At 73.5% G+C, this 161,497-nt stretch carries 154 protein-coding genes and 3 pseudogenes; 67 read left to right on the forward strand and 90 right to left on the reverse strand.

Going from position 1 to position 161,497, the window contains the following annotated elements; all coding sequences use genetic code 11:
• Positions 1-31: 31 nt before the first annotated feature.
• Positions 32-607: a hypothetical protein gene (locus tag ACZ52J_RS13995; protein WP_465618545.1), complete on the reverse strand. Its 576-nt coding sequence runs from the start codon at positions 605-607 to the stop codon at positions 32-34.
• A gap of 329 nt (positions 608-936) precedes the next feature.
• On the opposite strand from ACZ52J_RS13995, the gene ACZ52J_RS14000 reads away from it, so the two are divergent.
• Complete coding sequence (locus ACZ52J_RS14000) at positions 937-2,604, forward strand: PP2C family serine/threonine-protein phosphatase (RefSeq protein WP_465618547.1); 1,668 nt, start codon at positions 937-939, stop codon at positions 2,602-2,604.
• 43 nt (positions 2,605-2,647) lie between these two features.
• Here the strand turns inward: ACZ52J_RS14000 and ACZ52J_RS14005 are convergent, their stop codons facing one another.
• The 4 genes from ACZ52J_RS14005 to ACZ52J_RS14020 all read right to left on the reverse strand — a co-directional run bounded on the left by ACZ52J_RS14005 (position 2,648) and on the right by ACZ52J_RS14020 (position 6,843).
• A complete protein-coding gene (locus ACZ52J_RS14005; RefSeq protein ID WP_465618549.1) occupies positions 2,648-3,247 on the reverse strand; it encodes a TetR/AcrR family transcriptional regulator in 600 nt (199 codons plus the stop codon).
• Between the two features lie 82 nt (positions 3,248-3,329).
• Positions 3,330-4,376, reverse strand: a complete 1,047-nt coding sequence (locus tag ACZ52J_RS14010; RefSeq protein ID WP_465618551.1) for an agmatine deiminase family protein — start codon at positions 4,374-4,376, stop codon at positions 3,330-3,332.
• Positions 4,377-4,414: 38 nt separating this feature from the next.
• A complete protein-coding gene (locus tag ACZ52J_RS14015; protein ID WP_360499251.1) occupies positions 4,415-6,136 on the reverse strand; it encodes an urease subunit alpha in 1,722 nt (573 codons plus the stop codon).
• A complete protein-coding gene (locus ACZ52J_RS14020; RefSeq protein ID WP_465618553.1) occupies positions 6,133-6,843 on the reverse strand; it encodes an urease subunit gamma in 711 nt (236 codons plus the stop codon). The genes ACZ52J_RS14015 and ACZ52J_RS14020 overlap by 4 nt, the downstream gene beginning before the upstream one ends.
• A gap of 531 nt (positions 6,844-7,374) precedes the next feature.
• Here ACZ52J_RS14020 and ACZ52J_RS14025 point away from each other — a divergent pair.
• Positions 7,375-7,926, forward strand: coding sequence for an ATP-binding protein (locus tag ACZ52J_RS14025; protein ID WP_465618555.1), 552 nt, complete (start codon positions 7,375-7,377; stop codon positions 7,924-7,926).
• A 404-nt stretch (positions 7,927-8,330) separates the two neighbouring features.
• On the forward strand, positions 8,331-10,619 hold the full coding sequence (locus ACZ52J_RS14030; protein WP_360499256.1) for an ATP-binding SpoIIE family protein phosphatase: 2,289 nt from the start codon (positions 8,331-8,333) through the stop codon (positions 10,617-10,619).
• A 158-nt stretch (positions 10,620-10,777) separates the two neighbouring features.
• Here the strand turns inward: ACZ52J_RS14030 and ACZ52J_RS14035 are convergent, their stop codons facing one another.
• From ACZ52J_RS14035 to ACZ52J_RS14055, 5 genes are all read right to left on the reverse strand, one after another.
• Positions 10,778-11,878, reverse strand: a complete 1,101-nt coding sequence (locus tag ACZ52J_RS14035) for a DUF2637 domain-containing protein (protein WP_360499258.1) — start codon at positions 11,876-11,878, stop codon at positions 10,778-10,780.
• A gap of 214 nt (positions 11,879-12,092) precedes the next feature.
• Positions 12,093-13,088 (reverse strand): (2Fe-2S)-binding protein, encoded by a 996-nt coding sequence (locus ACZ52J_RS14040; protein WP_465618557.1) that lies wholly within the window; start codon positions 13,086-13,088, stop codon positions 12,093-12,095.
• 166 nt (positions 13,089-13,254) lie between these two features.
• Positions 13,255-14,097 carry a hypothetical protein gene (locus tag ACZ52J_RS14045; protein WP_465618559.1) on the reverse strand — a complete coding sequence of 281 codons (843 nt, stop codon included), beginning with the start codon at positions 14,095-14,097 and terminating at the stop codon, positions 13,255-13,257.
• 225 nt (positions 14,098-14,322) lie between these two features.
• Positions 14,323-15,177, reverse strand: a complete 855-nt coding sequence (locus ACZ52J_RS14050; protein WP_465618561.1) for a hypothetical protein — start codon at positions 15,175-15,177, stop codon at positions 14,323-14,325.
• A gap of 152 nt (positions 15,178-15,329) precedes the next feature.
• Positions 15,330-15,962, reverse strand: a complete 633-nt coding sequence (locus ACZ52J_RS14055) for a nucleotidyltransferase family protein (protein ID WP_465618563.1) — start codon at positions 15,960-15,962, stop codon at positions 15,330-15,332.
• 129 nt (positions 15,963-16,091) lie between these two features.
• Here ACZ52J_RS14055 and moaA point away from each other — a divergent pair, with 129 nt between their 5' ends.
• Both moaA and ACZ52J_RS14065 read left to right on the forward strand, forming a co-directional pair.
• Positions 16,092-17,087, forward strand: coding sequence for a GTP 3',8-cyclase MoaA (gene moaA / locus ACZ52J_RS14060; protein ID WP_465618565.1), 996 nt, complete (start codon positions 16,092-16,094; stop codon positions 17,085-17,087).
• Positions 17,088-17,251: 164 nt separating this feature from the next.
• On the forward strand, positions 17,252-18,829 hold the full coding sequence (locus tag ACZ52J_RS14065; protein ID WP_360499270.1) for an alpha/beta hydrolase: 1,578 nt from the start codon (positions 17,252-17,254) through the stop codon (positions 18,827-18,829).
• 99 nt (positions 18,830-18,928) lie between these two features.
• Here the strand turns inward: ACZ52J_RS14065 and ACZ52J_RS14070 are convergent, their stop codons facing one another.
• Together ACZ52J_RS14070 and ACZ52J_RS14075 are read right to left on the reverse strand one after the other, a co-directional pair.
• Positions 18,929-21,469, reverse strand: a complete 2,541-nt coding sequence (locus ACZ52J_RS14070) for a glycosyltransferase family 39 protein (RefSeq protein ID WP_465618567.1) — start codon at positions 21,467-21,469, stop codon at positions 18,929-18,931.
• A gap of 83 nt (positions 21,470-21,552) precedes the next feature.
• The gene (locus tag ACZ52J_RS14075) at positions 21,553-22,674 is read right to left on the reverse strand and encodes an alpha/beta hydrolase (RefSeq protein ID WP_465618569.1); all 1,122 of its coding nucleotides are present in this window, start codon (positions 22,672-22,674) and stop codon (positions 21,553-21,555) included.
• 170 nt (positions 22,675-22,844) lie between these two features.
• On the opposite strand from ACZ52J_RS14075, the gene ACZ52J_RS14080 reads away from it, so the two are divergent.
• From ACZ52J_RS14080 to ACZ52J_RS14090, 3 genes are all read left to right on the forward strand, one after another.
• Positions 22,845-23,762, forward strand: coding sequence for a hypothetical protein (locus tag ACZ52J_RS14080; RefSeq protein ID WP_465618571.1), 918 nt, complete (start codon positions 22,845-22,847; stop codon positions 23,760-23,762).
• A gap of 187 nt (positions 23,763-23,949) precedes the next feature.
• Complete coding sequence (locus ACZ52J_RS14085; RefSeq protein ID WP_465618573.1) at positions 23,950-25,497, forward strand: putative Ig domain-containing protein; 1,548 nt, start codon at positions 23,950-23,952, stop codon at positions 25,495-25,497.
• A 137-nt stretch (positions 25,498-25,634) separates the two neighbouring features.
• Positions 25,635-26,300 (forward strand): HAD family hydrolase, encoded by a 666-nt coding sequence (locus tag ACZ52J_RS14090; RefSeq protein WP_360499280.1) that lies wholly within the window; start codon positions 25,635-25,637, stop codon positions 26,298-26,300.
• A 13-nt stretch (positions 26,301-26,313) separates the two neighbouring features.
• Here the strand turns inward: ACZ52J_RS14090 and ACZ52J_RS14095 are convergent, their stop codons facing one another.
• Complete coding sequence (locus tag ACZ52J_RS14095; protein WP_360499282.1) at positions 26,314-27,048, reverse strand: SDR family NAD(P)-dependent oxidoreductase; 735 nt, start codon at positions 27,046-27,048, stop codon at positions 26,314-26,316.
• Positions 27,049-27,151: 103 nt separating this feature from the next.
• Here ACZ52J_RS14095 and ACZ52J_RS14100 point away from each other — a divergent pair, with 103 nt between their 5' ends.
• Positions 27,152-28,006 (forward strand): helix-turn-helix transcriptional regulator, encoded by an 855-nt coding sequence (locus tag ACZ52J_RS14100; RefSeq protein WP_465618576.1) that lies wholly within the window; start codon positions 27,152-27,154, stop codon positions 28,004-28,006.
• Here the strand turns inward: ACZ52J_RS14100 and ACZ52J_RS14105 are convergent.
• On the reverse strand, positions 27,982-28,830 hold the full coding sequence (locus tag ACZ52J_RS14105) for a LysR family transcriptional regulator (RefSeq protein ID WP_465618578.1): 849 nt from the start codon (positions 28,828-28,830) through the stop codon (positions 27,982-27,984). The genes ACZ52J_RS14100 and ACZ52J_RS14105 overlap by 25 nt on opposite strands.
• Before the next feature lie 123 nt (positions 28,831-28,953).
• Here ACZ52J_RS14105 and ACZ52J_RS14110 point away from each other — a divergent pair, with 123 nt between their 5' ends.
• A complete protein-coding gene (locus ACZ52J_RS14110) occupies positions 28,954-29,685 on the forward strand; it encodes an SDR family oxidoreductase (protein WP_360499408.1) in 732 nt (243 codons plus the stop codon).
• Between the two features lie 114 nt (positions 29,686-29,799).
• The gene (locus ACZ52J_RS14115; RefSeq protein ID WP_465618580.1) at positions 29,800-30,792 is read left to right on the forward strand and encodes an aminoglycoside phosphotransferase family protein; all 993 of its coding nucleotides are present in this window, start codon (positions 29,800-29,802) and stop codon (positions 30,790-30,792) included.
• Here the strand turns inward: ACZ52J_RS14115 and ACZ52J_RS14120 are convergent.
• A complete protein-coding gene (locus ACZ52J_RS14120; RefSeq protein WP_465618582.1) occupies positions 30,759-31,565 on the reverse strand; it encodes a hypothetical protein in 807 nt (268 codons plus the stop codon). The two genes, ACZ52J_RS14115 and ACZ52J_RS14120, sit on opposite strands and share 34 nt — an antisense overlap.
• Positions 31,566-31,636: 71 nt before the next feature.
• Between ACZ52J_RS14120 and ACZ52J_RS14125 the strand changes: the two genes are divergently transcribed.
• Entirely contained in the window at positions 31,637-31,945 is a 309-nt protein-coding gene (locus ACZ52J_RS14125; protein ID WP_360499292.1) for a cupin domain-containing protein, read from the forward strand.
• Between the two features lie 92 nt (positions 31,946-32,037).
• Here the strand turns inward: ACZ52J_RS14125 and ACZ52J_RS14130 are convergent, their stop codons facing one another.
• From ACZ52J_RS14130 to ACZ52J_RS14145, 4 genes are all read right to left on the reverse strand, one after another.
• On the reverse strand, positions 32,038-32,790 hold the full coding sequence (locus tag ACZ52J_RS14130) for an alpha/beta hydrolase family protein (RefSeq protein WP_465618585.1): 753 nt from the start codon (positions 32,788-32,790) through the stop codon (positions 32,038-32,040).
• Between the two features lie 214 nt (positions 32,791-33,004).
• On the reverse strand, positions 33,005-33,700 hold the full coding sequence (locus tag ACZ52J_RS14135; protein WP_465618587.1) for an aspartate/glutamate racemase family protein: 696 nt from the start codon (positions 33,698-33,700) through the stop codon (positions 33,005-33,007).
• A gap of 54 nt (positions 33,701-33,754) precedes the next feature.
• Positions 33,755-35,617, reverse strand: coding sequence for a CocE/NonD family hydrolase (locus ACZ52J_RS14140; RefSeq protein ID WP_465618589.1), 1,863 nt, complete (start codon positions 35,615-35,617; stop codon positions 33,755-33,757).
• A gap of 150 nt (positions 35,618-35,767) precedes the next feature.
• Complete coding sequence (locus ACZ52J_RS14145; RefSeq protein ID WP_465618591.1) at positions 35,768-36,733, reverse strand: hydrolase; 966 nt, start codon at positions 36,731-36,733, stop codon at positions 35,768-35,770.
• Positions 36,734-37,013: 280 nt separating this feature from the next.
• Between ACZ52J_RS14145 and nicT the strand changes: the two genes are divergently transcribed.
• Positions 37,014-38,114 (forward strand): Nickel transporter NicT, encoded by a 1,101-nt coding sequence (gene nicT / locus ACZ52J_RS14150; protein ID WP_360499302.1) that lies wholly within the window; start codon positions 37,014-37,016, stop codon positions 38,112-38,114.
• A gap of 123 nt (positions 38,115-38,237) precedes the next feature.
• Here the strand turns inward: nicT and ACZ52J_RS14155 are convergent, their stop codons facing one another.
• A complete protein-coding gene (locus ACZ52J_RS14155) occupies positions 38,238-39,176 on the reverse strand; it encodes an SGNH/GDSL hydrolase family protein (RefSeq protein WP_465618593.1) in 939 nt (312 codons plus the stop codon).
• A gap of 335 nt (positions 39,177-39,511) precedes the next feature.
• On the opposite strand from ACZ52J_RS14155, the gene ACZ52J_RS14160 reads away from it, so the two are divergent.
• From ACZ52J_RS14160 to ACZ52J_RS14175, 4 genes are all read left to right on the forward strand, one after another.
• Positions 39,512-41,167: an FAD-binding dehydrogenase gene (locus tag ACZ52J_RS14160; RefSeq protein ID WP_465618595.1), complete on the forward strand. Its 1,656-nt coding sequence runs from the start codon at positions 39,512-39,514 to the stop codon at positions 41,165-41,167.
• A gap of 97 nt (positions 41,168-41,264) precedes the next feature.
• On the forward strand, positions 41,265-41,693 hold the full coding sequence (locus ACZ52J_RS14165) for a (2Fe-2S) ferredoxin domain-containing protein (RefSeq protein ID WP_465618597.1): 429 nt from the start codon (positions 41,265-41,267) through the stop codon (positions 41,691-41,693).
• A gap of 115 nt (positions 41,694-41,808) precedes the next feature.
• Complete coding sequence (locus ACZ52J_RS14170) at positions 41,809-42,060, forward strand: hypothetical protein (RefSeq protein WP_360499309.1); 252 nt, start codon at positions 41,809-41,811, stop codon at positions 42,058-42,060.
• A gap of 209 nt (positions 42,061-42,269) precedes the next feature.
• A complete protein-coding gene (locus ACZ52J_RS14175; protein ID WP_360499311.1) occupies positions 42,270-43,937 on the forward strand; it encodes a purple acid phosphatase family protein in 1,668 nt (555 codons plus the stop codon).
• Between the two features lie 72 nt (positions 43,938-44,009).
• Here ACZ52J_RS14175 and ACZ52J_RS14180 read toward each other — a convergent pair whose 3' ends face one another.
• Positions 44,010-44,342: a YnfA family protein gene (locus tag ACZ52J_RS14180; RefSeq protein ID WP_360499313.1), complete on the reverse strand. Its 333-nt coding sequence runs from the start codon at positions 44,340-44,342 to the stop codon at positions 44,010-44,012.
• Between the two features lie 21 nt (positions 44,343-44,363).
• On the reverse strand, positions 44,364-45,578 hold the full coding sequence (locus ACZ52J_RS14185) for a pyridoxal phosphate-dependent aminotransferase (protein WP_360499315.1): 1,215 nt from the start codon (positions 45,576-45,578) through the stop codon (positions 44,364-44,366).
• Between the two features lie 97 nt (positions 45,579-45,675).
• Here ACZ52J_RS14185 and ACZ52J_RS14190 point away from each other — a divergent pair.
• Both ACZ52J_RS14190 and ACZ52J_RS14195 read left to right on the forward strand, forming a co-directional pair.
• A pseudogene (locus ACZ52J_RS14190) lies at positions 45,676-46,029 on the forward strand (winged helix-turn-helix transcriptional regulator); the annotation flags it as partial.
• 325 nt (positions 46,030-46,354) lie between these two features.
• A complete protein-coding gene (locus ACZ52J_RS14195) occupies positions 46,355-47,140 on the forward strand; it encodes an SGNH/GDSL hydrolase family protein (protein WP_465618600.1) in 786 nt (261 codons plus the stop codon).
• A 47-nt stretch (positions 47,141-47,187) separates the two neighbouring features.
• Here the strand turns inward: ACZ52J_RS14195 and ACZ52J_RS14200 are convergent, their stop codons facing one another.
• Positions 47,188-47,844, reverse strand: a complete 657-nt coding sequence (locus ACZ52J_RS14200; protein WP_465618602.1) for a GNAT family N-acetyltransferase — start codon at positions 47,842-47,844, stop codon at positions 47,188-47,190.
• A 129-nt stretch (positions 47,845-47,973) separates the two neighbouring features.
• Here ACZ52J_RS14200 and ACZ52J_RS14205 point away from each other — a divergent pair.
• A pseudogene (locus ACZ52J_RS14205) lies at positions 47,974-48,804 on the forward strand (pentapeptide repeat-containing protein); the annotation flags it as partial.
• Between the two features lie 157 nt (positions 48,805-48,961).
• On the opposite strand, the gene ACZ52J_RS14210 reads toward ACZ52J_RS14205, so the two are convergent.
• From ACZ52J_RS14210 to ACZ52J_RS14235, 6 genes are all read right to left on the reverse strand, one after another.
• Positions 48,962-49,522 carry a DinB family protein gene (locus tag ACZ52J_RS14210; protein WP_465618604.1) on the reverse strand — a complete coding sequence of 187 codons (561 nt, stop codon included), beginning with the start codon at positions 49,520-49,522 and terminating at the stop codon, positions 48,962-48,964.
• A gap of 103 nt (positions 49,523-49,625) precedes the next feature.
• Positions 49,626-50,360: a tyrosine-protein phosphatase gene (locus tag ACZ52J_RS14215; protein WP_465618606.1), complete on the reverse strand. Its 735-nt coding sequence runs from the start codon at positions 50,358-50,360 to the stop codon at positions 49,626-49,628.
• Positions 50,361-50,383: 23 nt separating this feature from the next.
• A complete protein-coding gene (locus ACZ52J_RS14220; RefSeq protein WP_360499326.1) occupies positions 50,384-51,022 on the reverse strand; it encodes a TetR/AcrR family transcriptional regulator in 639 nt (212 codons plus the stop codon).
• Between the two features lie 69 nt (positions 51,023-51,091).
• Positions 51,092-51,415: a hypothetical protein gene (locus ACZ52J_RS14225; RefSeq protein WP_465618608.1), complete on the reverse strand. Its 324-nt coding sequence runs from the start codon at positions 51,413-51,415 to the stop codon at positions 51,092-51,094.
• Positions 51,412-51,924: a DUF6232 family protein gene (locus tag ACZ52J_RS14230; protein ID WP_465618610.1), complete on the reverse strand. Its 513-nt coding sequence runs from the start codon at positions 51,922-51,924 to the stop codon at positions 51,412-51,414. The genes ACZ52J_RS14225 and ACZ52J_RS14230 overlap by 4 nt, the downstream gene beginning before the upstream one ends.
• Before the next feature lie 131 nt (positions 51,925-52,055).
• Positions 52,056-52,445, reverse strand: coding sequence for a RidA family protein (locus tag ACZ52J_RS14235; protein WP_465618612.1), 390 nt, complete (start codon positions 52,443-52,445; stop codon positions 52,056-52,058).
• 72 nt (positions 52,446-52,517) lie between these two features.
• On the opposite strand from ACZ52J_RS14235, the gene ACZ52J_RS14240 reads away from it, so the two are divergent.
• Positions 52,518-53,426 (forward strand): LysR family transcriptional regulator, encoded by a 909-nt coding sequence (locus tag ACZ52J_RS14240; protein WP_465618614.1) that lies wholly within the window; start codon positions 52,518-52,520, stop codon positions 53,424-53,426.
• Between the two features lie 3 nt (positions 53,427-53,429).
• Here ACZ52J_RS14240 and ACZ52J_RS14245 read toward each other — a convergent pair whose 3' ends face one another.
• Positions 53,430-54,329, reverse strand: coding sequence for an aminoglycoside phosphotransferase family protein (locus ACZ52J_RS14245; protein WP_465618616.1), 900 nt, complete (start codon positions 54,327-54,329; stop codon positions 53,430-53,432).
• Between the two features lie 74 nt (positions 54,330-54,403).
• Between ACZ52J_RS14245 and ACZ52J_RS14250 the strand changes: the two genes are divergently transcribed.
• Positions 54,404-54,982, forward strand: coding sequence for a hypothetical protein (locus ACZ52J_RS14250; protein WP_465618618.1), 579 nt, complete (start codon positions 54,404-54,406; stop codon positions 54,980-54,982).
• On the opposite strand, the gene ACZ52J_RS14255 is transcribed toward ACZ52J_RS14250, so the two are convergent.
• The gene (locus ACZ52J_RS14255) at positions 54,969-55,361 is read right to left on the reverse strand and encodes a PPOX class F420-dependent oxidoreductase (RefSeq protein ID WP_360499340.1); all 393 of its coding nucleotides are present in this window, start codon (positions 55,359-55,361) and stop codon (positions 54,969-54,971) included. The two genes, ACZ52J_RS14250 and ACZ52J_RS14255, sit on opposite strands and share 14 nt — an antisense overlap.
• A 168-nt stretch (positions 55,362-55,529) precedes the next feature.
• Here ACZ52J_RS14255 and ACZ52J_RS14260 point away from each other — a divergent pair, with 168 nt between their 5' ends.
• The gene (locus ACZ52J_RS14260; protein ID WP_465618621.1) at positions 55,530-58,058 is read left to right on the forward strand and encodes a Tex family protein; all 2,529 of its coding nucleotides are present in this window, start codon (positions 55,530-55,532) and stop codon (positions 58,056-58,058) included.
• A gap of 171 nt (positions 58,059-58,229) precedes the next feature.
• Here the strand turns inward: ACZ52J_RS14260 and ACZ52J_RS14265 are convergent, their stop codons facing one another.
• The 6 genes from ACZ52J_RS14265 to ACZ52J_RS14290 form a co-directional block, all read right to left on the reverse strand.
• On the reverse strand, positions 58,230-58,652 hold the full coding sequence (locus ACZ52J_RS14265; protein WP_360499344.1) for an SHOCT domain-containing protein: 423 nt from the start codon (positions 58,650-58,652) through the stop codon (positions 58,230-58,232).
• 142 nt (positions 58,653-58,794) lie between these two features.
• Positions 58,795-59,379, reverse strand: a complete 585-nt coding sequence (locus ACZ52J_RS14270; protein ID WP_360499346.1) for an NUDIX hydrolase — start codon at positions 59,377-59,379, stop codon at positions 58,795-58,797.
• On the reverse strand, positions 59,376-60,536 hold the full coding sequence (locus ACZ52J_RS14275) for a type III polyketide synthase (protein ID WP_360499348.1): 1,161 nt from the start codon (positions 60,534-60,536) through the stop codon (positions 59,376-59,378). The genes ACZ52J_RS14270 and ACZ52J_RS14275 overlap by 4 nt, the downstream gene beginning before the upstream one ends.
• 104 nt (positions 60,537-60,640) lie before the next feature.
• Positions 60,641-61,846, reverse strand: a complete 1,206-nt coding sequence (locus ACZ52J_RS14280) for a cytochrome P450 (protein WP_465618624.1) — start codon at positions 61,844-61,846, stop codon at positions 60,641-60,643.
• Between the two features lie 185 nt (positions 61,847-62,031).
• Positions 62,032-62,733, reverse strand: coding sequence for a response regulator (locus tag ACZ52J_RS14285; protein ID WP_465618626.1), 702 nt, complete (start codon positions 62,731-62,733; stop codon positions 62,032-62,034).
• Between the two features lie 71 nt (positions 62,734-62,804).
• Positions 62,805-63,668 (reverse strand): sensor histidine kinase, encoded by an 864-nt coding sequence (locus ACZ52J_RS14290; protein WP_465618628.1) that lies wholly within the window; start codon positions 63,666-63,668, stop codon positions 62,805-62,807.
• Between the two features lie 118 nt (positions 63,669-63,786).
• On the opposite strand from ACZ52J_RS14290, the gene ACZ52J_RS14295 reads away from it, so the two are divergent.
• From ACZ52J_RS14295 to ACZ52J_RS14315, 5 genes are all read left to right on the forward strand, one after another.
• On the forward strand, positions 63,787-64,512 hold the full coding sequence (locus ACZ52J_RS14295; RefSeq protein ID WP_465618630.1) for an ABC transporter ATP-binding protein: 726 nt from the start codon (positions 63,787-63,789) through the stop codon (positions 64,510-64,512).
• Between the two features lie 73 nt (positions 64,513-64,585).
• Positions 64,586-66,895, forward strand: coding sequence for an ABC transporter permease (locus ACZ52J_RS14300; RefSeq protein WP_465618632.1), 2,310 nt, complete (start codon positions 64,586-64,588; stop codon positions 66,893-66,895).
• A gap of 107 nt (positions 66,896-67,002) precedes the next feature.
• Positions 67,003-67,245: a hypothetical protein gene (locus ACZ52J_RS14305; protein ID WP_465618634.1), complete on the forward strand. Its 243-nt coding sequence runs from the start codon at positions 67,003-67,005 to the stop codon at positions 67,243-67,245.
• Positions 67,246-67,338: 93 nt separating this feature from the next.
• Positions 67,339-68,274 carry a hydroxymethylbilane synthase gene (gene hemC, locus ACZ52J_RS14310; protein WP_465618636.1) on the forward strand — a complete coding sequence of 312 codons (936 nt, stop codon included), beginning with the start codon at positions 67,339-67,341 and terminating at the stop codon, positions 68,272-68,274.
• A 217-nt stretch (positions 68,275-68,491) separates the two neighbouring features.
• The gene (locus tag ACZ52J_RS14315; protein WP_465618638.1) at positions 68,492-69,028 is read left to right on the forward strand and encodes a VanZ family protein; all 537 of its coding nucleotides are present in this window, start codon (positions 68,492-68,494) and stop codon (positions 69,026-69,028) included.
• Positions 69,029-69,086: 58 nt separating this feature from the next.
• Here ACZ52J_RS14315 and ACZ52J_RS14320 read toward each other — a convergent pair whose 3' ends face one another.
• The gene (locus ACZ52J_RS14320; RefSeq protein ID WP_465618640.1) at positions 69,087-69,668 is read right to left on the reverse strand and encodes a helix-turn-helix domain-containing protein; all 582 of its coding nucleotides are present in this window, start codon (positions 69,666-69,668) and stop codon (positions 69,087-69,089) included.
• A gap of 26 nt (positions 69,669-69,694) precedes the next feature.
• On the opposite strand from ACZ52J_RS14320, the gene def reads away from it, so the two are divergent.
• Both def and ACZ52J_RS14330 read left to right on the forward strand, forming a co-directional pair.
• A complete protein-coding gene (gene def / locus ACZ52J_RS14325) occupies positions 69,695-70,360 on the forward strand; it encodes a peptide deformylase (protein ID WP_465618790.1) in 666 nt (221 codons plus the stop codon).
• 9 nt (positions 70,361-70,369) lie between these two features.
• Positions 70,370-71,023 carry a class I SAM-dependent methyltransferase gene (locus tag ACZ52J_RS14330; protein ID WP_465618642.1) on the forward strand — a complete coding sequence of 218 codons (654 nt, stop codon included), beginning with the start codon at positions 70,370-70,372 and terminating at the stop codon, positions 71,021-71,023.
• 236 nt (positions 71,024-71,259) lie between these two features.
• Here ACZ52J_RS14330 and ACZ52J_RS14335 read toward each other — a convergent pair whose 3' ends face one another.
• The gene (locus tag ACZ52J_RS14335) at positions 71,260-71,934 is read right to left on the reverse strand and encodes a TetR/AcrR family transcriptional regulator (RefSeq protein ID WP_465618644.1); all 675 of its coding nucleotides are present in this window, start codon (positions 71,932-71,934) and stop codon (positions 71,260-71,262) included.
• Positions 71,935-72,044: 110 nt separating this feature from the next.
• Here ACZ52J_RS14335 and ACZ52J_RS14340 point away from each other — a divergent pair, with 110 nt between their 5' ends.
• Positions 72,045-72,788 (forward strand): SDR family oxidoreductase, encoded by a 744-nt coding sequence (locus tag ACZ52J_RS14340; RefSeq protein ID WP_465618646.1) that lies wholly within the window; start codon positions 72,045-72,047, stop codon positions 72,786-72,788.
• A 108-nt stretch (positions 72,789-72,896) separates the two neighbouring features.
• Here ACZ52J_RS14340 and ACZ52J_RS14345 read toward each other — a convergent pair whose 3' ends face one another.
• The 3 genes from ACZ52J_RS14345 to ACZ52J_RS14355 all read right to left on the reverse strand — a co-directional run bounded on the left by ACZ52J_RS14345 (position 72,897) and on the right by ACZ52J_RS14355 (position 76,845).
• Positions 72,897-74,300, reverse strand: a complete 1,404-nt coding sequence (locus ACZ52J_RS14345; RefSeq protein ID WP_465618648.1) for an SDR family NAD(P)-dependent oxidoreductase — start codon at positions 74,298-74,300, stop codon at positions 72,897-72,899.
• 193 nt (positions 74,301-74,493) lie between these two features.
• Positions 74,494-76,020 (reverse strand): carbohydrate binding domain-containing protein, encoded by a 1,527-nt coding sequence (locus tag ACZ52J_RS14350; RefSeq protein WP_465618650.1) that lies wholly within the window; start codon positions 76,018-76,020, stop codon positions 74,494-74,496.
• A 228-nt stretch (positions 76,021-76,248) separates the two neighbouring features.
• Entirely contained in the window at positions 76,249-76,845 is a 597-nt protein-coding gene (locus ACZ52J_RS14355; RefSeq protein ID WP_465618652.1) for a choice-of-anchor C family protein, read from the reverse strand.
• Between the two features lie 429 nt (positions 76,846-77,274).
• Here ACZ52J_RS14355 and ACZ52J_RS14360 point away from each other — a divergent pair, with 429 nt between their 5' ends.
• The gene (locus tag ACZ52J_RS14360) at positions 77,275-78,228 is read left to right on the forward strand and encodes an aldo/keto reductase (protein ID WP_465618654.1); all 954 of its coding nucleotides are present in this window, start codon (positions 77,275-77,277) and stop codon (positions 78,226-78,228) included.
• 10 nt (positions 78,229-78,238) lie between these two features.
• On the opposite strand, the gene ACZ52J_RS14365 is transcribed toward ACZ52J_RS14360, so the two are convergent.
• The 4 genes from ACZ52J_RS14365 to ACZ52J_RS14380 all read right to left on the reverse strand — a co-directional run bounded on the left by ACZ52J_RS14365 (position 78,239) and on the right by ACZ52J_RS14380 (position 82,849).
• Positions 78,239-78,898 (reverse strand): GNAT family N-acetyltransferase, encoded by a 660-nt coding sequence (locus tag ACZ52J_RS14365; RefSeq protein WP_465618656.1) that lies wholly within the window; start codon positions 78,896-78,898, stop codon positions 78,239-78,241.
• A gap of 133 nt (positions 78,899-79,031) precedes the next feature.
• Positions 79,032-79,652: a nitroreductase family protein gene (locus tag ACZ52J_RS14370; protein ID WP_465618792.1), complete on the reverse strand. Its 621-nt coding sequence runs from the start codon at positions 79,650-79,652 to the stop codon at positions 79,032-79,034.
• 209 nt (positions 79,653-79,861) lie between these two features.
• Complete coding sequence (locus tag ACZ52J_RS14375) at positions 79,862-81,499, reverse strand: ABC-F family ATP-binding cassette domain-containing protein (protein WP_465618658.1); 1,638 nt, start codon at positions 81,497-81,499, stop codon at positions 79,862-79,864.
• A gap of 126 nt (positions 81,500-81,625) precedes the next feature.
• Positions 81,626-82,849, reverse strand: coding sequence for a trypsin-like serine peptidase (locus ACZ52J_RS14380; RefSeq protein WP_465618660.1), 1,224 nt, complete (start codon positions 82,847-82,849; stop codon positions 81,626-81,628).
• 484 nt (positions 82,850-83,333) lie between these two features.
• On the opposite strand from ACZ52J_RS14380, the gene ACZ52J_RS14385 reads away from it, so the two are divergent.
• Positions 83,334-84,941, forward strand: coding sequence for an ABC-F family ATP-binding cassette domain-containing protein (locus tag ACZ52J_RS14385; protein WP_465618662.1), 1,608 nt, complete (start codon positions 83,334-83,336; stop codon positions 84,939-84,941).
• A gap of 138 nt (positions 84,942-85,079) precedes the next feature.
• On the opposite strand, the gene ACZ52J_RS14390 is transcribed toward ACZ52J_RS14385, so the two are convergent.
• The 5 genes from ACZ52J_RS14390 to ACZ52J_RS14410 all read right to left on the reverse strand — a co-directional run bounded on the left by ACZ52J_RS14390 (position 85,080) and on the right by ACZ52J_RS14410 (position 89,645).
• A complete protein-coding gene (locus ACZ52J_RS14390; protein ID WP_465618664.1) occupies positions 85,080-85,727 on the reverse strand; it encodes a Pr6Pr family membrane protein in 648 nt (215 codons plus the stop codon).
• Between the two features lie 157 nt (positions 85,728-85,884).
• On the reverse strand, positions 85,885-86,658 hold the full coding sequence (locus ACZ52J_RS14395; protein ID WP_465618666.1) for a response regulator transcription factor: 774 nt from the start codon (positions 86,656-86,658) through the stop codon (positions 85,885-85,887).
• The gene (locus ACZ52J_RS14400) at positions 86,655-87,926 is read right to left on the reverse strand and encodes a sensor histidine kinase (RefSeq protein ID WP_465618668.1); all 1,272 of its coding nucleotides are present in this window, start codon (positions 87,924-87,926) and stop codon (positions 86,655-86,657) included. Before ACZ52J_RS14400 ends, ACZ52J_RS14395 begins: the two co-directional genes overlap by 4 nt.
• On the reverse strand, positions 87,923-88,903 hold the full coding sequence (locus tag ACZ52J_RS14405) for a hypothetical protein (protein ID WP_465618670.1): 981 nt from the start codon (positions 88,901-88,903) through the stop codon (positions 87,923-87,925). Before ACZ52J_RS14405 ends, ACZ52J_RS14400 begins: the two co-directional genes overlap by 4 nt.
• 184 nt (positions 88,904-89,087) lie before the next feature.
• Complete coding sequence (locus tag ACZ52J_RS14410; RefSeq protein WP_465618672.1) at positions 89,088-89,645, reverse strand: GNAT family N-acetyltransferase; 558 nt, start codon at positions 89,643-89,645, stop codon at positions 89,088-89,090.
• Positions 89,646-89,941: 296 nt separating this feature from the next.
• On the opposite strand from ACZ52J_RS14410, the gene ACZ52J_RS14415 reads away from it, so the two are divergent.
• The 4 genes from ACZ52J_RS14415 (at position 89,942) to ACZ52J_RS14430 (ending at position 95,866) form a co-directional block, all read left to right on the forward strand.
• Positions 89,942-91,144: a CaiB/BaiF CoA transferase family protein gene (locus ACZ52J_RS14415; protein ID WP_465618794.1), complete on the forward strand. Its 1,203-nt coding sequence runs from the start codon at positions 89,942-89,944 to the stop codon at positions 91,142-91,144.
• 2 nt (positions 91,145-91,146) lie between these two features.
• Complete coding sequence (locus ACZ52J_RS14420; RefSeq protein WP_465618674.1) at positions 91,147-92,289, forward strand: acyl-CoA dehydrogenase family protein; 1,143 nt, start codon at positions 91,147-91,149, stop codon at positions 92,287-92,289.
• 127 nt (positions 92,290-92,416) lie between these two features.
• Positions 92,417-93,631: an acetyl-CoA C-acetyltransferase gene (locus tag ACZ52J_RS14425; RefSeq protein ID WP_360509349.1), complete on the forward strand. Its 1,215-nt coding sequence runs from the start codon at positions 92,417-92,419 to the stop codon at positions 93,629-93,631.
• A 39-nt stretch (positions 93,632-93,670) separates the two neighbouring features.
• Positions 93,671-95,866, forward strand: a complete 2,196-nt coding sequence (locus ACZ52J_RS14430; protein WP_465618676.1) for a 3-hydroxyacyl-CoA dehydrogenase NAD-binding domain-containing protein — start codon at positions 93,671-93,673, stop codon at positions 95,864-95,866.
• A 69-nt stretch (positions 95,867-95,935) separates the two neighbouring features.
• Here the strand turns inward: ACZ52J_RS14430 and ACZ52J_RS14435 are convergent, their stop codons facing one another.
• The 4 genes from ACZ52J_RS14435 to ACZ52J_RS14450 all read right to left on the reverse strand — a co-directional run bounded on the left by ACZ52J_RS14435 (position 95,936) and on the right by ACZ52J_RS14450 (position 100,709).
• Positions 95,936-96,691, reverse strand: coding sequence for a MerR family transcriptional regulator (locus ACZ52J_RS14435; RefSeq protein ID WP_465618678.1), 756 nt, complete (start codon positions 96,689-96,691; stop codon positions 95,936-95,938).
• 556 nt (positions 96,692-97,247) lie between these two features.
• Positions 97,248-98,291 carry an isopenicillin N synthase family dioxygenase gene (locus ACZ52J_RS14440; protein WP_360509355.1) on the reverse strand — a complete coding sequence of 348 codons (1,044 nt, stop codon included), beginning with the start codon at positions 98,289-98,291 and terminating at the stop codon, positions 97,248-97,250.
• A gap of 367 nt (positions 98,292-98,658) precedes the next feature.
• Positions 98,659-99,306: a response regulator transcription factor gene (locus ACZ52J_RS14445; protein WP_360509357.1), complete on the reverse strand. Its 648-nt coding sequence runs from the start codon at positions 99,304-99,306 to the stop codon at positions 98,659-98,661.
• On the reverse strand, positions 99,258-100,709 hold the full coding sequence (locus ACZ52J_RS14450) for a sensor histidine kinase (protein ID WP_465618681.1): 1,452 nt from the start codon (positions 100,707-100,709) through the stop codon (positions 99,258-99,260). The genes ACZ52J_RS14445 and ACZ52J_RS14450 overlap by 49 nt, the downstream gene beginning before the upstream one ends.
• Positions 100,710-100,988: 279 nt before the next feature.
• Between ACZ52J_RS14450 and ACZ52J_RS14455 the strand changes: the two genes are divergently transcribed.
• Complete coding sequence (locus ACZ52J_RS14455) at positions 100,989-101,702, forward strand: ABC transporter ATP-binding protein (RefSeq protein ID WP_465618683.1); 714 nt, start codon at positions 100,989-100,991, stop codon at positions 101,700-101,702.
• A 49-nt stretch (positions 101,703-101,751) separates the two neighbouring features.
• A complete protein-coding gene (locus ACZ52J_RS14460) occupies positions 101,752-104,145 on the forward strand; it encodes an FtsX-like permease family protein (protein ID WP_465618685.1) in 2,394 nt (797 codons plus the stop codon).
• Between the two features lie 96 nt (positions 104,146-104,241).
• Here ACZ52J_RS14460 and ACZ52J_RS14465 read toward each other — a convergent pair whose 3' ends face one another.
• The 8 genes from ACZ52J_RS14465 to ACZ52J_RS14500 all read right to left on the reverse strand — a co-directional run bounded on the left by ACZ52J_RS14465 (position 104,242) and on the right by ACZ52J_RS14500 (position 111,436).
• Complete coding sequence (locus ACZ52J_RS14465) at positions 104,242-105,000, reverse strand: MerR family transcriptional regulator (RefSeq protein ID WP_465618687.1); 759 nt, start codon at positions 104,998-105,000, stop codon at positions 104,242-104,244.
• A gap of 145 nt (positions 105,001-105,145) precedes the next feature.
• Positions 105,146-106,150: a DUF2332 domain-containing protein gene (locus ACZ52J_RS14470; protein ID WP_465618689.1), complete on the reverse strand. Its 1,005-nt coding sequence runs from the start codon at positions 106,148-106,150 to the stop codon at positions 105,146-105,148.
• 139 nt (positions 106,151-106,289) lie between these two features.
• Positions 106,290-107,411 (reverse strand): SUKH-4 family immunity protein, encoded by a 1,122-nt coding sequence (locus tag ACZ52J_RS14475; protein WP_465618691.1) that lies wholly within the window; start codon positions 107,409-107,411, stop codon positions 106,290-106,292.
• A gap of 154 nt (positions 107,412-107,565) precedes the next feature.
• On the reverse strand, positions 107,566-108,516 hold the full coding sequence (locus ACZ52J_RS14480) for a hypothetical protein (RefSeq protein WP_465618693.1): 951 nt from the start codon (positions 108,514-108,516) through the stop codon (positions 107,566-107,568).
• A gap of 85 nt (positions 108,517-108,601) precedes the next feature.
• Positions 108,602-109,192, reverse strand: a complete 591-nt coding sequence (locus tag ACZ52J_RS14485; protein ID WP_360508003.1) for a DinB family protein — start codon at positions 109,190-109,192, stop codon at positions 108,602-108,604.
• Between the two features lie 122 nt (positions 109,193-109,314).
• On the reverse strand, positions 109,315-109,887 hold the full coding sequence (locus ACZ52J_RS14490; RefSeq protein ID WP_360508005.1) for a dihydrofolate reductase family protein: 573 nt from the start codon (positions 109,885-109,887) through the stop codon (positions 109,315-109,317).
• Between the two features lie 104 nt (positions 109,888-109,991).
• The gene (locus ACZ52J_RS14495; RefSeq protein WP_465618696.1) at positions 109,992-110,729 is read right to left on the reverse strand and encodes an SRPBCC family protein; all 738 of its coding nucleotides are present in this window, start codon (positions 110,727-110,729) and stop codon (positions 109,992-109,994) included.
• Entirely contained in the window at positions 110,726-111,436 is a 711-nt protein-coding gene (locus ACZ52J_RS14500) for an ArsR/SmtB family transcription factor (protein WP_465618698.1), read from the reverse strand. Before ACZ52J_RS14500 ends, ACZ52J_RS14495 begins: the two co-directional genes overlap by 4 nt.
• Before the next feature lie 269 nt (positions 111,437-111,705).
• On the opposite strand from ACZ52J_RS14500, the gene ACZ52J_RS14505 reads away from it, so the two are divergent.
• The 3 genes from ACZ52J_RS14505 (at position 111,706) to ACZ52J_RS14515 (ending at position 117,632) form a co-directional block, all read left to right on the forward strand.
• On the forward strand, positions 111,706-112,452 hold the full coding sequence (locus tag ACZ52J_RS14505) for a hypothetical protein (protein ID WP_465618700.1): 747 nt from the start codon (positions 111,706-111,708) through the stop codon (positions 112,450-112,452).
• Between the two features lies 1 nt (position 112,453).
• Positions 112,454-114,211: a DNA polymerase Y family protein gene (locus ACZ52J_RS14510; protein WP_465618702.1), complete on the forward strand. Its 1,758-nt coding sequence runs from the start codon at positions 112,454-112,456 to the stop codon at positions 114,209-114,211.
• 91 nt (positions 114,212-114,302) lie between these two features.
• Positions 114,303-117,632, forward strand: coding sequence for an error-prone DNA polymerase (locus ACZ52J_RS14515; protein ID WP_465618704.1), 3,330 nt, complete (start codon positions 114,303-114,305; stop codon positions 117,630-117,632).
• A gap of 119 nt (positions 117,633-117,751) precedes the next feature.
• On the opposite strand, the gene ACZ52J_RS14520 is transcribed toward ACZ52J_RS14515, so the two are convergent.
• Both ACZ52J_RS14520 and ACZ52J_RS14525 read right to left on the reverse strand, forming a co-directional pair.
• Positions 117,752-118,366, reverse strand: coding sequence for a hypothetical protein (locus ACZ52J_RS14520; RefSeq protein ID WP_360508022.1), 615 nt, complete (start codon positions 118,364-118,366; stop codon positions 117,752-117,754).
• A gap of 49 nt (positions 118,367-118,415) precedes the next feature.
• On the reverse strand, positions 118,416-119,231 hold the full coding sequence (locus tag ACZ52J_RS14525; RefSeq protein ID WP_465618706.1) for a TIGR03084 family metal-binding protein: 816 nt from the start codon (positions 119,229-119,231) through the stop codon (positions 118,416-118,418).
• A gap of 147 nt (positions 119,232-119,378) precedes the next feature.
• Between ACZ52J_RS14525 and ACZ52J_RS14530 the strand changes: the two genes are divergently transcribed.
• Positions 119,379-120,161, forward strand: a complete 783-nt coding sequence (locus tag ACZ52J_RS14530) for a helix-turn-helix transcriptional regulator (protein ID WP_465618708.1) — start codon at positions 119,379-119,381, stop codon at positions 120,159-120,161.
• Positions 120,162-120,237: 76 nt separating this feature from the next.
• On the opposite strand, the gene ACZ52J_RS14535 is transcribed toward ACZ52J_RS14530, so the two are convergent.
• The 3 genes from ACZ52J_RS14535 to ACZ52J_RS14545 all read right to left on the reverse strand — a co-directional run bounded on the left by ACZ52J_RS14535 (position 120,238) and on the right by ACZ52J_RS14545 (position 123,050).
• Complete coding sequence (locus ACZ52J_RS14535) at positions 120,238-121,773, reverse strand: AMP-binding protein (protein WP_465618710.1); 1,536 nt, start codon at positions 121,771-121,773, stop codon at positions 120,238-120,240.
• Between the two features lie 51 nt (positions 121,774-121,824).
• On the reverse strand, positions 121,825-122,223 hold the full coding sequence (locus tag ACZ52J_RS14540; protein ID WP_465618796.1) for a MerR family transcriptional regulator: 399 nt from the start codon (positions 122,221-122,223) through the stop codon (positions 121,825-121,827).
• Positions 122,224-122,285: 62 nt separating this feature from the next.
• On the reverse strand, positions 122,286-123,050 hold the full coding sequence (locus ACZ52J_RS14545) for an SDR family NAD(P)-dependent oxidoreductase (protein WP_465618712.1): 765 nt from the start codon (positions 123,048-123,050) through the stop codon (positions 122,286-122,288).
• 75 nt (positions 123,051-123,125) lie between these two features.
• Between ACZ52J_RS14545 and ACZ52J_RS14550 the strand changes: the two genes are divergently transcribed.
• The 5 genes from ACZ52J_RS14550 to ACZ52J_RS14570 all read left to right on the forward strand — a co-directional run bounded on the left by ACZ52J_RS14550 (position 123,126) and on the right by ACZ52J_RS14570 (position 125,698).
• Positions 123,126-123,368 carry a hypothetical protein gene (locus ACZ52J_RS14550; RefSeq protein WP_465618714.1) on the forward strand — a complete coding sequence of 81 codons (243 nt, stop codon included), beginning with the start codon at positions 123,126-123,128 and terminating at the stop codon, positions 123,366-123,368.
• A 43-nt stretch (positions 123,369-123,411) separates the two neighbouring features.
• Positions 123,412-123,873, forward strand: a complete 462-nt coding sequence (locus ACZ52J_RS14555; protein ID WP_465618716.1) for a group II truncated hemoglobin — start codon at positions 123,412-123,414, stop codon at positions 123,871-123,873.
• Positions 123,870-124,421: a GNAT family N-acetyltransferase gene (locus tag ACZ52J_RS14560; RefSeq protein WP_360508042.1), complete on the forward strand. Its 552-nt coding sequence runs from the start codon at positions 123,870-123,872 to the stop codon at positions 124,419-124,421. Before ACZ52J_RS14555 ends, ACZ52J_RS14560 begins: the two co-directional genes overlap by 4 nt.
• A 5-nt stretch (positions 124,422-124,426) precedes the next feature.
• Complete coding sequence (locus tag ACZ52J_RS14565; RefSeq protein ID WP_465618718.1) at positions 124,427-124,813, forward strand: VOC family protein; 387 nt, start codon at positions 124,427-124,429, stop codon at positions 124,811-124,813.
• Positions 124,814-125,050: 237 nt separating this feature from the next.
• Positions 125,051-125,698, forward strand: coding sequence for an NAD(P)-dependent oxidoreductase (locus ACZ52J_RS14570; protein ID WP_465618720.1), 648 nt, complete (start codon positions 125,051-125,053; stop codon positions 125,696-125,698).
• A gap of 34 nt (positions 125,699-125,732) precedes the next feature.
• Here the strand turns inward: ACZ52J_RS14570 and ACZ52J_RS14575 are convergent, their stop codons facing one another.
• Entirely contained in the window at positions 125,733-126,515 is a 783-nt protein-coding gene (locus tag ACZ52J_RS14575; RefSeq protein ID WP_465618722.1) for a dioxygenase family protein, read from the reverse strand.
• 126 nt (positions 126,516-126,641) lie between these two features.
• Between ACZ52J_RS14575 and ACZ52J_RS14580 the strand changes: the two genes are divergently transcribed.
• The gene (locus tag ACZ52J_RS14580) at positions 126,642-127,109 is read left to right on the forward strand and encodes a MarR family winged helix-turn-helix transcriptional regulator (RefSeq protein ID WP_465618798.1); all 468 of its coding nucleotides are present in this window, start codon (positions 126,642-126,644) and stop codon (positions 127,107-127,109) included.
• Here the strand turns inward: ACZ52J_RS14580 and ACZ52J_RS14585 are convergent.
• Positions 127,106-128,323 carry an RNA polymerase sigma factor gene (locus ACZ52J_RS14585; protein WP_465618724.1) on the reverse strand — a complete coding sequence of 406 codons (1,218 nt, stop codon included), beginning with the start codon at positions 128,321-128,323 and terminating at the stop codon, positions 127,106-127,108. The genes ACZ52J_RS14580 and ACZ52J_RS14585 overlap by 4 nt on opposite strands.
• Positions 128,324-128,498: 175 nt before the next feature.
• A complete protein-coding gene (locus ACZ52J_RS14590; RefSeq protein WP_360507309.1) occupies positions 128,499-128,864 on the reverse strand; it encodes a YciI family protein in 366 nt (121 codons plus the stop codon).
• Between the two features lie 271 nt (positions 128,865-129,135).
• Between ACZ52J_RS14590 and ACZ52J_RS14595 the strand changes: the two genes are divergently transcribed.
• The 3 genes from ACZ52J_RS14595 to ACZ52J_RS14605 all read left to right on the forward strand — a co-directional run bounded on the left by ACZ52J_RS14595 (position 129,136) and on the right by ACZ52J_RS14605 (position 131,758).
• Positions 129,136-129,597 carry a molybdopterin-dependent oxidoreductase gene (locus tag ACZ52J_RS14595; RefSeq protein ID WP_465618726.1) on the forward strand — a complete coding sequence of 154 codons (462 nt, stop codon included), beginning with the start codon at positions 129,136-129,138 and terminating at the stop codon, positions 129,595-129,597.
• A gap of 355 nt (positions 129,598-129,952) precedes the next feature.
• A complete protein-coding gene (locus tag ACZ52J_RS14600; protein ID WP_360507303.1) occupies positions 129,953-130,471 on the forward strand; it encodes a GNAT family N-acetyltransferase in 519 nt (172 codons plus the stop codon).
• Positions 130,472-130,720: 249 nt separating this feature from the next.
• Positions 130,721-131,758 (forward strand): sphingomyelin phosphodiesterase, encoded by a 1,038-nt coding sequence (locus tag ACZ52J_RS14605; RefSeq protein ID WP_465618728.1) that lies wholly within the window; start codon positions 130,721-130,723, stop codon positions 131,756-131,758.
• Positions 131,759-131,836: 78 nt separating this feature from the next.
• On the opposite strand, the gene ACZ52J_RS14610 is transcribed toward ACZ52J_RS14605, so the two are convergent.
• The 7 genes from ACZ52J_RS14610 to ACZ52J_RS14640 form a co-directional block, all read right to left on the reverse strand.
• Positions 131,837-132,871: a LacI family DNA-binding transcriptional regulator gene (locus ACZ52J_RS14610; RefSeq protein ID WP_465618730.1), complete on the reverse strand. Its 1,035-nt coding sequence runs from the start codon at positions 132,869-132,871 to the stop codon at positions 131,837-131,839.
• Between the two features lie 214 nt (positions 132,872-133,085).
• Entirely contained in the window at positions 133,086-133,865 is a 780-nt protein-coding gene (locus ACZ52J_RS14615) for a GNAT family N-acetyltransferase (protein ID WP_465618732.1), read from the reverse strand.
• 173 nt (positions 133,866-134,038) lie between these two features.
• Positions 134,039-135,133, reverse strand: coding sequence for a WD40/YVTN/BNR-like repeat-containing protein (locus ACZ52J_RS14620; RefSeq protein ID WP_465618734.1), 1,095 nt, complete (start codon positions 135,131-135,133; stop codon positions 134,039-134,041).
• A 166-nt stretch (positions 135,134-135,299) separates the two neighbouring features.
• On the reverse strand, positions 135,300-136,754 hold the full coding sequence (locus ACZ52J_RS14625) for a dihydrolipoyl dehydrogenase family protein (RefSeq protein ID WP_465618736.1): 1,455 nt from the start codon (positions 136,752-136,754) through the stop codon (positions 135,300-135,302).
• Positions 136,751-137,206 carry an OsmC family protein gene (locus tag ACZ52J_RS14630; protein WP_360507286.1) on the reverse strand — a complete coding sequence of 152 codons (456 nt, stop codon included), beginning with the start codon at positions 137,204-137,206 and terminating at the stop codon, positions 136,751-136,753. Before ACZ52J_RS14630 ends, ACZ52J_RS14625 begins: the two co-directional genes overlap by 4 nt.
• Positions 137,207-137,453: 247 nt before the next feature.
• Positions 137,454-138,188: an alpha/beta fold hydrolase gene (locus ACZ52J_RS14635; protein WP_465618738.1), complete on the reverse strand. Its 735-nt coding sequence runs from the start codon at positions 138,186-138,188 to the stop codon at positions 137,454-137,456.
• 168 nt (positions 138,189-138,356) lie between these two features.
• The gene (locus ACZ52J_RS14640) at positions 138,357-139,061 is read right to left on the reverse strand and encodes a thioredoxin family protein (RefSeq protein WP_465618740.1); all 705 of its coding nucleotides are present in this window, start codon (positions 139,059-139,061) and stop codon (positions 138,357-138,359) included.
• Here ACZ52J_RS14640 and ACZ52J_RS14645 point away from each other — a divergent pair.
• Genes ACZ52J_RS14645 through ACZ52J_RS14655 form a run of 3 tightly spaced genes read left to right on the forward strand, consistent with a single transcriptional unit; the run spans position 138,943 to position 140,852 of the window.
• Positions 138,943-139,482, forward strand: a complete 540-nt coding sequence (locus ACZ52J_RS14645; RefSeq protein WP_360507278.1) for a hypothetical protein — start codon at positions 138,943-138,945, stop codon at positions 139,480-139,482. The genes ACZ52J_RS14640 and ACZ52J_RS14645 overlap by 119 nt on opposite strands.
• Positions 139,483-139,485: 3 nt before the next feature.
• Complete coding sequence (locus ACZ52J_RS14650) at positions 139,486-140,088, forward strand: sigma-70 family RNA polymerase sigma factor (RefSeq protein WP_396287933.1); 603 nt, start codon at positions 139,486-139,488, stop codon at positions 140,086-140,088.
• Positions 140,085-140,852: a zf-HC2 domain-containing protein gene (locus ACZ52J_RS14655; RefSeq protein ID WP_465618742.1), complete on the forward strand. Its 768-nt coding sequence runs from the start codon at positions 140,085-140,087 to the stop codon at positions 140,850-140,852. Before ACZ52J_RS14650 ends, ACZ52J_RS14655 begins: the two co-directional genes overlap by 4 nt.
• Before the next feature lie 83 nt (positions 140,853-140,935).
• Here the strand turns inward: ACZ52J_RS14655 and ACZ52J_RS14660 are convergent, their stop codons facing one another.
• The 4 genes from ACZ52J_RS14660 to ACZ52J_RS14675 are packed head-to-tail and all read right to left on the reverse strand — an operon-like array spanning position 140,936 to position 143,704.
• Entirely contained in the window at positions 140,936-141,649 is a 714-nt protein-coding gene (locus ACZ52J_RS14660) for a hypothetical protein (protein WP_465618744.1), read from the reverse strand.
• Positions 141,646-142,275 carry a hypothetical protein gene (locus ACZ52J_RS14665; RefSeq protein ID WP_465618746.1) on the reverse strand — a complete coding sequence of 210 codons (630 nt, stop codon included), beginning with the start codon at positions 142,273-142,275 and terminating at the stop codon, positions 141,646-141,648. Before ACZ52J_RS14665 ends, ACZ52J_RS14660 begins: the two co-directional genes overlap by 4 nt.
• Positions 142,276-142,316: 41 nt before the next feature.
• Positions 142,317-142,829, reverse strand: coding sequence for a DUF1990 family protein (locus ACZ52J_RS14670; protein ID WP_465618748.1), 513 nt, complete (start codon positions 142,827-142,829; stop codon positions 142,317-142,319).
• A complete protein-coding gene (locus ACZ52J_RS14675) occupies positions 142,826-143,704 on the reverse strand; it encodes a YndJ family protein (RefSeq protein ID WP_465618750.1) in 879 nt (292 codons plus the stop codon). Before ACZ52J_RS14675 ends, ACZ52J_RS14670 begins: the two co-directional genes overlap by 4 nt.
• 167 nt (positions 143,705-143,871) lie before the next feature.
• On the opposite strand from ACZ52J_RS14675, the gene ACZ52J_RS14680 reads away from it, so the two are divergent.
• The gene (locus ACZ52J_RS14680) at positions 143,872-144,141 is read left to right on the forward strand and encodes a DUF1876 domain-containing protein (protein WP_360507261.1); all 270 of its coding nucleotides are present in this window, start codon (positions 143,872-143,874) and stop codon (positions 144,139-144,141) included.
• On the forward strand, positions 144,138-144,341 hold the full coding sequence (locus ACZ52J_RS14685; protein ID WP_360507258.1) for a hypothetical protein: 204 nt from the start codon (positions 144,138-144,140) through the stop codon (positions 144,339-144,341). The genes ACZ52J_RS14680 and ACZ52J_RS14685 overlap by 4 nt, the downstream gene beginning before the upstream one ends.
• A 188-nt stretch (positions 144,342-144,529) precedes the next feature.
• On the opposite strand, the gene ACZ52J_RS14690 is transcribed toward ACZ52J_RS14685, so the two are convergent.
• The 5 genes from ACZ52J_RS14690 to ACZ52J_RS14710 all read right to left on the reverse strand — a co-directional run bounded on the left by ACZ52J_RS14690 (position 144,530) and on the right by ACZ52J_RS14710 (position 149,803).
• A complete protein-coding gene (locus tag ACZ52J_RS14690; RefSeq protein WP_360507255.1) occupies positions 144,530-144,970 on the reverse strand; it encodes a PPOX class F420-dependent oxidoreductase in 441 nt (146 codons plus the stop codon).
• 29 nt (positions 144,971-144,999) lie between these two features.
• Positions 145,000-146,610: a cytochrome bc1 complex cytochrome b subunit gene (gene qcrB, locus ACZ52J_RS14695; protein WP_465618752.1), complete on the reverse strand. Its 1,611-nt coding sequence runs from the start codon at positions 146,608-146,610 to the stop codon at positions 145,000-145,002.
• Positions 146,611-146,835: 225 nt separating this feature from the next.
• Entirely contained in the window at positions 146,836-148,371 is a 1,536-nt protein-coding gene (locus ACZ52J_RS14700; RefSeq protein ID WP_465618754.1) for an MFS transporter, read from the reverse strand.
• A 175-nt stretch (positions 148,372-148,546) separates the two neighbouring features.
• Positions 148,547-149,227: a TetR/AcrR family transcriptional regulator gene (locus tag ACZ52J_RS14705; RefSeq protein WP_465618755.1), complete on the reverse strand. Its 681-nt coding sequence runs from the start codon at positions 149,225-149,227 to the stop codon at positions 148,547-148,549.
• Between the two features lie 105 nt (positions 149,228-149,332).
• Positions 149,333-149,803, reverse strand: coding sequence for a MarR family winged helix-turn-helix transcriptional regulator (locus ACZ52J_RS14710; protein WP_465618756.1), 471 nt, complete (start codon positions 149,801-149,803; stop codon positions 149,333-149,335).
• A gap of 125 nt (positions 149,804-149,928) precedes the next feature.
• Between ACZ52J_RS14710 and ACZ52J_RS14715 the strand changes: the two genes are divergently transcribed.
• From ACZ52J_RS14715 to ACZ52J_RS14725, 3 genes are all read left to right on the forward strand, one after another.
• Entirely contained in the window at positions 149,929-150,378 is a 450-nt protein-coding gene (locus ACZ52J_RS14715) for an SRPBCC family protein (protein WP_465618757.1), read from the forward strand.
• 68 nt (positions 150,379-150,446) lie between these two features.
• Entirely contained in the window at positions 150,447-150,575 is a 129-nt protein-coding gene (locus ACZ52J_RS14720) for a hypothetical protein (RefSeq protein WP_465618758.1), read from the forward strand.
• Positions 150,576-150,696: 121 nt separating this feature from the next.
• A complete protein-coding gene (locus ACZ52J_RS14725) occupies positions 150,697-151,482 on the forward strand; it encodes a VOC family protein (protein ID WP_465618760.1) in 786 nt (261 codons plus the stop codon).
• A gap of 63 nt (positions 151,483-151,545) precedes the next feature.
• Here ACZ52J_RS14725 and ACZ52J_RS14730 read toward each other — a convergent pair whose 3' ends face one another.
• Together ACZ52J_RS14730 and ACZ52J_RS14735 are read right to left on the reverse strand one after the other, a co-directional pair.
• Positions 151,546-151,998 (reverse strand): hemerythrin domain-containing protein, encoded by a 453-nt coding sequence (locus ACZ52J_RS14730; protein WP_465618762.1) that lies wholly within the window; start codon positions 151,996-151,998, stop codon positions 151,546-151,548.
• 147 nt (positions 151,999-152,145) lie between these two features.
• Positions 152,146-152,742 carry a TIGR03086 family metal-binding protein gene (locus ACZ52J_RS14735; protein WP_465618764.1) on the reverse strand — a complete coding sequence of 199 codons (597 nt, stop codon included), beginning with the start codon at positions 152,740-152,742 and terminating at the stop codon, positions 152,146-152,148.
• Between the two features lie 210 nt (positions 152,743-152,952).
• On the opposite strand from ACZ52J_RS14735, the gene ACZ52J_RS14740 reads away from it, so the two are divergent.
• Both ACZ52J_RS14740 and ACZ52J_RS14745 read left to right on the forward strand, forming a co-directional pair.
• Complete coding sequence (locus ACZ52J_RS14740; RefSeq protein ID WP_360507229.1) at positions 152,953-153,525, forward strand: DoxX family protein; 573 nt, start codon at positions 152,953-152,955, stop codon at positions 153,523-153,525.
• 316 nt (positions 153,526-153,841) lie between these two features.
• A complete protein-coding gene (locus ACZ52J_RS14745) occupies positions 153,842-156,145 on the forward strand; it encodes a M9 family metallopeptidase (RefSeq protein WP_465618766.1) in 2,304 nt (767 codons plus the stop codon).
• 170 nt (positions 156,146-156,315) lie between these two features.
• Here the strand turns inward: ACZ52J_RS14745 and ACZ52J_RS14750 are convergent, their stop codons facing one another.
• Complete coding sequence (locus tag ACZ52J_RS14750; protein WP_360507223.1) at positions 156,316-157,077, reverse strand: PP2C family protein-serine/threonine phosphatase; 762 nt, start codon at positions 157,075-157,077, stop codon at positions 156,316-156,318.
• A gap of 127 nt (positions 157,078-157,204) precedes the next feature.
• Between ACZ52J_RS14750 and ACZ52J_RS14755 the strand changes: the two genes are divergently transcribed.
• The 5 genes and pseudogenes from ACZ52J_RS14755 to ACZ52J_RS14775 all read left to right on the forward strand — a co-directional run.
• Positions 157,205-158,347, forward strand: coding sequence for an LLM class flavin-dependent oxidoreductase (locus ACZ52J_RS14755; RefSeq protein WP_360507368.1), 1,143 nt, complete (start codon positions 157,205-157,207; stop codon positions 158,345-158,347).
• A complete protein-coding gene (locus ACZ52J_RS14760) occupies positions 158,344-158,982 on the forward strand; it encodes an FMN reductase (protein ID WP_465618769.1) in 639 nt (212 codons plus the stop codon). Before ACZ52J_RS14755 ends, ACZ52J_RS14760 begins: the two co-directional genes overlap by 4 nt.
• A gap of 304 nt (positions 158,983-159,286) precedes the next feature.
• The gene (locus tag ACZ52J_RS14765; RefSeq protein ID WP_465618771.1) at positions 159,287-160,336 is read left to right on the forward strand and encodes a Dyp-type peroxidase; all 1,050 of its coding nucleotides are present in this window, start codon (positions 159,287-159,289) and stop codon (positions 160,334-160,336) included.
• Entirely contained in the window at positions 160,333-161,181 is an 849-nt protein-coding gene (locus ACZ52J_RS14770; RefSeq protein WP_465618773.1) for a family 1 encapsulin nanocompartment shell protein, read from the forward strand. Before ACZ52J_RS14765 ends, ACZ52J_RS14770 begins: the two co-directional genes overlap by 4 nt.
• 203 nt (positions 161,182-161,384) lie before the next feature.
• Positions 161,385-161,497 (forward strand): annotated as a pseudogene (locus tag ACZ52J_RS14775) (electron transfer flavoprotein subunit beta); the annotation flags it as partial.

The raw sequence follows: 161,497 nt of genomic DNA on the forward strand, positions 1-161,497 counted from the left end.
CGTCGGCGGCTGGGCCGGCGGTGGGTTCCGCTCAGGACCGGTGGACCTGGAGTTCGTGCAGGTCGGGCGCCGGGTGCGAACCGTCCAGCAGGCCCGCGGGCACCACCCGGGGCAGCGCCTCGGGCGCGGCCGGGGTCACGGGTGACACGGCGGGCTGCGGCTGCGGCGGCGGATTCGGCAGCTGGGCGTCCTGCGGGCAGTACGGGTGGCTGGTGCAGCCGTTGTTGCGCGGGGGCTGGCCGTCGGCGGTGCAGAGGATCCAGTGCCCCTGCTCCTCGGCGATCCGCTGCTGGTCGGAGGCCTTCGAGGCCTTGCCGACCTCGGCGAGCTTCGCGGCCTTGGCGGGCTTGGTGGCCTGCTCGGCGTGGCCCGTGTGGGGCGCTTGTCCGGTCGCGACCTGGACGCTGACGACGCTGACGACGGTGAGGGCACTGGCCGGGGCGGCGGCCGGCACCGGACGGGCAGGCCCGTCCACCGCCTTCGCCGGACCCGCGCAGGGCAGCATCGACAACAGGGCGGCGAGCAGCAGGACCAACAGCGCACCCACCGGGCGGCCCGCCGGTGCGGCCCTCCCCGGTCGGGGTGAGCTGGGGGCCGACGCGGTCATGCGCACATTTAATCAGCCGAACGAGTGAAGCGATGCCCCCCACCGGCCCTCATTTTCGGGGGTCGGAACGCCCGGATGTCCAGGAAACACCCTGCTCCGGGCACATCCGGCAAGCACGGACGGAACGGAAGCGGGCCGGGCGGTGACGTCCCCGGTGAAGCGACCGGGCGCGGGCGACGAACCGGCTGGTCGGCGCGGTGGCCGGGATGTTCCGGTGGGTGACCGGTTGTCGCCGAAACCCGGACAGGGCCGTTGCACTTGGAGAACAATGACGTCGAGCCCGGCCCGCCGGGGGCGGCGCGACCACGGACCGAGGCAGGAGCCGCCAGATGAGCAAGCAGGGTGCACCCGCACAGCCGCACCGGCCCGACGACGGCTGGTGGGACACCGTCTACGACGGCCCGGCGGGCACCCTCCCGGACACCCCGCACGCCGACCCGGGGGACGGCAGCGTCGACGACTGGTTCGACACGGCGGCAGGGCTCATCGGGCAGCAGCGGTCGCCGGAGCCGGAGCCGGAGCCGGAGCCGGCCCCGGCTCCGGCGGCGGCGGAGGGTGAGCCGGAGCCCGCGCAGGACGGCCGCGACAGCCTCGACGACTGGTTCGACACGGCGGTCGGCGTGATCGACGGACCAGACGTGACCGACGGACCGGAGGGGATCGGGCGTCAGCGGACGTCCATGGAGACCCACCAGTTCCCGGCGCCCTCCTTCGCCGACGACGCGCCGAGGGCGGCGGCGGAGACGCCGGAGCCGGAGCCGGAGGAGGCGGCTGTTCCGCTCTCGCTGGAGAAGAACACCCCGCCGTCAGCCCCCGGGCCCGTCGTCGCCGAGGTTCCGGAACCTCCGGAGGTTCCGGAGGTTGCCGAGGTTTCAGAGGTTGCCGAGGTGCCTGAAGCGCCCGAGGCGGTGGCCGAGGCGCCCGAAGGACCCGAGGTACTCAAGGCAGCCACCCCCGACCCGACCCCCGAACCCGAGCCCGACCACGCACCGGCGCCCGAATCCGACCCGGCACCGGCACCTGTCACCGCCACCGTCCCCGACCCCCGCCTGGCCGTCCGCGCGCCGCTCGCCGACGGCGGGGCCACTGTCCCGCACGTCGGCGAACGCCCCCCGACCTACGGGCCCGAGCCGACGGCCGTACCGGAGGCGGACCCGGGCTCGCTGCGCTCGCTCGCCCCGGACACCGTGCTGGAGGGCGCGCAGTACGGGCCGTCCGTCCTGCGCGCCGTGTCCGTCCGGGGCGACTCCGCGCGCTACCGGGGCGAACCGCGCCGCGACTCCCTCCTGGTCACCCGCTTCGGCGACGGGCCCGACGGACTGCTGCTCGCCGTGCTCGGCGGCTTCGACCGGACGGGCGGCGCCGAGGACGACACGGTCACCGCGGAGGCCGTCGCCACCGCCGCCGGTGAGGCCTGCCGCCAACTCGCCGCCGCGATCGGGCGCAGCCGGGCCGGACTGGCCGCCGACCTGCGCGACGGTGCCCGGGACCGGCTCCGCTACGGGCTCCAGCGGCTGGCCACCGGAGCCGTCGCCCCGCTGCGCGCGCTGGCACCCCGGGCGGAGGGGGACGACAGCCCGTCGCCGGCCTCGCTGCACTGCCTGATGGTGTCGCTCGACCCGGCGGCGGGCTATCGCGCGGCCTTCGGTGTCGGCCCGGGCGGCCTGTACCTGCTGCGTTCCGGCCACTGGATCGACGCGTACGCGGCCCGGCTGCTGCACCACCCGGACGGCCAGCCGCCGGCGCCCGAGGCCCCGGTCCCGGACCCGCGCCCGTTCCGCTTCCGGCTCGTTCCCGCCACGCCGGGCGACATCCTGCTCCTCTGCACCCCCGGCCTGGCCCGCCCGATCGCCGACGAACCGGCCGTCGCCCATTTCCTCTCCACCCACTGGGCCCACCCGCACACCCCGGGCACCGTCGACTTCCTGCGCCAGGTCCAGGTCCGCGCCAAGGGTTACGCCGACGACCGCACCGCCGCCGCCGTCTGGACCGAGTGACGGTGGACCGGTCTGCCTATTTCGCCCCGGGAGCGGCCGTGGCTCAGGCGCGGAGGAGGATGCCGGTGACGGCGGTGGCCTGGGTGAGGGCGGCTGGGGGGTGGGAGTCGGGGAGGCCGATGGCGATGGGGACGGCGAGGCCGTCGAGGAGGGCGCGGATCTGGGTGGCGCGGTCGGCGGCGGGGCCCGGGGTGAAGTGGCCGGTGGCGGTGCCCTGTTCGATGAGGGTGACCAGGTCGGCCTGCCAGGGGGCTTCGATCTCCTGCTGTCCCCGGCGGATCTCGGCGCTCGCGGGGGAGCGGCCCCAGACTTCGACCCAGAGGATCCAGCGCGGGTCCCCCGCTCCCTCGGGCAGGTAGAGGCGCAGGTAGGCGTCGAGGCGCTGCCAGGGGTCGAGGGTGTGGTCAGCGAGGGTGTCGCGGCGGCGGGCGCCGAGCTGGTCCTCGCTCCAGCGGAGGGTTTCCAGCAGGAGCTGGTCCTTGCTGCCGAAGTAGTAGAGCAGGTGTCCGGCGCTCATCTGGAGCTGTTTGCCGAGTCCGGCCATGGTGAGCTTGGCGAGCCCGTGTTCGGCGATCGCGGCCCGGGCGGTGGCGAAGACCTCCTCGCGGGGGCGTGCGGGCCGGCGCGGGCGGGGGTCGGCCATGTGCGGTGCTCTCCCTGGGTGGAACGGTAGTTCGAAGGCTGCCGGAGCGGGGCGGTGGGCCCCGCTCCGGCAGCCCCGGGGGTCAGGCCTTGGGCTGCTGCTGGGTGATGCAGTGGATGCCGCCGCCGTTGGCGAAGATCTCGCGGGCGTCGACGAGTTCGACGGTGCGGCCCGGGTAGGCGCGGCCGAGGATGGCGGCGGCCTCCTGGTCGCGCGGGTCGGCGAAGGCGCACAGGATCACGGCGCCGTTGGCCACGTAGTGGTTGATGTAGGAGTAGTCGACCGGTTCGCCGTCCTCGTCCAGCAGGACGGTGGGGGCGGGCAGTTCGACGACCTCCAGCGGCCGGCCCTGGGCGTCCGTCGAGGCGCGCAGGACGGCGACGAGTTCCCGGCAGACCTCGTGGTCCGGGTGGGACGGGTCGGGCTGCACGTGGGCGACCACGACGCCGGGGCGCACGAAGGAGGCGACGATGTCGATGTGCCCGCGGGTGCCGAACTCGTCGTAGTCGCGGGTGAGTCCGCGCGGCAGCCAGATCGCCTTGGTGGTGCCGAGGAAGGCGTGCAGCTCGGCCTCGACCTCCTCCTTGGTCCAGTCGGCGTTGCGGCCCTCGCCGAGCTGGACGGTCTCGGTGAGCAGCACCGTGCCCTCGCCGTCGACGTGGATGCCGCCGCCCTCGTTGATCAGCCGGGAGGCGAAGCACTGAACCTCCGTCAGTTCGCCGATGTGCTCGGCGATGTGCTGGTCCTTGTCCCAGCGGGCCCAGGACTGCGCACCCCAGCCGTTGAAGATCCAGTCGGCGGCGGCCAGCGAGCCCTTGCCGTCGATCAGGAAGGACGGGCCGATGTCGCGCATCCACGCGTCGTTGAGCGGGCGCTCGACGATCTCGACCCGCTCGGAGACGTACTTGCGGGCCTCAGCCGTCTCACCGGTGTTGACGACCAGCGTCACCGGCTCGTACCGGACGATGGTGTCGGCGACGGCGGCCCAGGCCTCGCGGCCGGCGTGCAGCGCCTCGGGGGTGTCGAAGGTGGGGTTGGCGGTCGGGAAGGCCATCCAGGTGCGGTCGTGCGGGTGCCACTCGGCGGGCATCCGGTAGCCGAGGGAGGCGGGCGTGGGGGTGGTCATCATCAAGTCCTATGGGGGAGATCGGGGGAGATCCGGGGCGATCAGAGGAAGTAGAGACGGCTGAGCGAGACGCTGTCGGCCGGTTCGGAGCGCAGCGGTGAGCCGTCCAGCGAGACCAGCCCGGTCTCGGTGACCTCGACGTGGCCGACCCGGGCGTTGCGCACCATGTCGCGCGGCCCGATGCCGCGGGTGCCCCGGACGCCGACGCGGCGGCGGCGGGTGGGCAGCCCGTCGGCGGGGCGGTCGAGGTAGGCGCCGTCGGCGGCGGCCTGGGCGACGAAGGCCACCGAGATGTCGGCGGCGGTCGCGCCGTGGGCGCCGAACTGCGGCCCCAGGACGAGCGGTTCGCAGCGGTCGGTGGAGGCGTTGGGGTCGCCGACCACGCCGTACGCGGGGAAGCCGGCCTTGAGGACGAGCTGCGGCTTGGCCCCGAAGTGGTCCGGGCGCCACAGCACGATGTCGGCGAGCTTGCCGATCTCGATCGAGCCGACCTCGTGCGAGAGGCCGTGCGCGATGGCCGGGTTGATGGTGAGCTTGGCGATGTAGCGCAGTACGCGCTCGTTGTCGTCGCCGGTCTCCGTCGTCCCGTACGAGCCGGTGCCGTCGAGCGGGCCGAGTTCGGCCTTCATCTTCCCGGCCATGGCGAAGGTGCGGCGCACCGTCTCGCCGGCCCGGCCCATGCCCTGGGCGTCGGAGGAGGTGATCCCGATGACTCCGAGGTCGTGCAGCACGTCCTCGGCGCCCATGGTGCCGGCCCGGATGCGGTCGCGGGCCATCGCCGCGTCGCCGGGCAGGTCGACCTTGAGGTCGTGCGCGGAGACGATCATGCCGAAGTGCTCGCCGAGGGCGTCCCGGCCGAACGGCAGCGTCGGGTTGGTGGAGGAGCCGATGACGTTCGGCACGCCCGCCATCTTCAGTACGTTGGGGACGTGACCGCCGCCGCAGCCCTCGATGTGGAAGGCGTGGATGGTCCGGCCCTCCAGCACCTTCAGGGTGTCCTCGACGGAGAGGCACTCGTTCAGGCCGTCGGTGTGCAGGGCGACCTGGACGTCGTACTCCTCGGCGACCCGCAGCGCGGTGTCCAGCGCGCGGGTGTGCGCGCCCATGTCCTCGTGCACCTTGAAACCGGACGCGCCGCCCTCGGCCAGCGCCTCGACCAGCGGGGCCGGGTCGGAGGACGAACCGCGGCCCAGGAAGCCGATGTTGACCGGCCAGGCGTCGAAGGCGTTGAACGCGTGGCGCAGCGCCCACGGCGAGTTGACGCCGACGCCCCAGACCGGGCCGAACTCCTGGCCGATGATCGTGGTGACCCCGGAGGCCAGCGAGGCCTCCATGATCCGCGGCGAGAGCAGGTGGACGTGGGTGTCGATGGCGCCGGCGGTGGCGATCATGCCCTCGCCGGAGACGATCGTGGTGCCGGTGCCGACGACCACGTCCACCCCGTCCAGGGTGTCCGGGTTGCCGGCCCGCCCGATCGAGGCGATCCGGCCGCCGATCAGGCCGATCGAGGTCTTGCGGATGCCCTGGACCGCGTCGATCACCAGCACGTTGCTGATCACGACGTCGCAGGTGTCGCGGACGGCGGCGGGCTTGAGGTGCAGGCCGTCGCGGGCGGTCTTGCCGAAGCCGGCCAGGAACTCGTCGCCGGGCGCCTGGGAGTCGGACTCGACGCGGACGATCAGACCGCTGTCGCCGAGCCGGATCCGGTCCCCGGCGCGCGGGCCGTGCACGGAGATGTAGTCATGGGGGGTGATCGCCGTCATGAGGGCACCTCCGCGTCGTCGAAGCTGGTCAGGTAGCCGGTCGCGCGGGCCTTGGCCAGGGCGGCCTCCTTCGCGCCCGGCGCGTCCAGGGGCCCGTCCACGAGCCCCGCGAAGCCGATCGCGACCCGCTCGCCGCCGATCGGCACCAGGCCGACCTCGACGGTGGCGCCCGGGTCGAAGCGCACCGAGGAACCCGCCGGGACGGCCAGGTGGGTGCCGTAGGCGGCGGCGCGGTCGAAGGCCAGGCGCGGGTTGGCCTCGAAGAAGTGGAAGTGCGAGGTGACCGAGATCGGCACCTCGGAGGTGTTGTGGACGGGGAGCAGCAGCGTCTCCTCGACCGGGTCGTAACCGGCGCCGTCGCCGATCAGCGCGCCGCCGGGGGCCTCGTCGCCGAGCGAGCCGGCGCCCTGGAACGGGTCGTTGACGACGGCGAGGCGGGTGCCGTCGTCGAAGACGGCCTCGACCTGGACGACGGTGACCACGTCGGGCACGCCGGGCAGTACGTCGTCGGCGGTCAGCACGGAGCGGCCGGCCTCGATGGCCTCGGCCAGGCGCCGGCCGTCGCGGGCGGCCTCGCAGACGGCGTCCGCGATCAGGGCGGTGGCCTCGGGGATGTTGAGGCGTACGCCCCGGGCTCGGCGGGCGCGGGCCAGTTCGGCTGCTGTGAAGATCAGCAGCCGGTCCCGCTCGGTGGGGGTCAGTCGCACGGTTCCTCGCTCGCGGTCGCCGGGGGAGGGGGTCGGCTCGGGGGCCGGGGGGCTTCCCGGGGGTGATGTTAGAACGGCGTTCAAACATCTCGGGCCATTGAACCCGGCCCGGGGCGCCCTGTCCAGCGTTGCCGGTCCGCGCGGGTTCGGCTTCCTGGGCGGCGGATGGGGGTGAGAGGCGGCGGCCGGGGTGACGGGCAGGGGTGACGGGCAGGGCGGAAGGGGAGGGGGCGCGGGCGGGAGCAGGGTCGGGGGCGCGGGGTCGGGGGCGCGGCCCGTACGGGCGCCGGGTGTGCGCGGGATCGAGTGGCGGCGGCTTCGAAATCGCCTCTGTGCTTCGCAAACCTGTCCGGCGCGGGCAGTTGGATCACGCGGACCTCCCCGTGCCCCTTTCACCCCACGTGATCGGACGCACACTGTTGCAAACGCCGTCAACTGGGCATGAGGATGGTGGTCAGATCGAGGGGGCCACCCGGCCGGCGGGGGATCCGGAGGCGGGGGCCCGGATTTCAGGGCGGGGGCATTGTGGTGATGGACGGTCAGTCGCGATTCCCGCGGCAGCGGACGAGTTCGGGCGACGCCTACCGGTCCGGCCCGGTCCAGGGTGCGGTCGGCAACACCGGGACGGTCGGCGCCACCGGCACCGCCGGGGCCACCGGGACGGCCCTGCCGGGCACACCGGCCCCCGGGTGCGCGCTGCACCGCCGGCTGCACCTGACGCTCGACCCGGCCGACCTGGTCGCGGTCGGCTCGGTCCGGCGACGACTGCGCTCGGCGCTGGACCGCTGGGGGGTGCCGGAGCTGTCCGACACCGCCGAGCTGCTCTCCTCCGAGCTGGTCACCAACGCGCTGCTGCACACCACCAAGGGCGCGGTCTTCGACGCGGTGCTCGGCTCGGACCACCGGCTGCGCATCGAGGTGCAGGACGGCACGAGCAGGCTGCCCGGGCGCCGCCGCGCCCCGGAGGCCGAGTACGCGACCTCGGGGCGCGGCCTGCTGCTGGTGGAGGCGCTCGCGGACTCCTGGGGCGTGCAGCTGAGAGGCGACGGCAAGGTCACCTGGTTCGAACTCGCGTTGCCCTGAGCCCGGCCGCCGCGGCCGTACGATTGTTCGCGGCCGATTGATTCGCCGGCGAAGGAAGCCCTGAACAGAAGGCGGAGCGGAAGATTTCCGGACCGTTGGCATTGCCGCTCGGCGGAACATTGGCCAGGATGGTGGGAATGTGTGTCCACGTGCGGGAAGTAGCGGGGAGACCGTACCTCGACTGACCACCGTCCGTCGGCACCGTCCTATCCAGCACGACCCATCACACCGCCACGCGGCCCGTCCGAACGGTCGGCGCGGTCCGCCACGGCAGCGGCAGGAGCAGCATGCCCACTGAGCCCGAGTCGCCGGGGCCGGCGCTTCCTCCCGGCGCGTCCGCCGTAGAGCCGCGAGCCGTGGAGCCCAGAACCGCAGAGCCGCGAGCCGTGGAGCCGTCGCGAGCCGTGGAGTCCGCAACCATCGAGCCGACCCTCCCCGAGCAGCCGACCGTCCCCGAGCCGTGGAGCCCCGGACAGCCCCTCGTCGGCCCCACCACCGCCGGGACGGGCCGGGCCCGGCCGCCCGCGCAGTCGACCCGGCGAAGCCCCGCGGTGCGCCCGTCGCCGAGCCTCGCCGCCGCCCGGCTGGCCCCCGTGCTGACCGGCGGACTGCCGCCCGCCTCCGCCGACTCCATGCCGGACTGGCTGGAGCCCGCGATGGCTGCCAACGGCATCGGGTCCTTCGACTGGGACATCCGCCGCGACGTCCTGGAGGGCGACCAGCGGGCCTGCACGATCATCGGCCTGGACGGCCCGGGGCAGGCCCGCTTCGACCGCACCGCCACCTCCTTCCTGGCCCTGCTGCACCCCGAGGACGCGCCGGTGGTGCGTCGCCGGGTCGAGCGCGCGGTCGCCGAGCTCGGCCAGTGCGGCGCCTACTACCGCACCGTCGGGCCGAACGGCACCATGCGCGCGGTGCGTTTCCGCGGCCGGGTGCTCGCGGACGCCTTCGGCCGCGCCTCCCGGATGGTCGGCTTCGTCTGGGACGCCACCGTCGAGCTGCACAAGCGCGACCTCGCCGACCGGATGGCCCTGCTGCGCGAGGACCGCTCCCGGTTCATCAAGGAGGCGGCGCGCGCCCTCTCCGAAGCCGTCACCGTCCGTGACGTGGCCCGGGTGTTCACCGAGCTGCCGCTGCCCGGCCTGCCGCCGGACGGCCTGGTGCTGGCCTCCTTCGAGGCCGGACGGGCCCGGATCCTCGGCGCCTTCGGCTACCGCGCCGACGCGCTGGCGGTCTGGGACCGCACCGTGCTGCCCGCCGGCCACCCGGCCGCCGAGGCGCTGCGGCACCGCGCGCCGGTGTTCGTCTCGACCCGCGAGGAGTTCCGCGCCGGCTACCCCGAGGTGTGGGGGCCGACCAGCCGCACCGGCCGCGGCTCCTGGGCGTACCTGCCGCTGGTGGCCAGCGGCCGGGCGATCGGCGTCTGCGTGGTCAGCTTCGACGACGAGCGCGAGCTGGACGCGGACGAGCGCACCCTGCTGTCCACCCTGGGCGGGCTGGTCGCCCAGTCGCTGGCCCGGGCCCGGCTGCACGACGCCGAGCACGAGCTGGCGGCCGGCCTGCAGCGGGTGATGCTGCCGCGCACCGTCCCCTCCGTGCCGGGCGTGACCACCGCCGTGCGCTACCTCGCGGCCGGCTCCGGCCTGCAGATCGGCGGCGACTGGTACGACGTGGTGCCGCTGCCCGGCGGGCACGTCGGCCTGGTGATCGGCGACGTCCAGGGGCACGACGTGCACGCCGCCGGGATCATGGGCCAGCTGCGGATCGCGCTGCGCGCCTACGCGGCCGAGGGCCACCCGCCCGCCGCCGTGATGGCCCGCGCCTCCCGCTTCCTCGCCGACCTGGACACCGACCACTTCGCGACCTGCACCTACGCTGAGGTCAACGTGGACTACGGCGTGGTCTACGCGGTCCGGGCCGGCCACCTCGACCCGGTGGTGCGCCGCGCGGACGGCACCGCCGCCGTGGTGCCGGTGGCCGGCGGGCTGCCGCTGGGCATCGATCCGGACCAGGAGTACCGGGTCACCCGGTTCAGCCTGGACCCGGGCGAGACCGTGCTGCTCTGTACCGACGGCCTGGTCGAGGCACGCGGCATGGACCTGGACGAGGGCATCGCCCGGCTCACCCAGGTGCTCGCCCGCCCGCTGCCGCCCGCCGGGGAGGCGGCCCGCGACCCGCTGGACGAGCTGGCCGAGCGGATCGCCTCCCAGGCCGCCGACTCCAGCGAGCGCGAGGACGACATAGCGCTGCTGCTCCTGCGCTGGGACGGCCCGGCGGGCGGGCTCGCCGCCCAGCAGCTGCGCCGCCGGATCGGCCAGGCCGACCTGGCGCGGGTCGCCGAGGTGCGGGCCGAGCTGCGTGACGCGCTGCGCCGCTGGGGCGTCGCCGAGTTCATCGACACCGCCGAACTGCTCTCCTCCGAGCTGGTCACCAACGCCATCCGGCACACCGACCGGGACGCCATGTTCACCGCCCGGCTCTACCGGGAGCCCGAGGAGGACGGCGGGCGGGCCCGGCTGCGGGTCGAGGTGGAGGACGAGTCGGACCTGTGGCCGACCCGCCGGACCCCGGGGGAGCAGGCCTCCTCAGGCCGCGGGCTGATGCTGGTCGAGGCGCTCGCGGACTCCTGGGGCGTGGAGCCCCGCGGGTCCGGCAAGCGGATGTGGTTCGAGCTCAGCGGGGCGGCGGCCTGAACACCCGCGGGGCCCGGGCAACCGGGGTGGCCTGAGCAACCGAGCGGCCTGAGCACCCGGGGCGCCCCGGGTGCTCAGGCCGCTCGGGCGCCGACGCTCCTGCGGGGGGGCCGACGGCGCCCTGGCGGATCATCGGGCCCCGGGGCGTCGACAGGGCGTCAGCCGAACTGCTGCTCCAGGTCCTTCAGCTTGCGCTCCAGCGAGTCCAGCCGGGGCAGCGTGACGGTGTCCTCCTCCAGGGTGAGGTCGATGGTGCGCCGCTCCGGGCGGGCCGGCAGGCCGGGCTGGACCACGGTGCCCTCGGCGGGCTCGACCTCGGCGGGCTCGACCTCGCGCGGAGCGGCGGGCCGTTCCACCTCGGGGCGGCCCGCCCGGCGCCGTCCGGTGGCGGCGGGCCGGTCGGCCCCGGGCCCGTCGGCTATGGCGGGCTCCGAGCCGGACTCCAGCTGCCGCGCGGCGCCGCCGCCGCGGCGCCAGGTGCTGTGGGAGCGGTTGATCGCCCGGATCTCGGCCCGCTCGCGGCGCCCGGCCAGCCTGCGGCGCTCCTTGTCCAGGGCGCGCTCCCGCTTGTCGTCGCGGACCTCCTCGACCGCCTCGTCCAGGCTGCGCACGCCCTCCAGGAGCATCAGCGACCAGGCCGCGTAGGTCTCGCGCGGGGCGCGCAGCCAGCGGACGATGCGGATCTGTGGCAGCGGCCGGGGGACCAGCCCCTGTTCGCGCAGCGCGGCCCGGCGGGTCTGCTTCAGCGCCCGGTCGAACAGGACCGCCGCCGAGAGGGACATGCCGGAGAAGAACTGCGGGGACCCGGCGTGGCCGAAGCCGCGTGGTGCGTGCACCCAGTTGAACCAGGCCGAGGCGCCCGCGAAGATCCAGACCAGCAGCCGGGAGCCGAACGCCGCGTCGCCGTGGCTGGCCTCGCGGACGGCGAGCACCGAGCAGAACATCGCGGCGCCGTCGAGCCCGAAGGGGACGAGGTACTCCCAGCCGCCGGAGAGGTTGAGGTTCTGTACGCCGAAGCCGACCAGCCCGTGGAAGGAGAGCGCGGCGGCGACGGCGGCGCAGCAGAACAGCAGCGTGTACGAGGCGGCGCCGTACAGGGATTCCTTGCGGCGGCGCCGTTCCTCGGCGCGCTCCCAGGAATCCGCGCCGGTGGCGTTGACGGATCCCCGGTTGCGGAGCAGGGCCACCAGGAGCGCGCTGACCAGTAGCCCCGCGACTACGGTGACGGCCCACCCGAGCGGTATGTCGGACAATTTCATCGCCGGAACCAGCCTCGCTTTCCTGCGTCGCGTTCCTGCGTCGTGATGGCGGGGACCATCATGGCCGATGCTCGGCGGAGGAATGGCCGATTCGCCGTCAATGCGCTGGGGAGAGGGATTTCTGACGCGGCAGCAAAAAGATTGTCTGATAAATCTGAAGCGGATTGTTCCTGGAATTCCGGGCTTTCCGGATCTGGAGTCGGACGAATGTTCGTCAACTCCGCGTGACGCGTGGGCAGCCGCCGCACATCTCCTGCGGTTCCACGGTGTAGACGAGGCAGCAGCTGGCCCGGGCCCGGTCCGTACTCGAAGCGTCGACGCATCCGGGCGCCGGGGGCGCGAAGCCGGCGCCCGGGGTGAAGGGGGCCGGGGCGGGGGCGGGGCCGCCGTCCGCGCCGGGCGCGCACGCGGGCCTGCCGGGCGCCAGCAGCGCGGACAGCTCGGCGCGCGCCCGCTCCGCCTCCCCGAGCAGCCCGCCCGCGTGGCAGAGCCCCTCCACCACCGCGTCCGTGGCCATCGCCCACAGCACCCGGGGTCCACGCCGCGCCTCCGGGCGGAAGGCGGCCAGCACCGGCGTCAGGAACCCGCCCAGCGCGCACCGCAGTTCGGCGGCCAGCGCGTCCTCATCCGGCGCCGTACGGGCCTGCGGCGCGGCGGCCGCCGGGTCGTCCGGCAGACAGGCGAACGCCGTCGGGCGGACCGTCAGCTCCATCGCGCCGGGCCGCCGGCGCAGCGAGACGTCCCCGAGGGCGAGCAGCGGGACGCGCCGCTGCAGGAACCACGGCAGCGTGAACAGCAGCGAGACCGGCCAGACGAAGCGGTGCAGCCCGAAGCCGGCCGCGACGTCCGGGCGCAGCGGCCGCCCGTAGCGGGCGAGGCCCTGCCGGGCGTCATGGGCGATCAGCTCGCGCACCGCCTCGGGGCGGGCGGCCAGGTCGGCGGCGGGCAGCCAGCCGCCGCCGCGTCGGGGCGGGGCGCAGCGCACGCTCAGGACGGGGGTGAGCCCGGCCAGCCGGTGGTACGCGGGGGCGCCCGGGGCGTCGAGTGGTGCGGCGGGGGTGGGGGTGGGCGCGGTGGTGCTGCGGGGAGTCGGTGGGGTGGGGGCGGGTCGGGGGCTGGTCGGCGAGGGGGAGGCCGGCGCGGGGGTGTGCGCCCCGGGGGTGCGGGGGGCGCACGGCGTGGGGCCGGGCCTGGCGCTGCTCGCGGTCATGGGTGGGCCCCATCGGGTCGACCGGGGCCGCCCATGGACCGCCCGGCGGTGCCCGGCGGCGCGGTGGTGCGTGCCGGGCGCGGCCGGACCGGGGCATGGCGGTGCCCGGGGAACGGCAAGGCGACCCGGCCGGGGCACTGCTCGCCCCAGCCAGGTTAGGCTCACCTTAGCTGATTGTTCCCTGGGTTTCGCTGGTGGTGCGCCCGTCCGGGGGAGGCCCCGGCGCGCGGGCGGCGCCCAGCTGGCGTGCGAGCCAGACCGGGACCCCGCCCAGGGCGTGCACCAGCCGGGTCGCCTCGGCGTGCAGCCGGGCGGCCTCGTCCGGTTCGGACACCTCGGCGAGCGCCGCGAGCGCCGGAGCCACCCCCACCGTGAAGCCGAGTTGCTCGCGCAGCCGCAGGGAGGCGTCGAAGGCCTCGCGGGCGTTGGCGCGGTCCCCACGGGAGAGCGCCAGCGCGCCCAGGTGACGCCAGGTGTACGAGCGCAGCAGTTCGTCCCCGCGCTCGCCGGCGCCCTCGTGCGCCCGGCGGTAGGCGATCCAGGCGGCACCGCGGTCGCGTAGCAGGTTCTCGGCGACCAGGCCGCGTCGGAAGTCCAGCAGTGGGCGGCCGGGCGCGTCCGGCGGCAGCAGGGCCGAGGTGCGGCCGAGTGCGGCCTGGGCCTCGTCCAGCCGGTCCCGCGGCCCGAGCACACTCGCCACGTACGCGAGGAAGCCGCGGGCGCAGGAGGCGGCCGCGCGCTGTTCGGTGCCGGCCGCCAGTGCCTCCGCCAGGCGTAACGCCTGCTCCGCCTGGGTCCAGTGCGTGGCGGTGAACAGGCACTGCTCGATGAGGAGTTCGGCCCGTCCGAGGGCCGCTGCCGGGTCCTGTTCGGCGGCCGGGCGCAACAGTTCGGCTGCCTCCTGCCAGCACCCCCGGGACCTCAGTCGCCACACGGTGTCGCCCGGCTCCTCCGCTGCTGCCCGCCCCCGCCCGTTCGGGCCGCTCGGGCCCCATCCGTGCTCTGACAACGCCACCTCCTTGTGTGCGCCATCCAGCAGGGCACGGACCTGCCCCTGGGGCCCTGCCGCCACGACCGTGCGCATGGCAACGGCAGGGCGAAAGGCCCGCGCTGTGGCGGCAATTCAACACGGGGGTGAGCTTGTGCACCAGATCACGAGCGAAGGTTGTTGATTTTGAGGAAGAAATGATCTAGGGGTGCGCAGGCGGAACGATCCGGCGGGGCATCCGGTCGGTCAGGAGGTCCAGCCGGTCTCCATCAGGGCCTCGGCGGCGCCGTTCGCGGGCTGCGGCACACCTGCCAGATCCAGGCTGAACAGGGCGACCAGCAGCTGCTCGCCGCGCACGGTGGCCTGGTGCGAATAGCCCGCGAGAGTGAACATCGCGGCGGCCATCTCCTCGGCGTGCAGGGTCTGCAGCCACAGGCACTCGACCGCCTTCACGTCGGCCGGTTCGGTCCAGGTGTCGACCTGGGCGACCATCCGGCCGCCCAGCAGGGTGACCCCGTCGCGCTCCTGCGCCTCGGTCAGCTCCAGGTCGTCGAAGCCGAGCCACTCCAGGTAGCGGGCGGCGGTGATCACCGCGTCCTGCGAGGTACGCACCGGGTTCGGGCGGAAGGGCGTGCGGTGGCGGAACGGGCGGGAGCGGCCGGTGGAGGCGCCGGGCGGCGCGGGCGGGGCGGGCACCGGCGCGCCCAGCGGGTGGGCCGGGTGGGGGCGGGAGGCCTGCGGGCCGGGGGCGGCGAGCGGGGCGGCCGTACCGCTGCCCAGCCGGGTGGCACGGTCCACCGGCAGCCGGACGGTGGCGCCGCAGTTGCAGGTGAACTCGGGCTGCGGCCACTGGTCGGAGCGGCCGCAGTGCGGGCAGCGCATGCTCAGCCAGGAGTCCTCCCAGGAACGGAAGCGCACCTGCACCGGCACCCCGCCGCGCAGCAGCGGCACCTTGAGCGAGGCACCGCAGGGGCAGGGCAGCGAGGGCGGCTCGTACAGGTGCTCGCGGCGGCAGGCGGGGCAACGGATCGCCCGGGCGCCACCGCCCGCCCCCGGCCGCGTGGGGTCGTGTCCGGTGAAGTCGTCGGGCAGTCCGGCCATCGCGGGCTCCGTCCGTCGGTGTCGGGTGGGTGGGACGATTCCCATGCTCCCCGAAATGTCCGGCGCTGGGCGCGGAATGGGGCAATCCTCAGGGACGGATCAGGGGTCGCCGACCGTCAGGGGCGAGGCGGCCTCCGTCCCGAGGAGGACGGTCACCCGGCGGACCAGCGGGCCAGGTCGGCGGGGGTGTCCAGGTCGTCCGGGACGGCGACGTCGGCGCACTCGACGAGGACGACCTCCGCCGCGTGCGCCGCCAGGAGGGCGCGGGCGCCGGCGTCGCCGGAGGCGCCCGCGGCCGCCTCGGCGAAGTGCCGGGCGCCGATCAGCACCGGGTGGCCGCGCCGCCCGTCGTAGGCCGCCGCGGCCAGCTCGGCGCCCGCCCGGTGCGCGGCCAGCAGCCGGGCCACGGCGGCCGGGGTGACGCCCGGGGTGTCCACCAGCATGACGAGCACCGCCGAGGCCTCGGGCGCCACGGCGGCCAGGCCGGCCCGCAGCGAGGAGCCCATGCCGCCCGCCCAGTCCGGGTTGGCCACCAGGCGGCAGCCCGGCAGGTGGGCGGTGGCCCTGACCCGCTCGCCCGCCGCGCCCAGCACCACCGTGACGTCCGCGCAGCCGCCGGCCCGGACCACCGCCACCGCGTGCTCCACCAGCGGTCGGCCCGCGTACCGGATCAGCGCCTTGGGGCGTCCGCCGAGGCGCCGCCCGCCCCCGGCGGCGAGCACGAGGGCGGCGACCGGGGCGGGGCCGACCGGGTGCGGGCAAGCGGGCGTCGGCGCAGTCTGCATGGGCCCAGCCTGCCGCCCCCGGACGGGGTCGCGCATTGTGTGAATCCACAAGGCGAAGCCGCAGGTGGCGGCCGCTCCCCGGCGGTTCGGCCGCTGGTCCTGCGGGCTCCCGCCGCCTGTACTGGGTCGATGAACACCGCACCGCGCCCGCTGGTGGACCGTTTCGGTCGGGTCCACACCGATCTGCGGGTCTCGTTGACCGACCGCTGCAACCTGCGCTGCACCTACTGCATGCCGGCGGAGGGCCTCGACTGGCTCGCCCGGGCCGAGGTGCTCGGCGACGACGAGGTGGTGCGGCTGGTGCGGATCGCCGTCGAGCGGCTGGGGATCGCGTCGGTACGGCTGACGGGCGGCGAGCCGCTGCTGCGGCGGGGACTGCCCGGGCTGGTCGGCCGGATCGCCGAGCTGGGCGCCGACGTGTCGCTGACGACCAACGGGATCGGCCTGGCACGGACGGCGGTCGCCCTGCGCGAGGCCGGTCTGGGGCGGGTGAACGTCAGCCTGGACACGCTGCGGCCCGAGCGCTTCGCCGCGATCACCCGGCGGGACCGGCTGGCCGACGTGCTGGCGGGGTTGGCCGCGGCGAAGGCGGCGGGGCTGGGCCCGGTGAAGGTCAACGCGGTGCCGGTGCGCGGGGTGAACGAGGACGAGATCGTCGCCCTGGCCGAATTCGCCGTCGAGCACGGCTACCTGATGCGGTTCATCGAGTCCATGCCGCTGGACGCGCAAGGGGCGTGGGACCGGGCCGCGATGGTGACGGCGGAGGAGATCCTGGCCGCGCTGGGGGAGCGGTTCGACCTGGTGCCGGTGGGGCGGCACGGCAGCGCGCCGGCGGAGGAGTGGCGGATCGCGGGGACGGACGCGGTGGTCGGGGTGATCGCCTCGGTGACCAGGCCGTTCTGCGGCGGCTGCGACCGGGTCCGGCTGACGGCCGACGGGCAGTTGCGCAACTGCCTGTTCGCGACGGAGGAGTCCGACCTGCGCGCCCTGCTGCGCGGCGGGGCGGACGACGCGGCGATCGAGGCGGCCTGGCGGGCCTCGGTGACGGGCAAGGGGCCCGGACACGCCATCGGGAGCGCGGACTTCGTCCGGCCGGACCGTCCGATGTCCGCGATCGGCGGCTGACACCCCCGGGGGGCGGGTTCGCCGTTCGGGGCTCGCGGTGGGCGGTGTGGGGCTCGCGGTGTGGGGCTCGCGCTGCGCGGTGCGACCCGGATCCGGGGTGGGTGCGGTGCGACCCGGATTCGAGGCGGGTGCGGGTCGGATGGTATTCGTGGGCAGTGGCCCCGATGATCTCCCGCTTCCCTCGTCCCGCCCGGTTCCCCCGGCGCGCCCTGTCCGCCCTCGCCGTCGCCGCCGTGCTCGCCCTCGTGGGCGGCTGCACCGGCGCCGGCGGCGCGGGCAGTACCGGCAGCCGGCCGCCCCTCGACCAACTGGTCGCCGCCACCGCCACCCCGGCCCTGCGCGCGCTCTACAGCCAGCGGATCGACTGGCGGACCTGCCCCGACGAGGACGACGGCGACCAGGACGCGCCGACCATCCAGTGCGCCACCCTCACCGTCCCGCTGGACTACACCGACCCCGGCGGCCGCACCATCGGCGTCGCCCTCGTCCGGTTGCCCGCCGCCGACCGGGACCGGCGGATCGGCGCCCTCTTCGTCAACCCCGGAGGTCCCGGCAACTCCGGTATCAGCATGGTCCGTTGGGACTGGAAGACCTACCAGGGGCTGCACGGCCGCTTCGACCTGGTCGGCTTCGACCCGCGCGGCGCCGGAGCCACCACCCCCGTCCACTGCCTGGACGACCACACCCGCGACGAGTGGAACGCCACCGACGACCCGGCCTACGACCACGGCCGGATCCTCGCCGACGCCTGCCGGACGAACCACCCCGACCTGCTGTCGCACGTCGCCACCCGCGACACCGCCCGCGACCTCGACGTCCTGCGCGGCGCCCTCGGCGAAGCCAAGCTGGACTTCCTCGGCCTCTCCTACGGCACCCACCTCGGCGCGCTCTACGCCGAGGAGTTCCCCGACCGCACCGGCCGCCTCGTCCTCGACGGCGCCGTCGAGCACGGCACCGACCCGATGCAGCTCGACGTCGAACAGGCCGTCGCCGGCGAGGCCGCGTTCCGGGCCTTCGCCACCTCCTGCGCCACCGACGACGGAAAGGACTGCCCGTTCGGCGCCGACCCGGCCGCCGCCCCGCGCCGCCTCGCAGCCTTCCTCGACGGCCTGCACAAGCACCCGCTGCACGCCACCGACGGCCGCACCCTCACCGCCGCCCTCGGCTGGACCGCCACCCTCAACGTGCTCTACGACGGCCACCGCTCCTGGTACCGGCTGCAGGACGCCCTCACCCCGGCCGTCACCCGGGGCGACGCGGACGCCCTGCTCGCACTCGCCGACGGCGCCAACGGACGCGGCGAGGACGGGCACTACGCGACCGTCGCGGACGCCTACGCGGCCATCTCCTGCGCCGACCTCCCGCCGCCCACCCAGGCGGAGCTGAGCGCGGCCCTCGCCGACCTCGCCGGCCAGGCCCCGCTGACCAGCCGGCACAACCCCCTGGTCACCCTGCTCGCCCCCGACTGCCGCCCCTGGCCGTACCGCTCGACCGAACACCCGCACTCGATCCTGGCGCCCGGCAGCGCCCCGATCCTGGTCGTCGGCTCCACCGAGGACCCGGTCACCCCGTACCCGTGGGCGCAGCGGCTGGCGGCCGGTCTGGAGCACGGCGTGCTGCTCACCCGCGAGGGCGACGGGCACACCGCGTACGACAAGAGCTCCTGCGTCCGGACGGCCATCGCCGCGTTCCTGGAGGACGGCCGGATGCCGGCGGCGGGGACGCACTGCCCGTCCGACTGAGCGGCTCCGGCGCGCCCGGGGACGGGAAAGGCCGCGACAAGGGGGCGTGCCGCGCGAACGCGGCACGCCCCCTCGGGGATCGGAGACCGGGGACCGGAGTCAGGAGGTCGGGGCCGTCAGGTCGTAGAAGGTGGCCGAACCGACCGTCTTGACGGTGAAGTGGGCGGCCACCCAGGACTCGATCCGGGCGTTCTCCGACTCCTGCTGCTCACCGCCGGCCGCACTGCCGGCCCTACTGCCGCCCGCACTGCCGCCCGCGCCGCCGAAGCCGCCGCGGGAACCGCCGGCGATGAACCAGTGGACCTTGCCCTCCTGGACGTACTTCTGGAAGCCCGCCAGGCTCAGCGAGGGATCCGTGCCGTTGAAGCCGCCGAGGGCCATCACCGGCTCACCGGTGGCGAGTTGGTAGCTCGCGGCGTTCTGCGAGCCGACGGTCGCGGCCGCCCAGGTGTAGTGGTCGGCGTGCTCCTTGAGCAGGGCGGCGGCCTCGTCGCTCACCTTGGTGCCGCCGAGCAGGCCGCCCATGCCGCCACCGCCCATGCCGCCGGGGAAGCCACCGCCCATGCCGCCGGGGGCCGTGCCCTCGGGGCCGGCCGCGCCGGGAGCGCCGGGGAAGGTGCCATTGCCGCCGGCGGTGCCGTTGCCACCGTTGCCGCCGGCGGTACCGCGCTCGTGGCCTCCGTTCGCGTGGTCGGAGCCGGAACCGTTGCCGCTACCGGAGCCCGAACCGCCGCCCATGCCGCCGGGGAACCCGCCGGGGAAGCCCCCGCCGTTCTGCCCGCGCGGAGCCTGGCCGCCGGGGAAGCCCTGCTGTCCGCCCTGTCCGCCCTGTCCGCCCTGTCCGCCCTGTCCGCCTTGCCCACCCTGGCCGAACCAGCGGCCGTTGCCGCCGCCGCCCGGGAAGCCCTTGCCGCCGCCCTTGCGTCCGCCACCGCCGCCCGGCCCGAACGCGCCCTGCACGCCCGGTCCGGCGGTCACGATCGAGCCGGTGTGCGCCGTGTTGACGGTGTCCACCGCGTACGCCGCCGGACCGCCGAGCGCCGCCGCCAGGCCCACCAGGCCCGCCACCGAGGCGATCCGCGCGCCGACCCGGCCGGAGGCCCGCCCGGCGAGCTGCCCGCCGACCAGGGCGACCGCCGCCGCCAGCCCGCCGACCAGCACCGCCCAGCGCAGCCACGGCAGGAAGCCCGGGCTGCGGCCGAGCAGCACGAACGCCCAGACCGCCGTCACCGCGAGCGTCCCGGCCAGCACCAGCGCCCACGGCAGCCGGTGCCGCGCCCGCCACAGCCCGTCCACGCCCATGCCGACCAGGGCCGCGACGGCCGGGGCCAGCGCCACCGTGTAGTACTGGTGGAAGATCCCGGACATGAAGCTGAAGATCAGCGCGGTGGAGAGCAGCCAGCCGCCCCAGACCAGGAACGCGGCGCGGGCGCTGTCGGCGCGGGCGTAGCGGCGGGTCGCCCAGAGGCCGACCAGCAGCAGGATCAGCGCGGCCGGCATCAGCCAGGCGATCTGCCCACCGATGTCGGTGCCGAACAGCCGGGTCAGGCCGGTCGAGCCCCAGCCGCGGCCGCCGCCGCGCATCGCGCCGCCCGGCAGGTCGAGCCCGACCGGGAGCCGTCCGCCGCCGCCCACGCTGCCGCGCTCGTTGCCGTCCACCCGGCCGAGGCCGTTGTAGCCGAAGGTCAGCGACAGGAAGCTGTTGTCCTGCGAGCCGCCGACGTACGGGCGGGCCGACGCGGGCAGCAGCTCGACGATCGCGACCCACCAGCCGCCCGAGACCAGCAGCGCCACGCCCGCGAGCAGCATCTGCCGCACCCGCCGCCAGAAGCCGGTGGGCGCCACGACCAGGTAGATCACCGCGAAGGCGGGCAGGACCAGGAACGCCGCGAGGGTCTTGGTGAGGAAGGCGAAGCCGAACATCGCCCCGGTGAACAGCAGCCACCGGGTGCCCGCGGCCTCGATCGCCCGCACCATCCCGTACGCGGCCAGGGTCAGCAGCAGCACCAGCAGCGCGTCCGGGTTGTTGAAGCGGAACATCAGCGCCGCCACCGGGGTGAGTGCCATCGCGGCGCCCGCCAGCAGGCCGCCGAGCGGGGAGAAGCGGCGGCGCACCGTGGCGTACAGGACGCCGACGGTGGCCGCGCCCATCAGCGCCTGCGGGGCCAGCACCGACCAGGAGGAGAGGCCGAAGACCCGCGCCGAGAGCACCATCGGCCACAGCGAGGCCGGCGGCTTGTCGACAGTGATGAAGTTCCCGGCGTCGGAGGAGCCGAAGAAGAAGGCCTTCCAGCTCTGGGTGCCGGCCTGGACGGCGGCCGAGTAGAAGGCGTTGGCCCAGCCGGAGGCGCTCAGTCCCCACAGGTAGAGGACGGCCGTCGCGGCCAGCAGCGCCAGCAGGGCCGGGCGCACCCAGCGCGGGTCGTCCGCGCGCCCGCGCCAGGCGCGGGCCGGGAGGGTGCGCAGCCGGCCGGACCAGGAGGCGGGGCCCTTGGGGCCGGCGGGCGGCAGGGACTGCTCGGGGAAGAGCGGTGCCGGGTCCGGTCGGTCGGGGCCCGGCTGCGACACCTCCGGCGGCGGGTGGTTCGCAGCCTCGGGCCACGGGTCGCCGGCCGGAGGGGAGTAGCTGCTCGTGGTCATGCGCCATACGCTGCGTGGCGCGGCTGAGAGAACCGTGAGACGGGGCTGTGAGGCGGGTGTGATCTGCCGGGTTGCCGGCTCGGCTACGCGGCGGCGGGCATGGTGATGTGCTTGCCCAGCCACTCCAGGGCCGGGGGGATCTCCCGGGTCCAGGTGTGGAAGTTGTGGCCGGCGGTGTCCAGGGTGATGGTGGACATCTTGGTGGGGGCCTTGAAGGCGGCGACCATGGCCTTGGTCTCGTCGAAGTTGTTCTCGTCGTTGGCAGTGGTCAGCAGCAGCGAGACCGGCGCGGCCGGCTGGTTCTTCAGCCGCCACAGCAGGTCGTTCTCCTGCTTCAGCTGGGCGCTGCCGCCGAACAGGTCGCCGGTGGTCTCGTCGTGGGCGGCGCTGTAGTAGCCGGAGAGGGCGACCGCCGCGGGGTAGGAGTCGGGCTTGCGCAGCGCGAACTTGAGCGCGCAGTAGCCGCCGGTGGAGTTGCCGATCACGGCCCGGTTGGCCGGGTCGGTGCCGATCCGGTAGGTGGTGGCGAGGGCCTTGGGCAGGTCGCTGGTGAAGAAGGTCTCCACCTGCGGGCCGTTCGGCACGTCCACGCACTCGGTGTCCCGGTTGCCGACGAGCGTGGGCCGGGCCATCACCAGGATGGTCGGCGGCAGCTTCTTCTCCTCGATCGCGGCGAGGGTCGACGCCGGGTACTGCATCAGCGAGATCAGCTTCTCCGGGATGCCCGGGTAGCCGGTGAGCACCAGGGCCATCGGGAACCGCTGCTTGGTGTAGTCCGGCTGGAAGTACTGCGGCGGCAGGTAGACGTACGCCTCGGTGCTCAGACCGCTGCCCGCCCCTTTGACGGCGATCTGCTGGATCATCCCCGACCGCTCCGGGTCCGAGCCCTGGGAGGAGTAGAACTTCTGCTCGCCGGTGACGGCCACCCCGGAGGCGTTCGGCGTGTGGTCGACCACCGTGCCGAGCTTGCCGCTGGTGCCGAGCAGGTCGGTCCAGGAGCTGTAGAAGCCGAAGTAGCCGTTCGCGATCAGGCCCATCGCGACCAGCACCGAGACCTGGGTGGCCAGGAAGGCGCCGATCCGGCCCAGCCAGGACTTCCAGCCCTTCCCGCCGAACCGCGGCCAGAGCCACATGGTGGCGGCGAAGACGACGATCGCGATGACCGAGGTGATGATCTGGAGGGGGAGTCCGGTGAGGCTGAGCACGTGCCCGATCGTAGTTGACCCTGACGGGCGGGCCGGGGCGGGCCCTTCCGATGATCGTTCGAAACGGGTTGACCGGGGTCGTTCGTACTCGGCAGCATGTCGTCCCGGATGCGCGTGGGGAGCGCGCACTGGATGACATCAGGGGTGGGTTCGTGAGGTCTTCGGGGTCCGTGTTCAGGTCCGGCCTGGCCGTCGGCGGAGTGCTGCTGCTCGTGGCGTGTTCGGGCGGCGGGGGCGGAGGGACTGCCGCGCCGAGTGCGTCGGCGACGCCGAGCGCTTCGGCGACGCCGTACGGTACGACGCTCGACCAGGTCCTCGGACCGATCAACACCGGGCTGGCGAAGGTGGCGGCGGCCAAGACCACGAACGAGGTCGGTACGGCGCTCGCGGCCGTCGAGTCCAGCGCCGACCGCGCCTCCCGCAACCTGAACGCCGCCGGCACGCCCGCCGGAGCCGAGACCACGCGCACCGAACTGGTGAACGGACTGAACGCGCTCTCCTCCGAGGCGTTGACGATCCGCGTCGACCTCAACGACAAGAAGTTCTGCACTGTCGATGTCGTTCAGGCCCAGCTCGGTGCCGGCCAGGGGCTGGTGGCGGTCCCGGCCGCCCTGGCCAAGCTGGCAACGGCCGGCTACCAGGCCACCTTCACCGTCCCGGACCTGCCCAAGCCGCAGCCGCAGCCGCGGACCCTGGAGAACGGCACCATGGTCCGAGAAGGTGAGCAGAACGGCCTGGGCACGCTGAAGGTCGTCAACAACGAAGCGGAGGACGTGGTCTTCTCCATCGCGCGGGACGGGCAGTCCGTCGCCTCGGTGTACTCGGCCAAGGGGCAGCAGGTCACCGTCGAGGGCATCACGGACGGCACGTACGACTTCTACTACACCAGCGGTTCGGACTGGGACTCCGGGGCGAAGGTGTTCACCCGGAGCTGCCGGTACGTCAAGTTCTCGACGCCGAAGGACTTCAAGGTCGAGAAGACCTCCTCCGGGAGGACCGCGACCACCTGGACGATCACCCTCAACCCGGCGCGGCCCGGAAACGGGAAGACCGAGTGGTCGGATGTGAACTCCGTCCCGCAGCCGTAGCAGGCAGCAGCCGTAGCACGTAACGGGCATACCGGGACGGGTGGTTACTGCGGGGTGGCACAACAGGCCATGACGAGTGGCGAGTTCGGGCAGAACGGTTGACCCCCTTGAAGTGGCCATGGCACTTTCGTGCGGCGTGGGCGTCGGCGACCAGTCGTACACCCCGCGATCCCCCACAAGGAGAGCCATGTTCAAGAGACTTGTCGCGGTGGCCGGCACGAGCGCCGTCGTCGCGGGCGGGCTGGCCTTCGCGGCCGCCCCCGCGCACGCCACCCAGGCGGCCGACCTGACGTCCACCATCGCCCTGAGCAACTGCTCCGCCTCGCTGGTCCGTTACCCCACCTCGGTGGCCGGCGACCGGGCGCTGATGCTCACCAACGGGCACTGCCTGCCGACCATGCCCTCGGCCGGCCAGGTCATCCAGAACGCCAGCGCCAGCCGCAGCGGCACCCTGCTCGACGGCGCCGGCAACAGCCTGGGCACCGTCCAGGCCGACAAGGTGCTCTACGCGACGATGACCGGCACCGACGTCGCGCTCTACCAACTCACCGACACCTACGGCTCGATCACCTCCAAGTACGGGGCCACCGCGCTCACCGTCAGCGACACGCACCCGGTCGACGGCGCCGCGATGTACATACCCTCCTCGTACTGGAAGCAGGTCTGGAACTGCTCCGTCAACGGGTTCGTGCCCACCCTCCGCGAGGACGAGTGGACCTGGCACGACTCGCTGCGCTACAGCTCCGGCTGCAACACCACACACGGCACCTCCGGCTCGCCGATCATCGACTCCGCCAGTGGGCGGATCGTCGGCATCAACAACACCGGCAACGACGACGGTGCGATGTGCACCCTCAACAACCCGTGCGAGGTGGCCGCCGACGGCACCACCAAGGCCGTCAAGGGCCAGAGCTACGGCGAGGAGACCTACTGGTTCACCACCTGCCTGAACTCCACCCGGGCCATCGACCTCAACGTCGCCGGCTGCCTGCTCACCAAGCCCGCCGGCAGCGGCGCCGTCTCGGTGACCAGCCCCGGTGACCAGTCGACCGCCGTCGGCGGCTCGGTGAACCTGCAGATCAACGCGTCCGGCGGCACCGCTCCGCTGTCGTACTCGGCCACCGGCCTGCCCGCGGGCCTGGCCATCAACGCCTCGACCGGCGCGATCACCGGCACCACGACCACCGGCGGCGCCTACCCGGTGACCGTCACGGTGAAGGACTCGGCCGGCAAGACCGCCACCGCGAGCTTCACCTGGAACGTCATCGGCAGCGAAGGCTCGTGCATCCCGGCGCAGCTGCTCGGCAACCCGGGCTTCGAGACCGGTTCGGCGGCGCCGTGGACGGCGAGCTCCGGCGTGGTCGACAACAGCTCCAGCCAGGCCGCGCACGGCGGTTCCTGGAAGGCGTGGATGGACGGCTACGGCTCCTCCCACACCGACACGGTGTCGCAGACCGTGAGCATTCCGACGGGTTGCAAGGCGACGCTGAGCTTCTGGCTGCACGTCGACACCGCGGAGTCGGGCACCACCGCGTACGACAAGCTGACCGTGTCGGTGAACGGCACCGCGCTGAAGACGTACTCCAACGTCGACGCCGCGGCGGGCTACCAGCAGCGCACCTTCGACCTGTCGTCCTACGCGGGCCAGAGCGTCACCCTGAAGTTCAACGCGGTCGAGGACTCCTCGCTGCAGACGAGCTTCGTGATCGACGACACCTCCGTCCAGACCGCCTGACGCGGCACCCCGGCCGCGCAGCCCGGCCCCCGGTCCGCCGGGGCCGGGCTGCGCGGTCTTCCGCCGCAACTCCAGGACCGGGAAAGCCCCTTGGGTCGGGCCCCGTTCGTGGACGGCCGCCGCCGTATGCTGTCCGGGTGATCAAGCCGATTGAGCTGGTGATATTCGACTGTGACGGCGTGCTGGTGGACAGCGAGGTGATCGCCGTGCGGGTGCTGGTGCGGCTGGGGGAGGAACTGGGCTGGCCGCTGACCGAGGCCGAGGCGATCGAGCGGTTCGTCGGGCGGTCGGAGGCGGTCAACAACGCGCTGGTGGCCGAGCGGCTCGGGGCGGAGACGGCGGCGGTGTGGGGCAAGCGGTTCCACGAGCTGCACGCCGAGGCCGTGGACGCCGGGCTGACCCCGGTGGACGGCCTGCCGGAGGCGCTCGACGCGATCGGCCTGCCCGCGTGTGTGGCCTCCAGCGGTGCGCACGAGAAGATGCGGCACACCCTGGGCCGGACCGGACTCTACGAGCGCTTCGCCGGGCGGATCTTCAGCGCCACCGAGGTCGAGCACGGCAAGCCCGCGCCCGACCTGTTCCTGCACGCCGCGCGGAGCATGGGCGTCGACCCGGCGGCCTGCGTCGTGGTCGAGGACAGCGCGCCCGGCGTCACGGCCGCCCGCGCCGCCGGGATGCGATCGCTCGGCTACGCGGGCGGCGTCACGGCGGCGGAGCGGCTGGCCGGGCCGGGCACGGTCGTCTTCCACGACATGCGCGAGCTGCCGGGGCTGATCGCGGCCGGCGCGGTTCAGCCGGCCTAGTCACCAGGGGTGGTCACCAGGAGTGGTGGCCGCCCTCGGCGTGGAAGAACCGGCCGGTCGGCCCGGCGGCCGCCTCGCCGAGCTGCCGGGCGATCCGCCGGCCGCCCTCCTCGACGGTGGCGAGGCCGCTGTGCTCGTTGAGGTCGGTCGCGCAGTAGCCCGGCTCCAGCGAGCTGACCTTGACGGCGGAATCGCGCAGCGCCCGGGCGTAGACCAGGGTGACGGCGTTCAGCGCCGCCTTGGAGGAGTTGTAGGCGAGCAGGGTCGCGTGCTCCCAGACCGGGGAGTCCGGGTCGGCCAGGAAGGCGAAGCTGGCGAGGCCGCTGGAGACGTTGCCGATCAGCCCGGCCGGTGACTTCCGCAGCAGCGGCAGCATGGCGTTGGTGACGGCGATGACGCCGAAGACGTTGGTCTCGTAGGTCTCGCGCACGGCCTCGACCGGCAGCTCCTCCGGCGTGCGCCGCCAGTCCCGGGCGATGCCCGCGTTGTTGACCAGGGTGTCCAGTCGGCCGTACTCGGCGGCGATCAGCTCGGCCGCGGCGGCGACGGTCGTCGGGTCGGTCACGTCCAGGCGGACGAAGCGGGCGTCCAGGCCCTCGGCGGCGAGCCCGGCGGCGGCCGCTTCACCGCGCTCCGGGTCGCGGGCGCCGATCAGCACGGTGTGCCCGGCGCGGGCGAGTTCCCCGGCGGTGGCCAGGCCGATGCCCTTGTTGGCGCCGGTGATCAGGACGATGCGGTTGGTGTTCATGGCCCCACCCTGGCCCGGTGGCGCCGGGGCCGGGAGAGCACTGTCGAGGGTGGTATCGGCGGTCCCATGGTGGCCGGGCACGTGGTCGGGCCAGACTGGGGCCGTGGAAAACGTGGACCGGGCGGAGCTGGCCGCCTTCCTGCGGGGTTGGCGCGCCCGCATCCAGCCCGCCGACGTCGGCCTGCCGGCCGGCGGACGGCGCCGCACCCCGGGCCTGCGCCGCCAGGAGGTCGCGCAGCTCGCGGGGATGTCGGTGGAGTACTACATCCGGCTGGAACAGGGCCGGGGGCCGCGGCCGTCCCGCCAGATGATCGGGGCGATCAGCCGGGCCCTGCGGCTGTCCGAGGACGAGACCGCCCACCTGCACCACCTGGTCGGCGAGCCGCCGCTGCCCCCGAGCACGCTGTCCCGGGACGTCCGGCCGGGCATCCTGCACCTGCTCGACCGGCTGGACGACACCCCGGCCATGGTCTGCAGCGCCGCCCGCGACATCCTCGCCTGGAACCCCATGGCGGCCGCCCTGCTCGGTGACTTCTCCGCCCCGCCGCCCGGCGAGCGCAACCTGATCTGGCGCTTCTTCACCGACCCGGACACCCGCGCCCGCCACGACGCCTCAGGCCAGGCCGAGTTCGGCCGCCGCGCGGTCGCCGACCTGCGGTCCGCCGCCGCCCGCTACCCCGCCGACAGCGCCCTGCGCGCCCTGGTCGAGCGGCTGCTCGCGGCCGACGCCGAGTTCCGGGAGCTGTGGGCGCGGCAGGACGTGGAGGTCCGCCGCTCGACCCGCAAGCGGATCCTCCACCCGGTGGTCGGCCCGCTCGACCTCGACTGCGAGGCGCTGCACGACCCGCACCGGGACCAGTGGACGATCTTCTACACCGCGGCCCCCGGGACGCCGTCGCACACGGCGCTGCGACTGCTGAAGGTGGTGGGCAGTCAGGACCTGGCCGTGTGGGAGTGAGCGGGTGCGTCCGCGGCGGGCCGGCGCAGGGTGGCGGTGGCGATGGCCAGGAAGTCCGGTACGGGGCCGGTGCCACCGCCCTCCGGGACCGCCAGGCAGGTCTCGACGGGCAGCGAGTCGGTGACCGGCAGGTAGACCAGGTCGGGACGGGAGTACGAGCCCGTGACGCTGAGCGGGACCAGTGCGATGCCCTGCCCGGAGGCGATCAGCTCGAACTTCTCGTCCAGGGAGGACGTCCGACGCTTCCTGGCGTCGAGGATCGGCTCACCGTCGAGGTCGGCCGAGGTGAGGGCACGGCGGCCGGCCAGCGGATGCGTCACCGGCAGGCAGGCCACCTTGGCCTCCTGGCCGATCGGGACGGTGCGCAGCCCCGTGTCGTCGAACGGCCGCCGCAGGTAGCCGACGTGCGCGCGGCCGTCGCGCAGCGGGGCGTCCTGCTCCCACCAGCGCAGCGGGAGGACGTCGACCCCGATGTCCGGGTGGCGCGCGGTGAACGCCCGGATCGCCTCCGACACGTGCAGGCCGGGCGAGAAGGCGACGACCAGCCGCTGTTCGCCGCGCGCGGCCTCCTGGACGCGCCGCAGGGCGGTGTCCACCGTGGCGGTGATCCGCTGCGCCTCCTCGCGCAACTGCCGTCCGGCAGCGGTCAGTTCGACACTGCGGGTGGTCCGGGTGAACAGCAGAAAGCCCAACTCCCGCTCGAACGCCCGGATCTGCCGGCTGAGGACCGGCTGCGCGATGAACAGCTCCTGGGCCGCCCGGCCGAACTGTCGGTGCTCGGCCACCGCGAGGAAGTAGCGGAGCTTGCGCAGGTCCAGATCCATGCCCGCACGGTATCAATGCGTGCGGAAGGGTATTGGACGCCCGGCCCCGGCCGCTCGGAGACTCGACCCATGACCGACACCCACTCCACGGCCGACACCCGTTCCACAGCCGACACGCACTCCATGGCCGACACCCGCCTCGCGGCGGACACCCACGTCGCCGCCGAACCGCGCAGGACAGCCCTCGTCATCGGCGCCTCCCGCACCCTGGGTCTCGGGATCGCCGCCGAGTACCTCCGCCGCGGCTGGGACGTCATCGGCACCGTGCGCGGCAGCCGCCGCACCGGCCTGCACGACCTGGCGGACTCCGCCGACGGGCGGCTGACCGTCGAGCAGTTGGAGATGACCGACCCGGAGCAGATCGCGGCCCTGCGCGACCGGCTGGCCCGGCGCACCCTCGACCTGCTCTTCGTCAACGCCGCCGTCGCCCGCGGCGACCTGCCGATCGGCGAGGTGCCGACGGAGATGTTCACCGAGGTGATGGCCACCAACGCGCTCGGCCCGATGCGCGTCGTGGAGACCCTCGGCCCGCTGGTCGCGCCGACCGGGACCATCGGGGTGATGTCCTCCGACCAGGGGAGCATCGCCCTGAACACCGAGGGCGGGCAGGACCTGTACCGGGCGAGCAAGTCCGCGCTGAACCAGCTGATGCGCTGCTACGCCGTCCGTCAGGCCGGGAGCGCGCGCAGCCTGCTGCTGATGGACCCGGGCTGGGTGCGGACCGAACTCGGCGGCATGGAAGCGGAGTTGAGCGTGGAGGAGAGCGTTCCCGGCGTGGTGGGGACGATCGAGCGCCACCGTGGCGAGCCGGGGCTCCGGTTCCTGGACCACGAGGGCAAGGACGTGGCCTGGTAGCCGGTGCCCTGGAAACCGGTGGCCTGGCGGTTGGCAGCCGGTGGCCGGTGGCCTGGTGGCCGCGCGGGCTAATTCGGTTGCCCGGGCCGATGGTTGCTGGCAGGGTCGGGCGCCATGCCTTCCTCCCGCACGATGCACGCCGGCGAACTCGCCATCGACGACGCCCTGGTCCGCCGGATGGTCGCCGCGCAGTTCCCGTACTGGGCGGCCCTGCCGGTCGAGGCGGTCGCCGCGGCCGGGACCAGCAACGCGATGTACCGGCTGGGTGCGGACCTGGTGGTGCGCATCCCGCGGATCCCGGGGGCCGTCGAGGACATCGAGAAGGAGTGCGTCTGGCTGCGGCGCCTGGCCCCGGAGCTTCCGGTCGCGGTGCCCGTACCGTTGGCCCGGAGCGGGCCGGTGGACGGCTGCCCGTGGCCCTGGTCGGTCCGCCGCTGGCTCGACGGTGCGAACCCGGTGGTCGGGCAGGTGGCCGAACCGGCCCTGCTGGCCGCCGACTTGGCGGCCTTCGTGACCGCCATGCGCCGGGTGGACCCGGCCGGCGGCCCCGCTTCCTACCGCAGCGAGTCCCTGCCGGAGCGGGACGGCGCGGTCCGGACGGCGATCGCGGCCTTGGCGGACGTCATCGACACCGGGGCTGCGACCGGCGCCTGGGAGGACGCACTCCGGGCCCCCGGGCATCCCGGCCCGCCGGTCTGGATCCACGCCGACCTGCAGCCCGGCAACCTGCTGCTGGACGGGCGCGGTCGGCTGAGCGCCGTCATCGACTTCGGCTGCGCGGGCCTCGGCGACCCGGCCGTGGACCTGATCGCCGCCTGGTACGTGCTCCCCGTGGCGGCCCGTGCCGCCTTCCGGGCGGGCGTGGCCGCCGACGACGCGACCTGGGCGCGCGGCCGGGGCTGGGCGCTGTCCGTCGCGCTGATGGAGCTGGCCTACTACCGCGAGACCAGCCCGCGGATGACGGGCATCGCCCGGTACGTGATCGGCGAGGTGCTGGCCGATCACGCCTCGGGAACCGATCGTGCCTCGGGTACCGATCGTGCCTCGGGTACCGGTCGTGCCTCGGGTACCGCTCACGCCTCCCCGGCCGGCAGCCGCCACTCGTAGGGGAACAGTTCCTCCGCCCAGCCGGGGGAGTCGGCGGTCGCAGCGTCGGGGGTGCGCAGGAGGCAGCGGTGGCGCAGGAGTTCGCGCCGTTCGGCGGGGGTGAGCAGGCGCTCGTCGGGCCCGAGGTCCTTGTAGTGGCCGAGGTCGGGGCGGCCGTCGACCGAGCCGTCCTCGGTGACGTTGAGGTGGTCGCCCTCGGGGGTGCGGTAGTCGAGGCGGAGGTCCGTGCGCCACTGGGAGTTGCCGCCCCAGCCGTGGGACAGGTCGTGCGTGGGCCGGTCGGCCCGGCGGAAGGTCCAGTAGAGCGGGGAGCGGTCCGCCACCCCGCGCTCGGCGTGCGCCGCACCGGCCCGGATCCGTACCCCGGCGCGGTTGAACAGCAGCTCGCCCAGCATCAGCCCCGGGTGGCGGACCGCCAGGACTTCGATCGGCGCCTGCGGGTCCTCGGCCTGCTCGACCTCGACGATCTCGTGCAGGAACGGGTCGAAGGGCGCGGCGTCCTCGAACGGCGTCATGCCGAGCGCGGTGAACAGGCCGAGGTACGAGGGCAGTTGCGGGTCGAGCAGCAGGACATCGGCGACCCGGCCGAGGGCGTAGAGCTCCCACAGCAGCCCCTGGCCGTCCTCGTCGCCCCACCAGGGGTGGTGGGTCGAGGCGGTCCGGAGCCGCTCGGCGTAGCCGCCGGCCCCTTCCCGGGCGAGCCAGGGGCCGATGACGTCCTCGGGCGGGCCGTCGGTGTCGAGCAGGGCCTCGTACAGTGCGCGAGCGTTCACCCCGGCGATCCTGGCAGATTTTACGAAACGGTCAACCAACGTCCGGGCCGCCCCGGGTAGCGTCCGGGGCCATGAGCGTGGTCGATGTGAACGAGCGGGCGGCGCGGCTGCCCGAGGCCTGGCACTCCCAGGTGCTGGGGCGGGTCGGGGCTGCGGCGGTGAAGGTGCTGCGGATGGACGGGCGGGAGCTGGCGCCGGAGGTGCACGGGACGGCCGAGGTGCTGTTCGTCGCCGAGGGGTGCCTCGAACTGCTCCTGGACGGCGAGGAGTCGACCGTACGGGCCGGCGAGCTGTGCGTCGTGCCGGCGGGCGCGCGGCACGCCGTCCGGGCGGGCAGCCGGGGGACCCTGCTGATCGTGGAGGTGGCGGTGGAGGGGTGATCGCCGCCCCGGGGCCGGCCTTCCGGGCTTCCCGGCTTCCGGGGGGCCTGCGGGGCCGGGCGCCCGGCCGGGGTGGCCGGGCGCCGGTGGGGTCACGTCCGGCTGGTGAGGTGGCGGGCGAGGAAGCGGGCGCCGCTGTCGGCCTCGAAGCGGGGGAGTTCCTTGTGCTTGCCCGCGTTCACGTGCAGGGACTTCTCCTTGGAGGCGAAGGCGTCGAACAGCGCGAGACCGTCCTCGCGGGAGATGTGCTCGTCGTCCCACTGCAGGGCGAACTCGATCGGGATGGTGATCCGCTTCGCCTGCTCGGCCAGGACCTCGGGCCAGTGCTGGCCGAAGACGGCGGCGGTGATCCGGGGCTCGCCCGCCACGAAGGGGATGCCGATCGCGGTGCCCATGTTGATGCCCCAGTAGCCGACCGGCCCGTCGGTGCCGATCTCGGGGAGCTGCTGGAGGGCGTCCAGGGTCGCGTGGTACTCGGGCACGGCGAGCTTTGCCAGGTGGTCGTTGTAGCGGACGACGATGGGGCCTTCGGGCTCGCCGGCCGCCCGCACCCGGAACATCTCGGCGATTTCCGCCTCGTCGTGTGCCGTGCGCGGTCGGTCGCCGTGGCCGGGTGCGTCGATGACGGCGACGTGGAAGCCGTAACCGTGGACGAGGAGCCGGGCGCGGCCCGACATCGCGGGGTGCTTCTTGTGGTTGCCGCCGCCGTGTCCCATCAGGACCAGCGGGGCGCGGTCGGTGCCGGTGGCCGGGGACCAGAGCACGCCGGGGACGTCGCCCACGGTGAAGTCGCGCTCGCGGATGCCGTTCGCGGTGGAATCGGCGGTGAACTGGAAAGCAGACATGGTTGGTGCCTTTCGGAAGGGCCTTGAGGAAGGAAGGCGCTCCCGGCGACGGCTACGTCAGTCGCCGACCGTGACGAAGAGGGGGAGCACCCACGGGGATACAGCCTTCACGGGTCTCACCTCCTCTGACGGTGTCTCGGTCAGGGAAGATCTTGTACCTCGAACGCCGCCCCGTGCAAGCCCCTTTCCTGCCCGCTCTCCTGCCCGTTTCCCGTCACCGGTCGCCGAGGGCGGCGGCCACGGCAGCCTCCGCATGCAGACGAGCGGTGGGGAACACCGGGACCGGGCTGTCCTCCGGCCGGACCAGGAGTTCGATCTCGGTGCAGCCGAGCACGATCCCCTCCGCGCCCGCCGCCACCAGCTCTTCGATCACCCGCCGGTAGGCGGCCCGTGATTCGTCGCGGACCACGCCGACGCACAGTTCCTCGTAGATCACCCGGTGGACCAGGGCGCGGGAGTCGGCTTCGGGAACGAGGACGTCCAGGCCGTGCGAGGCCAACCGCCCCCGGTAGAAGTCCTGTTCCATGGTGAAGGCCGTCCCCAGCAGCCCGATCCGCTGTGCGCCGGCCGCCCGTACGGCCAGCGCGGTGGCGTCGGCCAGGTGCAGAAGGGGGACGGCGACCGCGGCCGCGACCTGGTCGGCGACCTTGTGCATGGTGTTGGTGCAGATCAGCAGCAACTCCGCGCCCGCCGCCTCCAGGGACCGCGCCGCGGCTGCCAGGACCTCGCCGGCCTCGTCCCAGCGCCCAGCCGCCTGCAGCTGCTCGATGGCGGCGAAGTCGACCGAGTAGAGCACGAGTTGCGCGGAGTGCAGCCCGCCGAGCCGGTCGCGGGTGAGTTCGTTCAGCAGGCGGTAGTACTCGGCGGTGGATTCCCAGCTCATGCCGCCGATGAGGCCGATGGTCTTCATGGCGTCATTTATAAGGGAATCCGCGAAAGGAAGACAACTCCATAAGGCTATCTTTTAGGTTCTCTCCCTGGGTACCCGGTGCTGCCACTCGCGGCTGAACACCACCGACCCGGCCTCCAGCGCCCGCAGCTGCACGATGCTGAGGAAGTGCCCGGCGTCGCAGCGCAGTTGGGCGCGGGTCTGGACGGTGACGTCCCAGCCGATGTCGGGGCGCTCCAGCCGTACGGTGTGGTCGGTGCGGGCCTGGGCGCTGAGCGGGGTGTCGGTGAGGACGCGGTAGGCGGTGACGGTGTGCTCGTCGCGGACCAGGCCGTCGGGGTGGGTGCGGGTGCCGTCGGTGGCGGGGGAGAGTTCGGTGCGCCACTCGTGGCGGCCGATGTCGTGGATGGTGAGGTGCTCGGGCCGGGCGGTGAGCGGCTCGGTGAGGTGGATGTCGAGCGGATCGGGCAGTGCCGGGGTCTCGAAGGTGATGGGCGTGGCGCCGACGTCGGCGGCGAGGTGGCGGACGGGCAGGCTCAGGGTGGACCGGGACGGGTCGAGGGCGTATCCGGCGGCCTCCGCCGGGGGCCACACCCACGGCCAGTAGACGGAGGAGAAGGCGAGCCGAAGCCGGTGCCCGGCCGGGACCGTCCGGCCGCAGGCGGCCAGCTCCACTTCGGCGTCCGGCCCGGCGTCGGGCGGGGCGATCAGGACGCCCCGGGTGACCAGCTCCGAGGTGCCGTCCGGGCCGACCGCGCAGAGCCGGACCGCCACCAGCGGCGCGGGCCCGCCCTCGCGCAGCCGCAGCCGTACCGTCGGGGCGCCGAGCAGCTCGACCGGCTCGGGCAGCGGCTGGGAGTCGAAGCAGACCGAGCGGCCGTCCTCCTCGCGCTGGTCGGGCGGCTGGTCGGCGGGGCGGCCGCGCGGGAGGTAGGCGCCGGCGTTGAGGCCGGTGTGCTGCGGGGAGCGGACGTGGACGTAGCGGTCGTCGGAGGCGGTGCCGGCGGTGCGCAGCGGCCCGTCCAGGCCGTAGTGGATCTCGCGGACGTCGGGGGAGGGCCAGGCGTCGTCGCCGGCCCAGCGGGTGCTGATCCAGCTGCGCAGGGCGGGTTCCTTGGTGGCACCGGTGTCGACGCCGCGCAGCCAGTGGTCCCACCAGCGCAGGGTCTCGGGCAGGGCGTCCTCGGGCAGGCCGTGCGGCCAGGGGCCGATCAGGGCGCGCGCGGTGGGGGACTCGGCGAGCAGGCGCAGCACGAAGGAGCAGGACGGGTCGCCCCAGCCGGCGATCGCGAAGGTGGGGACGGAGATCGGCACGGTGCTCTCCCCGGCGGCGAGCCAGGTGTCGACGGGCGGCTCCAGGGTCTCCAGCCGGGTCAGCCAGCGGCCGCGCCAGGCGTCGCCGACGTGGCGCGGGTCCGGGGGCAGGGCGGCGTCGGCGACCAGGGCGGTGAGCCGGGTGTGCAGGTCGGCGGCGAGCACGGCGCCGCCGAGCCGGTGGCCGCCCTCGGGGCAGACGGTGACCACGGCGCCGACGGTCTCCGGCACCCGGGCGGCCAGGCGCAGCGCGGTGGTGCCCGCGGCGCCGACGCCGAGCAGGCCGACCCGGCCACTGGCGTGGGGGCGGCGGGCGAGCCAGTCGACCACGGTGGCGCCGTCGACCAGCTCCTGTTCGCCGCCGGGCTCGCCGGGGGTGCCGGCGGAGTTGCCGTGCCCGCGGGTGTCGACCCGCAGGACGGCGTAGCCGTGGCCGGCGTACCAGGGGTGGCGGCGGGCGTCCTCGGCTGCGGTCCGGTCGGTGAGGCGGCCGCCGGAGTACTCCAGCAGCGCCGGGACGGGCTCGTCGTCGACCGGCCGCCACAGCCGGCCGGCCAGCAGCGTGCCGTCGGGCAGCGGGATGCGGACGTCCTCGCGGGTGGTGTGGAAGGGGTACGACGGCATGGCCGCTCCCATCGGGTCCCGGGCCGGGTGGGCGCCGGCGGGCCCGCGGCGCGCGGGTCGTACGGGTGTCCGTACGTGCGCGCCGCGGGCGTCGGCATTCCGACCCTAGGGGAGGAACCGGCCGTTTTCCTGGCGAGGGCCCCTCGGCGGTTACGCCTTGCTCAGCCAGGCGGTGGCGTTGAGGGCGAGGGCGGCGTCGGTGCCGGCCGGGTCGTCCCAGCCGTTGAAGAGGGTGTTGCCGGACTGGCCGGTGCCGTCGTCGATCGGGGAGCTGTCGCCCCAGATGGCGACCCGGCCGGAGCCGAAGGTGCTGGTGACGAAGAAGGCGCCGGTGTTGCCGCTGTAGCCGGTCCGGTAGACCAGGCCCTTGACCGAGGGGTTGTCGGCGGGCTTCAGGGTGAAGGTGGTGCCGTTGCGCAGGATGGAGCCGGTGACGGTGCCGAAGGAGCCGTTCAGGACGGGGTCGGTGGCGTCGTTGACCGCGCGCGGGTTGTCGGTGGTGATGTTGAGCAGGTCGACCGAGAAGCCGAAGGGGTCGTTGTTGTTGACCCCGTTGCTGGTCAGCAGGTCGTTGATGATCTTCGGCGAGTCCCAGCCGTCGTTGTTGCGGTCGCTGTTGTTGTGGTCGGAGATCAGGAAGAGTCCGCCGCCGTTCTGGACGAACTTCATGACCGCGGTCTTCTCGGCCGCGCTGAGTCGGATGTTGGGCTCCGGGACGACGAAGGTGTCGAAGTTGGCGAGGTCGAGCGCGCCGCCGGTGCCGTAGGTGATGGTGGAGCCGGCCGGGAGGGTCTTGAGGCTGTACTGGCCGGTCTTCTGGAGGGCGACGCCCCAGGCGGACAGCGCGCCGGTCCAGCTCTTCTCGGTGGTGGGGCTGGGGTTCTGGGCGAGCGGGTCGGGCTGGCTGGTGCTGATGATCCAGTCGGCGTTGCCGGCGGTCTCGGCCTTGCTGTTGTCGAACAGCACCCGGTGCGGGGTGGCGCTCACCGAGGTGGTCGTGGCGGCCGAGGCGGTCGTGGCCGGGGCGGCGGTGGCGGCCGGGGCGAGGGTGGTGAGACCGGCCGCGAGCAGCGCCGCGCCGGAGAGGGCCGCGACGGTTCGAATGCGGATCGTCATGTGCCGTTCCTCCGTGGGGAGTTGAGGTGTTCGGCGCCCGAGTTTTCGCGCGTAGAACGGGAGTATCCGCGCGTAGAGCGGCCGGAGAAAGGCCCGGGAGGTGACGAAGCCCTGTACGGATCGTGGGGATCTCGAGGTGGGCAGAAACCAGACCGTAATTGCGCATGACTTGCAACTGCGCGTGTCCAGGCGGAAAGATGGCCCAGCTCTGCCCGCTGCACCGACCGGCTCTGCCCGCTGCACCGACCGGCTCTGCCCGCTCCGCCGAAAGGACCCGATGATGACCGCCCCTCGCTGGCGCGACCGGCTCACCCGTGAGGAGTGGATCCGCCTGGCCGGAATGGGCGGGTTCATCCTCGCGCTGCACGTCGTCGGCTGGTTCACCCTGCTCGCGCTCGTCGCACCCGAGCACTACACCGTCGGCGGCCAGGTATTCGGCGCGGGCATGGGCCTGACCGCCTACACCCTCGGCATGCGGCACGCCTTCGACGCCGACCACATCGCCGCCATCGACAACACCACCCGCAAGCTGATGGGCCAGGGCAAGCGGCCGCTGTCGGTCGGCTTCTGGTTCTCGCTCGGGCACTCCTCGATCGTCTTCGGCCTCTGCGCGCTGCTGGCCTTCGGCATCCGCTCGCTGGCCGGCCAGGTGGAGTCCGACGACTCGACGCTGCACGAGATGACGGGCCTGATCGGCGTCACCGTCTCCGGCACCTTCCTGCTGCTCCTCGGCCTGATCAACCTGGGCGCCTTCAACGGCATCCTCAAGGTCTTCCGCAAGATGCGGGTGGGCGAGTACGACGAGGCCGAGCTGGAGCGCCAGCTGGAGCGGCGCGGGCTGATGAACCGCATCCTCGGCCGGGTGACCAGGGCCGTCACCAAGCCCTGGCACATGTACCCGGTGGGCCTGCTGTTCGGCCTGGGCTTCGACACCGCCACGGAGGTGTCCCTGCTGGTGCTGGCGGGCGGCGCGGCGGCATTCTCGCTGCCCTGGTACGCGCTGCTCACACTGCCGATCCTGTTCGCGGCCGGGATGAGCCTGCTGGACACCATCGACGGCTCGTTCATGAACTTCGCCTACGAGTGGGCCTTCTCCAAGCCGGTCCGCAAGATCTACTACAACCTGACCGTCACCGGGCTGTCGGTGCTGGTCGCGCTGGTCATCGGCTCGGTCGAGCTGATCGGCCTGCTCGGCGAGAAGCTGGACATCACCAGCGGGCCGATCGCCTGGATCGGCTCGCTGGACCTCAACTTCGTCGGCTACGCGATCGTCGGGCTGTTCGTGCTCACCTGGGCGGCGGCGATCGCCTACTGGAAGTTCGGCAACGTCGAGGAGAAGTGGTCGGCCGGGCTGGCCGCCGCCTCGGCCGAGTCCGACTGACGCACAAGCCGAGCAGCGCACGGGTGAAGCAACGCGCGGCCCGAACCGAGGGGCCGGTGACCGGGGTCTGGTCACCGGCCCCTCGGGGCTTTCCGGGAGCGGGACGGGTCCTGGGGACGGGTCCTACCGCAGCGCGGCGAGCACCGCGTCCGCCATCACCTTCTCGCCGGTCGCGTTCGGGTGGAACGGCACGGCGGGCGAGCCGGGCAGCGCGCCCTCGATCCAGCGGTCGTCCGAGCAGACGTCGTGTCCGAGGGTCGGCGTGGCGGTGTCGACGTAGGTCGCGCCGCCCGCGGCCGCGGTGGCCCTGAGCGCGGCGTTCAGCTTGTCGAGCACGCCGTGCATGTACTCGACGTCGCCGGGGGTGACGGGCTGGCGCAGCACGCAGGACGAGCCGTCGGCGGGCAGCACGGACGGGTAACCGACCAGCAGTACCTTGGCCTTGGGGGCCTTGCTGTGGATGCGCTGGAGGGTGTCGGCGATCTGCGGGGCGATAGTGGTGGTGATCCGCTCGGCCAGGTCGTCGTTGCCGTACTGCCAGGACCACGTGCTCCAGTCCCAGTAACCGTGGTGGTACACGTCCTTGCACGGCGTTCCGAGCGGGTTGACGACGGCGCCGGCGATGCAGGTGGCGACCAGTTCGCCGAGTCCGAGGTCGCTGGCCGCGAGGTCGTTGCCGCCGATCCCGAGGGTGACCAGGTCGGTGTCGGGGGTCACCGCGCCCAGCTGGGGGTCGTTGACCTTGATGAACGCGTCGTACTGGGGTTGCGTCATCGCCTTGACCTTGGCGGCGGCGCAGGTCACGTCGGTGTACGCGCCGGCCTTGAGGGCGGCGGCGACCAGGTGGCCGTAGTTGTGGTCGGAGCGCAGGCAGAGGCCGGCCGACTGGCCGGGTACGCCGGCGCCGGCGGCGTAGGAGTCGCCGAGTGCCACGAGGTGCTTCGGGGCGGGCGTGGCGGCCTGGGCGCTGGTGGAGGTGAGTGCCAGGGCGGCGCCGAGGGCGACCGCGGCGAGCGCGGTGGAATTGCGGAGGTGCCGGGAATTCCGGGCAGGGCGGAGCACGGTTCCTCCTGGGGGAGAGAAACGACGGGTGGGGGTGGTGCCGAGCCGGGCCACAGCTACTCGCAGGTAAGTTACTGCCAGGTTTCGTGGGCGTCCATGGTTTGCGCAGAAATTGCCGAAATTCCGTCAGATGGAGTCGCGTGACATTTCGAATTTCGCTCCACCGTGTATCGGAGGTATTTCCGAAACGGTGTGGAGCGGAATTCATGCACGCGGTTGTCACCAACCGGTCGACCAATGGTTGACCGAACGTCACCGCAGGCCGCAGTATCGGGCGCACAGCGACGGCGGTGCCCCCACCCGCCGCCACCGCGAGCCGCGACGGAGGACTGCGCATGGCCCTGGACGCCGACGTCATCGTCATCGGAGCGGGACTCGCCGGCCTCGCCGCCACCGCCGAACTCGCCGACGCCGGACGGAAGGTGATCCTGCTCGACCAGGAACCGGCGGCCTCGCTCGGCGGACAGGCGCACTGGTCCTTCGGCGGCCTCTTCCTGGTCGACTCGCCCGAGCAGCGCCGGATGCGGATCCGCGACTCGCACGCCCTCGCCTGGCAGGACTGGCTCGGCACCGCCGGCTTCGACCGCCCCGAAGACGCCTGGCCCCGCCGCTGGGCCGAGGCCTACGTCGACTTCGCGGCGGGCGAGAAGCGGTCCTGGCTGCGCGGAATGGGCGTGCGGTTCTTCCCGGTGGTCGGCTGGGCCGAGCGCGGCGGCTTCCTCGCCGACGGGCCCGGCAACTCGGTGCCGCGCTTCCACATCACCTGGGGCACCGGCCCGGGACTGCTGGCGCCCTTCGTCCGCCGGGTCCGCGACGCCGCCGCGCGCGGACTGGTCGACCTGCGCTTCCGACACCGCGTCACCGGACTGACCGCCACCGCGGGCGCCGTCGACACCGTCACCGGCGAGGTGCTGGAGCCCAGCCCGGCCCCCCGCGGCGAGGCCAGCTCCCGCGAGGTCGCCGGACACTTCGAACTGCGCGCCCAAGCCGTCGTCGTCACCTCCGGCGGCATCGGCGGCAACCACGACCTGGTCCGCAAGGCCTGGCCCGCCCGGCTCGGCACCCCACCCGCCAGAATGCTCTCCGGCGTGCCCGCGCACGTCGACGGCCTGATGCTGGACATCGCCGGCGCCGCCGGGGCCAGCCTGATCAACGGCGACCGGATGTGGCACTACACCGAGGGCATCGAGAACTTCGATCCGATCTGGGCCCGCCACGGCATCCGGATCCTCCCCGGCCCGTCCTCGCTCTGGCTGGACGCGCGCGGCCGACGGCTGCCCGTCCCGCTGTTCCCCGGCTTCGACACCCTCGGGACACTCGAACACATCATGTCCACCGGGTACGAGTACACCTGGTTCGTGCTCAACCAGCGCATCATCGAGAAGGAGTTCACCCTCTCCGGCTCCGAACAGAACCCCGACCTGACCGGGAAATCCGTGCGCGGCGTGCTCGGCCGCACCCTGCCCGGCGCCCCCGGACCGGTCCGCGGCCACCTGCGGCACGGCCGGGACTTCGTCGTCGCCGGCAACCTCGCCGACCTCGCCCGGGGCATGAACGCCAAGACCCGCGAGCCGCTGATCGACCCCGACGAGCTGCGCCGCACCGTCGAGGACCGCGACCGGCAGCTGGCCAACCCCTTCGCCAAGGACCTCCAGGTCACCGCCATCCACGGCGCCCGCCGCTACCTCGGCGACAAGCTCGTCCGCACCGCCGCCCCGCACCGCGTCCTCGACCCCGACGCCGCCCCGCTGATCGCCGTCCGGCTCAACATCCTGACCCGCAAGTCGCTGGGCGGGCTCGAGACCGACCTGTCCTCGCGGGTGCTGCGGCCGGACGGGGAGGTGCTGCCGGGGCTGTACGCGGCGGGCGAGGCGGCGGGCTTCGGCGGCGGGGGCGTGCACGGCTACCGCTCGCTGGAGGGGACGTTCCTCGGCGGGTGCCTGTTCTCGGGCCGTACGGCGGGGCGGGCCGCGGCCCGGGCGGTGGGATGACGGACGCCGGGGCAGCGGGCGGTGGGGGGGCGGCTCGGCCCCGGGGATACAGTGCGGGTGCAGAGCGCGCCGCCGACCACGAGGGGTACCAGAACCGATGAGCCGCCGAGACCGCGACCGCGACGGCGCCCAGGGCCACGACCGGAAGCGGGGCGCCGGCTCCCCGGTGACCGTCACGGTCTGCCGCGGCTGCTGCTGCGGCACCGAGGCGAAGCACCCCGGCGTGGACCACGCGGGGCAGTACGAGCGGCTGCGGACGGCGGTGGGAGAAGCGGGCCGGGTCCGGGCCGTCAAGTGCCTGGACGTGTGCAGCCAGTCCAACGTGGTGGTGGTCGGCCCTTCCGGTGAGGGCCGGGCCGCGGGCGGGCGGCCGGTCTGGCTCGGCTTCGTGCTGATGGACGAGATGATCGACGACATAGCGACCTGGGTGCGCGCGGGCGGCCCCGGCCTCGCCGACCCGCCCGGTCTGCTCGACCTCCAGCTGATCTCGGTCTCCCGCCGGGTCCGTGAGGCCCTGCCGGAGTGACTTCGGGGTCGGAATCCTGATCGATTGTCAGATCGTCGGCCCCGGGGTGGTTCGGCGGCCCGCACCACTACCATGACCGGTGGCGTCGAGCCGTTCCGCGCGAGGGAGGAAGACGATGACGACGGTCTGTCGGATCTGCGCGGGCACCGGCCGGACCGCCGGCCTCAGCTGCCGGACCTGCCAGGGCACCGGCACCACCGAGGTGGGCGGCGGGGGCGGCAACTGCTTCCTGTGTGACGGCACCGGGGAGTACGTGCGTTACCGGGTGGACGCGACCGGCGCCAAGCACGCCTACCGGGACGAGATCTGCCGCACCTGCGACGGCACCGGCAACCGGACCGCCACGCAGTGGGACGAACCCTCCTGACCCTCCGGCACGTTCCCCCCTCGTCGTGGTATCCGTCGACATCCGCTCAGGTGGCGTCGCCGGTGGCGGTCATGATCCGGCGTCGGATCGACGCGGACATGCCCTTTACCGAACCATGGTCGAACATTGGCGTTCGAATGGGGGGCACGCTGCGACCCGTTCACCGCGCGTCCGCGTGCGATCCACGCGCCGCTGACAGAGTCCCGCGCATGGATATCCCCAACATGGGCGTGCCGGCCAAGCTTGCCGACCGCATGAGCACGGCCGAGCAGCACGAGTACCTGCGGGCCCGCTTCTCCCGCCGCCGGATGCTGCGTGCCGGTGCCGTGACCGTCGGCGCCGTCGCCGTCGGCGGCGCCCTGGGCGGCGGCACCGCCTTCGCGGCGCCGGCCGGCCCGCAGCTGCTGACGGGCGGCACGACGGACGGGATCGACGGTTCGCTGGTCGCGCCGGTCGGTCGCCACCTCCAGTTCGGCCCCGAGCCGGACACCCAGTTCCGGGTCTCCTGGCAGGTCCCGGCGCCGGTCAAGAAGCCGTTCCTGCGCTTCGGCAAGACCCCCTGGGAGCTCAGCCACAAGGTGCAGGCCGAGGTCCGCGCCCTGCACACCCCGGCGCTGACCCCCGGCAGCCAGCCGGTGGACCAGTACTACCTGCACGTGGCGCTGGAGGACCTGCACCCCGACACCACGTACTACTACGGTGTCGGCCACGAGGGCTTCGACCCCGCCTCGCAGCAGCAGATCTCCACCCTGCACACCTTCCGCACCGCGCCCTCCCGCGACCACCGCTGGGGCAAGGTGTACGAGCCGTTCACCTTCACCGCCTTCGGCGACCAGGGCGTCAGCTCGCACGCGGCGGGCAACGACCACATCATCAAGGCCCAGAAGCCGGCCTTCCACCTGCACGCCGGCGACATCTGCTACGCCGACCCGGCCGGTTCCGGCACCGACCCGGACAAGTCCGTCTACAACGCGAAGACCTGGGACGACTTCCTGGTCCAGACCGAGACGGTCGCCGCCGAGATCCCGTGGATGGTCGCCTACGGCAACCACGACGTCGAGGCCTGGTACTCGCCCAACGGCTACGGCGGCGAGAACACCCGCTTCTTCCTGCCGAACAACGGCCCGGACCCGCGCACCGTGCCCGGCGTCTACACCTTCCGCTACAAGAACGTCGGCGTCATCTCCCTGGACGCCAACGACGTCTCCTACGAGATCCCGGCCAACCTGGGCCTCTCGGCGGGCAAGCAGACCAAGTGGCTGGAGCGCACCCTCAAGGACCTGCGCAACGACGAGACCATCGACTTCGTCGTGGTCTTCTTCCACCACTGCGCCTTCTCCACCACCGTCGCGCACGCCTCCGAGGGCGGCGTCCGCGAGGCCTGGGTGCCGCTGTTCGAGAAGTACCGGGTGGACCTGGTCATCAACGGCCACAACCACATCTACGAGCGCACCGACGCCATCCTGGGCAACAAGGTCTCGAAGCAGGTGCCGAGCGGCGCCACCATCGAGCCCGAGAAGGACGGTGTGGTCTACGTGACCGCGGGCGCGGCCGGCCGCAGCCTGTACAAGTTCGACGTGCCGGACACCTACGAGGGGCACGAGAACCACCGGGACGAGGTCGCCACCTACTACTGGGGCAAGGGCCGGGTGAAGACCCCCGAGACCATCCAGTGGTCGCGGGTGCGCTACACCGGCTACTCCTTCATCAAGGTCGACGTCACCCCGGCGCACCTGGGTCAGAAGTCGGTCATGAAGGTCACCGCGCTGGCCGAGGACGGCACGCAGATCGACAACTACTCGATCCTGCGCAAGGTCGGCGAGGGCTGGGACTCCGGCCGCGACGACGACGGCGAGGGCGGCGGCTGGGGCTGGTAGTCCCGGGCGGTCGTGACGGTGCCCCGGGGTCGGAACTCCGACCCCGGGGCACCGGCGTCGGCTCTCCGGTGCTCAGCGCCGGGGGCCGTACATGATGACGGCGACCCCGGCCAGGCAGATCAGCGCGCCCACCACGTCGTAGCGGGTCGGCCGGAAGCCGTCCACGGCCACGCCCCACAGCAGTGAGCCGGCCACGAACACCCCGCCGTACGCGGCCAGCACCCGGCCGAAGGCGCTGTCCGGCTGCAGCGCCGCGACGAAGCCGTACGCGCCGAGCGCCACCACTCCCAACCCGGCCAGCCACCAGGGCCGTTGCTCGCGCACGCTCTGCCAGACCAGCCAGCAGCCGCCGATCTCGGCGAGCGCGGCGAGGACGAACAGGGCGACGGAGCGCAGGACGGTCATGACCGGTGAGCGTACGTGCTGTCAGCCCTGCCGGTACGTCGCCAGGAAGCGGCCGATCCGGTTGACGGCGGTCTCCAGGTCGTCGGCGCGGGGCAGGGTGACGAAGCGGAAGTGGTCCGGGCGGGGCCAGTTGAAGCCGGTGCCCTGGACGACGTGGATCTTCTCGCGCAGCAGCAGGTCCAGCACGAACTGCTCGTCGTCGACGATCCGGTGCACCGCCGGGTCCAGCTTGGCGAAGGCGTACAGGGCGCCCTTGGGCTTGACGCAGCTGACGCCGGGGATCTCGTTGAGCGCCTTGACCGCGATGTCGCGCTGCTCGGTGAGCCGGCCGCCGGGCAGCACCAGGTCGTTGATGGACTGGTGGCCGCCGAGCGCGGCCTGGACGGCGTACTGGGCGGGCACGTTGGGGCACAGCCGCATGCCGGAGAGCATGGTGAGGCCCTCCAGGTAGTCGGTGGCGTGCTGCTTGGGCCCGGAGACGACCAGCCAGCCGCTGCGGAAGCCGGCCACCCGGTAGGACTTGGAGAGGCCGTTGAAGGTGAGGGTGAGCACGTCGTCGGCGAGGGCGGCGAGGCAGTGGTGCTCGGTGCCGTCGTAGAGGATCTTGTCGTAGATCTCGTCGGCCAGGACCATCAGCTGGTGGCGGCGGGCCAGGTCGAGGATGCCCTCCAGCAGTTCCTTCGGGTAGACCGCGCCGGTGGGGTTGTTGGGGTTGATGACGACGATCGCCTTGGTGCGGGGGGTGATCTTGGCGGCGATGTCGTCCAGGTCCGGGTACCACTCGGCCTCTTCGTCGCACAGGTAGTGCACGGCCTTGCCGCCGGCCAGTCGGACCACGGCGGTCCAGAGCGGGTAGTCGGGCATCGGCACGAGCACCTCGTCGCCGTCGTCCACCAGCGCGGTGACGGACATCTGGATCAGCTCGGAGGCGCCGTTGCCGAGGTAGACGTCGTTGACGGTGACGCCCTGGACCCCGCGCTGCTGGTAGTACTGCACCACGGCGCGGCGGGCCGGCAGGATGCCGCGCGAGTCGCTGTAGCCGTGCGCCTTGGGCAGGTTGCGGATGATGTCCTGGATGATCTCCTCGGGCGCCTCGAAGCCGAACGGTGCCGGGTTGCCGGTGTTCAGCCGGAGGACGGTGTGCCCGGCCTCCTCCAGGGCGTTGGCCTGGTCGACCACCGGGCCCCGGATCTCGTAGCACACGTCATTCAGCTTGCTGGACTGTCGAAACTCCACCTGCGGCCTCCCGACCGTCACCACCGCTCCGTTGCTTCTGCTTTGTTCTACCAAGTTGGCACTTGGAAAGTCCAACCTTTTGGCTATGCTGATCCACATGTCACGCCGAAGCTACGACCAGTACTGCGCCGTCGCCCGCGCCCTGGACGCGGTGGGGGAACGCTGGAGCCTCCTGATCGTCCGTGAACTCCTCGGCGGCCCCCGCCGCTACACCGACCTGCACGCCGACCTGCCCGGAGTCTCCACCGACATCCTGGCCGCCCGGCTCAAGCAACTGGAGGGCGAGGGGCTGGCCACGCGGCGGCGACTGGAACGACCGGCCAACGCGACGGTCTACGAGCTGACCGAGCGCGGGCGCGAACTGCGGCCGGTCATCGAGGCACTGGGGGAGTGGGGCCTGACCGCCCTCGGCGAGCAGCGGCCCACCGACGCCGTGCGCGAGCACTGGTTCACGCCCCGCAAGGCGGGGGACGAGGCGGCGGCGGTCGCGGGCTGACGACCCGGCGAGGCGAGGCGCGGCGAGGCGGTCCGGGCGGGGCGGTCCGGGGAGGTGTGGTGCGGGGGGTGCGGGGCGGCGGCAAGGCCCCCGTCGCCGGCCGCCGCCCCGTGGCCCCAGGGTGGCGCGGGCCGATAAACGAACGCTCGACGCGCGATGAGCGCCGAGGTCAGGGACCTCCCCGCAGGGCCCTGACGCGGGACCTCCCCGCAGGGCCGCGCAGGCGCACACGTACGATCGTCGGACCGCGAAGCCGTCCCAGGAGAGCGGAGGCCAGCCCGTGCCCACCCCCTATCGCAGCTACGTCGACTACGTCGCCCTCGGTGACTCCTTCACCGAAGGCATGTGCGACGACCTGCTGCCCGACGGCCACTACCGCGGCTGGGCCGACCGGGTCGCCTCGGCACTGGCGGCGGAGCACACCGACGGCCACTTCCGCTACGCCAACCTCGCCGTCCGCGGCAAGCTCATCGGCCAGATCCACGACGAGCAGCTCGCCCCGGCCGCCGCCATGGGCGCCGACCTGGTCACCCTGGCCGGCGGCCTCAACGACGTGCTGCGCCCCGGCTGCGACATCGACCGGGTCGAACGGCTGCTCGGCGACTGCGCCCGCGAACTGCGGGCCACCGGCGCCACCGTCGTCCTGTTCACCAGCACCGACCCCACCCGCAGGATGGCGGGCGGCGCCCGGTTGCTGCCCACCATCCTGCGGATGAAGGCCTTCGTGCAGGAACTCGGCCGGCAGGACGGCTTCGCCGTGGTCGACCTCTTCTCCGCGCCCTGCTTCGACGACCGCCGCATGTGGGCCGAGGACCGGCTGCACCTCTCGCCGGAAGGCCACCGGCGGGTCGCCGAGGGCGTGCTGGAGGCGCTCGGCCGCCCCGCCTCCTTCGACTGGCGCGCCCCGCTGCCCGTCGCCGCCCCGCCCGGCCGCGCCGAGCGCCTGCGCGCCGACGCCCGCTGGCTGCGCACCCACCTTGGCCCGTGGATCGGCCGCCGCCTGACCGGCCGCTCCTCCGGCGACGGCCGCCCGCCGAAGCGGGCCGAGCTGCTGCCGTACTCGTAGCGGCTGCCTTCAAGCTCCCGCCTGCGGGGCGAGTTCGAAGGCAGCCCCTAGGCCGCAGCCGGCTTCGGCTCCAGGACCAGGCTCGCCATCGGGGCGTGGGTGGTCCAGCCGAGCGCGGTGTAGAGCGCCTGTCCCTCCGGGGTGCCGACCAGTACGCCGGTGCGCGCGCCCCGCTCGTACGCGGCGGACTGCAGCGTCCGCATCACGAGGGCGCCCAGGCCCCGGCGGCGGAACTCGGGCACCGTGGTGATCTGGTCGGGGACGGCCACCGGGCCGGCCAGGCCCGCCTGGCCGCGGGCCGCCGGATGCCCGGCCTCGGTGCGCACCAGCGTCCGGAGCACTCCGCCGCGCTCCCAGATGGTCACGGTGTGGCCGGCCGGGGGCTCGGGCCGCTCGGGGGCGAGCGGGACGCTCATCAGGAAGCCCGGCGCGTCCAGCCGCCACTGCGGGCCCAGCCAGGGGCGCACGGTGTCGCCCTCGGCGAACAGCTTCAGCCAGGTGGTCGGCGCGGTGGTGGCCTCGGCGATCTTGCGGACCTCGGCCTCGGTCGGCTCGGGCAGCACGTGCCGGCCCACCTCCCCGACCGGCGCGCCGACGTCGATGCTCCAGCCCCAGGGCTGGTCCACCGGCTCGGCGGAGCCGCGCGAGACGGCCCAGCCCGAGATCCACATCCGGACCAGTTCCCTGATGCCCGGCTCCGTCATGATGCCCACCCTTTGCATGTAATAGTCACTTGTGCAGTTCATACCTTACAGGCGGTTCGGGTGGTCTGCCCAGTAGGATTTCGGGGTTCACGGCGCCGCACCGGCGCCCAGTTGGAAGGACCCCGGAACGTGCGCGAGACCCAGCCGCCGCAGGACCCCACGGCGGCCGCGCCGACCCCGCTCCAGTCCGACTGCGGCAGCTGCTTCGGGCTCTGCTGCGCCGCCCTGCCGTTCACCGCCGGCACCGACTTCGCCATGAACAAGTCCGCCGGCACCCCCTGCCGCAACCTGCAGACCGACTTCAGCTGCGGCATCCACGCGCGGCTGCGCGAGAGCGGCTTCCCGGGCTGCACCGTCTACGACTGCTTCGGCGCCGGGCAGCGGGTCTCCCAGGTGACCTTCGGCGGCCGCAGCTGGCGCGAGGAGCCGGACAGCGCCGGGCCGATGTTCGAGGTCTTCCCGATCGTGCGGCAGCTGCACGAACTCCTCCAGTACCTCACCGAGGCGCTCACCTTCGAGCCCGCCCGCCCCCTCCATGCCGAGCTGCGACAGGCCCTGGAAGAGACCGACCGGCTGGCCGGCGGCACCCCCGAGGAGATCCTCGCCGTCGACGTCCCGGCCCACCGGCAGCGTGTCAGCGAGCTCCTGCTGCGCGCCGGCGAACTCGTCCGCGCCGCCGTCCCGCGCCGCCGCGAACACCGCGGCGGCGACTTCTTCGGCGCCCGCCTGCGCGGCGCCGACCTGCGGGGCGCCAACCTGCGCGGGGCGCTCCTGGTGGCCGCCGACCTCGCCGGCGCCGACCTGCGGCTCGCCGACCTGATCGGCGCCGACCTGCGCGACACCAACCTGGCCGGAGCCGACCTCAGTACGGCCCTCTTCCTCACCCAGGCCCAGCTCCACGCCGCCCGCGGCGACGCCGCCACCCGCCTCCCGGCCGGCCTCACCCGCCCCGCCCACTGGCCCACCACGGCGCTGCCGGTGGCGGCCCCGGCGGCCAAGCCCCGGTCCCGGTCCGGTGCCGGGTCCGGGTCCGGGTCCGAGGCCGGTTCCGGTTCCGGTTCCGGCAGGTCCGGCGGCCGGCCGGCCCGGGGGCGTCGCCACTAGAGCGGCCCAGGGGCTACTGGCCCACCCGGCCGTCGACGCACTCGCGCAGCAGGTCGGCGTGCCCGCAGTGCCGGGCGTACTCCTCGACCCGGTGCAGCAGCACCTCCCGGATCGCGATCCCGCCCTTCCCGACCCGCTCGCCCAGGTCGGCGTACCCCGCCAGCGCGGCGTCCGTCGCGGCCTGCTCGCGTTCGAGGTCCCGGAACGAGGCCTCCACCACGGCCTGTTCGGCCACCGCCCCCTCGAAGTCGGCGTCCCGCGTGCCGTAGAGCTTGGGCAGCGGCTCGTCCTCGGTGAGCCAGTTGCGCCAGTCCCGCTCGACCTCGGCCAGGTGCCGGACCAGCCCGAGCAGGGACATCGTCGACGGCGGGACCGAGCGGCGGGCCAGCTGTTCGGCGTCCAGGCCCTCGCACTTCATCCGCAGGGTCAGCCGGTAGTTCGTCAGGTAGTCCTCCAGCGTCCCGAGTTCGCCGTCGGGGCTGGGGCCTTCGCTGTTGCGGGGGTCGGCGTCCGGGTCGGCCCACATGTCGGGGTAGACGGTCGCCTCGGTCCATCGCGCGGGTTGCTCGGTCATACCGTGCATGGTTGTCGCAACCGCCCCTGCCCGCCACCGAGTTATCGCCGCGGGCGCACGGGAAGTCGGCCGGTCCGACTTCCCGTGCGGGCAACGGCGCGGCTCAGTCGGTGAGCAGGCGGGCGCGCAGATCGGCGACCCGGTCACGGTCGATGCCGAGGGTGCCGGTGAGGTAGCCGTCGACGGAGCCGTAGCGGGCGGCGAGGTCGGCGAGGGTGAGGCGGATGACGGTCTCCGGGGCGCGGCCGTAGCCGGGCCAGCGCAGGACGCGGTCGGGGTGGGCGGCGTGCCAGTCGGCGACGAAGTGCGGGGTGGCGAGCTCGGTGAGGGCGAAGTCGGCGGCGATGTCGTCCTCGGCGACGCCCAGCAGGGTGAGCAGCAGGGCGGCGATGAGCCCGGTGCGGTCCTTGCCGGAGGCGCAGTGGAAGACGACCGGGGCGTCGGCGGCCGCGATCACGTCCAGGACCTGGCGGATCTCCTTCACCCCGTCCTCGGCGACCTCGGCGAAGCGGTCGGCGAGGTAGCGCCAGGGGTCGAGCTCCGGGTCGATCTCGGCCTGGTCGTAGGGGCGGTGCTCGATCGACAGGTTGTGGTATTCCAGTCCGTCGACGTCGGGCACCCGGCCCTTGGCGGCGATCTCCCAGGGGTAGCGGAGGTCGATCACGGTCCGGACGCCGAGGGCCCGGAGCTTGTCGAGGTCGGCGGGCGAGGTGAGCTTGCCGAGCGAGTCGGAGCGGTAGAGCAGGCCCCACCGTACGGACCGTCCTCCGGCGGCCGGATAGCCCCCCAGGTCGCGGAAGTTGTGCAGGGCATCGAAGGTGTGGTGACGCGTCGTCATGCGCGGCACTCTAGGACAGGCCGCTAGCCGGCGGCGGGCCGGCCGTAGCCGTGGGCGAGGAGGTCGAAGGCGCGGGTGGCGTCGCCGGCGGCCTCGGCGTGCAGGTCGTCGGGGGTGCGGCCGTCCTGGATGCGGCGCCAGTTGTGCAGGGCGAGGACGCGCTGGGTGGCGGTGACCTGGGCGGCGAGCAGTGCGGCGGTGAGCTCGCGGGGCTCGGGGAGGTCGGGGGCCTCGCGCAGGGCGTCGGCCAGGGACCGTTCGGCGCGGGCCACGTACTCGCCGACCCGGGCGGCCAGGCTCGGGGTGCCGTAGACGAGGGCGGTGAAGGCGAGGACGGCGGGGTGGTCGTTGAGACCGGTGACGGGGTCGCGCCGGGTCAGGCCGGTCAGGAAGTCCCGGAGCAGGGCGTCGAGCACCGGTTCGCCGGCGAGCCGGTTGCGGACGACCTCGGCGGCCTGTTCCTGGTGGTCGGCGAAGCGGTGGACGACCAGGTCCTCCTTGCTGGGGAAGTAGGAGAACAGGGTCGGCTTGGAGACCTCGGCGGCCGCCGCGACCTCCGCCACCGACACCTGGTCGAAGCCGTGCTCCAGGAAGAGCGCGATGGCCGCCTCGGAGATGGCCCGCCGGGTCTGCTCCTTCTTGCGCTCACGCAGTCCGCTCATGCCGTCAGGCTAGCAGAAACCTTGACTCGGGAAGGGTTTTGACCCGGTCGCCCTGTCGGCGCGGCGCCGTCAGGAGTTGATCGACTCCAGGATCCGGCGGATCGACTCCACCACCGGGGCGCCCGCCGTCACCAGGGAGGCGACGCCGGAGATGTTCCGCAGCGCGCGGCGCAGGACGGACGGCGGCGTGCCGGTGCCGTCGCCGATGGCCTCCAGTGACTCGTCCAGCACCTCGCGGTCCTCCGCCGGGACCTGCCCGCGCAACGCGTGCACGGCGGCGACGAGTTCGCGCATCGCCGCCCGGGGGTCGGCCGGGGCCTGGTGCTTGACGATGCCGATGTTGTGGTCGCCGTGCTGGGTGACGGAGTCGCCGAAGTGGATGTCGCCGCTCATCGGCCGACCTGCTTCCCTGTGTTGTGGTTGCCGTACTGGTTGATCCGGTCTCCGATGTGGACGTTCTCCACCTGGAGGGCGAACTCGGCCTGGGGGTTGTCGATCGCGTCCATGATCATCTGGATCAGGTCGCCGATCTGCCGCGGGTCGTGGCTCACCACCGCGGTGGTCGAGGAGTTGGAGGTCTCGATGACCAGCTTGTACAGCGCCCGCTGGCGCAGCCTGGCGACCAGACGGTAGACGATGAAGACCAGACCGACGAGCACCAGCAAGCCGGGGACGACCGCCGCCTGCGACTTCTCGAGGGAGTTCTGGACGAGCGCGCCGAGGGTGGCGGTGGCGAACACCAGCGCGAACAGCTGCCGGACGAACCGGATGATCGTCCGCGAGCGCTTGGGCGGCCACCAGACCAGCTGCCGCGCCCGGGCGATGTGCTGCAGCGGGTACGCGTCGCCACCGATCCACAGCACCCGCCGGCTCACACTGACGTCGATCACGTTCCGTGTCAAGTCCGTTCCCCCTGCCCCTAGTGGCACAGGAACCATAGCAACCGACGCCGACATCGTGACGTGGAGTCAAGAGGGCGGCTCAGGAGGAAGAGTCAGGAGGGCGGGTCAGGAGGGAAAGTCAGAAGGGCGGGTCAGGACGCCGCCCGACGGGCGGTGACTTCGATCTCGATCCGCATCCGGGGGTCGGCGAGCCCGCACACCTGCATCGTGGCGGCCGGGCGGACGTCGCCGAAGCAGCGGCGCAGGACCGGCCAGCAGGGCTCGAAGTCCGCGCGCTTGGGCAGCAGGTAGCGCACCCGGACCACGTCGGTGAAGCCGCAGCCCGCCTCGGCCAGCGCGGCCGCGATGTTGCGCAGGCACTGCTCGGCCTGCTCGACCACGTCCTCGGAGATGGTCATGGCCGTGTAGTCGAACCCGGTCGTCCCGGACACGTGGACCCAGTCGCCGTCCACCACGGCACGGGCGTAGCCGATCTGCTCCTCGAAGGTCGAACCGCTGAGGATCGCGCGTCGCTCTGTCATGCCGGGAACGCTAGGTGGGCTGCGGGGATACGTCCAACACTCCGAGCGGGATGATCTGATATCCCTGGAGGTATGGAGCGCCCCGAACTTCCCCTCCCACAGCTGCACGCCTTCGCCGTGCTCGCCGAGGAACTGCACTTCGGCCACGCCGCCGCCCGCCTCGGCATCGCCCAGCCGCCGCTGAGCCAGCAGATCCGGCGACTGGAGGAGAAGGTCGGCCACCCGCTGTTCCGGCGCGACCCCGGCGGCGTCGCCCTCACCCCGGCCGGCCGCGAACTCCTGCCCGCCGCACGGCGGGCCCTGACCGACCTCGCGGACGCGCTGGCCGCCGCCCGCGCCGTCGGCAGCGGCGAGGCCGGCCGGCTGCGGATCGGCTTCTCCGCCTCCCTCGCCCTGACCGTCCTGCCCGGCCTGCTGGACACCTTCCGGCAGCGCCGGCCCGCCGTGCACCTGGACGTGCGCGAGATGACCAGCGCGCCGCAGCTCGCCGCGCTGCACGACCGGAGCATCGACGTGGGGCTGCTGCGCGAACCGCCGACGGACGAGCCGGAGCTGCGCTTCCGGACGATCCTCACCGAGCCGTTCGTGGCCGTGCTGCCGGCGCACCATCCGCAGGCCCGCCGACGGACCGCCCGGCTCGCGGAGTTGGCGGACGAGCCGTTCGTGCTGCTGCCCCGGGAGGACGGGCCGCAGCTGTACGACCGGATCACCGGCCTGTGCGCCGGGGCGGGCTTCATCCCGCGGATCGGGCAGCACGCGGTGGAGTGGCAGACGGTGTGCGCGCTGGTCGGGGCCGGACTGGGCGTCTCGCTGGCCCCGGCGAGCATCCGGCGGATCCGCCTGCGGGGCGTCGCCTTCCGCCGCGTCGAGCCCGGCACCGCCCGCACCCGGGTCGCCGTCGCCTGGCGTGCCAACGACCCCAACCCCCTGGTGCGCCACCTGCTCGCGGCCGTCGACGAGGAGCAGCAGGCGGAGCCCTAGGCTCTAGACGCTGCGGTCGGCGAGCACCTCGCGGACGACGTGGCGGGCGTTGGCGGTCAGGGCTTGGTCGGTGTGCCGGTAGTACGGGATCGTCACCAGGGCGATCGAGAAGGCCCAGGCGCGGCCGCGGGCCCACATGGCGTCGTCGGCGCGCAGGGCGGCGCGGAAGGCGGGGCGGGCGGCGGCGGGCAGCAGGTTCCAGGCGGCGATCAGGTCGGCGGTCGGGTCGCCGACGCCCATCAGGGCGAAGTCGATGACCGCGGCGAGCCGGCCGGTCCGGGAGACCAGCAGGTTGCCGGGGGTGAGGTCGCCGTGCATCCAGACCGGCGGTCCGGCGTAGTCGGGCAGGCGCAGGGCCTTGTCCCACAGGGCGGTTGCGGCCGCGGTGTCGATGGAGCCGGCGAGCTGGGCGATGGCCGCGCGGGTCGCGCCGTCCCGGGAGGCGAGCGGGACGCTGCGGTGGCCGGCCGGGGCGTCGGTCGGGTTGACGGTGCGCAGGGCGTTGACGAAGCCGGCCAGGTCGCGGGCGAGCGCGTCGGGCGCGGCGAGGACGCCGACCGCGGGGTTGACGCCGTCGATCCAGTGCCGCACCGACCACTCCCACGGGTAGCCCGCAGCGGGCCGGCCGATCGCGAGCGGGGCGGGGACCGGCCGCGGCAGCCGTGGTGCCAGCCGGGGCAGCCACTGGTGCTCCCGGCGGACGTCTCCGGCCGCCCACTCCACCCGGGGCAGCCGGACGGCGAGTTCGGGCCCGAGGCGGAACATCGCGTTGTCCGTCCCGGCGGAGCCGACCGGCGTGATGGGAAGGCGCTCCCACTGCGGGAACTGGGCGGAGATCAGGCGTCTCACCAGGGCCGCGTCGACCACCGGCTCGTTGGGGTGCATCCGGGTGGCAGCGCACATGCCCGGCAGCGTACAGCTCCGGCCGTTTTCGTTCAGGCGTATTCCCGAAGTGTGCGGACTTATAGGCTGACGGCATGGTGATCAGTCAGCGGACGCCGGGAGAACGCCGGGCCCTGCACGCGGCCCTGGCCGTGCTGGCGCTGCTCGTCCTGCTCGGTGCGGTCGGGCAATACAGCGAGCGCCCGGGCGGCCTGCTGGTGCTGCGCGACTGGTTCGACCGGCCGCTGCTGCTGTGCACCGTCGCGCTGCCGCTGCTGCTGGTGGTGCTGTACTGCGTCACCTGGTCGGCCTGGATCCGGGTGGTCCTGGGCGTCGGCGTGCTGCTGACGGCCGCGGCGACGGTGCCGCTGTGGATCTTCCTCGACGACCCGCGGTCCACCGCGACGCGGCCGGCACCCGACCGCTCCGACCGGCGGATCGTCCGGCAGGAGGAGCCCGGGATGCTCAGCACCGCCCAGTGGGTCTTCGTCGACCAGGGCACCGGCCTGACCACCCGCCGCTGGCAGGTCGCCTACGCGGGCTTCCGGTACGGCGACGGGGTCGACGCCGCCTGGGACGGCCCGGACCGGATCAGGCTGACCTACGGCAGCCGGACGACGGTGATCGACCTCGCCGCCGACGGCCGGCCCGACGGCTCGCTCACACTGGAGTGACCCGCACCCCGACCGTGCCGCCCTTGCCGAAGCGCAGCACGTTCGCGGTCAGCGCGATCGCGCACAGCAGCCCGTACTTGCGCCGCAGCAGCTTGCGGTAGGCGGGCGCCCGGGCCGGGTCGAGCACGGCGGTGGCCGGGACCTGGGCGCCGAGCAGGTTGCCGCGGATGTCGCTCGGGCCGACCAGCACGTCGGAGCGGTTGCGCAGGCGCTTGACCTTGCCGGTCTTCGTCACGGTGGTGAAGACCAGCGCGTCGCCGTCCCGCGCGACCCAGACCGGGGTGGCGACCGGGGTGCCGTTCCTCCGGTAGGTGGTGAACAGCAGGTACTTGGCGGCGGCGAGCCGCTCCACCTCGGCGGCAGCGTCCAGAGTGTCCATGCCCGCCAGCCTAGGAAGCGGCAACTGGGCATCGCTTGAGCCTTCTTGGGGCCGCCGGCCGGGCACGCCACGCCCGGCCGCCCCGGGTACGGCCGGGCGTCGTCGTCGGCACCTGCCAGAATGCAGGGCGTAACGGCGAAAGCACTGAAGGAGAAGGTGACCGGCTTCGTGACCACGCCAGCCGAACAGGTGGCCCGCCAGGCCCAACAGGCGATCGAGCGCAAGATCGCCGAGGAACTGGGCGTCCGCGAGGGGCAGGTGAAGGCGGCCGTCGACTTGCTCGACGGCGGCTCGACCGTTCCCTTCGTGGCCCGCTACCGCAAGGAGGTCACCGGCTCCCTCGACGACGCCCAGCTGCGCAGCCTGGAGGAGCGGCTGCGCTACCTGCGCGAACTGGAGGAACGCCGGGCGGCCGTCCTGGAGTCGATCGAGTCCCAGGGCAAGCTGGACGACGCGCTGCGCGCCCGGGTGCTGGCCGCCGACTCCAAGGCCCGGCTGGAGGACATCTACCTGCCGTTCAAGCCGAAGCGGCGCACCAAGGCGCAGATCGCCCGCGAGGCGGGGCTGGAGCCGCTGGCCGACACCCTGCTCGCCGACCCCTCGCAGGATCCGACGGCGCTCGCCGGCGGGTACCTCAACGAGTCGGTGGCGGACGCCCCGGCGGCCCTGGAGGGCGCCCGGGCGATCCTGGTCGAGCGCTTCGGCGAGGACGCCGACCTGGTCGGCTCGCTGCGCGAGCGGATGTGGACCCGCGGCCGCGTGGTCGCCACGGTCCGCGCCGGCAAGGAGCAGGACGGCGCCAAGTTCGCCGACTACTTCGACTTCTCCGAGCCGTTCACCAAGCTCCCCTCGCACCGCATCCTGGCGATGCTGCGCGGCGAGAAGGAGGAGGTGCTCGACCTCGAACTCTCGCCCTACGACGGCGAGTCCGAGGGCGACCTGCCCGGCGAGAACGACTACGAGCAGCGGATCGCCGCCCGCTTCGGCATCGCCGACCGCGGCCGCCCGGCCGACAAGTGGCTCGGCGACACCGTCCGCTGGGCCTGGCGCACCCGGATCCTGGTGCGCCTCGGCATCGACCAGCGCGCCCGGCTGCGCGCCGAGGCCGAGGACGAGGCGGTGCGCGTCTTCGCCGCCAACCTGCGCGACCTGCTGCTCGCCGCCCCGGCCGGCACCCGCGCCACCATGGGCCTGGACCCGGGCTTCCGCACCGGTGTGAAGGTCGCCGTGGTGGACGCCACCGGCAAGGTCGTCGCGTACGACACGATCTACCCGCACCAGCCCGCCAACAAGTGGGACGCGGCCCTGCACACCCTGGCGGCGCTGGCGAAGAAGCACGACGTCGACCTGGTCGCGATCGGCAACGGCACCGCCTCCCGGGAGACCGACAAGCTCGCCGAGGACCTGATCAAGCGCCACCCCGAGCTGAACCTCACCAAGGCGATGGTCAGCGAGGCCGGCGCCTCGGTCTACTCGGCCTCCGCGTTCGCCTCGCAGGAGCTGCCGGAGCTGGACGTGTCGATCCGCGGCGCGGTCTCGATCGCCCGCCGTCTCCAGGACCCGCTGGCCGAACTGGTCAAGATCGACCCCAAGTCGATCGGCGTCGGCCAGTACCAGCACGACCTGAGCGAGGTGAAGCTCTCCCGCTCGCTGGACGCCGTGGTCGAGGACTGCGTCAACGCCGTCGGCGTGGACGTCAACACCGCCTCGGCGCCGCTGCTCACCCGGGTCTCCGGGATCACCGGCACGCTCGCCGACAACATCGTCGCCCACCGCGACGCCAACGGCCCGTTCCACACCCGCAAGCAGCTCAAGGACGTCGCCCGGCTCGGCCCCAAGGCCTTCGAGCAGTGCGCGGGCTTCCTGCGCATCCCCGGCGGCGAGGACCCGCTGGACGCCTCCAGCGTGCACCCCGAGGCCTACCCGGTGGTGCGCCGCATCCTCGCCGCGACCGGCGGGGAACTGCGCGAGCTGATCGGCAACGGCGCCGCGCTGCGGGCGCTGAAGCCCGGCGACTTCGCGGACGACACCTTCGGCGTCCCGACCGTCACCGACATCCTCGGCGAACTGGACAAGCCCGGCCGCGACCCGCGCCCGGCCTTCCGCACCGCGGTCTTCAAGGAGGGCGTCGACAAGATCGGCGACCTGGAGGTCGGCATGGTGCTGGAGGGCGTGGTCACCAATGTCGCCGCCTTCGGCGCCTTCGTGGACGTGGGCGTCCACCAGGACGGGCTGGTGCACGTCTCGGCGCTGTCCAGGAACTTCGTCAAGGACCCGCGCGAGGTGGTCAAGCCCGGCGACATCGTGAAGGTCCGGGTGCTCACGGTGGACGTGCCGCGCAAGCGGATCGGGCTCACCCTGCGGCTGGACGACGAGGTCGGGCGCGAGCGCGGCGACCGGGGCGGCGACCGCGGTGACCGTGCGGACCGGGGCGAGCGGCAGGCCCGTCCGCCGCGCCAGGAGCGGCGCGGCAGCGGGCAGGGCGGCCAGGGCGGCCAGGGCGGCCAGGGTAACCAGGGTGGTCAGGGCGGACGCGGTGGCCAGGACCGGCGCGGTGGCGGCCAGGGCGGTCAGGGTGGCGGCGGCGCGGCACCGGCCAACAGTGCCATGGCGGACGCGCTGCGCCGGGCCGGCCTGACCGGTGGCGGCGCCGGCGGCGCCGGCGGCGCGGGCGACCGGCGCTCCGGGCGGCGCTGAACCGGCGCTGACCGGCGCTCCGGGCGGCGCTGAACCGGCGCTGACCGGCACTCCGGGCGGCGCTGAACCGGTGCTGACCGGCCGGGTGAACGAAGGCGGGGCCGGTGGACGTTCGCGCGTCCACCGGCCCCGCCTTCGTGCCGGTCGCAGTGCCCGTCGCAGCGGTGCCGGTCAGACCAGGAGTTTGTCCTTGGCCTTCTGGTACTCCTCGTCGGAGATGGCGCCCTTCTCCTTGAGGGCCGCGAGTTTCGCCAGGTCGTCGACGTGGCTGCCGCCGCCGGCGGTCGGCTCCGTCCCGGCCGCGTCCCGGATGTAGGACTTGAACGCGGCTTCGGACCGTTGCGCCTGCTCGATGTCGCGTGTGCTCATCGATTGCCCGCGTGCGATCAGGTACGCGAGGATGCCGATCAGCGGCAGGAAGATCACCAGGACCAGCCAGCCGGCCTTGCCCCAGCCGCTGAGGTCGTGGCTGCGGAAGATGTCCGTGATGATCTTGAACAGCAGGAAGAACCAGAGGATCCAGAGGAACAGCTCCAGCATCGTCCAGAAGATGTTGAGCACCGGGTAGTCCACGGCCAGCGATGTGGTGTCCATGGATGAGTCATATCACCACAAAACGGACATCGTCGCCCGATGCTCCGCCGTTCCAGTGGTCTTCCCCGACCGCGGGAATACCTCGGCCGGGCGACGACCTCGGCCGGGCGACGGCCTCGGCCCGGTCAGGGCCGGCTCGGCCTCAGCCCCGTCCGGCCCGGCCCCGCAGTTCGACCGCCAGGCCGATCAGCTCGCCCCACCAGGCGTCGTGCCCGCTCAGCAGCAGCCGCTGCGCCTCGGCGACGGGGACCGTACGGACCTCGACCACCTGCTCGCCGTCCGCCGGGTTGGTCGGCGAGGACTCCAGCACGACCTCGCCCCAGCCCCACAGCCAGGCCTTCTCCGGGTGTGGCTGCCACGGCCGGTACGGCACCGGATCGTCGGTGCGGCAGCGGTGCGCGCCCAGCCAGCCCGGCTCGCCGAGCAGCCGGGCGCCCGCCTCCTCGCGCAGTTCGCGCTCCAGGCAGGAGGCGACGCTCTCGTCCTGCTCGCGGGTGCCGCCGGGCAGGAACCAGTGGTCCCGGTCGTCCCGGCAGAGCACCACCTCGCCGTCCGCGAAACCGACCAGGTGGATGTTGGTGACCAGTGAGTCCGGCGGCATCTCGATGGAGAACTGCGCGTCGTACCGTCCCCAGCTCCAGTGCTGCGGCGCGTGCAACGCCGGGAAGCGGGCGGCGAGTTCGGCGGCTCTGGCGGAGGTGTCGGTGCGGTCCGTGGTGTCGGTCATTCGGTGATCGTAGTGCCGGTCGGGAAACGGCGGGGAGCGGTCGGATGGACGAGGGCGATGTCGGACGTGGAGATGGCGCGCGGCCGGCGCGGGCGCAGCGTGTCGGTCGGTGCGCCGACCCAACTCCCCAGCGAGATCTCGGCGGTGATGCCCGGTCCGAAGCCGGCGATCAGTCCGGTGGTGCCCTCGGAAACGCCGCCGTCGTCGAACAGCCGGGCGAGGGCGTCGAAGACGACGGCGCTGGCGATGTTGCCGCGCTCGGTGAGCGTCGCGCGGCTGTAGCGGAAGGTGGCCGGCTCCAGGTTGAGGAAGCGGCACAGGTCGTCCAGGATGCGTGGGCCGCCGGCGTGCACGATGTAGAAGCCGAGCCCGGAGACGTCCCAGCCGTGCTCGCCGGCCAGGCCGCGCAGTGCGGGCGCGAGCATCTCCATCGTGCCGGGCACCCGCCGGTCCAGCTGGAAGTGGAAGCCGGTGTCCCTCACCCCGTACGAGATCCAGTCCTCGGTGCCCGGGACGAGGTGCGAGCCGTTGCGCTCGATCTGCACGCCGCGCCCGCCGTGCCCGCGCATCACCACGGCGGCCACCGCGTCCCCGAACAGGCCGTTGGAGAGCAGTGAGCCCACGCCGAGGTCGGTCGGCTGGTAGCAGAGCGAGCAGAACTCGCAGGCGACGATGAGCACGTTGGCGCCCGGGTAGGCGCGGCAGAAGTCGTGCGCGCGGTTGACGGCGGCGCCGCCGGCCGCGCAGCCGAGCTGGGCGATGGGCACCTGGCGGGTGTCGGAGCGGAAGCCCATGGTGTTGATCAGCCATGCGGTCATCGACGGCATCATGAAGCCGGTGCAGGACACGTAGACCATCAGGTCGATGTCCCGGGCGGTCAACTCGGCGTACTCGAGGGCGCGTTCGATCGCCTCGGGGACGCGGCGCTTGGCCTCGCGCTCGTACACCTCGTTGCGGACGGTGAAGCCCGGGTGGGTGAGGGTCCGCTCGATCGGCTGGACCAGGTGCCGGGTCCGCACCCCGGTGTTCTCGATCAGCCGCAGGGCCAGGCCGAGTTCGGGGTGGCCGGCGTGCAGGGTGCGGGCCAGGGCGAGGGTCTCGTCGAGGGTGATGACGTGCTCGGGTACGGCGATGGCGGGGCGGCAGAGTGTTGCCATGGGCGTGGGTCTCCCCTGGGGGCCTGCGGGCAGGCCGGTGGATGCCTGGAACGGTACGGGCGCGGCGGCGGTGGCGGGCGCGGCGGTGGCGGGCGGGGGAGCTGCTACCAGGCCACCGGCAGGGTGCGCGGGAACCGCCAGATCGAGCCGGAGTCCCAGTCGAGGTCGGCGGGTTCGGCGGCCAGCCGCAGGTCGGGGAAGCGCCGCAGCAGGGTGCCGATGGCGACCTGCAGCTCCATCCGGGCGAGGTGCGAGCCGAGGCAGTGGTGCTGGCCGTAGCCGAAGGCCATGTGGGTGGGCTCGCCGCGGTCGAGGTCCAGCTCGTCGGGGCGCTCGTAGACCGCCGGGTCTCGGTTGGCGGTCAGGTAGGAGACGTGCACCGCCTCGCCGGCCCGGATCAGCACCCCGCCCAGCTCGACGTCCTCGGTGGCGACCCGGGCGATGCCGACGCCCTGGCGGAACGGGATGAAGCGCAGCAGCTCCTCCAGGGCGCGCGGCAGCAGGTCGGGCTGGGCGCGGAGCTTGGCGAGCTGCTCGGGGTGGGTGAGCAGGGTGTAGGTGATGTTGCCGAGCTGGTAGGTGCTGGTGTCGTGGCCGGTGACCAGCAGGACCATCGCCATGACGGTCAGTTCGTCGGCGTCGAGCAGTTCGTCGCCGTCGCGGGCGGTGGCGAGGGCGCTGATCAGGTCCTCGCCGGGGTCGGCGCGGCGGGCGGCGGTCAGCTCGCTGAAGTAGCCGCGCAGGGCGGCCTTGGCGGCTTCCTGGCCGTCCCGGCTGGCCGGGCCCATCCGCATCATCGCGACGGCGTGGCCGCGGAGTTCGGCGCGGTCGGCTTCGGGGATGTCCAGCAGCTCGCAGATGGTGGTGAGCGGGAGCCGGGCGGCCAGGAAGTGCATCAGGTCGGCGGGGGAGCCGTGCTCCGCCATCTCGTCGTAATAGCCGTCGACGGTCCGCTGGGTGGCGGGGCGCATCCGCTCGACCTGGCGGTTGGTGAAGCCCTGGGCGACCAGTCGGCGGAGCCGGTTGTGGGCGGGCGGGTCCATCAGGTTGATCGCCTCGGACTGGGCGATCGGGGCGGGCGTCATCCGGGGCAGGTCGCGGCCGATGCCCGCGGCGCGGCTGAAGCGGCGGTCGGTGGTGACCACCCGGACGTCCTCGTAGCGGGTGGCCAGCCAGGCCTCGCCCTCGCCGTGCGGCAGCCGGATCCGGGCGATCGGGGCCTCGGTGAGCAGCCGCTTGAGGAGGGGGTCGAACTCCAGGCCGTCGGTGTGGTGGAAGGGGCAGTCCCACACGAGGGGAGTGGTGGTCACGGGCCTGTCCAATGGTCTTCGTCATGCCGGGTGATGCCGCCCGCGGTGGATCTTCCGTTCGGGCGCGGACATGCAGATGTTGCCCCATGAACTGGCAAAACGGGGGATTCGACGTGGAGTTAGCTCTAATGAGTGAGATGAATGATTGTCATGTGAACTGCCGTATTTGTGAGGCGAGTTGATGGTCAGCCGCCGCCGCCCCGTGCGACCAGCCCGGTCTCGTAGGCGAGGACCACCGCCTGCGCCCGGTCGCGCAGGTTCAGCTTGGCGAAGATCCGGGCCACGTGCGTCTTCACCGTCGACTCGCTGAGGGTGAGTTCGCGCGCCAACTCGGTGTTGGAGAGCCCGCGTCCGAGCAGGGCGAGCACCTCCGCCTCGCGCGGGGTGAGCGGGGCGAGGTCGCGGTGCAGCGGCGGGCCGTCGGCACCGGGAGCCGGACGCGGGGCGCCGGCCGCGAAGCGCTCGACCAGCCGTCGGGTGATCGAGGGCGCGAGCAGGGCGTCCCCGGTGTCCACCAGCCGTACGGCGGCGGCGAGGTGGGCGGAGGTGACGTCCTTGAGCAGGAAGCCGCTGGCCCCGGCGGACAGGGCGGCGTAGACGTAGTGGTCGAGGTCGAAGGTGGTCAGCATGATCACCCGGCAGTCCGGTACCCGGGCGAGGATGCGCCGGGCGGCCTCCAGGCCGTCCATGCCGGGCATCCGGATGTCCAGCAGGGCGACGTCCGGCCGGTGCAGGACGGCGGCGGCCACCGCCCCGGCGCCGTCGCCGGCCTCGGCGACCACGTCGATGCCGCGCGCGGTCAGGATCATCCGGAAGCCGGTGCGGACCAGCTCCTGGTCGTCGGCGATCACCACCCGGGGGCGGCGCTCCTGGTGCTCTTCCTCCACGGTGCCCTCCGTCGTCTGCTCCGTCGTCTGCTCCGTCGTCTGCCCGGTCGCCCGCGCTGTCGCCCGCTCCGTCACGGCCGGTCCAGCGGGATGCGGGCGCGGACCCGGTAGCCGCCGCCGAGCCGGCGCCGGGCGTCCAGGTCCCCGCCGTACACGGCGACGCGCTCGCGCAGGCCGATCAGCCCGCGCCCGGCGCCGTCGGCCGGCCGCGGTGCCGGGGCGGGCGCGCCGGGCGGGGCACCGGACAGCACGCTCGGCCCGCTGTTCAGCACCTCGACCCGCAGGAAGTGGTCCGCGTAGCGCACCGTCACCTCCGCCGTCACCCCGTCCCCGTGCTTGAGCGCGTTGGTCAGCGCCTCCTGGACGATCCGGTACGCCGTCACGTCGATGCCGGCGGGCAGCGGCCGGGGCTCGCCGGAGATCCGGACCTCGACCGGCAGCCCGGCGAAGGCGAACCGGTCGATCAGCGGGCTCAGCCGGCCCAGGCTCGGCTGCGGCGCGAGGTCCTCCCCGTCCGCCTCCTCGCTGCCGTCCGCGGCGGGGGCGAGCAGGCCGAGCAGGTGCCGCAGTTCGGTCATCGCATCCCGCCCGGCGGCCTCGACGGCGCCCATCGCCGCCGCCGCCTCCTCGGGCATGGTGGCCAGCACCTCGCGCGCCGCCCCGGCCTGCACCACCATCAGACTCACGTTGTGGCTGACGATGTCGTGCAACTCGGCGGCGATCCGCGCCCGTTCGGCGTCCACGGCGGTACGGGCGGCGCTCTCGCGCTCCCGTTCCAGCAGCCAGCCGCGCTCGCCGATGGCCGCCCGGTGCAGCCGCCGCGCCCGGGCCAGCGCCACGGCCAGCCAGCCCGCGCCCACGCCCGCCGTCCCCGCCACCGCGACGGCGGCCCACTCCAACCCCGTTCCCCACACGGCGCCAGCTTCCCAGGTCACGGCATGATCCACATCATCCGGGAGTGCCGGGCCCGTACATCCCCGGTACTACGGCCGCCCGCGGTTACACCTCGGGTGGGACGTACCGGCGGGGCGCCCGCGCCTACCGTCGTCCACCATGAGCAACGACCACGACGGGACCTCCCGGCCGGACGACGCGCAGGTCGTCGTCGAGCTGTCCGGGGTCCACAAGGAGTTCGGCGACGCCAGGGCCCTCGACGGCGTCGACCTGCGGATCCGGGCGGGCGAGGCGGTCGCCGTGATGGGCCCCTCGGGGTGCGGCAAGTCCACCCTGCTGAACATGGTGGCCGGCCTGGACCGGCCCACCTCCGGCACCGTCCGGGTCCAGGGACAGGACCTCGGGCAACTGAACGAGACCGGCCTGGCCCTCTTCCGCCGCCGACACGTCGGCATGATCTTCCAGTTCTTCAACCTGATCGACGACCTCCCGGCCCTCGACAACGTCGCCCTGGCCGCCCAGCTGACCGGCACCACCGCCCGCCAGGCCCGCCGCCGCGCCCTGGAACTGCTGGACGAACTCGGCGTCGCCCACCGCAAGGACGTCTACCCGGCCGCGCTCAGCGGCGGCGAGCGCCAGCGGGTCGCGGTGGCCCGGGCCCTGATGAACCGTCCGGCCCTGCTGCTGGCCGACGAGCCGACCGGCGCGCTGGACAGCCGCTCCGGCGAGCAGGTGATGGACCTGCTGATCGACCTCAACCAGATCGGCCAGACCCTGCTGATCGTCACCCACGACCCCAACCTGGCCACCCGCTGCGCCAGCCGGCTGGTCGAGGTCGCGGACGGCAAGGTGGCGCGCGAGCGGATGCTGGAGGCCCAGTCGTGAGCGAGCGAAGCGAGGGAACCGTCAAGAGGTGCGTGTTGCGCGAAGCGCCCGCCGAGCGCAGCGAGGTGGGCGCATGAGCGGGGCCGTCTGGCGGGCGTCGCGGGCGGCGGTGAAGCGCCGCCGGGTGCAGACCATCGTGATCGGCCTGGTCGTCTTCTGCTCCACCGCGACCGTGCTGCTCGCCCTCGCGGTGATCAGCGCCGCCCGGGCCCCGTTCGACGCCGCCTTCGAGGCCGAGCACGGCGCCCACGTCAGCGCCGTCTTCGACCCGGCCAAGGCCTCGGCGGACCAACTGGCCGCCACCGCCCACCGGCCGGGCGTCGAGGCCGCCGCCGGGCCCTTCGACCAGGCCGTGGTGACCATCCCCACCGACTGGGCCGGCCACCCGCCGGGCCCGCTGACCCTGGTCGGCCGGCCCGACCCGGCGGCCGCGCCGGTGGACCGCGCGGAACTGCTGTCCGGCCGCTGGGCCACCGCACCCGGGGAGATGGTCATGGCCACGGCCGGGGGCTCCGCAGAGGGACACATCGGCACGTCGATCACCACCGGCACCGGGCTCAAGCTCACCATCGTGGGCTCCGCGTCCACGATGAGCCAGTCCGCCGGCGGCTGGGTCACCCCCCAGCAGGCGGCCGCCCTGCACCCCACCGGCCGGCAGATGCTCTACCGTTTCACCGACGCGGGCACCGAACAGCAGCTCACCACCTCGCTCGCCAACGCCACCGAGGGCCTGCCCGGGGACGCCGTCGCCAGCGGGCAGTCCTACCTGGTGCTCAAGCAGGCCTTCTCGGCGGGCGCCGACGCCTACCTGCCGCTGATGACGGTCTTCGGCGTGCTCGGCCTGATCGTCGCCGCGCTGATCATCGGCAACGTGGTCAGTGGTGCGGTGGTCTCCGGCTACCGGCACATCGGGGTGCTGAAGTCGATCGGCTTCACCCCGCGCCAGGTGGTCACGGTCTACCTGACCATGGTCTCGGTGCCCGCCGTCGTCGGCACCGTCCTCGGCACGGCGGCCGGCTGGGCGGCCGCGTACCCGATCCTGCTGACCGCGTTCAGCGGGATCGCGACCGGCACCGCCGTGATCGAACCGGCCGGCTGGCTGCCGGTCGCGACCCTGCTCGGCGTCCCGTTGCTGGTCGCGCTCGCCGCCTTCGTCCCCGCCTCGCGGGCCCGCCGGCTCTCCGCCGCCGAGGCCATCTCGGCCGGCAGCGCGCCGCGCGGCGGGCGCGGCCTCAAGGTCCAGCGTTGGCTGAGCGGCACCCGGCTGCCGCGCGCCGTCAGCCTCGGCCTCGGCCAGCCCTTCGCCCGCCCGGCCCGCACCGCGCTGACCATGGCGGCGATCGCACTCGGCGTGGTCACCGTGACCGTGACCACAGGGGTGACCGGCACCCTGGCCAAGTCCATGACCGCGTCCGACACGTACACCCACATCAACGTGCAGACCGGTGCCTTCTCGGACAACAAGGTCGCGCCCCGGCTGACCCAGGAGCAGACCGAGGCGATGCTGCACGCCACCCCCGGCGCCGACCGGGTCTCCGTCCGCGGCCTCCTCCGGGTCGCCGTCGCGGGCCAGCCGCAGCTGGTCTTCGCCAACTTCTACGGCGGCGACGCCATGGTCGACCACCGGCGGCTCGACGTGGTCGAGGGCCGCCCGGCGACCGGGCTGGGCGAGGCCGAGGTCGGACCGGCCTTCCTCGACCAGCACGGGCTCAAGCTCGGCGACAAGGTCACCCTGCTGCTGGACGGCCGGCAGACCACCGTCACCATCGTCGGCGAGGAGGCCCAGGGCAACGCCAACGCGCTCACCTCCAACGCCGCCACCGCAGCTCTGCTCACCTCCGACCCGCACGTGGTCGAGTACGACGTACGGCTCGCCCCCGGCACCGACGCCAGGGCCTACCGGGACGCGGTCTCGGCGGCCGACCCGAGCCTGTCGACCTCGGTGGTCACCGCGGGCACGGAAGGGTCGATCGTCGCGATCCAGTCCTTCACCACGATCTTCACCGTCCTGCTGTCGGTGGTCGCCGCGCTCGGCGTCTTCAACACGCTGCTGCTCACCATCCGCGAGCGCCGCCGCGACCTCGGCATGCTCAAGTCGATCGGGATGACGCCCCGGCAGGTCGTCGCCATGACCATCACCTCGGTCGCCTGGCAGGGCGTGGCCAGCGGGATCATCGGCATCCCGGTCGGGATCCTGGTGCACCGGGTGATCGTCGAGAACGTCCGGATCATCCACTTCACGGACTCGATGATCGACGTCTGGGGCGCCCCGCTGCTGGCCGCCCTCGCCCTCGCGGGAATCGCGATCGCCGTCCTCGGCGCGCTCGTCCCGGCCCGCTCGGCGGCCCGGCTGCCGATCGCGGAGGTGCTGCACAACGAGTGAGGTTCTGCACAACGAGTGAGGTTCTGCGGGAGCGGACGGCCGGGCGAGGAACCGCCCGGCCGTCCGTCGCGTCCCAACTCCCGTCGACACCCGGGGAGATGAGGCGAGTGCCCGTCAGCCGTAACGGATTGGGCCCGAGGGCGGCCGCCACGCTCGGCGGCGTCGTGCTGTTCCGACTCGGGCAGAGCCTGCCGCTGCCCGGCGTCGACCCGGCGGTCCTGCGGCGGGTCGCGGACCGCACCCAGCCGGCCGACCAACTGCGCGGCCTGGCGCGGCCGACGGGTACCGGTTCAGCGGCGCGAGCCTGCTGGTGGCGGCCGGTACGGCGCTCGGTGCGGTCGGGCAGCTGATGCGGGACGTCCAGCGGGCGGCGGTGCCGCGCCGTGTCGCCGAGTGGGCGAGGCACCCCCGGTCGTGACCGTATGGGCGCCTATCATCGCGCCATGGCCACCGCTGAGCTGATCCGCATCGTCTCCCGCTCCTCGCCCATGGCACTCGCCCAGGTCGACCGGGTCCGCGCCGAACTCGCCGCGCTGCACCCGGACCTGCGTACCGAGGTGGTGCCGGTCACCACCTCGGGCGACCGCTGGACCGGGGACCTCGCCGCCCTGGGCGGCAAGGGCGCTTTCACCAAGGAGGTCGACGCCGCGCTGCTCGCCGGGGAAGCCGACGTCGCCGTGCACTGCCTCAAGGACGTGCCCGCCGACCGCCCGCTGCCCGCCGGCACCGTCTTCGCCGCCTACCTGCGCCGGGACGACATCCGCGACGCCCTCGTCCATCCCGGCGGCCTGACCCTGGCCGAACTCCCGCCCGGTACCCGGATCGGCACCTCCTCCGTCCGCCGCACCGCCCAACTCGCCGCCGCCCACCCGCACCTGGAATGCGTACCGATCCGCGGCAACGCCAACAGCCGGCTCGCCAAGCTCGAGGCCGGCACCGTCGACGCCCTGCTGCTCGCCGTCTCCGGCCTGGAGCGGATCGGCGAGCAGGCACGGATCACCGAGGTCCTCGGCATCGAGGCGATGTGCCCGCCGATCGGCGCCGGGACCCTCGTCCTGCAGTGCCGCGAGGACGACACCGCGACCATCGACGCCGTCACCACGCTCGGCCACCACGACACCTGGCGCGAGGCGGCGGCCGAGCGGATGTTCCTGCACGTGCTGCAGGGCCACTGCAACAGCCCGATCGCCGGCTACGCCAAGGCCGAGCCGGACGGCCGGCTCTCCCTGCGCGGCCGGGTCTTCACCCCGGACGGCAAGCGGGTGCTGGACGCCCACGAGTGGGCGGGCGCGCTCAGCCCGGAGGACCTGGGGACCTCGGTGGCCCTGGCGCTCAAGCGGCAGGGGGCGCAGGAGCTGATCACCTCGATCGCGCACTGAATCGCGCACTGGGTCGCCTACTGAATCGCGCACCGAATCGCGTACTGGATCGGCTACTGAATCGCGCACGGCGCGCGGCCGTGCTCCCGTTCCGCGGCTGCTTCGTTCCAGTGGGTGTGATCGTCAGAGTGCGGCGGCGGCAGCGCCGGCAGCCCGGCCGAGGCAACACCTTTCCCGTCGCGAGAACCGAGCAGCCGCGTGGGGCGTCCGTTGAGGCGTGATCAGTGCGGTGATCGGCGGGATGCCGATGTTCTGGCCCGGGCTGCTGCTCTCGCTGGCGCCCGCGGCCCTGCTGAACCGGCCGGTGGGGCGGCTGTTGCGGGCCCACTGGGCGGTGGGCTTCGTGCTGCTGCTCGGGCTCGGCGGGGTGGTCGTGGCGACGCTGCTGCCGGAGGCGTTCCGGCTCTCCGAGGACGCCGTCCGGCACTGCACCGTCGAGGGCGGGCGGCCGCGCTCGCCGTACGAGCTGCTGCACGTCCGGCACATCGAGCTCAAGCTGGCGACCTACGCCCCGGTCGGCTTCGCGGCCGCGCTGGCGGGGACCCGGCGGCGGGCGACGACGGCGCTGTTCGGCGCGGCGGCGCTGCCGTTCGCGGTGTCGGCGTTGCAGTACGCGCTGCCGGTGATCGGGCGGACCTGCGATGTGCAGGACGTCTGGGACGGGGTGCAGGGGGTCGCCCTGGGCGCCGCGGCGGGGTTGCTGGTCGGGCCGGTGGTACGGGCGGTGGCCCGGCAGTCCTGGCGCCAGGCCTGAGCGTCGGTCACCGTCGCACGGGTAGCTCCTCGGTCACCGTTCCTCGGGCATCGCTCCCTCACCGTTCCTCGGGCAGCCCGTCGGGAAGCTCGTCGAGGAGCGGGAAGAGGCGGGTGACGGCGGCGACCGGGCGGGCGTCGGCGGGGCGGGCGGCCGGGTCGGCCTCGCGACGCCGGTAGCGGGCGAGGACCTGGCGGACGGCCTCGCCGACGGCCGAAAGCTCGTCGGGGGTCAGGTAGACGACGGCGCTGAAGGCCTCGTCGTGCTGCCAGTCGGCGGGGGCCTCGGCGCGCCGGGCGAGCCAGCGCCGGTAGCTCTCGTCCTCCAGGCCGCGGGCCAACGCGCCGAACTGGTCTTCCGTCCGGTCTTCCACCCGGCCTTGCGCCTGGTCGTCCGGGACGGGCTGCTGCTCGTGCGGCAGGCGCCACGGCCGGGCCCGCCCGTCGGTGGCCGGGGCCTCCTCGATCAGCCCGTGGCGGGCCAGCTGCCGCAGGTGGAAGGAGCACAGGCCGGAGCTGTAGCCGAGCCGGGCGGCCGCCTCGGTGGAGGTGAGGGTGCCGCGTTCCGCGAGCAGCTCGAGCAGCGCGGTGCGGACGGCGTGCTCGGGGAGGGCGCCGGTTCTGATGAGGTCTTCGGTCACTTTGCAAAGTCTGCTACTTTGCAAAGCTGACAGCAAGCCGTGCCACCCCCGAAGGAGCACCCGTGTCCGAGCTGCGCGAACGCCCGACCGTTCTGCGGATCACCGAAGTGGGGGAGGAGATCCTGCGCCGCACCTGCCGCCCGGCGACCGAGGACGACTTCGGCAGCGAGCGCCTGGCCCGGCTGATCGACTCCATGTTCGCCACCATGTACGTCGCCGACGGCTGCGGCCTCGCCGCCAACCAGGTGGACGTGGACCTGCGCCTGTTCGTCTACGACTGCCCCGACGACGACGGCGTCCGGCACGTCGGCCACGTGCTCAACCCGGTGGTGGACGAGCAGGAACCCGGCCGCCGCCTGATCGAGGACGCCGAGGGCTGCCTGTCCGTGCCGGGGGCGGACACCCGGCTCGCGCGGCCGGCCCACGCGGTCGTGCGCGGCGTCGACCAGCACGGCAATCCCGTCACCATCGAGGGCACGGGGTACTTCGCCCGCTGCCTCCAGCACGAGACCGACCACCTGAACGGCCACCTGTACCTCGACCGGCTCTCCGCCCGGGACCGGAAGCGGATGATGAAGCAGACCGCCGACCGGCGCGAGAAGGTGTTCGCCGAGCGGGCCACCAGGGCCGCCAAGGCCGCCAGGGCCGCCAAGGCCGCCGAGGCCGCCGAGGCCGCCGAGGCCGGGCGTTAGGGCGACGCGGTGACCGACCCCGCCCACCTCGCCGCCCACCTCGCCGCCGTCCGGGAGTCGTACGACACCGTCGCCGCCGACTACGTCCGCCTGGTCGTCCCGCCGGAGGGCATGGACCCGGTGTCCAGGGCGATGCTCGCCGCCTTCGCCGAACTGGTCCGGGCTTCGGGCGGCGGCGAGGTCGCGGACCTCGGGTGCGGCCCGGGGCGGGTGACGGCGTACCTGGACGGTCTGGGGCTGTCGGCCTTCGGCGTGGACGTCTCGGGCGAGATGGTCGCGCTCGCCCGCCGCGCGTACCCCGAACTCCGGTTCCGGCAGGGCACGATGACCGCCCTCGACCTCCCCGACGGCGCCCTCGGCGGCATCCTCGCCTGGTACTTCGTCCACCACACCCCGCCCGAGCTGCTGCCCGCACTGTTCGCCGAGTTCCACCGCGCCCTCGCGCCCGGCGGCCACCTCCTCCTCGGCGGCCACATCGGCGACGCCCGACTGCACCCGGCGACGGGCTACGGCCACCCGGTCTCGTACACCTCCCACCTCGTCCCGGCCGACCGGCTGGTCGAGCTGCTGGCCGGGGCCGGCTTCACCGTCACCACCCGGCTGGAACAGCCCTGCCCGGGCCACCCGGACCGCGGGTACGTCAGCCTGCTGGCGCACGGGTAGTCGGCTCCGTCAGGGGGCTCCTGCCACCAGCCGTTATGCTCCGGGGCCATCGCGCGGGAAGTCGGCGTGGCCGACTTCCCGCGCGCGTGCATCGCTGGGCCGGATGACTATGTAGACCGACCGTCATATCCGTGCCGCAAGTGTCGCGCGAGAAGTCGACCGGGCCGACTTCCTGTGGGTGTAGCTGCCCCTGGTGTGCGGGCGGGGGCTGGTGGTTCCGAAGGCTGAGGGCGCGGTCAGTCGCCCGCGTTCCCGGTGACCAGGGAATCGGCGAGCCGCTCCGCCGTGGCCGGGTCCAGTGGTCCGTGGCCGAGCAGGAAGCGGTACCAGAACACCCCGTAGACCTGGTCCACGATCAGCTCCAGGTCGGCGTTCCCGGCCAGTTCGCCGCGCTCGCGTCCCCGGGAGAGGAGTTCGCGCAGGGCGGTGCGGCGGGTGGCGGTGAAGGTCTGCATGAGCTCGGCGAGGTGCGGGTCGCGGGCGGCCTCGCGGGCGAGGGTGCGCAGGGCGGAGGCGGTGGTGCTGCGCTGGGCGGCGTCGAAGGTGGTGGCGACGAAGGCGCGCAGGTCGGTGCGCAGGGTGCCGGTGTCGGGGCCGTGGACGTCCTGGTCGGCGCGGTCGGTGAGGGCGTCGAGCAGGACGGCGCCCTTGGAGGGCCACCACCGGTAGACGGTCTGCTTGCCGACGCCGGCCGTACGCGCGATGGCGTCGATGGTGACGGGGGTGCCGTCGGAGTCGGCGAGCAGGTGGAGGGCGGCGTCGAGGATCGCCCGGTGGGCGGCCTCGTTGCGGCGGCGTCCGGTGTGCGGGCGCGTGGACGGGCCCCGCTCGGCCTGCTCGGTCGCCCGGTCGGCCTGCTCCGGCTGGTCAGCCTGCTCCGCGCGATCCGCTCGGGGTTCGGTCTCGCTCATGGTCGCCCTCTCTTCCTGCCCCGTTTTCTTGCCCCTGCTTGACAAGACTAGCAGTCTCGACAAACATCATTACCGGAACAGACGGTCTCGACAAGTTGAAAGGCCCCACCATGAGCACTGCGTCAAACCACTTCGCCGGACAGCACGTCGTCGTGATGGGCGGCAGCTCGGGCATCGGCGAGGCGGCCGCCACCGCCTTCGCGGCGGACGGCGCCGAGGTCGTGGTCACCGGCCGTGACCGCGAGCGGCTGGACGCCGCCGTCGCCCGGATCGGGGGCAAGACCACCGGCCGTCAGCTGGACGCGGCCGACCCCGCCGCCGTCGCCGCCTTCTTCACCGAGGAGGGCACCGTGGACCACCTGGTCGTCGCGGTCAGCGGCGCGGCCGGCAGTGGCCCGTTCGCCCAGCTCGACCTGGCCGACCTCGCCACCGGCTTCAACGCCAAGTTCTGGCCGCAGGTCCGCGTCCTGCAGGCGGCGCTGCCGCACCTGCGCAACGACGGCTCGGTCACCCTGATCACCGCCGCCTCCGCCCGCGCCGCCATCCCCGGCACCGCAGGCCTGGCCGCGATCAACGGCGCGCTGGAGGCGATGGTCCCGCCGCTGGCCGTCGAGCTCGCCCCGCTGCGGGTCAACGCGGTCTCGCCCGGCGTCATCGACACCCCGTGGTGGGACCGTGTCCCGGCCGAGCAGCGCACCGCGCTCTTCGAGGGCCTCGCCGCCACCACCCCGGTCGGCAGGGTCGGCCGCGCCGAGGACGTCGCCCGGGCGATCCACATGCTGGCGGCCAACACCTTCGTGACGGGCGTGGTGTTCGACTGCACCGGTGGGGCCAACCTGCCCACCGGCCGCTGAGCCGGCGGCGGCCCGCTCCGGGGCGGCTTCCCGGGGCGGGCCGTTGTCACGGGTCGCACAGGTCTCACAGCTCCCTGGGGTGGCTGCTACGACAGGTGGGCCGTCACCTCACCACTCCGCCACCCGGTAGTCCTTGAGGAACACGCCCGACACCGGGTGCCCGGCCTCGCCCCGGACGATCGGGTCGTACACCCGGGCCGCGCCGTCCACGATGTCCAGCGGGGTGCGGAAGCCGTGGGCGGCGATCCGGGCCTTCTTGGGCGCCGGGTTCTCGTCGGTGATCCAGCCGGTGTCGACGGCGCACATGTGCACGCCCCGGGTGGCGAGTTCGGCGGCGCTGGTGCGGGTGAGCATGTTGAGCGCGGCCTTGGCCATGTTGGTGTGCGGGTGCCGGGCGGTCTTGTTGCGGACGGCGAACCGGCCCTCCACGGCCGTGACGTTGACGATGTAGCGGGCGGGCTGCGGGGAGGCGAGCAGCAGGGGCAGCAGCCGGTCGCAGAGCAGCGCCGGGGCCAGGGCGTTGACCAGCTGGGTCTCCAGGATCTCCGCCGGGTCGAGCGAACCGAGCGTGGCGGACCAGGAGTTGGCGGCGGCGAGGTCGGGCAGCAGCCCGGCCTCGTCCGTCAGGTCGAGCAGGGATCCCATGCCCGAGGGGAGTCGGGGCGTCCCGGCGAGCGGCCGGAACCCGGGGGTGTGGCCGATGGCCCGGCGGTCGGCGGCGGGCAGGGCGTCCTGCTCGCCGGCGGCCAGCAGTGCGTACGACTCGGGCGGGCGGCGCAGCGTCTGGGCGGCGTTGTTGACGAGGATGTCGAGTGGGCGTCCGTCGGCGCGCAACTGCTCGGTCAGGCCGAGGACTTGGCGCGGGTCGCGGAGGTCGATGCCGACCACGGTGAGGCGCTCCCACCAGCGCTCGCTGCCCTCGGCGGCGCGGAAGCGGCGGACGGTGTCCTGGGGGAAGCGGCTGGTGACGATGAGCTCGACGCCGTCGCGCAGCATCATCAGGGCGAGCTGGAAGCCGATCTTCACCCGCCCGCCGGTGAGCAGCGCGCGGCGCCCGTGCAGGTCGGTGGCGAGGGCTCGGCGGGCGGTGTTGTCGGCCGAGCAGTCCGGGCAGAGCATGTGGTAGAAGCCGTCGACCTGGCGGTAGGCCTGTTTGCAGACGTAGCACTTGCGCGGTATCCGCAGCTCGCCGACGGGCCCGCCGCCGGGTGCGAGCGGCGCGTCCTCGCGGCGGTGCCGGCCGCCGGTCGCGGTGGCGGCGAGCAGTGCGGCGTCGGCGTCCCGGAGGGCCTGCCGCGACTCCTGGCGGCGGCGCTTGCGGCTCTCCATCACGAAGGAGCTGAGCTGCCGCTCGGCGTGCAGCCGGGTGCGGTCGTGGGAGGGGAGTGCGCGGAGGCGGCCGAGGGTGCGGCTGAACGCGGCGAGTTCCTCGGTGGTGAGGCCGCCGGCGCAGGCGGCGTCGCTCGTCGGATGGATGGTGATCAGCTGGTTGTGGTCGTCCCGGACCGTCATGTCCGCTCCCTCGTGCCGTACAGGTGGGAGGGACAGTAGCCGACGGTCCGGGCCGATGAGATGTCAATTTCCCCCGGGTGCTCGGCCGCAGTCGGGCGTGGGCGAACCGACCCGCAGCGCCGGTGGCCCTGACCCGGCCGGCGTTCCGGAGCCGGCACCCCGGAACGGTGATCAGCAGTCGGCAACCCGCTGGTCAGCCCGCGTACTGGGCGAAGAGCTTCGCGAACTCGTACGGCTGCTGCGGGATGTTGGTGCACTTGGAGAGCGAGCCGCCGGTGCAGGCGTTGGCGTCCCGGGTGGCGTCCCAGAAGGCGAGCAGGCCGAGGTGGTTCTGCTTGGCGAAGGTCACCAACTGCTGGGCGGCGGCCTGGTTGTAGATCTGGTGGTCGTCGTTCTCGCCGATCATCGGGGTGACGCCGACCATGGCCCACAGCTGGGCGTCGGTCTTCGCCGGGTAGAGCGCCTTGAGCTGGCCGAACAGCGACTGGGCGGCCTGGACGGCGGCGTTGCCGTAGTCCGTCCCGCTCCGGTAGTAGTCCATCGCCATGATGTTGACCAGGTCGGTGTTCACTCCGGCGTCGCGGGCCGACTTGGCGATCGCGACGCCTTCGGCGGTCAGGCCCTCGGGCAGGACCGGCAGGGTGAAGGAGACCTTGAGGCCGGGGTGGGCCTGCTGCAGCCTGGCGAGCGCGGCGGAGCGGCGGTCGTTGGCGGCGGTGTCGGCGATCGCCGCGCCCTCGATGTCGAAGTCGACGTAGCGCAGGTCGTAGGCCTTCACCACGGCGTCGTACTCGGCGAACAGCGAGTCCACCGAGGTGCAGGCGGCGGCGAGTTCGGTGCCGCCGGCGCCGCCGAAGGAGACCTTGACGTCGCCGCCCGCCGTGCGCAGGGCGTCGACCTGGTCCTTGGCCCAACCGGTGCGCGGGTCGTAGGCGTTGAACCAGCTGGCCTTGCAGCCGACGCCGGTGACGAAGCCCATCGTGTAGCCCTTGAGGTGGCCGGCCTTGGCCAGGTCGGGCATGGACGGGGTGGGCCAGGCGCCCATGTCGATGTAGGGGGCGACCGGGAGCGGGACGTTCGGCGGCGGGGTGCTCGGGCCGCCGGTGGGCGTCGCGGTGGGCGTGCCGGTCGGGGTGGCGGTGGGCGTGCTCGAACTCGGCGGCGGGGTGCTGGGGCCCCCGCCGGGGCCGGTCAGCGTGATGTCGTCGGCCAGGTAGCCGCCCTGCCCGTACCAGCCGTGCAGGTACACGGTGATGCTGGTGGTGGCCGGGCCGGTGGTGAAACTGGTGGACAGCTGCTGCCAGTCGGCGCCGCCCGGGGTCCAGGTGGCCGGGTCGGTGACGCCGCTGCCGGTGGCGCCGAGGTAGACGTACTGGCCCCGCACCCAGGCGCTGAGGCTGTACGTGGTGCCGGGCCGGACGCTGACGGTCTGGCCGCACTGCGCGGTGTCGCTCGCGCTCACCGCCCCCTTCAGTGCGTACGTCCCGCTGTGCGCACCGGAGTTGACGACGCTCCCGGTGCCGGCGGAACAGCTCCAGGGGCTGGGCTCGGCGCTCTCCAGGCCGCCGTTGGCGAGCAGGTTGCCGTCGGCGGCCCCGGCGTTCCCGGCGAGGACGGCCAGGCCGCCGGCCGCCAGTGCGGTGGCGGCGGTGAGGCTCAGCAGGGTGGTCCGGCCGGTGGGGCGGCGGTGCGCGGGGGCGTGCTGGGGCGCGCTGGGCATGGGGGTGCCTCTCGGGACGTGGGGGCCGCCCGCGCCGCGAGGGGGGGAGAGACGCGGGGCGGGCGGCCTGGGGTGGTCCGGTGCGGGGGAGCGCGGTGCTGAGCATCAAACTGGACTAGACCAGCTGTGCACGTCAAGCACTTCCCGGCACCGGACGCCTCGCCGAGGGCAGGTTTTAGGAAGGGTTAAGGCGGGGCCCGGGACGGTGGCGGCCCGCGGGTCGGTCGGTCAGCCGCAGCAGGGCTTGCACTCCTTGACCTGCACGTTGTCGATCACCGGTCCGTACGCCCCCGCCACGGTGCTGGCGAAGGACAGCGTGGTGGACGAGTTCTGGGCGACGAAGCTGAACTGCCGCCCCACGTAGCCCATCGCGGCCCTGGTCTTGCCGGTGGAGTCGAAGGAGAAGTCCTGGAAGTCCTGACCGTCGATCAGGGCCCGGCCGGTCTTCAGCGCCAGGCCGCCCGCGGGGTTGGAGGCCAGCGCGTACGTCACCGAGTAGGTGGCGCCCGGGACGGTGGTGAAGGTCTGGGCGACGGTGCCGCTGCTGCCGCCGTTGAGGTCCAGCGACTGGTCGCCCTCGGCGGCCTGCCAGAAGCCCGCGCCGCTCAGGTCGACGCTGCCGCTGACGACCTGCCACGGGCCGATGACCTGGCCGGCGCTGAACTCGGTGAAGGCGTTCGCCGGGGCCTTGGGCGTCTCGAAGCTGCCGTCGTCGAAGTGACTGAGCGCGCGGTGCCCGCCGGCGGCCTGCGCCGGGACGGCGAGCGCGGTGGCGGCGGCCGCGAGCAGGGCGACGACGGTGACGCGGGTGCGCGAGAGCTGCATGGGTCCTCCCCGATGGGATGTGAGGTGTGAGGCGATGAGCCGATGATCGGCCGTGCACAGAGCGTCGACCGTCCCGGTGGGCCCTGCCAAGGCCGGACGGGCGGCGCCCGGTGGTGCGGGGTGCTCGCGCGCGGGCTCTCGCGCGCCGGTTTGGCGGAGGGGTACCTGTGATGACCCGGTGAAAGGTCCGGGGGCGAACGACGGGGGGTTGACGGCCGGGTCTTCCTGCCTGGTGGTGAAACCGGAATCGTGCGCCCCGCCCGCACCCCCCGCGGTGAGCCGATGACCGTACGAACGGACTTGACCTTGAGTGCACTCCAAGGTGAAAGCTGAAGGCGTTGATCACGCACCACCACGCGAATCACTGCGCGAACCGCCACACGAACCACGACACGAACCACCGCGAAGACAACACATGGGAGCACCGTCATGCGCAAGGCCTCGTTCGGTACCAAGGGCCCCGAGATCGGCGTCATCGGCCTCGGCTGCATGGGCATGACCTGGGCTTACGACGTGCAGAACCGGGACGACGAGAACTCCGTCCGGGTGATCCGGCAGGCGCTGGACCTCGGCGTCGGCCTGATCGACACCGCCGACATGTACGGCCCGTACACCAATGAGGAGGTCGTCGGCGCCGCCCTGGCCGGCCCGTATCGGGAGCGCGCCTTCCTGGCCACCAAGGTGGGCATCGTCCCGGGCGGCAACGGCCAGCAGGAGCGCAACGGCCGGCCCGAGCACGTGCGCCGCTCGATCGACGAGAGCCTGCGCCGCCTGGGCACCGACCACGTCGACCTCTACCAGCTGCACCGGGTCGACCCGCAGGTCCCGATCGAGGAGACCTGGGGCGCGTTCGCCGAGGTCGTCGCGGCGGGCAAGGCCCGGAGCATCGGCCTCTCCGAGGTGACCGTCGAGGAGATCAAGCGGGCGCAGTCGGTGCACCCGGTGGCCTCCGTGCAGAACGAGCTGTCCCTGTGGACCCGGGACGCGCTGGCCGAGGTCCTGCCGTACACCGAGGAGCAGGGCATCGCCGTCCTGCCGTTCTCCCCGCTCGGCCGGGGCTTCCTGACCGGCAGCATCGCCTCCTTCGACGAGCTGCCCGCCGACGACTTCCGCCGCCGGCTGCCGCGCTTCCAGCAGGACGCGCTGAAGGCGAACCTGGCGCTGGTCGGGAAGGTCCGGGAGGTCGCCGAGCGGATCGGTGCCACGCCCGCGCAGGTGGCGCTGGCCTGGGTGCTGGCGCAGGGCCGGTACGTCTTCCCGATCCCGGGCACCCGGACGCCGCGCTACCTGGTGGACAACGTGGGCGCGGCCGAGGTCGTGCTCTCGGCGGCCGACCTCGCCGAGCTGGACGCGCTGCCGGCGCCGACCGGCGGGCGCTACTGACCGTCGGGCGCTACCGGCCGTCCCGCACGGACCCGGTCCGTTCCTTGACCCACACCAGCTGCCGTCCGGTCTCGCCCGGAGCCCGGACGGCGGCCGCGGCGACCCGGTCCAGCCGGTAGCCGAGCTTGCGCGGGACGGCCGCGCTGGCGGCGTTCGCCCGGTCGCAGTGGATCTCGACCCGGGTGATCCCGGGCAGGGCCAGCGCGGCCTCGGTCAGCGCCCCGGCCGCGGTGGTGGCGATGCCCCGGCCGACGTGCCCGGCGCCGACCCAGTACCCGATCTCCAGTGCGCCCGGGCCGATCCGCCCGTGCAGGCCGACGGCGCCGATCACGGCGCCGGGTTCGGCGTCCAGGCCGACCAGGTACATGAAGTCGGTGCCGGCCTCCCAGGCGGCGGAGCCGGCCCGGGTGAGCTCGGCGGTCTGGGCCCGGGTCGGGGCCTCGGCCGCCCACTCCATCCAGGGCCGCAGGTGCTCCAGGTTGGCCCGGACGGCCCGGTTCAGCGCCACCGCGTGGGTGCTGCCGCGGCGGCGCAGCCAGAGACCGCCGGGCAGCCGCAGCAGCTCGGGCGGCCGCCCGGTGGTCGCCTCGGCCGCCGCCCGCGCCCGGTCGGCCGTGCGCGCCTCTTCGACCGGGGCGGAGTCACAGGACCGTGGCTGTGCTTGGCTCATGACGGCGATTATGTCCTTGGCCCGGACCTGTCACCATTCGGCCCGGTCGGAAGCCCCCTGATGGCGGGCGCGCATGGCGGAGGCCCCCGGCGCGCGGTCGCGGCCCCGGCGTACGGCCGCCGACCGGGGCGCGTCAGAGCCGGACCAGCACCTCGTCGAGCTCCTTGCGCCGCAGGTCCGGCACACGTGCTCCCTCGGCCGGGTAACCGACCGGAATCACGTACGCCGCCCGCTCCTCGGCCGGGCGGTCGCACACCTCGTTGAGGAACCTCATCGGGCTCGGTGTGTGGGTCAGCGTGGCCAGTCCGGCCTGGTGCAGCGAGGCCAGCAGCAGCCCGACCGCGATCCCCACCGACTCCTTGGTGTAGTACGGGCGCGGCGATCCGGGCCCCTTGTGCACCTCGAACACGACGATCACGGCCGGCGCGTCCTCCAGGAACGGCTTGCGCCAGTCGGTGCCGATCGGCGCCAGCGCGGCCAGCCACTCCTCCGACGCCCGGTGGCCGTAGAACTCGCGCTCCTCGGCCTCCGCGGCCTCGCGCAGCCGCCGCTTGCGCTCCGGGTCGGTGATCACCACGAACCGCCAGGGCTGGACGTGTGCGCCGCTGGGCGCGGTGCTCGCGGTCCGGACCGCCCACTCGACCACCCCGTCCGGGATCGGGCGGGTCGCGTAGTCGCGGACGGTCCGGCGCTGGGCCATCACCTCGTGGAAGGACCTGCTGCGGGCCTCGGCCTCGTGGGCCGGGACCGTCATGGGGGCGAGGGGGACGGTCGGGTGGGACGTCCCCGCCACGGTGCTCTCCGCCACGGTGCTCTCCGCCACGGTGCTCCCCGCCACGGGGCTCACCGCACTGTCGATGTCCGTGCTGTCGACGTCTGCGTCAACGTCTGTCCTGTCAACCATGGGCGACAGCACAGCACATGGCGGTCCCTCCGGGAAGAGGTAGAGACCAATAGTGGCCGCTACAGCTCGTGCACCCGCCCGTCCCGGACCTCGATCCGCCGGTTCACCGCGACGGTGTCCAGCATCCGCCGGTCGTGGGTGACCAGCAGCAGGGTGCCGGTGTACGAGCCGAGTGCGGACTCCAGCTGCTCGATCGCGGCCAGATCCAGGTGGTTGGTGGGCTCGTCCAGGACCAGCAGGTTGACCCCGCGGGCCTGCAGCAGCGCCAGCGCGGCCCGGGTGCGCTCGCCGGGGGAGAGGGTGCCGGCCGGGCGTATCACGTGCACCGCCTTCAGGCCGAACTTGGCCAGCAGGGTGCGCACGTCCTCCGGCGAGAGCTCCGGTACGGCGGCAGCGAAGGCCTCCGCCAGCGGCTCCCCGCCGAGGAACAGGCCGCGCGCCTGGTCCACCTCGCCGACCACCACGCCGGAGCCCACCGAGCCGCTGCCGCCGTCGAGTTCGAGGCGGCCGAGCAGGGCGGCCAGCAGCGTGGACTTGCCCGCGCCGTTGGCGCCGGTGATGGCGACCCGGTCGGCCCAGTCGATCTGCAGGTCCACCGGGCCGAAGGCGAAGTCGCCGCGCCGGACCGTGGCCCCGTTCAGGGTGGCGACCACCGAGCCGGAGCGCGGCGCGGCGGCGATCTCCATCCGCAGCTCCCACTCCTTGCGGGGCTCCTCGACCACCTCCAGCCGCTCGATCATCCGCTGGGTCTGGCGGGCCTTGGAGGCCTGCTTCTCGGTGGACTCGGAGCGCATCGCGCGACCGATCTTGTCGTTGTCGGAGGACTTGCGGCGGGCGTTGCGCACGCCGTGCTCCATCCAGCCGCGCTGCATCCGGGCGCGGGCCTCCAGCCCGGCCTTGGTGTCGGCGTAGTCCTCGTAATCCTCGCGGGCGTGCCGGCGGGCCACCGACCGCTCCTCCAGGTACGCCTCGTAGCCGCCGCCGTACAGGTTGACCTGCTGCTGGTGCAGGTCCAGCTCCAGGACCTTGGTCACGGTGCGGGCCAGGAACTCGCGGTCGTGGCTGATCAGCACGGTGCCGGTGCGCAGGCCCTTGACGAAGGCCTCCAGCCGCTCCAGGCCGTCCAGGTCGAGGTCGTTGGTGGGCTCGTCGAGCAGGAAGACGTCGTAGCGGGAGAGCAGCAGCGAGGCGAGGCCGGCCCGGGCGGCCTGGCCGCCGGAGAGCGCGGTCATCGGCAGGTCGAGCGAGACCTTCAGCCCGAGGGAGTCGGCGACCTCCTCGGCCCGCTCCTCCAGGTCGGCGCCGCCGAGGTCCAGCCAGCGGTCCAGGCTCGCCGCGTACGCGTCGTCGGCGCCCGCCCGGCCCTCGACCAGGCCCTCGGTGGCCTCGTCCAGCGCGGCCTGGGCGGCCGCCACGCCGGTGCGGCGGGCCAGGAACGCGCGCACCGACTCGCCCTCGCGCCGCTCCGGCTCCTGCGGGAGGTGGCCGATGTTGGCACCGGCCGGGCTCAGCCGCAGCGAGCCGCCCTCGGGGGTGTCCAGGCCCGCCAGCAGCCGGAGCAGGGTCGACTTTCCGGCGCCGTTCACACCGACCAGGCCGATCACGTCGCCGGGGGCGATGACCAGGTCCAGGCCGGAGAAGAGGGTGCGTTCGCCGTGGCCGGCGCTGAGGTCCTTGACTACGAGTGTCGCGCTCATGATGGGCCCGATTGTAGGAGGAACAGGGCCGGCACCGGAAAAAGCCGGCCGGCAACGGAAAGGCCCGGGGGCCGCGGCTGTGGCAGCCGCGGCCCCCGGGACCGGTGGGGGATCATCCCCCGTGGATCACTTGGCCTTCTTCGAGAAGTAGTCGAACATGTGCTGGGCCACGTCCTCCAGGTACGGACCGGCCTCGTAGGTGTTCGCGCCGTTGCCGATGGAGGTGTCGCTGACCAGGGCCGGCTTGCCGTCCTTGGTCGCGTACCAGCCGCCGCCGCTGCTGCCGCCGGTCATGTTGCAGCCGATCAGCAGCATCGCCGGGCGGCTCGGGTCGCCGGTCTTCTTGGACGGCTTGCCGCCGTCGCAGTGCTCCAGCTCGACGCCGTCGAAGGGCTTGCCCTCCGGGAAGCCGTAGTTGGAGACGGCGGCCAGCTGGTCGCGCGGGGCGTTGAACCACAGCGGCACCGAGCCGCCGACGGTCTCCTCCAGCGACTTGCCGTTCGGGTCGGGGTTGGCGACCTTGATGATGCCGAAGTCGTACTGGCTCCACGGGCCGCCGTGCTCCGGGTCGGCCTCGGCGGTCCACTGCGGGGAGACCATGCCGGCGGTCGCGCCCCACTCGCCGTACGGCTCGGCGTCGTCCAGCTTGGACTTCTGCTTGTTGCCGTTGCTCAGCACGCCGTTGCTGTTGAAGGCCGGGGCGAAGGCGATGTCGGTGTAGTACTTGTTGCCCTTGCCGCCGTGCAGGCAGTGGCTCGCGGTCCACACCAGGTTGCTCTTGCCCGGGTTGGCCGGGTCGGAGACGACGGTGCCGGAGCACACGTAGTCGTCGTTGCCGTCCTTGAAGAAGAGCTTGCCGTTGACGTGCATGTTCTTCGGGAACGGGTGCGCCACGGGCTTCGCCGGGACCATGGCGGGCATCTGGTCCGGGCCGACCGGCGGCTGGGCGGCGGTGGGCTGGGCCGGGGCCGGGGCGGCGCTGGTGGGCTGCGCGGTCGGCTGGGCGGGCGCCTGCGTCGGGTCCTGGGCCGGGGCCTGGGGCAGCGGCTTCGGCTTGGCCTCCAGCAGCTTCTGCAGGGTCCAGTAGCCCTTGACCGCCGGGGTGATGACGTTCGCCTGGGCCCACTTGTCCCAGTCCTCGGGCTTCCAGGTCTTCAGCTCTTCGAGCGTCGGAAGCTTGATCGGCGCCGCGCCCGGCTTGCCGGAGGCGCTGGCCGCGACGGAGGGGGCCGTGGTCTGGGCGCCGGCCGGGTCGCTGTTGTCCGGTCCGCACGCGGTGGCGACCACCATGGTCAGTGCGGCGACGGAGGCGCCCAGGACGGCACGGCTCGGCCGGGATATCGGTGACATGAGTTCAAATCCCCCTGTTGACTACCGCCATACGGCCCGTTCCGCGGGTACGGCTGCACTTCGCCGCAGGTATGGCGGTGAGGAGTCTGCCATGTGGATAAGGAACTCCTTACACCCACCCCTGACCGGGACGAGGCTGTCACCGGATTGGCACGGGATCGGCACGGAGCCTCCGTCGGGGCCTCGTCGGGATCCCGTCGCGGCCGGAAAATCGGTTGCACACGTTCCCCGGTGTGCCTAGCGTGGTTCGGGTCATCAGCCAGACAAGGAGAAGGCCGTTGCTCTACTGAGGTCCCGGGACACCGCCCCGCCACGCAGGCCCTGCTGCCGCGTGGTGCGCGCGTGTGCGACCTCAGTCACGGCCCCGTGGCGATCCTCCGTGTGACGCCACCCCTTCGTCCCCCTCCGGCCGGACCGGTTCCGCACCAGCGGCGTCTCCCCGTGTTGCTCACCACCCCATCGGCAACCATCCCGGGAGGCCTTCATGGCACAACCCACCACCGCCGTCCTCTGCACCGACCTCGCGTTCGAGTGGCCCGACGGCAAGCCCGTCCTGGACGGCTTCCACCTCGCCGTGGGCCCCGGCCGCACCGGCCTGATCGGGCTCAACGGCGCGGGCAAGTCCACCCTGCTGCGGCTGATCGCCGGCGACCTCACCCCGACCGGCGGCACCGTCCGGGTCGACGGCGAACTCGGCTACCTGCCACAGGGCCTGACACTCGACACCACCCTGCGAGTGGACGAGGCACTCGGCATCCGGGCCGCCCGCGAGGCCCTGCACGCCATCGAGTCCGGCGACACCGACCAGCGCCACTTCGACGCCGTCGGCGACGACTGGGACGTCGAGGAGCGCGCCCGCGCCACGCTCGACCGGCTCGGCCTGCGCCGCCTCGGCCTCGACCGCACCACCGGCGAACTCTCCGGCGGCGAGGCGGTGCTGCTGCGGCTGGCCGCCCTGCTGATGGCCCGCCCCGACGTCCTGCTGCTGGACGAACCCACCAACAACCTCGACCGGGCCGCCCGCGAGCGGCTCTACGAGACGGTGGCCGGCTGGCACGGCGTGATGCTGATCGTCAGCCACGACCGCGAACTGCTGCAGCACGTCGACCAGATCGCCGACCTGCGGGACGGCGACGTCACCTGGTACGGCGGCAACTTCGCCGACTACGAGCGCACCCTCACCGCCCAGCAGGAGACCGCCGAGCGGCTGCTGCGCAACGCCGAGGCCGATGTCCAGCGCCAGAAGCGGGACTTGGTCGAGGCCCGGAGCCGGCTGGACCGCAGCGCCGCGTACGGCAGGAAGCGCTCGGTCACCCGCAACGACCCGCACATCTTCGCCGGGATGCTCAAACGCAAGGGCCAGGAGACCGCCGGGCGGCTCCAGGGCATGCACACCGAGCGGCTGGAGGACGCCAAGGCACGGCTCAGCGCGGCCGAGGAAGCGGTACGCGACGACGCCGAGATCCGGATCGACCTGCCGCGCACCGAGGTCCCGGCCGGGCGCACCGTCCTCACCCTGCAGAAGGTCCGGCTGCCGCACGGCGGCACCGCCGACCTCGACCTGCGCGGCCCCGAACGGATCGCCCTGGTCGGCCGCAACGGGGCCGGCAAGTCCACCCTGCTGCGCGCCATCGCGGGCGAACTCGCCCCACTGGAAGGAGAGATCACCACCCCGGTGCCGCTGCGGCACCTCCCGCAGCGGCTCGACCTGCTGGACGACGAGCTCAGCGTCGTCCAGAACGTCAAACTGTTCGCCCCGGCCGCCGGGGACAACGCGATCCGCGCCCGGCTCGCCCGCTTCCTGTTCCGCGGCGCCCGGGCCGACCAGCCGGCTGCCACCCTCTCCGGCGGCGAGCGGTTCCGCGCCACGCTGGCTGCCCTGCTGCTGGCCGACCCGCCGCCGCAGCTGCTGCTGCTCGACGAGCCGACCAACAACCTGGACCTCGCCAGCGTCCACCAGCTCACCCAGGCGCTGGCCGCCTACCGGGGCGCGCTGATCGTGGCCAGCCACGACCTGCCGTTCCTGCGCGGCCTGGGCGTGACGAGGTGGCTGGAGCTGGACGGCGACCTGCGGGCGGTGGATCCGATGTAGCGGACACCGATGTAGCGAACACCGCTCCGCCGGGGCAGCAGAGAAGCCGGGGCGGCTGGGGCGAGCACCTGGCGGCTGGGGCGAGAACCCGGCGGCCGGGCTCAGGGACGAGTCCCTGAGCCCGGCCGCCGGACGTGCCTACGCTCGGGCGGGCTTGAGCTTGCCCGCGACCAGTGTCCCGAGCCGGTCCAGCCCGACGACGAGGGCGGCGAGCACGACGAACTCGACGGTCAACTGGGCGATCTGGCCCCAGACGTAGCCGTAGCCCTTGGTGGTCGGGTCGAAGAAGAAGTACGGGTACGGCAGTGGGTAGTCGGCGAACAGGGCGTTGCGGGCGAGCACGATCGCCGCGTAGCCGAGCGGGAAGGCCAGCCAGAGCGGGATGTCCTTCCAGGCCGCCGCGTTGCGCGGCTTCAGCACCAGCCAGTCGACGATCACCATCACCGGTGTCACGTAGTGCAGGAAGAACGAGGACCAGTGCGCCAGCTTGTCCGGCCCGCTGACCAGCCCGGGCAGGGGGCTGGCGCCGTGCTGCAGCAGGACGTGCGAGACGAGCCCGGTGATCAGGATGTACAGGGTGGCGGCGCCGCGCAGCCGGGGCGCGGGCGCGTCCACGGTGCCGCGCTGGATCATCCAGTACACCGCTCCGATGAAGTAGCCGAGCACGATCACGTTGCTCTGCACGGTGAAGTACACCAGCGGTGCCGTCCCGAGGGTCAGGCCGAGGCCCGCCGAGAGCACGATTCCCATGCGCCACCACAGCGCGGGTCGGGTCCGGACTGTCATGCGGCCACCAGTTCGTTTCAGGCGATACGGGAGGTATCGGACGGCTGAGGGGAAAATCGCACTCTACTCGCTGGTACGGGCGAGGTGGAACCTGTGTGCGACCCCTGCGGAGCTCAGGCCGGCACCTCAGGCCGGACGCTGCGGCCGGAAGTACGACTCAGGCCGGCAGTACGAACCCGGACTCGTACGCCGCGATGACCGCCTGGGTGCGATCCCGCGCGCCGAGCTTGGCGAGCACACTGCCGACGTGGGTCTTCACCGTCTCCTGGCTCACCACCAGCCGAGCGGCGATCTCGCCGTTGTTGAGCCCGGTGGCCATCAGCCGCAGCACCTGCCCCTCCCGTTCGGTCAGTCGCCCGATCGGCCCCCGCTCGACTGCGGCCTCCCTGCGGCGGTCCGTGCCGTGGCGCACCGCGAGTTCGCGGACGGCCGCCGGGAAGAGCAGCGAGTCCCCGCGCGCGACCAGCCGTACCGCCTGCACCATCTCCTCCGCCCGGGCCCGCTTCAGCAGGAACCCGGCGGCGCCCGCGCGCAGCGCGTCGTACACGTGGTCGTCGTGCTCGAAGGTGGTGACCACCAGGATCCTCGGCGGCTCGGCCATGCCGCCGACCAGCTGCTCGGTGGCCCGGATCCCGTTGATGCCGGGCATCCGGACGTCCATCAGTACGACGTCCGGCCGCAGTTCGCGCACCAGCGGGACGACCTCGGCGCCGTCGGCGGCCTCGCCGACCACGGTGAGGTCGGGCTCGGCGTCGATCACCACCCGCAGGCCCATCCGGACCAGCCGTTCGTCGTCGGCGATCACCACCCGGATGCCGTCCTCGCGGCCGTCCTTGCCGTCGTCCGCGCGGCGGTCCTCGCGCCCGTCCCCGCTTTCGCGCTCGCCGCTGTTCCTGCCGTGTCCGCCGTTCACCGTGTCCCCGTCTCTCATCGTGCGGTCCCTCCCACCGGCAGCCAGACGGCCAGCCGCCACGTCGTTCCGTCCGCGCTCGGCCCGGCGGTGCTGCCGCCGCGCAGGGCCGTCGCGCGCTCCCCGATCCCGCGCAGCCCGCGCCCGCCACCGGGGCGGCTCGGGCGGGCGGGGCCCAGCGGGTTGGTCAGTTCGATCTCCAGCCGGCCGTCGGCCAGGCCGACCCGCAGCCCGGCCGGGGCCGGCCCGGCGTGCCGCAGCACGTTGGTCAGGCCCTCCTGCACGATCCGGTACGCCTCGCGGGAGACCGGGGCAGGCAGGCCGGTCAGGCCGGGGGCCAAGTCGGCGTCCACCGCCACCCCGGTGCGGGCGAGTTGGCGCAGCAGGTCGTCCAGCCCGGCGAGGGTGGGTCCGGCCGGTCCGGCGGCCTCCGGGTCCTCCTCGCGCAGCAGGCCGAGCACGGTGTCGAGTTCGGCGACGGCCGCCCGCGCGGTCTCCTCGATCGCCTGCAGCGCCTCGGCGGCGAAGTCGGGGTTGGTGCGCAGCACCCGGGCGGCCGCCGAGGCCTGGATGCCGACGGCGCTGAGCGCGTGCCCGACCGAGTCGTGCAGTTCGCGGGCCAGCCGGTTGCGCTGGGCGAGCATGGTGGCCCGGCGCTCGGCGGCGGCCAGCCGCTCCTCCGGGGTGGGGCCGAGCAGGGCGGGTGCCCAGCGGGCCAGCAGTGCGCCGCAGGCGGCGTTGGTGAGGACGATCAGCAGCAGGACGGCGATGCCGAGGGTGGGGCCGGTGAACATCCAGCCGGGGAACCGGTCCTCCCAGAAGCGGATGAGGTCCTGGGCTCCGCCGAACGAGAAGATCAGTACCACCGCGAACGGCGTCCCGGCCAGTGTCATCCCGGCGACCACCCCGCCGAAGAACAGGTGGAGCACGAACCAGAGCGCGGTGCGCCACCGGGCCGGCCACGAGCGGGCCGGCCCGGTGGCCAGCTCCTCCGGTCGGGGGGCCGTGCACAGCGCCCGCGCGGCCGCGCCCTCCAGCCCCCGGACCGTGGGCACCAGCGCGGTGACGGCGGCCATCGGCAGCGAGGTGAACAGCGAGAGGACCTGCAGCAGCACCTGCCGGCCGGGCGCCTGGTCGGTGTTGAGCGCCCCGAGCATCACCACCGAGAGCAGCCAGTACGGCATCAGCAGCGCGGCGCCCAACACCAGGTGTGCCCAGCGCAGCCGGGCCCGCCGCCCGAACACCGCCTCCACCGCACGCCGCAGCCGCGTGCCCGCCCCCGTGATCACCCGGGTGACTTTACGTCAGGGGCGCCGGCCCGGGCTCCCCGTTCGGTCAGCGCCATCGCCCCGACGACCAGTACCAGCACCCCGGTCATCACCTGGGCGGTCTGCACCAGGGGCATCAGCCCGGGCACGGCCATCCGCAGGTCGCTCACCCGGGTCGTGGTCGCTCCGAAGGCCACCATCTGCCAGCTGCCCCAGCTGAACAGCGAGCCGGCCGCGGTCCAGACCGCCAGCAGCGGGCCGAGCAGCCGCCGCCGCGGCCGGATCCGGAAGACCAGGACCAGCAGCGCCGTCGCCGCGGCCACCGCCATCACGGCGAACACCCCGTCCATCACCGCCGCGCCCCGGTTCCCGTCCTCCGTCATCGCGATCGGCATGCCGGCGGTGCCGCCCGCCGCCCAGTACGCCCGGGCCGCCGCGACGCCGGCGGCGAGCAGCGCGGCGACACAGGCGAGGGCGCGCTGCACGGTCAGTGTGGGGGAGTCCGGCAGGTCGCCGATCCGTTCCTTGAGCAGCCCGGCCCAGCGCTGCCGGGCGTACAGGGCGAAGGCGGTGATCAGCGCGAGTCCCTGCACCGTGAACCCGCCGTACACGACGAGGAAGACCCAGTCGCCGAGGCCCTTGTCGTTCGGGTCGGCGCTGTGCTCCGGACCCAGCACCAGGGCGCTCAGCAGGAACAGCGGCAGTGCCACCAGGATGGTGCCGAGCAGCCCGGTCGCCACCCACATGGGGAACGCCACCAGCCCGGCCGGCGCCCGCCGCCCCCACGGCCGCACGAAGGCCAGCGCCAGGGCGACGGCGATCGCGTCCATCCCGAAGGTGAGCAGGTTCAGCAGCCAGAGCTTGTGCATCGAGCCGGGATCGTCCGCCCCCACCGGATGGCCGGTCAGCCAGAGCAGCTTGAGCGTCAGGTAGGGCCCTGTCGCCGCCACCGCCGTCCATGCCGCTCCGGCCCGTACGACGCCTTCGTTGATCCTCATGCCTCCACGGTCGCGCCCCGCCCAGGCCGCGCTCCTCCGCCCGGGGCGGGATCCGTCTCCCCCCGGTGGGGGATCTTCGGCTCAGACCGTCAGACCGTCAGACCGTCAGGCGGTCAGGCGGTCGGGCGGTCGGGCGGTCGGGCGGTCGGGCGGTCGGGCGGTCAGGCGTCAGAGCGTCAGAGCATCAGGCCATCCGGTGGATCAGCCGGTCCTCGTCGTCGACCCGGCCGTCCGGGTCCGCCACCAGTCCGAGCCGCTCGGCGAGCCGGCGGGAGGGCAGGTTGTCGGCCCGGATCAGCGCGACCACCGGGATGCCGGGGAACCGCGGCCGCCCCTCCGCCATCGCCGCGCGCGCCGCCTCGGCCGCGTACCCCTGACCCCAGGCGGACGGCCGGAACCGGTAGTAGAGGTTGAACACCCGCTCCCCGTCCAGCGTGTGCAGGTACAGCCCGGCGGACCCGATGATCACCTCCGGCTCCTCCCGCGTCGACACCGCGCAGTACCCCACGCCGTCCCGCACCCAGTCGGCCACGAAACCGTCCAAGGCCTCCTGGGCCGCCGCGATGTCCCGCTGCGGCCCGTGCGGGTTGTACCGGTTGGTCTCCGGATCCCCGTGGACGGCGAACATGGCCCCCGCGTCCCCCTGCTGCGGCTGCGTGAGCACCAGCCGTTCGGAGACGGCGACGACCGTGCGGGCAGGGTGCTGGGCATGAGGCTGGGCAGGGTGCTGGGCAGTGGTCATGACGCTTTCCCCGTTGTCTGTTTGTCTGTCTGCCGTAATGGCTGACTCGCACCCTAGGCCATTACGGCGACAGGCGTCCGACACTTTTTCCCCGGATCCCTTTCGCCGGCCGCACACTGGGCTGCACGCGTGCGGTGCGGGGCGGCGCGGGTGGCGGTGGAGGTCTTGTTACCGGCGGGTCGCTTGCCTATCATCCCGAGTGTTACAGCTTTACTGTCAAACCCCGAAGGGTTCTGCGGCCAGTGCGTGACACGAGCAGTCCGGTGGGCGAGGGCGCCCGGGGCCCGTTGGCGGGTGTGCGGGTGGTGGAACTCGCCGGAATCGGGCCGGGGCCGTTCGCGGCGATGCTGCTGGGAGACCTCGGGGCGGACGTGGTGCGGGTCGACCGCCCCGAGCCGTCGCCGCTCGGAACCGACCCGGCGTACGACCTCAGCAACCGCAACAAGCGCTCGGTGCTGGTCGACCTGAAGTCGCCCGAAGGGCCCGGGCTGGTGCTGGACCTGGTGGAGCGGGCCGATCTGCTGATCGAGGGCTACCGGCCGGGTGTCGCCGAGCGGCTCGGGGTCGGGCCGCAGGCGTGCCTGGCGCGCAATCCGGCGCTGGTGTACGGGCGGATGACCGGCTGGGGGCAGCAGGGCCCCCGGGCCGCGACCGCCGGACACGACCTCGGATACGCAGCGGTGGCCGGGGTGCTGGGGCTGGTGGCGGCCCCCGGGGGCGCCGACGAGGCACCCGGAATCCCGGCCAACCTGCTGGGCGACTACGCGGGCGGCTCGCTCTACCTGGTCGTCGGCCTGCTCGCCGGGCTGCACCACGCCCGGGCCACCGGCACGGGCCAGGTGGTGGACGCCGCGATCGTCGACGGCGCGGCACACCTCGGCAGCATGCTGTGGGGCCTGCTCGCGGCCGGCCACTGGCAGGACCGCCGTGGCGTCAACCTGCTGGACGGCGGCGCGCCGTTCTACGCCGTCTACCGAGCGGCCGACGGCGGACACCTGGCCGTCGGCGCGCTGGAACCGCGCTTCTACGCCGAATTCGCCCGGCTGCTGGAACTCGGCCCGGACGCGCCCGGTCAGTACGACCTCGACCGCTGGCCCGAACTGCGCGCCCGGATCGCCGCCCGCTTCGCCACCCGGACCAGGGCCGATTGGGAGGCCGTCTTCGCGGGCTCCGACGCCTGCGTGGAACCGGTGCTGACGATGCATCAGGCGGCGGGCGACGGACACCTGTCGGCGCGCGGGACGTACGTCGAGGTGGACGGCGTCACCCAGCCCGCCCCCGCCCCGCGCTTCTCCGCCACCCCCGGCGCGCTGCGCCGCCCGCCGGCCCGCCCCGGCGCGGACACTGCCGAGGTGGCCCGGCACTGGGCCGTGCCATCCCTCACCTCCGGGGCGGACGGCTCGGAGGCAGACAACCCCGCAGTGGGCACCCCCGAGGCAGACAACCCCGAGGCAGACACCTTCGAGGCGGGCAACTCCGCAGCAGAGCAAGGAGAGTAGCGTTGCAGCGCGAGATCTTCACCGAGCAGCACGACGACTTCCGGGCCGCCGTACGGGCCTTCCTCGCCAAGGAGGTGCTGCCGCACTACGACCGCTGGGAGAAGGCCGGCATCGTCGACCGCTCCGCCTGGGTCGCGGCCGGCCGCCAGGGCTTGCTCGGCCTCGCCGTCCCCGAGGAGTACGGCGGTGGCGGCACGCCGGACTTCCGCTACGCCGCCGTGCTGGCCGAGGAGTTCGCCCGGGCCGGCGCCTCCGGGCTGGCGATCGGCCTGCACAACGACATCATCGGCCCCTACCTCACCTCCCTCGCCACCGAGGAGCAGAAGCGTCGCTGGCTGCCCGGGTTCTGCTCCGGCGAGCTGATCACCGCGATCGCGATGACCGAGCCCGGCACCGGCTCCGACCTGCAGGGCATCCGCACCCAGGCGGTCGACCAGGGCGACCACTTCCTGCTCAACGGCGCCAAGACCTTCATCTCCAACGGCATCCTCGCCGACCTCGTCATCGTGGTCGCCCGCACCACCCCCGAGGGCGGCGCGCACGGCCTGAGCCTGCTGGCCGTCGAACGCGGGATGCCCGGCTTCGAGCGCGGCCGCAACCTCGACAAGATCGGCCAGAAGGCCCAGGACACCGCCGAGTTGTTCTTCGAGGACGTCCGGGTGCCGAAGGAGAACCTGATCGGCGAGCTCAACGGCGGCTTCGTCCACCTGATGCAGAACCTCGCCCAGGAGCGGCTCACCATCGCCGCCTCGGCGATCGCCGGCGCCGAGTACCTGGTCGAGATCACCACCGACTACGTCAAGCAGCGCGAGGCCTTCGGCCGACCGCTCGCCAAGCTGCAGCACGTCCGCTTCGAGATCGCCGAGCTGGCCACCGAGTGCGCCGTCACCCGGGCTTTCGTCGACCGCTGCATCACCGAGCACAACCGCTACGCGCTCACCCCGGCCGACGCTTCGATGGCCAAGTGGTGGGCCACCGAACTGCAGAAGCGCACCGCCGACCGCTGCCTCCAACTGCACGGAGGATACGGGTACATGAGCGAGTTCCCGGTCGCCCGGGCGTTCACCGACGGCCGCATCCAGACCATCTACGGCGGCACCACCGAGATCATGAAGGAGATCGTGGGCCGCTCCATCCTCGGCTGACCCCCTCCGCCGAGCCCCTGCCCCGCCGAGGCCCCGCCCCGCCCCGCCCGCCTCGAAGCCCGAAGTCCGAAGCTCGAGCCCGAACCCCGAAGTCCGAAGCCCGAAGCCCCCGAAAGGCATTCCCATCGTGACCACCGAAGCGTACGTCTACGACGCGATCCGCACCCCGCGCGGCCGGGGCAAGGCCAACGGCTCGCTGCACGGCACCAAGCCGATCGACCTGGTCGTCGGCCTGATCCACGAACTGCGCAGCCGCTTCCCCGGCTTGGACCCGGCCGCGATCGACGACATCGTGCTCGGCGTGGTCAGCCCGGTCGGCGACCAGGGCTCCGACATCGCCCGGATCGCCGCCGTCGCGGCCGGTCTGCCCGACACCGTCGCCGGCGTCCAGGAGAACCGCTTCTGCGCCTCCGGTCTGGAAGCCGTCAACCTGGCCGCCGCCAAGGTCCGTTCGGGCTGGGAGGACCTGGTCCTGGCCGGCGGCGTGGAGTCGATGTCCCGGGTCAAGATGGCCTCCGACGGCGGCGCCTGGTTCGCCGACCCGATGACCGCCTACGAGACCAACTTCGTCCCGCAGGGCATCGGCGCCGACCTGATCGCCACCATCGAAGGCCTCTCCCGCACCGACGTGGACGCCTTCGCCGCCGAGTCCCAGGCCCGCGCCGCCAAGGCCCAGGCGGACGGCCTGTTCGACCGCTCGGTCGTCCCGGTGCGCGACCGCAGCGGCCTCGTCGTGCTGGAGCGCGACGAGTTCATCCGCCCCGGCACCACCGTGGAAACCCTGGCCGGCCTCAAGCCCTCCTTCGCCGCCATCGGCGAGGCCGGCGGCTTCGACGCCGTCGCCCTGCAGAAGTACCACTGGGTGGAGGCCATCGACCACGTCCACCACGCGGGCAACTCCTCCGGCATCGTGGACGGCGCCGCCCTCGTCGCCATCGGCAACCGCGAGGTCGGCGAGCGGTACGGGCTGCGCCCGCGCGCCCGGATCGTCTCCGCCGCCGTCTCCGGTTCCGAGCCCACCATCATGCTCACCGGCCCCGCCCCGGCCACCCACAAGGCGCTCGCCAAGGCCGGGCTCACCGCCGCCGACATCGACCTGGTCGAGATCAACGAGGCCTTCGCCGCCGTCGCGCTCCGCTTCATCCGCGAACTCGGCTTCCGCCACGACCAGGTGAACGTCAACGGCGGCGCGATTGCTCTCGGCCACCCGCTCGGCGCCACCGGCGCGATGCTGCTCGGCACCGTCATCGACGAACTCGAGCGGCGCGACCTGCGCTACGGCCTGATCACCCTGTGCGTGGGCGGTGGCATGGGCATCGCCACCATCGTCGAGCGCATCTGAGTCCGGCCCCCGGTAGACCTGGCAGACCTGGAGAACTTCATGAGCGACACCACCACCATCCGCTGGGAGCAGGACCAGGACGGCGTGGTCACCCTCGTCCTCGACGACCCCACCCAGTCCGTCAACACCATGAACGAGGCCTTCACCGCCGACTTCGAGACCGTCGTCGGGCGGCTGGCCGCACTCGGGGACGCCCTGCGCGGCGTGGTGATCACCTCCGGCAAGAAGACCTTCTTCGCCGGCGGAGACCTGCGGATGCTCTCCGCCGCCCGCCCCGAGGACGCCGAGGCCGTCTTCGAGAAGTCCATGCGGATCAAGCGCGCGCTGCGCACGCTGGAGACCCTCGGCAAGCCGGTCGTCGCCGCCGTCAACGGCAGCGCGCTCGGCGGCGGCCTGGAGATCACCCTCGCCTGCCACCACCGCATCGCGCTGAACACCCCGGCGAGCCGGATCGGCCTGCCCGAGGTCACCCTCGGCCTGCTGCCGGGCGGCGGAGGAGTGGTCCGTACGGTGCGGCTGTTCGGCATCACCGACGCCCTGCTGAAGTTCCTGCTGCAGGGCCGCCAGTACCGCCCGGCGCAGGCGCTGGAACACGGACTGGTGCACGAACTCGTCGACACCCCCGAGGAGTTGACCACCCGGGCGCGCGCCTGGATCGAGGCCAACCCGACCGCCGTCCAGCCCTGGGACGTCAAGGGGTACAAGGTCCCCGGCGGCACCCCCGCCACCCCGGCCTTCGCCGCCAACCTGCCCGCCTTCCCGGCCAACCTGCGCAAGCAGCTGAACGGCGCGCCCTACCCGGCCCCGCGCAACGTCCTGGCCGCCGCGGTGGAGAGCGCCCAGGTCGACGTCGACACCGCGATGGTGATCGAGGCCCGCTACTTCACCGAACTCGCCTGCGGCCAGACCAGCAAGAACATGATCCAGGCGCTGTTCTTCGACATGCAGGCGGTCAACTCCGGTGCCGGGCGCCCCAAGGGCATCGAGCGGCGGCCGGTCCGCAAGGTCGCCGTGCTCGGCGCCGGGATGATGGGCGCGGGCATCGCCTACGCCTGCGCCAAGGCCGGCCTCGACGTCGTCCTCAAGGACACGACCGTCGAGGCCGCCGAGCGCGGAAAGGCCTACTCCGAAGGGCTGTTGAACAAGGCCATCGCGCGCGGCCGCTCCACCGAGGCCAAGCGCGACGAACTGCTCGCCCGGATCACCCCCACCGGCGACGCCGCCGACCTGGCCGGCTGCGACACGGTGATCGAGGCGGTCTTCGAGAACACCGAACTCAAGCACAAGGTGTTCCAGGAGATCGAGGACGTCGTCGCCCCCGACGCGCTGCTCTGCTCCAACACCTCCACCCTGCCGATCGGCCTGCTCGCCGAAGGCGTCCGGCGCACCGGCGACTTCATCGGCCTGCACTTCTTCTCGCCGGTCGACAAGATGCGGCTGGTGGAGATCATCCGCGGCCCGCAGACCGGCGACGAGGCCCTCGCCCGCGCCTTCGACCTGGTCCGGCAGATCGACAAGACCCCGATCGTGGTCAACGACTCGCGCGGTTTCTTCACCTCGCGGGTGATCGGCCAGTTCCTCAACGAGGGCGTCGCCATGGTCGGTGAGGGCATCCACCCCGCCTCCATCGAGCAGGCCGCCGCCCAGGCCGGCTACCCCGCCAAGGTGCTCTCCCTGATGGACGAGCTCACCCTCACCCTGCCGCGCAAGATCCGCGACGAGTACCGGCGCTCGGTCGAGGCCACCGGCGGCACCTGGACGCCGCACCCGGCCGACGCGGTCGTGGACCGGATGGTCGACGAGTTCGCCCGCCCGGGACGCAGCGGCGGCGCGGGCTTCTACGAGTACGGCGAGGACGGCAAGCGCGGGCGGCTCTGGCCCGGGCTGCTGGAGCACTTCTCCGGCTCCGGCTCCGGTTCGGACGGCTCGGGCGGCGCCGAGGTGCCCTTCGAGGACCTCAAGGAGCGGATGCTGTTCAGCGAGGCGCTGGACTCGGTGCGCTGCCTCGAGGAAGGCGTGCTGACCTCGGTCGCCGATGCCAACGTGGGCTCGATCATCGGCATCGGCTTCCCGGCCTGGACCGGCGGCGTGTTCCAGTACATCAACGGCTACGAAGGCGGACCGGCCGGGTTCGCGGCCCGCGCCCGCGAACTCGCCGCCGCCTACGGCGAGCGGTTCGCGCCGCCGGCGCTGCTGGAGCGGATCGCCGCGGAGGGGCGGACGTTCACGGACTGACCCGGGGTGCTGCCCGGGTTCCGGGTGAGGCCGTGTCCCGCACGGCCTCACCCGGCTCCTGGCGTTCTCCTAGCTCGGCTCCTGGTCCAGTTCCTGGTCGAGTTCCTGGCCCAGTTCCTCCCGCAGGGAGCGCTGGAACGCCGTCACCAGCGCCTGCGCCACCATCGGCTGGATGTGGTCCGTCAACGCCTTCATCCGGGCCAGCTCCTCCGGTGCCGGCTCGCTCTCCCGGTACGGCTTCCACACCGTCTCCCGGAACAGCCGCTGCAACTCCCGTGCCGTCGCCCGGCTGTGCTCCAGCACCACCGCCCGGGCGGCCAGCAGCGTCTCCAGCGGGATCGGCACGTCCAGGATCCGCACACCCAGCGGCAACAGGCCCGGATCCACCCGGAACACCTCCGGGTCGTCGGTCCGCTCCAACGCCCCCATCGCCGCCAGTCGCTCCACCTGCGCCTCCGACAGCCCCCGACCGGCCCGCCGCTCCAGCTGCGCCCGCCCCAGCTCCTCGGCGGCCTCAGGCGTCCAGGACGCCACCAGCGCCCGGTGGATCGCCAGATCCAGCGGCGTACTGTCCTCCGGCAACCGCGCCAAGTACCGCTCGATCGCCGCCAGCGTCAGCCCCTGCCGCTGCAACTCCTCGATCAGCCCCAGCCGGTCCAGGTGCGCCGCCCCGTACAGCCCCACCCGCCGCGGCCCCAACTCCGGCGGCGGCAGCAAACCCTTCGTCCCGTAGAACCGCACGGTCCGCACGGTCACCCCAGCCCGCGCCGCCAGCTCGTCCACCGTCAGCCGAACCCCGCCCGTCACGGCGCCGTGCTCCCCCATGTGCTTCCCTCCCGCGCTGGCACACTCCTGCTGTGACAGCAGCAGTGTGACAGTGCGGCCGGTGGCGGTCCACCGGCGGACCGCCACCGGCCGCCCGTCGTGGTGGCCCGCCGGTGGCCGCTGGCTGCCGCTGCCGCTGGCGCGCCGAGAGCCGGGATGCCGACGGATGCCGGGGCGGCTGGGTGCGGACCGGGTGCCGAGGGCGGCCGGATGCCGGCCGGCCGCCGGCGGGATGTCCGCGGAATGCGCGTCCCCGGGCCGGTGTCGTGGCAGCGGTCAGGGCTGCTCGCCGGGCCGAACATCGGCAGGTTGAGCAGGCGCGAAGGGCGGGGAGGAGGATCCTCCACCGCGGGGCCGGGTACGTCGACGCCCCGGCCCGTCGCGTCAGGGCGTCGCCTGACCCACCCGGGGGCGCCGCCGGGGTGGGTCAAGGGGAGTCGGGTGCCGACGGGTGGGCTCGGGGTGCGCCCGGGTGTAGCCCGCCCACTCGTTGGGGCCGAACCGGGTCTCCCAGGGTCTCTCTGGGTCTCCCCGGTTCTCGCCGGCGCCGCCCGGGTCAGGCGAGGGCGGCGTGGTGGCGGCGGGTGACTTCGGGGTGGGCCCGGGTGTAGCCCTTCCACTCGTTGAGGCCGAAATCGGCGAAGAGGGGGTTGTCCGGGTCCTCGGTGGCGCCGGGGGCGTGGTGGGCGAGCGGGAAGTCCAGCGGCGCGATGTGGGCGTCGAGGCGCGGGTTGTAGAAGAACGGGACGGAGAAGCGCTCGCGGGCTCCGGGCGGGCTGACCACGCGGTGGTTGGTGGCCTTGAGGTAGCCGTCCGTGGCCACTTCCAGCAGCTCGCCGAGGTTGACGACGAAGGCGCCGTCGAGCGGCGGGATGTTCAGGAAGGTGCCGTCCTGGCGTTCGACCTGGAGGCCGCCGACGGTGTCCTGGAGCAGCAGGGTGATGAAGCCGTAGTCCTTGTGGGCGCCGACGCCCTGGCCGGCGCCGTCCGGGGCGGTGCCGGGGTAGCGGACCAGCTTGAGGCGCAGGTGGGGGTGGCCCGCGAAGGCTTCGTCGTAGAAGTCGGGGCTGGCGCCGATCGAGGTGAGGAGTTCGTGCAGCAGCCGGCGGGCGACCCCGCCGAGGTGGTCGATCCAGCCGAGTGCGGCGGTGCGCAGTTCGGGGAGTGCCTCGGGCCACTGGTTGGGGCCCTCCAGCCACCAGTACGGGGGCTCGCCGGTGCCGGGGACGTGCGGGGGCAGCTCGGCGCCGATGTCGAGCTGGTCGCGCCAGTCCTGGCTGCCGCCGGTGCGCTCGTCGCCGGTGCGGGTGTAGCCCCGGTAGTGCGGGGAGTTGAGGTTGCTCACGGCGAGCCGGTCGGCTTCGGGGAGGGCGAAGAAGGCGCGCATGGCCTGGGTGAGCGCGGCCGTCTCCTGCGGGGTGACGCCGTGGCCGACGAGCTGGAAGAAGCCGACGCCGGTGGCCGCGGCGCGGAGCTCGTCATGCAGGCGGCGGCGGTCCTGCGGGCTGCCGTCGGCGAGCGAGAGGTCGATCACCGGGAGGGCGTCCGCGAGGGTGGAGCCGGATCCGGTTTCGGATATGGGGGTGTGCTGCTGCGTCATGTGTGACATCCGCTGGGTCTCGTCCCGGCCGGGCCCGGTGGTCGACCGGGGGCGCCGGAGCAGTGCCTGGTGCGGCGGGTGCTCGGGAGCCGGGAGGCGGGGGCGGCCGGGTGGGGCCGCCGTTGAGGTGGTTGGAGCGAGGTTCAGCCGGAGCGTCGACAGGACATGCTGGTCACGCGGAGCAGGTCCACGTGGCGGCGGCGAACAAGGATGAGCACGGCACCAGCCTAGATGACCGGTTCGGCGGTGGGCGAGCCCCCTGCGGCGGAGGGCCGCCCATCACTTGTCGGTGATCTGTCAAGTGAGGTTTGCTCGATCGCGGCGTGCTGCGATCGGCGTCCCCTTGCAGGTGGTGTTGCGTCCCCTTTCAGGAATTGTTGAGGTACGCCAGGACGGCCAGCACCCGGCGGTTGTCGTCGTCGGAGGGCTGCAGGTCGAGCCGGACGAAGATCGACGCGGTGTGCTTGGCGACCGCCCGTTCGGTGATCACCAACTGCTGGGCGATGGCCGCGTTGGAGCGGCCCTCCGCCATCAGTGCCAGCACCTGCCGCTCGCGCGGGGAGAGGGTGGAGACCGGGCCGGCCGAGGAGTTGTGGGTGAGCAGCCGGGTGATCACCTCCGGATCCATCGCGGTACCGCCCTGGGCGACCCGTCGGACGGCGTCGATGAACTGGTCGCCGTCCATCACCCGGTCCTTGAGCAGGTAGCCGATCCCGCCGGTGCTGCCGGCCAGCAGCTCGCGCGCGTACAGCTGCTCCACGAACTGCGACAGCACCAGGACGGGCAGGCCCTGGTGGGCCTGGCGGGCGGCCAGCGCGGCCCGCAGCCCCTCGTCGGTGAAGCTCGGCGGCAGCCGGACGTCGACCACGGCGATGTCGGGCCGGTCGGCGGCCACCGCGGCGAGCAACTGGTCGCCGTTCTCGACCGCCGCGGTGACCTTCATGCCGTTGGCCTCCAGCAGCCGGGTCAGGCCGTCCCGGAGGAGGAAGAGGTCTTCGGCGATGACAACGCGCACGGGATCTCCAGGTTCACGATGGTCGGACCACCGGAGGGGCTGCTGATCGCGAGCACCCCGTCGAAGGCGGCCAGTCGGCGTTCGGTTCCGCTGAGGCCGGTGCCCCGGGACGGGTCGGCGCCGCCGTGCCCGTCGTCGGTGACCGATATCCGCAGCAGCCCGTCACTGTGCCCTATCTCGATCCATACGTGCGAGGCGCCCGCGTGTTTCACCACGTTGGCGAGCAGTTCGGTGACCGCGAAGTAGGCGGCCGACTCCACCGGGGCGGGCGTCCGCCCCGGCAGGGCGCCGGTGAAGGTGACCGGCAGCGGCAGGTCCAGCGCCGTCGCCTGCACCGCGTCGGCCAGTCCGCGGTCGGCGAGCACCGGGGGGTGGATGCCGCGGACCAGGTCCCTCAGCTCGCTCAGCGCCTTCACCGAGGACGTCCGGGCCTCGGCCAGCAGCGGGCCGAGGGCGTCCGGGTCGTCCTTCAGCTGCTCGGCCACGGTCAGCAGCATGCCCAGGGCCACCAGCCGGGCCTGCGCCCCGTCGTGCAGGTCCCGCTCGATCCGGCGCAGCTCGGCGGCCCCGGCGTCGATGGTGTCCGCCCTGGTCCGCGCCAGGTGGCTGACCTGGCGGGTGAGTTCGGCCCGCCGGGAGGGGCCCAGCAGGGCCCGGGCGGCCCGCTCGTGGACCCGCAGGACCGGCGGGGAGGCCCACAGGGCGGCCGCCGGTGCAACCCACAGGCCCATCCCGTAGACGATGCCCAGCGGGAAGAACGGCCCGTTCCGGCCGAAGACCTCCAGGGCGAGCGGGGCCACCAGGACGATCACGGCGGTGAGCAGCACCGCGCAGCCGGTGAGCAGCGCCCAGGCGAGGTCCCGCCAGACCGCCGGGTCGGTCAGCCAGCCGCCGGCCCGCAGCCGCTGCCAGGGGCCGGCGGCGCCGGGCGGGCGGCGGTACGGCACCGGGACGGGCCGCCCGCTCCACTTCCCGACCACCCGCCTGGTCTCCGTCGCGATCCAGCGCGCGCCGAACAGTGCGAGCACCAGCAGTGAGGGCGCCAGCCAGAGGGAGACGGACCGGCCACCGGGCGCGGCGCCGCCGTAGAGGTGCGTCGCCATCACCGCGAGCGCGCCCGGGGCGAACAGGGCGGCCCCGACCGCCCGGCCGCCGCCCCCGGTGGCCCAGCACAGCGCCCAGAGGGCGACCGGCCCCAGCGGCACCGTCAGGATGAACGGGCCGCCCGGCCCGAACCTCCCGGCCTCGTCGGGGCCGAACAGCGCGGCGGCCAGCAGGAGCGGACCGGCCAGCAGCGAGACCAGGCCCGTCACGGCGAGCGTCACCACGTACCAGGCGCGCACGCCGTCCACGCAGGCCCGGCTTACCCGGTCCACCACTCCCGTGTGCATTTCCGTCGTCATGACGCGCCCCCTCGCCGTCCCGGAGCCCCCGTCCGGAGGCCTCGAAGCACTCGGCTCCGGAGCCCTCGCGGACCCCGGTTCCGATCTGTCGGTGGCTCAGTTTGCCTGGCCGGGGCGGTCGGTGCTCTAGGCCTGAACACCCAGTTCGGGGTGTATCTGAATACACCTGGGAGAGGCCGTCCAGACGGCTGTCCGCACCCCGGCCGCGATTCGTAGCGTCATGTCCCGTCAGCCGGCCCCAGGTCTCCCCGGTGCCGGACCCCGAACCGTGGAGGGCCCGTGAACGCGCCGATCATCCGGATCCGCGGCGTCAGCAAGACGTACGACCGATCCGACGCCGCCCGCCCCGCCCTGGCCGGCCTCGACCTGGAGGTACGGGCCGGCGAGGCGCTGGCCGTGCTCGGTCGCTCCGGCAGCGGCAAGTCCACCCTGCTGAACCTGATCGCCGGCCTCGACCGCCCGAGCGAGGGCGCGGTGGAGGTCGACGGCGTGGCCGTCCACGAACTCGGCGAGGCCGCGCTGGCCGAGTACCGGCGCCGGCGGATCGGCATGGTGTTCCAGTTCTTCAACCTGCTGGACGACCTGAACGTCGAGGACAACGTGCTGCTCCCGGCCCAGCTCGCCGGGATGCGGCGCGACCAGGCCCGCGCCCGGGCCGATGAGCTGCTGGAGCGGCTGGGGGTGGCTCGGCACGCCAAGGCCTTCCCGGGCCGGCTCTCCGGCGGCGAGCGCCAGCGGGTCGCGGTGGCCCGGGCGCTGATGAACCGTCCGCCGCTGCTGCTGGCCGACGAGCCCACCGGCGCGCTGGACACCGCCTCGGCCGCCGACGTCCGCGACCTGCTGCGCGGGCTCAACGCGGAGGGCCAGACGATCCTGCTGGTCACCCATGACACCGCGCTCGCCGACTCCTGCGCGGACCGGACGATCGAACTGCTCGACGGCCGGCTGGTGCGGGACACCACGGCGGTACCGGCCCCCAGGAGCGCGCTGTGAGCGAGCGGCTGAACGAGCGGCTGAACGAGCGGCGGAGCGGGGTGGACGCATGAGTGCGCTCGGCAAGGTGGTCCGGGCGGGGGTGGGCCGCAAGCGGGTGCAGACCCTGGTCATGGTGCTCACCACGATGATGTCCGTGACGGCGTGCATCCTCGCGGTCGGGCTGCTGGTCGCCGCCCAGGGCCCGTACCAGCGGTCCTTCACCGCCCAGCACGGCGCGCACCTCAATGCGCTGTACGACTCGGCCAAGGCGAGCCCCGCCCAGCTCGCCGCGGCCGCCCACGCGGCCGGTGCGACGGCCACGGCCGGCCCGTACCCGGCGGTCACCGTCCAGCCGCGCTCGGGGGAGGACACCGAGCTTCCGCCGCCCGGCAGCCTGCTCCCGCCGATGACCCTGGTCGGCCGGGCCCAGGACGGCCCGATGGACGGCCTGCGGATCACCATGGGCCGCTGGGTCGCGGGCCCGGGCGAAGTGGTGTTCCTGGACGGCCACTCCCCGCTGACCGTTGGTGACAGCATGCAGTTCCCGGACCTGCCCGGGCACCCGACGCTCAAGGTGGTCGGGCTCGCCGCCTCCGTCTCCTGGAGCGCGGACGGCTGGGTCGCCCCCGAGCAGGTCGCCGGGCTGACCGCGCCCGGCACCACCCCCGCCGCCCAGTACCTCTACCGCTTCGCCCACGCCGACACCGACGCCGAGGTGGAGGCCGACCACGCCGCGCTCGCCGCCGCGGTGCCGGCCGGCGCGCTCACCAAGGCGACCTCCTACCGGCCCGCCCAGGAGGAGGCCAACCGGACGGCCTCGACCTTCGTCCCGTTCGTCACGGCCTTCGGGGTGCTCGGCCTCGCCATGTCGGTGCTGATCATCGGCGTGGTGGTCAGCGGCGCCGTCACCGCCGCGACCCGGCGGATCGGCATCCTCAAGTCCCTGGGCTTCACGCCGGCCCAGGTCGCGCGCGCCTACGTCGGGCAGGCCCTGATCCCCGCCGGGATCGGCACGGCGCTCGGCGTGCTCGGCGGCAACCTGCTCTCCGTACCGGTCCTCGGCATTGCCCATAAGGCCCTGCGCGGCGGCCTGCTCGGCATCCCGCTCTGGGTGGACCTCGCCGTCCCGGCGGCGGCCCTGGCCGCCGTGACGGGCACCGCCCTGGTGCCGGCGCTGCGGGCCGGACGACTGCGCACGGTGGAGGCGCTCACGGTCGGCCGGACGGCGCCGGGCGCCAAACGGGCCGCCGCCCAGGGCGACCGGGGCCGGGCCGCGTCGGCAGGCCTCCTGACGAGGGTTCGGAACGGGATCGGCCGACTTCCGGTGCCGCGCTCGCTGAGCCTCGGACTGGCGAGCCCGCTCAACCGACCGGCCCGGTCCGCGACCACGGGGGCCGCGGTGGTGCTCGGCACGGCCGGGGTCACCCTCTGCGTCGGCCTGACGCTCTCGCTCGGCCTCCTCCAGGACGGCCTGGAGGCCGGGCGCGCCGGCAAGGTCGTGGTCCAGACCCCGATGGAGGGCACCGCGAAGTCCGCCGACGGCGTGGACGAGGCGGCCGTGGCCCGGGCGATCGGCGCCCGCCCGGGCACCCGGGCCTGGTACAGCAGCGTCCCGACGCCGGTGTCCGTGGCCGGGAACACCGGGCGCTCCGAGATGGTCGCGTTCACCGGCGACGTCTCGTGGAGCGGCTACCAGCTGGTCTCCGGCCGCTGGTTCGACGGCCCCGGCGAGATCGTGGTCGGATCGGCCTACCTGCGCGCCAACCAGGCGAAGGTCGGCGACACCGTGACCCTCACCGACCACGGGCGCACCACCCCGGCGAAGATCACCGGCGAGGTCCTGGCCACCAACGACTTCGTCTTCCTGGACCGGGCCGCACTGGCCCCGCTCGGCGGCGCCGTCGCCGCCGAGGCGATCTCCTTCCACATCGACCTCACCCCCGGCACCGACGCGAAGGCGTACGCCGACGCGCTCGACAGTGCGGTCCAGCCGATGGGACTGAGCGCCGAGCCCGGCGAGCAGCACATCAACGTCGTGGTGCTGGCGATGAACACCCTGGCCGGGACGCTCACGCTGCTGCTCTCGGTGGTCGCGGGGCTCGGGGTGCTCAACACGGTGCTGCTGGACACCCGGGAGCGGGTGCACGACCTCGGGGTGCTCAGAGCGCTCGGAATGTCGCCCCGGCAGACCGTCGGCATGGTGCTCACCTCGGTCTGCGGCAGCGGGCTGGTGGCCGGGCTGATCGGGGTGCCGATCGGGATCGCTGTGCACCACCAGGTGATGCCCGCGATGGCCCGCGCCGCCGGGATCGGCGTGCCCGACGCGGACCTCGGCGTCTTCGACCCGTCGGTGGTGGGGCCGCTGATACTCGGCGGCCTGGTGCTGGCCCTGCTCGGCGCCGCCCTCCCCGCCACCTGGGCGGCCCGGACCCGGACGGTCACGGCGCTGCGGACGGAGTGACGGCGGCGGGCCGTTCCTGAGGCGGCCGCTCCCGCGGGGCTGGTCCCCCGCAGGAGCGGCCCGCCCAGAGGCAACCGCGCCCAGGGACAACCGCGCTCAGGAGAGCCGCGCCGCCGCGTACGCCTCCATGGCGGCCCGCTGGTACGCGGCCAGGCCCGGGGCGATGGCCTCGTACGCGGCGCGCCACTGCTCGGTCTCGGTGCAGGAACGCGCCATCGCGCGGTACTCCTCCACCGAGACCGACCGGATCGTGCCGAGCAGCCGGTACTCCTCGTCGATCATGCTCTGCACGGGCTCGGCGCCGGCCGGGTGGCCGGACGCCACCAGCTCGGCCAGCCGGACCATGCGCGCGGTCCGCTCGCGCTGCCCGGCCGCGATCTCGTCCGGGCTCATCGCGGCGGTCGCACGCCGGGCCGCCTCGGCGTGCTCGGGGAAGTCGCGCAGGCCGGCGTCGACATCGGCGGGCTGGATGCCCTCGAACAGGTTCTCGGGGCGGTTGATGGTCATGAGTGTGCCGTCCTTCCGGGAGCGTTCCAGGTCGGCGATCGTGCGGGAAACGGTGGCGGCCAGGGCGTCCAGCCGGTCGCGTTCGGCGACCAGCTGCCGGTGGTGGCCCCGCAGGGCGTGCAACTCGTCCACCTGCTCGCCCAGGATCCGGGCGATCTCGGTCAGCCCCACGCCCAGCGCCCGCAGTACGAGGATCTGCTGCAGTTGCAGCAACTGCCGCTCCTCGTAGTAGCGGTGGCCGTTGGTGCCGATCCGGGCCGGGGGAAGCAGTCCGATCTCGTCGTAGTGCCGCAGCGTCCGGGCGGTCACCCCGGACATCCGGGCGACCTCCGCAATCGGCCAGGCCATGGCCGCCTCCCTCGCTTCCGGGTCCCCACGTTCGTCGTACCGGGGCCGGTTCCTCCGGCCCCGGTACGACGGTAGAAGCTGCCGCTGCGGCAGCTTCAAGCCCGGACTTCCGGGGCTGCCCGCGACCCCGTCCCAGCCCGGCCGGCTACGCCTCGCCGAACCAGTCCAGGGACTGTCCGTGCGGCCCGGTGAAGGCCACCGGCCGCTCGTCCAGGGCGAGCGCGAACAGCCCGGATCCGGCCGGGGCCGGTCGGGGCAGGCGCCGGGAGACGGTCGGCAGCACGGAGACCGCCTCGTTGGAGATCCAGTGCCCGGGCAGCTCGCGCATGGTCACCGCGAACTCCTCCCGCGCCTCCGGCGGCAGGTACGCGAGCACGGCGCTGTGGAACACCACCGGCGTCGCCCCCGTCGGCACCCGCTCCACCAATTCCCGTACCGTCGCGTTGAGATCGCCGCGCACCAGCAGCGGCGGCTCGGCCCGGGCGACCCGGACGGCGCCGCGCAGTCGGTCCAGCCGGTGGGTCTGCTCCGGCCAGACCAGCGACTCCAGCCAGCGCATGTCCTCCTCGGCCCGGACATCCAGCGGGTTGAGGTCGACCCCGGCCCGCCATACCACCTCGGGCAGCCGCTCCGGCAGGAACGCGGGGAGCGGCACCGGCCCGCTCACCGCGCAGTCCAGCGTCACCGGGCTCGCCGCGTCGCCGAACTCGGCCGGCGGGGCGCCCACCCCGTCCGCGGGCAGGTAGCGGTAGCGGTACCGGTCCGGGTACAGGCAGAGCCCGGCCGAGGCGCCCACCTCGATCAGCGCGAGCGGCTGCGGCAGGGTCGCCAGCAGCGGCAGCAGGGTGGCGCAGCGGCCCGACTCGTTGGTCTGGGTCAGGCGCTCCAGCATGGTGGCCGACGCCTCGTCCCAGTGGGCCGTCACCCAGTCGCGGAAGGCCGGCCAGCCCTCCGACACCGGCCCGCCCAGGTGCCGGACGGCACCGAACAGCAGGTTCGGCTGTCGCTTCACGGCCGGCAGCCCGTCCAGCATCGCGCACAACTGCCCGTCCTCGGCGAGGTGCTCGGCCAGGTCCTGGTAGATCGCGGAGTTGCCGCGAGCCTCTCGCTCCGCGAACGCGCGGTAGAGGTCCCCCGTATCGCTGTGCATCTCTCTTGCACCCTTTCGAGTGATCGAATCGGCACAGCCTACGCCCGGCCCACCGCGCCCTCCGGCGCCCCTCCCGGCCGCGTTTCCCGCGGCCGGCACGCTGCCCCAGCGGTGGACAGCGCCGGCACCCCGCGCGCTGTCACCCCAGCATGCCGCCCATGTGCCCGTCCTCGGCGAGCAGCCGCCAGGAGCAGCCCGGCGAGGCGAAGGCTTCCGGGTCGACGGCCTCCACCAGCCGGTCCACCACCGTGCTCAGCAGTGACTGCGGGTCGAACACCGCCCAGGTGTCGTGGCCCCGGCCGTAGTCCCAGCGCTCCCACTCGGCGCGCAGCCGCTCGTACGTCCAGAGGGCGTAGAGCAGGGCGGACAGGTCGCGGTTCAGGTAGGCCTCGGGCTGGCCGTCGTCGTACCAGTCGGGCAGTTCGAGTCGGCCGGTGGCGCCGTCCAGGGCGATCGTGAGGTCCGTCGGCCAGTCCCCGAGGGCGATGAAGTCCCGCTGGTACGGGCGGTCCTCCTCGCCGTCGAAGTACTCCGGGTACGCCTCGCCCATGGTGACCAGCGGTTCCTCGCACACCCCGAACATCGCCCCGCCCAGCGGCAGCCCGACTTCGGTCAGCAGCCGCCGGGTCGGCTCGTGCACCAGGGCGGCGGGCAGGTACTCGGGCCGGAAGCGGTGCACCTGGCCGGGGCCGTCGTCCTCGTCCGTCAGCGCGGCGAGCTCCGCCACCAGCTCCGGGCCGACCTCGTACGCGGGCCCGCCCGGACCGCCCGGCAGCGCGCCCCAGCCCAGCGCGTGCACCAGCAGCGCGGTGCCCCAGTGCGCCGGTGGCGTGGAGTCGCTCGCGAACAGGCCCGGATCGACCTCCCGCATCCGCCGTTCGGCCTGCGCCATGACCTCGGCCACCACGGCCGGGCCGCGCCGCCCGTCCAGGGCCTCCGGCCGCCGGGCGGCCTCGGCGACCGCCTCGACCTCCCGTATCAGGCCGGCCAGCGTGGTCAGGTCGGAGGCCAGCGGATCCCGACGGGGGCCGCCGTTGTCCAGGAACACCTCACCGGTCGCCCCGTCCAGCAGCACCAGGTTGCCGACGGCGGCGAAGGGGGTGCAGTAGTCCGTCTCGCCGAGGACGAACAGCCGCTCCGCGTCCGCCGGGAACGGCCGCAGCACCCCGAACTCCAGGAACGCCCCCGCGGTCGGCAGCCCCTCCCGCGCCAGGAACTCCCGGCTCTCCGCGTGCACCACACCGTCCGGCAAACCCGCCACTTGCTCACACCCCACGAACCCCACCCTTCCCCGGCCCTGACCCCCCAGACCCTAGCGGCCCGGCCCGACATCGCCGCGCGGGTTTCGGGGCACACCCCCGGTCCGGCTGCTACACCTCCAGCTCCTGAACCGTCGGCTCCCGCACCTCCGGCCCCTACGCCGCTGCCGCCTGCGTTCCTGCCGCCGGGTCCACGTTCCAGTGCTCGGGCAGGTCCGCGTCGCAGAAGGCGCAGGCGTAGTGCTCCTCGCGGACGAGGTTGCACGCGGTGCACCGGGGGCAGCGGCGGAAGACCGCCGCGTACGTGAAGGCACCCGGGTGCGGCAGGCCGACGCGGGTGAGGGCGGCGGTCACGGCGGGCCAGGAGGTGGTGTCGGGGCAGTAGCCGGTGGAGTGGTTGCTGATCGTCTCGACTTCCCAGCCCCCGCCCGACCGCCGGAACCCGATCTCTCCGGCGCTCAGCACCAACCGCCCGCCCGCGCAGGCCACGTGCTCGCTGCGGCGCGGGGCGAGCAGCAGCGCGCCGCCCAGGTCGACCACGAAGGTGAACGGCTCCGCCAGTTCCTCCGCCGTCCGTCCGTCCACCCAGGCGGCGAACTCGTCCGCCGTCCGGACCGGTCGGCCGCCGGGCCCGGCGGCCGACCGCAGTTCCGGCGGCCCGACGTACCGGTACGCCCGGCCGAAGCCGTCCGCGACCTCCGCGGCGATGCCCCGCTCGGTCAGCCGTACCTTCCAGTACGCCATCTCGACGGCTGTCCCGTGGAGCCCGAAGTCCCTGAGTTCGGCGAGGAGTTCACGGGTCCGCTGCAGGGAGGACGCCGAGCCCTCGCGGAGCGTCCGCAGGGCCGCCAGCGGGTCGGTGAGCGATCCGGCGAGTCGGAGCCGGGCCGGCCCGTGGGTGGTCAGCAGTGCCTCGCGGACGTCCTCCGGTACCGTCGCCGGGCCCCAGTACTCGCAGAGGGTGGTGCCGCAGGGCGGGCAGGAGCTGTCGGCGTCCCACCACAACTCCCGCCCGTGCATCAGGAACTGCCCGACGCTGCGGATGGCGGTGCCCCCGCAGGCCCCGCATCGGACGGTCATCTGCACACCCTGTTCCGCACCGGTCATGCCCGACACCCTACGGCGATCACCGGGCGTGGCAGGGCGCCGGGACGAGGCCCTCCCCGGACGAGCCGGAGGGCGGGCGAGTGGGTCAGGCGAGCCCGCCGGCCTTGCGGGCCCCCTGCTCCACCCGGTCGTGGTGGGCCTGCCACCAGTCCGCGTCGCCCTCGGCGGTGTTGATGCCGTCGGGGCGCTGGCCGATGGCGCCGTCCACGAGCTCGCGGACCAGGTCGGCGTGGCCGACGTGGCGGTGGCATTCGGCGATCATGTGGACGAGGACCCGGTGCAGGGTCTGCTCGGGGCGGTCGCCGAACGGGAGTCGGCCGGTCGCCTCCAGCGGCAGGGCCTCGATGGTGGCGTCCGAGTGCGCCCAGACCCGCCGGTAGCGCCCGACGATCTCCTGGGTGGTCTCGTCCGGCCGCGCCCACAGGTCGGCGTTCGGCTCGGTGTCGCCGGTGAACCACAGCGGGGTCGGCTCGGGGAAGGGGCGCCCGAAGGTGTCGCCGAAGTACATCGCCTCGGCTCCGGTGAGGTGCTTGACCAGGCCCAGCAGGTTGGTCCCGGTGGGGGAGAGCGGGCGGCGCAGGTCGTATTCGGAGAGGCCGTCGAGCTTCCAGAGCAGCGCGTCGCGGGCGTCCTGGAGGTAGATCCGGAGGTCGGTCTTGTCGTCCGTCACAGTCATGGGACCAGTCTGTTGATCGCCGGAGGCCTGTCCATCGATTTCCGGTGCCGGTCCGAGGTGTTCGACAGGTGCCCCCACAGGAAGAATTGACGCACCGTCAATCATCCCTGCGGGGGCGGAAGTCAGCGCACCACGTCGAAGACCTGCTTCTGCAGGCCGTTGCTGTAGACCTCGTGCTCGACCAGCTTCAGCTTCTGGGCGTCCTTGTCCGTGGTGCTGAACAGGCGCTTGCCCGCGCCGAGCAGCAGGGGGAAGACGATCAGGTGGTAGCGGTCGATCAGGCCGGCGTCCGAGAGGGCCCGGTTCAGGGCGGCGCTGCCGTGGACGATGATCGGGCCGCCCTCGGTCTCCTTCAGGGCGGCGACCTCGTCGAGCGAGCGCAGGATGCTGGTCTCGCCCCAGTTCGACACCAGGTCGTCGTTGGTGAGGGTGGTGGAGACGACGTACTTGGGCAGGGCCTTGTAGCGGGCGAATTCCGCCATGTCCGGCCACACCGGGCTGAACGCCTGGTAGCTGACCCGGCCCAGCAGCATCGCGCCGGCCTCCTCCTGCTCCCGGCCCTTGATCTCGAAGGCCTCGGGGACGAACTCGATGTCCTTGAAGGTCCATCCGGAGTTCCGGTAGCCGGGCTCGCCGCCGGGGGAGTCGACGACGCCGTCGAGCGAGATGAAGGCGGTGCTGATCAGGGTGCGCATCGGTGGTTCCTCTGTTCCTCGTTCTCGTGTCTGTTCGGGTGGTTCGGGCGCTCAGGCGTGGCGCTCAGGTGTCCGAGCCCGCAAGGGCGCTCAGGCTCGGGCCTTCAGGCGAGGAGCCCGGTCAGCCACCGCTGCCAGGCGGCTTCGGCCCCCTCCGGCGCCGGGCCGAAGAGGTGGTGGAACATCAGCACCAGGCCGGAGCCGTGGTGGAAGGCGTAGAGCCCGTCGGCGGTGCGGACCTCGAAGCGCTCGTCGTCCGACCAGACCACCTCGCCGTCCAGTGGCGGCAGGCCGGCCGGTTCGGCGTGGGCCCGTGCGCCCACGGCGACCGGGAGGGGCAGTGACAGGGCGCCGGCGAGGACCGTCCAGACCTCCGGCTCCGGCCGTCCGGCGGACGGTGCCGCGGCGAAGACCGGGACGGCGGTGCGTCCCGGGAAGTGGGCGAGGTACTCGCGGAGCGTGTGGAGGTGGAAGGGCCAGCCGCGGCGCAGCGCGTCGTACTCGTCCTGCCAGTCGTCGCCGAGCAGGCCGCTGTGGACGACGCGGAGCACGGTGGAGCCGCCGTCCCGGCCCTCGATCAGGTACTCGAAGGCCATGAAGCGGCCGTCCTCGGCGGTGGCCGTGCGGGTGGCCAGGCGCTTGCCGGGTTCGTAGGCGGTGATCACCGCCTCTTCGCGGTGGCCTCCGGTCTCCATGGTGGCGGTGCCGCCTTCGCGCGGGTCCAGCTCGTTGCGGCCCATGAACCAGGAGTCGACCCCCGGCCCGGTGGCGATCGCCTCCCAGACCTGCTCCGGGCTCGCCGGCAGGGCGGTCTCCAGCTCGATCTCGAACGGGTGGGTCATCGTGGGTTCTCCTGTTCCGGGGCGGCCCCGGTCGTTTCTGCGGCGGTCCCGGCGGTCCCGGCGGTCCCGGTCGTTTCTGCCGGGGTCCCGGCCGGCTCCGGCGCGGTGGCGGGCGGCGCCGCCTGCGCGGCCGCGGGGATCTGGTGGAGTCCGACGATCACCCGGTGGCTGCGGCCTCCGGGGGCGGACTCGTCGTGGTAGCGGCTGACGAGGGTCGCCACGGCCTGGGCCAGGTCCTCGGCGAAGGCGGTCCGGTCGGCCGCGGAGGCGAACCGCACCTGGGCGTCGATGCCGAAGGTGGCGACCCGCCGCCGGGCCCGGGCGGCGCCGGTCAGCAGGCTTCCGACCTCCTGCACCAGCCGGGAGCCCAGGGCCAGCAGCCAGCGGGCGGAGAGCTGGTCGGGGGAGCGGTCGGGGTCCGGGCTGACGGCGGCCAGGACGCCGGGGGAGATCACGTAGGAGGCCGCGGTGGCGCGGTACACCCGTTCGGTGACGTTGCCCTTGCGGCGCTCCTCGGCGAGTTCGACGAGTCCGTGCCGCTCCAGTTCCTTCAGGTGGTAGTTGACCTTCTGTCGGGGCAGGGCCAGGCGGCCGGCCAGCATGGCGGCCGAGCCGGGTTCGGCCAGGGCGGCGAGGATCCGGGCCCGGATCGGGTCCAGGGACGCCTCGGCCGCGGCGGGGTCTTCGATCACAGCGACGTCCAGCACCCCTCCAGGATCCGTCCGACAAAAAAATTTGTCAAGGAAAAAAGACTTGTCGGTAGCCCGGTCGGCCGAGTGATATCGCCCGTCCGGCCCCACGCCTCCGCCCGCCCGTCGGCCGCGCCTGCCGCGACCTGGCACGGAGAGTGACGGGAGGGGCTACCGGGTCGGACTTGAATCTTTACGAACGGATGTTCGATCCTGGGGTTGTGCCCGTTTTCGAATCTGTTTTCGAATCCACCGCCGAGCAGCCCGCACGACCCGTGCTCCGGCCGGTGGCGCTCCCGGCTGCCGTGCCGGGGGAGCCGGGCGACGGACAGGCGCAGGCCCGGGGCCTGCTGCCAGTGCCACCCGCGCTACGGGAGGTCCTGCCGGACGGCGGGCTGCGACGCGGCACCGCGGTGTCGGTGGCGGGCGGGGACACCGGGCTGCTGCTGGCGCTCGCCGCCGGGGTACGGGAGACCGAGGGCGGCTGGGCGGCGGCGGTCGGGCTGCCGGACCTCGGGCTGGCCGCCGCCGAGGGATACGGGCTGGACCTGCGCCGACTGCTGGTCGCGGACGACCCGGGGCCGCACTGGGCCGAGGTGGTGTCGGTGCTGGCCGGCGCGGTCGAACTGGTCATGCTGCGTCCGGACGGGCCGGTGCCGCCGAAGCTGGCCGCCCGGCTGGCGGCGGTACTGCGGCGCAGCGGCTGTGTGCTGCTGGTGGCCGGACCGTGGCCGGGCGCGGCGCTGCGGCTGGGAGTGCGGTCCGGGCGCTGGTTCGGACTGGGCGACGGCTACGGGCAGCTCGTCGGCCGGCAGGTCGAGGTGGTGGCCGAGGGCCGCGGCTCGGCGGTGCGCGGCCGGACCGCCCGGCTCTGGCTGCCGGACGAGCACGGCGCGGTGCGCCCGCTTCAGGAACGGCCGCTCCTGGAACGTCCATTCCAGGAACGCTCGTTCCAAGAGCGTCCGGCCCAGGAGCAGCCGCAGCTGCAGCCCGTGACGGAACCGGCGGCACCACACGTCGCGGCGGTGGTCTGAGATGCCCGGGAACGAGTGGTCCGAGGTGCCCGGGAACGAGGTGTCCAGGGGCGAGGTGCCCGGGAGCGAGCTGTCCGGGACCGCCGAGGACCGAACCCCCCGGGTGCTCGTGGTCTGGTGCCCGGACTGGCCGGTGGCGGCCGTCACCGGCGACGACCCGGTGGCGGTGACCGAGGGCGGGCGGATCCTCGCCTGCTCGGCGGGCGCCCGGGCGGCCGGGGTGCGGCAGGGGCAGCGGCTCAAGCTGGCCCAGCGGCTCTGCCCGGAGCTGGAGCTGCGCGATCGCGACCCGGAGGCGGAGACCCGCCGCTTCGAGCCGGTGGTCGCGGCGGTGGAGGCGTTCACACCCCGGGTGGAGGTGATCCGTCCCGGTCTGTGCGCGATCCCGGTGAAGGGTCCGGGCCGCTACTTCGGCGGCGAGGAGGCGCTGGCCGCCAAGGTCCGTACGGCGGTGGCGGACGCTCTCGGGCGGCCGCCCGTCCCGGACGCCGTCCCGGGCGCGGTGACCCCCCGGGCCCCCAAGGCCCCGGCGACCCCCGAGGCCCCGGCGACCCCCGAGACCCCTGATACCCCCGAGGCTCCCGAGACCCCTGACGCAGCGCCGCCGAACACCCCCCACGCCCAGGTCGGTGTCGCCGACGGCCTGTTCGCCGCCGTGCTCGCCGCCCGTGCAGGCGTGCTGGTCCCGGCGGGCCGGACGGCGGAGTTCCTCTCCCCGTACCCGGTGAGCGCGCTGGGCGACGAGGCGCCGGCCGAGCTGCTCGGGCGGCTCGGCCTGCCCACCGTCGGGGCGTTCGCCGCGCTGCCGCCCGAGGCGGTCGCGGACCGTTTTGGCCCGTCCGGGACGGCCGCGCACCGGCTGGCCCGCGGGTTGCAACCGCGCCCGCTGGTGCCGCGCGACCAGGAGCCGGACCTCGCCGTCGAGCAGCGCTTCGACCCGCCGGAGCCACTGGCCGAGCCGCTGGTGTTCGTCGCCCGCACGCTGGCCGAGGCGTTGCACCGGCGGCTGGCCGGGGCCGGGCTGACCTGCCGCCGGGTGGCCGTCGAGGTGGCCTGCGCGGACGGCCGGACGGCCTCCCGGCTGTGGCGCCACGAGGGCCGGCTGTCGGCGACGGCGCTGGCCGAGCGGGTCCGCTGGCAGCTGCAGGCCTGGCAGGGTGCGGGCGTCTTCGCGGCCGCCGACGAGGGCCCCGACACCGGTTTCGTCCTGCTTCGCCTGGCGCCCGACGGCCTCTCCCCGGACCAGGGCCGCCAGTTGGCGCTGTGGGGCCAGGCCGTCGCCGACGACCGGGTGGAGCGTGCGGTCGCCCGGGTGCAGGCGGTGCTCGGGCACGCCGGGTTGCGCCGGATCGAACCGGCCGGGGGGCGCGGGCCGGGGGAGCAGGCGGTCAAGGTGCCGTGGGGCGAGCCGTACGGGGCGGCGGTGCCGGCCGACGCGCCCTGGCCGGGGCGGCTGCCGGAGGTGTGGCCGGCTGTGGTGCTGCGGGAGCCCACGCCGGTGCGGGTGCTGGATGAGGCCGGGCTGCCGGTCACGGTGGACGGCCGGGCGGGGGTGTCGGCCCGGCCGGCCCTGGTCGTGGTCCGGGGGCGGGAGGAGCCGGTGGACGGCTGGACCGGGCCCTGGCCGGCGGTCGAGTACTGGTGGGACCAGGCGCTCGCCCGCCGCCGGGCGCGGTTCCAGGTCGTGGTGGGCGGCGGCCGGGCGTTGCTGCTCACCGTGGAGGGGGGTGCGTGGTACCTGGAGGCCGGCTACGACTAGCGGCCCCGGGGCCCGAAAGCCGGAGACCGAAAGCCGGAACCCGGAGCAGGGGGGAGCAGGACGAGCACGAGAACGACGAAGGCGACCCCCGATGGGCTTCACCAGCCACCCCACCCTCCCCTGGAGCGAGCTGCACCGCCGACTGACCGGCGCGGCGCCGGACCGTACGCCCGCGGCGCCGGACCGTACGGTCATCCCGCTGCGCCGCCCCGGTCCGGAGGACCCCCCGGCCGCTCCGAAGAGCTCCGCCGAACCCTGGGCCGAGCTGCACGTCCACTCCGCCTTCAGCTTCCTGGACGGCGCCAGCGACCCGGAGGACCTGGTCGCCGAGGCGGCCCGGCTGGGTGTGGAGACCCTCGCGATCACCGATCACGACGGCCTGTACGGCGCCGTCCGGCTCGCCGAGGCGGCCCGGGGCACCGGTGTGGCCACCGTGTTCGGCGCCGAGCTGACCCTCCGCCACGAAGCGGCCGGCCACTTCCCGGGGGCGACCGGACACCCGGAGACCGAGCACCCGGAGCGCGAGCACCCGGAGCGCGAGCACCTGGAGACCGAGCACCTGCTGGTCCTCGCCCGCGACCCGGCCGGCTACCGCCGCCTCTCCGCCGCGATCGCCGCCGCCCAGCTGGCCGGCGGCGCGAAGGGCCGCCCGGTGTACGACCTCGCGGCGCTGGCCCAGGCGCACGGCGGCCACTGGGCGGTGCTCACCGGCTGCCGCCTCGGCCGGGTCCCCGCCGCCCTCGCCGGGAAGCGCGGCGCCGATCCGGGCGCGGCCGAGCAGCGACTGCGCACCCTCACCGAGGCGTTCGGCCGCGAGAACGTGTACGTCGAACTGATCGACCAGTGGCTGCCCGGCGACGACCGGCGCAACGACGCCCTCGCCGCGCTCGCCGCCGGGCACGGGCTGACCGCCGTCGCCTCCACCAACGCCCACCACGCCGGCCCCGCCCAGGGCCGCCTCGCGCAGAGCCTCGCCGCGCTGCACGAGCGCCGGACCCTGCAGGACGCGGTGGGCTGGACCCGGGCGGCCGGCACCGCGCACCTGCGCTCGGGCCGCGAGATGGCCGGTCGGCTGGCCCGCTTCCCGGGCGTGCAGCGGGCCACCGTCGAACTCGGCCGGGCCTGCGCCTTCGACTTCGCCGCACTGGACCCGGAGCTGCCGGGCTTCCCCGTCCCCGAGGGCGGGACCGAGATCGGCCACCTGCGCGCCCTGGTCGCGTCCGGCGGCCCGGCCCGCTTCGGCCCCGGCAACGCCGCCGCCCGCCGCCAGCTCGCCAAGGAGCTGGACGTGATCGAGGACCTCGACCTGGCCGGCTACTTCCTGATCGTGCACGACATCGTGGACTTCTGCCGGAGCCGGGAGATCTGGTGCCAGGGCCGCGGCTCGGCCGCCAACTCCGCGGTCTGCTACGCCCTCGGGATCACCGCCGTCGACCCGATCCACTACAAGCTGCTGTTCGAACGCTTCCTCTCCACCGCCCGGGACGGGCCGCCCGACATCGACCTGGACATCGAGAACCGCCGCCGCGAGGAGGTCATCCAGTACGTCTACGGCCGTTACGGGCGCGAGCACGCCGCGCAGGTCGCCAATGTGATCACCTACCGGCCCCGGCTGGCGATCCGCGACGCCGCCCGGGTGCTCGGCTACCCGCAGGGGCAGGTGGACGCGTTCAGTCGGCAGACCGACTTCCGCTCCGCCCCCGGCGCGGACGCCGTCATCCCCGCCGACGTGCTCTCGCTCGCCACCCAACTCCACGGCCTGCCGCGCCACTTGGGCATCCACTCGGGCGGCATGGTGCTCACCAAGGAGCCGATCGGCGAGATCTGCCCGACCGAGTGGGCCCGGATGCCCGGGCGCTCCGTCCTGCAGTGGGACAAGGAGTCCACCGCCGGTGCCGGACTGGTGAAGATCGACCTGCTCGGCCTCGGCATGCTCGCCGCACTGCACGACGCCTGTGACCTGGTCGCGGAACACCACGGCCTGCGCCACGACCTGGCCACCATCCCGGACGACGACAAGGGCGTGTACGCGATGCTGCGCCGGGCCGACACCGTCGGCGTGTTCCAGGTCGAGTCCCGCGCGCAGATGGCGACCCTGCCCCGGCTCAAGCCGGACCACTTCTACGACCTGGTGGTCGAGGTCGCACTGATCCGCCCCGGCCCGATCCAGGGCGGATCCGTCCACCCGTACCTGCGCCGCCGCGCCGGGGCGGAGCCGCCCGGCTGCCCGCACCCGCTGATGGAGAACGCGCTCGGCAAGACCCTCGGGGTGCCGCTGTTCCAGGAGCAGATGATGCAACTCGCCATCGACTGCGCCGGGTTCAGCCCCGCCGAGGCCGACCGGCTGCGGCAGGCGATGGGCGCCAAGCGCTCGCACGAGCGGGTCGCCCGGCTGCGCGAGCGGCTGCTGGGCGGGATGGCCGAGCGCGGCATCCCGCCGGAGGTCGCCGAGGACGTCTACGGCAAGATCGAGGCCTTCTCCAACTACGGCTTCCCGGAGAGCCACGCGATCAGCTTCGCCTACCTGGTGTACGCCAGCGCCTGGCTCAAGTACCACTTCCCCGCGGCCTTCACCTGCGCCCTGCTGGCCAACCAGCCGATGGGCTTCTACTCGCCGCTCAGCCTGGTCGCGGACGTCCGGCGGCACGGCGTGCGGGTGCGCGGGGTGGACGTCAACGCCAGCGGGGCGCGCCCCACCCTGGAGCCGTACCGGGGGCCGACCCCGAAGCCGCCGCTGACCGCCGGCCGCCCGCAGCCGGCCATCCGGCTCGGCCTGGAGACCGTCCGAGGCATCGGCACCCCGCAGGCCGAGACGATCGTGGCCGGACAGCCGTACGCCGACCTGGAGGACTTCGCCCGCCGCACCGGCCTGCCCGCGCCCGTCCTGGAGGCACTGGCGACGGCGGGCGCCTTCGACTGCTTCGGTCTGACGAGACGTCAGGCGCTGTGGACCGCAGGGGCGTTCGCCGGGATCTCGGCCGAACTGATCCCCGGCACCACGCCCGGCACCGAGGCGCCGGACCTGCCCGGCATGAGCCCGGTCGAGGAGACCATCGCCGACCTGTGGGCCACCGGAACCTCCGCCACCAGCCACCCGCTCCAGCACCTGCGCACCCAGCTGGAACGCGGCGGAGCGCTGTCGGCCGCCCAGCTCCCGGACGTGCCACCGGGGACGGCGGTGGTGATCGGCGGCCTGGTCACCCACCGGCAGCGGCCGCCGACGGCCGGCGGGGTGCTCTTCCTCAGCCTGGAGGACGAGACCGGCCTGATCAACGTGATCTGCAACCGCCCGGTCTGGGAGTCCCAGCGCCGCACCGCCCTGGACCGGGCCGGACTGCTGGTCCACGGCCACATCGAGCGCGACCGGGGTGCCACCAACCTGATCGCCACCCGGCTCGCCCCGCTGCGGATCGGCCTCTGATCGGCCCACCGAACGGATCGGCCCACCGAACGGATCGGCCCACCGAACGGATCGGTTCACCGAACGGATCGGTTCACCGAACGGATCGGTTCACCGAACGGATCGGCTCCCCGAATGCATCAGCCCGCCGGGTAGCCGATCTCCGCGAGGTCCTCGGCCAGTTCGTCCAGGTCCGTCTCCGCGTTGAGCGCCGCCACCACGGCCGGGGTGAGCGGGCGCAGCGCCAGGACGTGCCCGATCGCGGCGAGGTCCAGCGCCTGCTCCGGCTCGAAGTAGTCCTCGGCCCACTGCCGGTAGGCCTCGGCCGACCCGTCGGCGAGCAGCTCGAACAGGTGGTCCGCGCCGCGCTCGGCCGCCGCACCCCGCCAGGAGTCGTCGCCCTGGCCGCGCCAGAAGCAGCGGGTGACCGTCGGCCCGTCCTCGTCTCCGAGGGCGGGCTCCTCGGCGAAGCGGCGGAACTCCTCGGGCACGGCCGCGAGCAGCTCCGGGGCGTTGGGCGCCTCGTGGTCGAAGGCCCGCCCGTAGGCGCCGACGGGGGAGAAGATCACGCACCAGTCGTCGCCCTGGCCGTTGCGCATCGAGGCCAGCTCCTCGCCCTCGTCCCAACGGGAGTCGAAGGAGTGGTACCGCGACTCCCAGTCGTCCGGGCTGAGGATCGCGTCGAGCATGGCGAGGCCGCGGCAGCGGTCGCGCAGGGCAGGGACGTCGGGCAGGCGGCTGAGCAGGTCGTTCATGCCCGCCATTGTCCCCGAAAGGCCCGACACCCCTGACGGCCGGGGCCGTTCAGGCGCCGGAGGCCGGCTGCCGCCCCTTGCCGGGAGGCCCCGCGAAGGTCTGGGCGATCGGCAGCCAGGCGGTGGCGACCGGGCCGGTGGCGGTCAGGGCCAGGTCGTCGCGGTGGCGGCGCTGGGTCACCAGCAGGCAGAAGTCCAGGGCGGGGCCGGTGACCACGTCCGTGGCGTCGGCCGGTCCGAGGGGCCACGAACTCCCGTCGGGGGCGGTCAGTTCGAGCCGGACCGGGGCCTCCGGCGCGGGTAGCCCGTGTGCGGCGAAGGCGAAGCCCAGGGTGCGCAGGCCCAGATGGGCGATGTGCCGCAGCCGGTCGGTGGGCTCCCGGGCCGCGCCGAGGGCGTCCGCGACGTCCTGGCCGTGCGCCCAGGTCTCCATCAGCCGGGCGGTGACCATCGAGGTGGGCTTCATCGGCGGGCCGAACCAGGGCAGCCGGACGTCGGCGGGGGCGGCGGCCAGGACGGCCTGCACCTCCTCCCGGCCGGTACGCCAGCGGTCGAGCAAGGCGTCGGGCTCGGCGGCCGCGCCCTCCCGGGCACCCTCCTCGACGGGGTCGGCCCCGGCGGCCAGGAGCTCGGTGAAGCGGCCGCCGAGCGAGGCGGTGAAGCCCTCCGGGTCGCGGGCGGCCAGCGCGGTCCAGCCGTCGGTCCAGGCCAGATGGGCGATCTGGTGTGCGACCGTCCAGCCTTCGGCGGGGGTCGGCCGAGCCCAGTCCTCGGCCGGCAGTCCGGCCACCAGCGCGTCCAGGACGGCGGTCTCGGCCCGCAGGTCGGCCAACAGGCCGCGCAGGACGGCGTTCGGGTCGGTCATCGTCTTCCCTCCGGGGCACGGCAGTTGCTACCCGTCGGTAGCCTGCGCCCGCACCCTATGCCCGGCGGGCCGACGGCGTCCGCCACTCCACGAAACACCCACGTCAGGACTCTCGCCACCGGCCGTACCGCGTGTGACAATTCCGCGATGACCAGGGCTGCGGACTCCCTCGCCGCTGCGCGACCCGTCGACGACGCCGCGCGACCCGAAGGCGACCCCGACGTCGCCGTGCGGGCCGCCGAGCTGGTGCGGGACGCCGTGCTCGGCGACCTCGCGCGGCGGGTGGTGGCGGAGTGCGGCGTGGATGTCGGGCTGGTCGGGGTGCCGGAGCCGCTGCCCGGGCGTGGGAAGGGCGGCGAGGGCATGGTGCTGCGCCACTGGGCCGGCACCCGGGCGGACCTGCTGCACAACGTGGCGGTTCCGGCCGGGCTCGGTCTCGGCGGACGCGCGCTCGCCGAGCGCGCGCCCACCTGGGTGCCCGACTACCGTGCGGCGACGACCATCTCGCACCAGTACGACCCGGCCGTCGCCGCCGAGGACCTGTACGCGATGCTGACCGTCCCGCTGATGGACGGCGACACCGTGCACGGCGTGGTGTACGCCTCGGTGCGCGCCGTCGTCCCGTTCGGGGACGTCCGGATCTCCGCCGTCGGCACCTTGGCCCGGGCCGCCGCCCGGGCGCTCGCCGGGGCCGCCGCCTGGAGCCGCGCCAAGCCCCGGCCGGCCGCCCCCGTACGGCCGTTGACCCCGCGCGAGCACGAGGTGCTGCGCTGGGCGGCGACCGGCCGGACCAACCCGGAGATCGCCGCCCGACTGGGCCTGACCTGCAACACCGTGACCGGCTACCTCAAGTCCGCGATGCACAAGCTCGGTGTCCGCAACCGGACCGAACTCGCCCTGGCGGCCAGGGAATCAGGCCTCGTGCACTGAGTCGCCGCCAAGCCGCTGCCGAGCCGCTGCCGAGCCGCCGCACCAGGTGGGCCGCCGGATCACGTGAGCCGCCGGATCAGTTGACCTGGCGCTCCCGCCCGGTCCAGTACGGCTCGCGCAGCCGGAACTTCTGCAGCTTCCCGGTGGCGGTGCGCGGCAGCGCGTCCCGGAACTCCACCGAGGTGGGCGACTTGTAGCCGGCCAGCCGCTGCTTGCAGTGCGCGATCAACTCGGCTTCGCTGACCGGCCCGTGGCCCTCCCGGAGGACCACCAGCGCCTTCACCGTCTCGCCCCACTTCTCGTGCGGCACCCCGATCACCGCGGCCTCGGCGACTGACGGGTGGCTGTACAGGCAGTCCTCCACCTCGATCGAGGAGACGTTCTCCCCGCCGCTGATGATGACGTCCTTCTTCCGGTCCGAGATGGTCAGTTGGCCGTCCACGAGGGTGCCGCCGTCGCCGGTGTGGAACCACTCGTCGCGCAGCGCCTCGGCGGTCGCCTCCGGCTGCTGCCAGTAGCCGTCCAGCACGGTGTTGGAGCGCACGAGCACCTCGCCCTGGCCGTCGACCCGCAGCTGGGTGCCGAGCGCCGGGGCGCCGGCCTGCACCAGCTTCTCGGCCCGCTCGGCCGCCGGCAGCGCGTCCCACTCGGCCCGCGAGCGGTTCACCGTGACGATCGGCGCGGTCTCGGTCAGGCCGTAGAGCTGCATGAACTCCCAGCCCAGCTGCTCCTCGACCTGCTGGACCACCGAGGTCGGCGGCGGGGCGCCGGCCACGATCATCCGCACCCGGTCGCGGCCCGGCACCGGGCCGTCCCAGTCGGCGGCCGCGTCCAGCACCATCTGGACCACGGCGGGCGCACCGGACAGGAAGGTCACCCCGTGCCGCTCGACCCGGCGCAGGATCTCCGCGCCGTCCACCTTGCGCAGCACGATGTGCCGGGCGCCGAGCCCGGTGAGGGAGAACGGCAGGCCCCAGCCGTTGGCGTGGAACATCGGCAGGGTGTGCAGGTAGACGTCCCGGTCGTTGGCGCCGTAGTGCAGGCCCATCAGCGTCGCGTTCAGCCAGACGTTGCGGTGGGTGAGCTGAACGCCCTTGGGGCGGGCGGTGGTTCCGCTGGTGTAGTTGATGGTGGCGGTGTCGTTCTCGGAGACCGCGTACCGCCGGGGGGAGTTGTCGAAGTCGTACAGCAGGGCGTCGCTGTCCGCGCCGATCACGAACTTGTGCTTGGCCACCACCCCGCTCAGCGCGTCGGCGAGTTCGGGGTCGACCAGGAGGACGGAGGCGCCGCTCTGCTCGACGATGTACGACACCTCCTCGGCCTTCAGCCGGAAGTTCACCGGCACCAGCACCCGGCCGTGCCCGCTCACGCCGAAGAAGGAGGTGAGCAGCCGCGCCGAGTTGTGCGAGACGACCGCGACCCGCTCGCCGGGCCCGACGCCCAGCCGGTCCAGCCCGGCCGCCTGGGCCCGGGCGAGTTCGGCGACACGGCGGTAGCTCAGCTCGCCCCAGGATTCGGCAGGCTGCACCGGCTCGTCGACGATGCCGACCCGGTCGCCGTAGACCAGCTCGGCCCGGTCGAGGAAGTCCATCACGGAGAGTGGAATCTGCATGCGCCTACTGTCCTCTCCCACCTGCTCCCTGCACACCCCCGATCGGGGGTGTCACCCTTCCGCAGCACCTCCGGTCGCCGTCGGGGCGGTCGCTCCGGTCGCTTCGGGAGCGGCCGCCAGGGCCGCCGCCAGCCGGTCCCGCGCCTCGGTCTGGGCGGCGATCCGGCGCTCCAGCACCGCCAGCCGCTCCCGGGCGACCGCCAGCACCCGCTCGGACGGCCGGTTCGCCAGCACGTCCCCGTCCAGGCAGCCGAGCAGCGGCCGGACGTCGTCCAGAGTGAGCCCGGCACCCACCAGCGCGCGGATGTTGCGCACCCGGGCGGCCGCCGACTCCGCGTAGTCGCGGTAGCCGTTCGGCTCGCGCTCGGAGTCGATCAGCCCGGCCTGCTCGTAGTGCCGCAGCGCCCGGACCGTCGCGCCCGTCGCCCGCGCCAGCTCGCCGATCCGCACCCGTACGGCCCCCATCGTCCCTGCACCGGGCATCGCTTCACCGGTTGCCACTTCACCGGTCGTCACTGCACCAGCGCGCCCCCGTCGACGGACAACACTACGCCGGTCACGAACGAGGCCTGCGGCGAGGCGAGTTGCACGATCGCCCAGGCCACCTCCGCCGGGTGGCCGATCCGGCCCAACGGGGTGTGCGCGAGCTGCCAGGCCCGCAGCGCCGCCAGCCGCTCGGGGCCGTGCCCCGCGTGCTCGCCGATGGGCGTCTCGATCGCCCCCGGTGCCACCGCCACCACCCGGACCCCGCGCGGGGCCAGCTCCACCGCCCAACTGCGGGTCACCGTCTCCAGTGCGGCCTTGCTCGCCGCGTACACCGAGCCGGAGGGCCAGCCGCGCTGCCCGACGGCGGTGCTGACGTTGACCACCACGCCCCGGCTGTGCGCCAACGCCGGCAGCGCGGCCTGCCCGAGCAGCACCGGGGCGACCAGGTTGGTGGCCAGCAGCGCCTCGACGCCGTCCCGGGTGTACCCGCCGAGCTGCCCGCCGCTGCCGGTGATGCCCGCGTTGTTGACCAGTACGTCCAGCCGCCCGAACCGTTCCAGCGCCGCCCGGACGATCGCCTCCGGCGCGTCCGGCCCGGTCACGTCGACGGCCAGCGGTTCGATCAGCGACGGGTACGCGGCTGCCGTCTCCGCCAGCGGCTCCGGCCGCCGCCCGACCGCCAGCACCCGCGCCCCTTCGGCCGCGAAGGCCCGCGCGGTCTCCCGCCCGATCCCCGTTCCGGCGCCGGTGACCACCACGCCCCGACCCTCTGCTGCGTTCACAGTGTCCATGGGGCAACCCTCTGACCCTGCCGCCAGCGGCAGGGTCAAGCGGGAGTGTCGGAGCCGACCGTCAGAATGCGGCGCATGACCGACCACGACACCGAGCCCGCACCCGTACCCGCACCCGCTGCCGAGGAGGACACCCCGCTGACCGTCCGGGCCGCCGCCCACGGCCTGCCGGTGGTGCGGCGCGGCGTTGTCCCGCCGAACGTCCGGGAGGCGTACGCCCGCTCCCTGGCCGGGGGACAGGAGCCGAGCCCTCCACTTGCTGAGCCCGACGCGAACAACGGGCCCGCAGCGCCTGCCGAGCCGCCGCCCGCCTGCTAGGAAGGTCGCAACGCACGGTCAACCACCTACGGGGAGAACACCCATGAGCGACCAACGGCCCGAGAGCCTCTACGACGCCGTCGGCGGCATCGACGCCCTGCGCCGCCTCAGCCACACCTTTTACCGGGGCGTCCTCGCCGACCCGCTGCTCGCGCCCGTCTTCGCCGACTTCACCCCCACCCACATCGAGCACGTCGCCGTCTGGCTGGCCGAGGTCTTCGGCGGCCCGACCGCCTTCACCGACGAGCTCGGCGGCCACCAGGCCCTGCTGCACGCCCACCTGGGCCTGGAGATCACCGAGGAACAGCGGCTGCGCTGGATGGAGCTGATGGCCGAGGCCGTCCGCCAGGAGCTGCCGGCCGACGAACTGCTGCGCCGCCGGGTGCTGGAGTACTTCGACTGGGGCACGAAGATCGCCGAGGATGTCTCCGCCTCCCCGGCCGGCACCGACCTCGGCGAGCCCGGCCCGACCCCGCGCTGGAACTGGGAGGGGCTGGAGAAATGACCGTCACCGCGCACCCGACGGCCGACGGCCTGCAGCTGCGCCCCTTCGAGGACGCCGACGCGCCGGCCCTGATCGAGGCCTACCGGGACGAGACGCTGCGCCGCTTCACCCGCAACCCGGTGGACAGCGCCGAAGGGGCCGCGCACTGGCTGGCCGCGCAGCACGAGGGCCGCGCGGCCGGCACCCGGTACGCCTTCGCCGTCCTGGACGCCGGCGAGCTGGTCGGCAACGTCGTGCTCAAGCGCGGCACCCCGGGCGGGGAGACGGCCGAGGTGGGGTACTGGACGGCGGGCCCGGCGCGCGGCCGGGGCGTGGCCCCGCGCGCGGTGGAGGCCCTCACCGCCTGGGCCTTCGCCGCCTTCGCCGAGGACGGCCTGTGTCGGATCGACCTGCTGCACGAGGGCGACAACCACGCCTCGTGCCGGGTCGCGGAGAAGAGCGGCTACGCGTTCACGGAGGTTGTCCCGGCCTTCCCGCCGTACCCGAGGGACGGCCACCGGCATTCCCGGAAACGGCTGGACGGATCCGGACGACGCAGTTCAGAGTAGGGCGCATGGCTTCTCTGGCACGGCACGTGACGATCGACTGCGCCGACCCGCACGCCCTGGCCACGTTCTGGGCGCAGGCACTGGACGGCACCCTGGGCGAGGACGACAACCCGGGTGACGAGGAGGCACTGGTGGACTCGGCCGGCGCCTCGCTGCTGTTCATCCGGGTGCCCGACGGGAAGTCGGCGAAGAACCGGGTCCACCTCGACCTGCAGCCGCAGGACCGCAGCCGGGACGAGGAGGTGGAACGCCTGGTCGCCCTGGGCGCCACCGTGCTGGCCGACCGCCGCACCCCGGACGGCAAGGGCTGGTTCACCCTGGCCGACCCCGAGGGCAACGAGTTCTGCGTCGAGCGCAGCAAGGCCGAGCGCGCCGCCACCGGGGACGCGTAGCCGTCCGGCTGTACCGGCCACTTGCCCATGGCCGCCCGTCAGTCCCACGAGGACGTGCGCGGGCGGCCGTTCCGTTCTCTCGGCCGTTCCTTCGGCCGCTCGTCGAACGCAGCTGCGCCAAGCCGTCACACGACAGGCCCAAGCCCCGGGCCGGCGCCGGGGATCCGCCCGATAATCGATCCTGTCCGACGCCCTTCGGCACACGCAGCCCCCACCGAGCCACCAGGCAGGTACCCCATGGCCAGGATCGCCGTGATCGGCGCCAACGGCAGCATCGGCAGTGCGGTCGTCGCGGAGGCGGCGGCACGTGGCCACGAGGTCACCGCCGTGGTCCGGGATCCGGACCGCTACCGGGGCGGGGCCGCCGCCGTGGAGCGCGGGGACGTGCTGGACCCGGCGGACGTGGCCCGGGTGGCGGCCGGCCGCGACGTCCTGGTGAGCGCCGTCGGCGGCGGTGACGGCCCGGGCCACCTGGCGCTGATCGAGCCCGCCGCCCGCGCCCTGGTCGAGGGCCTGCGCAGGCTCGGCGGCGCGGCGCCCCGGCTGATCGCGGTCGGCGGTGCGGGCAGTCTGGAGACCGCGCCGGGCGTGCGGGTCTGGGACACCCCGGGGCTGCCCGAGACGGTCCTGCAGATCATGCACGCGCACGGCGCGGCGCTGGACTACTACCGGACGGTCTCCGACCTCCGTTGGACGGTGCTCAGCCCGGCCGCCGAGATCGGCCCGGGGGAGCGGACCGGCCGCTACCGCACCGGCCTGGAGCAGCTGCTCACCGACGCCGAGGGGCGCAGCCGGATCTCGGTGCCGGACTACGCGGTCGTCCTGGTGGACGAGATCGAGCAGCCCGAGCACATCGGCGAGCGCTTCACCTGCTGCTCGCTGTGATCCGTTGCTGCTCGCTGTGATCCGTCGAGTCCGTTCAGCCCAGCTGGATCGAGCGCTTGGCCAGTCCCATCCAGAACCCGTCGATGACGCTGCGCTGGCTGTCCAGGTCGGCCTCGCCGGCGCCGAGGGTGACGAACAGCGGGGCGAAGTGCTCGGTGCGCGGGTGGGCGAGCCGCCCGGCGGGGGCCTTGTGCTCGAAGTCGAGCAGTGCGTCCAGGTCGTGGGCGGCCAGGGCGCGCCGGCCCCAGTCGTCGAACTCGGCCATCACCGAGGTGACCCGGCCGTCGTTGCTGAGTGCCCGCAGGTTGTGGGTGAAGAAGCCGCTGCCGACGATCAGCACGCCCTCGTCGCGCAGCGGGGCGAGTTTGCGGCCGAGCTCCAGCAGCCGCTGCGGGTCGAGGGTGGGCAGCGAGACCTGGAGCACCGGGACGTCGGCGTCCGGGTACATCTCCACCAGGGGGACGTACGCGCCGTGGTCGAGTCCGCGGTCGGGGATGTCCTGGACGGGTGTGCCGGGGGCGCGCAGCAGCTTGCGCACGCGCTCGGCGAGCTCCGGCGCGCCGGGGGCGGCGTACCGGACCCGGTAGTAGTGCTCGGGGAAGCCCCAGAAGTCGTAGACCAGCGGAGTGGTGGTGACGGCGCCGAGGGCGAGCGGCGCCTCCTCCCAGTGGGCGGAGACCATCAGCACGGCCTTGGGCCGGGGCAGGTCGGCGGACCAGGCGGCCAGCTCGCCCGGCCAGATCGGGTCGTCGGCCAGCGGCGGAGCGCCGTGCGACAGGTACAGAGCGGGCATGCGCTCGGGGGCCGCGGTGCTCATGGCGTCCTCCTCGGGACCGGTGGGACCGTTCGTCCGATGGTAGTTCAAATTTGAACGTCTACTCCGATCGACGGTACACCTTTGTTCGAATTTGAACAACAGGAGTAGGCTTCATCCATGTCCTCACTGAACGAACCCCGCTGGCTGGACCCGGACGAGATGGCCGCCTGGCGGGGCTTCGTCACCGCGAGCAACCTGCTGAACCGCCGGCTGGAGCGCCAGCTCAAGGAGGACTCCGGCCTCTCGCACCAGCAGTACGAGATCCTGGTGCACCTGTCCGCCGCCCCCGGCGACTCGCTGCGGATGACCGAACTCGCCGACAAGCTGGTCACCTCCAAGAGCGGCCTGACCTACCAGGTCACCCAGCTGGAGCGGATGGGCCTGGTCTCCCGCCGCTCCTGTCCCAGCGACGTACGCGGCGTCTTCGCCGAACTCACCGACCAGGGACGGGAGATGCTGCGCCAGGCCGCGCCCGGGCACGTCGCCCTGGTCCGCGAGCTGCTGATCGACGTGCTCACCCGCGACCAGCTGGCCGTCCTCGCCGAGGGTCTCGGCGAGGTCAGCGCCCGGCTGCGCCTGGACGAAACCCCCTAGTCTTCCTCGGGCACCCAAAGCCCCCCGAGGCCCGCGGCCCGCTCCCGCAGCAGCTCCCGCTCCCGCTCGTTGCGGGTCAGTTCCGCCGCCCGCTCGAACTCCGCCCGGGCCTCGTCCGCCCGCCCCAGCCGGGCCAGCAGATCGCCCCGCACGCTCGGCAGCAGGTGGTAGCCGCGCAGCGCCGGCTCCGCCGCCAACGCGTCCACCAACTCCAGTGCGGCGGCCGGACCCCGGGCCATCGAGACGGCCACCGCCCGGTTCAGCGCCACCACCGGGGACGGCGACAGCGCCAGCAGCCGCTCGTACAGTGTGGCGATGGTCGCCCAGTCGGTGTCCGCGTAGCGCCGCGCCTTCGCGTGGCAGGCGGCGATCGCGGCCTGCACCGAGTACGGCCCGGTACCCGCCCGCTGCAGGGCGTCGAAGCCGCGCCGGATCAGCAGCCCGTCCCAGCGGGCCCGGTTCTGGTCCGCCAGCAGCACCGGCCGGCCGTCCGGGCCGGTCCGGACGGCCGTGCGCGAGGCCTGGAACTCCAGCAGCGCGGCCAGCCCGTGCACCTCCGGCTCGGCCGGCATCAGCGCGGCCAGCACCCGGGCCAGCCGCAGCGCGTCCTCACACAGCTGGGGGCGGAGCAGGTCGTCCCCCGTCGTCGCCGAGTACCCCTCGTTGAAGATCAGATAGATGACCTCCAGCACCGACGACAGCCGCCGCGCCCGGTCCTCCCCGTACGGCACCTCGAACGGCACCGCCGCCTTCGCCAGCGCCCGCTTCGCCCGGACGATCCGCTGCGCCACCGTCGGCTCGGGCACCAGGAAGGCGCGGGCGATCTCCGGGGTGGTCAGCCCGCCGAGCAGTCGGAGGGTGAGGGCGATCCGCGCCTCCGCCGACAGGACCGGGTGGCAGGCGGTGAAGATCAGCCGCAGCAGGTCGTCGTCGATGTCGTCCGGCTCGACCGGCTCCGGGGGCGCCACGTCCTCCGCCGACCGCCCCACCTCGGCGAGTTTGCGGGCGTAGACCTCCCGGCGGCGGACCAGGTCGATCGCCCGGTGCTTGGCGGTGGCCGTCAGCCAGGCGCCCGGATTGTCCGGGACGCCCTCCTGCGGCCACCGCTCCAGCGCGGCCACCAGCGCGTCCTGCGCCAGCTCCTCGGCGATGCCCACGTCCCGGACGATCCGGGCCACCCCGGCGATGATCCGCGCGGACTCGATCCGGAACACCGTCTCGACGGCCGCCGCCGCGGTCCTGGCTGGCGCAGCGCCGTCCGGCGTAGTGCCGTTCGTCGTAGTGCCGCCCGGCGTAGTGCCGTTCGTCGCAGTGCCGTTTCTCGCAGCCCTCTCCGTCACGGCGACCCATCAGAGCAGCCGACGGCGGGGGAGGCAAACGCACTCACCGTTACGGCTGGGGCATTTCCTCGATCTGCCGGACCTCCGCCTCGACGCTCCACCCCGCCGGGTGGGTCTGCAGGAAGCGCCGGGTCCACTCCAGGGCTTCGGCCTGGTCCTTGCACTGCAGGATGGCGTAACCGCCGACGACCTCCTTGGTCTCGGTGAACGGCCCGTCGGTGTAGCCGACCTTCCCGTCGTTCCAGGTCACCCGGGTGCCCTGGGAGGTCGGGGTCAGCCCGGCGGTCTCCAGCATCACCCCGGCCTTGGTGATCTCCTCGAACAGGGCCCCCATCCGCTGCTCGAAGCTCGGGTCCGGCTCCCAGTCGGCGCGGGCCTGCTCGTCGATCCGGATCAGTGTCATGAAGCGCGGCATGGTGACTCCTCGGTCGGTCGGGCGGGGCCTCTCCCCGCCTCTCACCCCTGCGTCGAACGGGCCGGCGCCGGATCGACACCCGCCACGAAGATTTTCCGCAGGTTCCGCGCCCGAGGGTCAGCCGCAGCGCAGATTCGATCGGAACAGGGGATCGGTCGTCGCAATTGCGATGAATATCCGCCTCCAGCCTGGCAACTGCGAATGTCCGAGCGGTCCCTCGGGTAGTCCTCTTCCCGGGCCGCGGCGCAGCGGCCCGGGAAGAGGGAGCACCATGACCCCGGCGAGGCCCACCGTCCGGCTGCACGGCCACCTCGAGCGGCCCGCCGAGCTGACCGTCGACCAGCTGCGCGTCCTCCCCGCCCACCGGGTCGTGGTCAGCTTCGACTGCCGGACCGAGGGCGAGCAGCGGCACGGCTACGAGGGCCCGGCACTGCTGGACGTACTGCGCGAGGCCCGGCCCCGGATCGACTTCTCCGGCCGCAAGCAGCGGCTGCGCTTCCTGCTCTCCGTGGTCGGCGCCGACGGCCACCGGGCGGTGGTCTCCTGGGCCGAGATCGACCCGGACTTCGGCGGCCGGCGGATCCTGCTGGCCACCAGCATGGACGGCGCGCCGCTGGACGCCGTCGGCCCGCAGCTGGTCGTCCCGGACGACCACTGCGGTGCCCGCTACGTCAGTGCCGTCACCACCGTCTGGCTCGGCCCCCTCGGCGACCCTGCGCACCCCACCGCGTAACGCGCCGCAGCGCACGTCGCACCCCGGAAGAGCTCCAGCGCGATGCGGTACGGCCCGGCCTTGCCCGCGTAGTGGGCGAGCAGGTGCCGCAGCATCGGCAGCCGCCCGTCGCCCGGGGGGCCTGCGCCGGGGCGGCCGCGACGTTCCGCATGCCGTACGCGGGTGCGTCGAACTCGGCCTGTGCCCAGCTCCGGGCCCAGTTCTTTCGGATCATGACCACGGCGGCGTAGCCGAGGATGCCCGACAGACCGAGGACGAGGTGGGTCACGGCGCAGCATCATCCCTGGTCGCGGGGGTCCGGGCAATGCGGTAAAAGCACTCGCCGGAGCCGGGTTTCCGTGCCAACATGCCCCATATGGGGACGATTCTGCACGGCGCCCTGGTCACGCTGCGACCGGCCACCACCGACGACATCCCGGCCCTGGCGGCCATCCGCGGCACGCCGGAGGTGTTCGCCCGCTGGCGGGGCGGTGACGACCTGCCCGCCGAGGTCGCCAACGACCTGGAATCACCCGACACGGAGACGTTCGCGATCGACCTGGGCGGCCAGGTGGTCGGCGCCATCCAGTGGTACGCCAACAACGACGACGAGTACCGGCACGCCGGGATGGACCTCTACCTCGATCCGACGGTGCACGGCCTGGGTCTGGGGACGGACGCGGTGCGCACCATGGCCCGGTACCTGGTGCACGACCACCACTACCACCGGCTGGTGATCGACCCGGCCGCGGACAACCTCGCCGCGATCCGCTGCTACACCAAGGTCGGCTTCCGTACGGTCGGCACCATGCGCCAGTACGAGCGCGGTTCGGACGGCACCTGGCACGACAACCTGCTGATGGATCTGCTCGCGGACGAACTGCTCGACGGCTGACGGCGGTTCGCGCGGGCCCGGCGGGCGGCGCGTGGCGGCGCGTGGGCGGTGCAAGGGTGTACAGACATCTTGTCGCCTACCCGCCCAGACCTGTACAGACATCTCGCGGCCACATGATCGGCCGGAACTGATCTCCTGGCGTTCTTCCCGACGTACCGATCGGTAGCTAGCGTTCGTCCGCCAGTCCCCGACCGCCGGCCACCCCGGCGCCGGGCCCCGCAGGGTAGACGAATCCCCAGGAGAACGCCCATGCTCTCGCGTCGCACGGCCACCGCCCTCACCTCGGCGGCCGCCGCCGCACTGCTGGTCGGCGGCACCGCCCCGGCCGCCACCGCCGGCACCCCGGCGAGCCCCACCACGCTGTCCGTCTTCGCCTTCAACGTCGACCTCGGCACCGCCGTCGTCGACAGCACCCAGAACGAGCAGGCCGCCCGCCGCACCCCGGTGATCGAGCAGATCGTCCGTCAGCACAACGCCGATGTCGTCATCCTGGACGAGCAGTTCAACAACAGCTCGACCGCCGACATCAACGCCAAGCTCGCCGACCTCTACCCGTACCGCACCCCGGTGGTCGGCGGCACCTGCTCCGGCGGCGGCTGGACGGGCATCAGCGGCAACTGCTCCAACTCGTGGTTCGTCATCAACGGCGGCACGATGATCCTCTCCAAGTACCCGATCGCCGCCCAGTACGCCCACGTCTTCGCCAACTCGACGTACGGGACCTGGGACTACCACGCCAACAAGGGCGCGGCGCTGGTCAAGGTGACCAAGAACGGCAGCGCCGCCTGGGTGGTCGGCACCCACCTCCAGGCCGACGAGTCGGACGTCTCCACCGACACCACCCAGTCCACCCGGCTCGGCCAGCTCTCCGAGATCCGCGCCTGGGTGGACGGGATCGTCGGCAGCGGCGCGCCGGTGCTGATCGGCGGCGACCTCAACGTCGAGTACGTCCACGGCCAGGGCCGCGGCGACTACACCAACGCCCAGAACGCGGTGAACGGCGTGCTCGGCACTCCGGCCACCGACCCGGGCCAGAACCTGACCACCATGGACTGCTCGGTCTCCGCCTGGTGCCAGTACATGTCCGGCGTCGAGACCTTCCCCAAGGACTACCGGGACGACCTCGACTACATCGGCTACCTCAACGCCCCGGGCCGCCCGGTGCCGACCGGGATGTCGACCGTGAAGGTCGACTTCGACCCGCAGGCGGGCTGGGCGCCGGGGCAGCTCGACACCAACGCGCCCAGCGACCACTACCCGGTCGAGGCCACCTTCCAGCTGAACTGACGCCCGGCGGCCGAACCGACGCGCGGTGCTGAACTGACGCGCGGTGCTGAACCGACGCCCGGCGAGGTCGAGCAGCGGTCAGTCCAGGGCCGCCCGGTCCGGTGCCGGGCAGCCGCAGGAGCGCCGCACCACCAGTCGGGCCGGGAAGGTCCGGGCGCCGGTGGCGCGGCGCTCGGCCCCGCCGAGGACGAGCTCCAGCGCGGCGCGGGCCATCTCGTCCTGCGCGGTGGTGACGGTGGTCAGCGCGGGCCCGGCGATCACCGCCTCGGCGATGTCGTCGAAGCCGGCCACCGCGAGGTCCTCCGGCACCCGGATCCCCAGGTCGTCGGCGGCCCGCAGCAGGCCGATCGCCTGGTCGTCCGTCGCGCAGAACACGGCGGACGGCCGGTCGGGGCGGGCCAGCAGGGCGAGCGCCTCGGCGTGCGCCCGGACGCGGTCGAACGGCGCCGGGGTGAGCCGCCCCTCGGTGGGCAGCCCGGCGTCCTCCATGGCGGCGACCCAGCCGGCCGTCCGCCCGGTGACCGGGTCGTGCGGGCTGAGCGCGCGGGTGCCGCCGAAGCAGTGCACCTCGGCGTGCCCGTGCCCGAGCAGGTGGCGGACCACCTCGCGGGCGCCGCCCTCGTCGTCCGCGACCACGGCGACGCCGTCGGCGCTCTCCGCACGGTGGTGCAGCAGCACGACCGGGGTGCCGTCGGCCACGTCGAAGCCGGTCAGCCCGGGGGTGGCCGGGTCCTGGGTGACCAGGATCAGGCCGTCCACCTGCATCCCGAGGAAGGCCCGGATGTAGTGCGCCTCCCGCTCGTCGGCGTAGTCGGAGTTGCCGATCAGCAGCAGCCGGCCGTGCTCGGCGGCGGCCTGTTCGACGGCGTGCGCGAGCCCGGCGAAGAACGGCTGCCGGGCGTCCGGCACGACCATCCCGAGCAGGTTGGTCCGCCGCCGCGCCATCGCCTGGGCGACCCGGTTGGGCCGGTAGCCGAGCTCCTCGACCGCCGCGAGCACCCGCGCCCGGGTCGCCGGCGCCACCGGCCGCGGCCCGTCGTTGATCACATAACTCACGACCGCCGTGGACGTCCCCGCCGCCCGCGCCACATCGTCCCGTGTCACCCTTGCCATGACCGTTGAGCCTACACACCGCCTCCGACCAGCCGGTTTCCCGTGGGTCCGGCGGTCCCCGATCGGCTTGCCGAAGTCGGCCCGGCCGTCACTGTCCCGGCTGTGAGAACCCCCGGCCGTGAGCACCCCCGGCCGTGAGCAGCCCCGGCCGTGAGCAGCCCCGGCCGTGAGCAGCCCCGGCCGTGAGCAGCCCCGGTCCTGAGCGCACCCGGGCTCAGTCGGCGTCCGGGACGAGCACCGTCAGCGAGGTCTCCTGCAGCAGGAAGCCCAGCGACTCGTAGAGGCGGCGGGCCGGGTTGCCGTCGGTCACCGCCAGGTGCAGGTCGGCGATCCCGCGCGCGGCGGCGTCCGCGACCGCCCGGCGCAGCAGGTCGGCGCCGAGGCCGCGGTAGCCGCGCTGTGGGTGGCGGAAGACCTCGGCGACCCACGGCCGGCCGTCGCGGTCGGTCAGGATCACCCCGGCGACCACGCGGTCCTCGGCGTCCACGGCGAGCAGGCTGGACGGCAGGACCGGGCCGATGGCCTTCCCGGCGAGCAGCAGGCCGAGTCGGTCGGAGAGCGCCTGGGCGTCGTCGCCCGGGAAGCGGTCGACGTGCCCGGGCCCGAAGGCGGCCCGCCAGGCCTCGAACAGCTCCTCGGGCGCCCGGTCGCAGGGCACCGCCCGCAGGCCGTCGCGCAGTCCCCCGCGCAGGCCGTCGGGCAGCGGCGCCCCGGCCCAGTCGGCGGGCGGGGGGTCGGCGCGCAGGTCCCGGCGGAAGGTGTGGGCGTGCCGCAGGACCGTCGCGCCGTCCGCCGCCAGGCGCTGCCCGAGTTCGGGGCTGCCGGAGACCACCCACCCGGGCAGCTCGGCCCGGATGAACCCGGCCGCGTCCACCGACTCGTCCAGCACCTGCAGCAGGTCGGCCCAGGGCAGGCCCTCCCGCTCGCCCGGCTGGTAGCGCAGTACCGGATTGCCGTCGCCGTCGTGCCTGACCACCCAGTCGGCCTCAGCCATGGCCCACCCCTTTTCGCGAGTTCGCCGGAGATCGTTCGTCGGCGGCTCATGCTGGCCAGAACCGGGCGCTCGGGGCAACCGGTTTTCCGGCAGCGGGCTTCGGGACAGCGGGATTCGGGACAGCGGACTTGGGGGCGGCAGGCCGTCGGGAAGCGCGGCGGCCGGCGCCGGGCTCAGGCCACCACCGCGGCGCGGACGCAGAGCACGTCCGGCAGGTGGGAGATCAGCAGCGACCAGTTCTCGCCCTCGTCCCGGCTGCCGTACACGTCGCCGGTCCGGTTGCCGAAGTAGATCCCGGCCGGGTCGGCGTCGTCGGTGCGCAGGGCGTCGCGCAGCACGATGCCGTAGTGGTCCTCGCCGGGCAGGCCGTCGGCGAGCTGCTGCCAGCTGGTGCCGCCGTCGGTGGTGCGGAAGACCCGGCAGCGGCGGCCGGGCGGGATGCGGTCGTCGGAGCCGCCGAGCGGGAAGAGGTAGGCGGTGTCGCCCCGGCGGGGGTGGGCGGCGACGGCGAAGCCGAACTCGGCGGGCAGCCCGTCGACGATCGAGCGCCAGCCGGCGCCCCAGTCGTCGCTGCGGTAGACGCCGCCGTGGTTCTGCAGGTAGAGCCGGTCGGGGTTGACCGGGTCCGGGGCGATCTTGTGCACGCACTGGCCGAACTCGGGGTACTGGCTCTCCTGCGGGAGGAACTCGGCGCGCAGCCCGGTGTTGGAGGGCTCCCAGCTGTCGCCGCCGTCCTTGCTGCGGTAGACGCCGCCGCTGGAGACGGCGACCAGCAGCCGTTGCGGGTCGTGCGAGTCGGTGAGGATGGTGTGCAGGCCCTGGCCGCCGTAGCCGGCGCCCCACTGCGGCCGCTGGGGGTGTTCCCAGAGCGACTCCAGCAGGGCGAACGTCTCGCCGCCGTCGGTGGAGCGGAACAGCGCGGCGGGCTCGGTGCCCGCGTAGACGACGCCGGGGGCCTCGCCGCCGGCGGGCTGCAGCTGCCAGACCCGGGTGAGCGAGGCGCCGGTGGACTCGGGGAAGCGGATGGCCGGCTGCGGCGGCTCGTACCAGTGCGCGCCGAGGTCGTCGGAGCGCCAGACCGAGGGCCCCCAGTGGCTGCTGTCGGCGCCGACCAGGATTCTGGTGCGGCCCTCGCGGCGGTCGACGGAGACGGAGTAGATCGCGTTCATCGGGAAGTGCGGCCCGCTGAACTCCCACGTCAGCCGGTCGCGGCTGCGGCCGAGAAAGAGGCCCTTCTCGGTTCCGACGGCCAACAGCACTTCGGTCATGCCTCACACCACCCTGGTCACGAGCGCGGCCCCCGGGACGGCCCCCGACTGCCAGTGTCCCGCCGTCCACCGGTGGTCACATCTCGCCGCGCCGTTCACCCGGGAGGCCGTCCTTGACCCGGAAGGCCGTCCGCCCGGCCGGGGGCCGCACTTGCGGCCAGGGGCCCTACCCCCGGCAGCCCTCCAGCAGCCGCAGCCAGACCTCGCTGATCGTCGGGTACGCGGGCACCGCGTGCCAGAGCCGGTCGATGGGCACCTCGCCGACCACCGCGACGGTCGCCGAGTGCAGCAGTTCGGCCACGCCGGGGCCGACCAGGGAGGCGCCGACGAGCACCTGGCGGTCCAGGTCGAAGACCACCCGGGCCCGGCCGCGGTAGTCGTCGCCGTACAGCGAGGCCCCGGCGACGGCGCCGAGGTCGTGGTCGACGGTCTTGACCCGCAGCCCGGCCTCCTCGGCGGCGGCCAGGGTCAGGCCGACGGCGGCGACTTCCGGTTGCGTGAACACGACCTGCGGCGCGCCCGCGAGGTCGGCGGACGCGGCGTGCGCGCCCCAGCGCGCGGTGTCCAGCGGGCGCCCCTGGGCGCGGGCGGCGATCGCCGCGCCCGCGATCCGGGCCTGGTACTTGCCCTGGTGGGTGAGCAGCGCCCGGTGGTTGACGTCCCCGGCGGCGTACAGCCACTCGCCGTCCACGCCGAGCACCGTGCAGCTGTCGTCCACCTCCAGCCAGTCGCCCGGCTTCAGCCCGACCTGCTCCAGCCCGATGTCGGCGGTGCGCGGGGCCCGGCCGGTCGCGTACAGCACCTCGTCGGCGGTCAGCTCCGCGCCGTCCTCCGCGCCGCTCCTGAGCGTCAGGGTCACCGGCCCGGAGCCGTCCGCCCGCTGCACCCCGGTGACCTCGGTGCCGAAACGGACGTCCACCCCGGCCTTGCGCAGGCCCTCGGCGACCAGCTCGCCCGCGAACGGCTCCATCCGCGGCAGCAGCCCCTCGCCGCGAACCAGCAGCACCACCTCGGCGCCGAGCGCCCGCCAGGCGGCGGCCATCTCCACCCCGACCACCCCGCCGCCGACCACCGCCAGCCGCCCGGGCACGGCCGGCGAGCCGGTGGCCTCCCGGTTGGTCCACGGGAGGGCCTCGGTCAGCCCCGGCACGTGCCCGGGCAGCACCGGACGGCTGCCGGTGGACACCACGACGGCGTGCCGGGCGGTGAGCACCCGCTCGCTGCCGTCCTCGGCCTCCACCGTCACCGTCCGCTCGCCGGCCAGCCGGCCGTGGCCGCGGACCAGGTCGATGCCGGTGTCCCGCAGCCACCGCACCTGGCCGTCGTCGCTCCAGTGCGAGGCGAAGGAGTCCCGCCGGGCCAGCACCGCGGCCGGGTCCAGCCGTCCGTCGCCGACCGCCTCCCGGGAGCCGGCCACCGCGCGGGCGTCGGCCAGCGCGGCCGACGGGCGCAGCAGCGCCTTGCTCGGCATGCAGGCCCAGTACGAGCACTCGCCGCCGACCAGCTCGGCCTCCACGATCACCGTGCGCAGCCCGGCGGCGACCGTCCGGTCCGCCACGTTCTCGCCGGTCGGGCCGGCCCCCAGGACGATGACGTCGTACTCCTCGGCGGTGCTGGTCATGCCCGGTCCTCCGTGGTCTCGATGGCCACCCCGGCCCGCAGGGCGAGGGTGACGGGCGTGCGTTCGCAGATGTCGAGCAGTCGGGCGCGCTGGGCCCCGTCCAGGTCGCCGGTCAGGGCGACCCGGCGGGAGATCCGGCCCCGGCTGCCGTCCGTTTCGTACCCGAGCCTCACCCGGACCGCCTGCAGCGGCCACTTCTTGCGGTCGGCGTACATCCGCAGGGTGATCGCGGTGCAGGAGCCGAGGGAGGCGAGCAGCAGCGCGAACGGTTCCGGCCCGCTGTCCGAGCCGCCGCGCCGCACCGGCTCGTCCGAGGTCAGCGCGTGGGTGCCGGCCTTGACGTCCACGTGGTACGGCGGGTCGGCGGCGCTCCCGGTGACCAGCGCGGTGGTGACCCGTCCGAACTCGGGCCCGGCGGCAGGCGGTTCGGTACGGCCGGTCTGCTCGCTCATGAGTCTCGCTCTCCGCTCGGGTACGGCGTTGGGCCCATCCTGCCGGGTCGGGCGTGCCTTCGCGACGGTCGGACACGCGCAGGACGCGCAGGGGACACGCCCGTGCACGCGGGGGACAGGCCTGCGCACGCGGGGGCACCCAGGACACGCGGGGGCGCCCCAGGACACGCGGGGGCACCCCAGGACACACGGGGGCACCCCAGGACACACGGGGGACGGGCCCGGGCATGGGGGACAGGCCGGGGGCTCAGATCGCGGCGAGCTCCGCGAGCACCGCCGCCGTGTCGGCCGGACGGGAGAACATCGGCCAGTGCCCGGTGGGCAGTTCGCGCAGTTCCCAGTTCGGCGCGGCCATCCCGGCGAAGTACGGGTGGCCCGCCGCGATCAGCTCGCGGACCTGGGAGAGCGGGAAGGAACAGGACACCAGCGCGTGCGGCAGGGCGGCCCCGGCGCCGGTCAGCCGGAGCTCGTCCCGGTACGCCCCGGCCGGGTGCGGGGTGGCGAGGGAGCGGACCCGCGCCAGGGTGGCCTCGTCCAGGCCCCCCAGGCCGGCGCCGTGGGTGTCCAGGTACTCCCAGGACGGCATCGGGAACCGGCCGTCGACCACCGAGGCCTCGGCCATCTGCCGGTAGTCGGGCTGCCAGAGGTCGTGGAGCGCGGAGCCGTCGACCAGCGGGACGCTGTCCAGGTAGACCACCCGGCGGATCCGCTCCGGCATCCGGTCCGCGAGCCCGCCCACCGGGGCGCAGGCGCCGCTGTGGGCGACCAGCACGACGTCCCACAGGTCCTCGCGGACCAGCAGGTCGGCCAGGTCGGCGATGTGCTCCTCCAAGCCGAACTCGCCGGACTCGGCCGCCCGTTCGGCCACCCCGGGCAGGCTCACCGGGTGGACGCGGTGCCCGGCGGCGCGCAGCGGCGCGGCCACCTCGTCCCAGGCCCAGGCACCGAGCCAGAACCCGGGGACCAGTACGAACGTGCTCATGGCGGATCACTCCTTCGTCGGCGGGGCCTCCGCGGAGGCCGCTGTCACCGACGACTCTAGGAGCGGATCCCGATCGGCACCCGCGGCGTGGTCCCGGAAGCGGGGGAGCGGGCACGGCGGGGGCCCGGGGGGACGACGCTCCCCGGGCCCCCGCCGACCGCTCGCGGCTCAGGCCTGGCCGCCGGCCGCCTGCTCCTCGGCGACCTTGCGCTTCACCTCGGCCATGTCCAGGTTGCGGGCCTGGCCGATCAGGTCCTCGAACACCGCCTCCGGCAGCGCGCCGGCCTGCGAGAAGACGAGCACGCCCTCACGGATGATCGCCAGTGTCGGGATCGACTGGATGCCGAACGCGGAGGCGAGCTCCTGCTGCGCCTCGGTGTCCACCTTGGCGAAGACCAGGTCGGAGTGGCGCTCGGCCGCCTTCTCGTACACCGGGGCGAACTGGCGGCAGGGACCGCACCACCCGGCCCAGAAGTCGATGAAGACGAAGTCCTTGCCCTCCGGGCCGGGGACGATGTCGTCGAAGTTCTCCTTGGTCAGCTCGACCGTGCTGCTCATCTCGCGATTCCTTCCCTTCCGGAGGCTGCGGTACAGGCCATGTGCCCGCGACAACGGTGCTGCTCGGCACCGTATTCCGGGGGTGTCCGGCATTCCGTGGCCGTCCTGCGGCCATCCGGCGCCCGGCATTGAGCAACCGGTCGCCACCGCCCGTACAGAAGGGTGTCCAGTCCGTTCAGACCGCGGGAGGCACCCCATGCGCAGCACACCCCGCACCCGCCGGGCCGCCGTGCTGGCCGCCTCCGGCATCGCGGTGGCCGCCCTGATCGCCGGCTGCGGGTCGTCCGGAGGAAGCAAGTCCAGTACGCCGAGCATGTCGGGCAGCCCGACCGCCCCGGCGAGCGCGACCCTGCAGACCGCCACCGACCCCAAGCTGGGCACGATCGTCACCGACAGCGCTGGCTTCACGCTCTACCGCTTCGACCAGGACGAGAGCAACCCGCCGGAGTCCTACTGCAACGGCAGCTGTGCCACGACCTGGCCGCCCGAGCACGTCAACGGCGACGTCACGGTCAAGGGCATCGACAGCAAGCTGGTCGGCACGGTCACCCGCTCCGACGGCACCAAGCAGGTCACCGTCAACGGCTGGCCGGTCTACCGCTACTCGCCGGACGCCAAGCCCGGCGACACCAAGGGCCAGGGCGTGGGCGGCACCTGGTTCGCGGTGACCCCGAGCGGTGGCAAGGCGGGCACCGGCACGAACTCCAACCCGATGCCCAGCACCCCGGGCTACTGACCGATGTCGACCGCCCTCGACCAGGAGGCCCGGGTGCGCAACGATGAAGTGGTGACCGAGGAGCACCCCGTCGACGGCACGGCCGGCCACGGCACGAGGGCGTCCGACGAGGAGTTGATGCGCGCCCTGTACCACGAGCACGCCGGTCCGCTCTTCGGCTTCGTGCTCCACCTGGTCGCCGGCGACCGGCAGCGGGCCGAGGACGTCGTCCAGGAGACGCTGGTCCGCGCCTGGCGCAACATCCACCGCCTCGACCCGGCGGCGGGCTCGCTGCGGCCCTGGCTGGTCACGGTCGCCCGGCGGATCGTGATCGACGAGCACCGAAGCGCCCGGGCCAGGCCCCGCGAGGTGGACGCGTCGGCCCTGGAACTGCTGCCCGCCGAGGACGAGCTCGACCGGGCACTGCGGATGATGACCGTCGCGGACGCGCTCGGCGACCTCTCGCCGGCGCACCGCGAGATCATCGTCGAGACCTATCTGAAGGGCCGCACGGCCAACGAGGCGGCCGCCGAACTCGACATCCCGGCCGGGACCGTACGGTCGCGGGTGTTCTACGCACTGCGCTCGCTCAGGCTCGCGCTGGAGGAACGGGGAGTGACATCGTGACCAAGCGCCCCGACCCCGAGCCCGGCCGCCCGGAGCACATTCCCGGCGGGCCGGACGGCGTGCCCGGCGGCCCGGAGCACACCGACGCCGGCGCCTACGTCCTCGGCCTGCTGGAGCCCGCCGAGCGCGCCGCCTTCGAACGGCACCTGGCCGACTGCCCGCAGTGCGCCGAGCAGGTGTCCGAACTCGGCTTCGTTGAACCACTGTTGGCCGAGTACGCGGCCTCCGCGACGGCCGCCGGGCTGGACCCGGCCGGCCCCGCCCCGCACCCGGACCCGCGGCTCCTGGACCGGCTGGTCGCCGAGGTCGGCACCGTCCGGCGGCGGGGCCGGGTGCGGCGACTCGTCCTGGCCCTGGCCGCGACCGCGATGGTGGCGGCGGGCCCCGCCGTCACGGCCGCGGTGCTCACCGCCGACAGCACCCCCGCCGTGGTCGCCGTGGCCGAGCAGTTCAGCGCCACCGACCAGGCCACCGGCGCGCACGCCACCGTCGGCGTGGACGGCACCACCTGGGGCAGTCGGGTCAGCATGCAACTCTCCGGTGTCCAGGGCCCGTTGACCTGCAGTCTGGTCGCCGTCTCGCACAGCGGCGGACAGCAGACGGTGAACACCTGGACCGTCCCGGCGAGCGGCTACGGGGACCACGGCGGCGTGCTGCGCACCACCGGCGGCGCGGCCCTCCAGCCGGGCGACATCGACCACTTCGAGGTGCGGGTCCAGACCACCGGCGCCCTCCTGGTCGCCGTCCCCGCCCACCAGGCCTGACCCGCCTCCCCGCCCACGAGGGCCCGACCTGCCCCGCCTCCCCGACCCGCCCCCCGACCCGCCCCCCGCCTACGCGGCCCGACTCAGTACGGCCCGTGCACGTAGTGGTACGCGGCCAGCCGCTCGATCCGGGCCGTCCCCCGGACCCCGGGCCAGTGCGGATTCGGCTCGCCGGTGCCGGACATGTGCTCCCGCCGCCACGTGCGGCTCCAGCCGACCCGGAGCGTCGGCTCGAAGTTGTGCCAACGCCCGCACGGGCAGGGCGTCAGCACCCGCGCGCAGGAGCGGCACAGCTCGGCGTGGCCGTCGCAGCTCGGCAGTGACACCGGCGGGCCCTCCTCCCCGCAGGCCGGGCAGCCGGGCAGCTCGGCGCCGTCCAGCAGCGCGTTCTGCCGCCGGACGTAGTCGGGCAGGCTCAACGGCGGGTGCAGAAAGGGGTCGTGGTGCCACGCCGTGTCCGGCGAGCCCCACCGGTAGCGGTACCGGTCCCACCACGGCGTCACCGGCGGCTCCCGCAGTCCGGCCCGCTTCTGCGCCCGGCGCTGCGCCCGGTACTCCTCGGCCCGGGCCCGCCACAGCTCCCGCGCCTCGTGGAGCTCCTCCACCGCGCGGAGCAGCGAGTCCGGGTCCGTCTCCAGGTACCGGGGCATCCGGGCACTGACGGTGAGGTGGTGGTACGTCGCCCGCAGGCCGTAGGGGGCGAAGCAAGTCAGGCAGGTCCGCAGCGCGCTGTGCCGCCGGTACAGCGGGAGGGAGGTGTCGTGCACCCGGGCTCGGTGGGTGTGGAAGCTGGTCATGCCGGTGGCTCCAGGTCCAGTGCCCGGGCGAGGGCGGCGGTGACGGCGGCGGCGTGGTCGGGCAGCTGCCGCTCGGCCCAACCCGTCGCCAGGGCCAGGAAGTCGCGCAGGTCCTGTTCGGCGCCGGCGAGCAGCCGGCGCAACTCGTCCAGCGACAGCTCGATGACCGGGCTGTCCGCGTCCTCGGCGTCCTGGGTGAGCCGGACGACCCGGCCGACGCACTCGGCCCGGGCGTCCGGGTCGTGGCCGAACCAGGCCGTGCCCGTGCCGTCGGCCACGGTCAGCCACTGGCGCCACTCCTCCAGGCCGGTGCAGCAGCCCGGTTGGAAGACGGCGCCGGTGGCGGGGTCGGTCACCCGGAACCCGCCGGGGGCGAAGAGGTCCGGCATGGTGAGCAGCCCGTGCAGGAAGGCGCCCAGCGGATCCTCCGGGCGCGGACCGCGCTCGTCGTCCTCGTCGGGGTCGACGTCGTTGCAGTCGGTGAGCCGCCACACCGCCGTGCCCACCTCGGCCGGCGTCAACTCCCCGTTCAGCACCAGGTATCCCCAGGGCTGCTGCTCGCCCGTGGGCCAGAGCGCGAAGTCGTCGGGGGCGAAGATCTCCAGGACCGGCTGCATCGACATCATCCGGCGATCATGCCGGAGGGCGGCTGCGCCGGGCACGGCATTTACGCCGCGTCCGCCGCGATCCCGGCCGGCACCCGCCCGCAGCGCCGGGCGAAGGCGCGGTGGGCGAGCGGGAGCAGCGGGCCGGCCAGCCGGGCGTACCGGGCGACGGGTCGGCTGAAGGCGGTGACGGTGAACCAGACCGCCTGGTCCGGCCCCATCTCGACCAGGAAGGTCTCCTCGCCGCGGGCCGGATGGCCGTGCCGCGTCCCGTGGGTGAAGCCGTAGCGGTCCGGGCCGTCGACGGCGGTCAGGACCCGGTTCGGGGCGCCGACCCGCAGCGGGCCGACGCCGATCGCGCAGTGGACGGCGACGCCGGGGGCCGCCTGGTCCGCCTCGGCGTCGATCCGTACGCCCGCCAGCCGGTGCATCCGCCAGCCGAGCAGGGCGGCTCCGGCGACCCCGAGTGCGGCGTGGCCGTGGCCGATCAGCGCCCGGTGCCGCAGGTGGTGGTAGCCGTCGGGCAGTGCGCCGGTGGCGCTGGCGCCCTGTTCGGGGTAGCTGTAGTCGTTCACCGGTGGGCCTTCGGGGTGTTGAGCCGGCGCCAGGCGAGGAGGGCGCAGAGGGCGAAGCCGAGCGCGTTGCCGACGCCGTGGGTGGCGGCCATCCAGGTCAGGGTGGGGTGGGGGAGTCCGGCGGCCCGGCCGAGGGCCCACCAGAGGGCGAGCACCATGGTGAGCGCGAGGACGGCCGAGGAGAGGGCGAACAGTCGGGCGGTGGCGGCGTCGCCGCCGCGGGGGCGCAGCTCGCGCCAGGTGACCAGGCCGACCAGCCACATGCCCGTGGTCAGCACGAGGGCCCCGGCGAACTGCCACCAGTCGCCGAGGAAGTACCCGGCCAGCACCAGCAGGGTGCCCGCCGGGACGCTGAGCGCCGCGCAGCGGGCCGCGGTGGAGGTCGCGGCGGAGGGCGCGGTGGAGCCGAGGCCTGCGGCCGGGGCGGCGGCGCGGCAGACCAGCCCGGCGACCAGGGCGGCGGTGAAGCCGGCGTAGTGGAAGTGCGGGACGGTGAGCGCCAGGACGTGCGGCTCGAAGCCGAACAGCGGGTAGCCGGAGCGTTCGGCGACCAGGGCGACCCCGGCCACCGAGGGCGCGGCGAGCGCGGTGAGCACGGCGATCTCGGCGGGCACCAGCGAGCGGGTGCGGGCCAGCCGCAGCGGCGCGTGCAGGGCGATGACCAGGGTGCCCAGGGCGTAGACGGTGGCGGGCCCGGCGGCGAGGCCGCCGCGCGGCAGCCAGAGCGAGAGCGCGCCGGGTACGGCGGCGAGTGGCCAGAAGCGGCGGACCCGGGCGAGCCCGGGTTCGTCGATCAGGGCGAGGCCGAGCGGGACGACGGCGCCCATGCCGAGCAGGACCAGCAGGTCCACCAGTTCGGTGGTGCCCTTGCCCATGGCGGACACACCCCCCTTGAACGCGTTCAAATGAGCTTCGCGGCCGACTCTACGCCGCTGACTTGAACGCGTTCAATCTGCCCCCGACGGAGGCCCGGTCCCGGCTGCCTGGTGTTCACGGTGGGTGCGGCGCACTCTGGAGGAGTAACCGATGGAGGTGATCCGCCATGCAGACTCTGGTCGGTTGGCACATCGACATGGAGTTCCGTGAGGACGGTCCGCGCACCAGCGCCGCCGCCCTGCTCCGGCTCGGCGACGGGACCGAACTGCGCGCCCACGGCTACAGCAGCCGCCACCCCTCCGACCCGGACCAGCTACGGGTCGGCGAAGAGGTCGCGGGCGCCCGCGCGCTCAACGACCTCGCCTCCCAACTGCTCACCAAGGCCCACGGTGAGATCCAGGAGGTCAGCCCGATCCCGACCCACCCGCTGACGTGAGTGCCCCGCACCCGGACGGCGGCGGCACCGGACCGGCGCCGTCCCGTCCACGGATCCCGCTGATCTGCCCGCGCTGCGGGCACGAACAGCAGGTCGTGCCCGGCGGTCCGGACCGGGCGATCAAGGTCGTCCACGTCGGGACCGGCCGCGAGGCCTGCGAGCCCGGGGACCTGGCGCGGGCGCCGGACGACGACACCTGAGCCGCCGGGGCCCGGGCTGTCGAGCCCCGAGCCGCAGGCCCCCGGGCGAACCCTGCGCCGACGCCGACGCCGACGCCGACGCCGACGCCGACGCCGACGCCGACAACGCCGTGCGCCGGAAACGCCGTGCGCCGGGACCCCGTCCCCGGGTCCGGCGCACGGCGGGCTCTGCTGCCCTGGCGGCGGTCTCAGTTGACGCAGTACGTGCCCGGCGGCCGCCACTCCGGCCCGACCAGCCGCTGCTCCAGCGTGTTCGGGGTGATCCGGATCCCGACCGTCCCGTCCAGCCCGACCCGGAACCGGCTGCGGGCCAGCACGATCAGGGCCGTCAGGCCGTACTTGTTGATCAGCGAGGTGCGGTAGCGCGCGGTCGCGTCGGCGTCGCAGAGCCGGGCGCGGGCCGGGACGCTGCGGCCGGTCGGGCGCCCGTGGGCGTCGCAGGGGCCGATCAGCACCCGGGGGTGGCGGCGGATCCGTTCGGCCTCGCCCGAGTGGGCGGGGGTCCAGACCCCGAGCGCCGTGCCGTCCGGCACCACCCAGAGCTGGGAGTCGATCCGGGTGCCGTCCTCGTCGAAGGTGGTGAGCAGGAGGTGTCTGCTGTCGGCGAGTCGGTCGGTGCGGTCGTGCACGATGTCCTCCCTCTGGCGTCGGGGGCGGGTCAGTGCCCGTGGCCCTCGGTGATCTCGCGGTACTCCTCGACGGTGGGCTTGGGAATCTGTGCGTGCTCGCCGTGGAATCCGCGGGACAGCCTCGCGCGGGTGCGGGTGAGCACCCCTGCCGGGTGGGCGACTCCATTCTCGTCCACCGGGGCGGGCAGTTCGAGGGGGCGCGGCTGCTCGTGTGCCGTGAGCCGGTGGAGTTCGGCGGGCGTGAGCCCGGCGTGCACCTCGGTGAACTCGCCGTGCGGCAGCCGCTTGATGACGCCGGTCTCGCGGCCGTGCAGCACCTTGTCGCGGTCCCGGCGCTGCAGCCCGAGGCACCAGCGCTTGGTGACGGTGAAGACGATCACCGGGACGGCGAAGAAGCCGACGCGGGCGGCGTAGGTGATCGCGTTGAGGGACAGGTGCAGGTGGGTGGCGATGAGGTCGTTGCCGCCCGCCACGAGCGCCACCAGGTACAGGCTGATCCAGGCGGCGCCGAGTGCGGTGCGGACGGGCGCGTTGCGCGGCCGGTCGAGCAGGTGGTGCTCCCGCTTGTCGTCGGTGAGCCAGTTCTCCACGAACGGGTAGACCGCTATGGCGCCCAGGACCAGCGGGAACAGGGTGAACGGGATGAGCACCCCGAGGTTGAGGGTGTGGCCCCACAGGCCGACCTCCCAGCCCGGCATGATCCGGATCAGGCCCTCGGCGAAGCCCATGTACCAGTCCGGCTGGGCGTCGGTGGAGACCTGGTCGGGACGGTACGGTCCGTACGCCCAGATCGGGTTGACGGTCGCGATCGCCGCCAGCAGCGCGATGATGCCGAACACCAGGAAGAAGAACCCGCCGGCCTTGGCCAGGTAGACCGGCATCAGCGGCATGCCGACGACGTTCTTCTCGGTCCTGCCGGGGCCCGCCCACTGGGTGTGCTTGTGGTAGAAGACCAGGATCAGGTGTGCCACCAGGAGCCCGAGCATGATGCCGGGGATCAGCAGCACGTGGATGGTGAAGAACCGCGGCACGATGTCGTGGCCGGGGAACTCGCCCCCGAACAGGAACATCTGGACGTAGGTGCCGATCAGCGGGACGGCGAGGATCGCGCCCTCGATGAACCGGAGGCCGGTGCCGGAGAGCAGGTCGTCCGGCAGCGAGTAACCGAAGAAGCCGTCCAGCATGCCGAGGAAGAGCAGCAGGAAGCCGAAGACCCAGTTGATCTCGCGCGGCTTGCGGAACGCGCCGGTGAAGAACACCCGCATCATGTGGAGGAACATGGCCGCGACGAAGACGATCGCCGCCCAGTGGTGGATCTGCCGGATCAGCAGGCCGCCGCGCACCTCGAAGCTGATGTCCACGGTGGAGGCGTAGGCCTCCGACATCGCGATGCCCTTGAGCGGCACGTACGAGCCGGCGTAGACCACCTCGCCCATCGACGGCTTGAAGAACAGGGTCAGCCAGACGCCGGTCAGGATGATGATCAGGAAGGTGTAGAGGCAGATCTCGCCCAGCATGAAGGACCAGTGGTCCGGGAAGATCTTGCGGAGGTTCGCCCTGGCCAGGGTGTAGATCCCCAGCCGGCCGTCCGCCCAGTCGGCGGCCCGCTGCCCCCGCCCTGGGCTCTGATTCCGGGTCATGTCGCACGCACCTCGGTCCGAAGGAAACGGGGAGATGTCCCCGATTCGCACTGGGGTCCACCCTAAACGGGGGGTCATCCCCACTTTCAGCCGGGGGTCGGGTGAGGTGAGCATCGGGCGGAGGCGGAGGCGGAAGCAGTGAGGCGGCGGAAACGGCGAGCGGCCCGTCCGGTGTCGTGAGATACCGGACGGGCCGCGTACGCACCCGAGTGAAACCCCTGGGCGTCAGTGCACCAGCACCGGCACCTCGTCGGCCTTCGCGGCGCCCGCACCGGCGCCCGCACCCGACGTCGCGTCGGGGCGACCGGCGTTGATGAAGGTGAAGGCGACGGCGGCGGCTGCCACCAGGATCCCGAAGGACACCCAGATCGCGGTCGAGAAGCCGTGCACCATGCCCTGGAACTGCAGCGCCTTGGCGGCCTCCGGGGAGGCGGCGGCCGCGGCGGTGGCGTGCGAGGCCAGCCAGCTGGTGGTCGCGCTGGCCGCGATGGTGTTCAGCAGCGCGGTGCCGATGGCGCCGCCGACCTGCTGCGAGGTGTTGACCATCGCGGAGGCCACGCCCGCGTCGCGCGGCTGGACGCCGTACGTGGCGAGGCTCATGGCCGGCATGAACGCGGTGCCCATGCCGAGGCCCATCAGGATCAGGCCGGGCAGGATCAGCGCCGGGTAGGACGTGTCCAGGCTGATGTGGGTCAGCAGGAACATGCCCGCCGAGGCGACCAGGAAGCCGGGCGCCATCAGGTAGCGGGCCGGAACCCGGGTCATCAGCCGGGCGCCGATCTGGGTCGAGCCGGTGATCATGCCCGCCACCATCGGCAGGAAGGCCACGCCGGTCAGCACCGGGCTGTAGCCGAGCACGATCTGCAGGTAGTAGGTCAGGAAGAGGAACAGACCGAACATGCCGATCACGGCCATGCCCAGCGACAGGTACACCCCGCCGCGGTTGCGGTTCAGCACCACGCGCAGCGGCAGCAGCGGGGCCTTGACCCTCAGCTCCACCATCACGAAGGCGAACAGCAGCACGGCGGCCGCGGCGAACAGGCCCAGGGTGCTGCCGGCGGTCCAGCCGCTGGTCTCGGCCCTGGTGAAGCCGTAGACCAGCGAGACCAGGCCGGTGGTCACCAGCAGCACACCGGGGACGTCCAGCTTGCTGCGGTTGCGGCCCTCGGCGGGTTCGCGGATCACCAGCACCGCGCCGGCGGCGGCGGCGATGGCGAACGGGATGTTGACGAAGAAGGTCCAGCGCCAGTTCATGTACTCGGTCAGCAGGCCGCCGAGGATCAGACCGATGGCGCCACCGCCACCGGCGATCGCACCGTAGATGCCGAAGGCCTTGGCGCGCTCCTTCGCCTCGGTGAAGGTCACGGCGAGCAGCGACAGCGCGGCCGGCGCGAGCAGTGCGCCGAACACGCCCTGCAGGGCGCGGGCGCCGAGCAGCATCGCGGTGTTGACCGCGAAGCCGCCGAGCGCGGAGGCCAGCGCGAAGCCGGTCAGGCCGACGATGAAGGTCCGCTTGCGGCCCCAGAGGTCCGCGATCCGGCCGCCGAACAGCAGCAGGCCGCCGAAGGCCAGCGCGTAGGCGGTGATCACCCACTGGCGGTTGCCGTCGGTGATGCCCAGGTCCTTCTGGGCGGACGGAAGGGCGATGTTCACGATGGTCGCGTCGAGGACGACCATCAGCTGGGCGAGGCCGATGAATATCAGCGCTTTCCAGCGGCGGGGATCGGGCAGCGTCGCCGGTCGGGCGTCGGTTTGAGGCATGGGGGTACTCACTTCACGGTGCGTGGTGTGCGTGAACGGTCAACTGCCGTACGGGAACGGCTGGTTGCCGTACGGTGAAAGGTGCTCGAAGGCATGCCGGGGGCAGGCCGGGTCGGTGCCGCCCAGGAGCGCGGGTCGCCCGGTGCCGCCGGTCGGATCAGGTGTGGTGCATCGGTCAGTTCTGGGTCAGGAAGTCCTCGAAGGTCGCGGCCCGGCCGGGCAGGACCGAACGGGCCGGCGCGCGCAGGCCGTCCAGGAACAGCTGCAGGTGCCGGTGGACGAACTCGTCCAGCAGCCGGCAGGAGGTGCCCGGCAGCGGTCGGGTCAGCTGGCTCATCGCGATGAACAGGTCACCGTGGTCGACGTCCGGCCGCAGCTCGCCTGCCGCCCGGGCGCGCTCCATCAGTCCGCTCACGGCGGACCGCAGGCGCTCCCGGATCTCGGTCAACTCCGGGTCGTGCGGGTCGACATGGCTGGTGAACAGCGCGCACAGACCGCCGACCTTCTCCGCGACGGTCGCGTGCGCGAACCGCTGTAGAGCGTCGAACGGGCCACCGCCGTCAGCGGCGTCCGCCTCCGCCGCCGCCGTCTCGGCGAGAGCCAGGATGCGGTTCTTGACCAGCAGTGCCACCTCGCGGATCAGTGCCATCCGATCCGGGAAGTTCCGGTAGAGCGTGGCATTGCCGACCCCCGCCCGCTTGGCGATCTCGTCCAGCGGCACATCCGCACCGTGCTCGACGAACGCCTCCCGGGCCGCCAGCACGATCCGCTCCCGGTTCCGGCTCGCATCCGCACGCAACTTCGGCGTACGGACACTCCCCGCGGGACGAACCGACTCGGCGGCTACGGTGGTCACGACGACTGCTCCTTCAGGATACCGGGGAAGTTCTCCCCGCTTCTGCCAACGTAGTCGGAAACGGGGAATCTGTCCCCGGAATTTCCGCCACCCATGTGACCTGCGTCACACTGCGGGGTCGCCGGCGTCGACGGCGGGGCTCAGATTGAGCTCCAGCCGCCCCAGTAGGCCGGTCAGCGCGGCCCGGTCGGCCTCGTCCAGCCCGGTCAGGGTGACCGCCTCCAGCTCCCGCCAGGACTGCGCGACCTGATCGCGCAGGGCGCAGGCCGCCGCCGTCGCCTCGACCACCACGGCTCGCCGGTCGGTCTCGCTGCGCCGGCGCCGGACGAACCCGGCCTGCTCCAGCCGCTGCACCATCCGCGTCACGGTGGAGGCGTCCGTGCCGAGCTCCTCGATCAGTGCGGCCTGCGGCAGCGCCCCGCGCTCCCAGAGCAGCATCATCAGCAGCTCCTGCCCGGCGTGCAGGCCGTGCGGGCGCAGCAGGCGCTCCGCGTTCGCCCGGTGCAGGCGGGAGACCCGGGCGATGGCCTGGCTGATGCCGCCGGCCTCGGCGAGGGGGTTCGGGAGTTCAGGCATGGGTTCATTGTATGCGCAATCAGTTCTTCTCTTCTGGGGCCACCTCTTGCGCTGGGCATGCCTCAAGCGTTTACTTGGCCGCACAAGCAAATTGCTTGGCCGAACAAGTAACTGGGGGATCCGTCATGCGAGTCATCAGCGAGACCGTGCGCGTCAACGACCCGGCCAACCCCGACGAGGTGCACCTCACCCGGGACGACGTCTGGGCCGGCCTGGTGCGCAAGGCCGAGAACGCGGCGCCCGTCGTCGCCGCCATGGACGAGTGCACCGTGCTCGAGCGGACCGAGAAAGGCCTGATCCGCGAGGTCGTCTTCCACGGCGAGCGGGTGCGCGAGGAGATCGTCTTCCACCCGAAGACCCGCGTCAGCTTCTTCCGCGACGACGAGGCCGCCCGCTGGGTGATCCACAACGACATCGACGAGGACGAGCACGGCCTCACCCTCACCTTCCGCGGCGAACTCGACCTCGGCGGCGGAGAAGCCGAGGAAGCCGCCGCCACCCGCATGCACGGCGGCTACCTGCTGGCCATCCAGACCACCCTCAAGCTCACCCGCGAGGTCGTCCGGAACGCCTGACCCCTCGCGTCGCCCACCGGGCTGTCGGCTCAGCTCTGCTGGTCGACCGGGACTCCGCCGAGGTCACCGTGTTCAGCGAGCCCGACGGGGTGCGCTACACGAACGCTCGGACCCTCCCGTTCGGCAGGACCGTTCGGCTGCCGGACCCGGTGGGCATCTCGTTGGACACCGAGGCGTTGAAGAACTGGGTGCGCTGATCCCGGGCATGGCTTCCCCGGGGTGTCCGGGGTGGCGGCCTAGGCTGTGGGCGTCCCGGGCGGCCGGTGGGCCGTGGGAGTCGGGAGGGGCCCGGCGGCCGGGTGGGCGAGGAGGTTCGCGATGGGCAGCGGTGAGACCGCCAGGGTGCGTTGTGTGGCGGCCGTTCCGTGCTGGGTGAGCCTGATGGCCCGGGACCTGGAGAGGGCCAAGGGGTTCTACGGGCCGCTACTCGGCTGGGAGTTCGAGGCCGGGCCGGACCGCTTCGGCCCGTACGTGCACGCGGTGGTCGGCGGGGAGGCGGTGGCCGGGCTCGGCGTCGCGGGCGAGGGGGCGATCCCGCTCGCCTGGACCAGCTACTTCGGGACGGAGAGCGCCGACGCGGCCGCCGACGCGGTGCGTGAGCGCGGCGCGACGCTGGCGGTCGGCCCGCTGGCCTTCGACGCCGGGCGGGTGGCCTTCGCGGCGGACCCGGCGGGCGCGGTGTTCGGCATCTGGGAGGGCCCGCTGGGCCGGGCCCGGAAGCTGGAGCTGCCCGGCGCGCCGGTCTGGATCGAGCTGCGCACCCCGGACCCGTTCGCGGCGGCGCTGTTCTACGGCGAGGTGTTCCGCTGGGACGGCCGCGACCCGGAGCGCTTCGAGGTCCGCTGGGAGCACGACCGGGTGGTGCTGCGGGCCGAGGGGAACAACGTCGCGGCGCTGGCCAGGGAGCAGGCGGGCGGCCCGGCGGGGATGCCACCGCACTGGGAGGTGTCCTTCGCCGTCCCGGACACCGACCGGGCGCTGGCCCGGGCGGTCGAGCTGGGCGGCGCGGTGCTCGGCCCCGCCTTCGACTCCCCGTACGGGCGGGTGGCCCGGTTGCAGGACCACGAGGGCGCCCGCTTCGCGGTGATCAGCCTGGAGGGCTGACGAGGGGCTGACCAAGGGCTGACGAAGGACGACGAGGGGCCGGCGAAGGGCTGACCGGAGGGGTCAGGAGCCGAGCGCCTCGCGGTCCGCCCGTAGCCGGTCGCCGAGTGCGGCGCGTTCGGCGGCGGGCAGGGCCTTGCGGGCGGCGGCGAAGAGCTGCTTCTCCTCGCTGAGCAGGTGCCGCCGCAGGGTGTCGCCGAGGCCGTGCAGCAGGGTGTCGAAGACCGGGTCGTCGGGGCGGAGCGCCTGCAGGTCGGAGAGGTACTGCCCGATCGCCAGGTGGTCGTGGATGCTGCTGAACACCAGTGCGCCGCCGTCGGGCACGTCGTGCTGCACGAGCGGGAAGAGGTGTTCCTCCTCGGCGGCGCAGTGGGCGAACAGCAGGTCGGTCAGCCGGGTCACCAGGGGGCCGCGCCCGGGGCTGCCGGCCGGGGCGGCCTCGATCGCGTCGAGTAGTTCGGTGACCGCCCGGTGGTCGGCGGTGAACTCGCCGAGGATGTCCGGCCTGCGGCTCATGGCGCGCCCGCCTCTCGCTCGGAAACTGATCCCCGTACCTTCCAGTATCCGGCGTCGGGCGGTTCGGCCGGCTGGGCCCCCGGTCACCCTCCGTCCCGGTCACGCCGTGGTGCGGTCACTCTCCGTCCTGGCTGCCCCGCCGTCCGGTCACCCGGCGTCCCGCCGCCCGGTGAGGGCGAGCATGTGGGTCTGGGGGCTCGCGTCCTCGGTCACCGGCAGGGGCGGGTCGAAGAGCCCGCTGCCGGAGAGGTCCCCGTAGCCGGAGATCTCGCCGAGCGTGAAGTCGACGAGCTCGGCGGGGAGCCGGGTGCGCCGTCCGATGCCTTCGGCGAGGTCCCAGGTGTGGATGGTCAGGTCGGTGGTGAGCTGGTCCAGGTAGTACTGGCCGGAGACGTCGCCGAAGGAGAGGTGGACGGTCAGCTCGGTGGCGCCGGGGACGGCCCAGGCCTGTCGGGCGGCTTCGGCGGCGTCCGTCCAGGCGGCGACGGGGTCGTCGCCGAGTACGTCGCCGTCGAAGCGGCCGCCGACCTCGGTGATGGTGGCGCCCATCAGCAGTTCGGGCACCCAGAGCTGTTCGCCGGTGAGGTGGTTGACGAGGTCGCGGACGGACCAGTCGGCGCACGGGGTGCGGGAGTCCCACTGGTCGGGAGTGATCAGCCGGACGCGTTCGTCGAAGGCGGCCAGGGCTTCGGGGTACGGGGTGCCGGTGCGCGCGCCCCGCTGGTGTTGCCTGCGTTGAGCCATGTCTCCACCCTGCCCCGGTTCGGGCGGGGGTCGCGAGTCGCCCACGAAGCGTCAGTTGTTCAAATTCGAACTCCACGGTACGGTCGGGGGAGCGGCCGGTTCAAATTTGAACAATGGCGTCGGGGTGACGACCCCCGCCCGCCGCCTCACCGCACCCCCTCACGCCGGCCCCGGCCGGCGACGACCGACCCTCGATCGATGGAGACGCGCATGCCGAGCAGCAGCCCGAGCACGACCGCCGCCACCAGCCCCACCGTCAGCCCGGCCCGGGAGAACTCCGGGTCCGCGACGACCTCCCCGCACGCCTATGACGTCGGACTCCTGCTCCTGCGCCTGGTCCTCGGCCTGACCATGGCCGCGCACGGCAGCCAGAAACTGTTCGGCTGGTTCGGCGGCGGCGGGATCGACGGCACCGGTCACTTCTTCACCATGAGCGGCTACCCGGCCGGTCACGCCATGGCCGTGGTGGCCGGCCTCACCGAGACGCTGGGCGGACTCGGCCTCGCCGTCGGCCTGTTGACCCCGCTGGCGGGCGCCGCGATCGTCGGCACGATGGTCAACGCGATCGCTGTCACCTGGGGCGGCGGCTTCTTCGCCCCGAAGGGCAGCGAGTACGAGCTGCTGCTGACGGCCGGCGCCGCCGCGCTCGCGCTGACCGGTCCGGGCCGCTACGCGGTGGACCGCTTCCTGCCGGTGGTGCGGGCGCACCGCCTGGCGTACGGCGTGGCCGCCGTCGTGGTCGGCCTCGCGACGGCGGGCGTGATCCTGCTGCTCCGCAAGTAGCGGCTCGGCGCGCTGCGCCCCGCACGGAGCGCTCCGCACGTAGTACCCCCCGAACGGCCGGTTCGCCGGCTGTGCGGCAACTGAACGTCCTGGAGACCGTGGTGACGAATCGTCACCATGGTCTCCTCGCGTTTTCCCCGCGAACTGCGCACAACGCCCAGGGTTCCCAAGGGTATGTGATGTGTGCCATGGTACATGTCACACTCCCCACCGGTTCCCGACGGAGTCGCCCCCACGCGGCGCCGTCGCCAACGGTCCTCGATTCCCCCACCGGTCGCGCCCCGATCGCGGCCGACGACGGCCCGGAGGCCCTCACGTGAGTCCCTCACGTCTGCTGCGACTCCCGCAGCTGGCACGATTGTTGACGCTCGTCCTGTCCCTGTTCCTGGCGGTCGGCCTGTTCGCGCCGCAGAGCCAGGCCGCGCCCGCCGCCCCCGGCGGCGCGCCCGCCCCCACCACCCCCGCCGGACCGGCGCCCCAGCCGGCCACCGGCACGCCCGAACGCGGCGACGGTGAGCGGCAGTTCGCCTCCGCCGACCAGCGCGCCCCGCTGTCGCTGGACACCCGGCCGGCCGAGGTGAAGGCGTCCACGGCGCCGAACACCAAGTCCTTCCGGCTCGGCGCGGCGGCCGAACAGGCCTGTACCACCGGCGACTTCACCGGCCGGACCGGCAGCGACCTGGTCCAGCACATCAAGGCCGCCGACATCCAGTGCATCAACAGCCTCTTCCAGCTCACCGGCGGTGACGCGCGCGGCGCGTTCCGCGAGGAGCAGATGACCACGGTGGCGTACGCGCTGCGCGACGCGGCGGGCAGCTACCCGGGCGACAACTCCACCTCCGTCGAGCAGTTGGTGCTCTTCCTGCGCGCCGGCTACTTCGCGCAGTGGTACCACCCGGGTGACGTCGGCACGTACGGCACCGCCCTGCAGACGGCGATCCGCTCCGGTCTGGACGCGTTCTTCGGCAGCGCGCACTCGCGTGACGTCGCCGCGGGCAACGGGTCCATCCTGGGCGAGGCCGTCACCCTGATCGACAGCGCGCAGGAGAACATCCGCTACCTCACGGTGGTCAAGCAGCTGCTGACCGACTACAACAGCGCCACCTGGAACCCGGCCGGCATGGCCTGGTCGGTCAACCCGGTGTTCACCGTGCTGTTCCGCGGCCACCAGCTGGCCGGCTTCGACGCGGCCGTCGAGGCCGACCCGAGCGTCCTGGACACCCTCTCCACCTTCGCCGCCCGCAACAACGACCTGCTCGGCGGCGACTTCGGGGTGCTGGTCTACAACGCGACCAAGGAGCTCGGCCGCTTCCTGAAGGACACGGCGCTCCAGGCCAAGGTCCGTCCGCTGGCCAAGGGGCTGGTGGACAAGGCGGCGCCGAACGGACGCACCGTCTTCCAGTGGGCCGCGGTCGCCGAGGCGGTCGGCTTCTACGACGCCGGCAACTGCTCGTACTACGGCACCTGCAACGCCGCCGACCAGCTCAAGGCCGGCGTGCTGACGGTGAACCACACCTGCAGCCCGAGCATCAAGCTGATCGCCCAGGCGCTGGACAGCACCCAGCTGGGCACCGCCTGCACCAGCCTGACCGGCCAGGACGCCTACTTCCACTCGGTGGTCAAGGACAACGGCCCGGTCAAGGACGACGGGAACAACACGATCGAGGTCGTGGTCTTCCACTCCTCGCGCGACTACCAGGTGCTGGCTGCCGCCATCTACGGCATCGACACCAACAACGGCGGCATGTACCTGGAGGGCGACCCGGCGAAGGCCGGCAACCAGCCGCGCTTCCTCTGCTACGAGGCCGAGTGGGCCCGTCCGTCCTTCGAGATCTGGAACCTCAACCACGAGTACACCCACTACCTCGACGGCCGGTTCGACATGTACGGCGACTTCAACACCGGCATGACCACCCCGACCGTCTGGTGGGTCGAGGGCTTCGCCGAGTACGTCTCCTACTCGTACCGGAAGGTGAACAACGACGGCGCCATCGCGGCCGCCGGCCGGCACACCTACAAGCTCAGCGACCTCTTCGACACCGTCTACGGTGACCAGGACCGGGTCTACCGCTGGGGCTACCTGGCCGTGCGCTACATGCTGGAGCAGCACCGCTCCGACATGGACGCGATCCTCGCCAAGTACCGGGTGGGCGACTGGGCCGGTGCCCGCACCCTGCTGAAGACCACCATCGGCACCCGCTACGACGCCGACTTCGACAGCTGGCTGACCAAGTGCGCGGGCGGCGCCTGCGCCACCGACGGCGGCGGTGCCACCACGCCGCCGCAGCTGCCGGAGTGCACCGCGGCCGACCCCCGGCAGCTGGACGCCAACTGCGCCCGCAGCAACGTGGCGGCCACCACGGGCAACTACGCGCACTTCTACCTCCTGGTGCCGGCCGGCACCAAGCAGGTGAAGATCACCACCGCCGGCGGCACCGGTAACGGCGACCTCTACTACAACGCGAGCAACTGGGCGTACACCGACAGCAGCGCCACGCGTTCGACGGGCCCGGGCAACTCCGAGACGCTGACCGTGACCGACCCGCCGGCGGGCTACGTCTACTTCAGCCTCTACGCCCAGCAGGGCTTCAGCGGGGTGACCGTCACGAGCGAAATGTGAGCCGAGAACGGCGAACGGACAGGTGACCGCCCCGGCGGAGCGCTTCGGCGCCCCGCCGGGGCGGGGTCCGTATGTCCGGGGGCCACACCCGGGCCACCCCGCCGACCCGCACCCGGGTCACCCCGCTGACCTGCACCCGGGCTACCCCGCCGACCCGCACCCCGGGCGGGCTACCCGCCGACCCGCACCAGCGCCAGGGTGATGTTGTCCGGTCCGCCGGCTTCGATCGCCGCCTTCCACAGCTCGAACGCCGCCTTGCCGTCGGCCTGTTCGGTGCCCTCGTAGGACCGGGCCAGCAGTGCGGCCAGCTCCTCGTCGGGCACCGGGTCGGTCAGGCCGTCGCTGCACACCAGGTACCGGTCGCCGGGGGCCAGCGGGGCGGCCCGGACGTGCGGTTCGACGAAGGTGAGGCCGAGCGAGCCGCCCAGGGTCTGGGTGACCACCGAGGTGGTGCGCCGTCCGGGCGGCAGTGGGGGGCTGTCGTCCACGCTCACCTGGCGCAGCCCGTCCCGGGTGATCCGGTAGACCCGGCTGTCGCCGACGTTGAAGGCCAGCACCTGCTCGGCCAGCAGCACCAGTCCGGCGACCGTGGTGCCCATGGCGGCGAGTTCCGGCTCCCCGGCGGCGGCCGCGTAGACGGCCCGGTTGCATTCCTGCAGCTCCTCCCGGATGGCCTCCTCGCCGTCCAGGGCGTCCCCGTCGGCGGCGAGCCGGCGGGCGACGAGGGCGCTGGCGACCTCGCCGCCGGGGTGGCCGCCCAGGCCGTCGGCGACCGCGACCACGCAGGGCGGGCCGAGCGGGAAGAGCAGGCTCTGCGGGTTGGCGGTCACCGTGGCGCAGAGGGTCCACGGGCCGACCGTGAGGCTGTCCTCGTTGTGCTCCCGCACCAGGCCCTCGTGGCTCAGCGCGCTCACCGCGATGTACGGCGCCATCGTCCGCCGCCCTTCCGGAGCCCCGTCCCCTTGCCGTCGTCCCGCTTTCCATTGTGGGTGGGAATAACGATCCCCACCCGGCTGCTAAGGTGGTTGAAAGTTGGACTACCTGGGAGTGGTGAGCAGCATGCAGTTCGGAATCTTCTCCGTCGGCGACGTGACGACCGACCCCACCACCGGCCGCACTCCGAGCGAGCACGAGCGGATCAAGGCCATGGTGGCGATCGCGCGCAAGGCCGAGGAGGTCGGCCTGGACGTCTTCGCGACCGGCGAGCACCACAACCCGCCGTTCGTCCCGTCCTCCCCGACGACCATGCTCGGCTACATCGCCGCGCAGACCGAGCGCATCATCCTCTCCACCTCGACGACCCTGATCACCACCAACGACCCGGTGAAGATCGCCGAGGACTTCGCGATGCTGCAGCACCTGGCCGAGGGCCGGGTGGACGTCATGATGGGCCGCGGCAACACCGGGCCGGTCTACCCGTGGTTCGGCAAGGACATCCGCCAGGGCATCCCGCTCGCGATCGAGAACTACGCGCTGCTGCACCAGCTGTGGCGAGAGGAGGTCGTGGACTGGCAGGGCCGCTTCCGCACCCCGCTGCAGGGCTTCACCTCCACCCCGCGCCCGCTGGACGACCTCCCGCCGTTCGTCTGGCACGGCTCGATCCGCAGCCCCGAGATCGCCGAGCAGGCCGCCTACTACGGCGACGGCTTCTTCGCGAACAACATCTTCTGGCCGAAGGAGCACTTCCGGAAGCTGGTCAACCTCTACCGCGAGCGCTATGCCCACTACGGCCACGGCACCCCCGAGCAGGCGATCGTCGGCCTGGGCGGGCAGGTGTTCATGCGGAAGAACTCCCAGGACGCGGTGCGCGAGTTCCGTCCGTACTTCGACAACGCGCCGGTGTACGGGCACGGGCCCTCGCTGGAGGAGTTCACCGAGCAGACCCCGCTGACCGTCGGCAGCCCGCAGGAGGTCATCGAGAAGACGCTGACCTTCCGGGAGACCTTCGGCGACTACCAGCGTCAGCTGTTCCTGATGGACCACGCCGGCCTGCCGCTGAAGACCGTGCTGGAGCAGCTGGACCTGCTCGGCGAGGAGGTCGTGCCGGTGCTGCGCGAGGAGTTCGCCAAGGGCCGCCCGGCCGAGGTGCCGGAGGGGCCGACCCACGCCGCGCTGCTCGCGGCCCGCGACGAGAAGGCCGCCGAGACGGTCGGCGAGCAGGCCGGCGAGAACGAGAACGAGAAGGTGGAGGTGTCCAAGTGAGCGCCTACAAGCTGGTGGTGGTGAGCGCCGGGCTCAGCAAGCCGTCCTCGACGCGCCTGCTGGCGGACCGGCTCGCCGACTCGACCGTCCGGCAACTCGCCCCGGCGGGGCGGGAGGTGGAGGTCACCGTGGTCGAACTGCGGGACCTCGCCGTGGAGATCGCGAACAACTTCGTCACCGGCTTCCCCGGCGCCGCGCTGCGTGGGGCGATCGAGGCGGTGACGGAGGCGGACGGGCTGATCGCGGTGACGCCGATCTTCACCGCCTCCTACAGCGGTCTGTTCAAGTCCTTCTTCGATGTGATCGACCACGATGCACTCACCGGCAAGCCGGTGCTGATCGCCGCCACCGGCGGCACGCCGCGGCACTCGCTCGCCCTGGAGCACGCCGTCCGTCCGCTGTTCGGCTATCTGCGCGCGGTGGTGCTGCCGACCGCGGTCTACGCGGCCACCGACGACTGGGGTGCGGCGGGCGACGGGCTCACCGACGGGCTGCCGCGCCGGATCGACCGTGCGGCGGGCGAGCTGGCAGCGCTGCTGTCCGGCCGCGGGTCGGCGGCGCCCACGGTGCCCGAGCAGGCGGCGGCCGAGCAGGTGGTGCCGTTCGCGCAGCAGCTGGCGGCCCTGCGGGTCTGACCGGCGATGGTCGAACAGGCCGGCTGATCACCCGGACGGCCCCGTCGGAACACCGTCCGACGGGGCCGTCCGGCCTGGTGTGGCGGGGCCGTCCGGATGCGCGTCAACCGCGCCGGATGGTCCGCTGTGCGGTGTAATCGTTCCCATGATCAGATTTGTGCTGGTCCGTCCGGTGTTCGGCACGCCCGCGCCCCGCCGACGCCCGCGCCCCGCCGGGAGCGGCTGACGTGGGCCCGCCGCGGGAGAACCCCGTCCTCGCGCCAGTCGTGTGCCTCGCGCCGATCTTCCCGAGGAGGACCGAGACATGCAGCCCGAACCGCAGGCCGTGCTCTCCCCGCTGACCGGCGCGGCGATCTTCCTGGTGCTCACCGTCGAGCCCGGGGGCGAGGACGCCGTCCGCGACCTGCTGCCCGACCTCGCCGCCCTGCGCCGCTCGGTCGGCTTCCGGGCCCCGGAGGGCGGCCTCACCTGCGTCACCGGCATCGGCTCCGAGCTCTGGGACCGCCTCTTCGACGGCCCCCGGCCGGCCGCCCTGCACCCCTTCCGGGAGGTGGCCGGCCCCCGCCACCGGGCCCCGGCCACCCCGGGCGACCTGCTGCTGCACCTGCGGGCCGAGCGGATGGACCTCTGCTTCGAGCTCGCGGGCCGGCTCACCTCCCGCCTGGCCGGCCCGGCCACCGTGGTCGACTCCGTCCAGGGCTTCCGGTACTTCGACGACCGGGACCTGCTCGGCTTCGTGGACGGCACGGAGAACCCCGAGGGCCGGGCCGCCGTGAGCGCCGCGCTGGTCGGCGCCGAGGACCCGGACTTCGCCGGCGGCAGCTACGTCATCGTCCAGAAGTACCGGCACGAGCTGGACAGGTGGAACGCGCTGAGCGTCGAGGAGCAGGAGGGGGCGGTCGGCCGCACCAAGCTCACCGACATCGAGCTGGACGACGACGTCAAGCCCGCGGACTCGCACGTGGCACTCACCGTGATCACCGGCCCGGACGGCGAGGAGCGGAAGATCGTCCGCTTCAACATGGCCTTCGGCTCCTTCGCACGCGGCGGCGAGTTCGGCACCTACTTCATCGGCTACGCGCGCGACCCCGGGGTGACCGAGGAGATGCTGCGCAACATGTTCGTCGGCAACCCGCCCGGCACCACCGACCGGCTGCTCGACTTCTCCACCGCCGTCACCGGCTCGCTGTTCTTCGTCCCGACCGCGGACTTCCTCGACTCGCCGCCCCCGCTTCCGTCCCCGCTCACGTCTGCGCTCACGTCTCCGCCGCCGGTACCCGCGGGCCCTCCGGCCGACGGCTCGCTGGGCATCGGCAGCCTCAAGCAGACCCCCCGAACAGGACCCCGCGCATGAACAACCTCCACCGGGACCTCGCCCCCGTCTCCGCCGCCGCCTGGGAGGAGATCGAGGAGGAGGCCCGCCAGACCTTCAAACTGCACATCGCCGGCCGCCGGGTGGTCGACCTGACCGGCCCCGAGGGCACCGGCTTCGCCGCCGTCGGCACCGGCCACCTGACCGGTATCGAACCGCCGGCGGACGGCGTCCAGGCGCACGCGCGCGCCAGCCGACCGGTGGTGGAGCTGCGCGTCCCCTTCACCGTCCGCCGGGAGGCCGTGGACGACGTCGAGCGCGGCTCCCGCGACTCCGACTGGCAGCCCGTCAAGGACGCCGCCCGCACGCTCGCCCTGGCCGAGGACCGGACCGTCTTCGAGGGCTACCGCGCCGCCACGGTCGACGGCATCCGCGCCGCCTCCGGCAACCCCCCGGTCCCCCTCCCGGAGGACGTCCGCGAGTACCCCGAGGCGGTCAGCCGCGCCCTCACGGCGCTGCGCCTGGCCGGCGTGGGCGGTCCGTACTCGCTGCTCCTCGGCGCCGACGCCTTCACCGCCGTCAACGAGACCAGCGACCACGGCTACCCCGTCCACAACCACCTGGCCCGCCTCCTCGACGGCGACATCATCTGGGCCCCCGCCATCGAGGGCGCCTTCCTGGTCTCGACCCGCGGCGGCGACTTCGAACTCTTCCTCGGCCAGGACGTCTCCGTCGGCTACCTCTCCCACGACGCCGAAACGATCCGGCTCTACCTGCAGGAGTCCCTCACCTTCCGCGTCTACACCGGGGAGGCCGCCGTCGCCCTGGGCGGTACGGCCCAGGGCGAGGACGGGCCGCGGGCCCCCGGGCACCGGGAAGGGTACTGAGTTCCTTTACGAGGGGTACTGAGTGCCGTATTCTCTCGATGGAGCCTCTGACGCCAGTCGAAGAGAGCCGACACGGTATGCCGGTCCAGGTGGCGCCCGCGGCGCGCGGGTCGCGGCCGGGCCGGACTTGGCACTCAGTACCCTCGGCATGACTGAGGCCATGGATCCAGTGCACCCGTGCACCCGTGACAGGAGAACCACTCATGAGCTTGAGGATCGTCGTCTGTGTGAAGTACGTGCCGGACGCGACGGGTGACCGTCGTTTCGCGGACGACCACACCACGGACCGGGAGGGCGTGGACGGCCTCCTGTCGGA

The organism is Kitasatospora sp. NPDC034035 (assembly GCF_055575755.1).

Excerpts from the sequence above, each read along its gene's own strand:
- ACZ52J_RS13995 (WP_465618545.1), bottom strand. The coding sequence starts at position 607 with ATGACCGCGTCGGCCCCCAGCTCACCCCGACCGGGGAGGGCCGCACCG.
- ACZ52J_RS14000 (WP_465618547.1), top strand. The coding sequence starts at position 937 with ATGAGCAAGCAGGGTGCACCCGCACAGCCGCACCGGCCCGACGACGGC.
- ACZ52J_RS14005 (WP_465618549.1), bottom strand. The coding sequence starts at position 3,247 with ATGGCCGACCCCCGCCCGCGCCGGCCCGCACGCCCCCGCGAGGAGGTC.
- ACZ52J_RS14010 (WP_465618551.1), bottom strand. The coding sequence starts at position 4,376 with ATGATGACCACCCCCACGCCCGCCTCCCTCGGCTACCGGATGCCCGCC.
- ACZ52J_RS14015 (WP_360499251.1), bottom strand. The coding sequence starts at position 6,136 with ATGACGGCGATCACCCCCCATGACTACATCTCCGTGCACGGCCCGCGC.
- ACZ52J_RS14025 (WP_465618555.1), top strand. The coding sequence starts at position 7,375 with ATGGACGGTCAGTCGCGATTCCCGCGGCAGCGGACGAGTTCGGGCGAC.
- ACZ52J_RS14035 (WP_360499258.1), bottom strand. The coding sequence starts at position 11,878 with ATGAAATTGTCCGACATACCGCTCGGGTGGGCCGTCACCGTAGTCGCG.
- ACZ52J_RS14040 (WP_465618557.1), bottom strand. The coding sequence starts at position 13,088 with ATGACCGCGAGCAGCGCCAGGCCCGGCCCCACGCCGTGCGCCCCCCGC.
- ACZ52J_RS14050 (WP_465618561.1), bottom strand. The coding sequence starts at position 15,177 with ATGGCCGGACTGCCCGACGACTTCACCGGACACGACCCCACGCGGCCG.
- ACZ52J_RS14055 (WP_465618563.1), bottom strand. The coding sequence starts at position 15,962 with ATGCAGACTGCGCCGACGCCCGCTTGCCCGCACCCGGTCGGCCCCGCC.
- moaA (WP_465618565.1), top strand. The coding sequence starts at position 16,092 with ATGAACACCGCACCGCGCCCGCTGGTGGACCGTTTCGGTCGGGTCCAC.
- ACZ52J_RS14065 (WP_360499270.1), top strand. The coding sequence starts at position 17,252 with ATGATCTCCCGCTTCCCTCGTCCCGCCCGGTTCCCCCGGCGCGCCCTG.
- ACZ52J_RS14070 (WP_465618567.1), bottom strand. The coding sequence starts at position 21,469 with ATGACCACGAGCAGCTACTCCCCTCCGGCCGGCGACCCGTGGCCCGAG.
- ACZ52J_RS14085 (WP_465618573.1), top strand. The coding sequence starts at position 23,950 with ATGTTCAAGAGACTTGTCGCGGTGGCCGGCACGAGCGCCGTCGTCGCG.
- ACZ52J_RS14095 (WP_360499282.1), bottom strand. The coding sequence starts at position 27,048 with ATGAACACCAACCGCATCGTCCTGATCACCGGCGCCAACAAGGGCATC.
- ACZ52J_RS14105 (WP_465618578.1), bottom strand. The coding sequence starts at position 28,830 with ATGGATCTGGACCTGCGCAAGCTCCGCTACTTCCTCGCGGTGGCCGAG.
- ACZ52J_RS14110 (WP_360499408.1), top strand. The coding sequence starts at position 28,954 with ATGGCCGACACCCGCCTCGCGGCGGACACCCACGTCGCCGCCGAACCG.
- ACZ52J_RS14115 (WP_465618580.1), top strand. The coding sequence starts at position 29,800 with ATGCCTTCCTCCCGCACGATGCACGCCGGCGAACTCGCCATCGACGAC.
- ACZ52J_RS14125 (WP_360499292.1), top strand. The coding sequence starts at position 31,637 with ATGAGCGTGGTCGATGTGAACGAGCGGGCGGCGCGGCTGCCCGAGGCC.
- ACZ52J_RS14130 (WP_465618585.1), bottom strand. The coding sequence starts at position 32,790 with ATGTCTGCTTTCCAGTTCACCGCCGATTCCACCGCGAACGGCATCCGC.
- ACZ52J_RS14135 (WP_465618587.1), bottom strand. The coding sequence starts at position 33,700 with ATGAAGACCATCGGCCTCATCGGCGGCATGAGCTGGGAATCCACCGCC.
- ACZ52J_RS14140 (WP_465618589.1), bottom strand. The coding sequence starts at position 35,617 with ATGCCGTCGTACCCCTTCCACACCACCCGCGAGGACGTCCGCATCCCG.
- ACZ52J_RS14145 (WP_465618591.1), bottom strand. The coding sequence starts at position 36,733 with ATGACGATCCGCATTCGAACCGTCGCGGCCCTCTCCGGCGCGGCGCTG.
- nicT (WP_360499302.1), top strand. The coding sequence starts at position 37,014 with ATGACCGCCCCTCGCTGGCGCGACCGGCTCACCCGTGAGGAGTGGATC.
- ACZ52J_RS14160 (WP_465618595.1), top strand. The coding sequence starts at position 39,512 with ATGGCCCTGGACGCCGACGTCATCGTCATCGGAGCGGGACTCGCCGGC.
- ACZ52J_RS14165 (WP_465618597.1), top strand. The coding sequence starts at position 41,265 with ATGAGCCGCCGAGACCGCGACCGCGACGGCGCCCAGGGCCACGACCGG.
- ACZ52J_RS14170 (WP_360499309.1), top strand. The coding sequence starts at position 41,809 with ATGACGACGGTCTGTCGGATCTGCGCGGGCACCGGCCGGACCGCCGGC.
- ACZ52J_RS14175 (WP_360499311.1), top strand. The coding sequence starts at position 42,270 with ATGGATATCCCCAACATGGGCGTGCCGGCCAAGCTTGCCGACCGCATG.
- ACZ52J_RS14180 (WP_360499313.1), bottom strand. The coding sequence starts at position 44,342 with ATGACCGTCCTGCGCTCCGTCGCCCTGTTCGTCCTCGCCGCGCTCGCC.
- ACZ52J_RS14200 (WP_465618602.1), bottom strand. The coding sequence starts at position 47,844 with ATGACGGAGCCGGGCATCAGGGAACTGGTCCGGATGTGGATCTCGGGC.
- ACZ52J_RS14210 (WP_465618604.1), bottom strand. The coding sequence starts at position 49,522 with ATGACCGAGCAACCCGCGCGATGGACCGAGGCGACCGTCTACCCCGAC.
- ACZ52J_RS14215 (WP_465618606.1), bottom strand. The coding sequence starts at position 50,360 with ATGACGACGCGTCACCACACCTTCGATGCCCTGCACAACTTCCGCGAC.
- ACZ52J_RS14220 (WP_360499326.1), bottom strand. The coding sequence starts at position 51,022 with ATGAGCGGACTGCGTGAGCGCAAGAAGGAGCAGACCCGGCGGGCCATC.
- ACZ52J_RS14225 (WP_465618608.1), bottom strand. The coding sequence starts at position 51,415 with ATGAGCGGCGACATCCACTTCGGCGACTCCGTCACCCAGCACGGCGAC.
- ACZ52J_RS14235 (WP_465618612.1), bottom strand. The coding sequence starts at position 52,445 with ATGACAGAGCGACGCGCGATCCTCAGCGGTTCGACCTTCGAGGAGCAG.
- ACZ52J_RS14240 (WP_465618614.1), top strand. The coding sequence starts at position 52,518 with ATGGAGCGCCCCGAACTTCCCCTCCCACAGCTGCACGCCTTCGCCGTG.
- ACZ52J_RS14245 (WP_465618616.1), bottom strand. The coding sequence starts at position 54,329 with ATGTGCGCTGCCACCCGGATGCACCCCAACGAGCCGGTGGTCGACGCG.
- ACZ52J_RS14250 (WP_465618618.1), top strand. The coding sequence starts at position 54,404 with ATGGTGATCAGTCAGCGGACGCCGGGAGAACGCCGGGCCCTGCACGCG.
- ACZ52J_RS14255 (WP_360499340.1), bottom strand. The coding sequence starts at position 55,361 with ATGGACACTCTGGACGCTGCCGCCGAGGTGGAGCGGCTCGCCGCCGCC.
- ACZ52J_RS14265 (WP_360499344.1), bottom strand. The coding sequence starts at position 58,652 with ATGGACACCACATCGCTGGCCGTGGACTACCCGGTGCTCAACATCTTC.
- ACZ52J_RS14270 (WP_360499346.1), bottom strand. The coding sequence starts at position 59,379 with ATGACCGACACCACGGACCGCACCGACACCTCCGCCAGAGCCGCCGAA.
- ACZ52J_RS14275 (WP_360499348.1), bottom strand. The coding sequence starts at position 60,536 with ATGGCAACACTCTGCCGCCCCGCCATCGCCGTACCCGAGCACGTCATC.
- ACZ52J_RS14295 (WP_465618630.1), top strand. The coding sequence starts at position 63,787 with ATGAGCAACGACCACGACGGGACCTCCCGGCCGGACGACGCGCAGGTC.
- ACZ52J_RS14300 (WP_465618632.1), top strand. The coding sequence starts at position 64,586 with ATGAGCGGGGCCGTCTGGCGGGCGTCGCGGGCGGCGGTGAAGCGCCGC.
- hemC (WP_465618636.1), top strand. The coding sequence starts at position 67,339 with ATGGCCACCGCTGAGCTGATCCGCATCGTCTCCCGCTCCTCGCCCATG.
- ACZ52J_RS14335 (WP_465618644.1), bottom strand. The coding sequence starts at position 71,934 with ATGAGCGAGACCGAACCCCGAGCGGATCGCGCGGAGCAGGCTGACCAG.
- ACZ52J_RS14340 (WP_465618646.1), top strand. The coding sequence starts at position 72,045 with ATGAGCACTGCGTCAAACCACTTCGCCGGACAGCACGTCGTCGTGATG.
- ACZ52J_RS14345 (WP_465618648.1), bottom strand. The coding sequence starts at position 74,300 with ATGACGGTCCGGGACGACCACAACCAGCTGATCACCATCCATCCGACG.
- ACZ52J_RS14350 (WP_465618650.1), bottom strand. The coding sequence starts at position 76,020 with ATGCCCAGCGCGCCCCAGCACGCCCCCGCGCACCGCCGCCCCACCGGC.
- ACZ52J_RS14355 (WP_465618652.1), bottom strand. The coding sequence starts at position 76,845 with ATGCAGCTCTCGCGCACCCGCGTCACCGTCGTCGCCCTGCTCGCGGCC.
- ACZ52J_RS14360 (WP_465618654.1), top strand. The coding sequence starts at position 77,275 with ATGCGCAAGGCCTCGTTCGGTACCAAGGGCCCCGAGATCGGCGTCATC.
- ACZ52J_RS14365 (WP_465618656.1), bottom strand. The coding sequence starts at position 78,898 with ATGAGCCAAGCACAGCCACGGTCCTGTGACTCCGCCCCGGTCGAAGAG.
- ACZ52J_RS14370 (WP_465618792.1), bottom strand. The coding sequence starts at position 79,652 with ATGACGGTCCCGGCCCACGAGGCCGAGGCCCGCAGCAGGTCCTTCCAC.
- ACZ52J_RS14375 (WP_465618658.1), bottom strand. The coding sequence starts at position 81,499 with ATGAGCGCGACACTCGTAGTCAAGGACCTCAGCGCCGGCCACGGCGAA.
- ACZ52J_RS14380 (WP_465618660.1), bottom strand. The coding sequence starts at position 82,849 with ATGTCACCGATATCCCGGCCGAGCCGTGCCGTCCTGGGCGCCTCCGTC.
- ACZ52J_RS14385 (WP_465618662.1), top strand. The coding sequence starts at position 83,334 with ATGGCACAACCCACCACCGCCGTCCTCTGCACCGACCTCGCGTTCGAG.
- ACZ52J_RS14390 (WP_465618664.1), bottom strand. The coding sequence starts at position 85,727 with ATGACAGTCCGGACCCGACCCGCGCTGTGGTGGCGCATGGGAATCGTG.
- ACZ52J_RS14395 (WP_465618666.1), bottom strand. The coding sequence starts at position 86,658 with ATGAGAGACGGGGACACGGTGAACGGCGGACACGGCAGGAACAGCGGC.
- ACZ52J_RS14405 (WP_465618670.1), bottom strand. The coding sequence starts at position 88,903 with ATGAGGATCAACGAAGGCGTCGTACGGGCCGGAGCGGCATGGACGGCG.
- ACZ52J_RS14410 (WP_465618672.1), bottom strand. The coding sequence starts at position 89,645 with ATGACCACTGCCCAGCACCCTGCCCAGCCTCATGCCCAGCACCCTGCC.
- ACZ52J_RS14430 (WP_465618676.1), top strand. The coding sequence starts at position 93,671 with ATGAGCGACACCACCACCATCCGCTGGGAGCAGGACCAGGACGGCGTG.
- ACZ52J_RS14435 (WP_465618678.1), bottom strand. The coding sequence starts at position 96,691 with ATGGGGGAGCACGGCGCCGTGACGGGCGGGGTTCGGCTGACGGTGGAC.
- ACZ52J_RS14440 (WP_360509355.1), bottom strand. The coding sequence starts at position 98,291 with ATGACGCAGCAGCACACCCCCATATCCGAAACCGGATCCGGCTCCACC.
- ACZ52J_RS14450 (WP_465618681.1), bottom strand. The coding sequence starts at position 100,709 with ATGACGACGGAAATGCACACGGGAGTGGTGGACCGGGTAAGCCGGGCC.
- ACZ52J_RS14460 (WP_465618685.1), top strand. The coding sequence starts at position 101,752 with ATGAGTGCGCTCGGCAAGGTGGTCCGGGCGGGGGTGGGCCGCAAGCGG.
- ACZ52J_RS14465 (WP_465618687.1), bottom strand. The coding sequence starts at position 105,000 with ATGGCCTGGCCGATTGCGGAGGTCGCCCGGATGTCCGGGGTGACCGCC.
- ACZ52J_RS14470 (WP_465618689.1), bottom strand. The coding sequence starts at position 106,150 with ATGCACAGCGATACGGGGGACCTCTACCGCGCGTTCGCGGAGCGAGAG.
- ACZ52J_RS14480 (WP_465618693.1), bottom strand. The coding sequence starts at position 108,516 with ATGACCGGTGCGGAACAGGGTGTGCAGATGACCGTCCGATGCGGGGCC.
- ACZ52J_RS14485 (WP_360508003.1), bottom strand. The coding sequence starts at position 109,192 with ATGACTGTGACGGACGACAAGACCGACCTCCGGATCTACCTCCAGGAC.
- ACZ52J_RS14490 (WP_360508005.1), bottom strand. The coding sequence starts at position 109,887 with ATGCGCACCCTGATCAGCACCGCCTTCATCTCGCTCGACGGCGTCGTC.
- ACZ52J_RS14495 (WP_465618696.1), bottom strand. The coding sequence starts at position 110,729 with ATGACCCACCCGTTCGAGATCGAGCTGGAGACCGCCCTGCCGGCGAGC.
- ACZ52J_RS14510 (WP_465618702.1), top strand. The coding sequence starts at position 112,454 with ATGCCCGGGAACGAGTGGTCCGAGGTGCCCGGGAACGAGGTGTCCAGG.
- ACZ52J_RS14515 (WP_465618704.1), top strand. The coding sequence starts at position 114,303 with ATGGGCTTCACCAGCCACCCCACCCTCCCCTGGAGCGAGCTGCACCGC.
- ACZ52J_RS14520 (WP_360508022.1), bottom strand. The coding sequence starts at position 118,366 with ATGAACGACCTGCTCAGCCGCCTGCCCGACGTCCCTGCCCTGCGCGAC.
- ACZ52J_RS14525 (WP_465618706.1), bottom strand. The coding sequence starts at position 119,231 with ATGACCGACCCGAACGCCGTCCTGCGCGGCCTGTTGGCCGACCTGCGG.
- ACZ52J_RS14530 (WP_465618708.1), top strand. The coding sequence starts at position 119,379 with ATGACCAGGGCTGCGGACTCCCTCGCCGCTGCGCGACCCGTCGACGAC.
- ACZ52J_RS14535 (WP_465618710.1), bottom strand. The coding sequence starts at position 121,773 with ATGCAGATTCCACTCTCCGTGATGGACTTCCTCGACCGGGCCGAGCTG.
- ACZ52J_RS14545 (WP_465618712.1), bottom strand. The coding sequence starts at position 123,050 with ATGGACACTGTGAACGCAGCAGAGGGTCGGGGCGTGGTGGTCACCGGC.
- ACZ52J_RS14550 (WP_465618714.1), top strand. The coding sequence starts at position 123,126 with ATGACCGACCACGACACCGAGCCCGCACCCGTACCCGCACCCGCTGCC.
- ACZ52J_RS14555 (WP_465618716.1), top strand. The coding sequence starts at position 123,412 with ATGAGCGACCAACGGCCCGAGAGCCTCTACGACGCCGTCGGCGGCATC.
- ACZ52J_RS14560 (WP_360508042.1), top strand. The coding sequence starts at position 123,870 with ATGACCGTCACCGCGCACCCGACGGCCGACGGCCTGCAGCTGCGCCCC.
- ACZ52J_RS14565 (WP_465618718.1), top strand. The coding sequence starts at position 124,427 with ATGGCTTCTCTGGCACGGCACGTGACGATCGACTGCGCCGACCCGCAC.
- ACZ52J_RS14570 (WP_465618720.1), top strand. The coding sequence starts at position 125,051 with ATGGCCAGGATCGCCGTGATCGGCGCCAACGGCAGCATCGGCAGTGCG.
- ACZ52J_RS14575 (WP_465618722.1), bottom strand. The coding sequence starts at position 126,515 with ATGAGCACCGCGGCCCCCGAGCGCATGCCCGCTCTGTACCTGTCGCAC.
- ACZ52J_RS14590 (WP_360507309.1), bottom strand. The coding sequence starts at position 128,864 with ATGCCGCGCTTCATGACACTGATCCGGATCGACGAGCAGGCCCGCGCC.
- ACZ52J_RS14595 (WP_465618726.1), top strand. The coding sequence starts at position 129,136 with ATGACCCCGGCGAGGCCCACCGTCCGGCTGCACGGCCACCTCGAGCGG.
- ACZ52J_RS14600 (WP_360507303.1), top strand. The coding sequence starts at position 129,953 with ATGGGGACGATTCTGCACGGCGCCCTGGTCACGCTGCGACCGGCCACC.
- ACZ52J_RS14605 (WP_465618728.1), top strand. The coding sequence starts at position 130,721 with ATGCTCTCGCGTCGCACGGCCACCGCCCTCACCTCGGCGGCCGCCGCC.
- ACZ52J_RS14610 (WP_465618730.1), bottom strand. The coding sequence starts at position 132,871 with ATGGCAAGGGTGACACGGGACGATGTGGCGCGGGCGGCGGGGACGTCC.
- ACZ52J_RS14615 (WP_465618732.1), bottom strand. The coding sequence starts at position 133,865 with ATGGCTGAGGCCGACTGGGTGGTCAGGCACGACGGCGACGGCAATCCG.
- ACZ52J_RS14620 (WP_465618734.1), bottom strand. The coding sequence starts at position 135,133 with ATGACCGAAGTGCTGTTGGCCGTCGGAACCGAGAAGGGCCTCTTTCTC.
- ACZ52J_RS14625 (WP_465618736.1), bottom strand. The coding sequence starts at position 136,754 with ATGACCAGCACCGCCGAGGAGTACGACGTCATCGTCCTGGGGGCCGGC.
- ACZ52J_RS14630 (WP_360507286.1), bottom strand. The coding sequence starts at position 137,206 with ATGAGCGAGCAGACCGGCCGTACCGAACCGCCTGCCGCCGGGCCCGAG.
- ACZ52J_RS14635 (WP_465618738.1), bottom strand. The coding sequence starts at position 138,188 with ATGAGCACGTTCGTACTGGTCCCCGGGTTCTGGCTCGGTGCCTGGGCC.
- ACZ52J_RS14645 (WP_360507278.1), top strand. The coding sequence starts at position 138,943 with ATGCGCAGCACACCCCGCACCCGCCGGGCCGCCGTGCTGGCCGCCTCC.
- ACZ52J_RS14640 (WP_465618740.1), bottom strand. The coding sequence starts at position 139,061 with ATGCTCGGCGTACTGGACTTGCTTCCTCCGGACGACCCGCAGCCGGCG.
- ACZ52J_RS14650 (WP_396287933.1), top strand. The coding sequence starts at position 139,486 with ATGTCGACCGCCCTCGACCAGGAGGCCCGGGTGCGCAACGATGAAGTG.
- ACZ52J_RS14660 (WP_465618744.1), bottom strand. The coding sequence starts at position 141,649 with ATGACCAGCTTCCACACCCACCGAGCCCGGGTGCACGACACCTCCCTC.
- ACZ52J_RS14665 (WP_465618746.1), bottom strand. The coding sequence starts at position 142,275 with ATGATGTCGATGCAGCCGGTCCTGGAGATCTTCGCCCCCGACGACTTC.
- ACZ52J_RS14675 (WP_465618750.1), bottom strand. The coding sequence starts at position 143,704 with ATGGGCAAGGGCACCACCGAACTGGTGGACCTGCTGGTCCTGCTCGGC.
- ACZ52J_RS14680 (WP_360507261.1), top strand. The coding sequence starts at position 143,872 with ATGCAGACTCTGGTCGGTTGGCACATCGACATGGAGTTCCGTGAGGAC.
- qcrB (WP_465618752.1), bottom strand. The coding sequence starts at position 146,610 with ATGACCCGGAATCAGAGCCCAGGGCGGGGGCAGCGGGCCGCCGACTGG.
- ACZ52J_RS14700 (WP_465618754.1), bottom strand. The coding sequence starts at position 148,371 with ATGCCTCAAACCGACGCCCGACCGGCGACGCTGCCCGATCCCCGCCGC.
- ACZ52J_RS14710 (WP_465618756.1), bottom strand. The coding sequence starts at position 149,803 with ATGCCTGAACTCCCGAACCCCCTCGCCGAGGCCGGCGGCATCAGCCAG.
- ACZ52J_RS14715 (WP_465618757.1), top strand. The coding sequence starts at position 149,929 with ATGCGAGTCATCAGCGAGACCGTGCGCGTCAACGACCCGGCCAACCCC.
- ACZ52J_RS14725 (WP_465618760.1), top strand. The coding sequence starts at position 150,697 with ATGGGCAGCGGTGAGACCGCCAGGGTGCGTTGTGTGGCGGCCGTTCCG.
- ACZ52J_RS14730 (WP_465618762.1), bottom strand. The coding sequence starts at position 151,998 with ATGAGCCGCAGGCCGGACATCCTCGGCGAGTTCACCGCCGACCACCGG.
- ACZ52J_RS14735 (WP_465618764.1), bottom strand. The coding sequence starts at position 152,742 with ATGGCTCAACGCAGGCAACACCAGCGGGGCGCGCGCACCGGCACCCCG.
- ACZ52J_RS14740 (WP_360507229.1), top strand. The coding sequence starts at position 152,953 with ATGCCGAGCAGCAGCCCGAGCACGACCGCCGCCACCAGCCCCACCGTC.
- ACZ52J_RS14750 (WP_360507223.1), bottom strand. The coding sequence starts at position 157,077 with ATGGCGCCGTACATCGCGGTGAGCGCGCTGAGCCACGAGGGCCTGGTG.
- ACZ52J_RS14755 (WP_360507368.1), top strand. The coding sequence starts at position 157,205 with ATGCAGTTCGGAATCTTCTCCGTCGGCGACGTGACGACCGACCCCACC.
- ACZ52J_RS14765 (WP_465618771.1), top strand. The coding sequence starts at position 159,287 with ATGCAGCCCGAACCGCAGGCCGTGCTCTCCCCGCTGACCGGCGCGGCG.
- ACZ52J_RS14770 (WP_465618773.1), top strand. The coding sequence starts at position 160,333 with ATGAACAACCTCCACCGGGACCTCGCCCCCGTCTCCGCCGCCGCCTGG.